At 55.0% G+C, this 226652-nt stretch carries 227 protein-coding genes (1 of these 227 running past the window's edge); 109 read left to right on the forward strand and 118 right to left on the reverse strand.

The window, feature by feature from the left end; genetic code table 11:
• From istB to BT114_RS15330, 3 genes are all read left to right on the forward strand, one after another.
• On the forward strand, positions 1-546 hold a 546-nt coding region (gene istB, locus BT114_RS03185; protein WP_072324904.1), incomplete at its 5' end, for an IS21-like element helper ATPase IstB.
• Between the two features lie 66 nt (positions 547-612).
• Positions 613-828 carry a hypothetical protein gene (locus BT114_RS14930; protein ID WP_177247037.1) on the forward strand — a complete coding sequence of 72 codons (216 nt, stop codon included), beginning with the start codon at positions 613-615 and terminating at the stop codon, positions 826-828.
• Complete coding sequence (locus tag BT114_RS15330; RefSeq protein WP_425434772.1) at positions 800-985, forward strand: helix-turn-helix domain-containing protein; 186 nt, start codon at positions 800-802, stop codon at positions 983-985. Before BT114_RS14930 ends, BT114_RS15330 begins: the two co-directional genes overlap by 29 nt.
• A gap of 31 nt (positions 986-1016) precedes the next feature.
• On the opposite strand, the gene BT114_RS03195 is transcribed toward BT114_RS15330, so the two are convergent.
• The 5 genes from BT114_RS03195 to BT114_RS03215 all read right to left on the reverse strand — a co-directional run bounded on the left by BT114_RS03195 (position 1017) and on the right by BT114_RS03215 (position 9761).
• On the reverse strand, positions 1017-2693 hold the full coding sequence (locus BT114_RS03195) for a flagellar assembly protein A (RefSeq protein ID WP_072324905.1): 1677 nt from the start codon (positions 2691-2693) through the stop codon (positions 1017-1019).
• 135 nt (positions 2694-2828) lie between these two features.
• The gene (locus BT114_RS03200; protein ID WP_072324906.1) at positions 2829-4202 is read right to left on the reverse strand and encodes an efflux transporter outer membrane subunit; all 1374 of its coding nucleotides are present in this window, start codon (positions 4200-4202) and stop codon (positions 2829-2831) included.
• Positions 4203-4204: 2 nt separating this feature from the next.
• A complete protein-coding gene (locus tag BT114_RS03205; RefSeq protein WP_072324907.1) occupies positions 4205-6139 on the reverse strand; it encodes a MacB family efflux pump subunit in 1935 nt (644 codons plus the stop codon).
• The gene (locus BT114_RS03210; protein ID WP_072324908.1) at positions 6136-7311 is read right to left on the reverse strand and encodes an efflux RND transporter periplasmic adaptor subunit; all 1176 of its coding nucleotides are present in this window, start codon (positions 7309-7311) and stop codon (positions 6136-6138) included. Before BT114_RS03210 ends, BT114_RS03205 begins: the two co-directional genes overlap by 4 nt.
• 215 nt (positions 7312-7526) lie before the next feature.
• Positions 7527-9761 (reverse strand): TonB-dependent receptor domain-containing protein, encoded by a 2235-nt coding sequence (locus BT114_RS03215; protein ID WP_218163449.1) that lies wholly within the window; start codon positions 9759-9761, stop codon positions 7527-7529.
• A 213-nt stretch (positions 9762-9974) separates the two neighbouring features.
• Between BT114_RS03215 and BT114_RS03220 the strand changes: the two genes are divergently transcribed.
• A complete protein-coding gene (locus BT114_RS03220; RefSeq protein ID WP_245770381.1) occupies positions 9975-10676 on the forward strand; it encodes a class I SAM-dependent methyltransferase in 702 nt (233 codons plus the stop codon).
• On the opposite strand, the gene BT114_RS03225 is transcribed toward BT114_RS03220, so the two are convergent.
• The 24 genes from BT114_RS03225 to BT114_RS03340 all read right to left on the reverse strand — a co-directional run bounded on the left by BT114_RS03225 (position 10648) and on the right by BT114_RS03340 (position 31604).
• Positions 10648-11442, reverse strand: a complete 795-nt coding sequence (locus BT114_RS03225; protein WP_072324909.1) for a hypothetical protein — start codon at positions 11440-11442, stop codon at positions 10648-10650. The two genes, BT114_RS03220 and BT114_RS03225, sit on opposite strands and share 29 nt — an antisense overlap.
• A complete protein-coding gene (locus tag BT114_RS03230) occupies positions 11439-12317 on the reverse strand; it encodes a metal ABC transporter permease (protein WP_072324910.1) in 879 nt (292 codons plus the stop codon). The genes BT114_RS03225 and BT114_RS03230 overlap by 4 nt, the downstream gene beginning before the upstream one ends.
• Complete coding sequence (locus BT114_RS03235) at positions 12317-12958, reverse strand: metal ABC transporter ATP-binding protein (protein ID WP_072324911.1); 642 nt, start codon at positions 12956-12958, stop codon at positions 12317-12319. The genes BT114_RS03230 and BT114_RS03235 overlap by 1 nt, the downstream gene beginning before the upstream one ends.
• A complete protein-coding gene (locus BT114_RS03240) occupies positions 12958-13845 on the reverse strand; it encodes a metal ABC transporter solute-binding protein, Zn/Mn family (protein WP_072324912.1) in 888 nt (295 codons plus the stop codon). Before BT114_RS03240 ends, BT114_RS03235 begins: the two co-directional genes overlap by 1 nt.
• A complete protein-coding gene (locus BT114_RS03245; RefSeq protein WP_072324913.1) occupies positions 13842-14357 on the reverse strand; it encodes a DUF6162 family protein in 516 nt (171 codons plus the stop codon). Before BT114_RS03245 ends, BT114_RS03240 begins: the two co-directional genes overlap by 4 nt.
• Positions 14344-14646: a hypothetical protein gene (locus tag BT114_RS03250; protein ID WP_072324914.1), complete on the reverse strand. Its 303-nt coding sequence runs from the start codon at positions 14644-14646 to the stop codon at positions 14344-14346. Before BT114_RS03250 ends, BT114_RS03245 begins: the two co-directional genes overlap by 14 nt.
• A 15-nt stretch (positions 14647-14661) precedes the next feature.
• On the reverse strand, positions 14662-15471 hold the full coding sequence (locus BT114_RS03255) for a DUF4198 domain-containing protein (RefSeq protein ID WP_072324915.1): 810 nt from the start codon (positions 15469-15471) through the stop codon (positions 14662-14664).
• Positions 15472-15491: 20 nt separating this feature from the next.
• Entirely contained in the window at positions 15492-15983 is a 492-nt protein-coding gene (locus BT114_RS03260) for a DUF2271 domain-containing protein (RefSeq protein ID WP_072324916.1), read from the reverse strand.
• A gap of 25 nt (positions 15984-16008) precedes the next feature.
• Entirely contained in the window at positions 16009-16620 is a 612-nt protein-coding gene (locus BT114_RS03265; protein ID WP_072324917.1) for a PepSY-associated TM helix domain-containing protein, read from the reverse strand.
• Positions 16621-16831: 211 nt separating this feature from the next.
• Positions 16832-18322, reverse strand: a complete 1491-nt coding sequence (gene der, locus BT114_RS03270) for a ribosome biogenesis GTPase Der (RefSeq protein WP_072324918.1) — start codon at positions 18320-18322, stop codon at positions 16832-16834.
• Positions 18323-18326: 4 nt separating this feature from the next.
• Positions 18327-19508 (reverse strand): outer membrane protein assembly factor BamB, encoded by a 1182-nt coding sequence (bamB, locus tag BT114_RS03275; protein ID WP_072324919.1) that lies wholly within the window; start codon positions 19506-19508, stop codon positions 18327-18329.
• A complete protein-coding gene (locus BT114_RS03280) occupies positions 19508-20152 on the reverse strand; it encodes a YfgM family protein (RefSeq protein ID WP_072324920.1) in 645 nt (214 codons plus the stop codon). Before BT114_RS03280 ends, bamB begins: the two co-directional genes overlap by 1 nt.
• Before the next feature lie 46 nt (positions 20153-20198).
• Complete coding sequence (gene hisS / locus BT114_RS03285) at positions 20199-21503, reverse strand: histidine--tRNA ligase (protein ID WP_072324921.1); 1305 nt, start codon at positions 21501-21503, stop codon at positions 20199-20201.
• A 46-nt stretch (positions 21504-21549) separates the two neighbouring features.
• Positions 21550-22662: a flavodoxin-dependent (E)-4-hydroxy-3-methylbut-2-enyl-diphosphate synthase gene (gene ispG, locus BT114_RS03290; RefSeq protein ID WP_072324922.1), complete on the reverse strand. Its 1113-nt coding sequence runs from the start codon at positions 22660-22662 to the stop codon at positions 21550-21552.
• A 24-nt stretch (positions 22663-22686) separates the two neighbouring features.
• The gene (locus BT114_RS03295) at positions 22687-23664 is read right to left on the reverse strand and encodes a RodZ domain-containing protein (RefSeq protein WP_072324923.1); all 978 of its coding nucleotides are present in this window, start codon (positions 23662-23664) and stop codon (positions 22687-22689) included.
• Positions 23665-23677: 13 nt separating this feature from the next.
• Positions 23678-24415: a tetratricopeptide repeat protein gene (locus BT114_RS03300; RefSeq protein ID WP_072324924.1), complete on the reverse strand. Its 738-nt coding sequence runs from the start codon at positions 24413-24415 to the stop codon at positions 23678-23680.
• 22 nt (positions 24416-24437) lie between these two features.
• Positions 24438-25592, reverse strand: a complete 1155-nt coding sequence (gene rlmN / locus BT114_RS03305) for a dual-specificity RNA methyltransferase RlmN (RefSeq protein WP_072324925.1) — start codon at positions 25590-25592, stop codon at positions 24438-24440.
• A 149-nt stretch (positions 25593-25741) separates the two neighbouring features.
• Positions 25742-26170, reverse strand: coding sequence for a nucleoside-diphosphate kinase (gene ndk, locus BT114_RS03310; RefSeq protein ID WP_072324926.1), 429 nt, complete (start codon positions 26168-26170; stop codon positions 25742-25744).
• Positions 26171-26225: 55 nt separating this feature from the next.
• Positions 26226-26549 carry a HesB/IscA family protein gene (locus tag BT114_RS03315; RefSeq protein ID WP_072324927.1) on the reverse strand — a complete coding sequence of 108 codons (324 nt, stop codon included), beginning with the start codon at positions 26547-26549 and terminating at the stop codon, positions 26226-26228.
• 5 nt (positions 26550-26554) lie between these two features.
• Positions 26555-27712 carry an aminotransferase class V-fold PLP-dependent enzyme gene (locus BT114_RS03320; protein WP_072324928.1) on the reverse strand — a complete coding sequence of 386 codons (1158 nt, stop codon included), beginning with the start codon at positions 27710-27712 and terminating at the stop codon, positions 26555-26557.
• Positions 27713-27729: 17 nt separating this feature from the next.
• Entirely contained in the window at positions 27730-28203 is a 474-nt protein-coding gene (gene iscR, locus BT114_RS03325; protein ID WP_072324929.1) for a Fe-S cluster assembly transcriptional regulator IscR, read from the reverse strand.
• Positions 28204-28295: 92 nt separating this feature from the next.
• The gene (locus tag BT114_RS03330) at positions 28296-29888 is read right to left on the reverse strand and encodes an ABC-F family ATPase (RefSeq protein WP_072324930.1); all 1593 of its coding nucleotides are present in this window, start codon (positions 29886-29888) and stop codon (positions 28296-28298) included.
• A 106-nt stretch (positions 29889-29994) separates the two neighbouring features.
• Positions 29995-30831 carry a serine O-acetyltransferase gene (cysE, locus tag BT114_RS03335; protein ID WP_072324931.1) on the reverse strand — a complete coding sequence of 279 codons (837 nt, stop codon included), beginning with the start codon at positions 30829-30831 and terminating at the stop codon, positions 29995-29997.
• Complete coding sequence (locus tag BT114_RS03340; RefSeq protein WP_072324932.1) at positions 30831-31604, reverse strand: RNA methyltransferase; 774 nt, start codon at positions 31602-31604, stop codon at positions 30831-30833. Before BT114_RS03340 ends, cysE begins: the two co-directional genes overlap by 1 nt.
• A gap of 100 nt (positions 31605-31704) precedes the next feature.
• On the opposite strand from BT114_RS03340, the gene BT114_RS03345 reads away from it, so the two are divergent.
• The 8 genes from BT114_RS03345 to BT114_RS03380 all read left to right on the forward strand — a co-directional run bounded on the left by BT114_RS03345 (position 31705) and on the right by BT114_RS03380 (position 38733).
• Positions 31705-32484: an inositol monophosphatase family protein gene (locus BT114_RS03345; RefSeq protein ID WP_072324933.1), complete on the forward strand. Its 780-nt coding sequence runs from the start codon at positions 31705-31707 to the stop codon at positions 32482-32484.
• A gap of 265 nt (positions 32485-32749) precedes the next feature.
• Positions 32750-33748 (forward strand): iron ABC transporter substrate-binding protein, encoded by a 999-nt coding sequence (locus tag BT114_RS03350; RefSeq protein ID WP_072324934.1) that lies wholly within the window; start codon positions 32750-32752, stop codon positions 33746-33748.
• 60 nt (positions 33749-33808) lie between these two features.
• Entirely contained in the window at positions 33809-34603 is a 795-nt protein-coding gene (locus BT114_RS03355) for a DUF3450 domain-containing protein (RefSeq protein ID WP_177247038.1), read from the forward strand.
• Positions 34600-35991, forward strand: a complete 1392-nt coding sequence (locus BT114_RS03360) for a MotA/TolQ/ExbB proton channel family protein (RefSeq protein WP_072324936.1) — start codon at positions 34600-34602, stop codon at positions 35989-35991. The genes BT114_RS03355 and BT114_RS03360 overlap by 4 nt, the downstream gene beginning before the upstream one ends.
• Positions 35991-36437 carry a MotA/TolQ/ExbB proton channel family protein gene (locus BT114_RS03365; RefSeq protein ID WP_072324937.1) on the forward strand — a complete coding sequence of 149 codons (447 nt, stop codon included), beginning with the start codon at positions 35991-35993 and terminating at the stop codon, positions 36435-36437. Before BT114_RS03360 ends, BT114_RS03365 begins: the two co-directional genes overlap by 1 nt.
• 18 nt (positions 36438-36455) lie before the next feature.
• Positions 36456-36860 (forward strand): ExbD/TolR family protein, encoded by a 405-nt coding sequence (locus tag BT114_RS03370; protein WP_072324938.1) that lies wholly within the window; start codon positions 36456-36458, stop codon positions 36858-36860.
• 11 nt (positions 36861-36871) lie between these two features.
• Positions 36872-37513 (forward strand): TonB family protein, encoded by a 642-nt coding sequence (locus BT114_RS03375; RefSeq protein ID WP_143142753.1) that lies wholly within the window; start codon positions 36872-36874, stop codon positions 37511-37513.
• Positions 37510-38733: a tetratricopeptide repeat protein gene (locus BT114_RS03380; RefSeq protein WP_072324940.1), complete on the forward strand. Its 1224-nt coding sequence runs from the start codon at positions 37510-37512 to the stop codon at positions 38731-38733. The genes BT114_RS03375 and BT114_RS03380 overlap by 4 nt, the downstream gene beginning before the upstream one ends.
• 158 nt (positions 38734-38891) lie before the next feature.
• Here BT114_RS03380 and BT114_RS14860 read toward each other — a convergent pair whose 3' ends face one another.
• Positions 38892-39170 carry a hypothetical protein gene (locus BT114_RS14860; RefSeq protein ID WP_143142754.1) on the reverse strand — a complete coding sequence of 93 codons (279 nt, stop codon included), beginning with the start codon at positions 39168-39170 and terminating at the stop codon, positions 38892-38894.
• Between BT114_RS14860 and BT114_RS03385 the strand changes: the two genes are divergently transcribed.
• Positions 39150-40637: a SulP family inorganic anion transporter gene (locus BT114_RS03385; RefSeq protein ID WP_072324941.1), complete on the forward strand. Its 1488-nt coding sequence runs from the start codon at positions 39150-39152 to the stop codon at positions 40635-40637. The genes BT114_RS14860 and BT114_RS03385 overlap by 21 nt on opposite strands.
• 21 nt (positions 40638-40658) lie before the next feature.
• Entirely contained in the window at positions 40659-41516 is an 858-nt protein-coding gene (locus BT114_RS03390) for a universal stress protein (RefSeq protein WP_072324942.1), read from the forward strand.
• 16 nt (positions 41517-41532) lie between these two features.
• Here BT114_RS03390 and BT114_RS03395 read toward each other — a convergent pair whose 3' ends face one another.
• The 4 genes from BT114_RS03395 to BT114_RS15300 are packed head-to-tail and all read right to left on the reverse strand — an operon-like array spanning position 41533 to position 44158.
• Positions 41533-41886 carry a P-II family nitrogen regulator gene (locus tag BT114_RS03395; RefSeq protein WP_072324943.1) on the reverse strand — a complete coding sequence of 118 codons (354 nt, stop codon included), beginning with the start codon at positions 41884-41886 and terminating at the stop codon, positions 41533-41535.
• Between the two features lie 17 nt (positions 41887-41903).
• Positions 41904-42290 (reverse strand): CBS domain-containing protein, encoded by a 387-nt coding sequence (locus BT114_RS03400; RefSeq protein ID WP_072324944.1) that lies wholly within the window; start codon positions 42288-42290, stop codon positions 41904-41906.
• Positions 42291-42305: 15 nt separating this feature from the next.
• Positions 42306-42656: a transcriptional regulator gene (locus BT114_RS03405; RefSeq protein ID WP_072324945.1), complete on the reverse strand. Its 351-nt coding sequence runs from the start codon at positions 42654-42656 to the stop codon at positions 42306-42308.
• Positions 42653-44158 (reverse strand): DUF1538 domain-containing protein, encoded by a 1506-nt coding sequence (locus BT114_RS15300; RefSeq protein ID WP_072324946.1) that lies wholly within the window; start codon positions 44156-44158, stop codon positions 42653-42655. The genes BT114_RS03405 and BT114_RS15300 overlap by 4 nt, the downstream gene beginning before the upstream one ends.
• A gap of 137 nt (positions 44159-44295) precedes the next feature.
• Here BT114_RS15300 and bamE point away from each other — a divergent pair, with 137 nt between their 5' ends.
• Together bamE and BT114_RS03420 are read left to right on the forward strand one after the other, a co-directional pair.
• Positions 44296-44640 (forward strand): outer membrane protein assembly factor BamE domain-containing protein, encoded by a 345-nt coding sequence (gene bamE, locus BT114_RS03415; RefSeq protein WP_072324947.1) that lies wholly within the window; start codon positions 44296-44298, stop codon positions 44638-44640.
• Between the two features lie 3 nt (positions 44641-44643).
• Positions 44644-44907 (forward strand): DUF1653 domain-containing protein, encoded by a 264-nt coding sequence (locus BT114_RS03420; RefSeq protein ID WP_072324948.1) that lies wholly within the window; start codon positions 44644-44646, stop codon positions 44905-44907.
• On the opposite strand, the gene BT114_RS03425 is transcribed toward BT114_RS03420, so the two are convergent.
• Genes BT114_RS03425 through BT114_RS03445 form a run of 5 tightly spaced genes read right to left on the reverse strand, consistent with a single transcriptional unit; the run spans position 44904 to position 47627 of the window.
• Positions 44904-45269: a YqcC family protein gene (locus tag BT114_RS03425; protein ID WP_084661863.1), complete on the reverse strand. Its 366-nt coding sequence runs from the start codon at positions 45267-45269 to the stop codon at positions 44904-44906. The genes BT114_RS03420 and BT114_RS03425 overlap by 4 nt on opposite strands.
• Before the next feature lie 17 nt (positions 45270-45286).
• Complete coding sequence (locus BT114_RS03430) at positions 45287-45691, reverse strand: CBS domain-containing protein (protein WP_072324949.1); 405 nt, start codon at positions 45689-45691, stop codon at positions 45287-45289.
• 12 nt (positions 45692-45703) lie between these two features.
• Positions 45704-46054: a P-II family nitrogen regulator gene (locus tag BT114_RS03435; RefSeq protein ID WP_072324950.1), complete on the reverse strand. Its 351-nt coding sequence runs from the start codon at positions 46052-46054 to the stop codon at positions 45704-45706.
• Positions 46055-46080: 26 nt separating this feature from the next.
• Positions 46081-46872 carry a DUF1538 domain-containing protein gene (locus BT114_RS03440; RefSeq protein ID WP_072324951.1) on the reverse strand — a complete coding sequence of 264 codons (792 nt, stop codon included), beginning with the start codon at positions 46870-46872 and terminating at the stop codon, positions 46081-46083.
• An 11-nt stretch (positions 46873-46883) separates the two neighbouring features.
• Entirely contained in the window at positions 46884-47627 is a 744-nt protein-coding gene (locus BT114_RS03445) for a DUF1538 domain-containing protein (RefSeq protein WP_072324952.1), read from the reverse strand.
• A gap of 222 nt (positions 47628-47849) precedes the next feature.
• Between BT114_RS03445 and flgB the strand changes: the two genes are divergently transcribed.
• The 11 genes from flgB (at position 47850) to flgL (ending at position 59110) form a co-directional block, all read left to right on the forward strand.
• A complete protein-coding gene (gene flgB, locus BT114_RS03450; protein WP_072324953.1) occupies positions 47850-48251 on the forward strand; it encodes a flagellar basal body rod protein FlgB in 402 nt (133 codons plus the stop codon).
• Positions 48252-48262: 11 nt separating this feature from the next.
• The gene (gene flgC / locus BT114_RS03455) at positions 48263-48736 is read left to right on the forward strand and encodes a flagellar basal body rod protein FlgC (RefSeq protein WP_072324954.1); all 474 of its coding nucleotides are present in this window, start codon (positions 48263-48265) and stop codon (positions 48734-48736) included.
• 72 nt (positions 48737-48808) lie between these two features.
• Positions 48809-49489, forward strand: coding sequence for a flagellar hook assembly protein FlgD (locus BT114_RS03460; RefSeq protein WP_072325283.1), 681 nt, complete (start codon positions 48809-48811; stop codon positions 49487-49489).
• Positions 49490-49514: 25 nt separating this feature from the next.
• Positions 49515-51233, forward strand: a complete 1719-nt coding sequence (locus BT114_RS03465) for a flagellar hook protein FlgE (protein ID WP_072324955.1) — start codon at positions 49515-49517, stop codon at positions 51231-51233.
• Between the two features lie 139 nt (positions 51234-51372).
• Positions 51373-52113 carry a flagellar basal body rod protein FlgF gene (locus tag BT114_RS03470; protein WP_072324956.1) on the forward strand — a complete coding sequence of 247 codons (741 nt, stop codon included), beginning with the start codon at positions 51373-51375 and terminating at the stop codon, positions 52111-52113.
• A gap of 44 nt (positions 52114-52157) precedes the next feature.
• Complete coding sequence (gene flgG, locus BT114_RS03475) at positions 52158-52946, forward strand: flagellar basal-body rod protein FlgG (protein ID WP_072324957.1); 789 nt, start codon at positions 52158-52160, stop codon at positions 52944-52946.
• Positions 52947-52976: 30 nt separating this feature from the next.
• On the forward strand, positions 52977-53660 hold the full coding sequence (gene flgH, locus BT114_RS03480) for a flagellar basal body L-ring protein FlgH (RefSeq protein ID WP_072324958.1): 684 nt from the start codon (positions 52977-52979) through the stop codon (positions 53658-53660).
• Positions 53661-53681: 21 nt separating this feature from the next.
• Positions 53682-54815: a flagellar basal body P-ring protein FlgI gene (locus BT114_RS03485; protein ID WP_245770382.1), complete on the forward strand. Its 1134-nt coding sequence runs from the start codon at positions 53682-53684 to the stop codon at positions 54813-54815.
• A gap of 15 nt (positions 54816-54830) precedes the next feature.
• Entirely contained in the window at positions 54831-55994 is a 1164-nt protein-coding gene (flgJ, locus tag BT114_RS03490) for a flagellar assembly peptidoglycan hydrolase FlgJ (protein ID WP_072324960.1), read from the forward strand.
• Positions 55995-56026: 32 nt separating this feature from the next.
• Positions 56027-58063 (forward strand): flagellar hook-associated protein FlgK, encoded by a 2037-nt coding sequence (flgK, locus tag BT114_RS03495; RefSeq protein ID WP_072324961.1) that lies wholly within the window; start codon positions 56027-56029, stop codon positions 58061-58063.
• A gap of 3 nt (positions 58064-58066) precedes the next feature.
• Positions 58067-59110: a flagellar hook-associated protein FlgL gene (gene flgL / locus BT114_RS03500; RefSeq protein WP_072324962.1), complete on the forward strand. Its 1044-nt coding sequence runs from the start codon at positions 58067-58069 to the stop codon at positions 59108-59110.
• On the opposite strand, the gene BT114_RS03505 is transcribed toward flgL, so the two are convergent.
• A complete protein-coding gene (locus BT114_RS03505) occupies positions 59111-59374 on the reverse strand; it encodes a hypothetical protein (RefSeq protein WP_084661867.1) in 264 nt (87 codons plus the stop codon).
• Positions 59375-59499: 125 nt separating this feature from the next.
• Here BT114_RS03505 and purE point away from each other — a divergent pair, with 125 nt between their 5' ends.
• From purE to BT114_RS03525, 4 genes are all read left to right on the forward strand, one after another.
• Entirely contained in the window at positions 59500-59991 is a 492-nt protein-coding gene (purE, locus tag BT114_RS03510) for a 5-(carboxyamino)imidazole ribonucleotide mutase (protein WP_072324963.1), read from the forward strand.
• A 9-nt stretch (positions 59992-60000) separates the two neighbouring features.
• A complete protein-coding gene (locus BT114_RS03515; protein WP_072324964.1) occupies positions 60001-61134 on the forward strand; it encodes a 5-(carboxyamino)imidazole ribonucleotide synthase in 1134 nt (377 codons plus the stop codon).
• A 125-nt stretch (positions 61135-61259) separates the two neighbouring features.
• Positions 61260-61733, forward strand: a complete 474-nt coding sequence (locus BT114_RS03520; protein WP_072324965.1) for a Dps family protein — start codon at positions 61260-61262, stop codon at positions 61731-61733.
• A gap of 97 nt (positions 61734-61830) precedes the next feature.
• Entirely contained in the window at positions 61831-62358 is a 528-nt protein-coding gene (locus BT114_RS03525; RefSeq protein WP_072324966.1) for a DUF501 domain-containing protein, read from the forward strand.
• A gap of 8 nt (positions 62359-62366) precedes the next feature.
• On the opposite strand, the gene BT114_RS03530 is transcribed toward BT114_RS03525, so the two are convergent.
• Positions 62367-62750 (reverse strand): hypothetical protein, encoded by a 384-nt coding sequence (locus BT114_RS03530; protein WP_072324967.1) that lies wholly within the window; start codon positions 62748-62750, stop codon positions 62367-62369.
• A gap of 192 nt (positions 62751-62942) precedes the next feature.
• On the opposite strand from BT114_RS03530, the gene BT114_RS15240 reads away from it, so the two are divergent.
• Complete coding sequence (locus tag BT114_RS15240; RefSeq protein ID WP_281249009.1) at positions 62943-63068, forward strand: hypothetical protein; 126 nt, start codon at positions 62943-62945, stop codon at positions 63066-63068.
• A 64-nt stretch (positions 63069-63132) separates the two neighbouring features.
• Here BT114_RS15240 and BT114_RS03535 read toward each other — a convergent pair whose 3' ends face one another.
• The 3 genes from BT114_RS03535 to BT114_RS03545 form a co-directional block, all read right to left on the reverse strand.
• Positions 63133-66291, reverse strand: coding sequence for an efflux RND transporter permease subunit (locus BT114_RS03535; protein ID WP_072324968.1), 3159 nt, complete (start codon positions 66289-66291; stop codon positions 63133-63135).
• Position 66292: 1 nt separating this feature from the next.
• A complete protein-coding gene (locus BT114_RS03540; protein ID WP_072324969.1) occupies positions 66293-67396 on the reverse strand; it encodes an efflux RND transporter periplasmic adaptor subunit in 1104 nt (367 codons plus the stop codon).
• A gap of 76 nt (positions 67397-67472) precedes the next feature.
• Positions 67473-68390, reverse strand: coding sequence for a LysR family transcriptional regulator (locus BT114_RS03545; RefSeq protein ID WP_072324970.1), 918 nt, complete (start codon positions 68388-68390; stop codon positions 67473-67475).
• Between the two features lie 407 nt (positions 68391-68797).
• On the opposite strand from BT114_RS03545, the gene metE reads away from it, so the two are divergent.
• The 9 genes from metE (at position 68798) to BT114_RS03590 (ending at position 78081) form a co-directional block, all read left to right on the forward strand.
• Positions 68798-71080: a 5-methyltetrahydropteroyltriglutamate--homocysteine S-methyltransferase gene (gene metE, locus BT114_RS03550; RefSeq protein WP_072324971.1), complete on the forward strand. Its 2283-nt coding sequence runs from the start codon at positions 68798-68800 to the stop codon at positions 71078-71080.
• A 245-nt stretch (positions 71081-71325) separates the two neighbouring features.
• Complete coding sequence (gene hpaH, locus BT114_RS03555; protein WP_072324972.1) at positions 71326-72129, forward strand: 2-oxo-hept-4-ene-1,7-dioate hydratase; 804 nt, start codon at positions 71326-71328, stop codon at positions 72127-72129.
• A 24-nt stretch (positions 72130-72153) separates the two neighbouring features.
• Positions 72154-72960: a 4-hydroxy-2-oxoheptanedioate aldolase gene (hpaI, locus tag BT114_RS03560; protein WP_072324973.1), complete on the forward strand. Its 807-nt coding sequence runs from the start codon at positions 72154-72156 to the stop codon at positions 72958-72960.
• Positions 72961-72988: 28 nt separating this feature from the next.
• Positions 72989-73657, forward strand: a complete 669-nt coding sequence (locus tag BT114_RS03565; protein WP_072324974.1) for a fumarylacetoacetate hydrolase family protein — start codon at positions 72989-72991, stop codon at positions 73655-73657.
• 3 nt (positions 73658-73660) lie between these two features.
• Positions 73661-74443, forward strand: coding sequence for a fumarylacetoacetate hydrolase family protein (locus BT114_RS03570; protein ID WP_072324975.1), 783 nt, complete (start codon positions 73661-73663; stop codon positions 74441-74443).
• A 22-nt stretch (positions 74444-74465) separates the two neighbouring features.
• On the forward strand, positions 74466-76001 hold the full coding sequence (gene hpaE / locus BT114_RS03575; RefSeq protein WP_072324976.1) for a 5-carboxymethyl-2-hydroxymuconate semialdehyde dehydrogenase: 1536 nt from the start codon (positions 74466-74468) through the stop codon (positions 75999-76001).
• 74 nt (positions 76002-76075) lie between these two features.
• A complete protein-coding gene (hpaA, locus tag BT114_RS03580) occupies positions 76076-76981 on the forward strand; it encodes a 4-hydroxyphenylacetate catabolism regulatory protein HpaA (protein ID WP_072324977.1) in 906 nt (301 codons plus the stop codon).
• Positions 76982-77203: 222 nt separating this feature from the next.
• Positions 77204-77647, forward strand: coding sequence for a homoprotocatechuate degradation operon regulator HpaR (hpaR, locus tag BT114_RS03585; protein ID WP_072324978.1), 444 nt, complete (start codon positions 77204-77206; stop codon positions 77645-77647).
• Positions 77644-78081 (forward strand): GlcG/HbpS family heme-binding protein, encoded by a 438-nt coding sequence (locus BT114_RS03590; protein ID WP_072324979.1) that lies wholly within the window; start codon positions 77644-77646, stop codon positions 78079-78081. The genes hpaR and BT114_RS03590 overlap by 4 nt, the downstream gene beginning before the upstream one ends.
• A 35-nt stretch (positions 78082-78116) precedes the next feature.
• On the opposite strand, the gene BT114_RS03595 is transcribed toward BT114_RS03590, so the two are convergent.
• The 9 genes from BT114_RS03595 to hpaD form a co-directional block, all read right to left on the reverse strand.
• Complete coding sequence (locus tag BT114_RS03595) at positions 78117-78605, reverse strand: universal stress protein (protein ID WP_072324980.1); 489 nt, start codon at positions 78603-78605, stop codon at positions 78117-78119.
• A gap of 45 nt (positions 78606-78650) precedes the next feature.
• The gene (locus BT114_RS03600; RefSeq protein ID WP_072324981.1) at positions 78651-79979 is read right to left on the reverse strand and encodes a TRAP transporter large permease; all 1329 of its coding nucleotides are present in this window, start codon (positions 79977-79979) and stop codon (positions 78651-78653) included.
• 22 nt (positions 79980-80001) lie between these two features.
• Complete coding sequence (locus BT114_RS03605; RefSeq protein WP_072324982.1) at positions 80002-80520, reverse strand: TRAP transporter small permease; 519 nt, start codon at positions 80518-80520, stop codon at positions 80002-80004.
• 9 nt (positions 80521-80529) lie between these two features.
• Positions 80530-81573, reverse strand: coding sequence for a TRAP transporter substrate-binding protein (locus BT114_RS03610; protein ID WP_072324983.1), 1044 nt, complete (start codon positions 81571-81573; stop codon positions 80530-80532).
• Between the two features lie 206 nt (positions 81574-81779).
• Positions 81780-82163, reverse strand: a complete 384-nt coding sequence (locus tag BT114_RS03615; protein ID WP_072324984.1) for a 5-carboxymethyl-2-hydroxymuconate Delta-isomerase — start codon at positions 82161-82163, stop codon at positions 81780-81782.
• A 148-nt stretch (positions 82164-82311) separates the two neighbouring features.
• Positions 82312-83505, reverse strand: coding sequence for a Bcr/CflA family multidrug efflux MFS transporter (locus tag BT114_RS03620; RefSeq protein ID WP_072324985.1), 1194 nt, complete (start codon positions 83503-83505; stop codon positions 82312-82314).
• A 35-nt stretch (positions 83506-83540) separates the two neighbouring features.
• The gene (locus BT114_RS03625) at positions 83541-84722 is read right to left on the reverse strand and encodes a multidrug effflux MFS transporter (protein WP_072324986.1); all 1182 of its coding nucleotides are present in this window, start codon (positions 84720-84722) and stop codon (positions 83541-83543) included.
• Positions 84723-84729: 7 nt separating this feature from the next.
• On the reverse strand, positions 84730-86160 hold the full coding sequence (locus BT114_RS03630) for an aldehyde dehydrogenase family protein (RefSeq protein ID WP_072324987.1): 1431 nt from the start codon (positions 86158-86160) through the stop codon (positions 84730-84732).
• Positions 86161-86242: 82 nt separating this feature from the next.
• On the reverse strand, positions 86243-87097 hold the full coding sequence (gene hpaD / locus BT114_RS03635) for a 3,4-dihydroxyphenylacetate 2,3-dioxygenase (protein ID WP_072324988.1): 855 nt from the start codon (positions 87095-87097) through the stop codon (positions 86243-86245).
• 358 nt (positions 87098-87455) lie between these two features.
• On the opposite strand from hpaD, the gene BT114_RS03640 reads away from it, so the two are divergent.
• Positions 87456-88625 (forward strand): p-hydroxyphenylacetate 3-hydroxylase oxygenase component, encoded by a 1170-nt coding sequence (locus BT114_RS03640; RefSeq protein ID WP_072324989.1) that lies wholly within the window; start codon positions 87456-87458, stop codon positions 88623-88625.
• An 80-nt stretch (positions 88626-88705) separates the two neighbouring features.
• Positions 88706-89644, forward strand: a complete 939-nt coding sequence (locus BT114_RS03645) for a p-hydroxyphenylacetate 3-hydroxylase reductase component (protein WP_072324990.1) — start codon at positions 88706-88708, stop codon at positions 89642-89644.
• 7 nt (positions 89645-89651) lie between these two features.
• Here BT114_RS03645 and BT114_RS03650 read toward each other — a convergent pair whose 3' ends face one another.
• Positions 89652-90869, reverse strand: a complete 1218-nt coding sequence (locus tag BT114_RS03650) for a pyridoxal phosphate-dependent aminotransferase (protein ID WP_072324991.1) — start codon at positions 90867-90869, stop codon at positions 89652-89654.
• A gap of 202 nt (positions 90870-91071) precedes the next feature.
• Between BT114_RS03650 and BT114_RS03655 the strand changes: the two genes are divergently transcribed.
• From BT114_RS03655 to BT114_RS03665, 3 genes are read left to right on the forward strand one after another with little or no spacing between them, the layout of a single operon-like run.
• On the forward strand, positions 91072-92490 hold the full coding sequence (locus BT114_RS03655; protein ID WP_072324992.1) for an amidase: 1419 nt from the start codon (positions 91072-91074) through the stop codon (positions 92488-92490).
• A gap of 9 nt (positions 92491-92499) precedes the next feature.
• A complete protein-coding gene (locus BT114_RS03660) occupies positions 92500-93264 on the forward strand; it encodes a pseudouridine synthase (RefSeq protein ID WP_072324993.1) in 765 nt (254 codons plus the stop codon).
• Positions 93261-94481: a GNAT family N-acetyltransferase gene (locus BT114_RS03665; protein WP_245770383.1), complete on the forward strand. Its 1221-nt coding sequence runs from the start codon at positions 93261-93263 to the stop codon at positions 94479-94481. Before BT114_RS03660 ends, BT114_RS03665 begins: the two co-directional genes overlap by 4 nt.
• Here the strand turns inward: BT114_RS03665 and BT114_RS03670 are convergent.
• The 3 genes from BT114_RS03670 to BT114_RS03680 form a co-directional block, all read right to left on the reverse strand.
• Entirely contained in the window at positions 94467-95807 is a 1341-nt protein-coding gene (locus BT114_RS03670) for a diguanylate cyclase (RefSeq protein ID WP_072324994.1), read from the reverse strand. The two genes, BT114_RS03665 and BT114_RS03670, sit on opposite strands and share 15 nt — an antisense overlap.
• A gap of 86 nt (positions 95808-95893) precedes the next feature.
• Positions 95894-96691 (reverse strand): amidohydrolase, encoded by a 798-nt coding sequence (locus BT114_RS03675; protein ID WP_072324995.1) that lies wholly within the window; start codon positions 96689-96691, stop codon positions 95894-95896.
• Positions 96692-96723: 32 nt separating this feature from the next.
• Positions 96724-97887 carry a pyridoxal phosphate-dependent aminotransferase gene (locus BT114_RS03680; RefSeq protein WP_072324996.1) on the reverse strand — a complete coding sequence of 388 codons (1164 nt, stop codon included), beginning with the start codon at positions 97885-97887 and terminating at the stop codon, positions 96724-96726.
• Between the two features lie 181 nt (positions 97888-98068).
• Between BT114_RS03680 and BT114_RS03685 the strand changes: the two genes are divergently transcribed.
• The 7 genes from BT114_RS03685 (at position 98069) to BT114_RS03710 (ending at position 105912) form a co-directional block, all read left to right on the forward strand.
• Entirely contained in the window at positions 98069-98644 is a 576-nt protein-coding gene (locus tag BT114_RS03685; RefSeq protein ID WP_072324997.1) for an RBBP9/YdeN family alpha/beta hydrolase, read from the forward strand.
• Positions 98645-98725: 81 nt separating this feature from the next.
• Positions 98726-100648 (forward strand): methyl-accepting chemotaxis protein, encoded by a 1923-nt coding sequence (locus BT114_RS15245; protein WP_072324998.1) that lies wholly within the window; start codon positions 98726-98728, stop codon positions 100646-100648.
• 74 nt (positions 100649-100722) lie between these two features.
• Entirely contained in the window at positions 100723-101163 is a 441-nt protein-coding gene (locus BT114_RS03695) for a hypothetical protein (protein ID WP_072324999.1), read from the forward strand.
• A 38-nt stretch (positions 101164-101201) separates the two neighbouring features.
• On the forward strand, positions 101202-102923 hold the full coding sequence (locus tag BT114_RS03700; RefSeq protein ID WP_072325000.1) for a multicopper oxidase family protein: 1722 nt from the start codon (positions 101202-101204) through the stop codon (positions 102921-102923).
• A gap of 10 nt (positions 102924-102933) precedes the next feature.
• On the forward strand, positions 102934-103065 hold the full coding sequence (locus BT114_RS15250) for a hypothetical protein (protein WP_281249013.1): 132 nt from the start codon (positions 102934-102936) through the stop codon (positions 103063-103065).
• A gap of 16 nt (positions 103066-103081) precedes the next feature.
• A complete protein-coding gene (locus BT114_RS03705; protein WP_072325001.1) occupies positions 103082-103531 on the forward strand; it encodes a DUF411 domain-containing protein in 450 nt (149 codons plus the stop codon).
• 89 nt (positions 103532-103620) lie between these two features.
• Positions 103621-105912, forward strand: coding sequence for a heavy metal translocating P-type ATPase (locus BT114_RS03710; protein WP_072325002.1), 2292 nt, complete (start codon positions 103621-103623; stop codon positions 105910-105912).
• A 188-nt stretch (positions 105913-106100) separates the two neighbouring features.
• Here the strand turns inward: BT114_RS03710 and BT114_RS03720 are convergent, their stop codons facing one another.
• Positions 106101-107501, reverse strand: coding sequence for a sensor histidine kinase (locus BT114_RS03720; RefSeq protein WP_072325004.1), 1401 nt, complete (start codon positions 107499-107501; stop codon positions 106101-106103).
• A gap of 2 nt (positions 107502-107503) precedes the next feature.
• Entirely contained in the window at positions 107504-108031 is a 528-nt protein-coding gene (locus tag BT114_RS03725) for a putative pterin-binding protein (protein ID WP_072325005.1), read from the reverse strand.
• Between the two features lie 249 nt (positions 108032-108280).
• On the opposite strand from BT114_RS03725, the gene cls reads away from it, so the two are divergent.
• Positions 108281-109732, forward strand: a complete 1452-nt coding sequence (cls, locus tag BT114_RS03730; protein WP_072325006.1) for a cardiolipin synthase — start codon at positions 108281-108283, stop codon at positions 109730-109732.
• A gap of 121 nt (positions 109733-109853) precedes the next feature.
• Here the strand turns inward: cls and BT114_RS03735 are convergent, their stop codons facing one another.
• A complete protein-coding gene (locus tag BT114_RS03735) occupies positions 109854-110177 on the reverse strand; it encodes a hypothetical protein (protein WP_072325007.1) in 324 nt (107 codons plus the stop codon).
• A gap of 139 nt (positions 110178-110316) precedes the next feature.
• The gene (locus tag BT114_RS03740; protein WP_072325008.1) at positions 110317-111246 is read right to left on the reverse strand and encodes a D-2-hydroxyacid dehydrogenase; all 930 of its coding nucleotides are present in this window, start codon (positions 111244-111246) and stop codon (positions 110317-110319) included.
• Between the two features lie 122 nt (positions 111247-111368).
• Between BT114_RS03740 and tcdA the strand changes: the two genes are divergently transcribed.
• The 6 genes from tcdA to BT114_RS03770 all read left to right on the forward strand — a co-directional run bounded on the left by tcdA (position 111369) and on the right by BT114_RS03770 (position 117240).
• Positions 111369-112154, forward strand: a complete 786-nt coding sequence (tcdA, locus tag BT114_RS03745; RefSeq protein ID WP_072325286.1) for a tRNA cyclic N6-threonylcarbamoyladenosine(37) synthase TcdA — start codon at positions 111369-111371, stop codon at positions 112152-112154.
• Between the two features lie 153 nt (positions 112155-112307).
• Positions 112308-113642 (forward strand): NAD(P)/FAD-dependent oxidoreductase, encoded by a 1335-nt coding sequence (locus tag BT114_RS03750; RefSeq protein WP_072325009.1) that lies wholly within the window; start codon positions 112308-112310, stop codon positions 113640-113642.
• Between the two features lie 12 nt (positions 113643-113654).
• Positions 113655-113990, forward strand: coding sequence for a hypothetical protein (locus tag BT114_RS03755; RefSeq protein WP_072325010.1), 336 nt, complete (start codon positions 113655-113657; stop codon positions 113988-113990).
• Positions 113991-114137: 147 nt separating this feature from the next.
• Positions 114138-115007, forward strand: a complete 870-nt coding sequence (locus BT114_RS03760) for an MBL fold metallo-hydrolase (RefSeq protein WP_072325011.1) — start codon at positions 114138-114140, stop codon at positions 115005-115007.
• A gap of 27 nt (positions 115008-115034) precedes the next feature.
• Positions 115035-115457 (forward strand): protein tyrosine phosphatase family protein, encoded by a 423-nt coding sequence (locus BT114_RS03765; RefSeq protein WP_072325012.1) that lies wholly within the window; start codon positions 115035-115037, stop codon positions 115455-115457.
• A 19-nt stretch (positions 115458-115476) separates the two neighbouring features.
• The gene (locus BT114_RS03770; protein WP_245770384.1) at positions 115477-117240 is read left to right on the forward strand and encodes a SulP family inorganic anion transporter; all 1764 of its coding nucleotides are present in this window, start codon (positions 115477-115479) and stop codon (positions 117238-117240) included.
• 23 nt (positions 117241-117263) lie between these two features.
• Here the strand turns inward: BT114_RS03770 and BT114_RS15255 are convergent, their stop codons facing one another.
• The 4 genes from BT114_RS15255 to ettA all read right to left on the reverse strand — a co-directional run bounded on the left by BT114_RS15255 (position 117264) and on the right by ettA (position 120791).
• Positions 117264-117389, reverse strand: coding sequence for a hypothetical protein (locus tag BT114_RS15255; RefSeq protein WP_281249014.1), 126 nt, complete (start codon positions 117387-117389; stop codon positions 117264-117266).
• Between the two features lie 121 nt (positions 117390-117510).
• Positions 117511-118359, reverse strand: coding sequence for a thioredoxin (trxA, locus tag BT114_RS03775; RefSeq protein WP_072325013.1), 849 nt, complete (start codon positions 118357-118359; stop codon positions 117511-117513).
• A 123-nt stretch (positions 118360-118482) separates the two neighbouring features.
• The gene (locus BT114_RS03780) at positions 118483-118992 is read right to left on the reverse strand and encodes a hypothetical protein (protein ID WP_143142755.1); all 510 of its coding nucleotides are present in this window, start codon (positions 118990-118992) and stop codon (positions 118483-118485) included.
• 137 nt (positions 118993-119129) lie between these two features.
• Positions 119130-120791, reverse strand: a complete 1662-nt coding sequence (gene ettA / locus BT114_RS03785) for an energy-dependent translational throttle protein EttA (protein ID WP_072325015.1) — start codon at positions 120789-120791, stop codon at positions 119130-119132.
• Positions 120792-121021: 230 nt separating this feature from the next.
• On the opposite strand from ettA, the gene glyA reads away from it, so the two are divergent.
• The 9 genes from glyA to BT114_RS03830 are packed head-to-tail and all read left to right on the forward strand — an operon-like array spanning position 121022 to position 128892.
• Positions 121022-122281, forward strand: coding sequence for a serine hydroxymethyltransferase (gene glyA, locus BT114_RS03790; RefSeq protein WP_072325016.1), 1260 nt, complete (start codon positions 121022-121024; stop codon positions 122279-122281).
• 24 nt (positions 122282-122305) lie between these two features.
• Positions 122306-122782, forward strand: coding sequence for a transcriptional regulator NrdR (nrdR, locus tag BT114_RS03795; protein ID WP_072325017.1), 477 nt, complete (start codon positions 122306-122308; stop codon positions 122780-122782).
• Positions 122783-122823: 41 nt separating this feature from the next.
• Positions 122824-123960 (forward strand): bifunctional diaminohydroxyphosphoribosylaminopyrimidine deaminase/5-amino-6-(5-phosphoribosylamino)uracil reductase RibD, encoded by a 1137-nt coding sequence (ribD, locus tag BT114_RS03800; RefSeq protein WP_425434766.1) that lies wholly within the window; start codon positions 122824-122826, stop codon positions 123958-123960.
• 49 nt (positions 123961-124009) lie between these two features.
• Positions 124010-125131 carry a bifunctional 3,4-dihydroxy-2-butanone-4-phosphate synthase/GTP cyclohydrolase II gene (gene ribBA / locus BT114_RS03805; RefSeq protein WP_072325018.1) on the forward strand — a complete coding sequence of 374 codons (1122 nt, stop codon included), beginning with the start codon at positions 124010-124012 and terminating at the stop codon, positions 125129-125131.
• A gap of 27 nt (positions 125132-125158) precedes the next feature.
• Entirely contained in the window at positions 125159-125635 is a 477-nt protein-coding gene (ribH, locus tag BT114_RS03810) for a 6,7-dimethyl-8-ribityllumazine synthase (protein ID WP_072325019.1), read from the forward strand.
• A gap of 1 nt (position 125636) precedes the next feature.
• Positions 125637-126146, forward strand: coding sequence for a transcription antitermination factor NusB (nusB, locus tag BT114_RS03815; RefSeq protein WP_072325020.1), 510 nt, complete (start codon positions 125637-125639; stop codon positions 126144-126146).
• 4 nt (positions 126147-126150) lie between these two features.
• Entirely contained in the window at positions 126151-127122 is a 972-nt protein-coding gene (thiL, locus tag BT114_RS03820) for a thiamine-phosphate kinase (protein ID WP_072325021.1), read from the forward strand.
• Positions 127119-127595: a phosphatidylglycerophosphatase A family protein gene (locus tag BT114_RS03825; protein WP_072325022.1), complete on the forward strand. Its 477-nt coding sequence runs from the start codon at positions 127119-127121 to the stop codon at positions 127593-127595. Before thiL ends, BT114_RS03825 begins: the two co-directional genes overlap by 4 nt.
• Before the next feature lie 55 nt (positions 127596-127650).
• Entirely contained in the window at positions 127651-128892 is a 1242-nt protein-coding gene (locus BT114_RS03830; protein ID WP_072325023.1) for a DUF945 family protein, read from the forward strand.
• Positions 128893-128951: 59 nt separating this feature from the next.
• Here BT114_RS03830 and BT114_RS03835 read toward each other — a convergent pair whose 3' ends face one another.
• The 4 genes from BT114_RS03835 to BT114_RS03850 form a co-directional block, all read right to left on the reverse strand.
• Complete coding sequence (locus tag BT114_RS03835; protein ID WP_072325024.1) at positions 128952-129161, reverse strand: PA3496 family putative envelope integrity protein; 210 nt, start codon at positions 129159-129161, stop codon at positions 128952-128954.
• Positions 129162-129234: 73 nt separating this feature from the next.
• Positions 129235-129657, reverse strand: a complete 423-nt coding sequence (locus tag BT114_RS03840; protein ID WP_072325025.1) for a PAS domain-containing protein — start codon at positions 129655-129657, stop codon at positions 129235-129237.
• A gap of 127 nt (positions 129658-129784) precedes the next feature.
• Complete coding sequence (locus BT114_RS03845) at positions 129785-130252, reverse strand: RrF2 family transcriptional regulator (RefSeq protein ID WP_072325026.1); 468 nt, start codon at positions 130250-130252, stop codon at positions 129785-129787.
• Between the two features lie 253 nt (positions 130253-130505).
• Entirely contained in the window at positions 130506-131174 is a 669-nt protein-coding gene (locus BT114_RS03850; RefSeq protein WP_084661871.1) for an arylesterase, read from the reverse strand.
• On the opposite strand from BT114_RS03850, the gene BT114_RS03855 reads away from it, so the two are divergent.
• The 4 genes from BT114_RS03855 to BT114_RS03870 all read left to right on the forward strand — a co-directional run bounded on the left by BT114_RS03855 (position 131173) and on the right by BT114_RS03870 (position 136180).
• Positions 131173-131901 (forward strand): ABC transporter ATP-binding protein, encoded by a 729-nt coding sequence (locus BT114_RS03855; RefSeq protein WP_143142756.1) that lies wholly within the window; start codon positions 131173-131175, stop codon positions 131899-131901. The genes BT114_RS03850 and BT114_RS03855 overlap by 2 nt on opposite strands.
• Entirely contained in the window at positions 131894-134401 is a 2508-nt protein-coding gene (locus tag BT114_RS03860) for an ABC transporter permease (protein ID WP_177247039.1), read from the forward strand. Before BT114_RS03855 ends, BT114_RS03860 begins: the two co-directional genes overlap by 8 nt.
• Positions 134402-134486: 85 nt before the next feature.
• Positions 134487-135848, forward strand: a complete 1362-nt coding sequence (locus BT114_RS03865) for a DUF3422 family protein (RefSeq protein WP_245770385.1) — start codon at positions 134487-134489, stop codon at positions 135846-135848.
• Between the two features lie 17 nt (positions 135849-135865).
• Positions 135866-136180, forward strand: a complete 315-nt coding sequence (locus BT114_RS03870) for a BolA family protein (RefSeq protein WP_072325292.1) — start codon at positions 135866-135868, stop codon at positions 136178-136180.
• A gap of 42 nt (positions 136181-136222) precedes the next feature.
• Here the strand turns inward: BT114_RS03870 and BT114_RS03875 are convergent, their stop codons facing one another.
• A complete protein-coding gene (locus BT114_RS03875) occupies positions 136223-136450 on the reverse strand; it encodes a SlyX family protein (RefSeq protein ID WP_072325028.1) in 228 nt (75 codons plus the stop codon).
• A 162-nt stretch (positions 136451-136612) separates the two neighbouring features.
• Between BT114_RS03875 and BT114_RS15260 the strand changes: the two genes are divergently transcribed.
• Both BT114_RS15260 and BT114_RS03885 read left to right on the forward strand, forming a co-directional pair.
• Positions 136613-137035 carry a cold-shock protein gene (locus tag BT114_RS15260; RefSeq protein WP_281249016.1) on the forward strand — a complete coding sequence of 141 codons (423 nt, stop codon included), beginning with the start codon at positions 136613-136615 and terminating at the stop codon, positions 137033-137035.
• A 37-nt stretch (positions 137036-137072) separates the two neighbouring features.
• A complete protein-coding gene (locus tag BT114_RS03885) occupies positions 137073-137834 on the forward strand; it encodes a hypothetical protein (RefSeq protein ID WP_072325030.1) in 762 nt (253 codons plus the stop codon).
• On the opposite strand, the gene dapE is transcribed toward BT114_RS03885, so the two are convergent.
• A complete protein-coding gene (gene dapE, locus BT114_RS03890) occupies positions 137812-138969 on the reverse strand; it encodes a succinyl-diaminopimelate desuccinylase (RefSeq protein ID WP_072325031.1) in 1158 nt (385 codons plus the stop codon). The two genes, BT114_RS03885 and dapE, sit on opposite strands and share 23 nt — an antisense overlap.
• A 105-nt stretch (positions 138970-139074) precedes the next feature.
• On the opposite strand from dapE, the gene BT114_RS03895 reads away from it, so the two are divergent.
• The gene (locus BT114_RS03895) at positions 139075-139695 is read left to right on the forward strand and encodes a hypothetical protein (protein ID WP_072325032.1); all 621 of its coding nucleotides are present in this window, start codon (positions 139075-139077) and stop codon (positions 139693-139695) included.
• 37 nt (positions 139696-139732) lie between these two features.
• On the opposite strand, the gene BT114_RS03900 is transcribed toward BT114_RS03895, so the two are convergent.
• The gene (locus BT114_RS03900) at positions 139733-140203 is read right to left on the reverse strand and encodes a hypothetical protein (protein ID WP_072325033.1); all 471 of its coding nucleotides are present in this window, start codon (positions 140201-140203) and stop codon (positions 139733-139735) included.
• Positions 140200-141330 (reverse strand): hypothetical protein, encoded by a 1131-nt coding sequence (locus BT114_RS03905; protein WP_072325034.1) that lies wholly within the window; start codon positions 141328-141330, stop codon positions 140200-140202. Before BT114_RS03905 ends, BT114_RS03900 begins: the two co-directional genes overlap by 4 nt.
• 219 nt (positions 141331-141549) lie before the next feature.
• Between BT114_RS03905 and prfB the strand changes: the two genes are divergently transcribed.
• Both prfB and lysS read left to right on the forward strand, forming a co-directional pair.
• Positions 141550-142648, forward strand: a protein-coding gene (prfB, locus tag BT114_RS03910) for a peptide chain release factor 2 (RefSeq protein WP_143142757.1) whose coding sequence is annotated in 2 segments (ribosomal slippage) — positions 141550-141624 and positions 141626-142648 — 1098 coding nt in all. Because the reading frame shifts where the segments join, the coding sequence is not laid out codon by codon here.
• 3 nt (positions 142649-142651) lie between these two features.
• A complete protein-coding gene (gene lysS, locus BT114_RS03915; protein WP_072325036.1) occupies positions 142652-144166 on the forward strand; it encodes a lysine--tRNA ligase in 1515 nt (504 codons plus the stop codon).
• 88 nt (positions 144167-144254) lie between these two features.
• On the opposite strand, the gene BT114_RS03920 is transcribed toward lysS, so the two are convergent.
• A complete protein-coding gene (locus BT114_RS03920; protein ID WP_072325037.1) occupies positions 144255-145766 on the reverse strand; it encodes a Ppx/GppA phosphatase family protein in 1512 nt (503 codons plus the stop codon).
• A gap of 173 nt (positions 145767-145939) precedes the next feature.
• On the opposite strand from BT114_RS03920, the gene trxA (BT114_RS03925) reads away from it, so the two are divergent.
• The 5 genes from trxA (BT114_RS03925) to folM all read left to right on the forward strand — a co-directional run bounded on the left by trxA (BT114_RS03925) (position 145940) and on the right by folM (position 151121).
• Positions 145940-146266 carry a thioredoxin TrxA gene (trxA, locus tag BT114_RS03925; protein ID WP_072325038.1) on the forward strand — a complete coding sequence of 109 codons (327 nt, stop codon included), beginning with the start codon at positions 145940-145942 and terminating at the stop codon, positions 146264-146266.
• A 316-nt stretch (positions 146267-146582) separates the two neighbouring features.
• Positions 146583-147842, forward strand: a complete 1260-nt coding sequence (rho, locus tag BT114_RS03930) for a transcription termination factor Rho (RefSeq protein ID WP_072325039.1) — start codon at positions 146583-146585, stop codon at positions 147840-147842.
• Positions 147843-148111: 269 nt separating this feature from the next.
• Positions 148112-149638 carry a 4-hydroxy-3-polyprenylbenzoate decarboxylase gene (gene ubiD / locus BT114_RS03935; protein ID WP_072325040.1) on the forward strand — a complete coding sequence of 509 codons (1527 nt, stop codon included), beginning with the start codon at positions 148112-148114 and terminating at the stop codon, positions 149636-149638.
• Positions 149635-150393 carry a ferredoxin reductase domain-containing protein gene (locus BT114_RS03940; RefSeq protein WP_084661875.1) on the forward strand — a complete coding sequence of 253 codons (759 nt, stop codon included), beginning with the start codon at positions 149635-149637 and terminating at the stop codon, positions 150391-150393. The genes ubiD and BT114_RS03940 overlap by 4 nt, the downstream gene beginning before the upstream one ends.
• Positions 150390-151121 carry a dihydromonapterin reductase gene (gene folM / locus BT114_RS03945; RefSeq protein ID WP_072325041.1) on the forward strand — a complete coding sequence of 244 codons (732 nt, stop codon included), beginning with the start codon at positions 150390-150392 and terminating at the stop codon, positions 151119-151121. The genes BT114_RS03940 and folM overlap by 4 nt, the downstream gene beginning before the upstream one ends.
• Here the strand turns inward: folM and BT114_RS03950 are convergent.
• Positions 151093-151875 (reverse strand): TraX family protein, encoded by a 783-nt coding sequence (locus BT114_RS03950; protein ID WP_177247040.1) that lies wholly within the window; start codon positions 151873-151875, stop codon positions 151093-151095. The two genes, folM and BT114_RS03950, sit on opposite strands and share 29 nt — an antisense overlap.
• 68 nt (positions 151876-151943) lie before the next feature.
• Here BT114_RS03950 and BT114_RS15265 point away from each other — a divergent pair, with 68 nt between their 5' ends.
• Positions 151944-152642, forward strand: coding sequence for a methyl-accepting chemotaxis protein (locus BT114_RS15265; protein ID WP_084661877.1), 699 nt, complete (start codon positions 151944-151946; stop codon positions 152640-152642).
• Between the two features lie 38 nt (positions 152643-152680).
• Here the strand turns inward: BT114_RS15265 and pepN are convergent, their stop codons facing one another.
• Entirely contained in the window at positions 152681-155344 is a 2664-nt protein-coding gene (pepN, locus tag BT114_RS03960; protein ID WP_072325043.1) for an aminopeptidase N, read from the reverse strand.
• 245 nt (positions 155345-155589) lie between these two features.
• Between pepN and BT114_RS03965 the strand changes: the two genes are divergently transcribed.
• Positions 155590-156519, forward strand: coding sequence for a DHH family phosphoesterase (locus tag BT114_RS03965; RefSeq protein WP_072325044.1), 930 nt, complete (start codon positions 155590-155592; stop codon positions 156517-156519).
• Between the two features lie 3 nt (positions 156520-156522).
• On the opposite strand, the gene BT114_RS03970 is transcribed toward BT114_RS03965, so the two are convergent.
• Positions 156523-156915, reverse strand: a complete 393-nt coding sequence (locus BT114_RS03970) for a hypothetical protein (protein ID WP_143142759.1) — start codon at positions 156913-156915, stop codon at positions 156523-156525.
• 205 nt (positions 156916-157120) lie between these two features.
• Here BT114_RS03970 and BT114_RS03975 point away from each other — a divergent pair, with 205 nt between their 5' ends.
• Together BT114_RS03975 and BT114_RS03980 are read left to right on the forward strand one after the other, a co-directional pair.
• Entirely contained in the window at positions 157121-157861 is a 741-nt protein-coding gene (locus BT114_RS03975; RefSeq protein ID WP_072325046.1) for a response regulator, read from the forward strand.
• The gene (locus BT114_RS03980) at positions 157858-159246 is read left to right on the forward strand and encodes an ATP-binding protein (protein WP_072325047.1); all 1389 of its coding nucleotides are present in this window, start codon (positions 157858-157860) and stop codon (positions 159244-159246) included. Before BT114_RS03975 ends, BT114_RS03980 begins: the two co-directional genes overlap by 4 nt.
• Before the next feature lie 28 nt (positions 159247-159274).
• On the opposite strand, the gene BT114_RS03985 is transcribed toward BT114_RS03980, so the two are convergent.
• Complete coding sequence (locus BT114_RS03985; protein WP_143142760.1) at positions 159275-159769, reverse strand: hypothetical protein; 495 nt, start codon at positions 159767-159769, stop codon at positions 159275-159277.
• A 259-nt stretch (positions 159770-160028) separates the two neighbouring features.
• Between BT114_RS03985 and BT114_RS03990 the strand changes: the two genes are divergently transcribed.
• Positions 160029-160598: a porin family protein gene (locus tag BT114_RS03990; RefSeq protein ID WP_072325049.1), complete on the forward strand. Its 570-nt coding sequence runs from the start codon at positions 160029-160031 to the stop codon at positions 160596-160598.
• Between the two features lie 52 nt (positions 160599-160650).
• Here BT114_RS03990 and BT114_RS03995 read toward each other — a convergent pair whose 3' ends face one another.
• The 8 genes from BT114_RS03995 to argA form a co-directional block, all read right to left on the reverse strand.
• Positions 160651-161220: an outer membrane beta-barrel protein gene (locus BT114_RS03995; RefSeq protein ID WP_072325050.1), complete on the reverse strand. Its 570-nt coding sequence runs from the start codon at positions 161218-161220 to the stop codon at positions 160651-160653.
• Between the two features lie 88 nt (positions 161221-161308).
• A complete protein-coding gene (gene rnk / locus BT114_RS04000) occupies positions 161309-161725 on the reverse strand; it encodes a nucleoside diphosphate kinase regulator (RefSeq protein WP_218163450.1) in 417 nt (138 codons plus the stop codon).
• 84 nt (positions 161726-161809) lie between these two features.
• Positions 161810-162508, reverse strand: a complete 699-nt coding sequence (locus BT114_RS04005) for an MliC family protein (RefSeq protein ID WP_072325051.1) — start codon at positions 162506-162508, stop codon at positions 161810-161812.
• Positions 162483-164318 (reverse strand): dihydroxy-acid dehydratase, encoded by a 1836-nt coding sequence (ilvD, locus tag BT114_RS04010; protein WP_072325052.1) that lies wholly within the window; start codon positions 164316-164318, stop codon positions 162483-162485. Before ilvD ends, BT114_RS04005 begins: the two co-directional genes overlap by 26 nt.
• 108 nt (positions 164319-164426) lie before the next feature.
• On the reverse strand, positions 164427-165299 hold the full coding sequence (locus tag BT114_RS04015) for a response regulator (RefSeq protein ID WP_072325053.1): 873 nt from the start codon (positions 165297-165299) through the stop codon (positions 164427-164429).
• 2 nt (positions 165300-165301) lie between these two features.
• The gene (locus BT114_RS04020) at positions 165302-165595 is read right to left on the reverse strand and encodes a DUF2076 domain-containing protein (RefSeq protein WP_072325054.1); all 294 of its coding nucleotides are present in this window, start codon (positions 165593-165595) and stop codon (positions 165302-165304) included.
• A 22-nt stretch (positions 165596-165617) separates the two neighbouring features.
• Positions 165618-167021, reverse strand: a complete 1404-nt coding sequence (locus BT114_RS04025) for a sensor histidine kinase (protein WP_072325055.1) — start codon at positions 167019-167021, stop codon at positions 165618-165620.
• Between the two features lie 12 nt (positions 167022-167033).
• On the reverse strand, positions 167034-168350 hold the full coding sequence (gene argA / locus BT114_RS04030) for an amino-acid N-acetyltransferase (RefSeq protein ID WP_072325296.1): 1317 nt from the start codon (positions 168348-168350) through the stop codon (positions 167034-167036).
• Positions 168351-168507: 157 nt separating this feature from the next.
• On the opposite strand from argA, the gene BT114_RS04035 reads away from it, so the two are divergent.
• From BT114_RS04035 to BT114_RS15145, 6 genes are all read left to right on the forward strand, one after another.
• Positions 168508-169503, forward strand: coding sequence for an Rpn family recombination-promoting nuclease/putative transposase (locus tag BT114_RS04035; RefSeq protein ID WP_072325056.1), 996 nt, complete (start codon positions 168508-168510; stop codon positions 169501-169503).
• A gap of 90 nt (positions 169504-169593) precedes the next feature.
• Positions 169594-171057: a CYTH domain-containing protein gene (locus BT114_RS04040; protein ID WP_072325057.1), complete on the forward strand. Its 1464-nt coding sequence runs from the start codon at positions 169594-169596 to the stop codon at positions 171055-171057.
• Positions 171058-171389: 332 nt separating this feature from the next.
• The gene (locus BT114_RS04045) at positions 171390-172385 is read left to right on the forward strand and encodes a hypothetical protein (RefSeq protein ID WP_072325058.1); all 996 of its coding nucleotides are present in this window, start codon (positions 171390-171392) and stop codon (positions 172383-172385) included.
• A 273-nt stretch (positions 172386-172658) separates the two neighbouring features.
• Positions 172659-172931, forward strand: a complete 273-nt coding sequence (locus BT114_RS14810) for a damage-inducible protein J (protein ID WP_084661885.1) — start codon at positions 172659-172661, stop codon at positions 172929-172931.
• Positions 172819-173115 carry a type II toxin-antitoxin system RelE/ParE family toxin gene (locus BT114_RS15270; RefSeq protein WP_281249018.1) on the forward strand — a complete coding sequence of 99 codons (297 nt, stop codon included), beginning with the start codon at positions 172819-172821 and terminating at the stop codon, positions 173113-173115. Before BT114_RS14810 ends, BT114_RS15270 begins: the two co-directional genes overlap by 113 nt.
• 91 nt (positions 173116-173206) lie before the next feature.
• Positions 173207-174100: a DUF4351 domain-containing protein gene (locus BT114_RS15145; RefSeq protein ID WP_072325060.1), complete on the forward strand. Its 894-nt coding sequence runs from the start codon at positions 173207-173209 to the stop codon at positions 174098-174100.
• Positions 174101-174158: 58 nt separating this feature from the next.
• On the opposite strand, the gene BT114_RS04060 is transcribed toward BT114_RS15145, so the two are convergent.
• On the reverse strand, positions 174159-175091 hold the full coding sequence (locus tag BT114_RS04060) for a porin (RefSeq protein WP_084661888.1): 933 nt from the start codon (positions 175089-175091) through the stop codon (positions 174159-174161).
• A 274-nt stretch (positions 175092-175365) separates the two neighbouring features.
• A complete protein-coding gene (locus BT114_RS04070) occupies positions 175366-176034 on the reverse strand; it encodes an outer membrane beta-barrel protein (protein ID WP_072325063.1) in 669 nt (222 codons plus the stop codon).
• A 349-nt stretch (positions 176035-176383) separates the two neighbouring features.
• On the opposite strand from BT114_RS04070, the gene BT114_RS04075 reads away from it, so the two are divergent.
• The gene (locus BT114_RS04075) at positions 176384-176692 is read left to right on the forward strand and encodes a Rieske (2Fe-2S) protein (RefSeq protein WP_072325064.1); all 309 of its coding nucleotides are present in this window, start codon (positions 176384-176386) and stop codon (positions 176690-176692) included.
• Positions 176693-176699: 7 nt separating this feature from the next.
• On the opposite strand, the gene BT114_RS04080 is transcribed toward BT114_RS04075, so the two are convergent.
• Both BT114_RS04080 and epmB read right to left on the reverse strand, forming a co-directional pair.
• Entirely contained in the window at positions 176700-178361 is a 1662-nt protein-coding gene (locus BT114_RS04080; protein ID WP_072325065.1) for a hypothetical protein, read from the reverse strand.
• 18 nt (positions 178362-178379) lie between these two features.
• On the reverse strand, positions 178380-179423 hold the full coding sequence (epmB, locus tag BT114_RS04085; RefSeq protein WP_072325066.1) for an EF-P beta-lysylation protein EpmB: 1044 nt from the start codon (positions 179421-179423) through the stop codon (positions 178380-178382).
• Between the two features lie 27 nt (positions 179424-179450).
• Here epmB and efp point away from each other — a divergent pair, with 27 nt between their 5' ends.
• A complete protein-coding gene (gene efp, locus BT114_RS04090; RefSeq protein ID WP_072325067.1) occupies positions 179451-180017 on the forward strand; it encodes an elongation factor P in 567 nt (188 codons plus the stop codon).
• 159 nt (positions 180018-180176) lie between these two features.
• Positions 180177-181130: an EF-P lysine aminoacylase EpmA gene (epmA, locus tag BT114_RS04095; RefSeq protein ID WP_072325068.1), complete on the forward strand. Its 954-nt coding sequence runs from the start codon at positions 180177-180179 to the stop codon at positions 181128-181130.
• Here the strand turns inward: epmA and BT114_RS04100 are convergent.
• From BT114_RS04100 to BT114_RS04125, 6 genes are all read right to left on the reverse strand, one after another.
• Positions 181111-181557 carry a helix-turn-helix domain-containing protein gene (locus BT114_RS04100; protein ID WP_072325069.1) on the reverse strand — a complete coding sequence of 149 codons (447 nt, stop codon included), beginning with the start codon at positions 181555-181557 and terminating at the stop codon, positions 181111-181113. The genes epmA and BT114_RS04100 overlap by 20 nt on opposite strands.
• Positions 181554-181868: a type II toxin-antitoxin system HigB family toxin gene (locus BT114_RS04105; protein WP_072325070.1), complete on the reverse strand. Its 315-nt coding sequence runs from the start codon at positions 181866-181868 to the stop codon at positions 181554-181556. The genes BT114_RS04100 and BT114_RS04105 overlap by 4 nt, the downstream gene beginning before the upstream one ends.
• Before the next feature lie 50 nt (positions 181869-181918).
• Entirely contained in the window at positions 181919-182308 is a 390-nt protein-coding gene (locus BT114_RS04110; protein ID WP_218163451.1) for a type II toxin-antitoxin system VapC family toxin, read from the reverse strand.
• Positions 182308-182532, reverse strand: a complete 225-nt coding sequence (locus BT114_RS04115) for a hypothetical protein (RefSeq protein WP_072325072.1) — start codon at positions 182530-182532, stop codon at positions 182308-182310. The genes BT114_RS04110 and BT114_RS04115 overlap by 1 nt, the downstream gene beginning before the upstream one ends.
• A 66-nt stretch (positions 182533-182598) precedes the next feature.
• Entirely contained in the window at positions 182599-183213 is a 615-nt protein-coding gene (locus BT114_RS04120; protein ID WP_072325073.1) for a YitT family protein, read from the reverse strand.
• 10 nt (positions 183214-183223) lie between these two features.
• On the reverse strand, positions 183224-186076 hold the full coding sequence (locus BT114_RS04125; protein WP_072325074.1) for a valine--tRNA ligase: 2853 nt from the start codon (positions 186074-186076) through the stop codon (positions 183224-183226).
• Between the two features lie 191 nt (positions 186077-186267).
• Between BT114_RS04125 and BT114_RS04130 the strand changes: the two genes are divergently transcribed.
• Positions 186268-186645, forward strand: a complete 378-nt coding sequence (locus BT114_RS04130; RefSeq protein WP_072325075.1) for a hypothetical protein — start codon at positions 186268-186270, stop codon at positions 186643-186645.
• Between the two features lie 39 nt (positions 186646-186684).
• Here BT114_RS04130 and BT114_RS04135 read toward each other — a convergent pair whose 3' ends face one another.
• Together BT114_RS04135 and BT114_RS04140 are read right to left on the reverse strand one after the other, a co-directional pair.
• Positions 186685-187113: a DNA polymerase III subunit chi gene (locus BT114_RS04135; RefSeq protein ID WP_072325076.1), complete on the reverse strand. Its 429-nt coding sequence runs from the start codon at positions 187111-187113 to the stop codon at positions 186685-186687.
• A complete protein-coding gene (locus BT114_RS04140; protein WP_072325077.1) occupies positions 187113-188630 on the reverse strand; it encodes a leucyl aminopeptidase in 1518 nt (505 codons plus the stop codon). Before BT114_RS04140 ends, BT114_RS04135 begins: the two co-directional genes overlap by 1 nt.
• Positions 188631-188752: 122 nt before the next feature.
• Here BT114_RS04140 and lptF point away from each other — a divergent pair, with 122 nt between their 5' ends.
• The 3 genes from lptF to BT114_RS04155 are packed head-to-tail and all read left to right on the forward strand — an operon-like array spanning position 188753 to position 191359.
• On the forward strand, positions 188753-189811 hold the full coding sequence (gene lptF / locus BT114_RS04145) for an LPS export ABC transporter permease LptF (RefSeq protein ID WP_072325297.1): 1059 nt from the start codon (positions 188753-188755) through the stop codon (positions 189809-189811).
• Positions 189808-190875: an LPS export ABC transporter permease LptG gene (gene lptG / locus BT114_RS04150; RefSeq protein ID WP_072325078.1), complete on the forward strand. Its 1068-nt coding sequence runs from the start codon at positions 189808-189810 to the stop codon at positions 190873-190875. The genes lptF and lptG overlap by 4 nt, the downstream gene beginning before the upstream one ends.
• Positions 190876-190915: 40 nt before the next feature.
• Complete coding sequence (locus tag BT114_RS04155; RefSeq protein WP_072325079.1) at positions 190916-191359, forward strand: RDD family protein; 444 nt, start codon at positions 190916-190918, stop codon at positions 191357-191359.
• Here BT114_RS04155 and BT114_RS04160 read toward each other — a convergent pair.
• The 5 genes from BT114_RS04160 to BT114_RS04180 are packed head-to-tail and all read right to left on the reverse strand — an operon-like array spanning position 191356 to position 198221.
• Complete coding sequence (locus BT114_RS04160; RefSeq protein WP_072325080.1) at positions 191356-193014, reverse strand: fatty acid--CoA ligase; 1659 nt, start codon at positions 193012-193014, stop codon at positions 191356-191358. The two genes, BT114_RS04155 and BT114_RS04160, sit on opposite strands and share 4 nt — an antisense overlap.
• Before the next feature lie 36 nt (positions 193015-193050).
• On the reverse strand, positions 193051-194238 hold the full coding sequence (bktB, locus tag BT114_RS04165; protein WP_072325081.1) for a beta-ketothiolase BktB: 1188 nt from the start codon (positions 194236-194238) through the stop codon (positions 193051-193053).
• 28 nt (positions 194239-194266) lie between these two features.
• Positions 194267-195409 (reverse strand): acyl-CoA dehydrogenase family protein, encoded by a 1143-nt coding sequence (locus tag BT114_RS04170; RefSeq protein WP_072325082.1) that lies wholly within the window; start codon positions 195407-195409, stop codon positions 194267-194269.
• Positions 195406-196995, reverse strand: coding sequence for a fatty acyl-CoA synthetase (locus BT114_RS04175; RefSeq protein WP_072325083.1), 1590 nt, complete (start codon positions 196993-196995; stop codon positions 195406-195408). Before BT114_RS04175 ends, BT114_RS04170 begins: the two co-directional genes overlap by 4 nt.
• An 11-nt stretch (positions 196996-197006) precedes the next feature.
• Positions 197007-198221, reverse strand: a complete 1215-nt coding sequence (locus BT114_RS04180; RefSeq protein ID WP_072325298.1) for an ABC transporter substrate-binding protein — start codon at positions 198219-198221, stop codon at positions 197007-197009.
• A gap of 196 nt (positions 198222-198417) precedes the next feature.
• On the opposite strand from BT114_RS04180, the gene BT114_RS04185 reads away from it, so the two are divergent.
• From BT114_RS04185 to BT114_RS04215, 7 genes are all read left to right on the forward strand, one after another.
• Positions 198418-199440, forward strand: coding sequence for an AraC family transcriptional regulator (locus BT114_RS04185; RefSeq protein ID WP_072325084.1), 1023 nt, complete (start codon positions 198418-198420; stop codon positions 199438-199440).
• Positions 199441-199589: 149 nt separating this feature from the next.
• Positions 199590-202175, forward strand: coding sequence for an efflux RND transporter permease subunit (locus BT114_RS04190; RefSeq protein ID WP_072325085.1), 2586 nt, complete (start codon positions 199590-199592; stop codon positions 202173-202175).
• A gap of 23 nt (positions 202176-202198) precedes the next feature.
• The gene (locus tag BT114_RS04195; RefSeq protein ID WP_072325086.1) at positions 202199-203002 is read left to right on the forward strand and encodes an outer membrane lipoprotein-sorting protein; all 804 of its coding nucleotides are present in this window, start codon (positions 202199-202201) and stop codon (positions 203000-203002) included.
• A gap of 2 nt (positions 203003-203004) precedes the next feature.
• Positions 203005-204369, forward strand: coding sequence for a hypothetical protein (locus BT114_RS04200; RefSeq protein ID WP_072325087.1), 1365 nt, complete (start codon positions 203005-203007; stop codon positions 204367-204369).
• A 186-nt stretch (positions 204370-204555) separates the two neighbouring features.
• Positions 204556-204837 (forward strand): ArsR/SmtB family transcription factor, encoded by a 282-nt coding sequence (locus BT114_RS04205; protein WP_245770387.1) that lies wholly within the window; start codon positions 204556-204558, stop codon positions 204835-204837.
• Positions 204838-204861: 24 nt separating this feature from the next.
• On the forward strand, positions 204862-205878 hold the full coding sequence (locus BT114_RS04210; RefSeq protein WP_072325089.1) for an efflux RND transporter periplasmic adaptor subunit: 1017 nt from the start codon (positions 204862-204864) through the stop codon (positions 205876-205878).
• Positions 205875-209090, forward strand: coding sequence for an efflux RND transporter permease subunit (locus BT114_RS04215; protein WP_072325090.1), 3216 nt, complete (start codon positions 205875-205877; stop codon positions 209088-209090). The genes BT114_RS04210 and BT114_RS04215 overlap by 4 nt, the downstream gene beginning before the upstream one ends.
• A gap of 63 nt (positions 209091-209153) precedes the next feature.
• On the opposite strand, the gene rpoS is transcribed toward BT114_RS04215, so the two are convergent.
• The 15 genes from rpoS to dnaE all read right to left on the reverse strand — a co-directional run bounded on the left by rpoS (position 209154) and on the right by dnaE (position 225951).
• Positions 209154-210167, reverse strand: coding sequence for an RNA polymerase sigma factor RpoS (rpoS, locus tag BT114_RS04220; protein ID WP_072325091.1), 1014 nt, complete (start codon positions 210165-210167; stop codon positions 209154-209156).
• Positions 210168-210251: 84 nt separating this feature from the next.
• The gene (locus tag BT114_RS04225; RefSeq protein ID WP_072325092.1) at positions 210252-211160 is read right to left on the reverse strand and encodes a DUF368 domain-containing protein; all 909 of its coding nucleotides are present in this window, start codon (positions 211158-211160) and stop codon (positions 210252-210254) included.
• Entirely contained in the window at positions 211157-211831 is a 675-nt protein-coding gene (locus BT114_RS04230; protein ID WP_072325093.1) for a protein-L-isoaspartate(D-aspartate) O-methyltransferase, read from the reverse strand. Before BT114_RS04230 ends, BT114_RS04225 begins: the two co-directional genes overlap by 4 nt.
• On the reverse strand, positions 211810-212565 hold the full coding sequence (surE, locus tag BT114_RS04235; protein WP_072325094.1) for a 5'/3'-nucleotidase SurE: 756 nt from the start codon (positions 212563-212565) through the stop codon (positions 211810-211812). Before surE ends, BT114_RS04230 begins: the two co-directional genes overlap by 22 nt.
• Before the next feature lie 2 nt (positions 212566-212567).
• Positions 212568-213689, reverse strand: a complete 1122-nt coding sequence (gene truD, locus BT114_RS04240; RefSeq protein WP_072325095.1) for a tRNA pseudouridine(13) synthase TruD — start codon at positions 213687-213689, stop codon at positions 212568-212570.
• Positions 213686-214159: a 2-C-methyl-D-erythritol 2,4-cyclodiphosphate synthase gene (gene ispF / locus BT114_RS04245; protein WP_072325096.1), complete on the reverse strand. Its 474-nt coding sequence runs from the start codon at positions 214157-214159 to the stop codon at positions 213686-213688. The genes truD and ispF overlap by 4 nt, the downstream gene beginning before the upstream one ends.
• A gap of 12 nt (positions 214160-214171) precedes the next feature.
• Complete coding sequence (gene ispD, locus BT114_RS04250; RefSeq protein ID WP_072325097.1) at positions 214172-214891, reverse strand: 2-C-methyl-D-erythritol 4-phosphate cytidylyltransferase; 720 nt, start codon at positions 214889-214891, stop codon at positions 214172-214174.
• Positions 214888-215226: a cell division protein FtsB gene (ftsB, locus tag BT114_RS04255; protein WP_072325098.1), complete on the reverse strand. Its 339-nt coding sequence runs from the start codon at positions 215224-215226 to the stop codon at positions 214888-214890. The genes ispD and ftsB overlap by 4 nt, the downstream gene beginning before the upstream one ends.
• Before the next feature lie 95 nt (positions 215227-215321).
• Complete coding sequence (locus tag BT114_RS04260) at positions 215322-215783, reverse strand: hypothetical protein (protein WP_072325099.1); 462 nt, start codon at positions 215781-215783, stop codon at positions 215322-215324.
• 188 nt (positions 215784-215971) lie between these two features.
• Positions 215972-217264: a phosphopyruvate hydratase gene (gene eno / locus BT114_RS04265; RefSeq protein WP_072325100.1), complete on the reverse strand. Its 1293-nt coding sequence runs from the start codon at positions 217262-217264 to the stop codon at positions 215972-215974.
• Positions 217265-217319: 55 nt separating this feature from the next.
• The gene (gene kdsA / locus BT114_RS04270) at positions 217320-218171 is read right to left on the reverse strand and encodes a 3-deoxy-8-phosphooctulonate synthase (protein ID WP_072325101.1); all 852 of its coding nucleotides are present in this window, start codon (positions 218169-218171) and stop codon (positions 217320-217322) included.
• Positions 218168-219817 (reverse strand): CTP synthase, encoded by a 1650-nt coding sequence (locus tag BT114_RS04275; protein WP_072325102.1) that lies wholly within the window; start codon positions 219815-219817, stop codon positions 218168-218170. The genes kdsA and BT114_RS04275 overlap by 4 nt, the downstream gene beginning before the upstream one ends.
• 126 nt (positions 219818-219943) lie before the next feature.
• The gene (tilS, locus tag BT114_RS04280; protein ID WP_072325103.1) at positions 219944-221242 is read right to left on the reverse strand and encodes a tRNA lysidine(34) synthetase TilS; all 1299 of its coding nucleotides are present in this window, start codon (positions 221240-221242) and stop codon (positions 219944-219946) included.
• Positions 221243-221324: 82 nt separating this feature from the next.
• On the reverse strand, positions 221325-222287 hold the full coding sequence (gene accA, locus BT114_RS04285) for an acetyl-CoA carboxylase carboxyl transferase subunit alpha (RefSeq protein ID WP_072325104.1): 963 nt from the start codon (positions 222285-222287) through the stop codon (positions 221325-221327).
• Positions 222288-222357: 70 nt separating this feature from the next.
• Positions 222358-225951, reverse strand: a complete 3594-nt coding sequence (gene dnaE, locus BT114_RS04290; protein ID WP_072325105.1) for a DNA polymerase III subunit alpha — start codon at positions 225949-225951, stop codon at positions 222358-222360.
• Between the two features lie 93 nt (positions 225952-226044).
• Between dnaE and BT114_RS04295 the strand changes: the two genes are divergently transcribed.
• A protein-coding gene (locus tag BT114_RS04295) for a sensor histidine kinase (protein WP_177247041.1) crosses the window boundary here: on the forward strand, positions 226045-226652 show its 5' portion. It continues 475 nt past the right edge of the window; only the first 608 of its 1083 coding nucleotides appear in the window; its start codon is at positions 226045-226047; its stop codon lies off the right edge, out of view.

A 226652-nucleotide genomic window follows, 5' to 3' on the forward strand; every position in this document is an offset into this window, starting at 1 on the left:
TTCCCGATGGAGAAACGTCTGGATGACTTCGACTACCGCCATCAGACCACCATCACTAAGCGCCAGATCAGCGCTCTGCTGGACTTTAACTTCATCGATCAACGTCAGAACCTGGTGTTCATCGGGCCACCGGGAGTCGGCAAAACGCATCTGGCCATCGGGCTGGGCTACAAAGCCATCGAAGCGGGTTATAAGGTGGCCTTCAGAACCGCCATGGCCCTGGTGGAAGAACTGGAGCTGGCTGAAAAGCGGGGTGAACTGAAAAAACGGATCAGCCTACTGGCCAAAAATGACCTGCTGATCATTGATGAGCTGGGCTACCTGCCCATGAGCCGCCAGTCCCGCTACAACCTCTTCCAGTTGGTGAACAGCCTGTATGAATATCGATCAATCATCTTGACCACCAACAAGGACTTTACCGACTGGGGTGAGTTCTTCCATAACGACAATGTCGCCATCCCGATCGTGGACCGGATCATCCATCACTCACACATCTTCATGCTGGGAGGAGAAAGCTATCGACTGAAAGAAAAGTTAACCAACTAACGCATCAGGTGGGTCAATTTTATTGGCCAAAGGTGGGTCAAAATAAATGGCCATTGACAGGAGGCCTTGGCATGGCCTGGTAAACACTACGACTACAACCAGATGTCGATGGTGGTGATCAACTACCTGGAACAGATCCAGCCTGGTACCCTCGAATTTGCCCTGCATTACCTGATCGCTGAAAAGCTCGGCCTCTCTGCTTTTCACCAGCCTTACAAAAATGATGCTGAAGGCCGCCCGGCTTATGACGCAAATGGAGTTTGCTTCAAAGTTCTGTATTAGTGTTGCGACCTTAAGGCACTGGGAGCGGGGTGATCGTACGCTGCATGGGGCCAGCCTTGGCTTTATTGCATGTGGTTGCAAAAGAGCCTCAGGCTGTTTTGAGGGCTTTGAGTTAACAAGGCGCAGGGTGATCCCCGAAAAGCAACCGCGCCAATAAGTGAAGTTCGCGCTTCAAACAAAGCAGTTGATTACTGGTGTATCTGTACCTTATCGTCTTGCAGGAAAAAGGTCACCTTGTCCAGTTCGCGGGTGACTTCGTAGCTTTTTCCGGCAATAGTGACCATTGTACCGGGGTAAGCACGGCGATTGACGATCACCTTGGCGGCATAAAAGCGGCGTAGTTCAGCTTCAATCAGGGTCAGCCGGGTGTTCAGTTCAAGCTGGTGTGCTTGCAGGCTTTCTTTGGCGCGAACCAGTTTGTCCTTCATTTCCAGCAGTTTTTTACGGCCCTGCTGACGGGTTTTGCGGGCCAGTTCAATCAGTTGGTATTTCTGGTTTTCCAGGTGATTCAGCTGGCTCAGCAGCAGGGTGTAGCGTTCCTGCAGCTCCTGGCACTCACCGACCACCAATTCGGTTTCGATGTAGGCAACAGCACCGCTGGTGTTGATTTCGATGTAGTCCACCGCTTCGATACGCCCACCCACCACCTGGCCCTTGCCTTCAACCTTCACAAAACCACCTGATTTGATGTTGGTGTGCATCACCTGGTTGCCGATCAACACTTCCTGACCGGCTTCAATCATGGCTTCATGCGCGAAGCGTGCCTTGACACTGCAGGTGGCCTTTAATGCAGCTTTTTCCGACAGGTACTGGGCATCCTTGTGGCCGATGGCGCCACCGATGACTTCAATGTGTCCACCGGCCTGTACATAAGCAGCATCCACACCACCGTTGATTTTCACATCACCGGTGACCACCACCTGCATGCCATCACGAACGTCACCCTTGATTTCAACACTGCCCTTGTAGCGGATGTGGCCACTTTCCACATCCACCTGATTCACCTTCAGCATCTCCTCCACCAGGGCACCCTTGTCATACAGCACCGGGATGCCGGCAGTGGCGGACAATAATAAATTCTCGTCATCCTCGGCCAGTTTCACCGAGGCATCTTTGAGTTTGAACTGGATGTCCTTGCCATCCTTGGCGCGCAGGGTTTTACCGGCCACGTTCCAGCCTGCCTTGCCCTTGGTGGGGGGGTGGCGGCGCAGCAGTGGTGTATCAGGCTCAATGTAGGGGGTTTCCCCCCGATCCAGGTAATGAATGGTGCCGTATTCATCTTCGCGGGGGCGGCGGTCAGAGGCATCCTTGACCAGCACTGCCAGCCGAGCATCTTCACCGTTTTCGTGAGGCTCACCGTAAGCCACCACCGTGCAGTAAACATTTTCAGTGTTGTGCAGCCGAGCAGCCAGCTTGGCACTGGTCAGTTTTTCCAGTGCATCATCCAGCAGGCCTTTGACAACCTTGGCTTTTTTTAATGCCTGATCCAGCACGGCACGATCCACCGGTTTGCCGCGTCCTTTGGAGCCATGCAGTACCATGCCGGCAATAAGTTTGCTGGGGCTGACAAATACATCGACCCGGGCATCTTCAGGAATGCTGATGCAGGCGTCCCGAGGCTCCTTACGACGCACGGCATCCAGCAGCACCGTCACATTGGCCGGGATCAGTGGAAAGTCATCGGGTGGATAACCGGTATGCAGGGTGACTTCGGCAAATTGCTCGCGGGTCAGTTCCCGTCCCTTTTCAACCGGAACAAAGGTAGCCCAGAGTTCATTGTTGTCCCTCAGGTCATAACTGATGCCAAGATCCACTGCCGGGGGCAGTCCTGTATCCGTTGTTTCCGGGGATGACTTGTTATTCATGGCCTTGCTTCCTGACTGCAGGTTTATGTAACCACTATAAGCCAGAAAAAAAAGAAAAGCAGCCGACCCGGAAGGGGTAGCTGCCATGAAAAAGGTTAAAAAGAGTAATCAATATGTATAGTTAACGTGATGGCGTTACTGCCACCCACCACCCAGCGCCTTGTAGAGGTCCAGTCCTGCGTTCAGACGCGCCTGGCGTAACTGCACCAGTTGTTCTTCGGCCTGTGCCAGGCTGCGCTGGCTGTCCAGCAGGTTGCTGAGGCTTTCAGTGCCGCCACGGTAGAGGCGTTCTGTCTGTGTGGCCAGCAGGCGCTGTTCATCCAGTAAGGCCAGTTGCTGCGTTTCCAGTTGCTGGGTCAGTTGCAGGCGATTGAGTGCATCTTCCACCTCAATCAGGGCGGTTAACAGGGTTTTGCGGTAACTTTCCAGCAGCTCCTGCTGGCGAGCCTGTGCCAGGGCAATCTGGCGTTTTCTGAGGCCATGGTCAAAGATGCTTTGTGTCAGGCTGGCGCTGATGCCCAGCGTTTGCACCGGATCACCGAGACTGAGGGTGTTGCTGGCCAGGGCTGCGGAGGCCGATAGTTGCATGCTGGGAAAAATGGCGGCACGGGCGGCGGCAATGTTGGCATCAGCGGCCCGCAGGCGGGCTTCGCTGCTGGCCAGATCCGGTCGACGGGTCAGGATTTCAGTGGGCATGCCCGGGTCAGGATGAGTCAGTGATAATGCCAGTAGATCACCGGCAGGAGGGGTGAAGCCCTGAGCCGGAACACCCAGCAACAGTGCCAGCGCGTTGCGGGTTTGCTGCTGCTGACTTTGCAGGCTCTGCAGGCTGCTGCGCTGGTTGATGACCTGGCTGCGCTGCCGGGCCAGATCAGCACGGGTGGCGGTTCCCTGTTGCTGACGGGCTTCGATCAGTTGCAGTTGTTGTTCTGCGGCCTGCAGGTTGCCCGCTGCAGTCTGAACCTGAGCTTCCAGACTCAGCCACTGAAACCAGCTGTTGGCCACGGCAGCGGTCAGGCTCAGGCGTGCGGCATGCCAGTCATGCACGGTGGCCGCAAGGCTGGCTTGCCCGGCAGCGCGTTCGGCTGCCACCCGGCCCCAGAGGTCAATTTCATAGCTGGTGCTGACACTGGCATTGCTGGAATCACCACGACTGCTTTGTCCTTGTGTGGTGGTTTCCCGAACACCGGCACCCACATTAGCGGATACACCCGGCAGGGAGGAGGCGCGGGTGATGCCAAGCTGTGCTTCAGCCTGTTCTATGCGGTAACCGGCCATCAACAGATCAGGGCTGGAAGCGAGTGCCTGTTCAATCAGTTGGTCAAGTGCCGGGCTGTTGAATGCCTGCCACCAGTCCGCATCAGTGAAACGGACGCCATCACTGAGTTGTGTAACGGGTTGGTCCCATTGTTCGGCCAGCTCCACATCCAGTTGTTGATACTGGATGTTGCGACTGCAGGCGCCCAGTAACAATAAGGGCAACAGCATAAAAAGCAGACGTGGTTTCATGATCACTCCGTGGACAGTGCGCGCACCGGGTCAAGATGAGCTGCCTTGCGAGCCGGTAGGTATCCAAATATCAGGCCAGTGGCAAAGGCGCAGCAAAAAGCCAGTACCACCGGGAAAACAGAGAAGTGCACGGCGGTACCCAGATAACCCACCAGCCAGGCAGTACCCAGCCCGATAGCTACTCCGATCAGTCCGCCCAGCGCAGAAATGGTCAGGGCTTCTATCAGAAACTGCTGCAGGATGTTGCGGGTTCTTGCTCCGGTGGCCAGTCGAATGCCGATTTCGCGAGTGCGCTCGGTGACGGAAACCAGCATGATGTTCATCACCCCGACACCACCGACCAGTAGGGAAATGGCCGCCACGGACCCTAACAGCAGGGTGAAGGTGTTCTGGGTTTCGGTGACATTGTCGATCAGGGATGCCATGTTGCGAATCTGAAAGTCCTCAATGCCATGGCGAGCCAGCAGCAGGCTGTGAATGGCTGCTTCGGTTTCATCCATGCGGCTGACATCATCCACGGCCACGGTGACATTGCGCAGGTGGCGTTGACCGAAAATGCGCAGGCTGCCGGTGTTGAACGGCACCAACACCACATCATCCTGATCCTGCCCCATGGGTGAGGCGCCCCGGGCGGACATCACGCCAATCACTTGCAGCAGTGTGCCGTCTGCCATTACATACTCACCCAGGGGTGAGCGGCCCGGAAACAGGTTGCGAGCCACGGTCTGACCAATCACCGCCACAGTGGCAAACTGGGTGTCATCTTCATGGCTGAAAAAGGTGCCCTGAGCCACCGGCCATTGCCGGGCGATGGGGAAATCTGCCGAAGTGGCATTGATCTCGGTGCTGGCATCCTGGTTGCCGTAGCGCAGGGTGGCGCTGCGGCTTAATTCCGGAATGGCGGCCAGCAGGTTGGGAATCTGCTGATTGATGGCGGTGACATCTTCCGGAACCAGGGTGGCAGGCCAGCGTCCACGTTGGTTGGGGCCGCCGGGGCGCACCAGCAGCAGGTTGCTGCCCATGGCACTGATGCGTTCCACCACTTCATGACGGGCACCATCCCCGATGGCCAGCATGGCAATCACCGAAGCCACACCGATCACAATGCCCAGCAGGGTCAGCAGCGTGCGAAACAGATTGCGGTGCAGGGCAGTGAAAGCGGCTTTGGTGGCTTCCCAGATATCCAGCAGTGGGCGCTCACGACTGGCACCGGGGGTATGCTGCTGACTGGTCTGAATGCTGCTGCCGGAATCATGGATGATTTCACCGTCACGGATTTCAATGATGCGGTCTGCATGGGCTGCCACTTCCGGGTCGTGGGTGATCAATAGCAGGGTATGGCCCTGATCGGACAGTTCCCTCAGCAGTTTCATCACCTCCTGACCACTGTGGCTGTCCAGTGCACCGGTGGGTTCATCGGCCAGTATCACCTGACCGCCGTTCATCAGTGCCCGGGCAATGGACACCCGTTGTTGTTGACCACCGGACAACTGACCCGGCAAGTGCCAGGCACGATCACTGAGTCCCAGTCTGGCCAGCAGCTCCAGAGCACGCTGGCGGCGCTCAGCAGGTGGTTCACCGGCATAAATGGCTGGCAACTCAACATTGTTGACGGCAGGGGTGCCGGGCAGCAGGTGGTAACTCTGAAATACAAAACCAAAGGCTTCCCGCCGCAGGCGCGCCAGTTCATCCTTGCTCAGCGTGGAAACTGGTTGGCCACGAAACAGGTATTCACCGGAGGTGGGACGGTCCAGGCAACCCAGCAGGTTCATCAGGGTGGATTTGCCGGAACCGGAACTGCCGATGATGGCAACAAACTCACCGTCATGAATGGTCAGGTCCAGCCCTTTCAGCACCTGCAGTGTCTGGTCACCATTACTGAAACTGCGGGTCAGTCCCTGCAGCTGAATTAATGGGGGAGCAACGGCATTGATCATAAACGTGGCATTCCGGTCGGACGGTTGATGTTGCCGGTATTGTTACCAGTGGCACGGTTCTGCTGCCCGCCGGTTTGCAGCACCACCACCTCACCCTCCTCAAGACCTGACAGAACCTCTGCCTGAATGCGGTTGTTGACACCGATCTGCACTTCACGCAACTGCTGACTGCCATCGGCTGCCAGCACACGGACCTGATACTGGTTGCGCTGTACACGCTGGAGTGCGGCTGTGGGTATCAGCAGGGCATTGTCAGTCTGGGCCACAACAAAAAACACCTGAGCGGTCATCTGCGGCAATAACTGACCACGACGGTTTTCCACATCAAAAGGCGCGTTGTAAAGCACCACATTGTTTTCAATCACCGGGGTGGGTTCAATGCGCAGCAGCTGGCCTTGCCAGCGCTGGTTCTGGCTGCCAAGGGTTGTGAAGTAAGCCGGCATGCCGGGGCGCAGGCGGCTGATGTCTGCTTCGGACACACGGGTTTCCACCCGCATTTGACTGAGATCAGCCACTTGCAGGATCACTGGTGCCTGCTGGTTGGCATTCAGGGTTTGCCCCTGCCGGGCACTGATTGATACCACCGTGCCGCTGATGGGAGCCAGAATACGGGCATACTCCAGATTGGCTTCATCGGCAGCCAGGGAAGACTGGTTCTGTTCTATCTGGGCTTGCAGCTGTTCAACCTGCGCCTGAGATGACAGGTAGCTGGCCTCTGCCTGCTGCAGCGCCTCTTCGGTTACCGCATCATCAGCGCGCAGGTTTTGCTGACGTTGATAATGGTGTTTGGCCAGTTGCAACTGGGCCTGGCGGTCGCGTAGCTGGGCAGCCTGAGCGCGTAACTGGGCGCGACTGGCAGCAACATTGGCTTCCAGCACACGGGCATCAATTTCTGCCAGCAGTTGTCCGGCTTCCACCTGATCACCCACTTCCACGTGCAGATGGGTCAACTGACCGGAAATCTGTGCACCAACATCCACGTAGTTGGCAGGTTTTAGTGTGCCGGTGGCGGTGACCTGATCCTGCAGGTTGCCACGCTCAACCCTGGCTGTTGGCAAATGGGTCTGTTCTTTGGGGCTTTTAAAATACTGCCAGCCAAAGTAACTCGCCAGAGTCAGTGGAATCAGAAGCAGCAGCCAGAAGCTGCGTCGGGACAGGCGTTGTGCTTGCATGGTCGATGGCGTTCCTTCAGGGATCAGGTCTCAGATTAAAGACCCATTCTGTAACAGAATTATCCCGGTGTCAGAAAGGAGTGTCGCGGAATGTCGCAAAAAAACCGCGCCGAAGCGCGGTAAAGTGGAGAAGTTCAGGCTGCAGCAGGGCTGGCAACCTGAGCTGATGCCATTAAAGCATCAGGTTGTCACAGAAGTGTGTCACCCTGGACTGATCAGAAATTGTAGGTGCCGGACAGCCAGAAGGTACGACCGGGCAACACACCACCGGCAACACTCTGGGTGCTGTGGAAATACTCGCTCGCCCAGTAGGTATCACCGTTATATTCATAGGTCTTGAAGCCAGCCATGTCCTTGTCCAGCAGGTTGGTGATGGTGGCATTCAGATTGAATTGCTGATTGACCCGGTAGGCACCACCCAGATCAAACAGCAGGTAGGATTTCAGGTCACCTACGGTATCAATCAATGCCTTGTTCTGATCGGTCAAATCTTCATAGTTGCCGGTAAAACGTTGTGACTCACTGCGGTAAGTGCCTTTTAACCACAGGCTTAACTGATCAGTGGCTGCCCAGCGCAAGGTGGCATTGGCCATGTGTTTCGGGGTATTGCCGAGCTTGCCGTTTTTCTCACCGTCTGCAATCACTTCGCTGTCGGTTCTTGTGTAGTTGGCAGCCAGGGTCCAGCTATCGGTCAGTTCAATTCTGGCAGTGATTTCCGCACCCCAGGTTTTGGCTTCATCCACATTGGTGGCATAGGTGGCAGTCGGGTTGGCTGAGCAGCTTGAAATTGGATCGGTGCTGCAGTCACCGGTGCCGCCAACGATACGATCCTCAATTCGGTTCTGGAACAGGGTGATGGAGCCGGAGAATCCCTGACGGTTGTCATACAGGGCACTGATTTCAGTGTTGGTGCTGACTTCCGGTTTCAGGTCCGGGTTGCCGATGTTAATGGTGGCGCCCTGGCCAGAGATACCATTAATGCCATCAATCAACTGATTCAGGTTAGGGGCACGGTAACCCTTGTTTACACCGCCCTTGAGCACCAATTCATCAGTGGTATTCCAGACCAGGTAAGCACGCGGGCTGAAGTGGCCACCAAAGGCATCATGCCGGTCATAACGGCCACCCAGAGTGGCCGCCAGGTCATCAGTGAAACGCCACTCATCTTCAGCAAACACGGCAACCATGGTCTGGTCGTGGGTTTCGGTCAGCAGGCCATCTTCCAGTTCCGCTTGCCAGTACTGTGCGCCCAGTGTGGTGACATGCTTGTCAATGAAAGAGGTCACGTATTTGGTATCAAGGATGGTGTTGGTGGTTTCCAGTTTGCGGTCATCACCGATGGTGAAGGTTTGACCATCCACGGTGTAGGTGTTGCCGATCACGTTGCCGGGGATGGTGCGTCCAATCGTTTCGGTGGTGGTGCGGCTGAGGCTGGAATCCACCACGCCGGTGCTCAGGCGGCTGGTGTGACCGATGGCAAGCTGGGTGCGGTTGAATTCCATGTAGTCTTTGTAACCCGGTGCAGCATTGGGGTTGATGGCTGCAGTGTTCCAGCAGTTGGCACCGCCACCGGTGCCGGTGGATTTGCCATCGATATTGCCCAGACGGCAATCCTGGTTGTTGTACCAGGTTTCAGCACGATCCACATCCAGCCACAGGTCATGCTCTTGAGAGGGAGTCCAGGTCAGACGTGCACCGATATTGGTTTGTTCACTTTCACCTGGTGCGGGGTTGCGACCGGCCCGATCTGCACCGGGTGCCAGAATCCACTCGGTGGCTTCACGGTCATAACGACTGGCGCGCACGGCCAGTCCCAGCAGATTGTTGATCAGCGGACCTGCAGCATAAATATCCACCTTGCGGGTTTTACCCCAGTCGCTGTCCTGCGGAATGCCTGCTTCCAGGCGCACAGAGCCGCCCCACTCAGGAGCCACCTTGCGGGTGATGATGTTGACTACACCACCGACAGCGTCCGAACCATAGAGTGTTGACATGGGGCCGCGAATCACTTCGATGCGTTCAATGGCGGACAGGGGTGGCATAAAGCTGGTCATGGCAGCACCAAAACCATTGGGAGTCACATCACCAGCCACATTCTGGCGGCGACCATCAATCAGGATCAGGGTGTATTCACTGGGCAGACCACGAATGCGGATGTCCAGACCACCGGTTTTACCGGTACCACTGAGCACATCCACACCCTCCACATCAGCCAGGGCTTCTGCCAGGTCACGAAACTGTTTGGTTTCCAGATCTTCACGGGTGATGACGGTGATGGAGGCCGGTGCCTCGGTCACGTTCTGCTCAAAACCAGCGGCAGTGACAACCACTGTGCCCATGTGTTGCGGGTTGTTGGCTAACAAGGGCCCCGAGCTGCCTAAACCCAACGCAAGCAGGGCATAAACAAGAGGGTGACGAGATAGGTTTGTCGGACGGTTAGTAATGTGCACGCTGAAGTCTCCAGTCAGTTGTTGGTAAGGGCTGGCTGGCTACTCCTGTTGTTTTGTGGGACCGGAGGATAATCTGGCTGGCTTGCCTTTATGCAAATGATAATGCATATCAGTAGGCTTTGTATAGGGCCAATGCTCATTGAATAAAACTTTGCAGCCTGTTGTTGCTTGTAAGCTGAGCCTGGCTTGTTATGCTTGGCTGCCGGATTCAACGTGCAGGTTTCACTCTTGTCATCCTTGTCAGTCTGTCCCTTGTGTGACTCAGCTCAAACCAGCTTATGGCACACCGAAACACGCAAACCCCTGATCGGTCGGGAATATCATCGTTGTCAGGTGTGTGATCTGGTGTTTGTTCCCCGTTGTTTTCATCTGGATGCCAGCTCCGAGCGGGCGGTGTATCAGCAGCATGAAAACAATCCGGCGGATGCCGGGTATCGTCGCTTTCTGGGGCGCATGGCTGAACCGATGCAAAACCTGCTGCAGGCCAGTGGTAAAACACCCTCCGAGCTGTCCGGACTGGATTTTGGCTGTGGTCCCGGCCCGACCCTGTCGCTGATGTTTGCCGAAGCGGGTTATGCCTGCAGCAATTACGACCTCCACTTTGCTCATCATCCCGCGCTGTTGCAGCAGCAGTATGACTTCATCACCAGCACGGAAGTGTTCGAGCATCTGGCGCAACCGGCACAGGTGCTGGATCAGCTGTTGTTGTGCCTCAAGCCGGGTGGCCTGCTGGGCAGCATGACCCAGCGGCCGCGAGATCGGGCTGCTTTTGTACAGTGGCACTACCTGATGGACCCGACCCACATCAGCTTTTTCAGTGAAACCTGCTTTGACTGGCTGGCAGAACACTGGCAGCTGCAACAGGCGTATCTGAGTGGTGATGTGATTATTCTGCAGCGACCTGCAGACTGCTGAGCAGTTGTTGCAGCCAGTCAGCCAGGCTTTCCTGCCCGGTACGCAGCAGTGGATCCACCACCCAGGTGCGTTGTCCGTCACGTTTGCCAGTCGATAGCAGCATGTCTGCCTGATCTGCCGTAACCAGTGGCACGGCCATCATCAATGCCAGTGGCACCAGGCGTTCATCATCCACTGCCAGTGATTCGATACCGGCTTCCAGTAGCAGGTCATCCAGTTGTATGGCTGTCTGCTGAATCTGCTGCACCAGTTGGCGGCGATTGTGGTCCAGGGTTGTTGCCTGCTCCGGCCAGATGCGGCTCAGGTCACGTGCTGCAATATTGACCATCAGGGTCAGGTTGTTCAGGTCCAGCCAGAAATAATCCGGAGTGAGCAGCCCCGGGCGTTGGATCACCCGTGCGCCGCCGGGTGCAATCTCCTGTGCCAGATCAATTGGCACCACCCGGATGTTCCGTTGTCGCAAGGCCGGATAAAGGTTGATGTCCTGCCATACGGACTCCAGCGTCAGCACGGCATCCAGTGCAGGCAGCTCCGATGGATTGACACGGTTGAACCAGGCCGGAATGCGATTCAGTGGCAGGCGCTCAGCGGGTAGGTAATGCAACTGAATGCCGGTGCCCTGAGTTAGGTCTCTGGCCAGCAGTTGAGTCACCGGCGCAGCGCTGCCCAGACTGGCAGCCTGCAGCGAGGTGCTGAGCAGCAGGCAGGCGAGGGCAGGAATAACAGCAGTAAAAAGATGCTTGAAGCACAAGAGTGTTTTTTTCATGCAAGGGATCTCCAGCGACGCACCAGCAACGCCAGCAGAAAACCGGCTGATGCAATCAGGACAATGGCGGCTCCGGATGGAATCGGCAGGGCACCGGCCATCGGTAACAGAATGCCAAGCAGGCAGCTGATGGTGGCAAAAACAACCGAATACCAGAAGAACTCACGACCGGTGCGGCTGATCAGGCGGGCCGCAGTGGCTGGAATCAGCAGCAGGGCACCCACCAGAATGGCACCCACAATTTTCACGGATGCCACGGTCACCAGGGCAATCAGCAGTACAAATACATAGTCATAAAGGCGCACATTGATGCCACGCACTTTTGCCAGGTCCGGTGCCAGACTGCTGATCAGGGCACGATTGCCCCCTGTCAGCATCAGCAGTACGCAGGTGGCGGCAATCACCGCCATCACCAGCAGGTCGGCATCACGCACGGTCAGTATCGATCCGAACAGCACGTTTTCCAGAATGTGAACGTTCACCTTTTTGGCAACGTACAGTAGCAGTGCGGCGCCCAGCGCAATGGCAAAAGACAGGAACACACCCACCAGGGCATCATAAGGCACCTGGGTGCGACTGCGAATCCAATGCAGCAACAGGGCAAACAGCAGACAGAAGGTGAACAGTGCCGCAAAGGGCTGGGTGGCCGGTTCACCGAGCAGGATGCCCAGTGCCACACCGGTCAGGGCACCGTGCCCCACGGCTTCCGAAAAGAATGCCAGACGTTTGACCACCACCAGTGGGCCCAGCGCACCCAGCAAGGGGCCAATGATCAGTGCGGCAACCAGTGCATTGGTGAGAAAGGCGTACTGGAACATTTCCGGCAGGTAACCCGCTTGTTGCAGGCTGAATACCAATTGACGCAGAGCTTCCATCAGGCAGACCTCCGCAGGCCATCTTCCACCTTCCAGATGCAGTCAGCATGTTGTTCGGTCCAGGCTGGATCATGCTGAATCACCAGCAGGGTAGCTCCCTGCTGACGCAGCTGTTGAATGGCTGCGGTGATGATCTCTTGTGCCTGCTGGTCCAGTCCGGTCATGGGCTCATCCAGACACCAGAACAGGGCTTGTTGCTCCAGTGCCTGAGCAAACAGCAGACGCTGGCGCTCACCACCGGACAGCTGGCCCAGCCGCAGATGCTCCTTGCCTTCCATGCCCACCTGCTGCAGCAGTTCAGCGACCCGCTGCAGGTCCTGTTTCCGTCGACGACCAAAAAAAGCCCGACGATTCAGGCTGCTTAACAGGAACTCCTGCACGGTCACCGGCAATGAAGGCTCAAAGGCAGTTTGTTGCGGTACATAGGCAACCTTGCCGGGTTTGCCTGGCCAGTGGCGACGAATGTCACCGCTGTGTGGCAACAGCCCCAGCAGGGCCTTCATCAGTGATGATTTGCCGGCCCCATTGGGACCGGTGATGACGTGCAATTGCCCGGCCTTCAGGCGCGCAGTGATCGGCGGCAGGATGGTGACACCATTCAGCTGCAGGCTGAGTTGATCCATTTCGATGTCCGGTCCCATCAACGCGGCTCCACTGCGGCAGTCAGCGCTTTCACCAGGGTTTGCAGGTTGTGTTCCATTTCACGCATCACCAGGGTGCGATCGTATTCACCGTGGGTCATGTGCGAAAAGTGGTGAATCTGGATGCCGGTGGCCTTTTCAATGACGTCCACATAACGGTTGTCCATGTCCAGCTCGGTGAACAGCACCTGGATATTGGCTTCACGGATACGGCGGATGGTGTCCTGCAGCTGACTGGCACTGGGTTCCACGCCGTGAGCCGGCTCAATGACGGTGTCAACACCGATGCCAAATTCCTGCAGCAGGTAACCATAGGCATTGTGGGTGCTGGCAATGCGGATATTGCTGAGGTCCAGTGCCAGCAACTGACTGCGGTAGCGGTTTTTCAACTGGCGTAGTTCACGTGCATAACGCAAGGCATTCTGCTGAAAGTATTCGGCATGGTCCGGGTCCAGTCTGCCGAGCTCGGCTGCAATGGTATAAACCTGGCGAATGGCTGCATCAATGGCCACAAAGCTGTGCGGGTTGTAATTGCTGTTGCCGCGACCGTAGGACAGCAACGGCACATCACGATTGGCATGAATCAGGGTCAGGTTCGGCAGCTCCAGGTTTTCCAGCGCATGCACGGCAAACTCATCATGACCGATGGCGTTCAGCACCAGCGCATCCATTTCGGTCAGGCGGCGCAGATCAGCCGGTTGCAGCTCATAGTTGTGCGGGTTGAAGCCACTTTCGATCAGTGGCAGTACCCGTGCCTTGTCACCGGCAATTTCACTGACGTAACTGTAATAGGGATGCAGGGTGATGCCGACCACCAGTGGGCGGGCCAGCAGACTGCCCGGCAGCAGCAGGATCGACAGAAGCATTAACAGGCGTGTTGTGTTCATGGCAGTTTGTTCATCGGGAACCAGTGGTCAAGTTGATCACAACTGACAGGCGTGGTGAGGTGATCAGTGAAATACAGCTGTATGGAGTCGGTCTGCAGTCGCATCAGAAAAGCCGCTGACAAGTTGGGCTGCGGCAGCAGCAGGCAGCCTGCTTCCGGTTGTTGCCAGTCCATTACCGACTGACCCGGCAGGACCGGTAGCAAACCCTCTGCAAGCAGTTGTTGGCGATCCGGCCAGTGGCCGGTTTGCTGAAACTCCGGCAAGGCCAGAAAGCGAATTTCATCAGCCGCTATGGCAAGTTCCATCAGCAGTTGCTGCTGGTGCAGTGATAACTCCGGTTGCAGATTGGCCATTGGTGCCTGTGTCTGGCGCAGTAACACCCCCAGCGCGCCCAGCAGCAGCACGGTCAGGGTCAGCAGCAATACCCAGCGGTTTTCATCACGGCCATTGTCTGGTCTGACGGTTTCAACCGTTGGAAGCGCCTGCCGTGGTGCAACGTCAGAATTCGACATGATCAAACTCGGCAGGGTCTTCATGTCCTGCATCAAACTGAATGAAAAACTCACCATCATGCCAGGGGAAGCGTGCTGTGGAGCTGTTGTCTGCCCTGACCCGATGAATGACTTCTTCACCGTAGGAATACATCACCACCTCACTGCCATGTGCCAGGGTGCCGTCACTGAAACCAATGCGACAGGCAATTTCATCACCCATGCGGCTGCAATCCATCACCGGGTAATGGGCCTGCGCTGCCAGTGGCAGCAGCAGGACGGAGGCAAGCAAAAGTTGTCTGAGTATCATGCGGCCTCCTCCGGATCAGGGCAGAACTTCGAAGCTGAGCAGGTAGTTGACCCCGGCGGCATCCGCCAGTGGGCTGTCAATGTCCATGCGCAGGTTGGCAGACAGCAGGTGTGGACCTGTCTGGGTGGGAGTGAAACGCACCACGCCATCCGCATCCGCTTCCAGATCAACCTGCATGCGGGAGTCGCGCCAGGCGGTACCCTGAGGTACCAGCTCAACCTTCATGCCTGCGGCTGGCTTGCCATCAAGGGTGAAACGAAAACGGGCTTCCTCACCCTTGATCACATCACTGGGATGGGTCAGCGCATGGAACTCAAAACCTTCACCGGTGGTTTCCAGTACTTTGGTGTTCGGGGTGCGGTGGGTGACATAAAAGGCACTGATGGTCTGCATGGCAGTGGTGCGAACGTCACGGGCGCCTTCCGGTAACTGGACTTCCAGCTTGCTGCCGAAAGCACGGCGCGGAGTGTTGCGCTCACCGATGACATAACTGGTCATGTAACGTGGTTGACCTCGCAGTTCCACTTTATAAGTACCGGAGGTTTCCAGTTGCAGGTCAAACACGCTGCGACGCTGACCCTTGTAGTAAGGCCCAATGCGACGGCGCTCACCTTCTGGCCCGTAGATGCTGACATTGTCCAGCCCGATGGGTTTGTCGAAACTGAATACACCGTGTGAGGCGGTGGCATCCACGGTGATCCAGAAGGCTTCTTCGGTGGACAGGTTGAATTCACTGGGCAGCATCCAGATCGGGTGAGCCTGGGCAGTGGGTGCCAGCAGTGCGGCGGACAGGGTGGCAGCAACCAGCCAGTTGCGTTTTTTCATCGGTCTTATCTCCAGTAGGTTCAGCGGGTGACCTTGATGGTCATGCGGCCCAGTTCCTCAGCCGCTTCGGTGGTGAAGGTCTGGTTCTTGCCCAGCTCAATCGGCTGGCGTACCAGGCTGCGACTGCCATGTTCACGAGCCGCTTCGATATTGACGGTGTAACGACCGGCAGGCACTTTCTGCCCTTGCTGATTGGTGCCATCCCAGATGACGCTGTGTGTGCCCGGACGACGTGTTGCACCGGTCACTGCATCCAGTTCACCCTGGTCATAACGTCCGGCCTTGCGCCACCAGCGACGCATGTCTTTTAGCCAGTCTGCTTCCTTGCGCCAGACAGTGACGGTTTTCACGCTGTTGTCACTGGCATCTTCAATCCATACAGCAACATAAGGGCGGTAATACATGGCACCACCGATTTCCGGCAGGTTGACCTGTATTTCCACCTGCTGGGCCATCACCATTGGACTCAGCAGCAGTCCGCAGACCAGCCCGGCCAGGTGTTTTCTTTTCATCGCCTTCACTCCTGATCAAAAGGGTTTAAAACAGCATCCAGAAATAAATGCCGACCATCAGCAGGGTTCCGAAACCGCTGAGGGCCAGGGTGCGGCTGCGCCGCTTGGGGTGAAACAGCACCAGCCAGAATCCGGTCAGGGTGAAAATCAGCATCACCACGGCGGACAGGTCAATGAACCAGCTCCATGCCACACTGCTGTAACGGCCCATGTGCAGGTCATTCAGCACCGCCATCCAGCCCAGATGCTGGTGTTCGTACCAGATGCTCTGCTCTTCCGGCAGCACTTCCACCAGGGTGTAACCACCGGGTCGCTTGATATCCAGAGATAACAATTGCTCACTGGCAGACCAGTCACTGCTGAGTTCACCATCCGGCAGGCGTTGCTGCTTTTTCAGCCATTGCCAGATGGGCTGAGCCTGTTGTTGTGGGTCCTGCTGCTGAAGCTGTGAATACAGGTGATCAGGCAGTTGCAACTCTGCTTCAAAGGGAGCAGATGGAGTGGGTAACCACTGACGGTTATTCAGTGTCAGGCCGGTGGCAGTGAAAAACAGCATGATAAAAAGCATCAGCATGGAGCTGTAAGCGTGCAGTGGGCGAACCCAGCGCTGGCTTCTGGACAGGTTGTAGCGTTTCATGAATAGCCAATTGAATACTTATCAATAACATTTGGCTGGTCATCATGCGGAAGCCCAATCACAAATGCAAGTGATTATCAGATTTAATGGCGTTTATTAAAGCGGCAAGATGTAACAGAAGTGTCTCAACGGGAAGAAAAATTGTCGCAGTGTGCTGTGCACAAAAAAGCCTGCCGGGCGGCAGGCTTCAGATATTGGTTTTTTGCTGGTTTCAGCGTTTGCGGCGGCGTTCGCGCTGGGTGCGGGCTTCTTTGGTGAGTTTCAACTGCCGCGCCTTGGCCGCTTCCCGACTGTTTTTTTCAGTGGGTGCATAGGGGTTTTCACCGCTGCGGAATTCAAAGCGCAAGGGGGTGCCGGTGACCTTCAGGATCTTGCGGAAGGTGTTCATCAGGTAGCGCTTGTAACTGCCCGGCAGGGCATCCGTCTGATTGCCGTGCACCACAATGATGGGTGGGTTCAGCCCGCCCTGGTGGGCATAACGCAGTTTGATGCGGCGACCGTTGATCATGGGTGGCTGGTGTTCACTGACCACATCCTGCAGCAGGGTGGTCAGGCGATTGGTTGACCAGTGGCTGGTGGCGGAGCGGTAGGCCTTTTCCACCGAGCGGAAGAGTTCACCCACGCCGGTGCCGTGTAATGCCGAGATGTAATGCACATCAGCGTAATCCACAAACTCCAGACGACGGTTGATGTCCTTCTTGATGTTGTCGCGGGTTTCCTGATCCAGGTGATCCCACTTGTTGACTGCCAGAACCAAGGCGCGGCCGGATTCCAGTACAAAGTTCAGCAGGTGCAGATCCTGATCCACCAGGCCGGTGCGGGCATCAATCACCATCACGGCCACGTTGCATTCCTTGATGGCCTGCAGCGTTTTGACAATCGAGAACTTCTCGGCGGTTTCGGTAACATTCTTGCGCCGTCGGATACCGGCGGTATCTACCAGAGTGTAAGGTTTGCCGTTGCGCTCAAAGGGAATGGTGATGGCGTCGCGGGTGGTGCCGGGCTGGTCATAAACGATCACCCGCTCTTCACCCAGAATGCGGTTGACCAGTGTGGACTTGCCAACATTGGGTCGACCGATGATGCCGAATTTCAACTGGCGCTCGGACTGCTCTTTTGATGCCTCAGCCATGGCTTCATCACGGGCTTCATCAGTGAGTGCAGAGACCTCACCCCATTCCGGCTCAGGTTCAGGTTCAGGCATCGGGCCCAGCAGTTCATCCAGCAGTTGTGTGATCATGCTGCTGACACCGCGGTTGTGAACCGCCGCAATCATCCAGGGGTCGGTGTTCATGCCCAGGGCATAAAATTCGGCACTGAAGCTCTGGGCATCCAGGCCGTCCGTTTTGTTGACCACCAGGTGTGCTTTTTTGTCATTAACCCGCAGGTACTGGGCAATCATTTCATCCGCAGCGGTCATGCCTGCGCGGGCATCAACAATGAACAGCACCAGATCGGCTTCATCAATCGCGCGCAGCGACTGGCGCGCCATTTCGGCATCAATGCCCTCTTCATCACCACTGATACCGCCTGTGTCGATGACAATGTAAGGGCGACCACCCACCTTGCCTTCACCATACTGGCGATCGCGGGTCAGGCCGGGAAAGTCGGCAACCAGCGCATCACGGCTGCGGGTCAGGCGGTTGAATAGGGTGGATTTGCCGACGTTGGGGCGACCAACCAGCGCAATAACAGGGATCATGGTGTCAGTTCTTCAGAGTAAACAGCCCGAGACGGCCGCGAATAGAGTGGACCAGCAGGCGGTTATCATCAATCACCGGTGTGGCACGGATGCCATCCAGATCAAAACTACGACGACCGGTCAGTTTGCCGCTATCTGGATCCAGCAGGTGCAGGTAGCCCTGGTAGTCAGCAACCACCAGGCGACCGGACAGGATTACCGGCTCGGTCAGCGAGCGACCATAAAGTTTGTCTTGTTGCCACAGGCTGCTGCCGCTGAGCAGATCCAGGGCATGAATGCGGCTGGCCTCATCCACTACAAATACCTTGCCATCATGAATGGCCGCTGCGTGGTAGCTGGACAGGTCACGGCTCCAGCGGGCACGGCCGCTGAAAGGGTCCAGAGCCTGGGTTTGCCCCTGGAAGGAGTTCACAATCAACATGCCTTGCGCCAGACGTGCCTGGCCGTTGATATCCACCAGACGTTCAATGTCGGTGCGTCCGCGTGGTTGAGCCACACGAGCTTCCCAGCGGGCCTGACCGGTGCGGTTATCTACTGCGACCAGTTTGCCGTTGGCAAAACCGGCAAAGGTTTGCAGGCTGGTGACCGTAGGCGCTGCAGTGCCACGCAGGGTCAGCAGTGGAATCAGGCTGTCGTGCAACCACAACTGGCGGCCATTGCTGCGATCAAAACCGGCTAACTTGCCATCTGCAGTATGCACCACCAGCAGATTGCCATCCGCCTGGGGTGGGCTGAGTGCTTCACTGGACAGGCGGACACGCCAGAGTTCATTGCCATTGCTGATATCCAGCGACAGCAATTCACCGTTTTGGGTAGCAACATAAAGGTGGTTGTCATGCAGGGCTAAACCAGCACTGACACCGACTTCCAGATCTTTCATCCACAGCAGGTCTGACTGCAGAAAACCCGTTCGTGACAGGTCAAAAGCCTGCAGTAGACCCTGAGCATCAGCGGTGACCAGCAGGTTGCCACGTAAAGCAGGTAATAACTGATAACCACGCCAGCGTTCACCGTAACCTGAGTGGTCGCGCCACACTGATGTCAGGCGGTCCTCACCTGAGTGGGCGGGCAGTGGTGCTGGAGGGTATTGCGGTTCAGGCAGGCTGCTGCAGGCTGCCAGCAGGGCCAGCAGACAGGCAGCAACAGGGTATTTCAGGTAACGCAGGCCAGACAGGGTGTTGCGCATCAGGCATCCCCGTGGATGGCCAGACTGTCCAGCTTCATTTCAACCAAAGGAGCAGACTCACCGGCAGCACGACTGGCTTCCAGTGCTTTTTGATAGGCTTCGCGAGCTTGCAGGGCATCCCCCTTGCTCATCAGCAGATCACCACGCAGGGCTTCAAACTCAGCAGTGAAACCGCCGGCATTTGGCACACTCAGCAGGCTGAGGGCTTCATCAACGCGCTCCTGAGAGTTCAGAATGCGTGCCAGACGCAGGCGAGCAACCAGTTCAATGGCTTCTACACGAGTAGAGTCCAGTGCTGCGCGCAGGTGGCTCTGTGCCTGATCCAGCTCGTCACGTTCCACCGCAAGGCGGGCTGCAAACAGGCGGGCATAATCCGCGTAAACACTTTTGCTGAAGTCACCAGTCAGACGTGCAATCAGTGCATCGGCCTGTTGGTCACGGCTTTCACCGGTGCCATTCATGACAATCTGGCTCAGCTCGGAATACAGCTGGGAAGCTGACTCGGCCTTGCTGATCTGATGGCTCTCCCAGGCTTTCCAGCCACCAACACCCGCCACAGCAACCACAACACCGGCGATCAGTGACTTGCCATTCTTGCTCCACCATTCCTTCAAGGACTCAAGTTGTTCTTCATCGCTGCGCATAACGTATCTATCCTGACGTGTAAAATATGCAAAAAATGGGACTATCTTAACTGAGCTCGGCTGGTTTGCAAATGCGTAAGTGCTGAGCCAGGAAACCAGCCAGGTCGCTGATGGCCACTTCACTTTGCTGATGCGCTTCCCGCAGGTATTTAACGGAAGCCACACCACGCGAGATTTCATCTTCACCCAGCAGCACGGCAAGGCTGGCGCCGGACTTGTCGGCACGTTTGATTTGCTGCTTGAAAGCACCACCGCCACAGTGGGTCAGGATGCGTAAACCGGGCTGCTCACTGCGAAGGCGCTCAGCCAATAACAGGGCATAAGCATCTGCACCCTCACCGGAAGCCGCCAGATAGACATCCAGTTGTTGCGCCAGTTCCGCTGGAAAGGCGTTCAAGGTTTCCAGCAGCAGTATCAGGCGCTCCACGCCCATGGCAAAACCAACGGCCGGTGTCGCCTTGCCGCCCAACTGCTCAACCAGGCCATCATAACGTCCACCTGCACAAACTGTGCCTTGTGAGCCCAGTGCGGTGGTGGTCCACTCAAATACGGTCTTGCCGTAGTAGTCCAGGCCGCGTACCAGTCGTGGGTTCAGGGTGTAGGCTACACCGGCGGCATCGAGATACTGGCAAAGACCGGCAAAATGTTGCCGACTTTCGTCATCCAGATAGCTGTCAAAGCTGGGGGCCAGCTGCAGGATTTCCCGGGTGCGCGGATCCTTGGAATCCAGAATACGCAGCGGGTTGGTGCTCAGGCGGCGCTGGCTGTCTTCATCCAGTTCAGCTTTAAAACCTTCCAGATAACTGGTCAGTGCCTGACGGTATTCAGCACGCGCGGCAGCACTGCCAAGGGTGTTCAGTTCCAGCGTCAGATGATCCAGAATGCCCAGTTCACGCCACAAACGGGCAGACAGCAGAATCAGTTCAGCATCAATGTCCGGGCCGTTCAGGCCGAAGGTTTCCACGCCGATCTGGTGAAACTGGCGATAGCGGCCCTTTTGCGGGCGTTCATGGCGGAACATCGGACCCTGGTACCAGAGGCGTTGCTGTTGGTTAAACAGCAGGCCATGTTCTTCCGCGGCGCGTACACAACCGGCTGTGCCTTCCGGACGCAGGGTCAGGCTGTCACCATTGCGATCTTCAAAGGTGTACATTTCCTTTTCAACGATGTCTGTAACTTCGCCGATGGAGCGTTTGAACAGCGCGGTCTGTTCAACAATGGGCATACGGATTTCGCTGTAGCCGTAACGGGCCAGCAGGTTGCGAACTCGGCCTTCGAGGTATTGCCAGCGCGGGCTGGCATCGGGCAACAGGTCGTTCATGCCGCGAATGGCCTGGATCTTTTTGGACACGCTTGTCTTTCCTGTCTTGAACTAAATAGGGACCAGTTTTTATGGATCAGTTTTTATGGATCAGTTGATCCAGTTTGGCCTGCTTCTCGGCGGCCTTGCTGCGAATCAGTGCTTCCAGCTCATCAACCAGATTGTCGCTGGTCAGCTTATTGGCTGGTTTGCCATCCACATACACCAGGTGCTGGGGGCTGCCGCCGGTCAAACCCAGATCTGCTTCGCGTGCTTCACCAGGGCCGTTGACCACACAGCCAATCACCGCCACATCCAGTGGGGTCAGCAGATCTTCAACCCGGCTTTCCAGGGCGTTCATGGTGGCCACGACGTCAAAATTCTGGCGGGAGCAACTGGGGCAGGCAATGAAGTTGATACCCTTGTTGCGCAGGCGCAGGCTTTTTAACAGATCAAAGCCGACCTTGACCTCTTCCACCGGGTCTGCGGCTAACGAGATGCGCAGTGTATCACCGATGCCTTCCATCAGCAGAATGCCAAGGCCTACGGCTGATTTAACAGTGCCGGAGCGCAGTCCGCCGGCTTCAGTGATGCCCAGGTGCAGGGGCTGCTCAATTTCTCTGGCCAGTTGGCGGTAAGCAGCCACGGCCATGAATACATCCGAGGCTTTAACGCTGACTTTGAAATCCTGAAAGTCCAGTCGATCCAGGTGCTCAACATGGCGCAAGGCAGACTCCACCAGGGCTTCAGGAGTGGGTTCGCCGTATTTTTTCTGCAGGTCTTTTTCCAGTGACCCGGCATTGACACCGATGCGGATCGGAATGGCGCGGTCACGTGCAGCACTGACCACTTCGCGGATACGGCTTTCATTGCCGATGTTGCCGGGGTTGATGCGTAAACAGTCCACGCCCAGTTCTGCCACCCGCAGGGCAATTTTGTAATCAAAGTGAATGTCGGCAATCAGAGGTGTTTCCACCTGCTGACGGATTTTGCCAAAAGCTTCAGCCGCCTCCATGCTGGGTACAGAAACACGTACCAGGTCAACACCGGCCTGTTCCATGCGACGGATCTGAGCCACGGTGGCATCCACGTCACAGGTTTCGGTGTTGGTCATACTCTGAACGCTGATGGGGGCATCACCACCAACTGGAACTTTGCCAACATGGATCTGGCGGGATTTGCGACGCTGAATGGGGGAGGTGTGTTGCATGATCCAGGGTTTAACCGTCAGGTTTTATTCAACGCGGATGGCCGCATAACCATTGCTGCGGATGCGGGATGAAAAGTCATATTGGGTGCCACGGTAAAACACTTCTGCCACATGGCCGTAACCAAACACCATGCGGAAGGGGGGCTCCCCTTCCAGTAAAATGGCATCACCAGCGCGCATCAGATTGGCGTGCAGAATGCGATCGGTGTTGTCACGTACTTCCAGCCAGCAGTCACCGGTGAAGGTGAGTGCTACCAGGCGGCCATTGCCCAGGGTTGCAAGCGCTGGATCACCAGTGATGGTGCGTACCGGAGCCACTTCAGGCTGGGTTGGTCCAGTGCTGGTTTCGCCCGTGCCGATGGTGGTGCGGGGGGCTGTGGTCACTGAAGGTGCAGGAGGTGCAACGGTTGGTTGGCTCACTGAAAGTTCGGGGCTGCCGGTGGCTGCCGCTTCAGGAGTAGGTGGTTCAGGCTCCGGTTCTGCAAGTGTGATCGGGGCCAGTATGGTTTGTCCATCCAGGGTTTCAACCTGCACTTCCTGGCTGGTGACTTCCGGAAGGGTTTCAGTGCTGCGGCTTTGCCACCAGAGGATGATGATGGTGATCAGGGCTGCAATCACAACCAGTGTAAAAAGCTTGAAAATCAGATGACTGCTTTTTTCTGGTTTGAGGGTTTCCACCGGTTGAATTTTTTCTTCCTTGTGCATTTCCGGGTAGTGGGCAGCAAAACAGTTCAGCACTTCTTCCGGGTTTATGCCTACAAAGCGGGCATAAGCACGAATGTAGCCCTTGATGAAGGTGGTGCTGTGCAACTGGCTGAAGTCTTCGTTTTCCAGGGCGGGAACATAGGTCGGCATGAAGTTGAGCTTGCGCGCCACTTCAGCCTGGGAGAGTCCGCGGGCTTCTCGCGCCTTTTTCAGCAGCTCGCCGGGGCGGCTGCAGTTGACCTGATGGCCTGTCTGCCCTTCGTCATGCAGCTGATCATTCTGATGCGCTTCTGTCATGTCTCTGGAGTCCTCAGTTGGCAGGGTCCGGATTATTGGATGCCGTACTCAGCAATTCTTTAATGTATTGCTGCTCACGCTGGTTTCCAGTGCGCTCGGCCAGCAACAGTGCCTGCTGCAGGGTTGGTTCGTCACGAACGCCCAGATTGCGCAGGATTTGCCATTGTTGCTCGGCTTCCCGCAGTCGCCCCTGTTGAAAGTGGATGCTCAGCAGTTCGCGGTGTGCGCTGGGGCTGGAGCGACCTTCATTGCGTGCCAGGATCACTGCACGGTTGAAGGCATCAGTGGCTGCCGTGGTGTTGTCCAGTCGCAGCATCACGTACCCAAGATTTACAAACAGCTGTGAGCGATTCAGGTAGTTGACATCCTGAACAGCCCGTTCCAGCTCGCGGCGGGCTTCATCATAACGGCTTTGTTCGAATAAAAAAGCTGCATAATTGTTTCTGGCTACGGTTTTTGTGGGATCCGCACGTAAAGCTCTTTTAAAGTAGTCTTCAGCAAGTTGATGTTCTTCCTGCTGCTGCAGTGCCAATGCCATGCCGTGTAGTGCCCGTGGGTGGCGAGGTCTGACCTCCAGGGCGCGGCGGAACTCGCGTAATGCCCGCTGGGGTTGTCCTTCATCCAGATAACCCATGCCCAGGTTGGCGTAAGCGGTGGCCTGCTGCTCGGGGTCGGTTTGCTCCCAAGGTGGTTTGGTTGCACAGCCACTGAGCAACAACAGCGAAATGAGTAGCAAGGCAATGCGGGTCATCCTTTGTCACCTTATATTCTTGTTAAACGGCTGGAGGCAATTGGGTTACGGGAATCTTCTGTTGCTCTGCATAACGGGCACTGCGCCGGGTTTTGTCCTGTACCCGACCCACCAGTTGGCCGCAGGCGGCATCAATGTCATCGCCCCGGGTGGTACGAATGGGTGCCGAGTAACCCAGTTCATGCAGCCAACCCTGAAAACGCATCACCTGATTGCGGGATGGGCGTTGATAGCCGGATCCCGGAAAGGGGTTAAAGGGAATCAGGTTGATCTTGCAGGGCAGCTGCTTGAGCAGTGCAGCCAACTGCTGGGCATGCTGCTGCTGATCATTGATACCGGCAATCAGGGTGTATTCAATGGTCACTTCCCGTGAGTCACCACACTTTTTCAGATAACGCTGGCAGGCGGCCAGCAGTTCACTGATCGGGTATTTGCGGTTAACCGGTACTAACTCGTTGCGCAATTCATCGGTGGGCGCATGCAGGGAAATCGCCAGTGATACATCAATTTCATCACCCAGCTGATCCAACTGTGGCACTAACCCGGAAGTGGACAGGGTGACGCGGCGCTTGGACAGGCCATAACCATTGTCGTCCAGCATGATCTGCATGGCATCCACGGCAGCACGGTAGTTCATCAGTGGTTCGCCCATGCCCATCATCACCACGTTGGTGACGGGGCGGTTGCCGGTGTCCTTGCGGGGGCCGAAGGAGTGTTGCGCCACCCACACCTGACCAATGATTTCAGCGACGGTCAGGTTGCGTTGAAAACCCTGTTTGCCGGTTGAACAAAAAGAGCAGTCCAGCGAGCAGCCAACCTGCGAGGAGACACAAAGGGTGCGGCGGTTTTCGCCGGCAGGAATCAGTACGGTTTCGATATGGCTGCCATTACCCACTTCCAATACCCATTTGCGGGTGCCGTCACTGGAGAAGTCTTCCAGCACCACTCTGGGTGGGCGGATTTCAGCACAGGCTTCAAGTTTTTCACGCAAAGCCTTGCTGAGATCGGTCATCTGTTCAAAAGAGCTGGCGCAACGGTGGTGCATCCACTTCATGACCTGGGCGGCGCGGAATTTTTTTTCGCCCAGCTGCTCCACAAAAAACGCTTCCAGCTGCGGCAGGGTCATGCCCAGCAGATTGGTTTTTTCGGTATTGGCGGTTTGGGTGCTGCAAGTCATGGTGTTGGCCCGTGATTCCGGATGAAACAGATGCCGGATGAAACAGAAACAGAGTTTGGCGAAAAAAACCTGTGGTTACAAGCGCCAGAAGGGCAGACACAGGTCTACCCTTCCGGTGAGGCTTCTTTGCAGTCGTTCAGGACGAAGGATCAGCCGCGTGGGCAGATTTCGTTGTCGCTGAAGAAGTAAGCTACTTCGCGAGCTGCAGAGGTGGTGGAGTCAGAGCCGTGTACCGCGTTGGCATCAATGGAGTTGGCAAAGTCAGCACGAATGGTGCCGGCAGCTGCTTCTTTCGGGTTGGTGGCACCCATCAGTTCGCGGTTTTTCAGAACGGCATTTTCGCCTTCCAGAACCTGCACCACTACTGGACCAGAGGTCATGAAGTCAACCAGGTCTTTAAAGAAGGGGCGCTCCTTGTGCTCGGCATAAAAGCCTTCGGCCTGTTCGCGGCTGAGGTGTTGCATCTTGGCGGCAACAATCTGCAGGCCGGCTTTTTCAAAGCGGGACAGGATTTCGCCAATAACATTCTTGGCAACGGCATCGGGCTTGATGATGGACAGGGTGCGCTCAACAGCCATGAAAATCTCCAGTGTGAGGTTGTGAATAGGGTTCAGGTTAAACTTTCGGCGCAGATTATACGCTGAAGCTTTCTCCACAACCACACTCGTCTTTGACCTTTGGATTATTGAAGCGGAAATAGCGGTTCAGGCCTTCGGTGACATAATCCACCTCGGTGCCATCCATCATTGGCAGGCTGTCGCGATCAACAATGATTTTAACGCCATGCGCTTCAAACACGGCATCATTGGCTTCAACCCGGTCGGCGAAGTCCAGCACATAAGAAAAACCCGAACAACCGCTGGGTTTGATTTTGACACGTAAACCTTCACCCTGACCGCGTTCTTGCAGGCAGCGGGTGATGTGTTCGGCAGCAGCTGAAGAAATGGAAATGGACATGGTGTTCACCCCTGTGTGGTTGCGTGCAGGCGCTCAAGGGCCTGATTCAGTCGCTGACCTGCTTGTGTCGCTTGTTCACAGGTCAGGTAGCGCCCGAAGCTGAAGCGGATGGAACTGAGTGCCAGTTCACGCTGCAGCCCCAGCGCTGTTAATACATAAGACGGATCCAGGCTGGCAGAGTTGCATGCCGAGCCGGTGGAAACGGCCAGTTCGGGCAGAGCCATGATCAGAGTTTCAGCCTCTATCCCCGGGAATGCCAGGTTGATGATGCCGGGCCAGTTATCGTCATTATCGGCATGCTGGTGATAAAAGGCAGGGTTCAGGCCTTTCAGAAAGGCATCACGGCACAGGGTGATGTGATCCCGGTCGGCCTGCAGCTGGCTGACTGCCAGCTCGGCTGCCAACCCCATGCCCACCAGTTGATGAGTAGGTAGGGTGCCGGAGCGCATGCCGCGTTCATGACCACCGCCATGGATCAGCGCCTCAATATGCACTGCCGGTTCGCGGCGGACATAAAGTGCGCCCACGCCCTTGGGACCGTAAAACTTGTGTGCGCTCAATGACAGCAGGTCGACCTGCATGCGTTTAACATCGATGGGCAACTTGCCGGCTGCCTGAGCCGCATCAACATGAAACAGGGTATTGCGGTCACGCAGCAGTTCACCGACTTCCATCACTGGATTAACACTGCCCAGTTCATTGTTCACCAGCATCAGTGAAACCATCAGGGTGTCATCGCTCAGTGCTTCGGTGACCTGGCTGAGTTGAATGCGGCCTTGATGATCGGGTTGCAGGCGGGTGATTCGATAACCCTGTTGTTCCAGCCAGCTGCAGGTATCCAGCACGGCCTTGTGCTCAATGGCCGAGGTGATGATGTGGCGACCCTTGTCCGGATTGGCGCGTGCAGCACCAATCAAAGCCAGATTGTTGGCTTCGGTGGCACCGGAGGTCCAGACGATTTCCCGCAGGTCGGCACCGATCAGTGCGGCCACCTGGCGGCGGGCTTTTTCAACCGCCTGTTCTGCTTGCCAGCCGAGCAGGTGTGAACGTGAAGCTGGGTTGGCAAAACAGCCATCCAGTGTCAGGTGTGCAGCCATCAGTGCGGCCACTTCCGGTGCTGCAGGAGTGGTGGCGGCGTAATCCAGGTAAATGGGGTTGTTCATGGGTGTGCAGCTGAGCCTCAAACCACGGAGACCTGAATTTTATCACGCTTTGCAACCGGGTTACCTGCCTCCAGCGGGGCTTTCAGGCCTTCTTCCCTGGCCACCAGTTCGGCCAGACTGATGTTGCTGAGAAACTGGTGAATCTGATCGGATAACTGGCACCAGAGGTGATGAGTCAGGCAGGTGTGACCCTGGCGACAGTCACCCTTGCCGCGACAGCGGGTGGCATCCACGGACTCATTGACAGCATCAATCACCTGGGCGACAAAAATGTCTGCACTGTCACGGGCCAGTTGGTAGCCGCCACCGGGGCCGCGCACACTGGTGACCAGGTCATTGCGGCGCAGGCGGGCAAACAGCTGCTCCAGATAAGACAGGGAAATTTCCTGGCGTGTGGAAATGTCGGCCAGTGAAACCGGGCCTTGACGGGCATTCAGGGCCAGATCCAGCATGGCTGTGACCGCATAACGGCCTTTGGTGGTCAGTCGCATCACAAATTCCCCTGATAAGGTATGTGCAGGGATTATGCAAAGACCTTGTATTTTAGTCAAGTAATCCCTGTATTGATCTGCGACTGGCTATTTCAGTCTGATATTTCCTGGCTGCGCAGGTAATCCTCATAACTGCCGTGGAAGTCGACGATGCCGGTGGGTGTCAGTTCCAGAATGCGGGTGGCCAGAGAGGAAACAAATTCCCGGTCGTGACTGACAAAAATCAGGGTGCCGGGATAGTTTTCCAGTGCCAGGTTCAGTGACTCGATGGACTCCATATCCAGGTGGTTGGTGGGTTCATCCATCACCAGGATGTTGGGGCGTTGCAGCATCAGTTTACCGAACAGCATGCGGCCCTGTTCGCCACCGGAGATCACCTTGACGGACTTGTCGATGTCCTTCTGGGAGAACAGCAGGCGACCCAGGGTGCCGCGAATCACCTGCTCGTCATCTTTTTCCTGGCCCCATTGGGCCATCCAGTCATACAGGCTGAGTGGTTCTTCAAATTCGTGAGCGTGGTCCTGGGCGTAATAACCGATGTTGGCATTTTCCGACCATTTCACCTTGCCACTGGTGGCTTGCAGATCACCCACCAGGCATTTCAGCAGGGTGGATTTACCAATACCGTTGGGGCCGATGATGGCAATGCGTTCACCCACTGCCACCTGCAGGTTGAAGTCGCGGAAGAGTTCGGTGTCAAAACGATGCCCCAGCTTTTCAATTTCCAGCGCGGTGCGGTGGAGTTTCTTTTCCTGCTCAAAGCGGATGAAGGGGTTCTGACGGCTGGAAGGTTTGATTTCTTCCAGTTGGATCTTGTCGATCTGCCGGGCACGGGAGGTGGCCTGTTTTGATTTGGAGGCGTTGGCAGAAAAGCGGCTGACAAAGGCCTTCAGGTCAGCAATCTGGGCTTTCTTCTTGGCATTGTCGGCCTGCATGCGCTCACGGGCCTGAGTGGAGGCCAGCATGTACTCATCATAGTTGCCGGGGTAGATGCGGATTTCACCATAGTCCACGTCGGCCATGTGGGTGCAGACACTGTTCAGGAAGTGGCGGTCGTGAGAAATGATCACCATGGTGCAGTCACGCTGGTTGAGTACACCTTCCAGCCAGCGGATGGTGTTGATGTCCAGGTTGTTGGTGGGTTCATCCAGCAGCAGGATGTCCGGTTCGGCAAACAGCGCCTGGGCCAGCAGCACACGCAGTTTCCAGCCGGGTGCCACTTCGCTCATCGGGCCATCATGCTGTTCCAGTGGAATGCCGACACCCAGCAGCAGTTCACCGGCACGGGATTCGGCGGTGTAACCATCCATTTCGGCAAACTCGCCTTCCAGTTCACCGGCACGGATGCCGTCGGCTTCGGTCATTTCTGCCTTGGCATAAATGGCATCACGCTCTGCTTTGACGGTCCAGAGTTCTTCGTGACCCATGATCACTGTGTCGATCACCGAGTACTGCTCATAAGCAAACTGATCCTGGCGCAGTTTACCCAGTCGCTCGTTGGGGTCTTTGGATACGTTGCCGGCAGTCGGCTCCAGGTCGCCACCGAGGATTTTCATGAAGGTGGATTTGCCGCAGCCGTTGGCACCAATCAGGCCATAACGGTTGCCGTTGCCGAATTTGACAGAGACGTTTTCAAACAGTGGCTTGGCGCCAAACTGCATGGTGATGTTTGCAGTGGTCAGCAAGGGAATTTACTCAGTTGTGATGGATGAAGCAGGAGTCGGGCAGAAAAATGGCGCGCATTATGTCATAACGGCGCCGTTTCTGCTGCTGATCAGGATGCTGAAGGGGTTATTTTTTGCCCGGTTTGCGGCGACGGCCGATTTCTTCCAGTCCACACAGGGCACAGACATCACCGTCATCCGGGAAGTCGTCACCTTCAATGTCCGGCAGCTTTTCTTCGCGGAAGTTGCTGTCCAGACGATGCAGGGCGTGGCAGATCTGGCCCATGCGTTCATCCACGGCATGCATGTGATCGAGCAGACCACGAATGGATTTGGCCACCGGATCGGGCATTTCTTCGCTGATGCCATAGGCATCAAAACCAAAGCGCCGATGTGCAGCGGCCCGTTTTTCCGGGTCCACCTGCAGGTCATCTTCCGGTTCATCCGGTTGCTGGCGCAGCACGATACGACCGGGAATGCCGACCACTGTTGCTCCGGCAGGTACTTCCTTGGTGACCACTGCGTTGGAACCGATCTTGGCACCCTTGCCAACCGTGAAGGGGCCAAGGATTTTGGCACCGGCCCCCACTATCACCCCGTCTTCCAGGGTCGGGTGGCGCTTGCCCTTGTTCCAGCTGGTGCCGCCCAGGGTGACACCGTGGTAGAGGGTGACGTCATCACCGATTTCAGCGGTTTCACCGATCACCACACCCATGCCGTGATCGATGAAAAAACGCTGGCCGATGCGGGCGCCGGGATGGATTTCGATACCGGTCAGCCAACGTGCCCAGGTGGACATCCAGCGAGCCAGCCATTTTAAACCGCGTTGCCATAACCAGTGGTTGCAGCGATGAAACAACAGGGCGTGCAGGCCGGGGTAGGTGGTCAGCACTTCAAACCAATTGCGTGCGGCGGGGTCGCGCTCGAACACGCTGTTGATGTCATCACGTATCTGTCTGAACATCAGTTGTTCCCGTGTGGGGTGCGGGCAGCCTTCTGGGTCTGGGTCAGGATGCCGCGCAGCATGTTGATTTCCATGGCATCGGGCCGGGCGCGCAGGTACAGGCGGCGCAGGCGGCTCATCAGCTGTCTCGGGTTATCGGGGTTGTGAAAGTCAATTTCAATCAGGGTCTGCTCTAAATGTTCAAAAAACAGTTCCAGCGCCTTGCCATCTGCAAAGGGAACATCCCATTCAGTACCAAAGGGTTGTTCCGGGTCTGTCGTTTGTCCGACACAGGCCATGCGTAATTCGTAGCTGAGCACCTGTACTGCAGCAGCCAGATTCAATGAACTGAAGTCAGGATTACAGGGAATGTGCACGTGCAGGTGGCAGAGGTGCAGCTCTTCATTGCTCAGCCCGCGATCTTCACGTCCGAACACCAGTGCCACTCGATGTTGCTGATGGCGCAGTTCTTCATGCAAGCGCCCTGCCAACTGATTCGGGTTGATCAACGGCCAGGGCAGATTGCGTGAACGGGCGCTGGTGCCGGCGACCAGGGTGCAGTCACTGATGGCGTCTTCCAGGCGTTCAAAAATCTGGGCTTGCTCCAGCAGGTCGGTGGCTCCGGAGCTGCGCAGGTCTGCTTCCGGGTGTGGAAACTGAGCACGAGGGGCCACCAGGCATAGCTGTGACAGGCCCATGTTTTTCATGGCGCGGGCGACTCCCCCGATGTTGCCGGGGTGAGAGGTGCCGACCAGTACAATCTTGACGGCGTTCAGTAAAGCGGGGCTGGTCATCAGGTTTCTCGGAAAAGGCTGGTTCTGCGGCTTGTTATTGCGCGAAAACTCATTATCATACTCTTCCCTTTCGTTCCTTAACAATGATGGCCGGTGAAGTATGCACCCGACAATTCAATTGGCATTGCGTGCTGTACGCAGTGTCGGTGAGCACTATGAGTATGTTTCCGAGCGTCTGGATCTGGCGCGTGTTGACAATGCACTGACGGAATTGCTGGAAAACTGTGGTCGCCGTGTTGAGCAGGCGCTGGAGCGTCAGCTGGTGCGCGCCCATCCTGATGCCTCTTTTCAGGGACGCAGTGTACAACTGAAAGGCAGTGGTGACATGAGTTGGGTGGTTAATCCTCTGCTGGGTTATGAGAACCTGGAACGAGGTTACCCCGCATTTGCCCTGTCACTGGCCATTTTCCTGCGTGGCAAGCTGGAACACGTCATCATTTTTAATCCTGCCACCGGTCAGGAATATCTGGCCAGTCGTGGTCGTGGTGCCACACTGAACGGTCGTCGCATTCGTGTTTTATCTGGCTGGAAGGCTGAAAAAGCCGCTGTGGCTTTCCCGCTACCTGCTGCTGAACTGCGCCAACAACTTTTCCCGGTTTATCTGAATCTGTTGCCTCAGGTGGGCATGCAGGCATTACACGCCAGCGGTTGTGTGGCGCTGGATATCTGTGCGGTGGCGGCGGGTCAGCTGGAAGCCGGTATTTTCCTGGGCGCTGATGAAAGCGAGCTGGCACCGGCCCTGCTGGTCCTGAAAGAGGCCGGTGGCTTGTACGGTGATTTGAGTGGTGCTCCGGCACTGACTGCAGAGGGGCGTCTGCTGGTCACCAACCCCAAGGCATTTCGTCAACTGGTCAGCCAGTTAAAACCTCATCTGGTGTAATGCACTGGTTTTAAAAGATTTTAATGCTGATCAAAAAACCCGATGATCTCAAGATCATCGGGTTTTTTGTTTCTGGTTGGTGGCCTGGGGTAAAGGTGACGTATGGAAAACGGGATGACAGGTATCGACTGATGCAGATCAATAAACAATGTTCTATTTGATTGTTATTATCATTTACATCTGGGTGACCATCTGATAATGTCTCTCAATACCTGAAGGTGTGACCTTCGCAGATCACGTCCAATCCAGCAAAAAGGAAAAACTCATGCGCAACAAGTTTTTTGCCCCACTTGCCCTGGTCGGTGCCTTGCTGGCCGCTCCAGTGGTTTCTGCAGCAACCCTGACCCTTTACTCTGGTCGTGGTGAATCGTTGGTACAACCCTTGGTGAGTCAGTTTGAGCAGCAGACTGGCATCAAGGTGAATGTGCGGTATGGCGATACAGCGCAGCTGGCAGTATTGCTGCAGGAAGAAGGGCGTCGCAGTCCTGCTGATGTTTACTGGGGTCAGGATGCTGGTGCCATGGGTGCGGTGAGCCAGGCCGGACTGCTGGCCAGCCTGCCTGCAGATGTTTATGAAAACCTGCCGGGTATTTACAAGAGTGTGACCGGTAATTGGGTGGCCACCAGTGGTCGTGCGCGCCTGCTGGTGCATTCACTGGAGCGTGCGCCGGTAGCAGAACATCCCAGGAGTGTTTTTGATCTGACTGATGCACAGTATCGTGGTCGGGTTGGCTGGGCGCCCACCAATGGCTCTTTCCAGTCTTTTGTGACTGGTATGCGAGTGACCTATGGTGATGAAAAAACCCTGGAGTGGCTGAATGCCATGAAGGCCAATGGTGTGAAGGCTTTCCGTAATAATGGCACCATTATTCAGGGGGTTGCGGATGGTGAAATTGATTATGGCCTGACCAATAACTACTACCTGCCGCGCCAGACCCGCATGAATCCCAATTATCCGGTAGGCCAGGTCTTTTTTGCTGATGGTGATATTGGTAACCTGATGAATGTGGCAGGTGCTGCGGTCGTCAAAACCAGCAGAAAGCAGAAGGAAGCGGCGCAGCTGGTGCGTTTCCTGATTTCTGCGCCGGCGCAGGAGTACTTCTCCATGGATGTGAATGAATACCCGGTGATTCCCGGTGTCACTCACAATCCCCATGGTGCAACCTACGACCAGGCCATCAAGGCGAGTCCCTCCATTGACCTGGACAAACTGAGTGATCTGGAAGGCACTTTAAACCTGTTGCGTCGTGCTGGCTTGATCTGATCTGCATTTTCACCCGGACCTGGTGCTTAACACCGGTCCGGGTTACTGATGGATAAAGTGATGAACCCGAAATCCCTGACCGGCGCAGGATCCGTGGCAACAGCCCTGATTCTGGCCGGTTTTCTTCATGCGGCAGAGGACGCTGGCTCGCGCCAGTTGGAGCAAGCCACCCAACAGCAGGCGGTGACCATTCAGCGCCAGGTGGAACAATTGGATGCCCGTCGCCAGGCCGACTTTCAGCAGTGGCGTCAGGTGCGTCGTGAAACCCTGCTGCTGGATGCTCACAATGAACGTCAGCAGGCCTGGAATCAGCGTCTGAGAGAGCAGATAGAGAGCCTGGAGCAACAACTGGACAGTCTGGATACTACTCGTGAAGCCCTGGAGCCTTTGTTGCAGGACATGGCGCAGCGACTGGAAGATTTCATTCGACATGATTTGCCATTCCGGCAGGATCAGCGCCTGCATCGGGTACGAGAGCTGAAAAGTCTGCTGGGGCGGGTGGATGTCAGTCATGCGGAAAAACTCCGCCATCTGTTGAATGCCTATCGTAGTGAAGTGGAACAGGGGCGGATGTTGGCTTCCAGCCGTGAATTCATTCGCCTGAGCCCGGAAGCAGAAACTGAACGCTTGATTCTGCTGCGGGTGGGCCGGATTGGTCTGTATTACTTGTCTGAAGATGAACGTCGGGCGGGCTACTGGTCTGCTGAAGCCGGGCGCTGGCAAAACCTCGGTAGCCGTGAGCGTCAGGAAGTACTGCGCGGACTGGCACTGGCCGAAGAGCGGGGTTTACCAGAGTTTTTGAATCTGCCCTTGTCAGTGCCGGTGCGTGATGCAGTTGATGGAGGTGCAGAATGAAGGCGCTGCGTTGGCTGCTGGCCGTCTGTTTGCCACTGCTACTGATGGCCTCCTTGCAGGCTGAAACCGCTCTGCCGGAAGACTACTGGCAGCAATTATTGCAACAAACCCGTGACGCCAGTGTTGAGCGTCGACTGCAAGAAGAAGCCCGTCTGCAATTGTCACGCACGGAGGCTGATGTGCAGGCAAAAGCTCTGGCGGAAGCACGTGAAGCGTTGCGTCAGGCACAGCGACTGCGTCAGCAACTGGAAACTGAACAGGAAACTCTGGAAACCAGCCTGCAGGATGTGCAAGAACGACTGCAGCGACGTTCTGCCGCCCTGGGTGAAGTTTTTGCGGTCTATCGGGATGAAAAATCAACCCTTTATGGTCTGCTGTCCGATGCGCGTTATACCCACCAATATCCGGAATTGCTGGCATTTCTGAGGCCCGACCAACAGGTTGCACGCCTGCCAGAAATTGCCGATTTTTACCAGCTGTGGGAAAGCCTGCAGCAGTCCTGGTTGGCAACGGCTCAGGTCAGTCGTTATCAGGGGCACTGGGTGGATGGTGCCGGACAGGTGCGTAAGGAAGCCATTTTGCGACTGGGTGATCTGCAGTTGCAGGTGAAAGAAGGTGTGCTGCGTTTGCCGGAAGGTGCCCTGCCGTCACTCTGGCCACGTCAGCCGAGTGGTCTGGTGCGACAGAACGCTGCTTTTCTGGCATCAGGCCAGGGTTCAGTGGTGCTGGATCCTGCACGCGGCTTGACCCTGGAGCTGCACAGCCGCCAGCCGACGCTGGTGGAAAGGGTTCGGCAGGGGGGCGCCGTTGGTTATCTGATCCTGGCGTTGGGTCTGGCTGGTCTGCTGGTGGCGGCAGTGCAATCGGTGCGGCTGCTGCTGGAGCAGAAACGGGTTAGAAAACAACTGGGTGATACCAAAGATTTGCAGCCGGATAATGCTCTGGGGCGGGTATTGTCCGGCATGCAGCCAGCCCCGGTCAGTGATCTGCCGCCAGAAGCCTTGGAAGCGCGGCTGGATGAGCTGCTGGTGCGTGAATCAGCAGCACTGGAGCGCGGGCTGTCACTGGTCAAACTCCTGGCTGCCATGGCACCGCTGCTGGGGCTGTTGGGTACCGTGACCGGCATGATTGCCACTTTTCAGGCGATTACCCTGTTTGGCACCGGTGATCCTTCGCTGATGGCCGCCGGTATTTCCCAGGCTCTGGTCACCACCGTACTGGGGTTGATCACTGCGGTGCCCTTGCTGTTGGCACACCTGTTATTACAGGGTCGTTCACGCCAGCTGGCGCGTATACTGGAAGCCGAAAGTTCTGCCTGGCTGGCTGAGTTGCTGGGTCAGTCAAAAACGGCAGCAGGTGCATCAGGCTCAGCGGGTGGATCCAGGTGATGAGCGGTTTTCTGGCACTGATGCAGCAGGGCGGCCTGATCATGTGGCTGATTTTTCTGGTGGCCGTGCTGCAGGTGTATCTTTTCCTGCAGCGCTGGTTCAGTTGGCCGGCATTCGAGTGGCGATCGGCATCAGAAACCACTCGTCCTGCGCTGGTGCGCCGTGCCGAGCAGTTGCAGGCCAGCAATCAGCTGGAGCAGGGTTTATCACTACTCAAAGCCCTGGTAGTGATTACACCGCTATTGGGTTTGCTGGGTACGGTTACTGGCATGATGCTGGTGTTTGACGGGTTGAGTCTGGGCACCGCTGCTGATCCCCGGCGCTTGTCTTCCGGTATTGCCCGAGCCATTTTGCCGACCTTTGCCAGCATGGCAGTGTTGCTGCTGGGTATGTTTTTTCTCAGTTTCTGGCAGCGCCGGGCACGCAAGAGCCTGCAGGGCCATTAATAAAATTGGAGCAGTCTAGTGCGTAGAAGCAGTTTGCTCAGTCAGCAGCAAGACGATACTGAGGTGAATCTGACGCCCATGCTGGATGTGGTATTTATCCTGCTGATCTTTTTTATTGTCACCACCAGCTTTGTGCGTGAAAGCGGTATCGAAGTGGACGCACCCCAGGCATCCACAGCTGAGGTGCAGGCGCAGGCCAGCATTCTGATCGCCATCACGCCGGATGGTGATATCTGGGTGGATCGACAGCCAGTGTCTCTGGCAGCTCTCGGTCCGGCGGTGGCACGTCTGCAGGCAGCACAACCCCAGTCGGGTGTGGTGATTCAGGCCGACAAGGCATCACGCTCCGGTCGACTGGTTGAAGTCATGGACCGATTGCGCCAGGCCGGTGTGGATCGTATTGCCCTGGCGGCACAACCTTGAGTGAGGCATTCATGATGCTGGAACGTGCCAGAAATCTGATGCTGATGCCTCTGGCTGCTGGACTATCGATTAGCCTGTTTGCTGGGCTGGGCTGGATTATCCAGTCACCTGTGGGTGGCTCTGCGGAGGCGCCGCAGCGTTTTGCCATGAACTGGGTACAACTAACGCCCGAACCGGATCTGGAGGTCCTGCGACCACCACCGCCCCCGCCGCCACCGGAAGCACCGAGTGTGATGCCTGAGATGGCGTCTACATCATCTGCGGCTGCCACCAGCGCAGCCATTCCTTCACGACTGGACATGAACCTGCCCGCTCTGGACATGGGCATGGCCGATCCGGGCTTGCCCAGTCTGCAAGGGTTGGGTGGCATGGGGCAATCTGAAATGCCGGTGTATCGTGAAAACCCCCAATACCCACGCCAGGCACTGGTGCACCGTCTGGAGGGCTGGGTGGAGCTGTCATTTGAAGTGGATGCACGAGGTCAGGTGATTCCCGACAGCATTGAGGTGATTGCTGCTGAACCTGAGCAGGTGTTTGATCGTGCGGCACGCCGTGCTCTGGCCCGCTGGCGTTTTGCTGCCCATGAAATGAATGCTGGCGGCAGTCGCAGACTGCAGCAGCGACTGGAGTTTCGTCTGGAAGGTGAAGGATGAAGGTGATAGCTGGGCTGATTTCTGGGCTGGTATTACTGCTGGTGGTTGGAAAGATTCAGGCTGATGCCGTACCGCTGACGCCACGTCAATATGAACAGTTGAATCAGTTGGGTGAGTTACTGGTGACTGATCAGCAGGCTGCCTTGCAAAAGGGTGATGAACTGTTTCGTCAGCCAGGTGGAACGGCTGAGCAGCGTGCCTTTGTGCGTGCCTTTGCTGCCCGGGTGCTGGCGCAGATTCATCAGCAGCAAGAGCAGCTGGATCGGGCTGTCGATGTGATTGAACTGGCCCTGCAGGACCAGCAACAACTGGACCAACAGAGTGTTCAGTCCCTGCGCTGGCAGTTGATGCAACTGCGGGTGGCGCAGGGTGATTACGCTGCAGCATTACAAGTGCTGGAAAGCTGGTGGCAGGATGAAGCGACACCCGAGGCTGAAGCCCATTACCTGCGTGCGGCACTACTGGCACAACTGGAGCGCTGGAAACAGGCTGAACCCTGGGTGATGCAGGCATTACAGCAGCGCAAGGAACTGTCTCAGCAACAACCGGATGCCTGGCTGGCGCTGGCAGTGGTGATTCATCAACAGCTGCAACAATGGCCTGAAGCGGCAGCACTACAGCATCAGCGGGTATTGCAAACTCCGGAGCGCAGCCCTTTATGGGGACAATTGGCGCAGCTGCAGCAACTGGCCCGGCAAGAGCAGCAGGCGTTGGTGACGCTGGAGCTGGCGCAACGGGGGGGTCACCTGAATGACAGGGAACAGTTTGAGCTGGGGCGGAGCCTCTTGTTGGCTCAACAACCGCTGCGGGCAGCAAGGGTCTTTGAGCAGTTGCTTGAAACAGACAAGGAGCCTTCCGAGCGCCTGCTGCAGATGACCGCTCAGGCCTGGCTGCAAACCACACAACAGCAGGAAACTGCTCAGGCGCTACAGCGACTGGCCCATGCAACCGGCAAGGTGGGAGACTGGCGTCGCCTGGGAGATTGGCATTTCAGCCAGGGCAACTGGCAAGCGGCCATTGATGCCTGGCAGCTGGTAACGCAGGAGGAGCGGTTGGAGGCTCGTGACAAGGCACGCCTGGAGTTATTGATGGCCAATGCCTGGATTGAACTGCAAGAGTACGCTCAGGCGCGCAAGCTGCTGGAAAATCTGCTGGCCAGTTCGGAAGCCGCAGCAGCAAGGCAGTGGCTAAACTACCTGAATGCCTTGCCAGCTGACTGATCCCAGGTTCAACATCCATAACCCTCTTGCTGTTTTGCCTGTCCCAGTGCGGCGAGCGCCAGCAGGACTGGTTCCACGGCTTTGTCGGGTCTGGAGCGAGCGCCCATTTTACCCCATAAAGTGGCTGGCGGCTTTCTGTACCCTCAGGGGGCTTTCTGTTAGCATGCACCGCTTTCATTGGCCCATTGTTTCAGATCCGGGAAGATCCTCCAGTGTAAGTCCTGCCTTTTTTGAAGTTCGGCAACCTTGCCGATTTCCAGTTCAGACTGGCCGATGTCAGTCGGTGTGATTTTTGCTGCAGCCCTTGAAGAAGGTGCTGCCGTTCTTCGAGCCTGCTGTAAAACAATAAAAATGACCGTTTGCTTTCGTGCGGCGGGCAGGATGTGTTTTATACCTGACAAAGTGAAACGAGAAACATGATCCAGTCGATCAAGCAAAACTGGTTTGCCAATGTGCGCGGTGACCTGCTCGCCGGTATTGTGGTGGCGCTGGCGTTGGTGCCGGAAGCCATTGCCTTTTCCATCATTGCCGGTGTTGATCCCAAAGTCGGTTTGTATGCTTCCTTCTGTATTGCCGTGGTGATTGCCTTCACTGGTGGTCGCCCCGGCATGATTTCCGCCGCCACCGGTGCCATGGCACTGCTGATGGTGACGCTGGTACGGGAGCATGGTCTGGAATACCTGCTGGCGGCCACGGTATTGACCGGCGTATTACAGATCATTGCCGGTTACCTGAAACTGGGTGATCTGATGCGCTTTGTGTCCCGTTCGGTGGTGACGGGCTTTGTGAACGCGCTGGCGATCCTGATTTTCATGGCGCAATTACCGGAGCTGACCAACGTGACCTGGCATGTGTATGCCATGACCCTGGCAGGCCTGGGCATCATTTACCTCTTCCCCTATGTGCCGGTGATCGGCAGGCTGCTGCCTTCGCCGCTGGTGTGCATTGTGGCGCTGACTGCTGTTGCGCTGATCTGGGGTATTGATATCCGCACGGTAGGGGATATGGGGGAGTTACCAGATACCCTGCCGGTCTTTTTATGGCCGGATGTGCCGCTGAATCTGGAAACCCTGCTGATCATCCTGCCCTATTCCATCATGCTGATGGTGGTGGGTCTGCTGGAATCCATGATGACGGCCACCATTGTGGATGATCTGACCGACACCAAAAGCGATAAGAATCGCGAGTGCAAGGGTCAGGGTATTGCCAACATGGTGTCTGGTGTTTTTGGTGGCATGGCCGGTTGCGCCATGATTGGTCAGTCGATCATCAACGTGAAATCCGGCGGTCGCACGCGCCTTTCCACCCTGACTGCCGGGGTGTTTCTGCTGATTCTGGTGGTATTCCTCAGTGACTGGTTAACGGTGATTCCCATGGCTGCACTGGTGGCGGTGATGATCATGGTGTCGATTGGTACCTTCAGTTGGGATTCAGTGGTGAACCTGAAAAAACACCCGCTTTCCACCAATATCGTGATGGTCGTCACGGTGGCAGTGGTGGTTGCCACGCACAATCTGGCCATCGGTGTGTTTGTCGGTGTGTTGCTGGCTTCACTGTTTTTTGCCAACAAGGTGGGCCATTACATGACGGTGAAAAAGAGTCAGCGTGATGATGGCACCCGTGTTTACACCGTCACCGGGCAGGTGTTTTTCACTTCATCGACCAAGTTCATGGCTTCCTTTGACTTCAAGGAAGTGGTCGACAAGGTGGTGATTGATCTAACGGCAGCTCACTTCTGGGACATTACAGCAGTGGAGTCGCTGGATCGTGTAGTGATCAAGTTGCGCCGCGAAGGGGCGGAAGTGGAGCTGCTAGGCTTGAATGAAGCCAGTGCCACCCTTGTTGATCGTTTTGGGGTGCATGATGATCCAAAGGGTGTGGAAAAGCTGATGGGCGGCCATTGATAACAAGAAGGAAAGCAAAACATGAAAAACATTGTTGCATGTATTGATAATTCCCATGTGGCTGCTGCGGTTTGTGATGCCAGTGCCTGGATCAGCAAGCAAGTGGAACGGCCGCTGCTGTTGCTGCACGTGCTGGATAAAAGTGTTTACCCCGCCAAAACGGACCTGAGCGGTAATCTGGGTCTGGGGGCGCGGACGCACCTGCTGGAAGAGCTGGCCGATCTGGATGCCCAGCGCAGCAAGCTGGCGCTGGAACAGGGGCGTCTGCAGCTGGAAGAAGCCCGTAAGCGTGTTGAACAGCAAGGTGTTCGCGAAGTGGAAACCCTGCAGCGTCATGGACATTTTGTGGAAACCCTGGCGGATTTGCAGCAGGACACCCGGATTCTGGTGATGGGTCGTCAGGGTGAAGATCATCAGGCCGGTGTGCGGGAAATAGGCAGCAATCTGGAAACAGTGATTCGTACACTGGGCTGCCGCATTCTGGTGACACCGCCAGATTTCAAAACCCCATCAAAAGTGCTGCTGGCCTATGATGCCAGCCCTACGGCCAAGAAGGTGTTACAGGTGATTGCCAGCAGCCCTTTGTGCAAGGGTCTGCCCTTTCACCTGCTGATGGTGGGAGAAAGAAGTGACAAGAACCTGTTGTTGTTGGAAGAGGCGCGTGAAGAACTGGAGGCCAGGGGGCATTCCGGGGTCACAACGGCGTTGAAAAGTGGTGAGGTGGAGCAAACCCTGCTGAACCATGTGGCCGAACATCAACTGGATCTGATCGTGATGGGTGCTTATGGCCACTCCCGCATCCGCCAGTTCCTGGTGGGGAGCACCACCACCAACCTGCTGCGCAGAAGTGAAGTACCGATCCTGCTGATGCGGCAGTGAGGCAGGTGTTTTCTTCTCAGGATTGCTGTGGAGGAATCTGCTTTTCCAGAGCTTTAATGTGCTCAGTCAGTCCCAGCGCCTTGTCCACATCAATCTGGATGGCGATGCCGGTGCCGAGGCTTTCATCCAGTTGTCCGGCTGCCAGTACTGCTTCCATGACTTCATCGGCACGCCGCTTTTCGGTGAGAATCAGCAGTACATCCCGAGGGTTGAGGATTTCAAGCCCGAAAATGCCCAGGGTTTTCTGCAGACCCTGGCCTCTGGCATTGGTGATGATGGTGGCGCCCGTTGCGCCCGCCTTGCGTGAAGCATCCAGAACCTTGTCGGTTTTGTCTTCGTCCACAAACACCATGATCAGCTTGAAATCCATGACCCTCTCCTTTTTGGTTATTCAACTTTAGCCAGCAGGGCTTCCATGATGTCATCCATGGCCACAAAACCCAGCAGCTCATTGTCTTGCAGTACCAGCAGACGTTTGATGCGGTTCTGAGCCATCAGGCTGGCTACGTGTTTAACTGCCAGGCTTTCACCCACTGACATTGCTGGCTTGATGCAGACGTCGTAGACGTTCAGAAGGTCGATGTCGCCTTCTTCTGCAATGACTGTTTTCAGGATGTTGGTGTAGGTGATTAATCCCCAGGCATCACTGTCACTCTGTTTTTCCACTACCAGGGATTTCAGCTTGTGGCGTTTCATCAGGCTGAGGGCTTCACGCAGCTTGGCAAAAGGAGAGATGGTGACCACATCCCGGACCATTACATCTTTGACTTGCATAAGGGCACCTTTAAGTCAGAGTTTTTCTTTCAGATGTTGTTCAAACTTCTGGAACTGGCTGATATCAATGCCGCCAAGATGCTCCAGTGGCACGGTGAACACCAGCCCCTGGGAATCCTTGCCATCCGGCATCACCAGGTGCTGGATGGCTTTGAGGACCTGTAACGACAGGCTTTTTTCCAGCACCATCAGCAGCAGGCTCTGGCTGCCATCATAACTCAAGCCAAAAAAGGATTTCTTGACGGAGTTGCTGATGCCTCGGCCAGGCAATACGGTGATGCCACCAGCCCCAAGGTCTCGAGCGGCGTCAATGGAGGGCTGTTCCAGCTCTTCCGGTACGATGGCAACAAGTGCAGAGAACTTCATGGGTTCACCTTCCGGTTTGCAGTCGATTGTCTCAGTAGTGTTGTGTAGTGCATGAAGATGGCGTAAAGCATAACAGTGACGATCGGAAAGATGGAGGCAAAGGCAATCAGCCCAAAACCGTCAATCAGTATATTACGCCCTTCAATGTGGGTGGCCAGGCCAATGCCCAGTGCGGTGACCAGCGGCACGGTCACTTCTGAAGTGGTCACACCACCCAGATCATAAGCCAGTGCAATGATGTAGCGGGGAGCCAGGAAGGTCAGCAGGATCACCAGCAGATAGCCACCCATGATGTAGTAGTGCATGGAGCCACCGACAATGATGCGATGCACGCCAATGGTGATGCCGGCTGCAACACCTATGGCCACCAGAATGCGAATGACATTACCGTTCAGTTTGCCGGATGCTGCTTCCTCGGCTTGTTTGCCAACCGCAATCAACGCGGGTTCCGCCATGGTGGTGGCAAAACCGATCATGAAGGCAAACAGGTAAATGAAGCCGTACTGGTTCAGACCAATCAGCTGTTCAGCCATGCTGCTGCCAATCGGGAACAGCCCCATTTTCAAGCCAACCACAAAGGCATAAAGGCCAAAAATCACCAGGGCAAAGCCGAACAGGATCTTGGGTGGGTTGCTGAGCGGGCGGCGCATGATGATGTACTGGAAAAACAGAATGGTCAGGATGATGGGTAATACATCCCGGATCATGGTGGCCAGTTCCAGCAGCATTTTTAATGCGCCGGTGGGCCCGGTTGCCATCGCCGCGGCATCCAGCAGCTGTTCCGGAGCCGGTGACTCGCTGGAATAAACCAAAATGCCGTACAGCTGTACACTGATCATCGGCACCATGACCGCCAGAGCCACCAGGCCAAAACCGTCGGTCAGTGGGTTGCGGCCACGAATGGAGGCAGCCAGGCCGATACCCAGGGCTGCAATCAAAGGCACCGTAACGATGTTGGTGGTGACACCACCGGAGTCATAAGCCAGGCCAACAATTTCTTCTGGCGCAAACCAGGTAACAATGACTACCAGGATGTAACCACAGATCATGAACCAGTGCAGCGGCCAACCCAGAATGGTACGGAATACGCCCAGAGCAATCACCAGGCCAACAGAAAAGGCCACCAGCAGGCGCAGGGTGAGAGCATCAATGCGTCCCTCACTGATGTCCTGGGCCTGCTGGGCAACAGCAATGAGTGCCGGTTCAGCCACCACGGCTGAAAAGCCAATGGCAAAACCAAATGAAAGCAGAATGGGAATGGAGCCACGCCTGGCAAACTGGTTGGACAGGCTTTTGCCAACCGGAAAAATACTCAGTTCCAGACCTTGCAGAAACAGCGCAACACCCAAGGCAACAATCAATAAGCCAATGGCCATGCTGAGGGTGTCGTCAGGAATCTGGCGCAGGATCAGCAGTTGAAAAAACACCACAACCACCACGATGGGTAGCAGGTTCTTCAGCGCGTGAAGAAAGGCATGGTAAAAGTCTTTGAGGTAGTGCACCGCGTCCTGTATCCCTGAAAGTCCTGTCTTTGGTCGGGGATTCTACCGACTGCGGATGACAGCGACAAGAAACACTTGCAGCCTGACGGTGAGGGTTTAAGCTGATAGGGTTTTCCGTAAAAATCAGAGAGGTGCTTATGAAAAGGACACTATACCTGCTGACTGCCGGTTTGTTGCTTTCATTGCTGACGGCTTGTGCCACAGTGGGTCAGCCTTATGCTGAACACAAGGTCAGTGATATTAAGGTGGGTGTGACCACCAAGGCCGAGATTCAGCGGATGTTTGGTAATCCCTGGCGGACCGGGTCGGAAAGTGGTCAGGAAACCTGGACCTACGGTCACTACCGCTACAGCCTGTTCGCTGATGCCCAGACCAGTGATTTAGTGGTGCGTTATGATGAGCGTGGGCGGGTTGCCTCTTATACCTTTAATCGTACTGTCGCTGATCCGGATCGGAGTAAACGTGGCACTTCAGGACCCTGATCAATGATTGCTGATCTGAAACTCACCCCGCCGGTTGATTTGCCTCTGGGGGTTTATCGCCATTACAAAGGGGCTGAGTATGAAGTGCTGCGCCTGGCCCGGCATAGTGAAACCGAAGAATGGCTGGTGGTTTATCGCCAGTGTTACGGGGATGGTAGTTGGTGGGTGCGCCCCTTGCTGATGTTCACCGAGCAGGTGCTGGTGGAGGGTGAGCCAGTGGCGCGTTTTGAATATATGGGTGCCAAGCCCGAGCGGGGCGTGGATTAAGCCTGTTTCAGTAGTTTTGCAGGTGGCATGCGATTTTCTGTCAGCAGCAGGTCAATGGCCAGGGTCACTTCGGTGATCCTGGCTTTTTTATTGTTGTGTAACACCATTTCCACCTGGGGAGTGATGGCGCAGCTGCCAGGTAGAGGCGCGTTGGCGTCCAGCATGGCCCGCAAACGGGGAATAAACAGATAACGCAGCCACTGCTGTAGGCTCATGCGATCCACACAAAAGGGCTCGATGCTTTCAAAGGCGGTGGCCTCGGGTAGAGGCACCTGCCATTCGTCAACCTGCTGCAGGCGCATTTCCAGCAGTGCTAAAAGACGTTGCAGGATGCGAGCCTGCGCTTGGGGTGCTGCTGTCACACTCACTCCGGGGGTGTTTATTCGAGGGCCAGCCCTCTTAATACCAGGTCATCATAATTGACCAGCCCAAGGATTTCACCCGCAGAATCAATCACCGGGGCCAGCGTCAGGCCAAACTGGTTGAACATGCGTGCGCAGTAACGCACCTGCATATCCGGGCGCACACTCAGTACCGGTTTGGACATGATTTCATAAACATTCACGCGCTCGGGAGCCTTGTTAACCGCCAGTACCTTCTTGGCAATATCAGAAACCAGCACCAGGCCATATTCATCATTGTCATCACGTTTTTTGATGATCAGTGCATGGGCACTCTCCTGGCGCATCAGCTTTAATGCATCCGCAACGGTGGTCAAACCATCCACTTCCAGGTGAGCACTGTGCATGACATCCCGTACACGGATCATTTTTTTATCACTCATCGTTTTGCTCCTTTAGAGTTCATCCTGCAAGTGGTCGCTCAGGGTCTTGATCTGGTGTTTAACGCCCAGGGCATCTTCCACATCCAGTTGAAAGGCAATACCGGTGCCGGGTGAATCATCAAATTCACCAATTTCTGCAATGGTTTCGAGAATGTGACGGCTGCGATGCTCTTCCACCAAGAACAGCAGCACGTCCCGTTGTGAGGTGATCTCCAGGCCGAAGATACCACGGGTTTTTTTTAGTCCTTCACCACGCGCATTGTTGATGATGGTGGCGCCCGTGGCTCCAGCTGAACGGGCTGCATCCAGCAGGGCGTCGGTTTTGTCGTCATCCACAAAAGCCAGGATCAGTTTGAATCGCATGAGTGGTTCCCTCTTTAAAACCAGGTTCAGCCGTTATGTTGGTGTTCTACGGAGGTTGTTGATGGCTGTTTGCGTTTTTCCAGCCATTCAGCTATCTGGGCGTAACCCATGACCGTGATGATCGGGAACAGGCAGGCCAGCGCAATCATGCCAAAGCCGTCCATGATCGGGCTGCGCCCAGGGATGGAGCTGGCCAATCCTAATCCCAGTGCAGCAATAATGGGTACGGTAATGGTTGAGGTGGTGACACCGCCAGAGTCAAAAGCCAGCGGGATGATGCTCTTGGGTGAGCGTAGGGTCTGAATGATCACCAGAATATAGGCGCCCAGTACAAACCATTGCAACGGATAACCCATCACAATGCGCCACGTGCCCAGAGTGATGCCAAAAGCCATGCCCAGTGCCACGGCAATGCGTAACATCATCGGGTTGATGGTGCCGCCGGAAATTTCACCGGCCTTGATGGATACAGCAATCAGGGAGGGCTCAGCAATGGTGGTACTGGCGCCAATGGTGAAGGCAAAAATGTAGACCCAGTAGTAGTCTGTCCAATGGCGCTGGATGCCATCTGCGAGGGCGGGCAAAAAGTCATGGGAAGACAGCTGTTCGGCCATCAGGGTGCCCATCGGGAACAGGGCTTTTTCCAAGCCCAGCAGAAAAAAAGCCAGGCCAAACAGCACCATCACAAAACCAGCCAGTACGGCAGGTAGGTTTTTTACCTTACGACGGATGACCAGGTACTGGAAGCCAAAAATGATGGCGGCAATGGGCAGAATGTCCAGCAGGGTGTCAAACAGGATCTGAATGAAATCGTTCATGAGTGCTCCTTTCAGACGCCCAGCAGGCCAAAGATGAGTACAAAAATAATGGGCATCACCGAGGCAAAGGCAATCAGTCCAAAACCATCCAGCATCGGGTTACGGCCTTTGATGGCGGTGGCCAGACCAACGCCCAGCGCCGTGACCAGTGGCACGGTGATGGTGGAGGTGGTGACCCCGCCGGAGTCGTAGGCAATACCGATCATGGCATCGGGTGCAACCAGTGTCAGCAGCAGCACCAGTACATAACCACCAATGATCATCAGGTGCAGTGGCCAGCCTTTGAGAATGCGCAATACACCCACAACAACGGCAGTGCCGACCGATGCGGCCACCACCATGCGCAGATTAAAAGCAAAGGCTGATTGGGCTTCAGGTGTGTTGAGGATCAGGCCACCTTCGGCGACCACTTCGGCGGCCTTGGCGGCCACAGCAATCAGTGCCGGTTCGGCTACGGTTGAACCAAAACCCAGTGCAAAAGAGAAGAGTAGCAACCAGAAAACAGAGCCCTTGCGGGCAAAGGCCTGAGCGAGGCTTTCACCAATCGGGAACAGGCCCAGTTGCAGGCCTTTAATGAATAGAGTCAGGCCGATAACCACAAATATCAGGCCGCTGACCAGATCAAAAAGCTGCACGCTATCTGGCAGTGGCTGGCGAATCACCACCAATTGGAAAAAGCCAATCACCAGCACAACCGGGGCCAGATCCCTGAGGCTGTCACGCGCTTGTCGCAGCAGTGTCAGTGCAAATTCCATTAACCCTGATTTCCTTGTTGATTTCTTATTGGGTATGAATGATGCAACAAAACATGAGTCATTGCCAGAATTGAGCGGCAGAGTCTTGCCGCCCGGGTTTGAATGCAGGCTTTATGTTGCTGGCTGGCGAGCGAGGATTGATTGTAGTCAATTGAATTAAATCGTTATTTTTATTGTGGCATCAATCTTGTATGCATATTGGCAAAACGTCTGGAGGTCGCTATGTCCATCAACTTCAAGAATGCTCTGGGAATCCATCCTGATGCGCTGAATGTGCGCAGCAAGCGCTCCGAGATTCTGGCCAATAACCTGGCCAACAGTGACACGCCCGGCTTCAAGGCGCGTGATCTGGATTTTAAGGGCATCCTGCAGGGTGAGTATGAAAATCGCCAGCGCATGGAGTTGAGCCGGACCAGTCAGCGGCATATTCCTGCCGAAGGTGTGGTGATGGATTCTTCACTGAAGTTTCGTATTCCGCACCAGCCGGCCATTGATGGCAACACTGTTGAAACCAATATCGAGCAGGCTGAGTTTGCCAAAAACGCCATGGATTTCCAGAGCAGTTTTACCTTTTTGAACAGTCGCTTCACCGGTCTGGTCAAGGCCATGAAAGAGCAAGGTTAAGGAGCTGAAGCATGTCACTCAACAAGATTTTTGACATCGCCGGAACCGGCATGAATGCCCAGAGTGTACGCCTGAATACCACGGCGTCCAACCTGGCCAACGCCCAGAGTGTCAGCTCCTCTATCGAGGAAACCTACCGCGCTCGCAAGCCGGTGTTTGCACCGATGCTGGAGCGTTACAAGCAGGGCATCACTGATTCGCATGGTTTCCAGAATCCGGTAACCAGCTTTAATCCGCGCGACGTGGCCGGTGAGGGTGTGCAGGTGCTGGGTATTGTGGAAAGCAATCAGGAGCTGCAGATGCGTTATGAACCGAACCACCCGATGGCCAATGAAGAAGGTTATGTGTTCTACCCCAACGTGAATGTGGTGGAAGAAATGACCGATATGCTGGCGGCTTCACGTTCCTTCCAGACCAATGTGGAAGTGATGAATACCACTAAACAGATGATGCAGCGGGTGCTGACCCTGGGTCAGGGTGCCTGAGGAATTGATTGAGGGCGGCAAGGTTTTGCCGCTCTGATGCCGCAAGCGGCAATGCAGATGCGAGAGCAAGCGATGAGTATCGAAAAAACCGATTTTTACCAGAGCCTTCAGATTCAGCAGCGCAACGCTGATCAGGCCAAGAAAAGCAATGAAATGGGCAAGCAGGAGTTCATGCGCCTGCTGGTGACTCAGCTGGAGAATCAGGATCCACTGAACCCGCAGGACAACACAGAGTTTATTGCCCAGTTGGCGCAGTTCTCCTCGCTGGAGGGGATTACCAACCTGAATACCACGGTGGGTCAGTTTGCCACCAGTCTGCAATCCACCCAGGCATTGCAGGCTTCTACGCTGGTGGGGCGTCAGGTGCAGGTGCTGACCAACTGGAGCGAGCTGGAGCCTGGCAAATCCATCAAGGGAACCATTGATCTGCCCAAGTCGGCCGGTGACGTGTTTGTTGCTGTGTATGCACCCAATGGTGAGTATCTGGGTGATATCAGTCTGGGATCACGTGGTGCCGGTGAAATCAGCTTTGAGTGGGATGGTCTGGATACCGACGGTGAGTCTTTCCCGGCAGGTGCTTATCAGTTCAGGGCTTATGCAACGCATAACGGTGAGCATGAGGCTGTGGACATGTACTTGTCTCGCAATGTGACCAGTGTGGCGCTGAATGCTGGTGCGCGCGGTGAAATCATGCTTAACCTCAGTGGCTCGGATACACCGGTGCCGCTGCGTGAAGTCAAGGTCATCAACTAATTCTGTGGCAGGGGAGTGCTAGAACATGAGCTTTAATATTGGTCTTTCCGGTCTGCGTGCAGCGCAGATGGATCTGAGTGTCACCGGTAACAACATTGCCAACGCCAGTACTGTGGGTTTTAAACAGTCGCGTGCTGAATTTGGTGATGTGTATAACGCCTCCATGCTGGGTACCGGTCGTAACTCCATCGGTTCCGGTGTACTGGTTGAGCGGATCTCCCAGCAGCATACCCAGGGTAACGTGAACTACACTGACCGCGCGCTGGACCTGGCCATCAACGGCAATGGTTATTTTATCCTGTCCAACAATGGCCAGATTGAATATACCCGTGCCGGTTATTTTGACCTGGATAAAGACGGTTATATCGTCAACAACACCGGCAAGCGTCTACAGGGTTATCAGGCCAGTCTGCTGGGTGACATCCAGTCCGGTGCGTTGGGTGACATCCAGTTAAGTCAGACCAACATCCAGCCGCGAGCCACCAGTCTGATCCAGATGGAGTTGAATCTTGATGCAAGGGCGCAGACAGCAGGTGGTGCTTCCCCCGCCACTGCAGCAACCATTACCTTTACTGCAGCTAACGATACTGCGGCTAACGCGGTGACCGTTGACGGTGTGCCGATCAATGCTGACTTTGATGCCGGTGGTGCCTATGTGGGTGATGCCACGGTCACCATTGGAGGGCAGTTATACAACATCACCGGCAATGCTGGTGTGATCACCTTGACGGCGGATACCACGGGCTTTGTAGCTGGTTTTAACGCGGCTTATCCAATTGCCGGTGATGTGGTCGGTGCCAACGCTTCCGGTGTGCAGGGTTCGGATGAGGTCACTGGTAACTGGAGTGTGGCTGATTTTGATCCGCGTGATCGTTCCACCTATACCAGTGCCAACTCCACCAGCATTTATGACAGTCTGGGTAACGAGCACATTCTGCGGCAGTATTACATCAAGGTGGATCGTGATGATGCTTCTGGCCAGCAGGGTAATGCCTGGGCCATCATCACCTCACTGAACGGTGTGTTCTTTGACAGTGACGGCAACAGCCTGAATCTGACTGAAGCCAACTGGGCTTCTGCGACTCCAGCCCAGAAAGAATCCATGGTGCAGGCCACCAAGTTCTTTAATGTGCAGGGTGATCTGCAAGGTATTCAGTCGCATGGTGCTGCCCAGCCTTATGGTTCACCAGCTGATCTGGCAACCTATCCCACCAGTGATGCGGCCTTTACATTGCGCATGGCTAACCTGGTGCCAGGTGCCGGCTTTGGTTCCAACATTGCTGGTGAGCCACCGGTATTTAATGGTGACGTCAATTTCCGTTTCCGTGGTACGACTCAGTACGGTTCACGTTTTGCCGTGCAGTCGCAGTCACAGGATGGCTATACCACCGGCCGCCTGGCAGGCCTGGAAGTGGGTCCTGATGGTACCATCTTTGGTCGCTACACCAACGGTCAGAATCGTGCGGTAGGTCAGGTACCGCTGGCTACCTTCACCAATCCTGACGGTTTGCGTCCGAATGGTTCAACCGGCTGGCTGGAAACCACTGAGTCGGGTATTCCGGCGATCAATGAAGCGGGTGCCGGTATCACAGGTTCGATTGCCGGTGGTGCTCTGGAAGAGTCCAACGTGGATCTGGCGGAGGAGTTGGTGAAAATGATCATTGGTCAGCGTAACTATCAGGCCAATGCCAAGACCATCCAGACTCAGGACACCATTACCCAGACGATTATCAATCTGCGTTAATTCTGGTTTGCTTGCCTGTCAAGGGGCGCACTGAGGTGCGCCCTTTTTTTATAAGTGCTTTGGTTGGCACAGGCTTTGCAAAAGAAAGGTAAAGCAAGGGTCGGTAACCCATCGGCATGACAGAGTTTCGGAGACACCCATGGATAAAGCGCTTTTCATAGCAATGACTGGAGCCAAGCACAATATGCTGGCTCAGACAGCGCGTTCCAATAACCTGGCCAACGTTAACACCACCGGCTTTCGGGCCGATTTTGAGCAGGCTCGTGCCATGCCGGTGTTTGGCCAGCATCACCCCAGTCGCGTTTATGCGCTGACCGAGCGTCCCGCCACGGATATCCAGAACGGCAGTTATGACTATACCGGCAACCCGCTGGATATCGCTGTTCAGGGAGAGGGCTGGATTGCTGTGCAGGCACCCAATGGCGAGGAAGCCTATACCCGTCGTGGTGATCTGAATATTGACCCTAATGGTGTGTTGCGCACCGGCAATGGTTTGCCGGTGATCGGCAATGGTGGTCCGATTGTATTGCCGCCGGGTGTGCACTTTCACATCAATGGAGATGGCGGTATCTCGGTTGCCAATCAGGGTGCCGATGCTGCTGTGGTGGATCAGATCAAACTGGTCAGCCCTCAGGCCATGGGCTTGACCATGGAGAAGGGGCTGGATGGTTTGATGCGTCCACGCAACTTCGATGAGCCGCTGCCTTTTGACGAGTTTGTGCGCGTTGAGTCAGGTGCGCTGGAAACCAGTAACGTGAATGCGGTCAATGAACTGACCAGCATACTGGCCTTGTCGCGCCAGTATGAAATGAACGTCAAGATGATGAAGTCCGTGGATGAAAACAGCTCGCGGGTAAATACCCTGCTGCGCATGAGCTGATAACACGGGCACTGGACACAGAATTCAAGAAGAGGTGATTTGTTATGCATCCGGCACTCTGGACAGGTAAAACCGGCCTGAACGCCATGGACGTGAAAATGTCCACCATTGCCAACAACCTGGCAAACGTTAATACCGTAGGTTTCAAGCGCAATCGAGCCATCTTTGAGGACCTGCTGTACCAGGCACAAAAACTGCCGGGTGCCCAGAATGGTGGCGATACCCAACTGCCAACCGGTCTGCAGCTGGGTACTGGTGTGCGTGTGACAGCAACCCAGCGTCAGTTTACCGAAGGCAGTCTGGAGGTGACCAATCAGCCGCTGGATATGGCCATCAATGGTCGTGGTTTCTTTCGTATCCAGATGCCGGACGGTGAGCTGGCTTATACCCGTAATGGCCAGTTTCACCTGGATGCTGATGGTCGCATTGTGAATACCAATGGTTTCCCGGTTGAGCCTGAAATTGTGGTTCCGGAAAACACCAACTCCATCAGTATTGGTCGTGATGGTACGGTAACTGTGACCCAGGCAGGCCAGAATAATCAGCCGCAGCAAATTGGTCAGATTGAAGTGGTTGACTTTGTTAACCCGGCTGGCCTGCTTTCCATTGGACATAACCTGTTTGTTGAGACAGCCGGTTCTGGTGCGCCGCTGGATGGTGTAGGCGGTGAAAATGGTTTTGGTGCTGTTGAACAGAGCATGCTGGAGCTGTCCAACGTCAGTGCGGTGGAAGAGCTGGTTGATATGATCACCACCCAGCGGGCGTATGAGATGAACACCAAGGTGGTGTCTTCTGCAGATGATATGTTGCGCAACCTGACGCAGACTCTCTAAAGACTGACCGGGTTGACGGGAGATAAGTTGATGAACTTTTCAAGATTCCAGGCTTTGTTGTTGGTGCTTTTAGCTGCTGCAGTTTTAAGCGGTTGTGCCTCCAATGAAATTCAGGCTGAACCGGATGATCCACATTTTGCGCCGGTGCAGCCCAGTCGCATGGAACCACCACCGCCAACCCGGGGTTCACTTTATCAGGCCAGCTACAGCCAGGCGCTGTTTGGTGATCGTAAAGCCTATCGAATTGGTGACGTGATTACGGTTAATCTGGAAGAGCAGACGCGCTCCAGCAAGTCGGCTTCTACGGATATGAGTCGTAATACCAACATTAACGTGGCTAATCCAAATATTGGTGGTCGTGACTCGCCGGTTGATCTGAGCGTGAATATGAATTCCGCGCGCGGTTTTTCTGGTGATGCCAGCGCAGATCAAAGCAATAGCCTGCTCGGCAGCATCACCGTGACCGTACATGATGTTTACCCCAACGGTAATCTGCTGGTACGTGGTGAAAAATGGCTGACCCTGAATCAGGGTTCTGAATATGTGCGTGTTTCAGGTATTGTGCGCCCGGAAGACATACGCCCGGACAACAGCGTCAGTTCTACCCTGTTGGCTGATGCTCGTCTGACCTACAGCGGTACTGGTGATCTGGCCAATGCCAATCGTCAGGGCTGGTTGGCTCGTTTCTTTAACAGTGGTTGGTGGCCGCTTTAATCAGTGGCCGAGGGTGTAATGATGAAAGCTGTTTCCCTGATGCCTGGCGTAGCCCTGATACGTAGTGTAGCTCTGCTGCTGGTGTTGAGCCTTGCTGCAACACCCTTGTTGGCGCAGACCACGAGCCGCTTGAAAGATATCACGACGGTGGAAGGGGTGCGTAGTAACCATCTGATCGGTTACGGCTTGGTGGTGGGCTTGGATGGCACGGGTGATAACGCACCCTTTACCAACCAGACCTTCGCCAACATGATGAACCAGTTTGGCATCACCTTGCCGCCCGGAGTGAACCCTCGTTCGCAGAACGTGGCTGCGGTTACGGTCAATGCCGAGCTGCCACCCTTTGCCAAACCCGGTCAGAGTATCGATATCACGGTTTCATCCATCGGTAATGCCAGCAGTTTGCGTGGCGGTACCTTGTTGATGACACCACTGCGGGGGGCGGATGGCAATGTTTATGCCGTCGCTCAGGGTAGTCTGGTGGTGGGTGGTTTTGGTGCTGGGGGAGCAGATGGCTCCCGTGTAACCGTGAATGTGCCCAGTGTCGGCCGCATTCCCAACGGTGCCATGGTCGAGCGTGAAGTCGCCAATTTCTTTGGTGATGGTGACACCCTGACCTTCAACTTGCATCACCCGGATTTCACGACTGCGCAGCGCATTGAAGAGGTCATCAACAATCTGATGGGACCGGGTGTGGCTCATGCCATGGACCCCATTTCTGTCCGTGTGCGGGCACCGCGTGATACCAGTCAGCGGGTTGCATTTTTGTCCGTGCTGGAGAATCTGCAGGTGGCCACTGCCGAAGCAGCAGCACGGGTGATCATCAACTCGCGTACCGGCACCATTGTGATTGGTCAGAACGTGCGTGTGGCCCCGGCTGCTGTAACCCATGGCAGCCTGACGGTCACGATTGCTGAAGCCCCTCAGGTGATTCAACCCGGCCCCTTTGCTGATGGTGAAGCTCAGGTGCAGCAGGATACTGAAATTGATATCACCCAGGAAAACAACCCGATGTTCAAGTTTGATGCCGGGGTCACACTGGATGAAATTGTACGCGCCGTGAATCAGGTGGGTGCAGCGCCGGGTGATCTGATGGCCATTCTTGAGGCCTTGAAACAAGCGGGCGCGTTGAATGCCCAACTGATAGTGATCTGATGTGAGTATGGCCAGATGATCGGTGATAAAGGCGGCAACTACGCAAGAGCACAGAATGCTTACCATGACTTTCAGGGTCTGCGTGAGCTGAAGCAGGGTGCCATTCAGGATGATCCTGAAGCACTCAAGGAAGTTGCTCGTCAGTTTGAAGCCTTGTTCATCCAGATGATCATGAAAAGTGCTCGTGAGGCTGATGAGCTGATTGCCGGTGAAGATTCACTGCTGAACTCCAAAGAGTTGTCGTTTTTTCAAGGCATGCTGGATGAGCAGTTTTCCATTGCCATGACCCAGGCCAATGGTGGCAAGGGCATGGGTCTGGCGGATGTGCTGGTCAGCCAGCTGTCTCGTGCACGCCCGGAAGCGCAGCCGGAAGTGCCGGATGAAGTGCGTCGCGGTGCGCAGTTGTTGACTGAAGATGTGATGCGTCAACTGAACGAGCGGCGTCTGCGTTTTTCCCGTGCCCCGCTGGCTGATGCTGCCAATGCGGTGCCTGTGGCCGCAGATGCTCAGCAGCAACAGGATCGTCGTGCAGCAGCCGAAGCGGTGCAGGCGGCACGTCGTCCACCGATGGCAGCAGCAGCTGAGCTGGCTGGCCGCAAGCCTCTGGAAATTCAGGGTTTGCCGGTGCGTGAAGACAAGCGTGCCTATTTTGAATCACCGGAAGATTTTGTGCGCCACCTCTATCCACTGGCACAGCAGGCGGCAGCTCGGCTGGGTGTTGATCCTCGATTGATGTTGGCCCAGTCTGCACTTGAGACAGGCTGGGGTCGTTTCATGATCCCGCGTGAGGATGGCACCAACAGTTTTAACCTGTTTGGTATCAAGGCGGATCGCCGCTGGGATGGTGATTCGGCGGAAGTTCAGACGCTGGAGTATCGCAATGGACAACCCCGGCAGGAACGCTGGCCCTTTCGTGCTTATGAGTCGTTTGAGCAGGCCATGCATGACTACGTGGACTTTTTGACGGCCAACCCCCGTTACCGCCAGGCGTTGGATAAGGTCGATAATCCCCAGGCTTTTGCTCGTGGTCTGCAACAGGCGGGTTATGCCACCGACCCACGTTACGCCAACAAGATCATTAACATCATGGATGGCTCAACACTGAACCAGGCCATTGAAAACCTGCAGCAAGAACAGCTGCAGGCTGAAACAAACGGCAAGGCTGCCGATAAAGAATAAGTGGCGACTGAACCCATCAGAAGGATTGCAAGATGTCAGATTTAATGAATATCGGCTTGACAGGACTGCGCACCAGTCGCAACAACCTGACCGTTACCGGCCACAACATCAGCAATATTGATACTCCCGGGTATTCACGTCAGCGTGCGGTACAAATCACCAATCCGCCTTTTGGTACCGGTGCGGGTTATCTGGGTACTGGTGCGCGCACCCAGACCATTCAGCGAATTGTTGACCAGTTCACCATTAATCAGGTGCGGGTTGATACCAGTCGCATGAAGGATAATGAAGCTTATCTGCGTAATGCCAGTGAGCTGGACAACCTGCTGGCTAACGAAAACTCGGCATTGGGTACGGCACTGAACCGGTTTTTTGAAGGGGTGCAGTCAGCTGCCAATGACCCCTTGTCACGGCCTGCCCGCGAACTGGTGTTCAGTCAGGCGGATAGTGTCAGTCAGCGTTTTAAGTCTGCGCAAGCACGTTTGTCCGATCAAAATAACAATATCAATACCCAGTTACGTACCTACTCATCCCGTGTTAATGAGCTGGCTGTGGGCATTGGTGAGATCAACCGCGAAATCAAGATCTATCAGGGCACCCAGAATCAGCCGCCGAATGATCTGTTTGATCGTCGTGATGAGCTCTTGCGTCAGCTCAGTGAAATTGTGGAAGTGGATGTATTTGAGCAGGATGCATTGGATATTAACGTGTTCATCGGCAGTGGCATTCCGCTGATTGTCGGTGAAAACGTCAACAAGCTGGAAGCCGTGCCCGGGGAGTTTGACAAGAGCCGTTATGACGTGAATCTGGTGGATGCACGAGGTAACCGCGTTAATATCAACTCCAGTATCACTGGTGGCTCGATGGGTGGTGTGATGCGTTATCGCACTGACACCCTGGACCCTGCTCTGAATGAAATGGGGCGTATTGCGCTGGTGTTTGCCGGAGAATTCAACAATCAGCACCGTGGTGGTATTGACCTGAATGGTGATCAGGGCGGTGATTTCTTCAGGGATATCAATACACCGGAATTCATGCTGGATCGCATTCCAGGCCTGCAACGCCACGCACCAGCGGGCGTGTGGCTAAACCCCGATGCTTTGAACCGCTTGCCAGCCGGTGAGTTCATGATCCGTGAAACGGTTAATGGACTGGTGCTTTCCGAAGCACCTGAGGGTCGCCGTCTGGGCACCTTCACTGATATGGCCCAGATGAACACTTTCCTGGAACAGAATTATGGTTTCCGGGTGACTGACGGTCAGGCAGGCAATCCACCGGCTGATATGAACCCAGCCGTATTTGCACAGCAGCTGGAACGCGGTTTACTGATTTCTCCGGTCAGGATTGGTGCCTCACAGCTGGAGCGCTCGCCGGAGTTGAGTAACACCAACAAGATTGCACTGAGTGGCATTGCCTGGGATGAAAATAATGCCGGTACAGCTCGCCTGCGGTTTGATGGCCTCTACAGTGATGCCGGTGCTGCCGGTATTCAGCAGCCACTGAACCTGGATGTGCTGGGCCTGACCGGTGCAGAGATCAGTGTTGATCCTGCTGCCGGCAATCCACCGGTTGCCGGAGACTTCATTCTGACCGGTTTCCCGGCAGGCTCCACGGTCACTGGATATGACAATGACGGGCAGCTCATCATTCAACTGGGCGCTGGTCCTCAAGAACTGCGCATGGATGTGAGTGGTGGTGCTCGTGCTGGAGACTCCTGGGTGCTGGAAGGTCGGGCAGGCGGCAAAAATGCCACTGCTTTAGGCCTGTTGCAGCAAGCCAAGCTGATTGAACGTCAAGCGGATGGACGCGGTGGTGCTTCGCTGGGTGAAACCTACTCGATGCTGGTTGAAAAGGTGGGTATTCGTACTTCTGAGTCGCGCACTGCAACCGAAGTCAGCCAGGCAGTGCTTAATCAGAGCATCGCCATGAGGGAATCAACATCAGGCGTTAACATGGATGAAGAAGCAGCAAACCTGATCCGTTTTCAGCAGGCCTATCAAGCCTCCACTCAGGTGATTGCAGCTGCGCAGCGCATGTTTGATACACTTTTATCCGCAGTCGGGAGATAAGCCATGATTCGTATGTCCACCAGTCAGATGTTCAATCTGGGCATTAACAGCACGCTGCAAAGTCACGCCCGTCTGAGCCAGGTGAATAACCAGATGGCAACGGGTAAGAAGGTGCTGACCCCAGCGGATGATCCCGTTGCAGCGGCGCAGACATTGAATACTAAAACACGGATGTCTGTGGTTCAGCAGTACAACCGCAACATTGATTTTGCCGATAAGAACTTGAGTCTTACCGAGTCCGTGCTGAATCAGACCGAGTCATCACTGATTCGCTTGAAAGAGCAGGCCATCCAACTGGGTAGTGATCAGTGGAGTGATGACCAGGTGCGTGCTTCGGGCATTGAAGTACGCGAGATCCTTAGTCACTTGCAGGGTTTGGTCAATACCCGTAATGAAAGCAATGAGTATATTTTTGCCGGCAGTCAGGCTGATCAGAAGGCTTATGATGGAAATCGTTTTATCGGTGACCGTATTGAGCGAGAAGCACAGGTCGCTGATGATACCTTTATCAAGATGCTGACTTCTGGCGCCAGAGCGTTTGAAAACCTGGAAGGGCTGCGCTCCAATCGCGGTGAGCCGGGTGCTGTACCTACTGACCCACCTCTGGAACTCTATGGCTTTCGTTCCGAAGCCCAGCAGGCGCTGGATGATGGCCTGATCACCGGACCGCTTGAGGCCGGTGTGCATTATGAGTATGAAGACAATATGCTGGGTGCGATCCAGTATTTTGTGGATGCAACAGGCAACGGTACTCCACCGGGCGATGTGGACAAGGAGGCCATTCGTCATGCCATCAGCAACATTGATATTGCTTTCGAAAAAGTGGCCCAGACCCGTGCCCAGATTGGTGCCAGGCAGAACACGCTAGAGGCTGTGAAAGACAGCAACCAGGAGTTTGAGCTGTTTGCCCAGAAGACCATTTCTGATCTGGAAGACCTCGATTACGCAGAAGCCTTTGTACGCCTGGAAACCTCGATGATGTCTTATCAGGCCGGTATGCAGGTCATGGGTCGGGTATCCGGCCTGAGTCTGTTCAACTACATCTGATCAGGCGCGGCTTTGGTAGAGGCCAACCACACAAAGTACCAGTCCTGCGCAGGATGCCCAGAGGCTGGTACTGGTCAACAGTGGATAACGCTCGGCAAAGGGTACAAAAATACCGCGCTGGTCCATCAGGCACTCACCTAGCAGATAATCATAACTGCCACCCTGATGGATGCAGCTGCTGACAGCAGCATATTCCACGCCCCAGGTCCCCATCAGGATCAGCAAAGGGGCCACCAGTAATACCAATCCCAGCTTCAACAACATCTCTGCTCCTCATGTTCAGTCAAGGAGCGTAAGATTAGCACTTTTCCCCCGTGGCGTTTAAGGGTATCCTCTGCCGCTTTCATTTTTCCGTCTGCTGAAGCAAACCAAGATCGGGAGCAAACCGGATGCAGCCAAAAGTTGGTGTCATCATGGGGTCCAAGTCTGACTGGCCCACCATGGAACATGCTGTGGCCATGCTGGATAAGCTGGGCGTCAGTCATGAAGTTCGGGTGGTGTCTGCACATCGCACCCCGGATCTGCTGTTTGATTATGCTAAAACGGCTGAATCCCGTGGCCTGCAGGTCATCATTGCCGGTGCCGGTGGAGCAGCTCACCTGCCGGGTATGGCCGCTTCACAAACCTGTCTGCCGGTACTGGGCGTGCCGGTGGAGTCCCATGCCCTGAAAGGCATGGATTCCCTGCTGTCCATTGTGCAGATGCCCGGTGGTGTACCGGTCGCCACACTGGCGATCGGCAAGGCGGGTGCCACCAATGCCGGTATTCTGGCTGCCCAGATTGTAGCCCTGCAGGACCCGGCTGTTGCCACTGCGTTAAAGGCGTTCCGTACTCAGCAGACTCAGACAGTGCTGGACAATCCTGATCCGCGGGCGGAGTGAGATGTTGCCATGATGACACGAATCGGTGTTCTGGGTGCAGGACAGCTTGGACAGATGCTGGCGCTGGCTGGTTATCCGCTGGGGCAGCGGTTTGTTTTTCTGGATACCTCCGGCAGCCCCAGTGCTGATATCGGAACAACCCTGGTGGATGTTCAGGGTGAACAGCTGGATGCCTTTCTGGCTCAGGTGGACAGTGTCACTTACGAGTTTGAACACCTGCCGGTTGAGCTGGTGAAAAAAATCGAACAACACAAACCGGTGTTTCCTTCCAGCCGGGCACTGGCAGTGTGTCAGAACCGTGGACTGGAAAAGGCGCTGTTCTCGCAGCTGAACATTCCCACGCCGGAATATCGTCTGGTCAATACCCTGGCAGACCTGCAGCAGGCTGTTGCGGAACTGGGTCAGCAGGGTCAGCGGGCCGTGGTGGCCAAAACTGTCACTGAAGGTTATGACGGCAAAGGTCAGGCCGTTTTGCGCTCGGTGGAAGAGGCCGAAGCAGCCTGGCAGCGGATCGGCAACCGCGAACTGATCGTTGAAGCCTTTGTTGATTTTGTACGTGAAGTATCGATTATTGCTGTGCGAGGTCAGGATGGTCGGGCGGTGTTTTACCCGATGGCCGAAAACCACCATGTGGATGGCATCCTGCGTTATTCCCTGGCTCCCCTGCCTGATCTGTCCGAAGCGGTGCAACAGCAGGCTGAACAGTACATCCAGGCATTGCTGAACGAGCTGGAGTATGTGGGTGTGCTGACGCTTGAGCTGTTCCAGCAGGCGGATGGCCGTTTACTGGCCAACGAAATGGCACCCCGTGTACACAACTCCGGTCACTGGACTCAGAATGGTGCCGTCACCAGTCAGTTTGAAAATCATCTGCGTGCCGTTGCTGGCTTGCCTTTAGGTGCAACCACCGCGCTGGCGCATACCTGCATGGTGAACATCATCGGAAAGCAGGGTGATGCTGCGCAGTTGTTGCAGTTGGAAGGTACCCATCTGCATCTTTATGGCAAGCAGGAGCGGGAAGGGCGCAAGCTGGGACATTTAAACCTGGTGGCCGCAGATTTGCCCGGTTTGTTGCAGCAGGTGACTGCTGCCAGCCAGTGTTTGCCAGGAGCCCCTGCGCCGGTATTCAGTTTTGTGAAGTAAGTGTTTTAATAGCAACAACCTATTAATTGTATGAACAAAATAGGCTGGTGTGCCTTGTGCGACTGCGTTAGGATAAAACCAGTTGAAACATCCGGTTTATTCTAGCAGTGCAAGGAGGTAACACCATGAGCACCAACCGTATTGGTCTGGATACAGCCAAGTCGCAGAAGCTGGCAGAAAAGCTGAATAACCTGCTGGCCAACTACCAGATTTTTTACATGAATGTGCGCGGTTATCACTGGAATATCCAGGGACCGTCCTTCTTTGAACTCCACGTCAAGTTCGAGGAGCAGTACAACGACCTGCTGTTGAAGGTTGATGAGCTGGCTGAGCGCATTCTGACCCTGGGTCATCGTCCACTGCATGCTTTCAGTGACTACATCGCCCAGAGCGCTATCAAAGAACACAAACAGGCCAGTGATGGTAAAACCTGCGTGGAAGGTCTGCTGACAGGTTACAAGCAGCTGATCGAGATGCAGCGTGAACTGCTGGAACTGGCCGGTGATGCCGGTGATGAAGGTACTGCTTCGCTGATGAGTGACTACATCGGTCAGCAGGAAAAAACGATCTGGATGCTGAGTGCCTATCTGGCATCCTGATAAGCTGAGTTAGAAAGGGAAAACAGCGGGCCAGGCTCGCTGTTTTCTTTTTTGGCAGGTGTGTTGTGCACCTGATGTGATTGAGGGAAATTCCGACATGTTTCACCGTGTCAGCCTGCTTCCAACTACTGAACAACGCGCTGCCATTGCTACCGAGCTGGGCAAGGAACCCAAGGGAATGCAGCAGATCACTGCTGTGGATGGGCAAGGCCATCCGCTGGCGGTGCAGGTGGCGGCGCTGGTGGATGACAAACCCTTCCCGACCTTTTACTGGTTGACCAGTCGTTTTTTAGTGAAGGAGTTATCTCACCTGGAAGCGGCTGGTCTGATCAAGCAACTGGAAGATCGCTTGCAGGAAGATCCGCAATTGATGGCTGCTTATCAACGCAGTCATGAGGATTATGTTGCCCGGCGCTGGGCCGCCATGAGTGATGCCATGCGCCAGCGAATTCGAGAGCTGGGTTATGAGTCAGTGTTCAGTCAACGGGGTGTTGGTGGTATTGAAAACTGGCAGCAGGTGCGTTGCTTGCACACCCAATATGCCCACCACCTCAGCAGTGGGCAGGGTAATGCCATTGGCCAGTTACTGGATGATGAGTACGGGATAGCCGGGCTGCTACCCTGAGGCAGGGCTCAGAAACTGGTGTAGGTCAGTTTCATTGATTTGCGGTCTTCCATGTATTGATTGATGAATTGCCGATCCGCTTTGCTGACACTGACGATCTGCAGATCAATGCCGTACAGGGTGCCACAGGATAACAGGATGCAGCTCAGCACCTTGCCCTGGACTCGCAAGGGATGTTTTTGTCCTTTGTGGATGGCTTGAATATCCAGAATGACAGGGCTGCCAGGGCGCAACAGTTTTTCACAGTGAAAACGCACCTCGGTATCGCTGATGGACTGGGTGTAAGCCCAGTAACCAGCGGTGCTGGTGGTTTTTCCACCAGTGGCAGTTAACAGCCTGGCTTTCCAATAACTGGGTGTGCCGTGAGATGGAGGCGTTGGCTGCTTTTTCATGGTGTTTTCACTCCTTGATACTGGCTGGCAAGAATACCAAATTGGATGGCTGGACAGTATTTTTGGTTGCTTGCAACAGGTGAAAAATTGTAATTCATGATCTGGGTTAAGGTTCTGGCGCTTTGCCCGGATAAAATATCAGCCAGGGATGATAAAACCGATTTATAATCTGCTTCACCACGGAGAAAGCTTATGTACCTTGATCAATATGTTGTTGCGAGTCTGGTGCTGGTTGCCGTCATGATTGTGGCCAGCGTATGGGCAGTTGGAAAAGTTAAAAAAGTCATCAATGAAGATGCAGCCAAGGCGGGTAAATAAGCCCTGACGATTGCAGAATCAATGGATTCGATGGCCCGGCAGCCGTAAGGCTGGCCGGGTTTTTTTATACGCTGGATTGCTGTTGTTCACGACTCAGACGCCGATAAGTCAGCGACAGGCGATCCCCCAATACCAGCATGCAGGGTGTCAGGATCAGCGTCAGCAGGGTAGCAAAAGCCAGGCCACCGGCAATGGCGCTGGAAAGCTGTCGCCACCACTGGGTGGAAGGTGCACCCCAACCCAGGCTGGGTTCCATCAGATTAACGTTCACACCCACCACCATTGGCATCAAACCCAGAATAGTAGTCACTGCCGTGAGCAACACCGGGCGCAGACGTAAGCAGCCGGTTTCCAGTGCTGCCTCACGCGCTTTTAATCCCTGTTGACGGATGCGGTTGTAAGTGTCAATCAACACGATGTTGTTGTTCACCACTATGCCTGCCAGGGCAATGATGCCCATACCCACCATGACAATGCCAAAGGGTTGCCCGGCCAGCATCAGGCCCAGCAGCACCCCGGCAGTGGAAAACAGAATGGCAGACATCACCAGCAGTGTCTGATACAGGCTGTTGAATTGCAGCACCAGAATCAGCAGCATCAGGAAAATCGCCACAAAAAATGCAGCCACCAGGAATTGAGCGGCTTCCTGCATGTCGGCATCCTCACCGCCAACACGCACCGTCACACCCTCTGGCAGGTCGGCAAAATAAGGGCGCAGCACGGACAGGCGCTCATCCAGTTGATAACCTGCTTCCAGATCAGCCTGCAGGGTCAGGGTGCGCTGGCCATTCAGGCGGCGTAACGTTCCCGTTTTGGGTGCCGGTTCAAGGCGAACAAAATTGCTTAAAGGGATCAGTCCAACACTGGTCTGCAGGGTCATGCGTTCAAGCTGGTCAAGGGTTCTGGCCTGCATCGGCAATCTAACCCGAATATCCACCTCGTCCGTGGCATCTTCCGGGCGATAACTGGCCAGCATCAACCCGGTGGTAACCAGTTGCACGGCATTGCCCACGGCTGAAACGTCCGCACCGTAACGAGCTGCGGCTTCTCGATCAACCAGAAAACGCCATTCAATGCCCGGCAGGTTGCGATCATCCTGAAAGTCTGTGAATCCTCCCAGTTGTTGCATTTGTTCGAGCAGCTGTTCCAATGCTTGTTCTGCCATCAGGGTACTGGAGGAGCTGATTTCCAGCACCACCGGCTTGCCACCACCGGGGCCTTGCTCCTGTTGGCGGAACTCCAGGTACACACCAGCCAGATCTGCAGTGCGTTCGCGCATGTCCTGCATGATCTGTCTGGCCGGACGGCGTTGATGCCAATCAATGAACTGGAACTGCACCACACCAATGGTGTCTTCCGGCATGCTGCCCCATAAGCCACCACCCGCTTGTCCGGCAAAGGATCGGGCATAAAGTGCCTTGATTTCAGGCATGCCCAGCAGACGCTGTTCAACCCGGCGTACCAAAGCATCACGCTCATGAACAGATAAATCACCACGGGCGCGGATTTGTACCTGAGCGGACTCGGGTTCAACATCCGGGAAAAAGTCGACGCCGTGATTAAAACGGCCATAAGCCAGATAAATCAGCAGGATCAGTGCCAGCATACCTGCCAGTGTCCAGCCCGGTCGCTGCAACAGGTTATTTAACAGCTGACGATAGGCCTGACCGAAACGGCTGGAGTTGTTCTGTCCGGCATGAAAATCGATGTTTTCCCCCTGGGGTTGGGCGGCAGTGACGTCCGGGGTGGATTGTTTGCCGCCACCGGCGACACTGCCCAGGGATGGCAGAAAGATCAGAGCCATGGCCAGTGAAGCCAGCAGGCAGAGAATCACCGTGATCGGCAGGAACTTCATGAACTCCCCGACCATGCCCGGCCAGAACAGTAGTGGCGCAAACACTGACAGGGTGGTGGCTGTGGATGCGGTGATCGGCCAGGCCATGCGGCTGGCGGCTTGACGCCAGGCTTCTGATGGTTGCAGTCCTTCTTCCAGGTAACGATCCGCCAGCTCGGTGACCACCAGGGCACCGTCCACCAGCATGCCGGCCACCAGAATCAGTGAAAACAGCACCATCATGTTGAGGGTGTAACCCAGCGACCAGATCAGCAGAATACCGACCAGGAAGGCACCGGGGATGGTGATGCCCACCAGCAACGCTGAACGCAGTCCCATGGCGGCAATCACCACCAGCATCACCAGTGCCACGGCGGTGGCAACGTTGTTCAGCAGGTCTTTAAGGGTGTCCTCCACCTCAATCGACTGGTCCATGATGTAATCAATTTCCAACCCTTCCGGCAGCAGGGGCAGGGCAGCATCCAGCAGAGCCTTGATGTGGGTGACCGTTTCGATGATGTTGGCACCGGTGCGTTTGGTGATTTCCAATACCAGTGCCGGTTGACCGTTGATACGGGCAAAACCGGCTGGATCCTTGAAGGTGCGGTGAATGCTGGCCAGATCTCCAAAGGTGACCACTTGGCTGCCTTCCACCTTGATCGGCATGTGGATCAAGTCATCCAGCGTTTCGATCACACCGGGCACCTTCATGGCCATGCGTCCGGCACCGGTATCCAGGCTTCCGGCAGCGACCAGCCGGTTGTTGCGGGATACCAGACTGAACAACTGGCCGTAATCCAGTCCGTAACTCTCCATCGCCTGAGGATCAACCAGGATTTCCAGCAGATCTTCACGATCACCACCGATATCCACTTCCAGCACTGCCGGAATGGCTTCCAGTTCCTCTTTCAGGCGCCGACCGATGCCTACCAGCGTGGCTTCATCCAGCGGACCGGACAGACCGATGGAGAGAATGGGAAACAGTGCCGTGTTGATTTCATGCACTCTGGGTTCGTCTGCTTCCGAAGGCAGTTTGCTGCGGGCAGTATCAACCTTCTCACGCACGTTCTGCAGGGCCCGATCAGGATTAAAGCCGGCATCAAACTCCAGTAGCACTGAGGCATGGCCTTCAGATGCCATGCCGGTCATTTTCTTGATGCCTTCCAGTGAGCGCAGTTCCTGCTCCATCGGTCGCACCAGCAGGCGCTCGGCATCTTCAGGACTGATGCCCTCCAGGCCCATGGAGATGTACACAAAAGGAATGGTGATGTCCGGGAAGGCTTCCTTGGGAATGGTCAGGTAAGCACCCCAGCCGCCCAGCACCAGAAACACCAGTGCCAGCAGTGTTGCACGGCTGCGCTGGATGGCAGCACGAATCAGTGCGTGCATGTCAGTGTTGCTCCCTTGTGGTCTGGAGCACGGGGGTTACTGTTTCGCCGGCTGCAACAAAACCACCTCCCAGAGTGATCAGCTGTACACGAGGTGGCAGTCCAGCCACCCAGGCCCCCTGCGTATTGCTGCTTAGCAGCTGCACCGGACTGAAAACCACCCGGTGGTGTTCATCCACATGCTTGATGCCTGGCTGACCTCGTTCATCCAGGCTCAGCAGTGCCAGCGAAATGAAGTGAGCAGTGGTGGCTGCCTGGCGAATGTGCAGGCTGGCACTGGCACCGGCCAGGCGTTGTTGTTCGGGATTGTCAAAGGTGGCCTCCAGCCGGAAGGTACGGGTCGCAGGATCGGCCAGGCTACCCAGATGGCTGACGCGCCCCTGAAACTGGCGACCATCCAGTAATTCCAGAGTAACCTGCTGTCCAGGAACCACACCTTTGACACGCTGCTGGGGAACGTGTGCCACGGCCTTGAGCGGGTTGATCTGAATCAGTGTGAAAAGAGGCTGGCCAGGCTGTATAAACTCCCCCAGTTCAACATGGCGTTGCTCCAGCAAACCATCAAAAGGTGCAATCGGGCGGGTGTGAGCCAGGTCCAGCTCGGTTACTGCAATATCTGTTTCAATCTGCTTCAAGCTGCTGATCAGGCGCATGCGGTCGGTTTCCGACAGCAGGTTGGCATCTCGCAGGCGTTCCGCAGCGCGCAGTTCTGCAGCACGGGTATCCCGCTCAGCCTGTAATTGTTGCAGGCGTACCGGGCGGGTGTCCTCGGCCAGCTGTAGCAGGGTAGTGCCTTGCTGGATCTGCTGGCCTTCCCGGGTTAACAGTGATTGCACCCGGCCACCGGTTTCCGCACGCACTTCGACTTGCTGAGAGGGTTGCAACTGACCTTGCAGGGTCAGTACTGGCTGAAAAGGTTCGGCTTCCAGCCAGCGTGTTTCCACTCGAAAGGGGGTGCTGGTATCCGGGCTGGCTGAAGGGGCGGGTGCCTGCACCTGGCTGGAGCGGGATTCACCACTCCATAACCAGAGGATCAACAGCAGTAACAGTACCGCAGCCAGGATGGCAGACAGGGTTTTTCGGGACAGGGTGGTTGACTTGAGCATAAGAGCAGGTCCGATCAATTAGACTGGAACGTCTGTTTGCGCTCAGTTTGCAGCAAGATGATGCGGTGCGGCAAGTTTAATCGACAGGACGAATACCACTCAAAACCTGTGCTGAAATCTGTCGGGCAGTATCAATAAAGTCACTGATAAAGGCCAACCCCTGCTGTTGCTCACGGTGCGCAGCATAAAGTGTACCCCAGGTGCCTTCCTGCCCCATGCGCCGGGCAATCACATACTGGCGTTCCAGATACTCGGTCAGTGCCCAGTTGGGCAGCGCACAGACCCCTCGATGACTGGCCACCAGCTGCATCATCAGTATGGTCAGCTCGGCCGTGCGGATGGCCGCCGGTTCCACCCCGGCCGGGTCCAGAAAATGACCGAACACATCCAGCAGATTGCGTTCCACCGGATAGGTGATCAGTGTTTCCCCGGCCAGATCGGCAGGCTCAATCCAGTCCTTTGCGGCAAAGGCATGGTCTTTCGGGATCGCCAGCAGGCTTTCATAACGGAACAACGGGGTGTAACAGATGCCTTCAATCGGACGGGGATCAGCGGTGATCACCAGATCCAGCTCCTGACGCTTTAATGCGCCCAGCGGGGCAAAATGATGGCCACCGGGTACATCCACCTCCACCTCCGGCCATTTCTGCCGAAAGGCATCCAGCGTCGGCATCAGCCACTGATAACAACTGTGGCACTCAATCGCCAGATGCAGCCGACCGGCCTGACCACTGCTCAGGCGCTGCAGATCCCGTTGTGCTGCTTCAACTCTGGGCAACAGATCATCCGCCAGCTTCAGCAGCCGCTGTCCGGCGGGGGTGAACTGCAGGGGTTTGCTCTTGCGGATGAACAACTCTGCATCCAGCAGATGCTCCAGCGCCTTCAACTGATGCGACAGCGCAGACTGAGTCAGATGCAGGCGGTCGGCAGCATCCACCAGACTGCCGGTACTGCGCAGCGCCACTAGGGTTTTCAGATGCCTTAATTCGATCATGTTTGCTTCCAGTTGAATTTCATTCAGCTTTAATGGGAAAAACTTGAGTTTGATTCAATTATCCCCTTCCTGAAGAATACTGCAAGTTGGAAAACACAGCTTGTCACTGACTGGTGGAGCGTGAGCTATCCATTGCTTACGGCCATCAACAAGACTCAACGACATGAGGTGTAAGGCTGAAAGCCTGAACCAGTGATGCCTTACTTCTCCACTATATCTAGCTCGCGGCAAGGTTTGCCTGCATAAAGCGGAGGCAGCTATTGCTTCCTGCTATCGCTGCATTGGCACATCCATGTGCGGCACAAGACAGCGAAGCGCACTGGTTGAGACCGGGAAGGTCGAGCCCAGTGATACGCAGGCTACCTTGCAGAAGCGAGCGTTGGCACTATCTTCAGGAAATGAGAAACATGAAACTGACCACCCATACCCTTGGCTACCCCCGCATTGGTGCCCAGCGTGAATTGAAAAAAGCCCTTGAAGCCTACTGGGCCGGTGAACTGACCCGTGAGGCACTGGAGCAGGCCGGCAAGGAACTGCGCGCCCGCCACTGGCAGGAACAAAAGGATGCCGGACTGGATTTTGTCACCGTTGGTGATTTTGCCTTTTATGACCAGATCCTGAATCTCAGCCTGGCGTTTGGTGTGATTCCACCACGTTTTCAGACTGCACCGGAGCAAGCCGATCTGGATACTTATTTCTGCATGGCACGTGGTCGAGCACCCACCGGTACACCGGCAGCAGCCTGCGAAATGACCAAGTGGTTTGATACCAACTACCACTACCTGGTCCCTGAATTTCAATCGCAACAGACCTTCTCCCTGCAACCTCAGCGGCTGTTGTCGGAAGTTCAGGAAGCCCTGGCACTGGGGCATCAGGTCAAGGTGGTATTAACCGGCCCCCTGACCTTTTTATGGCAAGGCAAGGCGCAGGGTGATTTTGATCGTCTGGCGTTGTTGCCGGAGCTGCTGCCAGTGTATGCCCAACTGCTGCAAAAACTGGCGAATCAGGGTGTCAGTTGGGTGCAACTGGATGAACCGATTCTGGCGCTGGATCTGCCACAGAGCTGGAAACAGGCTTTTGAAACGGCCTACAACCAGCTGCAGTCTGCACCGGTGAAAAAGCTGCTGGCAGTGTATTTTGGTGGTCTGGAGGACAACCTGGGGCTGGCGGTGCAACTGCCGGTGGATGGTCTGCACCTGGATCTGGTGCGGGCACCGCAGGAACTGCAACAAGTGCTGGACCGTCTGCCTGCCTACAAAATCCTGTCTGCCGGAGTGATTGATGGTCGCAACATCTGGCGTTCGGATCTGGAATCCCTGAATCAGCAACTCAGTGAAGCGCTGGAACGTCTGGGTGAGCGCCTGTGGCTGGCGCCTTCCTGTTCCCTGTTGCATGTGCCCCACGATCTGGTGCAGGAAGATCAGTTGGATAACGAGCTGAAATCCTGGATGGCTTTTGCCCGCCAGAAACTGGATGAAGTGACTCTGCTGGTGGCCAGCCTCAGTGGCGGTGTTACTGCCGAGCAACGTCAGGCGCTGGAAGCCAACCGTCAGGCACGCATCAGCCGCAATGGCTCACATCGCATTCATCAGCCGACCGTGCAGCAGCGCCTGGCGGCTGTGGATCCGGCCATGCTGGAGCGGGATGCACCCTATGCCGAGCGCATCAAGGCGCAGCAGGACTGGTTGAAGCTGCCGCTGTTCCCGACCACCAGCATCGGTTCTTTTCCGCAGACACCGGAAATTCGCAAGGCGCGGCGGGATTACAAGGCCGGAACGCTGGATGAAGCCGCTTATCGTGCAGCCATGCAGCAGGAGATTGCCTACTGCATTCGCCAGCAGGAGCAACTGGGCATTGATGTGCTGGTGCATGGTGAAGCCGAGCGTAACGACATGGTGGAATATTTCGGTGAACAGCTGCAGGGTTACGCCTTCACCCGCTTTGGCTGGGTGCAGAGTTATGGTTCTCGTTGTGTGAAACCACCGGTGATCTACGGTGATGTCTCCCGTCCCCAGGCCATGACGGTGGAATGGAGCGTCTTTGCCCAGTCCCTCACGGATCGCCCGATGAAAGGCATGCTGACCGGGCCGCTGACCTGCCTGCAGTGGGCTTTTGTGCGGGATGATCAGCCGCGTGAAACCACCTGCAAACAGATTGCACTGGCGCTGCGCGACGAAGTGCGGGATCTGGAAGCCGCTGGCATCCGGGTGATCCAGATTGATGAGCCAGCGTTCCGTGAAGGACTGCCACTACGCAAGGCTGACTGGGCGGCCTACCTGCGCTGGGCAGTGGACAGCTTCCGGTTGACCGCTGCGGTGGCGGCAGACTCCACACAGATTCACACCCACATGTGTTATTCAGAGTTCAACGACATCATCCAGGCCATTGCTGATCTGGATGCCGATGTCATCACCATCGAAACCTCACGCTCCAATATGGAGCTGCTGGATGCTTTCGAAGACTTTGACTACCCCAACGAAATCGGGCCGGGTGTTTATGATATCCACAGCCCCAACATCCCCGAAGTGGACTGGATGGTAGCGCTGATGAAAAAGGCCGCGGAAAAAATCCCGCCACAGCGGCTGTGGGTCAACCCTGACTGCGGTTTAAAAACCCGCCGCTGGGAAGAAGTCACCCCGGCACTGGCTGCCATGGTGGAAGCAACCCGGCAGTTGCGGCAATTGAACTGACCACAAGTAATAAAAAAACGGCTAGCCGGGTAACCTGCTAGCCGTTTTTTTAGATGTACCGGCTCAAGCTCCTGATTGAATAGGTGTGTTGACTTAGTTAATATATTAACTAAAATACCAGCTTCAGACAGACTAAAAACAGTTTCTTTTTTGTAGTCAGGCATTGGGTGGACAGGTGCTCTGCTGCAAGTGAGTTGAGAAACAAATTAGAAATGGCGTCCAACGTCCGTATAGGTGATTCCAGCATGTTAACGCAAGAGCAGATCCAGCAGGCGGCAGACCGTCTGTATCAGGCTGAAGTCAGCCGCCAGCAGATTTCCGCCCTGACCCTCGACTACCCCACCATGGATATGGGTGATGCCTATGCCGTACAGAAGGCATGGGTTGATCGCAAGATCAATGACGGTCGCAAGGTGATCGGTTACAAGATTGGCTTGACCTCTCGTGCCATGCAAATGTCATCCAATATTGATGAGCCGGATTATGGCGTTTTGCTGGATGACATGTTGTTTGAAGATGGTGCCACCATTCCTGCTTCTGATTTTCTTGATCCACGTATCGAAGTGGAGCTGGCTTTTATCCTTAAAAAGCCGCTGTTTGGTGAGAGCGTCACCATTTTTGATGTGATTGATGCCACCGATTATGTGATTCCTTCGTTGGAGCTGATTGCTGCACGTTGTCTGCGGACCGACCCCGTCACTGGTTATACCCGTAAGGTATTTGACACCATTGCTGACAATGCAGCCAATGCAGGCATTGTACTGGGTGGCCGCCCCATCCGTCCGATGGATATTGATCTGCGCTGGGCTGGCTGCATGTTGTACCTGAACGGCCAGATTGAAGAAACCGGTCTGGCGGGGGGGGTATTGGGTAACCCACTGAAGGGTATTTCCTGGGTGTGCAAGCGTTTTGCTCCCCATGGCATTGGTCTTGAACCTGGCCAGATCATTCTTTCCGGTTCTTTCACCCGCCCGGTACCGGTCAAGGCTGGTGATACCGTGCATGCCGACTTCGGTACGCTGGGTGGTGTAACCCTGCATTTTTCCTGAGCCAACGGATCACGGAGTCCCATCATGGAACTGCCAAAAAACCGTTTTAAACAAAAGCTGGCCAGTGGTCATCCTCAGTACGGCCTGTGGCTTGGCCTGCCAGACAACACGGCTGCTGAAATTGCTGCCGGAGCCGGTTTTGACTGGTTGTTGATTGACGGTGAACACGCCCCGTTTGATCTGCGCAGCATCATGGCTCATCTGCAAGCCATGGCACCCTATGATGTGGCACCGATTGTGCGCTGTGTGGAGGGTAATACCGCTCTGATCAAGCAGCTGCTGGATATTGGTGTACAAACCCTGCTGGTGCCGATGGTGGAAAGCGCTGAGCAGGCGGAGCAGCTGGTTCGCGCCGTGCGTTACCCACCTGCGGGTATTCGTGGGCTGGGTACTTCACTGGCGCGTGCCGCACGCTGGAACCAGATCCCCGGTTACCTGCACAAGGCCAATGATGAAATCTGCCTGATCGTTCAGGTGGAAACCGCCAGTGCCATGAACAATCTGGATGCCATCCTTGCCGTCGAAGGTGTGGATGGGGTCTTTATCGGCCCCTCGGATCTGTCGGCATCCATGGGTTATATCGGTGATGCCGGTCATCCAGTGGTGGTGGAAACCATCAATAACGGCCTCAACCGTATCCGTGCCGCCGGTAAGTATGCCGGTCTGCTGTGTCTGGACCCATCACTGGCGAACACCTACATCAATGAAGGTGCCAATTTTGTTGGTGTTGGGGTGGATACCCTGATTCTGGCACAGGAAACCCGCAAATTGGCGCAGCGCTTCAAACAAGGTGCGCCGGTTGAAGAAGTGAAACCTCAGGCAGGCTACTGAACCTGTTAAAAACAAGAGAAGGTTAACCATGACTGCAAACTCACTGGTTCACAGCAAGCTGGTTTGTGTGGCGCTGAATGACAAGGCGCAGCTGGCTGCACTGGATGCAACCTTTCATCAAGACCCTTACAAAAAACCGCCGACCCAGCCGGTACTTTATTACAAACCCCGCAACACCTGGAGTCAGGAGGGTGCTGAGGTTGAATGGGCCAGGGATTTTGACGGCAACCCCGTCGCTGCAATGGTGGTGGGTGCCAGTCTGGGGGTGGTGATTGGCAAAACCACCTGCCGCGTCAGTCCACAAGAGGCCCTGAGCCATGTCGGCGGTTACACAGTGGTTGCTGACTACTCACTGCCTGAACAGAACTACTACCGCCCGGATATCAAAGGCAAGTGCCTGGATACCTCCGCACCCGTCGGTCCAAAAATCATACCAGCGGCAGAAATTGCCAACCCAGATGCCCTGAGTATCAGCATCACTGTGAATGGCAGTGTTAAGAGTGTTTTTAAGCTGAGCCAGATGCAGCGCAGTGTTGCTGAACTGATCAGTATCATTTCTTCCATCATGACCTTGCAGCCTGGTGAAGTGATTGCTGTGGGTTTTGCCGGTAATCGTGTACCTGTTGCCAAGGGCGATAAGGTTGCCGCCAGCATTGAGGGTATCGGCACCCTGACCAACACCCTGGGAGGAGCTTGATCCATGAGACACGCACGCATCATTTTTGAAGGTCGTGAACTGGATGTTGATATTGATGCCCAGGATCGGATCACCACCCAAAACGGCGAACAGCTGGATGTTGCGCTGGATTCAGATCTGATCACCTGGCTGCCACCGGTTAAAGAGCCGGGTACTATTTTTGCGCTGGGCATCAACTATGCCGACCATGCCACCGAACTGGCCTTTGAACCACCCAAAGAACCACTGGTGTTCATCAAACACGCCAACACACTGACCGGCCACAAACAGGTGAGTTACCGCCCTGACGGTATCGAGTACCAGCACTATGAGTGTGAGCTGGTAGCAGTGATTGGTAAAACTGGCAAGAACATCAAGCGTGAGAATGCCCTGGATTATGTGGCCGGTTACACCGTGTGCAATGACTTTGCCATCCGTGATTATCTGGAAAACTACTACCGCCCCAATCTGCGCGTCAAAAGCCGCGACTCCCTGCTGCCCATGGGGCCCTGGATCGTAGATACCGCCGACATCCCTGATGCCAACGCACTGAAATTGACCACCACCGTCAACGGCAAGCTGACACAGGACGGCAACACCAAAGACATGATCTTTGACGTGCCCTACGTGATCGAATACCTGAGCAAGATCATGACCCTGAACCCCGGTGACATGATCTGTACCGGCACGCCGCACGGCATTGTTGACTGCCAGCCGGGCGACACCATTGTTTGCAGTATCGAAAATGTCTGTTCACTGGAGACCCGTATGGTCAGTGAGCAGGAATACTACGGCGACAAATACTAATAAGAAGGTCAGGAGATAAAAGATGAGTGATACCTACGCCAGTAATCTTGAACGCGCCAACCAATACCTGGAGCGCTTTAAAAACACCACCACTGGCCACTACATCAACGGTGCTTTCACCCTGGGCAGTGGTGGGCGTGAATACGAAAATCTGACTCCTACCAACAACACCAGCCTTGGCAAGGTAATGGCTGGTTCGGTAGCAGACATGGATGCTGCCTGCGAGGCTGCTGAAGCGGCTTTTGAAAGCTGGGCCAACACCCCGGGTGCTGAGCGCAAAAAGCTGCTGCACAAGTTTGCAGATCGTCTGGTTGAGCGTGCCGATGAAATTGCGCTGGTTGAGTCCATGGACTGTGGTCAACCGATCCGTTTCATGAAGCAGGCTGCGGTGCGTGGCGCTGCCAACTTCCGTTTTTTTGCCGACAAGGCACCGGAAGCACAAAATGGTTTGGCACTGCATCAGGATGAACACGTTAACTACACCCTTCGCAAAGCGATTGGTCCGGTGGGTATCATCACCCCGTGGAACACACCCTTCATGTTGTCCACCTGGAAAATTGCTCCGGCGCTGGCGGCAGGTTGCACCGTGGTTCACAAACCGGCCGAACTGACGCCGCTCAGTGCCTACATCCTTGCAGAAATTGCTGATGAAGTGCTGCCCAAGGGTGTGTGGAACATGGTGAATGGTTTTGGTGAAGATGTCGGCAAACGCCTGACTGAACACCCTGCCATCAAGGCAGTGGCACTGGTTGGTGAATCGGCGACAGGTTCGCACATCATGCGTCAGGGCGCTGCAACCCTGAAACGCATGCACTTTGAACTGGGTGGCAAAAACCCGGTGATTGTGTTTGATGATGCTGACTTTGAACGCGCACTGGATGCGGTGGTGTTCATGATTTACAGCTTGAACGGCCAGCGTTGCACCTCTTCCAGTCGTCTGCTGATTCAGAGCGGCATTCGTGACCGTTTTATCACTGCGCTGGAGCAGCGGGTACGCAACCTGCGGGTGGGCCATTCGCTGGACCCGGATACCGAAGTGGGGCCGCTGGTGCACACCGAGCACTACAACAAGGTACTGGGCTACTTTGACATTGCTCGCCAGGATGGTGCCACCATCGCTGTGGGTGGTCAGCGCATCACCACCGCGAACAGTACGCTGGATCCAGCTGGTAATTACCTGGAACCGACCCTGTTTACCCATGCCAGCAACAGCATGCGCATTGCCCAGGAAGAAATCTTCGGCCCGGTGTTGACGGCCATCAGCTTTGACACTGAAGAAGAAGCCGTTCGCCTGGCCAACGATACCGAGTATGGCTTGTCCGGTTATATCTGGACTGAAAATACCGGTCGCGCCTTGCGCATGGCCAAGCAGGTGGAAGCAGGCATGTTGTGGGTGAACTCAGAAAACAACCGCAACCTGCCATCCCCCTTTGGTGGCATCAAGATGTCAGGCATTGGTCGTGACGGCGGTGACTGGAGTTTTGATTTCTACATGGAAACCAAAAACGTCTGTATTGCCCAGGGCACCCACCGCGTACCAACACTCGGCAAGCGTTGATCTGATGAAAAACCTGCTGTTGCTGCCTGGTTGCTGGCAGCAGCAGGCCATCCATTTTCTGCTATAGTCTTGGCATGAGTGACGCGAGCCACAGTGAATGGATACCCAATATTATCCTGGGACAGGATTATGATCGGCGCTATCTGGATGCACCGATCCATTATGATGTGCTGGAAAACCTGGCGGTGTTTTTCGGGAGAGACATGCCGGTTCATCGCCATGCCCAGTACCTGCAGATTCACTACATTGATCGTGGTGAACTGCGCTTTCACATCGATGACAAGATCTATCAGGCGCAAGGTCCTGCCCTGGTGCTGACACCCCCTTCCGTTCCCCACTCCTTCCTGACTTGTGTTGATGCCTGTGGTCATGTATTGACCCTGCACCAGTCACTGATCTGGCAATTGCTTAAAGAAGGTTTGAAACAGGAGCTGGAACAGCAACTGAATCGGGCTTTGTGTATCACCGCTGATGGTCTGGGTGAAAAAGAAAGCGTGTATTGGAAAACAGTGGTACAAACACTGGAGGCCATACGAAATGAATGGAGTCATGTTTATCCAGCCAAGGATCTGGCATTACAGACGTTGGTGCGTCTGCTGCTGATTCAGATCAGTCGTCTTTCTGCTCGTGAAGCGGTGAGTACTTCCGTTAACAATGATGATCTGAGAGCCTTTCGCCAATTCAGCAGCCTGATCCAGGAGCATTATCGCGATCATTGGCAGTTGCGGGATTACACCAGTAGCCTGGGGTTGTCAGAAAGCCGCTTGCATCAGATATGTCAGCGCATTGCCAACCGTTCACCGAAAAAAATCATTCATGACCATCTGGTGCAGGAAGCCAAGCGCTTGCTGACTTTCAGTAATCTGGCAAGCAGTGATATTTGTTACCAGCTGGGGTTCAGTGACCCGGCCTATTTTTCACGTTTTTTCAAGCGTCACACCGGCTTGACGGCTCAGCAGTTTCGTCAGCAACAACATTAATTCGAGGTCGGTATTTCTTCTCGCCAGCCTCATTGAAAACCTTTATCAATTCCTGCTTAATCGTTAAAATTAACATCTGAAGTTTAATTCGAGAAGCCGCTGACTAACCATGCTGGTGCCGGTCTGTTTGAATGCAGCATCACCCCGCGTAATGGTTAATCAGCGCTTTTCTGGTCAGTATCAACCGGCAATGCACTCCGCCATAACCTTTATGTGGACCCCATGCGTAAATACGAGGAATCCCTGCCGCTTAAGTTGCTGAAAGCTCGCGAAGCGACAATGAGTTTCTTCCGTCCAGTACTGCAGGACATCGCTCTGACGGAACAGCAATGGCGCATCATTCGTGCACTGGCTCAGCATCAGGAGCTGGAATCCAAACAGCTTGCTGATCTCTGCTGCATTCTTAGCCCCAGCCTGACGGGTATCATTAACCGGTTGGAGCAGCAGGGTTATATCCAGCGCCGACGTTCACCGGAAGATCAGCGCCGCGTATTGATTACCCTGACTGAAAAAGCCAGTGACATGTTTGAGCGGGTGACCCCTTTGCTGGAAGACCGTTATCGGGAAATCACCGAGCAGTTTTCACAGGAAAGTCTGGATCAGTTAAGTCAGTTGCTGAACAAACTATCCCAGATCAAACCCGGCAAGTCCGAGTGTCAGTCATGACGGTGCTTTTGCAGCAGTGGTCCAGTCTAAGTCTGTCTGCTGCCCGGCAACTGGCTGACCATCTGTTGTTGCAGGCTGAACAGCAGGGTGTGCAGGTGGCATTGGCCGTGGTAGATCGTGCTGGCGTGCCATTAGTGCGTATAAAAATGGATCTGGCACCGGCGCCCAGCCAGGATATTGCGCTACGCAAAGCCACTACAGCCCTGGCTTTTGGTATGGCCACTGATGGTTGGGATGCCCGCCTGCAACAGGCATCTCAAGGTGTGCGTCAGGGCCTGCCGTTGCAAGATGGCCTGGCCCTGTTTGGGGGTGGTGTACCGCTGGTGGTGGATCAGCAACCTGTCGGTGCAGTGGGTGTTTCCGGTGCCAGTGAAGTACAGGACACTGCCCTGGCCCGGCAAGCAGCCACTTTTCTGAAGCAGTTGCTGGGCTGATTGACTGGCAGGGTGTCAGCGTGTCCGGTGCAGTGTCAGTCGGCCAGAGGCACCACCAGCACTGGGCGCTTGGAGTGACTGAGTGTCTTGGCCGCAGTAGAGCCTAGCAGTATCTGTCCCAGGGTTGAGTGTTTGCGGGTACCCATAACAATCACATCCGCATCCATCTGATCGGCAACCTTCAGGATCACCTTCCAGGGAGTGCCCTCTTCCACTCTTACTTCAACCTGATCCGGGTTCATTTTTTCGTGCTCGCTCAACTCCTGTTCACAGAAGCGCTCCAGTCGCCCCTTGACCTTGGCTCGCAGCTTATCCACTCCCTCTTGCAGAAAACCTTCAATATCCTGTTTTTCCATCATGTTGCTGAGCACACTGCGAGCAGTAGCCGACACTGACTCAATCACATGCAGGTAGGTGATGCGTGAGTCATAGTGATTGCACAGGCTCACTGCTGCACGAAATGCAGGACGGGCGCCCTGCTCCAGATCGGACACATAAAGTATTTTGCGAAAATCGGACAGCATCGAAACCTCCTGGCTCCTGGCCTGAATGGTGCAACAACAAGGTGCTTAACGGTACAGCAGCTCCGGCAGGAACAGTGCCAGCACGGGTACAAAAATGATCAGCAACAGGCGCAGGATGTCAGCCACCCAGAAGGGGCCTACCCCTTTAAAAATGGTGCTGGTTTTTACATCACGCAAAACCGCACTGAGCACAAACACGTTCATGCCAACCGGTGGGGTAATCAGACTGATTTCAATGGCAATCACCACCACGATGCCAAACCAGACCAGATCAAAGCCCAGCGCAGCCACCAGCGGGTAAAAAATCGGAATGGTCAGCAGCATCATCGACAGGCTTTCAAACACCATGCCCAGCAGCAGGTAAATGCCCACTATTGCCAGAATCACCACGATGGGGGCCACATCCAGCCCGTTGACAAATGCCAGCAGGATTTCCGGAAGGCCGGCACGGTTGACGAAGTCACTGAAAATCAGCGCGCCGATCACCACGGCCAGCAACATGACAGAAGTGCGGGCGGTATCGGTCAGGGTGTCAAACAGGTTGCTCCAGGTCAGTGAGCGGCGCATCAGCGCAATCAAAAAGGCACCACCAGCCCCGACGCCGGCTGCTTCGGTGGGCGTAAAAACACCCAGGTAAATGCCGCCCATCACCAGAACAAACAGTCCCAGTACACCCAATACACCGCGCAGGGCAATAAAGCGCTCCTTCCAGGGAACGGGTTCTGCTGCCGGGCCTGCGGCTGGATTGCGCCAGACGACATAACGCACAGCACCCAGATAAAAAAGCACCGCAATCATGCCGGGGATAAAACCGGCAGCAAAGAGTTCTCGAATACTGGTTTCAGTCAGCAGACCAAAAATCACCAGAATCACACTGGGTGGAATCAGAATGCCCAGAGAACCACCGGCAGCGATGGTGGCGGTGGCTAAAGAATCACTGTAGCCATATTTGCGCATGGAAGGCATAGCCACTTTGGACATGGTGGCAGAGGTGGCCAGGCTGGAACCGCTGATTGCAGAGAAGCCACCACAGGCCACAACGGTCGCCATGGCCAGGCCACCTTTGCGATGCCCAAGAAAAGCGTGGGAGGCATGATAGAGCTCTTGTGATAAACCTGAGCGCATCACAAAGTTGCCCATCAGTATAAATAGAGGGATCACCGACAGGCTGTAATTCTGCACCGTATCCACCACACGATTGGCAGCCATGGACAAGGGGGCCGTCCAGCGGAATGTATCCCAGTTGTCCCAGGAAAGCCCCAGCATGGCTGCGAAACCAAAAAAGCCCACCAATCCCATGGCGAAAGCGATCGGCATTCGCACCACGATGATCAGGAAAAGAAGTACAGCAAAGCCGATCAGCAACACGGTCATAAAAAGCTACCTGTGAAAACAACTAGTTGGATTTATCCTGAAAGAAAATGCGATAAACACCGTAGGTGATCATGCCAAAGGCGGTAAACCAGCTCATGATGGCAATGTATTGCACGAAATAACCGATGGAGATGCCGAGGAACTCCGTTACTTCACCGCGACGGATGGAGCGTTCACCCAACTGGTAAATCCGGTTCCCGAGGTAATAGAAGGAAGCAGTAATCACCAGTGCAGAGAGTAATGCCAGCCCTTTAACAACGTAGTGATGCAGGTAACGATCCAGCAAATCCACCACGATGTGGCCGCCGCGCCAGGTCACAACGGGCATGGCTGCAAAAACCATCAGTGCCATACCGATTTGCGTCAGCTCAACAGACCCCGGTAGCGGATTATTAAAGACATAACGTCCAACAACATCGATGCAGGTAATCAGCATCAGAGCCATCAGGACTACGGCAGCAATCAATTCAAGAAGAAAGGCCAGCCAACGGACTGGCCCCTTCTCGTCATAATGCGCCTTTAACCAGGACACAAATGACATGTTTGGCTCCTAGTTCTTCGCTGCATACTCGCGAGCGATACGACGCAGGTCAGCCAGAGCTGCTGCGGCATCAACACCGGTACGTCTGACACTGTCAATCCAGGCCTGATCCATTCCTTTGCTCAGCTCACGGAATTCACGCACGATGCGATGATCATCGCTCAGCTCCATGACATTAACCCCTTGGGAGCGGGCAAAAGCGATGCCTTCAACGTCATCTTGATCCCAGGCTTTACCGGCCATCACAGAGAACTTGTAGCCAGAAACACGGCGAATGGCTTCAGCATCACGTGGATCAAGTCCCTTCATGAACTCTGGATCAATAAAGAAAGCAAAGCTGCCCAGGTACATGCCACCGGGTAACAGTGTCAGGTTGGGTGCCACTTCAGCCAGACGGGCTGAGCGCTGCTCGCCAGCGGGCATAAAGACGCCGTCAGCGACGCCCTGCTGCAGCATTTCATAGACCTGTGGGCCGGGAGCAGAAACGGCGGATACACCCATGCGTTGACCCAGCGCAGCCTGCACACCACCACCAATACGAATACGCTTATTACGCAAATCAGCCAGGCTGTTGATGGGTTCGCGGGTGTGTATCTGACCGGGGCCATGAGTAAACAGGCCCAGCAGTTCTAAGCCCTCATACTGGTCGGCTTTGGCGAAGTGTTTTTCATGTACCTGCCACAAGGCGGCTGAAGCTGCTTCGGCGGTAACACCCAGACCGGGCTGTTCAACGGCCATAGGCAAGCTGAAACGGCCGGGCAGGTAGCCATGGAAGCTCCAACCTGCATTCATTACGCCGTCTTCAACCATTTGGTAGAAGGAAGCTGGGTTGCCCAGACCTTGTTCAATGCGTACGCGTACACGGCCTTCAGTGGCCTCTTCGACCCACTGGGCCCAGGTAGGCAGAGCAGTTGCGTTCATCGGGTTGCTGGGTGGCATCCAGGTGCCTACGACCAGGGTAGTGGATGCAGCAACCAGGCTGGATCCGGCCATACCCAGAGTGAGCAGGGAGGCGGTAGCCAGGGTTTTGAAGTTTTTGCCTAAGAGTTTCATGGCGTGTCTCCGGTAGTATTTTTATTGTGTTGCATGTGGTCCCCTTGTTTTTTTGAGTGGGTGACCAACATGACTGTTCTGGAAACGGATGGCAGTTGCACTGCACTTCGTCAGATTGTTGCGGTGTGCCTCGGATGATGGGCAAACCTTGTTATTGTTGAAGTTGCGGCATCCTCCTCTGGTTTGTTTTCTGCCGGTGGCATGGGTTATTGGGTAAACAATGGATGAATGTTGTTTTTGTTGAATTTAAGAACCGGGTCCAGCTCGGTCATTTCAAATGAAATCTGGCAGTAGCTGTGGTCAGTGATGGGTTTCATCCAGTTGCAGAGAATCTCAAACACCCGTTCTGCCACCTGTTGTTTGAGTGCCATGTCCCGACCGTGGCCGATTTTCAGATTCAGATTGATGAAGGCGAAGTCAGCCCGTCCATCTGCAACCCGGAAATCATCACAACGGATGGCGCGGCTACGCACACCACCGATTGGAAAGGCGCCGGTAGAAACCACGTATTCATGCAGCTCCTGAAACAGCGGCTGAAACTCCAGTCGGTGGTGCAGGTTGCCTGAGTATTCCACGATGAAATGCGGCATAAGGCTTCTTACTCCTGGTGATGGTCCGAGCAATGGTGCGATGGGTTATTTGGCTGCAGCAAAAGTACCTGCGCCACCCTTGTGTCAAATCTAATTAACATATTAAGTTTTGTCAACGCTACCAAAAGCCGGTCGTGACTGACCGGTTTTAGTGGCCAAGACGTGCTGATTGTCGAGTCAGTGTCAGTGCAACCAGAGATCCCAGGCCGGTTGCACCAATAACCAGGGCCATGGCCAGGGGGCTGCCATCATGCAGCCAGCTCACCAGGCCACTGGCCACGGCTCCCAAGCCAAACTGGCAAGCCACGGCGATGCCTGCAGCGGCTCCGGCGCGTTCGGGAAAGTGTGACAGCAGGCTGGCCATGCAGTTGGCACCCAGTACCCCGGTAACACTCACAAAGCCCAGCAGTGCCACCACAATCAGTGGCAGGCCACCCCAGCCAGTGATTCCGGCAGTGAGCATCAATAGCCCTGATGAGGCTGCCAGGGCGGCAGCCAGCCACAGTAGCCGCTGGGTACCCAAACGGCCGACATAACGAGCATTCAGGCTCACCAGCAGGATGATGCCGCCGATGTTCAGACTGAATAACCAGGCGTAGGTTTGTGGTGAAATGCCAAAATAATCGATGTACACAAAGGGTGAGGCAGTGATGTAGGCAAACATGCCGGCAAAGGTCAGCGACATGCACAGGATGTAACCCAGTGCCACGGGGTGCAGCAGGATGAGTCCATAGGCTTTGAATACCGCAGCAAGGCTGCTGCCTCTTGAGCTGCCGTGGTGGGTTTCCGGTATTTTCCAGATGCAAGCCAGCAAAACCAGCGCAGCAAATACAAACAGCACCACAAACAGCGAACGCCAGCCAGTCAGCAGTATCAGGTAACCACCAATCAAGGGGGCCATCAGGGTGGCAATCATGGTGACCAGATGCATCAGCGATAACACGCGTGCCGCTTCATTGAGCGGAAAGAGGTCTCGCACGATGGCGCGTGCCAGTACCGATGCGGCAGCAGCCCCCAGTGCCTGTAAAAAGCGTGCAGCAATCAACCACTCTGCCGAGCTGGCCAGCAGGCAGCCAATGCTGGCCAATAAATAGAGGCAGATGCCACCCAGTAACAGTGGGCGACGGCCCACCTTGTCGGATAGCGGGCCGTAAAACAGCATGCCAATAAACAAACCAACCAGAAAGCTGCTGATGGTCAGTTGGATATCCGCTTGGCTGGCGCTCAGTTCTTCTGCGATCAGCGGCAAGCTGGGCAGGTACATGTCGATGGACAAGGGGCCAAAAGCAACCAGTGCTGCCAGCAGTACAATCAGGCGATGGGGTTGAGTGATGGTCACCATCTGGGGGTTTGCTCCTCAGGTCCTGCAGGGTTGAGTCAAATGGCCGGACGGGGTTGTTTCCAGCCGTAATAATGGGTGGCAATGGCCAGCAGGGTCGCCAACAGGATGCCGACAAAAATCCAGCCGACGTCCATGGCCATAAACCAGGGCACGGACTGAGCCAATAAGGAGCCAGTCAGTAGCTGGATAAACCCCATCATGCCGGATGCTGTGCCGGCGGCCCCCTGGGTACTGCTGATGGCTGCTGTCTGGGCATTGGGTTGGCTCAGTCCGCGCCCCAGCACCAGCAGCGCCATGGGAAGAAACAGGCTGGCAAAGGTGAGTCCGCTGACCAGATAAAACCCCAGCAGCAGCCCAGCACCGGTGAGTGCCAGCAGATTGCCGCTCAGCAAGACCTGATCCATGGAAAAATGGTTGGCCAGGCGTGTGGCAAGAAAACTGCCCAATAAAAAGGAAAAGGAAATGGTCAGGAACCAGAAACCGAACTGGGCCGAGTTGCCTTCCAGTGGGCCAACCACCAGATAAGGTGCACTGCCAACAAACAGATAAAAGGCACAGGCCAGGGCCGTGGTGGAAAATACATAACCACGATAGCGTGCTGTGCCCAGTACCAGCAGGTAACTGCGCAGTACCGCCACGGGGCGGATGCTGCTGCTGCGCTGATGACAGGTTTCTGGCAGGAACTTCAGGGCCACCAGCCACACCAGGCTGCCCATTACCACCGACAAGTAAAAAATGGAGTACCAGCCGGTCCACAGGTTCAGCAGACCACCCACCGCTGGTGCGATTGCCTGAGCCAGGGCAATGGCCATGACCAGATAACCCATGCGCCCGGCAGCGCCTTCACGCCCATGAACATCCAGCAGGATGGTGCGTGCCAGCGCCATCGCGGTACTGCCACCCAGTGCCTGCAGGATGCGGCCAACAATCAGCACTTCCACGGTTCCGGCCAGAGCCGCTACCAGACTGCCCAGCACATGCAGGCCAAAACCGCACAAGAGCACTGGGCGTCGGCCAAAATAATCACCCAACTGACCACTGATCAGTTGACCCAGTGCCAGGGTCAGCAGGTAGAGGGTGAACGTCAGCTGGATGGTGGCGTTATCGGTTCCCAGCGCTTGCGCTGCATCCGGCATGGCCGGAACAAAAGCATTCAAGGCCAGCGGGCTGGCCATGGCGATGAAAATCAGCAGTGCAAGCGGTGGGTGGGTTTTCATTGTGTCATTAATGGGGGTTGCGAATGACGAGTAAACGCAGTTCCGTCATGTCTTCGATGGCATAACGCACACCTTCACGTCCCAGGCCGCTATCTTTTACACCGCCGTAGGGCATGTGATCCACACGCCAGGAAGGTACGTCACCAATCACTACTCCACCGACTTCCAGTTCGTCCCAGGCTTTCTGGATCTTGTAGATGTCGCGGGTAAAAATACCAGCCTGCAGGCCAAAAGCTGAGTCGTTGACTGTTTTCAGTGCTTCATCAAAATCACTGAAACTGGACAGGATTGCAACCGGACCGAAGGCTTCTTGGGTGCAGACATCCAGCGCAGGATCAACATTCTCCAGCAGGGTTGCCTGCAGCATGGCACCCTCGCGAGCACCACCGGCCAGCAGTTTTGCGCCCTTGGCAATGGCATCCAGCACCCAGTTGTGCAAGCGTGTGGCTTCTTTCTCGGAAATCATGGGACCAATAAAGGTCTGTTCATCTTTCGGGTCACCAGAGCGCAGCGCCTGAACCGCTGCAGTCAGCTTGTTGCGCACTTCATCGTAATGGCTTTCGTGCACCAGAATACGCTGCACACTGATACAGCTCTGGCCAGACTGGTAATAGGCGCCAAATACAATACGGGCTACGGCATCATCCAGATCGGTGCCTTCATCAACAACACAGGCAGCGTTGCCGCCCAGCTCCAGTACCACCGGCTTTTTACCCGCTTTGGCTTTTAATTGCCAGCCTACTTCAGGTGAACCGGTGAAGCTGAGCAGTTTCAGGCGATCATCGGTGGTGAACAGATCAGCACCATCCCGATGGCAGGGTAAAACCGAAAAAGCTCCTTTAGGCAGGTCGGTTTCAGCCAGTACTTCACCAATGATAATGGCGCCGATGGGTGTCAGGCTGGCTGGCTTCAGTACAAACGGGCAGCCAGCAGCTATGGCTGGTGCCACCTTGTGGGCTGCCAGATTCAATGGGAAGTTGAATGGTGAAATAAATGAGCAGGGGCCAATCGGTACACGCTTCCACATGCCGGTGTAACCCTTGGCGCGTGGGCTGATATCCATCGGAACAACTTCTCCTCCGATTCGAACCGCTTCTTCAGCGGCAATGCGGAAGGTATCGATCAGGCGAGTGACTTCACCACGGGCATCTTTGATGGGCTTGCCCGCTTCAATACACAATGCCTGGGCCAGCTCTTCGGCGCGCTCTTCAAAACGCTTCACGCAGTGATTCAAAACGGCTTGGCGCTGGTAGGCCGGCATTTTGCGCATGGGCTCAGCGGCTGCTTCGGCTGCGGCAATGGCTGCATCAATGGCAGTGGCATCCGCCATTGCAACGCGTGTGGCTACTTCACCGGTGTATTTATCATATACCGCCAGATCCTGATTGGGTGCACAGGCTTCGTTGGCCAGGTAATAGGGGTAGGATGCTTGCAACATGGGAAAAGATCTCCGGCACTGGGCCATCAAGGCCAAAAAATAAGGCAGCCGCCCGAAGCCGGCTGCCAGCAACACCAATCAATTACAGGACGGGGAATACAACGTTGGCCTGGCCGGTGCCGGAGCTGGGGAAGTATTCGCCGATCAGTTCACCCTTGCCGGTGTATTGATCCCAGCCCAGCGCACCAAACAGCATGGCGGTATCGTGCATACCACCTTCGCCGGAGCAGTATTGGGCATACTCGGGCAGCATTTTCAGGAAGGTGGCAATGTCACCTTGCTGCCACAACTCCAGTACCCGCAGATCCACCTGACGGTTGAACTCACGCGAGATAGTGAAGGTGCCGTTGTTGGCAGCATAAAGTTCGTTTTCCCAGATCTTGTGAGACAGGGAGCCGGATGCCAGCAGCATCACCTTGCTGTCGCTGGCTTCAATTGCTTCGCGGATGGCTTCACCCAGTTTGCGGGAGTCCTGCAGGTTGTGCACTGTGCACCAGGCGGCCACTGAGACCACTTTCAGATCGGCTTCCGGATTCATGAAATACATTGGAACCAGGGTGCCGTATTCCAGATCCAGGGTTGGTACCTGATGAGACAGGGTGTGTACACCCTTTTCAGTCGCCTTGGCAGCAATGGCGTCACCCAGTGCTGGATTGCCACGGTAATCATAAGCCAGGTTCTGGATGAAATGGGGGAACTCGTGGCTGGTGTATACGCCTTTAAATTCAGCGTTGCTGTTGACATGGAAACCGGCATTCACCAACCAGTGGGTATCCAGCACCACCACAGTATCAGCACCCAGTGCGCGCGCACGGCGTGCAATTTCCTTGTGACCGTCAATGGCTTGCTGTCGGCAGCCGTGAAGTTTGCCTGGCTGTTCAGACATTAACATGGTGGGTACGTGAGTGATTTTTGCTGCGAGTACGATTTCGCCCATGGTAAGCACCTTCTTCTTTGTTGTGGTTGGTGGTCGCATTATTTAACATGTTAAGTATTAAGCAATGCTAGTCCAAAGCTTCTGCAGCTGTCAATCCGTCCCTTTCTGCTTTGGTGAAGTCATTTCATGGCCGTTTCAAGCCGGGGTTGGTGAGGTTCTAGCCCAGTGATGGCGGACTTTCCAGCGGGCTAGAAGGTGTTTATGGATCAGGCTAAAACAGGAAAGTGCAATAAATAAAGTATTTTTTACCTTTCTGCTCGCGAATTTGTCTGACCATAATTTAAACAAGTTGCATCCGCTGCCCGCCTCATGGCTCTCAAAACACAACAACAGCTCAAAACGAGAGGACACCGCTTCCATGAAACAAGTTAACCCGATGCTCAACAAGCTTCAGGAAATCCTGCCTGCCATTCGTGCCAATGCGCCGAAAGCGATCGAACTGCGCCGGGTTCCGGATGAAAACATTCAGATGCTGCATGGCATCGGTCTGAATCGTGCTTTCCTGCCAAAGGCCTACGGTGGCCTGGAGATTTCCCTGCCAGAATTTACTGACTGTATTGCTGCGCTGGCCGGTGCCTGCTGTTCCACTGCCTGGGCTTACAGCCTGTTGTGTACCCATAACCACCAGATGGCCATGTTCAACAAGCAGGCTCAGGATGAGTTCTGGGGTGAAAACCCTGATGCAGTGGCTTCCAGCAGTATTGCCCCCTTTGGTAAATACGAGGAAGCAGAAGGCGGCATCATTTTTACCGGTGATATGAAGTGGAGCTCCGGTGTGGATCATGCTGACTGGATCATTGTTGGTTTTGTGCGCTCCAGAACACCGGAAGAAAAAGCCTACAGCTTTGCAGTGATTCCACGCAGCCAGTTCACCATCATTGATGACTGGTATTCTGTGGGCATGCAGGGCAGTGGTACCAAAACAGCCCGCATTGAAAAGGTGTTTGTGCCTGAACATCGCATCCAGGCCGCGGCAGACATGATGGAAGGTCGTCATGCCGGTCGTCCGCTTTATCCAGACAGCAAGATTTTCCATACCCCTTACCGCCCCTACTTTGCCAGTGGTTTTGCTTCCATGAGTCTGGGTGTGGCGGAGCGCATGATCGAGGTTTACAAGGACCTGACCAAAAACCGCGTGCGGGCCTACACCGGTGCCGCTGTGCGTGAGTCGATTCCACCGCTCTTGCGCATTGCCGAGTCTTACCAGCAGGTGGCAGCAGCACGTGCCTATCTGGAAAAAACCTGGAATGAACACAAGGAGTATGGTGAACGTCATCAGTATCCAGATCGTTATACGCTGGCTCATTGGCGTACCAATCAGGCTTATGCCGTCAAGATGTGTGTGGAGGCGGTCAACCGTCTGTGGGCCGTCATGGGTGCATCCTGCTGGTATGAAGACCGTGAAGCCCAGCGCTTGTGGCATGAGTCCAACATGACTGCCGCCCATGCTTATACGGATTATGATGTCTGTGCCCAGATTCTGGGTCGTGAGCTGCTGGGCATGGAGCCCGATCCCGCACTGCTTTAATCCCGCAATTCACCCGGTGCAATCTAAAGGTTGCGCCGGGTCCGCACTTTCTTTTTTTGAACCCGTTATCAGGTGCCGCCATGAGCCACACTGTCACTGAATTCGACTCCAGAGCTTTCCGTCGTGCGCTGGGCAACTTTGCCACCGGCGTTACGGTTGTGACTGCCGCTACACCCGATGGACAGAAAACCGGTGTAACCGCCAATAGTTTTAACTCTGTATCGCTGGAACCACCGTTGATTTTATGGAGTATCGATAAACGCTCTGGCAGCTGTGCTGTTTTTGAGCAGGCCAGCCATTTTGCTGTAAACATCCTGGCTGCAGATCAGATGGATACCTCTAACCACTTTGCTCGCCCTGGTGAAGACAAGTTTGCAGGTGTTCATGCCACAACCGGATTGGGTGGTGCGCCGTTACTGCCGGATACAGCGGCTTGTTTCCAGTGTGAAAGTTACCAGACTGTTGACGGTGGAGATCACTGGATTCTGATCGGTAAAGTGGTGGCGTTTGAAGACAGTGGTCGTGCGCCCCTGGTTTATCATCAGGGCAGTTATGCGGTAGTGATGCCTCACTCACGTTTTCCTGCTCGCAAGGACAACGAACCGGCTGCCATTGAACGTTTAAAATCCCGCTTTAAAGACAATCTTTATTACCTGATGACTCAGGCAGTGCGGGCTTACCAGGCTGATTATGCACCCCTGCAGCTCTCCACCGGCTTGCGCACCAGTGAAGCACGCATGCTGATGGTGCTGCAGGAAACACCTAAACTCTGTCGTGCTGAATTACTGCGTGAAGTGAACATGCCAGAGGTCGAAGTTGACAATGCGGCAGCCATCCTTCAGCGCAAGGGCCTGGTGCAGTTTGGTGACGACTGTTACAGCATTACCGCAGCTGGTGAAGCCCAGGCTGAAACCCTGTGGGCCTTGTCCCGGCAGGAGCAAGAGAAGATGTTTGGTGATTTCAGCCAGCAGGAGCTGGACACCTTCCGTAAAGTGCTGACTCAGCTGGCTGCTCGTTAAGGTCGCTTCATTTGTAATCCTTGCCGAGCTTCTGTTTTTTCAGCCAGGGGATCATGCGTTCGAAGGCTTCTTCGATCTGATCCATGGAGTTGGAATAACTGATGCGGATGTAGTTGGAGCATTCCTCACCAAAGGCGTCACCGGGGATCACACAGACCCCGGTTTCGTCGAGCAGCTGCAAGGCCAGTTTGCTGCCGTCGGTGCCTCTGGGCAGGGACGGGAAGATGTAAAACGCGCCCTGGGGTACATAACCCTGCAGCCAGGGTGCGTCATTAACCAGCTCCACTACTCTGTCTCGCCGTCGGCGGTATTCACTCACCATGGTGTCGACACAGGAACGATCCCCGCGCAAGGCTGCCACTCCCGCCCATTGTGCCGGGGTGTTGGCCACCGTGGTGGTGAACATGTGGTAACGCCTCAGTTTGCGGATGGCTCCCTGGCTGGAAATGATCCAGCCGATACGCAACCCCGCCATGCTGAAGGTCTTGGAAAAGCTGGAGATCGACATCACGTGATCCAGATCCGAGGTGCAGCTGATCACGCTGGGAAACTCCATGTGATCCAGAATCAGGTGGTCATACACTTCATCGGCAAACACATAAATGCCTCGATAGGCAGCTTCCTGCACGATGGCTTCCACGGTTTCCCGTGGATAAACGGTGCCGGTGGGGTTGCTGGGTGAGTTGAGCACGATGGCAAAGGTGCGCATGCCCATGGCATCAATCACTTCCTGCGGATCGATCTGATGACCGTGTTCGGCACGGGTGGGGATGAGTTTCACCTCACCACCGTTCATGCGAATCAAGGGTGCATAGAGCAGAAAGGTCGGATCGGTGCAGATGAACTGACGCCCAGGTGCCGCAGTGGCCGACAGGGCCAGATACATGGCTTCGGTGGCACCGGTGGTGATCAGGAAGTTCTCTTCGGTCAGGCGATCCACCTTGTAACGCTCAGCATAATAATCGCGCAGTGCAGTCAGCAGTTCCGGCAGACCGGCATCCATGGTGTAACCCGTCTGACCGGCACGCAGGGCATCAATGTGTGCTTCGATGATGTGTTCAGGAGTGGGAAAATCCGGCTGGCCGATGGACAGGTGAATCACATCCTCCTTGCCTGCAGCCATGTTGATCATGCGCCGGATGCCCGGCATGGGTATCGCGTGCATGGAAGGCCCGAACATGGAAACTTCGGAACGGTCGTACATGTCTGTGTCCGTCACACTCATTGGCAACTCCAGGTGGTCAGGTGCTTCCTCCAGATGATCCCCGCAGGGGCATGCGTTCAGGCTAGAAGTCATCCGGCAGAGGGTCAAGCCGAATGGGTTTATCAGGTGCTTTGCTGGCGCGGTGGATTTGACCCTCTGGCTTTCTGGGTCTAGGGTCAAGGTTGTGATCAACAATATACCACCCGTGCCAAGGAGCTTGCTGATGACCGGAAGCACCCGGATTGAAGGGCTGACCGCTCTGGAACTGATTGATCTTTATGCTGCCGGTGAGCTGTCTCCGGTGGAATCCACCGAGGCGTTTTTAAGGCAGATCCATCGTCTGGATGAACAGGTGAATGCCTGGTGTTTTCTGGATGAAGAGACCACCCTGCAACAGGCGCGCGCCAGTGAAGAGCGTTGGATGCGTGGTCTGGAAATCGGGCCGCTGGATGGTGTGCCGGTGGCTATCAAGGATGTGTTTGTGACGGCTGGCTGGCCGAATCTAAAAGGCTCAAAAACCAGCGATGGCAAACCTTATATCGAAGATTCACCGGTGGTGGCCAGTCTGCGGCGTGCCGGTTTTGTGGCACTGGGGCGCACCACCACACCGGAGCTGGGCTGGAAGGGGGTCACCGACAGCCCTTTGTGTGGTGCCACCAATAATCCCTGGGATGTCAGCAAAACCGCCGGTGGTTCCAGTGGCGGTTCAGGTGCCGCGGTGCCGCTGGGTATGGCACCGCTGGCACTGGGCACGGATGCCGGAGGTTCCATTCGCATTCCCGCCGGTTTTTGTGGGTTGGTCGGGCACAAACCCACCCATGGACTGATTCCGATGTGGCCTGCTTCTCCTTTTGCACCTCTGGCTCATCCGGGGCCAATGACCTGGACGGTGGCCGATACAGCCTTGATGATGGATGTGATGGGGTTGCCGGACGCGCGGGACACCACCCTGCCACCACGACAGTCTGAAGCGACCTCTTACCTGAATGCACTGGATGGAGGCATCAAGGGGTTGCGGATAGCCTTCAGTCCGAGGCTGGGGCGGGTGCAGGTGGATCCGGAGGTGGCAGCACTGGTGAAACAGGCCGCTGAGTTGTTGCAATTGCTGGGTGCGCAGGTGGATGAAGTGGATCCGGGATTCGCCGATCCGCGAGACAGTTTTAATGCCCTGTTTTATGGTGGTGCCGCCAATGCCGTGCGCAGCCTGGATGCGGGCCAGCGCGAGCTGATGGATCCCGGTCTGATCGAAGTGGTCAACTGGGCCGAAGGTTTGTCGATGCTGGATTATCTGGCCGCCATGAATGAGCGGGCAGCCCTGACCGAGCAGATGGGGCGTTTTCATGCCCGTTATGACCTGCTGCTGACTCCCAGTCTGCCGATCCCGGCCTTCACTACTGGGCAGGAAGTACCCGATGGTTGGGCTGATTCGCGCTGGCCCAGTTGGACACCCTTCACCTACCCCTTCAACCTGACCGGTCAACCGGCCTGCTCGGTGCCCTGTGGTTTCACTGCTGCCGGACTACCGGTGGGCATTCAACTGGTGGGTGGTCGGCATCAGGATGCACTGGTGTTGCGGGGGGCACACAGCTACCAGCGGGCGGCACCACTGACACATATCCGCCCGGAGTTGTTTGGCCTATAATCCACGGTCATGCGCCTTGACCGCTTTTTAAGCAATCGCCCACACCTCAGCCGTAAAACCGCCCGTCAGTTATTACAGGACGGGCGGGTACGGCTGGATGGCCGGTTGACCTGCGATCCTCATGCTGCCGTGGATGCATTTTCCAGCATTGAAATTCAGCAGCCGGATGGTGACTGGCAATGCCTGCAGCAGGGTGTCCCGCGCTGTTACCTGATGCTGAACAAACCGGCCGGTTGTGTCAGTGCCACCCGTGATCCTCAACACCCTACCGTGCTGGACTGGATTGATGCCCCCTGGAAAGACCAACTGCACCTGCCGGGGCGACTGGATTTCAATACCACCGGTCTGTTGCTGCTGACCAATGATGGCCACTGGTCACGGCATTTGTCCTTGCCGGATTCTGAACTGCCCAAAACCTATCGGGTGACTACACGTGATCCGATCAGCCCTGAAACCGCAGCGGTGTTTCAGCAGGGTGTTTATTTTGCGTATGAAAACCTGACCACCCGACCGGCTGAGCTGCAACTGCTGGCCAGTCATCAGGCACTGCTGACCATTCATGAAGGGCGTTACCACCAGGTGAAGCGGATGTTTGCTGCGGTTGGCAACAAGGTGGTGAGTTTGCACCGGCAATCCATCGGTGCGGTGACGCTGGATGCCAGCCTGCAACCCGGACAGTGGCGCATGCTGACTGCGGCAGAAATCACCCTGCTGGATTGCCGCCCGGCGCGTCATGTTGCTGATGTTCCCGTTGAAATGCAGGTTTCAGTATGAATCCACTCAAACCAGAAACCTTGCAGGGGCGCTGGCTGGATGGCATGCAGGCCGTACCGGCAGCAGACTGGAATGCACTCTTGCCTGATTCGGCTTATCCCTTCCTGCGTCATGAGCTGTTGCTGGCGCTGGAGCAGAGTGGCAGTGTCAGTGCCGCCACCGGCTGGCAACCACAACACTGGACGGCCTGGCAGGAGGGGCGGCTGGTGGCAGCCTTACCCCTCTACCGCAAGTTTCATTCCCGGGGGGAGTACGTTTTTGATTTTCAATGGGCCGAGGCCTACCGTCATTTTGCTGATTCTATTGCTGATGATCCCCTGAGTGGGCCAGCAGGGCAGGATTATTATCCCAAACTGCTCAGTGCGGTGCCTTTCACGCCGGCTCAGGGGCCGCGTTTGCTGCTTGCGGATGGCATCTCAACTGAAGCGGTGCTGAAGGTATTGCAGGAGGCCTTGCAGCAGGAGTTTGATGCCGGTCTGTCTGGCTGGCATCTGTTGTTTGCCGAAGTCTCTCAGGTTAAACCGCTCCGTCAGCACTGGCCGCAACTGCTGGAGCGCCACGCCTGCCAGTTTCACTGGTTCAACCGGGGTTATGCCGATTTTGATGACTTTTTAGCGGGTATGACCAGCAAGCGCCGCAAGGAAATTCGCCGGGAAAGGCGCAAGGTGGCTGAACAGGGACTGGTATTGAAGCGGGTTGTGGGGGCTGCAATCACCGCCGCGCAGTTGCAGGTGTTTTATCACTGTTACCAGATGACCTATGCCTTGAGAGGGCAGCGGGGTTACCTGACCCTGGCCTTTTTTGAACAGCTGTTGATGACCCTGCCGGAGCAGTTGATGCTGGTGCTGGCCGAGCATCAGGGGCGAACGGTTGCAGCGGCCTTGTTCTTTCAGGATGCCACCACACTTTACGGGCGTTACTGGGGCGCACTGGTGGAGGCAGACTGCCTGCATTTTGAAGCCTGTTATTACCAGGGCATCGAATATGCCATAGCGCAGGGATTGCAGCGTTTTGATCCGGGCACTCAGGGTGAACACAAGATTGCACGGGGGTTTGAACCGGTGATCACTCACTCATTGCACTGGTTGCCCAAGGCTTCTTTTGCTGCCGCAGTGGCCGACTTTCTGGAGCGGGAGCGCCCGATGGTGGCGGCTTATCGTGAAGATGCAACCGGCTTGCTGCCCTTTCGCAGCTCGCCGGATTCAATCACTGGCTGATGCTTGCCAGATCACACAACAATTACGTCCTTCACGTTTGGCCTGGTAGAGTGCTGTGTCGGCACGATTGATCAGCTCGTCCTGACTGATATTGTCCTGAACTGCATAAAGCGCAATGCCCAGACTGGTGGTGATTTTGAGTTCCAGCTCATCATGCTGGTAACTGGCTGCCTCCACCGCCAGGCGCAGGCGCTCGGCTACCTGCCAGGCCTGATTCATTTGTGTATCGGGCAGCAGGATCAAAAATTCTTCGCCACCATAACGCCCCAGCAGATCATCCCGGCGCAGTTCATGTTGCAGGGTTTTCACAAAGCCTTTCAGCACTGTGTCGCCCACATCATGACCATGGGTGTCATTCACTCGTTTGAAATGATCAATATCCAGCATCAACAGTGCCAGATGGCGTTCCGGTTGCAGCTCCTGTTGTAGCATCAGGCGTTGCAGTTCCTGCAGGATGCGCCGCCGGTTGGCCACTCCGGTCAACTCATCATGATGGGCCAGAAACCTCAGGCGTTCCTGGGACTCACGGTGGCGGTTGATTTCCTGGTGCAGACTGGCAGTGCGCTGTTCAATGATGCTTTCACGCTGGCTGCGCTCCAGTTGCAGGTATTTCAGCAGCCGTTGCAGACCATAAATGGCCAGCGAGCCGGTGATGCAGAGCAAAAGGAAGGCCAGCAAGTGAGTCTGGCGGCTTTCACGATGCAGGTCGTTGGTCAGGCGTTTTACATAACTGACCGGAAAACTGACACTTAAACCACCACGAAAATCACCCAGTTGATATCCCATGTGGGCATGGCAGGCCATACAGCCTTGTTCCATATAAAGCGGTGCCATGTAACGAAAGCGGTCACCCACTACCTCCACATACTCTGAGAGGGCCTGATTTTTCAGTCGATTTAAGGCCTGACTTTCCCACGCATCCGGCTGGTTGTTCGGGTTCATCAGTTGGTCGCTGGTCAGATTGATTTCCAGACTGCTGCCCCGCATCAGCTCCGCCACCTGGCGAGTCATGTAAGCAGGATTGAGTTTGGTCAGCGCCATGCCAGAAGGGGAAACAATGGTTTTTTCCGGTATATCCAGATAGGGGTTTTCCGGAGTGGTTTCGGTCAGGGGGGCGTATACACCGCCGTGCTGGGCATTCCAGTAGCGCAGGGTTTGCACCAGGTGAAAGGCGACTTCACCACGCTGGCGCGCCATTTCATAACCGGCATCCTGCAGAGTGCTGCTGTTTTGCAGGTATAAAAAACCAACCACCAGCGCCCAGAAAGGCAGCGGTAGCAGCAGACACCAGGGTGAATGAATGACTTTCAGCAACCGCTCGCGCAATGCAGGACTCCGGATTTGATGGATCAACAGCGCAACTTTAGCGTGATTTTTATGCACTGTCAGTCAGGAATAGGTCGCATTCTGTATCAGGAGAGGAGGCTGAAATCATCCGCATCCTGCCAGGCCGGAAAGCTGTTGCGAAAGCCATTCAGCTGTTCGGCGCTGAGGGTGCGGGTTTCCACAAAACGACCACCGGCCTGGTGATCAAGCAGCAGTTGTCCGGCAAAGTCTGCCAGCAGGCTGTCACCGGAATAACTCAACCCCTTGCCATCGGTGCCAACACGGTTCACGCCGGCCACATAACTCAGGTTTTCAATGGCGCGTGCCTGCAGTAGTATGCGCCAGGCATGTCGGCGGCTTTCCGGCCAGTTGGCAACATAAATGGCCAGGTCATAATCACCACGATTACGACTGAATACCGGGAAACGCAGGTCATAACACACCTGTGGCAGTATCCGCCAACCCCGGTAGTTCACCACCAGCCGCTGCTGACCCGCCACATAATGCTCCTGCTCACTGGCCATGCGAAACAGGTGGCGCTTGTCGTAGTGCTGCACCTGGCCATCCGGGGTAACCCAGTAAAGTCGGTTTCGAAAACCCTGGTCATCCTGCACCATCACGCTGCCGGTGATGGCCGCACCGGTTTGTTGTGCCTGTTGTTGCATCCACCGTAGGGTTTCACCCGGTTCCGGTTCGGCCAACTGTTCCGGTGCCATGCTGAAACCGGTACTGAACATCTCCGGCAGGATGATCAGATCGGTGTTGCCCGCCAGGGGTGCCAGCTTGTCGGTCAGCATGCGCCGATTAGTTTCCGGCTGCTGCCAGTGGAGTTCGGTCTGGATCAGGGTGATGCGCAGGTCCTGTGAGGGTGATGAGCGATGCATGGCGGTTTTCCTGAAGCGGGTGGAACGAACAATCACAGTGCTCGCAGGCGTTCAGCTGCCTGTTGCAGGGTGTTGGCACCCTTGGCAAAACAGAAGCGAACCCAGCGCAGGTGTTCCGGTGGCTGCTGGTAAAACACCGACAGTGGAATGGCCGCTACACCGGCTTCCCGGATCAGCCATTGCACAAATTCAGTGTCCGGCAGGTCACTGATGGCAGCATAGTCCATCAATTGAAAATAGGTGCCTGCACTGGGTGAGAAAATAAAACTGCTGTGTTGCAACAGGCCGTTGAACAGATCACGTTTTTCAGCATAAAAATCCGGTAACTGCTGGTCATGTTCGGGGTTTGCCAGCAGGAAGTCACCCAGTGCCAGTTGCATCGGTGTGCTGGTGCTGAAGGTCAGGTACTGGTGCACTTTACGGAATTCTGCCGTGAGGCTGGCAGGTGCCACACAATAACCAACCTTCCAGCCGGTGACGTGATAGGTCTTGCCAAAAGAGGAGACAATGAAACTGCGAGCTGCCAGATCCGGAAAACGGTTCAGGCTGAGGTGCTGCTGTTGATCAAAAACGATGTGTTCATACACCTCGTCAGCCAGAATCAATAACTCAGTGCCTTCAACCAGGGCTTGCAACGCCGTGATGTCATCAGCATGCAGCACTTGGCCGGTGGGGTTGTGGGGTGAGTTCAGGATGATCATCCGGGTACGCGGGGTGATGGCAGCGGCAACCGCCTCCCAATTGATGCGAAACTCCGGTGGCAAGAGGGGCAGGTGGATGGCTCGTCCGCCATTGAGCTCAATGGCGGGCTCGTAGGAATCATAAGCCGGATCAAACACGATCACTTCATCACCGGGGCTGACCACTGCAGCAATGGCCGCAAACAGGGCTTCAGTGGCACCGGACGTGACGGTGATTTCCCGCTCCAGGTCGGCTTCACGCCCGTAACAACGCCTCAGCTTGTCAGCAATGGCACGGCGCAACAGCGGCACCCCACTCATCGGGGCATACTGGTTGGCTCCTTCATGGATGTAAAACCCTACCCGATCCAGCAACTCCTGCGGGCCATCAAAATCCGGAAAACCCTGTGACAGGTTAATGGCCTGATGCTCCAGTGCCAGTTGTGACATGGTGGTGAAAATAGTGGTGCCAACCCTGGGCAACCTGGAAACCAGAGCCGGTGTTGCAAAAGACATGAAAAAGCCCGCCGCATTGAAGTGAACGCTCAGTCTAATGGATTTGAGGGTCTGGGATGAAGCGCTCAGATGGGTGCTTTATATTTATATTTGGAATAAAAATAGAATTTAATATTCCTTTTTGTTGTTTTTAGGGTGCCTTATAGTCTGCCTCATTCGCAGCAAGTGCAGGATTCCGATCATGGCGGCAGACAGGCAGTTTCTGATTCTTCCCGGCTGGCAGGGTTCAGGGCCGGATCACTGGCAAAGCCACTGGCAGGCCTGCTTGCCGGGTGCCGAGCGACTGCAGGTGGCCGACTGGCATCAACCCGATCCGACCGACTGGTTGCAGGCATTGGATCAGCAGGTCAGCCAGGCGGAAAAACCACTGGTATTGATTGCCCACAGTCTGGGTTGCATCAACCTGGTGCGCTGGGCTGCACAGGCCAGTCCGGCACAATTACAAAAGCTGGAAGCAGCCTTGCTGGTGGCTCCGGCAGATGTGGAGCGCACCGGCTGCCCATCGGCCCTGTTGCCTTTTGCACCGATTCCACAAACACCGCTGGCATTTCCGGCACTGGTGCTGGGTTCACTGAATGACCCGGCAGCCAGCGCCGAGCGAGTGGCTGAACTGGCGGGTTACTGGCAGGTTGAGCATCAGATTCTCGGTGCAGTGGGGCATATCAATGTGGCATCTGGGCATCATCGCTGGGAAGAAGGGTTTTACTGGTTATACCGCCTGTTGAAAGAGGCAGATACTTCCGTTCGGGCAGCCTGAGACTTTCTTTTGCACCAGAAAATAATACGCCTATACTCTCAGGGGAAATAGGCACCATTCTGGTGCAAATAAGGGGGTGTCATGCAGACCCGTAGCCTGGGAATAAAAACAAAGCTCATCCTGATGGTCGGCATTCCGGCTTTTTTCCTGCTGATGTTTGCTGGCCAGGGGGTGATGCAGCGCGTCACTCTGGCTGACACCATGCAGCAGTTGGAACAGGGTGTGGAGCTGTCGGTACTGATGGGTTCATTGGCTCATGAGCTGCAGATCGAGCGAGGCATGAGCGCTGGCTTTCTGGGTAGTGGAGGGGTGAATTTTGCAGCAGAGTTACCCCGTCAGCGCCAGGCCGCAGATCAGGCACGTGCAGCATTACAGCAGCGCCTGGAAACGCTGGACATCACGCGTTTCGGTTCTGCCCAGGCTCAGTTGATTCGCACTGCTCGTAGTGGTCTGGATGGTCTGGAAGCCACCCGCACACGAATTACCCGCCAGGATATTGCCGGTCCACAAGCCATCAGTTATTACACCCAAACCATTGCCCAACTTTTAGCTGTGCCAGCCAGCCTGGTCACGTTGAGTGATGATCGTCAGATTTCCCGTCAGGCCCTGGCTTACAGCAACCTGTTGTATGGCAAGGAGCATGCGGGCATTGAGCGGGCGCTGCTGACCAATACCTTTAGCCTGGGGCGTTTTACACCCGAGCTGCAGGTGCGTTATCTGTCTAATGCCGCTGAGCAGCAGAGTTTTCTGCGACAGTTTGCTTTTTATGCCAGTGCGGGTCAGCAGGCATTTTTTGATACCAGTTTGCAGGGGCGTGAAGTGGATGAGGTGGCACGCATCAAGCAGTATGCGGTGGAACACTTGCAGACTGCTCGTTTAACCGTTGAAGCACCTTACTGGTTTGCCCAGTCCACAGCACGTATCAATCAATTGTTCCGGGTGGAGGAACGGTTGGCGACCGACCTGCTGACCTCTGCTCAGGCCTTGATGGTGGGTGCACGCCAGGGCATGTTACTGTTTGGGGGTGTCGCTTTGCTGGTGGTGGTGCTGACGTTGCTGTTGGCGACTCGGTTGATTCATCAGTTGCTGAAACAGTTGGGCGGTGAGCCGGTGCTGGCCATGGCCATTGCTCACAGCATTGCTGAAGACAGGTTGGATCACCCCATTCCCTTGCGTGATGGGGATAACTCCAGCCTGATGGCTGCCATGCATCGTATGCAACAGCAACTATCACAACGGGTTGCGGCCATTCGTGAAGCTGCAGCTGCCATTCATGTGGCGGCCAGGGAAATTTCTGCTGGTAACGCGGATTTGTCACAGCGCACCGAGGAACAGGCTTCCAGTCTGGAAGAAACGGCTTCCAGCATGGAGGAGTTGACCAGCACCGTAAAGCTCAATGCTGAACATGCCGCAGCAGCCAACCAGCTGGCGCTGGATGCCAGTAAAAAGGCGGATGAAGGTGGGCAGAAGGTGGCGCGTGCTGTTGCCACCATTCAGGAGCTGACCCAGAGTACCGACAAGATCACCAGCATCATCAGTGTGATTGATGGTATTGCCTTCCAGACCAATATTCTGGCTTTAAATGCTGCAGTGGAAGCAGCTCGGGCCGGTGAACACGGTCGTGGTTTTGCGGTGGTGGCCAGTGAAGTTCGCACCCTGGCGCAGCGTTCTGCTGCATCAGCCAAGGAAATTCAGCAATTGATCAGTGGTGAAGCTGCTGTAGTACAGCATACCAGTGAGCTGGTTAATGAGGCCGGAGTGGTCATGAAGGATGTGGTGGCGGCCATTCGCAATGTAACAGCCATCATGGTGGAAATTTCTTCCGCCTCAGATGAACAAAGCCAGGGCATAGAACAGGTCAGTCTGGCTGTGAATCAAATGGATGAGGTGACACAGCAAAATGCAGCGCTGGTGGAGGAGTCTGCTGCGGCTGCAGAGTCGTTGGAAGAACTGGCGGGGCAGTTGGAGGAGTCGGTGCGTAGCTTCCAGTTAAGAAAGGTCTAATAAATAGATGGATAAGGTTTGCAACTTGTTGCTTAACTGTTAGTCTTAAAAACACACTTACTGGGAAAGCCCGCATGTCTTTAAACCTGACACGGCTTCATGCACACCGCAGAATCACCGGCAGCTTGCTGCTGCTGGTGTTTGTGTTGGGTTTGTTGCTGCCCGTGTCAGCTCTTGCAGTACCACTGCATGCTTCAGCTGCATCACAACAGATGCAGGTCGTTCCCTGTAATGAAAAGGTGATGGATTCATCGGTCGAATCCAGTGCTGCCTCCTTACCGGGCATGAGTCACTCATCCCATCATGGTCTGCATGCTGCATCTGTAACGGGTGATGCAGCAGAGGACAACTGCCATGAGATGCGTTGCACCCAGTGCAGTTATTGCTCCCTGTTGATCAGTCGTAATACCAGTGATTTGCAACTGCTGGTTGAAACCCCCGTGCTGGCTGCAACTGGCCTGGCCTTCACACTCACCTCCCGCCTGGATCGTCCGCCCAAAAACCCATTGATCTGAATGCTGTTGTTTTTTCAGTCATCAATGAGGTTTTTATCATGCAACGTCGTGAATTTCTGCGCCTGGCGGCGCTGGGTTTTATGGTTACTCCTTTGGCTGCCTGTATGCCGGGTGGTCATGATCATGGCAATGGTTCTGCTGCCGGCCATCAACATGGTGTGAGTGGTACCGCTGCCAATACACCGGACTGGGCTGCAGCACTGCCCCAGCATCAACCCCTGCAAGCCTTGCCGCGCATTGCCAATCAGGCCAGTGCGCCACAGTTTCGTGCCACTTTGAACATGCAGCCCACCCGGGTGCCGCTGACCGCAGATGTGAGTACCGAGCTGTGGCTATACAACGGCAAGGTGGCACCCCTGATTGAAATCACCGAAGGGGATCAGGTGGAAGTGGTTGCCAACAACCATCTGGCGCAACCCACCACCATTCACTGGCACGGCGTCAAAGTGCCTGTCAGTGAAGACGGTGGTCCCCATGACCTGATTCCATCCCACGGCAGTCGCACCTATCGGTTCACCGTCCCGGAGGGCAATTCAGGCCTGCACTGGTTTCATCCACACCCCCACAATTACCTGGCTGAACAGATTGCACACAGTCTGGCCGGTGCCCTGTTGGTGCGTCCGAAGCAGGATCCCATGCCAGCAGCCATTCCTTCTTACCTGTTGATGGTCACTGACCTGCGATTGGATGCCGACGCACGGGTTGCTCCCCATACCGGAGTGGACTGGATGAATGGCCGTGAAGGTGACATCCTGTTGGTGAATGGTCAGCGTAATCCACGTCTGGATGTGGTACCCGGCAGCACCTTCCGTTTGCGGATGGTGAATGCCTGCGCCGGTCGTTATCTGCGCCTGCAGTTGGAAGATCATGGGCTGCAACTGATCGGTACGGATGGTGGTTATCTGGAGCAGCCAGTGGCACTGAACGAGCTATTGCTGGTGCCTGGTCAGCGTTGTGATTTGCTGGTACGTGCCAGTGAGCGCAAGGGGCAGACCTTTGCCCTGCAGAAACTGCCTTATGACCGCGACTGGATGGGACCCGTACCCGCCCACTATACCCGAACCGAAACCCTGCTGACCCTGCATACCTCCAATGCCGATGTGCAGTCGGTCATCCCTTTGCCTGCCCGGTTGACGTCCATTCCTTCATTGGGTGAGCCAGCGGTGCAGCGCAAAGTGGTATTGAGTGAAGAAATGCCCGGTCATGCCATGGGTGGTGCAACGGATGATCATGTTGCCCATGGTGGCCAGACGCAGCAGCCTGGCCATGATGCCCACGCTGATCATGGCAGCCAAGGGGGGCATGGCATGATGGCAGGTGGTCACGGCATGATGAGTGGTGGACATGGTGGTCACGGGATGATGGCTGGTGGTCATGGCGATCACGGCATGATGGGAGGCGGCATGCTGGCTGAGCGTCCGCCTATTCGTTTCATGATCAACGGTGAAACTTTCAAGCCAGGACGCATCCTGTTTGAGGGGCGTGTCGGGCAGGTGGAAGAGTGGGAAGTCTTTAATGAGTCTCACATGGACCACCCCTTCCATGTTCATGGCACCCAGTTTCAGGTGGTGGCAGTACAGGATGCCGGGGGTAACTGGCAGCCACCGGCATGGCGCAGCTGGCAAGACACCATCAACCTGAAACCGAACCAGCGCCAGAAAATTCGTCTGGTATTTGAGCAGCCGGGGGAGTGGATGTTCCACTGCCACATCATTGAACATGAAGAGCTGGGCATGATGGCCAGCATCCTGGTGAAGTGAGGGTACCAATATGATGATGCATTCAATGCAGGAAGGCGGAGCCATGATGGGCTGGATGATGCCCTTGGTCGGATTTGGTCTGTTGTTGCTGGTGGTGTTGAGTATTGCCGCACTGATCAAATACCTGTTTGGAAAAAAATGAAACAAGGGGGTGCTGCATGTCGATCAGTCAATACTGGTGTCGGGTAGGCCTCTCTGCAGTGCTGCTGGGATTTTCCAGCAGCCTGCTGGCGCAGGCCATGACCGTTTACAAATCGGAAAGCTGTGGTTGCTGCAATGACTGGATCGATCACGTTCGTGAGGCAGGCATTGAAGTGGAAGCAGTGGATCTGATTCATCTCAATCGCAAGAAGCAGGAACTGGGAATGCCGCCACAATTGGCTTCCTGCCATACCGCAGTGATCGAAGGTTATCTGATCGAGGGACATGTGCCGGTCAGTGACATCCAGCGCTTGCTGCAGGAGCGACCTGCCATCACCGGGCTGGCTGTGCCTGGCATGCCGCATGGCTCACCGGGTATGGAAACCGGACGATTGGATTCCTATGACGTGATAGGTTTTGATCTGAAAACAGAGCGGCTGGAAGTCTGGTCAAGCTACAACCAATAAGAGCAAACATAACCGGGTCGAGTGAAGCCTGGTGCTTTGATTGCCAGGAGGGTCACCCTGTTTGCTCGGCCTGGTTGGAGGCAAGACCTATGAAAAAACAACACCAGTCACCCGTAACTGAACCGGTGATTGAGCTGATCGTTCCGGGCATGGGCTCGGATCATTGTGCCGGTATTGTCAGAAAAACCTTGCAGCGTTTGGATGGTGTTGAGGTTCTGGATACAAATATTGCCCGTCACCTGGTCAGGGTTGTGGTGAAGTCCGGCGATATTGATCAAGCACTGCTGCGCACAGCAGTTGAGGGTGCCGGTTATGACGTTGCCAGCGTCAGGGCCGAAGATGGCGAGGCTGAGCAGTCAGATGAAGAAATAGAAGCCGACTATTTGCTTCAGGCACGCAGACGACTCTGGATTGCAGGCATACCTGCTTCTTTGATCATGCTGCTGATGTTGCCACACATGTTCTGGCAACCGCTGCCCGGATACTTGCTGATTGTTGCTTTGTTAGCCTTCCCAGTGGTTTTTCTGGGTGGAGGTGCAGCAACACACCGGGCTTCCTGGCGTTCATTGAAGAACGGCACGTTTAATATGGATGTGCTGATTTCTCTGGGTAGTTTGCCTCCCTATTTATTGGGGTTATTAGGTTTTTTCTTCCCGATGACTTCTTTTGTTGAGATGGCTGCCACCATCATGACCTTCCATTTGCTTGGGCGTTATCTGGAGGCTCTGGCGAAAGGGCGAGCTTCTCAGGCGATCAAAAAGTTGCTTCATTTGGGGGCCAAAACAGCCTGGGTTGAGCGTAATGGCAAAGAAGTTGAAGTGGCTGTCAAAGAGCTGCAGCCAGGTGACATTATGGTGGTGCGTCCTGGTGACAAGGTGCCTACCGATGGTGAGGTGATAGAAGGGGAAAGTCATCTTGATGAGTCATTGGCGACAGGCGAGTCCTTGCCGGTTTATAAAGCGCTGGGCGACTCCGTTCTGGGGGCAACACTTAACAAGGAAGGGCGCCTGAGAGTCAGGGCGACCCGTGTTGGTAAGGATACTTTTTTATCTCAGGTCGTGAAGTTGATTGATCAGGCGCAAGGGACACGAGTGCCGATTCAGGAGTTTGCGGACCGCATGACCGGGCGTTTTGTACCCCTGGTGATTCTGGTTGCACTGCTCAGTATGTTCGGTTGGTGGTTGTTTGCTGACCTGATGCGACCGGTACTCTACTGGGGGGAAGGCTTTTTACCCTGGGTAAATGCAGAAGCCTCATCACCGGTGCTGGGATTACTGGCTGCCATTGCTGTATTGGTGATTGCTTGTCCCTGTGCGTTGGGACTGGCAACACCAACAGCCCTGATGGTGGGTTCAGGTATAGGGGCTGAAAGGGGTATTTTGATTCGATCCGGTGAAGCAATTCAGACCTTCAAGGATATTCAGGTGATGGTGTTGGATAAGACCGGCACCATCACCCGGGGGGAGCCTCGATTGACCGAACTGAAAGCTGCTGAAGGAGTGGATGAGAATCAGCTCCTGCATTTGGCGGCGAGCGTGGAAAAAGCCTCAGAACACCCGATTGCACGAGCAATTGTTAATGCTGCTGAAGAAAAAGAGATGTCCATGACCAGCGTCCAATCCTTTCAATCCACGGGTGCCAGAGGTGTTTCCGGTGAGGTTGAAGGACGCAAGATTCTGATCGGCAATTATCGTTTGCTGGAAGAATCTGATGTTCAGGGATTAGCTGCAATGCAAGAGGCCATGCTGCAATTGGAGTCACGTGGCCGAACTGTGATTCTATTGGCCGCCGATGGTCAGTTGCTGGGCTTGTTGGCAGTTGCTGACACCCTGAAGGAAGAGTCCTTTGCTGCTATTGAAGGCATGCACCAGATGGGCCTCAGAGTGGTGATGCTTACGGGTGACAACCAGCGAGCAGCGCAGGCTGTAGCTGATGAGGTTGGCATTGATGAGGTTTATGCCGAGGTGCTGCCGGAAGACAAAGTCAGGATAGTGCGTGAACTGCAGGAAAAGTACGGACAGGTCGTGGCAATGGTGGGTGATGGCATCAACGATGCTGCAGCCCTGTCTCAGGCCAATGTTGGAATTGCCATAGGTGCTGGTGCTGATGTAGCGATAGAGGCGGCTGATGTCACCCTGGTTAAAGGTGAGTTGACTGGAGTGGTTGAGGCCATGAGGTTGTCTAAAGCGACCTTCAGAAAAATTGTCCAGAATCTGGTTTGGGCCAGTATTTACAATCTGGCAGCAGTGCCCATTGCTGCTTTGGCGCTTTTGCATCCGATGATAGGTGTTATCGCCATGACGGCCAGCTCTCTTTCTGTTATTGGCAATTCCATGTTGTTGAAACGCAACTTCAAGCCTGTTGCTGGAGGCGGCCTGTGATGAAACATCAGTCCACGGGAATGCTGTTCATTTGTCTGCTGATGCTGGGTGCAGGTTTATTCTGGGTGAGTCTGGATGACAGGAGTGGTTTATGGCTGTTGTTACTGATGCCCGCTTGTATGGTTGTTCATTTGCTGTTGCACCGGAAGGGGCGACCGGAGCATAAAAAACCGCCAGAGTAGGCTTGCTCAGGGTTGGGTTAAGGCGTTGGGCTGCAGGGGCAGGCTGAAGGAGAAACAGCTGCCTGCCCCCGGCTGGCTTTTAACCTGAATGCTGCCGCCCATTCGTTCAACGATCTGTTTGCTGATGGCCAGCCCCAGCCCGGTACCGCCGTAGCGTCTGGAGATGCTGGAGTCTGCCTGGGTGAACACTTCAAATAGCTGCTCCTGCACCTTCAAAGGAATGCCGGGACCGGTGTCCTGAACACTGAAATGCAGGCCATCCTTGTTCTGGGTGACTTCAAGTTGAACCTGCCCCTGTTCGGTGAACTTCAATGCATTGCCGATCAGGTTCAGCAACACCTGTCTCAGGCGCACCGGATCAGTGTGGTAGCAGGCATCTGCTTCGGGTGCCAGTGACCAGCTGAGGTGAACCGGCTTTTGATTGAGTCCGGCGGCAAAAAAATCCATCACTTCCTGCAAAAAGGGACTGAGGTGAACGTCCTGATCATCCAGCAGGAGTTTTCCAGCCTCCAGTCGTGAGATATCCAGCAAGTCATTGAGCAGCAGCATCAAAGAGCGGGCACTGTTAAAAATGGCATCGGTGAAGCGGCGCTGTTCTGTGGTTTGTGGGGTTTCCCGCAGCAAGTCAGCCAGCCCCATCACGCCGTTCATCGGGGTGCGGATTTCATGACTGAGGGTGGCCAGAAAGTCAGATTTGGCACGGCTGGCAGCCTCTGCCTGACGGGCGGTTTGTTCCAGTTCGGCGGCCATTTGCTGGGCTTGTTGTTGTGCGGTGCGTGCTTCCTGCATCTTGCGGATCAGCAGGCCAATGATCAGGCTCATGGTCAGGGTCAGCAGGATCACCAGCAGAATCAGGTAACGATAAAGCTGGCGCAACTGCTCGCGACTTTCGGTATTAAGCTGAGCACTGATGCCTTTCATGTGTGCGATCAAGGGTTCGGTGGTCTGTTGCAGTTGCAGCGACAAGGCTAATAACTGCTCCATGCCTTCCGGTTGTGTGGCCTGGTCGGACTCAAACAGCTGGTCCATGGCTTTTATCAGCTGGATGGCCCAGAAGCTGCGCTCTGCCGTTAAATTGGCAGCACCAAACACCCGTGCAAACTGTCCCTGTTGCAACAGGGTGATGCGGCTGTAAAGGATTTCAAAACGCAGCTCAACGTCATGCCAGTCATGCCCTTGTGGGTTGAGTTGGTATTGACTGAGCTGGGCAGCAAACTTGAGGTTTTCCCGATCCAGTTGATAAGCCGCCCAGAGCGCATCGTCCCGTTCTGCAGCCTGAATCTGTTGTTCACGCCCCTGCAGCACAAACAGCAGGGTCAGTGCCGCCAGCAGGAACAGCACGGCAATACCCGGCAGCAACCAGAAGCCAGCCTTGCGGTGCAGTGCCGAGAATTCCTGTGTTGGCATGCTCAGCGCACCAACTCGATGGAGCGTACCTGCCAGACGGAACGGTTGTAATGCATTTCAGTGTTCAGCTGCGGGTATTCATCAAAGGGATAGATCACAAACAGCGGGCCACGGTCACGGACACGCAATACGCGATCATTTTTGTGGGTGGCCAGAATCACTTCATAGTCCAGAAAGTCACTGACCGGCATTTCTGCAACAAAATCATTCAGTGCAGTGATACGCATCAGGCGAGCATCTTCGCCTCCCACTGCCTCTAATAGTGCACGACCCAGTGGGCCGGAATAGGCATGGCTGCCTTCCGCCCAGGGGGTGTGGGTCTGTGTGGTGCGCTGTTCGAGGCTTTCCAGCATCCCCCGGTCAAACACAGCCTGATCCGGGCGGTTGGTGTGACGTATCTCACCAGTGATGGTCAGGAGAATCGGGCCTTTAGGGCTGGGCAGCTCGCTGGCCTGAATCAGACCGGCAGTCAGCAACAGGATCAGTTGGAGGGCAAAAAGACGACTGGTGAACCGGACAGGAAAACGCATGCAGGGCCTCGTGCATTTTATTCAAATGCCAATTATGCGTTTTTTCTGGGTGAGCGTCCTGTAACTAACTGTAAGGCACTTCAGCTTGTTGAGTGCCTGTGAGTCTAAGCTGTCAGTCCAGATTTGACTAGCCGCACTGACTTTGCAAGAGTCTTCTTAGATGATGTGGGAAATCAGGTTTATGCTGTAGCAGTAGTGGAAGCGGCAGGTTTTTCTAGTCGTTTTATCATTGTGGAACAAGGATCTTGAATGGCAGCTCGACTTGGTCTTTTGGCAAAATGGCGTCCGCGCTGGTGGGTTTTTGTGTTATTTGCGCATTTGCTGGGGTTGCTGTCTTCTTTTGATGCCATGATGTCAACCCGAACTGCGCCTGGCGCAGTTGCCTGGATTGTTTCTCTAAATACGGTGCCTTATGTCGCTGTGCCATCTTATTGGGTATTTGGCCGCAGTCGTTTCCAGGGTTATGTGTCATCTCGGCGTGATGAAGATTCACTTTTGTCAGAGAAGTTAACCAGTAAGCTGGCTGAGCTTCAGTCACAGCGTTATTCCGGCTCCAGTATTGATCGGCATATCGCTGGTATTGAACGTTTGGCTAAATTGCCGGTACTGGCAGGCAATCATGTGTCTTTGCTGGTGGATGGTGAAGAGGCTTACGGAAGTATTTTTGCTGGTATTGCAGCGGCGCAGCGTTATGTTTTGGTGCAAAGCTACATCATTCAGTCAGATGCGATAGGTCTTAAGTTGCAGGACGCCTTGATAACCAAGGCGCGTGAGGGTGTTTCTGTATACCTGCTGTACGATGAGATCGGTAGTTACGCGCTGAGCTTCAGTTACTTGAATGAGTTAAGAAAAGCAGGTGTTCAGGTACATCACTTTCACTCTTATCGGGGGGTGGGAAATCGTTTCCAGCTAAATTTCCGTAACCACCGAAAAATTGTAGTGGTAGATGGTCAGACAGGCTGGCTGGGCGGATTTAATATGGGCGAGGAGTATCTTTATGGGCATCCACGTTTAGGCCGCTGGCGTGATACCCATATGGTTGTTGAGGGGCCGGCAGCTTTGGCTTTGCAGTTAGTGTTTACAGAGGATTGGCATTGGGCAACTGAGGAAATACTGGATTTACCCTGGACTCCCAGTATTCATACCAGCCATGCTGCACCGGTATTGATACTGCCCTCGGGGCCAGCCGATCGTTTCGAAACTGCAAGCCTGATGGTTCAGCAAGCCATTCATTCTGCCCATCATCGCATTTGGATATCCAGCCCCTACTTTGTACCAGATGAAGGGGTGCAGACCATGCTAAAACTGGCTGCGCTGAATGGTGTTGATGTCCGAATAGTGATTCCTGAGCGAACAGATAACACGCTGACATATTGGGCTGCTTATGCTTTTTTGCAGCCGATGCTGGAGGCAGGTGTAAAAATTTATCGTTATCAGGGAGGCTTTTTGCATGGTAAGGCATTTTTGATTGATGACAGCATGGCAGCGGTAGGTACAGTGAACCTTGATAACCGCTCTTTTCGTTTGAATTTTGAAGTGACCGCCCTGGTATTGGACCGTCCATTCGCTGCTGACGTACAGGTCATGTTTGAAGAGGATTTTGCTCGTTCCAGAAAAATGCAGCTGGATGATGTCAGTCAGCTCTCTGTCTGGCACAAGGCTAGATCAAGAGCAGCCTACCTGTTTGCTCCTGTGTTGTAATCAGACCTATTAGGGCAACAAGGATTAACTGAGCATTGGAGACTGTCAGGCCCAGTTTATACCGGGCCTAACCTGGTCAGGTTTTATCACTGAATTAGAAATCAGGATTCAGGGTAAAAAATCAAAGGTAGTGGGAAGCGTCAGCTTCCAGCAGACCGAGATTGGCCATCCGAATGCGCAGGGAGGTCAGATCCGAGTTGAGTTTGAGGTTGTCGAAGGTTTCTTCCAGCAGTGGCTCAAGCTTTGCGTTCAGCAGTTGGGTGCGGGCGCTGGCATAGTCACCCAGTTGCAGGGCCTGGATCAGGCCGTCCATCACGGTAATGTCTTTCTGATGGCCACCACAGGCTTCCAGGCCTTTTTTGATATCAGAAAAAAGTTCGATGAACTTGTCGTTAAAGGTATAGAAATTGTCTTCAATGTGCTGGTTGCGTGAAGGATCATTCATGGTATTCACCTCTGCTTTTGTTTTTGTAATGAATTCTGATGGTAGCAGCCAGGCAAAACTTAACAACCTGAAAATTTAAGACTTTGGTCTTTGTCACCCGCCAGGATGCAGGAATCGCATGGCAGGTGTAAAAACGGCATCAGTGTTTCAGTGCAGCAATATTCTGTGCGGTCAGATCCAGAATCTTCTGTCGGGCCTCCGGTGCCAGCCAGGCGCTGTGAGGGGTTATGATCAGGTTGAGCGGCTCATTCAGCGCGTCCAGTAGCGGATTGCCCCGTACTGGTGGTTCTTCACTCAATACGTCCACGGCCAGTCCACCGATACGGCCTTCGCGCAGGGCATTCAGAGCATCGGTTTCGTTCACGATGCCGCCGCGCGCTGCATTAACAACCAGAAGATCACTTTTTACCCGTTGCAGGCGCTCGGCATTCAGCAGATTGTGAGTGTCAGTATTCAGCGGGCAGTGGAAGCTGATGACATCAGCCAGAGGCAGCAGGCTGTCCAGTGCCGGGCGGTGATCTTGTGTGTTGCCCGGGCGGGCAGCAATCTGAACCTGCATGCCAAAAGCCTGTGCCAGGCGTTCCACTTCACGGCCCAGTTCACCATGACCCACCAGCAGCAGCGTTTTACCTGCCAGTTGGGTCACTGGATGCTGCATCAAACAGAAGGCAGGTGATTGCTGCCATTCGCCTGCAGCCACCGAGCGCTGGTAAAGCGGCAGGCGTGTGGCAAGGGCCAGCATCAGCATCAGGGTGTGCTGGGCAACACTGGCGGTGCCATAAGCCTGCACATTGCGAACCGGTATGCCCAGCTCAGCTGCAGCGTTCAGGTCGATGTTGTTCATGCCGGTGGCCAGCACACAAATCAGCTGAAGTTTTTGTGCTGCCAGCAGTTCATTACGCCCCAGGTATACCTTGTTGACCAGCAGCACTTCGGCATCAGTGATGCGTTCAGCAACCGCTTCGGGTTGCGTGGCTGGCCAGATCACCAGTTCACTCAGCTGTGCGCGGATGGAAGAAAAATCCATGCCTGGGCCGAGGCTGTTACCGTCCAGCAGTACACCTTTCATGTTGAGCTCCCCGTTTTCATGTTCGGTTATCCGTTATGAGACTTGGAAAGGAGGCATTATACTTTGCCGCCAATGACCACTTCACCTTATCCGTCTTGCCAGGATGTATTGTTTTGAATGCCATGACCTTGTCTGATGATTATCTGTTCCGTTTTGGTGGCATCGCTCGTCTTTATGGTCGTGCCGGGCTGGAGCGTCTGGCAGCAGCGCATGTTGCCGTGGTGGGTATCGGCGGGGTGGGTAGCTGGACAGCAGAAGCCCTGGCGCGTACAGGTGTGGGTCATATCACCCTGTTTGATCTGGATGATGTCTGCACCAGCAATATCAATCGCCAGTTGCATGCACTGGATGGCACGGTGGGGCGTTCCAAGGTTGAGGTGATGGCTGAGCGCCTGCTGCAGATCAATCCGGAGTTGCGGGTGGATGCCCAGAGCTGTTTTATCACACCGGGCAATCTTGCTGAAAAGCTGGGGCAGGGTTTTGATGCTGTGGTGGATGCAACGGATACCGTGCCTGTGAAGGCGGCAATGATTGCCTGGTGCCGTCGCAACAAGCTTAAGTTGGTGGTGGTGGGTGGTGCTGGTGGGCAGGTGGACCCGCGATTGGTGACCACTGCCGATCTGGCGCGAACCACACAGGACCCCCTGCTGGCCAAGGTGCGCAATCTGTTGCGGCGGGATTATGGTTTCAGTCGCAATCCTAAGCGACGTTTTGAAGTGGAGTGTGTTTATTCCACCGAACAACTGGTTTATCCACAACCGGATGGCAGTGTGGCTTGCCAGAAACCTGAGCCGGGTGAGGCTTTAAAACTTGATTGTGCCAGTGGTTTTGGTTCGGCAAGTTTTGTGACGGGAACCTTTGGTTTTGTTGCAGCACAGCGACTGATTGAGCGCTTGATAAAAAGGTGAGTGGTCAACAAAAACTGATCGTTTTTTTGATCGGCATCATTTTTATAAGCAAAGAACATATTCATATACACTAAAGTAGCAGCGACCGGTGGTCGCATAAACGCTAAATTAACCTGCGCTCATAAAAAATACATCTCAGCAGGAGCCAGGTTCATGTCGAAGAAAACCCTTCCCTTTGAAAGCGTCAGCCGACGCGATCTTTTAAAACTCGGTGTTGGTGCTGGTGTGGTTGGCCCTCTGGCCCTGACTGCCGGTGCTGCCAAAGCGGTAAATACCAATGCCCACATTGTTATTGTCGGTGCTGGTGCCGGTGGTACAGCGATGGCCAACCGCTTGTCTCGTAGCCTGAATGGTGCCCGTATCACGGTGATTGATGCCCGTGAAAAGCATCACTACCAGCCTGGCTGGACGCTGGTTGCTTCCGGAGCCTGGGACAAGAGCAAGGCCATCAGTGATACTGCTGACTGGATGCCGCGCAGTGTGAACTGGGTCAAGGGAATGGTTGCCGAGTTTGATCCCGACAACAATCGGGTCGTGTTGAATAATGGTCAGGCAGTTGATTATGACTACCTGATTGTCGCCAGCGGCCTGCAGCTGCGTTATGAGCGCATTGAAGGCATGGACACCCGTCTGATTGGTCAGGGCAAGGGTATTGGCAGTGTTTATGCCAGCATTGATGCCGCTGCTGCCACCAATGACGAAATCAATCGCTGGGTGGCCAGTGGTCGCGGTACCGGCCTGTTCACACTGGCGCCTACCGCCATCAAATGTGCCGGTGCTCCGCTGAAAATGACCTTCACTACGCTTTCCAAGCTGGAAGCAACTGGCCGTCGCGACCAGTTTAATGTTGAGTTCATGACACCATCCGGTGGTCTGTTCAGTCAGCCGCAGGTGCATGCCTTTGTGCGTCAGCGCTTTACTGACCAGGGTGTGAAGCGTAATGACTTTTACACGCTGAAGGCCATTGATGCTGATGCCAAAAAGGCCACTTTTGCTGTGCGTGACTCGGAAGATGTCACCCGTGATTACGACTTTATTCATGTGGTGCCACCGATGACTGCTCCACAGGCGCTGCTGGACAGCCCGTTGCGTTTCCAGGAAGGCCCCTTTGTGGACTGGATGGAAGTGAATCGCGAAACCCTGCAAAACGAGCGTTATCCCAATGTCTGGGGTATCGGTGATGTGATGGGTATGGCACTGAACAAAACTGCGGCCAGCGTGAAAATGCAGGCGGGTGTGCTTGAGCAGAATATTCTGGCCCACTTGCAAGGCCGTCCGCTGCCTGCCAAACATAACGGTTACACCTCTTGCCCGCTGATCACGGGTATTGGTAAAGCCATGCTGGTTGAGTTTGGCTGGGCCGATAACATGGCCATGATTCCATCCTTCTCCTTCATTGATCCGATGGCTGAGTCCTGGACGGTGTGGGTGATGAAAGATCGCATGCTGCGTCCTGCTTATTACGCCATGCTTGAAGGCAAGATCTAAGGAGACAATGAGATGACTTTATCCGGTGTTCTGACCGTTGTATGGTATTCCGTAGTGCCGTGGCTGTGGCTGTTGGCATTAATGACCATCATTTTCCTGGTGCCTCAGGTGATTGCACGCATGAAGGGTTACCGCTTCACCAGTACCGGTGGGCTGGGTTCCAAGGTGCTGCCGCCAGTGGTGGCTGTACTGGCACTGTTTCTGGTGCCCATGCATACCACTTCATCCATCAGTTATGTCAATACCTGGGTGGACTGGATGAACCTGATCGGTGCATCAGTAGGTCTGGGTATTTATGCCTGGCTGGTATTCCACCCGGTGTGCTACCTGCGCAACAAAAAAGCCTGAGTGCTTTGAGCTGACTGAACGACCCTGCCTTTTTGGCAGGGTTTTTTTTCTTTGATGCAGGCAATAGAATAATCTTATTCCTTTAGGTTATTTAATTGGCTGGGTGGACCGATTACACTGGTCCTGAAAATCAAGCAGGAGGTGAACATGCTTAAACCCCTGGTAGAAGCTTTTTTTGATGAAGATACCTTTACTTACACCTATCTGGTGCGAGATCCGTTAAGTCCTGCCTGCGCCATTATTGATTCAGTGCTGGACTTTGATCCGGCATCCGGCAGTACCTCAACGGCCAGTGCAGATCGCCTGATTGAGCGAATTCAAGCGCAGCAGTTAAAGGTTGAGTGGATTCTGGAAACCCATGTGCATGCCGATCACCTGTCGGCTGCACCCTACCTGAAGCTGAAGCTGGGTGGCCAGCTCGGTATTGGTGAAGAAATTCGCACCGTGCAGCAGGTATTTGGCAAGGTGTTTAATGCAGGCTCCGACTTTGCGCGGGACGGCAGCCAGTTTGATCGCCTGTTTACTGATGGTGATACCTTTCGCATTGGGCAACTGGAAGGGCTGGTGTTGCACACACCAGGTCATACACCAGCTTGCCTGACTTATCTGATTGGTGATGCCGGGTTTGTGGGTGACACCCTGTTCATGCCGGATTACGGCACTGCACGTTGTGACTTTCCCGGTGGTGATGCGCGTACGCTCTATCGTTCAATCCAGAAGATTTTTGCCCTGCCAGACCAGACCCGCCTGTTTATGTGTCATGACTATAAAGCTCCAGGCCGGGATGAATATTGTTATGAAACCTCTGTGGCTGCAGAAAAAGCTGACAATATCCATGTGGGCAGTGGCAAGACGGAAGACGCTTTTGTACAGATGCGGACTGCACGAGATGCCACCCTGGACATGCCACGGCTGATTCTGCCATCCGTGCAGGTGAATATGCGGGCAGGTCAATTCCCGCCACCGGAAGCCAATGGTGTAAGCTACTTGAAGTTGCCACTGAACCAATTCAAATAACCCATTAAAAGACATCAGGAGTTGAACATGGCTTTGCCTCCAATGCGAAAACTGGAAGAGAACCTGAGAACCTGCGGGCAATTGCTGCCCGATCAGATCCGTGAACTGGCTGCTGAGGGTGTTAAAACCCTGATTTTTAACCGCCCCGATCAGGAAGAAGCCGATCAGCCGGATACTGCTGAGCTGCAGGCTCTGGCGGAACAGTTGGGTATGCAGTGGGTGCATCAACCGGTGATTTCCGGTCAGGTAACGGATGAGCAGGGTGTTGAATTTGGACGTCTTTATGCGGCAGCCCCCAAGCCGGTAGTGGCTTTCTGCCGTACCGGTGCGCGTTGTGGTTGCCTGTGGGCGCTGAGTCAGAAGGATCAGCGGCCGGGTGCAGAGCTGGTTGCCGCCTTGAAGGCCGCCGGGTTTGACATGCCGGACTTCTTCAAGCGTCTGGCAGGTTAAAGCGGAGTCTGAGGTTATTGTGAAACACCAGCAATCCCCGCAACTGGCTGTATTGCAAGGGCGTGCCATGCAGCAGGGGCTGTGGGGGCTGCTGCGTCATCGTATTTACAATCTGCAGTTGTTACGCATGGATGCCACTGCTGCCCTGATTGTCTCCCTGTTGCTGATTCCCCAGAGCCTGGCTTACGCACTGTTGGCAGGCTTGCCGCTGCAAGCCGGTCTGTATGCCAGCATCCTGCCTGCCATCGCTTATGCCTTTTTTGGCACCAGTGGTGTGCTGGCAGTCGGGCCAGTGGCGATCACCTCGTTATTGACCTTCAGTGCACTGAGTCCACTGGCAACACCCGGCTCGGATGAATATGTGCTGTTGGCCATACTGCTAGCACTCATGTCGGGTTTGTGCCTGTTGTTGATGGGTGTGTTGCGCATGGGTTTTCTGACCAATTTTCTCAGTCACCCGGTGATGTCGGCGTTTGTCAGTGCCTCAGCAGTGATTATTCTGCTGAGTCAGTTAAAGGGTGTGACCGGTATTCCGGTGCAAAGTGGCACCTTGCCGGAGATGTTATACAGCCTTTATTCGGGTTGGCAGCAACTGCATCTGGAAACGCTGTTGCTGGGTTTGGCTTGTATCCTGTTTCTTTATTGGGCCAGGCATTACCTGGCCGGGCTGTTGCAGCGTTTTGGCATGAAACCGGATTTGGCCACCTTGATGGGGCGTATGGCACCCTTGCTGCTGCTGGTGCTGACTACACTGCTGGTGGTGATGACCCGGCTGGATCAGCAGGGAATCAAGATTGTGGGAGCCTTGTCGCTGGGTTTGCCAACCTTGCAATGGCAGATGATTACTCCGGGTGTGTTGTTGAGCCTGGTGCCGATGGCTGTAATGATCAGCCTGATCGGTTTTGCCGAGTCGGTCGCAATCGCGCGTACCTTTGCAGCACGCCGCCGCCAGCAGGTGAACTCCAATCGTGAACTGCTGGGGTTGGGTATTGCCAATCTGGCAGCAGGTGCCAGCGGCAGTTTTCCGGTAACCGGTGGGCTGTCGCGTACGGTGGTCAATCATGATGCCGGTTCGGTGACGCCGATGGCGAGTCTCCTGACCGGCATGGGTATGGCGCTGGTGTTGCTGTTTTTCACTGGCTGGTTGTATTACTTGCCACAAGCCATGCTGGCCTCGGTGATTCTGGTCGCCGTATTGTCGCTGGTGGACTGGAAGCAACCCCTGCACCTCTGGCGTTACAGTCGTGGGGATGCCTGGGCCTGGCTGGCGACAGCCAGTGGTGTGTTGCTGCTGGGCATTGAAATAGGTCTGCTGCTGGGTGTACTGGTTTCACTGGGTAGCTGGCTGGCCAAAAACAGCAAACCGCATGTGGCCATTGTTGGGCGGGTACCGGGCACGGAACACTACCGTAATGTGCAGCGCTACCAGGTGGAGTTGCATCCTTCCATTCTTTCACTGCGCATTGATGAAAGCCTGATGTTTGCCAATGCCCAGGAAGTGGAAGAGCGGGTGTTGCAGGAAGTCAGCCAGCATCCGGAAGTACGCCATGTGATCCTGATGGGATCTGGCATTAATCACATCGATGCCAGTGGTGTAGAGGTGCTGGAACAGTTGAATCAGCTATTGAAAGAGCAGGGTATCGGCCTGCATTTGTCAGAAATCAAAGGACCGGTGCTGGATCGATTGAAGTTGATCAACTTGCCGGAGCATTTGAATGGTCAAATATTCCTGACCCAGCATCAGGCGATGCAGGCGTTGACAAGAGTTGATGAAAAAGCCTGACTGGCAGGCTTTTTCATGGGTGATCAGAGCAGGATTTTACTCAGGCCAATCACCATCGGCAGGGCCGGCATTGCCAGCAGTACCACCAGACCAGCAGGAATCCACAGGGGGCTGCAGGTTTCTTTGAACTCACCTTCGTGATGCGCCATGTTTGCCTCTTCAGAAATGTACAAAAATTGACTTAAATCAAGATTGCGCATTCTAAAGGCAGATCATGGGCCTGTCATCCCTGACAGGTTACGACCTTGGTCTTTTGGGCTTTTTGTCGCATCAATACATCAGGGTGTATAACTTGCGCCGGCTCTGAATCACCAGTGGGTTGCCTTCTCCCAGCAGGGCAAAAACCTCCAGTAGGGTTTTATGGGCAATACCGTCCTGATAACTCCGTTCGTCACGCAACAGGTTCAGTAGTAGCGTCAAAGCCTGTTCGTAGTCTGCCTGCACCAGTGCGGCCATGGCTTTTAAATAACGGGCTTCACTGTCATCCCGATCAGCCAGTGCGGCCAGCTGTTCCGGGGAGGGTGCTTTTTCGGTGAACTGCAATCCGGCAATCAGGCCTTTCACTTCCGGTCTGGCTTTATCCGATTCCGGCAGGTTGTCCAGCACGGCACGGGCATCTGTGGCCTGATTCTTTTGCAGCAGGATGCGCGCCAGTTCAATCTGTAGCTCAATATCATCGGGCAGTTGACTGATCGCTTGTTGCAAAAGGGCCTGAGCCTGATCCAGCTGACCTTCACCAATCAGTTGCTTGATTTGTTCCTTGAACGCTTCCACCGGATTGGTCAGGTGTTGTTTGAGGAACGCACGGATTTCACTTTCCGGTTTGGCACCACTGAATTGATCAACGAGTTGCCCCTGACTGACCAGCATCACGGTGGGTACGCTGCGCACCTGAAACTGGGCGGCCAGTTCGCGCTGTTCATCAATATTCACCTTGGCCAGAATGAACTGTCCCTGAAACTCTCCGGCCAGCTTGGTCAGAATGGGCATCAGCGCCTTGCAGGGTGCGCACCATTCCGCCCAGAAATCGATCAGGATGGGCTGCTGCATGGAGCCTTCCAGAATGATCTGCTGGAAGTTGTCGAGGGTAATATCAATGATATAGGGCGATTGGCTCATGGATGATCCTGTTGGGGTGGCTGATGGCTGGTCGATATGGGTGGTGACTATCCACAGATATGGGGAGTAGCGCCCGGAAAATCAAGCGGTGCTGATGTTGAAAAGGTGATGCTGGAAAAGTGCTCAGCGGCCCTTTTTCCAGGGGCGGGCATTAAAGTCCTGGGGTGGTGGCTGATTGGAATTGGGAGAGGCATTATCACGAATATCGCGAAAATCCCGACCAAAGGTGGCTGCAGGTTTGTTTTGCGGGGTTGCTTTGTTGTTGCTGACCGTTTCCTGCTGTTTTTCACTGCGCTTGGCAGCGTTAATGGCATTGCTGGCCGATTCCGCATTGATGCGCTTGACCAGGCGGTAGCCCTGGCTTTCGAGTTTGTCACAGATCCATTGTTGACCTTGAGCGCCTGCCCAGAGTGGCAAGAGCACGATACCGGCAAGGGCACAGAGTGCCAGTAGTGGGAAGTCGAGCAGTGCACCGGCTGCTGCTGCTGCAAGCATCATCATGAAACCGACAAACAGCAGGAATGCCTTGCCCCACAGGCTATTGGCCGCCGCCCAGATAAAACTGGTGACAAAAGCAGCTATACTGAAGCCTACCGGTACAGCCTGGTAGCCTTTGCTTTTATGGTGGTACACCCGGTAAACCTGCATCCTATGCCTTCAAGTCTGTCAGTTTGTCACTTAATGATTATCCATAATTACCAGTCGTTGACGCTACTACTTGAGGGTAACAACTTGTTGTTGTCTGCACCTCCTTGTGCAGATGGTTTCTATCAGGCGTCAATGCGCTTGTATTTCATGCGCTTGGGTGTATCACTGCCGACCCGTTTTTTGTGATCTTCTTCGTATTCCTGATAGTTGCCTTCAAAGAACACCACTTTGGAGTCCCCTTCATAAGCCAGGATGTGGGTGGCAATCCGGTCCAGGAACCAGCGATCATGTGAAATCACCAGTGCACAGCCGGGGAAGGCCAGCAGGGCTTCTTCCAGTGCACGCAGGGTTTCCACGTCCAGATCGTTGGAAGGTTCGTCCAGCAGCAATACGTTGGCACCCTGTTTCAGGGTCAGCGCCAGATGCAGGCGGCCACGCTCACCACCGGAGAGGTCGCCGACACGTTTTTGCTGGTCATTGCCCTTGAAGTTGAAGCGACCCACATAAGCGCGGGATGGCATTTCAACGTTGCCGACACGCAGGATGTCTGCACCACCGGAAACGGCTTCCCAGACAGTCTTGTTGTCCTGCAGGCCTTCACGGGACTGATCCACGGTGGCCAGTTGCACGGTGTCACCCAGTACCACCTCACCGGTATCCGGCTGTTCCTTGCCGGTGATCAGTTTGAACAGGGTGGATTTACCGGCGCCGTTGCCACCGACAATACCCACAATGGCCCCCTTGGGAATACTGAAGTCCAGGTTTTCAAACAGCAGCTTGTCACCGAAGCGCTTGCTGACATTGTGAAACTCAATGACCTTGTCACCCAGGCGTGGTCCCGGCGGGATGTAAATTTCATTGGTTTCATTGCGCTTCTGGAATTCCTGGCTGGACAGTTCTTCGAACTGTTTCAGACGCGCCTTGGATTTGGACTGACGGCCCTTGGCGCCCTGGCGTACCCATTCCAGCTCGTGCTGGACGGCCTTGCGGTGGGCGGTTTCCTGTTTGGCTTCCTGCTCCAGGCGTTTTTCCTTGGCTTCCAGCCAGTTGGAGTAGTTGCCTTCAAAAGGAATGCCCATGCCGCGGTCCAGCTCCAGAATCCAGCCGGCCACATTGTCGAGGAAATAACGGTCGTGGGTGATGGCCACCACGGTGCCAGGATAGTCATGCAGGAAGCGCTCCAGCCAGGCGACCGATTCGGCATCCAGGTGGTTGGTGGGTTCGTCCAGCAGCAGCATGTCAGGGCCAGACAGCAGCAGGCGGCAAAGCGCTACGCGGCGTTTTTCACCACCTGATAGATTGGCAACCCTGGCATCCCATTCGGGTAAACGCAGTGCGTCTGCAGCGACTTCCAGTTTGCGCTCCAGGTTGTGGGCATCAGCCGCCTGGATGATGTTTTCCAGGCGGGCTTGTTCAGCCGCCAGGGCATCAAAGTCAGCTTCCGGGTCAGCATAGGCAGCGTACACCTCTTCCAGCTTGGCCTGGGCATCCTTAACCACGGAAAGGGATTCTTCAATCACTTCACGCACGGTTTTACCGGGGTCCAGCTCGGGTTCCTGTGGCAGGTAGCCAACCTGAATACCGGGCATGGGGCGGGCTTCACCGTTAATTTCGGTGTCAATGCCGGCCATGATCCGCAGCAGGGTGGATTTACCGGAACCGTTCAGACCCAGCACACCAATTTTGGCGCCTGGAAAGAACGACAGGGAAATATCCTTGAGGATTTCACGTTTGGGCGGTACGGTTTTACCGACCCGATGCATGCTGTAGACGTATTGAGCCATGGCGGAAAAACAACTCCTGATTGACCTGACTGTATGGGATAGCGGGCATGATAGAAGCAGGCAGACAGGAAAGCCAGTCTCGTAACAGCTTGTGAGAGACTGAAAACTGGCTGAATGAAGTGATTTCCTGATGGAAATTGAATTTTTTCATGTGAACGCCAGCGCAGACTGGGGTAAAATGCCTGCCTTGAATTTTTGCTCTTTCACTTTCCCATCACACCGGGGTCGCCATGTTCAGTCGTAAATCCAGTCTTGCCGAATTTGATGCTGATCTGTGGTCCGCCATGCAGGCGGAAGTACAGCGTCAGGAAGATCACATTGAGTTGATCGCTTCCGAAAACTACACCAGTCCGGTGGTGATGGAAGCCCAGGGCAGCCAACTGACCAACAAATACGCAGAAGGTTATCCCGGCAAGCGTTATTACGGTGGTTGTGAACATGTTGATGTGGTCGAGCAACTGGCCATTGACCGTGCTTGCCAGTTGTTTGGTGCCACCTATGCCAACGTACAACCCCATTCCGGTTCTCAGGCCAACTCAGCCGTGTTCCTGGCGCTGGTTAAAGCCGGTGATACCGTGCTGGGCATGAGCCTGGCTGAGGGTGGCCACCTGACTCATGGTGCCAAGCCAAATTTCTCCGGCAAACTCTACAATGCTGTGCAGTATGGTCTGAATCCGGAAACCGGCGAAATTGATTACGCTGAGGTCGAGCGTCTGGCGGTTGAACACCAGCCCAAAATGATCATTGCCGGTTTTTCTGCCTACTCCAAAATCATTGACTGGGCAAAATTCCGTGAAATCGCTGACAAGGTTGGCGCTTACCTGTTTGTGGATATGGCCCACGTGGCTGGCCTGGTTGCTGCGGGTGTTTACCCCAACCCGCTGCCTCATGCCCATGTGGTGACCACCACTACCCACAAGACGCTGCGCGGCCCTCGCGGTGGTTTGATCCTGTCTGCCTGTGGTGATGAAGACATCTACAAGAAACTGAACTCGGCTGTGTTCCCCGGTGGTCAGGGTGGCCCGTTGATGCACGTGATTGCCGCCAAGGCAGTGTGTTTCAAGGAAGCCATGAGCCCTGAGTTCAAGGCTTACCAGCAGCAGGTGGTGAACAACGCCCGTGCCATGGCTGGTGTGATGATCGAGCGGGGTTATGACGTGGTGTCCAACGGTACAGACGACCACCTGTTCCTGCTGAGCCTGATCAGCAAGGGGCTGACCGGTAAGGATGCTGATGCTGCGCTGGGTGCTGCCCACATCACTGTGAACAAGAATGCGGTACCTAAAGATCCGCAGAGTCCATTTGTAACGTCTGGTCTGCGCATTGGCACACCGGCTGTGACCACTCGTGGTTTTAAAGAAGCCGAATGTACCGAGCTGGCTGGCTGGATCTGCGATATTCTGGATGACATCAGCAACACGGCCACCATTGAAGCGGTGAAACAGAAGGTTGCAGCCCTCTGTGCCCGTTTCCCGGTGTACCAGGGCTGATCCTGACCCAAGCGGAGCACAGCAATGCACTGCCCTTTTTGTAGTGCGCAGGATACCAAGGTGAATGATTCGCGCCTGGTTGCCAATGGTGACCAGGTGCGTCGTCGTCGTGAGTGCCTGTCTTGTGGTGAAAGGTTTACTACCTACGAAACTGCAGAGCTGGTGATGCCGCGAGTGGTCAAGCGTGACGGCACCCGTGAAGCCTTTGAAGAGGCCAAGCTGCGTGCTGGTCTGCAACGTGCACTGGAAAAGCGCCCGGTGGATACCGAGGCACTGGAGTCCGCATTGGAGCGCATTCGTCAGCAGTTGCGGGCCAGTGGTGAGCGTGAGGTGCCTTCGATGCTGATTGGTGAGCTGGTGATGCAACAGCTCAAACAACTGGATCAGGTTGCTTATATCCGTTTTGCTTCAGTGTATCGGCAATTCAAGGATCTGGACGAGTTTCGTGCAGAGATCGATCAATTGGCTGCCGACCCTTCTTCCTCACGTACCGGTCATTAAACGGATGGCAGGTGTGTCCTGCCTGTTGAACGGGGCTTCTCTTGAACAGCGGATCTGCACAGCAATTTCAGCCGGAGTTCATGGCGCTGGCCATACGTCTGGCGCGTCAGGGCTGGTATACCACCCGTCCCAACCCACGGGTTGGCTGTGTGCTGGTGAGAGATGGCCAACTGGTGGGCCAGGGTGCCCATCTGAAGGCGGGTGAAGCCCATGCCGAAGTTCATGCCCTGCGCCAGGCCGGTGCGTTGGCGCAGGGGGCCGATGCTTATGTCACGCTGGAACCCTGCAGCCATCATGGCCGAACCCCCCCTTGTGCTGATGCGCTGATTGCTGCCGGGGTGAGGCGTGTGTGCATTGCCCAGTTGGACAGCAATCCATTGGTGGCTGGCCGTGGTGTGCAAAAGTTAAGGGATGCTGGTATTGAAGTGGCACATGGTCTGCTGGAAGCGGATGCAAGGGCGCTGAATCCGGGATTCTTCCGACGCATGGAAACGGGTTTGCCGCGTGTGACCCTGAAGCTGGCGATGAGTCTGGATGGTCGTACTGCCATGGCTTCGGGTGAGTCCCAGTGGATCACCGGCGCGGAAGCTCGGCAGGACGTACAGCGTTTGCGGGCTGCCAGTTGCGCCATCATCACCGGTGCAGATTCGGTGTTGGTGGATGATTCACGGCTGACGGTGCGGGATAAGCAGTTAACCGGTTTGTATGGTTTCAGTCAGCCGTTGCGAGTGATCACTGACTCCAGGCTGAGAGTGCCGGCCGCAGCGGCCATCTTCCGCCAGCCCGGCACCACCCTGCTGGCAACACGCGAGGCCAGTGTGGGTGCCCGGCCACAGCAGGCTGAGCAACTGCGCCAGGCGGGAGCAGAGCTACTGGTGCAGCCAGGCGCGGCATCACCGTTGAATTTGCAGCGACTGCTGAGTGACCTGGCTGAACGCGGTTGCAATGAGGTGCTGGTGGAGGCGGGAGCCAGCCTGGCTGGTGCTTTCCTGCAGGCTGGACTGGTGCAGGAGTTACGTATTTACATGGCGCCGATGCTGCTGGGCGATACCGCGCGAGGGTTGTTGCAATTGCCGGGGCTGGAGCGACTGGCTGATGCCATCCATCTGAAGGTGCTGGATATTCGCGCGCTGGGACAAGACTGGCGCTTTATTCTTGAGCCGCAGGGGCTATCCTGATAGCTGTACCGCAAAGTGTTAAGATAGCGGTTGCTGAACCGAGGACATCATGGCTTTAAACACGATTGAAGAAATTATTGAAGACATCCGCCAGGGCAAGATGGTTATCCTGATGGATGATGAAGATCGCGAAAATGAAGGTGATCTGATCATTGCTGCCGAAAAGGTCACTGCTGCCGATATCAACTTCATGGCCCGGCATGCCTGCGGTCTGATTTGTCTGACGCTGACGTCACAGCGTTGTGAGCAACTGGACCTGCCGTTGATGGTGGATCGCAATGGCGCCCAGTTTTCCACCAATTTCACCCTGTCGATTGAAGCCGCTGAAGGGGTGACCACCGGTATTTCTGCAGCCGATCGCGCCCATACCGTGCAGGTGGCCGTAGCACGTAATGCCAAGGCCGCTGATATTGTGCAGCCGGGCCACATTTTCCCGTTGCGCGCGCAACCGGGTGGGGTGTTGCAGCGTGCCGGTCATACCGAAGCTGGTTGTGATCTTGCCTGGCTGGCGGGTTTTGAATCGGCATCGGTGATTGTTGAGATCATGAATGATGATGGCACCATGGCGCGTCGTCCGGATCTGGAAAAGTTTGCTGAAAAACACAATCTGAAGATTGGCACCATTGCCGACCTGATTCATTACCGAGTGGTGAATGAGGCAACCGTGCGTCGTGGTGAATCCTACGACCTGCAGACGGAGCAGGGCTGTTTCCGAGTCACCTCCTTCCATGATGATGTGCAGGGTGGCACCCATCTGGCGCTGGTGATGGGTAGTCCCAAACCTGAACAGCCGACTCTGGTGCGTGTGCACCAGGCCGATACTTTCCGTGATTTGCTGGATGCCCGCTTGCAGGATAAAAACAGCTGGAGCCTGCGCAAGTCGCTGGCACGTATTGCGGAAGCCGGTGAAGGCGTAGTGGTGTTGCTGGACAACACCAGCGCCAAGCCCAGCCTGGAAGTGCAGTTGCGGCATTTCCTCGGCCTGGAGCGTGAAATCCGCACCAGTGCCAAGGATGGCGCAGGCACCTACCTGACCATCGGTACTGGCGCACAGATCCTGCGTGATGTTGGTGTTGGCAAGATGCGCCTGCTGTCTTCACCGCTGAAATTTGGTGCCCTGTCCGGATTTGATCTGGAAATAGTGGAAACCCTGAGCGTAGACGATTACTGAACACGACTGACAGAAGAGATAACCAAGATGCAAGAGATCAAACAGACCGAAGGTCAGCTGCAGGGTATCAGGGGCCAGTTTGTACTGGTGGTGGGTCGCTTTAACAGTTTTGTGGTGGAAAGCCTGGTCAGCGGTGCAGTGGATACCCTGCGCCGCCATGGTGTGGCTGCTGAGCAGATTGAAATTGTGCGTGCTCCCGGAGCCTGGGAATTGCCACTGGCAGTGAAAAAGGTATTGCAGACGCGTCAACCTGCAGCCGTGATTGTGCTGGGTGCAGTGATCCGTGGGGGTACACCGCATTTTGAATATGTGGCCGGTGAGTGTAACTCTGCACTGGGTCGTTTGATGATGGAATTTGAAACGCCGATTGCCAATGGTGTTTTGACCGTTAACTCGATTGAGCAGGCGATTGAGCGCTCCGGAACCAAAATGGGTAACAAGGGTGTGGAAGCGGCAGATGCGGCGCTGGAAATGGTCAATCTGCTGAATACCCTGGGGAACTGACATGGCTTCAGGCAAGAATGGTAAACCTTCTCGCAGTCAGGCTCGCAGCGCTGCCCGACAGCTGACCTTGCAGGCATTATATCAGTGGCAGGTCAGTGGTAATGCCATGCACCAGGTGGAGGCTTACATCCGTGCAGCCCTGCCAGACGATGGCCTGGAACCTCATGAAGACATCGCTGCAGTATTAAAAACCGCTGATCTGGCCTATTTCCATGAAATGGCCCAGGCGGTTGCTCGTCAGCAGACAGAGCTGGATGAGAGTTTTGCCCCTTTTCTGGATCGCCGGGTTAATGAGCTGGACCCGATCGAGCTGGCCATTCTGCGTCTGGGCAGTTATGAGCTGACTCAGCGGCTGGATGTCCCCTACCGTGTGGTGATCAACGAAGCAGTGGAACTGGCCAAACGCTTTGGTGGCACCGACAGTCACAAGTACGTCAACGGCATTCTCGACAAGCTGGCGCAGCGTGCCCGTGCTGCCGAAATTCAGGCACGACGTAGTTCACAAGGCTAAGTGAATGGATGAATTTGCCCTGATCAACCGCTGGTTCACCGGTATTGGCCCAAAACTGCCTGAAGTGGTGGCTGGAGTGGGTGATGACTGTGCCCTGCTGCAGTTGCAGCCAGGTGAACAGTTGGCCATCTCGGTGGATACCTCAGTGGTTGATCGGCACTTTCCTGCCCAGGCTGATCCTTGGGCGATTGGTTGGCGTGCACTGGCAGTCGCCCTCTCGGACCTGGCTGCAATGGCCGCACGGCCGCTGGGTTTTACCCTTGCCGTGACCTTGCCGCAGGTGGATGAAACCTGGCTGGATGCCTTCAGTCAGGGGCTCAGAGCCCTGGCCGATCAGACCCGTTGTCCGTTGATTGGGGGTGATACCACCCGTGGTCCCCTGAGTTTTTCCGTACAGGTGCATGGCGCTGTGGATGCTCAGCATGTCTGGCGACGCTCCGGTGCCCGGGCCGGTGACGTGATTGCCTTGCTGGGTCCGGTCGGATTGGCCAATGCCGGTCTGAGAAGCCTGCTGGAACAGCCGGAGCGTGGCAGCAGTCGCCAGCAATGGAGCCTTGCTGAACAGGCTTACATGTTGCCTCGGCCACTCATCCGGGAAGCCCTGCGATTGATGCAGGGATGCCGCATTCATGCTGCGATAGATGTCTCGGATGGCTTGCTGGCTGATCTGCAACACCTGTTAGCCGCTTCGGCGCTGGCTGCGGAACTGGATACTGAATCCCTGGTGCTGGCACCGGAGCTGATTGCTCAGTTGGGTGAAGTGGAAGCCCTTGAGGCAGCGCTGCAGGGTGGTGACGACTATGCACTGATATTGGCACTGGACGAGCAGGACTTTGATCTGGCACGTAACCTTTGCCCCGGCTTGCAGCAAATAGGGCGCTGTGTACCTGGTGCCGGTATTCGCACGCCACAGGGGCGGGTGCTGGAGCCGCGCGGTTACAATCATTTTGCCATGACCAGTGCGGGGTATTCATGAACAAGGCCCCGGCCAGTGTATGGCGTAACCCAGTGCATTTTCTGGCCTTTGGTCTGGGCAGCGGGGCTTCACCCTGGGCACCGGGCACCATGGGCACTGTGGCAGCGGTCCCACTTTATTTTCTGCTGGTGCAGTTGCCGTTGAGTCTTTACCTGTTGGTGTTGTTGATCACCTTTGTGGTTGGTTGCTGGTTATGTGAAAAAACCTCGGCTGATCTGGGTGTACATGATCACAGCGGTATTGTCTGGGATGAGTTTGTGGGTTACTGGCTGACCATGTTGGCCTTGCCTGTGAGTCTGGGTTGGGCGCTGGCTGGTTTTGTACTGTTCCGTTTTTTTGACATCATCAAACCCTGGCCAATCCGTTGGGTTGATCAACGGGTGGGTGGTGGTTTTGGCATTATGCTGGATGACGTGCTGGCGGCGGTTTATGCCGGAGCAATCTTACATCTGGTATGGTATTTCTGGGGTTGAGCCTTTCCGTTCTGAATAGTCATCAACCCAGGGTTTTATCCAAAGGAGTGCAGGAATGAAGAAGATTGGACTGATTGGCGCTCTGCTGTTGGTACTGTTGATTGGTGCCAGCATCATGACAGGACGCCTTTTTGATCAGCAGTTACACCAGATGACCGAAGAGTTGCTGCTTGACCCAAGGGTTGAGCTGCTGGGCATGCAAACTGAAAAAGGACTTTTTTCATCATCCGGTAGCCAGCAACTGGCCATGGATCTGGATGGCATGGCACAACTGGTGATTGAAACCCGTTGGCAAACCCGCCATTTCCCCGGCTGGCTGACTTACCAGGGTGATGTTCAGCTGTTGATGGAGGGTGCTGGTGAAACCTTTAATGTATTTGAAGAGTTAGGCATTCAGCCGCCAGTTTATCAAGGGCGGGCAGACTGGCGTAAAGCCACCTGGCAGATGAGCCTGGCGCCTTTTGAGTTTCAGGATGGCAGTCTGGTGTTCCAGACTACTGAACTGCAGATGCAGGGGGTTTATTACTATTCCGGGCAGCAGCAGGCCAGCTTTTCAGTGGCGCATATGACGCTGGAAGACAAGGGTTATCAAGCGACACGCCTGGATTTGCATAACCTCGCGCTGAAAATGGACCAGTCAGGTTCTTACCCATGGGTTTCCGGTGATTTGTTGATGTCACTGGAGCGGGCGGAGTTTGCAGGCCCGCAGGGTCAATTGTTGATCAATAATCCTTCGTGGAGCCAGCAGTTGCATTTTGATGCCCGTGCATTTGATCTGGCGCTGCAACTGGATCTGGGTGAGATTTCTGCGCTGGGGCAGCCGCTGGCCAGTGGCAAGCTGGCGCTGAAAACGCGTGATGTAAACGGTCAGGCCATGGCGGATTTGTTGGAGCTGATGGGACGCAACCCTGATCTGGCACAAGCCAGTGAGGCGGATCTGGAACAGGCGATGAATGCCCTCGACCGTTTGCTGGCAGGCTCTCCGGCCTTGCTGCTGGAAAGATTGGATTTCAGCATCAAGGCGCCTTTTGTGGTTGACCAGAAGGCAGTGGGTGAGCTGGCTTTTGATGGTCGTAATCTGCCAGTCAGCTATCTGCAGCAGATGGGTGAAGGTCAGCTGGATCCTGAGGACTTGTTTAACCGCATCCGTCTGGAGCTGACTTTTGATCAGATTCATCCGGGCTTGTTGATGATGGTGGGTATTCCACCCTTTATGGTGGACCCTACTCAACCGGAGCAGAAATTGGTGATGGAAAATGGTGAAGTCCGCTTGAATGGCCAACTGCTGCCTTTCTGAGTGGTCATCCATGAAAAACAAAAAGCCGCCCATCAGGCGGCTTTTTGTTTCAGAAGAACTCAGAGTTCTTCATCATCAAAGTCAAAATCATCTTCGAGCTGTCGGCGCAGCCTGCGCTCTTCCAGCATGGCCTCGATCATACGGCGTTTGGCAATTGGCGAACCATCTCGGTTGGTATCCTTGCCGCCCAGATCAATTTCATACTCGTCATCATTGACAGCTGCATCAAAGACATCTTCATCGACATAAGAGGCGTCTTCACGACCCATGGCTCAGGCTACTCCAGCAGTTGTTGACCACAGCTGCTATATAGGACTTTTTAACTCGGATGACAAGCAAAATTTATCTGGAGGGCGAAGTTTCGCTGGCCTGGCGCAGTTGCATCAGTTCGGTGACATCCTTTTGAACGCCGATAAAATAGGTCAGTTGATCTTCATCGTTAAACACTGGTGTGATGGAAAGCTCATTCCAGAACAGGCTGCCATCCTTGCGATAGTTGCGCAGTATCTCCCGGCAAGGGCGATTTTCACGAATGGCGGCACGAATCCGTTCCAGTGCAGGCTGGTCACGGTCATCACCTTGCAGAAAACGGCAATCTTGATAGAGGATTTCGTCTGCTGAGTAGCCGGTCAGTTGCTCAAAGCCCTTATTCACATAGATAAGGATGTTTTCATCGCCTTCCTGCTCGGCAATCACGATGCCATCCTGCGACTCGTTAACAATGCGTTCGAGCAGGTCTGGGCTGATCATGGGCTTGGCTTTCATAGTGTTCTTCTTTTTTGGCAAGAGGTTACAGCATCACTATGCAGGCAGTTGCCGCAAATTTCAATGCGCAAAAAAACAGGGCAGTGGCTGCAATGCAGTCTACTGCCCGGTCTGATGGATCAGTGGATCAGGATACAGCCATGACTCGCAAGGGAAGTGCGTCATCATCCTGAATGCCCAGCAGTGAGCGCATGTCAGCAGGATTACTGAGCAGGTTCTGCAGGGTGTATTGATCCAGTACAGCCAAAAAGGCTTCCTGAGCTTTCTGCATCATGGGCTTGAGTTCGCAGGCACCAGTGATCGGGCAGGTCAGTTTTTTGCAATCCACCACTTCCAGAGTGGTTTCAAAGTCACGCACCAGGTGGCCAAGGTTAACGCTGGCGGGGTCACGCTCCAGACGCAAGCCGCCGTATTTGCCCCGCACGGTCTGGATGTAGTCCATCTGTCCCAGCTTGTGGACAATTTTCATCAGGTGGTTGCGTGAAATATCGAAGTGGTAGGCAATGTCGCTGATGGTGACCAGACGGTCATCCTGCTGGATTCCCAGAAACATCATCACCCGGATGGCATAATCAGTTTGACGGGTAAGCTGCATGGTTTTTCCTCCGTGGATTACAGACCCAGAACCCTCTTATCCTTAAGGATTTCAGATCACAAAATTTGGTAAATCCATCATATAACAGGCAGCTGCTCCAGCGTTGTGAGTAATTACAGGGAAAAGGTTCCTGCTTTTAACATCATGTAAAGCTGAAGCCGGGGCGTATTTCTAAAGTTTACCCCTATTTGCCTTTTTGTTCACCAATATTAACAGCGCAGCAGTTTGCCTCCAGTGTCGTGTGCAACCGACATCAGCGCAGCAAGGGGTATAACTTTGGCCAGACGTTATCCAGAATGATCGCCTGGGCCTCGGCGGTGGGGTGGAGTCCATCCTGTTGCATCAGACCTGGTTGGTCTGCAACACCTGCCAGCAGGAAGGGCACCAGTGGCAGTCGGTTTGCAGCTGCCAGCTCTGGATAAAGTGCTGCAAACTGATCGGTGTAACGTGGGCCGTAGTTGGGTGGCAGCAGGATACCAAGCAGCAGCACTTCAGCCCCCTGATCCCGGCTCATACGGATCATCTGGTTTAGATTGTTGTGGATGCGTGGAATTGGCTGGCCACGCAACCCATCATTGGCGCCCAGCTCCAGTAGAACAATCTGCGGTTGGTGTTGTCTCAGCAGGGCCGGTAGACGGGTGAGTCCACCACTGGTGGTTTCACCGCTGACAGACGCATTAACCACCCGCCAGGGCTGGCCTTGATGGTTTAATCCCTGTTGTTGCAGGCGCTGCTCCAGCAGGCTGACCCAGCCGCTATCGGCTGGAATATTGTAAGCTGCACTCAGGCTATCACCCATTACCAGCAGTACTGGACTGCGCTCAGCCAGTGCGGGAGCAGTAAAAAACAGCAGCAGGACCACTGGCCACCAGCGGATTTTTTTCAGACTGGATTCTTTTATACCCGAGCATGGAAAACACATGACAACAAACTCCTTGAACAGAACATCCGACCTGAGTGAGACGGTGATACAGGCAAAAGGTTTAGGTTACCAGGTACAGCAACAAGACAAACCGCTGACCATTCTGCGCAATCTGGATCTGAACATCCAGCATGGAGAGCGGGTTGCCATTCTTGGCCCTTCCGGTGCCGGAAAGTCAACGTTGCTGGCATTGCTGGCAGGCCTGGACACACCTACCGAAGGCGAGCTGCTGTGGAAAGGCGCACCTTTCAGCCGACTGGATGAAGATGCCCGTGCGGATGTCAGGGCCAGGGAAGTTGGTTTCATTTTTCAGTCTTTTCAATTGTTACCGGAGCTGACGGCACTGGAAAATGTCATGCTGCCGCTGGAGTTGCGCAATGAGCGGGATGCGCGCCAGCAAGCCCTGCAGTGGCTTGAACGTGTTGGTTTGTCACAACGCGCGGGCCATCGCCCGACCCAGTTGTCCGGTGGTGAACAGCAGCGAGTGGCCATTGCCCGCGCTTTTGCCTGTCGACCGCAGGTGCTGTTTGCAGATGAGCCAACCGGCAACCTGGATGAAGCCAATGGCCGCAAGGTGGCCGATCTGCTGTTTGATCTGAATGACAGTGCCGGGCAGGCCATGACACTGATTCTGGTCACCCATGATCGCCAACTGGCAGCACGCTGTCAGCGTATTCTGCAGCTGGAGGCCGGGCAACTGGTGGATGAGGTTGCTGCGGATGAATGATCTATTGTTGTCATTCCGATTGGCATGGCGCGGTGTTCGGGCGGGTGAGTACCGCGTATTGCTGGCGGCACTGATGCTGGCAGTGGCCTGTGCCACCCTGTTGGGTGTGGTGGGTGAGCGCATGCAGGGGGCACTGGATCATGAGGCGGCCAGAATTTCCGGTGGTGACCTGGTGATTTCAGGCCGACAACCCGCTGATCCCGCACTTGGTCAATGGTTAACCCAGGAGCAACTGCGTTGGTCGCAGCGAGTGGAGCTGACCAGTATGGCCGGGCTGGATGATACTTTTTTATTGATCAGCTTGAGTGCGGTGGATGATACCTACCCTTTGATAGGTCAGCTGCGAATTGCTTTTCCAGATGGTCAGGAACATCGGGTGCGTCGTCAGCCTCCTGTTGGTGAAGTGTGGCTGGAGCCGGGCTTGGCACTGCGACTGGATGCCAAGCCCGGCGACTGGATTGAAATCGGTGATCGTGAACTGCTGTTTTCCGCGTTATTACTGGAAACGCCGGATCAGAGTGGTGGTTTTGCCAGCTTTTCTCCCCGTGCTCTGGTGCACCTGGATAGTCTGGAAGGCAGTGCACTGTTGGGACCCTTGAGCCGTGCACGCTGGCGCCTGGGTATGACGGGTGATGCTGCTGCGTTGGCGCGAGTCAGGGCAGAGTTGCCAGCGCGACTGGAAAATCACCAGCGCCTGCGGGATATGGAGGAAAGTCAGCCCGGAATTGCTCGTGCCATGAATGAAGGGCGACGTTATCTGGGTATGGCAGGATTGATTGCAGTGTTGCTGGCAGCCCTGGCTGTAGCCTTGGCTTCTCAGCGTCAGGCCCGACGCCAGGCGCGAGAAGTGGCGCTGTTACGTTGTCTGGGGCAGTCACGCGCCAGGGTGCAGCGCCTGTTCTTGCTGCAGCTGTTGTGGCTGGGTGTGGCCGGTGGTCTTGTGGGTGGTGCTGCCGGTTATCTGGCGCATTTGGGACTGGTACAGCTGCTGGCACCCCTGTTGCCACTGACATTGCCGCCTCCCACCTTCTGGCCAATGCTGGCAGCCTTGCTGCTGGCCATCTGGCTGCTGCTGGGTTTTTCATTGGCACCCCTGCTGAGTCTGGCGCGGGTCAGTCCATTGGCGGTATTGCAGTCCAGGCCCTGGCAATTGAGTTCATCAGCCTGGTTGACCTATGGGCTGGCGGCCTTGTCCACGCTGGGGCTGGGCATCTGGTTGTCGCGGGATCTGCTGTTGACCTTGTGGACGTTGCTGGGGCTGCTGCTGGCCGGGGTGCTGGTGGCCTTGCTGGGCTGGATGCTGCTGCGCCTGTTAATGCGGCGTATTGAGCTGTTCCCCTGGCGCTGGCGGCAGGGATTGCGACGGTTGGGTCGTAACTCCGGGGAAACCCTGTTGCAATTAAGCACCTTCACGCTGGCTTTTGCAGCTGTACTACTGGTGGCGCGTGGTGGTGATCAGCTGGTGGGTGATTGGCAGCAACAGTTGCCGGAACAGCGTCCCAATCAGTTTGCGGTGGATATTCAGCCGCATGAGCGTCAGGATTTTGAGCAGTTTCTGGATCAGGCTGGATTACAACACAGTCGTCTTTACCCCATTCTGCGCGGCCGATTGCTGTTGATTAATGGTGAGGAAGCAGAAACTCAGGTGCCGGAAGCTGCCCGTAATGACAACACCCTGCGGCGTGAACTGAATCTGACCTGGAGCAGCGAGTTGCCTGAAGGCAACCGGGTGATGGCGGGTCGCTGGTGGCAGGATGGTGACAGTGATGTCGATTCAGTGGATGCCGTGATGCCGGTTTCTGTAGAGTCAGGCATGGCGCGTCGCCTGGGGCTGGAGCTGGGTGACCGGATGACGTTCAATCTGGCCGGATCAGCGATTGAAACCCGCATCATCAGTTTGCGCGAAGTGCGCTGGGAAAGTTTCAATCCCAACTTTTATGTGATTTTCCCGCCGCAGTTGCTGGAAAATCAGCCGCATACCTTTCTGGCCAGTTTTACTCTGCCGGAAGACGAGGGAACATTTATCCGCTCATTAACCCGTCAGTTCCCCGGTGTGGCTTTTCTGGATGTGCGTGCAATTCTGGCTCAGGCGGAAGGCATCCTGCGTCAGTTGAGTCTGGGCATTCAGTACCTGCTGGGTTTTGTGTTGCTGGCCGGACTGCTGGTGACCTGGGCATTGATGATGGCCAGCCTGGATGCGCGTCAGCGTGAACAGGCACTGTTAAAAGTGCTGGGTGCCAGACGAGGCCTGCTGGCTGGTCGCCAACTGGCAGAGTTTCTGTTGCTGGGTGGGTTGTCAGGACTCTTGGCAGCAGTTCTAGGTGAAGGTTTGTATGCACTGATGGCTGGTCAGTTATTCAACCTGCCCTGGTCTGCGGCCCCCTTGTTCTGGGTGTTGCCACCCCTGGCGGGTGCCTTGTTGTTAGCGGCTTTTGCTCATCTGGCATTACGCCCCTCATTACAGGCAGCGCCGCACCAGTTACTGAAGCGACTGGGCTGACTGCGACGCTTGGGCACACCGGCTTGCGGTTCACCTTCGGCCATTGCATGATGTTCTGAAAAATCAATTGCCTGAAGGTGAATCCGTGACTGACTCAGCCGTGCCAACCGGCCTAGCAGCTGCCTTGCGTCCATCCTTGCCCCGTAACCTGCATCCAGCACGGGAAAGCCTTTATCACGAGCTGCATGCCCGCCCTTTCCCGGTGATTGGCAGTCCAGTACGAATTTCACATCTGGCCTTGCTGCTGGATGAGTCCGAGCGCAGCGCGGATTTTGAGCATCTTGGTGCTCTGTGCAGCCGTTATGGCGTGAATCCGCCAGCCGCTGGCGACAATAGTTTTTATCAGCGACTGGGTGATCTGGAGGTGCGTTGGGAAAGGCACCTGGAGTTTGTCACCTACACCTTTGTGCGCCCTGGTTGTAACCAACAGCCTTTCACCCAGCAGGCCTTGTCATTATTGCCGCAGGACTGGCTGGAGGCTATTCCCGGACAGCTGGTGGCGGCCTTGCATCTGGAGGTGCGTTCACCAGAAGATGCAATGCTGGATCGGGAGCAACTGGCTTCCTGCTTTGAAGGTCAGCGACTGGTCAGTGGTCGCCTGATGGAGGGCGCTGCCACCCTGTGGAGTGCTTTTCGCCTGCACGGTGATGGTTGTGGCCGGGTGCTGCTGCACAATCATGGTTTGAATGACAACCAGACTGGTCGTTTGATTCTGCGGGTGCTGGAACTGGAAACCTATCGTCTGATGGCCTTGCTGGGCGCGCGCCCGGCACGGGAATTGGCGCCGGTACTGCGGCAGCTGGATCAGCAGCTGGCAGGAATCATCACTGTCCTGTCTGATACAGAAGGTCTGGAAGAAGAGCGTGAATTACTCAAGCAGCTGACTGCCATGGCAGCCCAGATAGAACGGCACCGGGCCGATACCATTTCACGCTTTTCTGCGACCCAGGCTTATTACCGACTGGTCATGAAGCGACTGGAAGAACTCAAAGAGCGGGAAAGTGGTCCAAACTTCACGCTGGCGGCCTTTTTCAGTCGACGCCTGACACCAGCGGCCAATACCTGTGATTCGGTCAGTCAACGCCTGGAAGACCTTGCGCGGCGTATTGAGCGGGCCGGGGATCTGATCCGCACCCGAGTGGATCTGAAACTGGAGGAGCAGAATCGTCGCCTGCTGGCTTCGATGAATCGCCGTTCACGTCTGCAATTGCGCATGCAGGAAACGGTGGAAGGCCTGTCGATTGCCGCCATCAGTTATTATGGCATCAGCCTGTTGCGTTACCTGTTCGGTGCGCTGGAGCCTTTGGGTGTGCCGCTGAACAAGGATATTGCCACTGCCGTTGCTGTCCCTTTGGTCATTGGCGGTGTCTGGTGGGTGACACACAGGATCAAGCGCTTTATTGTGGAAGCCAGTGACCCGGAACGGGAAAATCAGCGCCCATTGTGATTGAACAGGTAAACAAGATGGCTCAGACAGAAACAGGCATCAGGAAAAAGCTGAATGCAGCGCTACAGCCTGAGTGGCTGCAGATCGAGAATGAAAGTGATCGGCACAGTGGTCCACCGGGGCGTGAGAGCCACTTTAAAATCACCTTGGTGTCCGAAGGTTTTGCCGGTCTGCTGCCGGTGAAACGCCACCAGAAGATTTATGCACTGCTGGCGGATGAGCTGGCAGGTCCTGTGCACGCCCTGGCACTGCACCTGTACACACCTCAAGAATGGCTGGCGCGGGGTGAACAGCGCCCCGACTCACCGAACTGCAAGGGCGGTGGCAAGTGAGCACAGGCCAGGCAAGCGCAATAAATAGCTAATCAGAGGTTTTCAGTAGTGAGGTGGGCGCTCATCGGTCAGGCTGGGCTGAGCTTCACCGGCATCATTGCTGCGTTGTAATTCACGAAAGCGTTGTGACAACAGGTGCAGCTGGTCTTGTAACAGCCGAATGTCTTCTGCTTGCAAGACCAGTTGTCGATTCAACTGCTCCAGCAGATCGTCCTGAAAGGCCAACTGGGTCTCCAGTCGTATCAGGCGTTGTTCATTTTCTTGTGTCATATCAATTCAAACCGGTTACTTGCGGGTTTCCATCCAAGCATTTCCATGCGGAGGTGGTTATAATGGCTGCGGCCCATCCATTTGGCCATTTTCCTTTTGTTCACAGATACCTGGATTCAGAGAAACTTTATGCTCAATAATACACTGATAAGAAATATTCTGGTGAGTCTTGCTGTTGCACTGCTGGCGCCCTTGATTTTGCCCTTGCTGGCGATGAGTGCGGAATTTGAATTTACAACACTTGTCTTGGTTAAGTTGTACCTGCTGACCTTTGTGCTGCTGATGCTGGCCGCCACCCTGAATGAGATGCTGCGTCTGCGTGCAGTGAATGCTTCAGATGATGCGACCTATGAAGAAGACCTTGGTGGTGATGACGGTCGTGAAGAAGGTGTGGTGAAGTGGTTTAATGTGAACAAGGGTTTTGGTTTTATCATTCGTGATGCCGGTGGTGAGGTGTTTGTACATTTTCGCTCCATTCGCGGTACTGGCCATCGCACGCTGCGTGAAGGCCAGCGGGTGAAGTTTGCTGCTGTGGATGGTGATAAAGGTCTGCAAGCTGAAGACGTATCCATTCTGAGCCGCTGACACCGAGCCAAACAGCACTGAAAACAGGGAGCCCCCGATGCTGAAACACACATTGACACTGGCAACGATGTTATTAACCGCCATGCCGCTGTTGGCGCAGGGGGAACCAGAGGTACCGGCCAGGGAAGATCGAGTGCCGGACTCAGTGCTGTTCCTGACACCATCCATCAGCTATGCCCAGCTGAATCACCAGGCAAAAAGCCATGATTACCGGCTGGATGGCCATCTGTTTAATCTTGGCATTGATATCGAGATCATCGGTGATCTTTTTGCTTATCACCGGCTCAGTATGGGGCATAGCCTGGTCGATAATACGGAGCAGGTGCGTGCTGTTGATATGGATGCAGAGGCAACCCATGCCTGGTTTGGTTATCGGGTGGGTGGTGTGAATGTGTCCTCTTTTCCCGGTGATCTGGCTATCTGGACCGGTTTGGGCTGGCAGGGCACTCAAATTACCGGGGAGAATGATGATCGCAGTCGTTTTCACTATACCTACCTGCCGGTTGGCGCTGAGTTAGGGCTGCCACTTGATGGCCCCTTGTACCTGGTGGTGGGTGGCGAATACCGCTTGTTGATTCAGGGGCGCGAGCGCTATCAGGGTGCTGAAGGCGGCAAGCCGACCCAGTCGGATGATCGGGGTTATGCGCTGTGGGCTGGTTTTGATTACCTGACCAGCAATCGGCGGGTACTGATGACCCGCCTGAGTTATGATCGCTGGGATGTGAGTGCGGCACCGGATGATGATATTTCCGGTAGCCGTCAGTATGTGCTGGCACTTAATCTGGGCGTGCGTTTCTGAACAGCTGCTGCAGCAGAACCTGATAAATCTGCTGCAGCTGGTTCAGGTCTTCAGCCCGCACTCTTTCATTAATCTGGTGGATGGTTGCATTCACCGGTCCCAGTTCCACGACCTGTGCACCGGTTGGTGCAATAAAGCGTCCATCTGAAGTGCCACCGGAAGTGGACAGTTCCGTATCGTGTCCCGTCACCTGGCGTATTGCCGTTACCGCCGCCTCCACCAGTGATCCGGCCGCCGTCAGAAATGGCTGGCCGCTGAGTGTCCATTCAAGGTCGTAAATCAGCCCGTGTTGTTGCAGGATGTTTTCGGTGCGCTGTTGCAATTGCTCCGCAGTCACCTCGGTGGAAAAACGGAAGTTGAATAACACTTCAAGTTCACCGGGCACTACATTGGTGGCGCCGGTACCAGCATGGATGTTGGAGATCTGAAAACTGGTGGCCGGGAAAAAGTCATTCCCCTGATCCCAGATTTCTGCACTCAGGGCGGCCAGTGCAGGTGCCGCTCGATGTATGGGGTTATCAGCCAGATGCGGGTAAGCCACGTGTCCCTGCTTGCCCTTCACCACCAGGCGCGCACCCAGTGAGCCACGTCGACCATTTTTGATCACATCACCCACCTGGGTCGTGCTGGAGGGTTCGCCCACCAGGCACCAGTCAATTTTTTCCTGTCGTGCTTGCAGGTGTTCAACCACCTTTACGGTGCCGTTGATGGCAGGGCCTTCCTCGTCGCTGGTCAGCAGGAAGGCCAGACTGCCGGGGTGGTCGGGATGTTCTGCCACAAAGGCTTCAATGGCTGTGATCATGGCCGCAATACTGCCTTTCATGTCGGCAGCGCCACGAGCACGCAGATAACCTTCTGCATCAATCACCGGTTCAAAAGGAGGGGTTTGCCAGCGCTCCAGTGGTCCGGTTGGAACCACATCGGTATGTCCGGCAAAACAGAAGAGTGGGCCGGAATTGCCACGGCGAGCCCAGAGGTTGTCCACCTCACCAAAACGCAATCGCTCCAGCCGGAAACCTATGGCTTCCAGACGTTTGCCAATCAGCTCAAGGCAGCCGGCATCCTCTGGTGTGACGGAGGGGCGCTGCAGCAGTTGAAAGGCCAGTTCAAGCGTTGGGGAGAGGGGAGCATTCATGGTGTTTATCACAGGATCAGAGAAGGTGTATTAAAAATGGCTTAGCGTTGCGCTTGCAAGCGTGTAAGCTTACCTGATTTTGTTTAGCCTGTATGGATTTCTGCCTTGAAAAGTCTGATGTTTCGCAGCCTGATGCTGCTGGTTTGTGTCCAGGTGTTTGTGTCTTTGCCAGTATTGGCGGCAACCGATACCCGGTCAGTGGAAAGTCGCTTTGGGGTGGTGCTGCACCTGCCGACTGACTGGCGTCAACTGACAGCTGAAGAGCTGGCCGCAGTGGATGATGCCGATGCGGGGGAGCAACTGGAGCTCCCTCCTCAGGTGCGTGAGCGTTTGTCGCGTCAGGTGCGCGGTGGTGGCCTGGAGCTGATCTTTAATGCCGGTGAGAGCAAAAATGGCTTTTACGACAACATCACCCTGTTTGAAACCCGTGATCAGGTCCCGGAAGCAGCCAGCCAGATCAAATCCACCTGCAGTGCCTTGCCGGGACTGCTGAGCCGCACTCTGGGCCGCAGCGTGCAACTGGAAGAGTGTCGTGGTCTGGAGTTGGGTGGTTACCCGGCTTTTGTGCTGGCTTACCCTGGTCATCCGGCGGATACACGCATTGTGCAGTACATGCTGCAGCTGGAGCAGAACCGTAGCCTGGTGCTGACCTTGACTTACAGTCGTGAAAACCCCCAGTCCCTGCAGGATTTTGAGCAGTCGCTCAAGAGCATCCAGATCAACTAAGCAGTCTTCGAGGCCGCTTCAGAAGGGCCTGTGAGGTTCAGTAATAACAGCCTTGCGGGTCCTGCAGTTCAATGCGCCCGGTCAGCACCTGTTCTTCCACCTTGCGGTAAAAGGGGGCCAGTACTTGGGCCAGTTCATCCGCTGGTGGCAGGGTGCGGGCCAGGTACAAAGGCTCTTCTTCAATCTGGCTCAGGCGTCGCTGTGACAGATTGCTGCGCAGTTGTTCTTCGGTCGGCTGACCGCGGAAGATGCGCAATAAACAGGCAGTGGCTTCAAGACTGGCTTCTTGCAGGAGCGTTTGCCGCTCTCTGGGTGATAACAGCATCAGGCTGTCCAGCAGGTTGCGGTAAAAACCTTCGATCAGTGTCTCTGAAAGTGATTCTTTCAGTTGCAACTGGCGATCCAGTTCCACTGCCAGTTGCAGTCCGTCATGCAGGCCCAGCTTCAGCGTCAGTGTCTGATCTTCCAGGTGCAGTTGACCATTGCGTACATAAGGCTCAAGGCTCATGGCTGTGTCATCCTTCCTTGTGTTTCCCCTTCCTGCTGCAAGGATTTCAGGCGCTTCAGCTCCTGACTCATTTGTGTCATCAGGGATCGTAATTCAGCTGGCTGCAGGGCTGCCGGATGCTGCTTTTGCATCTGGTGAAAAAAACGCTCGGGCAGGATTTTTTCAAGCCGCTGGTACAGGCGCAGTGCTTTTAATTGCTGGCAGGCAGTGATCAGTTGTGCCAGGTTGTCGCGAGCCAGGCGTTTCAGCACCAGTTGCAGTAAGGGTGCAGGTAACTCACTGAAACTCTGCAGGAAATTGCGGGCTTTTTCATCCAGTGCCGGGCTGGCGGCGGGTTCTGTCGGGGGTTGGGGCTGGCGCAGGTCAGTCAGGGTTTTAATGCGTTGAGCAAGCGCCAGCAGCACCCAGGCGGGCTGGGGTGGCAGGTTTTGCATTTGGGTGGTGAGCTGTTCTGCTTCCCCGGGTAAACGCGCCAGTAACCAGTGTTCCAGTGGTTGCCAGCCTTGATGATTTGCCAGCCATAACAGAATGAGCTGTTCATGGCTCTGAAGTTGCTGCAGGGTACGCTGGCTATTGGCTTCAGGTAACGATGGCAGTGCTTGCAGCAATTCGTGATGCTGCAGGAGCGCTTGCCGGGTTTGTTCCGGGTCAAGGTTGGCATCGGGCAGTGCTGCCAGCTTTGTACCCAGTTGTGCGGCAAGCAGGGGGTGTAATGCTTCCAGTGCGAGTGCGACCTGCTGCACTGGAATGGCACCACTCATGGCCAGCTCGTCTTCCAGTTGTTCGGCAGTGCGCCTGGGCAGCAGTTGCATCAGGCGGGCAGCCAGTTTGGGGTGTTGTTTGCGTGCATATTTAAACAACGCCACCCGGTGCGCCGGATCATAATCAACCAGTAAATCAGCCAGGATATCCTTGTTCAGCCACTCAAGCACTTCAGCCAGCCAATCCAGATTGCGGACCCGGTTCTGGCGGATTTCCCAGTGACTGCGCGGTAGTTGCATGGAGTGCAACAGGATTTCTGCCAGACGGGCGCGTAATAAGCCGGCCTGCTCTTGTGTCAGATTGGCCTGACAGGGGCCAAGCTGCAGCAGTAGTTGATCGCCGGTTGGTGTGATCTGGATCTGCATGAGTATTCAGAAACCCCTGTTTTTACATGATGCCTGGCGTCATTGTCAGGCCCTAGTGTAGCTGCTGGGCAGGGTGGTTGCAGCCTGAATTGGCAAAACCCCCGATGTTTTTTGTGCGACAGCGAACGGAGTGTGGAGTTGCATCGCCACCTTGGGTAAAATGCCCGGTTTATTCCGAACATCATTCACATCCTGGTAACGCTGGAGAAGGCCTTCCCCATGCTGGAAATCAACCCGCTGGTCAACCTGATCAAGAACCTGCAAGAGCGCACCGACGTTCTTAGGGGGTATCTTTGACTACGCTGAAAAGAAAGACCGTCTTGAAGAAGTAAACCGTGAACTGGAGCAGCCGGACGTGTGGAACGAGCCGGAGCGGGCGCAGGCACTCGGCAAAGAGCGCGCTCAACTGGACACCATTGTCACCACGCTGGATAACCTGAATCAGGGGTTGGGTGATGCAGCGGATCTGCTGGAGCTGGCTGCGGCAGAAAACGACGAAGACACCTTTAATGCGGTCAGTGCCGATCTGGATGAGCTGCAAAAGCAGTTGGAAGGTCTGGAGTTTCGCCGGATGTTTGCCGGTGAAATGGATGAAAACCACGCGTTCCTGGATATTCAGGCCGGTTCCGGCGGCACTGAGGCGCAGGACTGGGCCAACATGCTGCTGCGCATGTACCTGCGCTGGGCCGATGCTCATGGCTTCAAAACCGAGATCGTGGAGCTTTCCGATGGCGAGGTGGCGGGCATCAAATCAGCCACCATTCGTGTGGAAGGTGATTATGCCTATGGTTGGTTGAGAACCGAAACCGGTGTGCATCGTCTGGTTCGCAAAAGCCCGTTTGATTCCGGTGGTCGCCGCCATACCTCATTCAGTTCGGTGTTTGTATCCCCGGAAGTGGACGACAGCTTTGAAATCGACATCAATCCAGCGGACCTGCGCACCGATGTGTATCGTGCCTCCGGTGCCGGTGGTCAGCACGTTAACCGGACCGAATCCGCAGTGCGGATCACCCACCTTCCGACCAATACCGTGGTGGCCTGTCAGACCCAGCGCTCTCAGCATGCCAACCGTGACTTTGCCATGAAGCAGTTGAAGGCCAAGTTGTGGGAGCTGGAAATGCAGAAACGTAATGCTGAAAAGCAGAAGTTGGAAGACTCCAAGGCCGATATCGGTTGGGGCAGCCAGATCCGCTCTTATGTACTGGATGATGCCCGCATCAAGGATCTGCGCACCGGTGTGGAAACCCGTAATACCCAGGCTGTGCTGGATGGCGACCTGGACAAATTCATCGAAGCCAGCTTGAAGCAGGGTTTATAAATCATGACAGAAGCAACCTCTCAGGGTGAAGTGACCAGCCGCCTGCTGGAAGAAGACAACAAGCTGATGGCCGAGCGCCGCGCCAAGCTGGCCGCCCGTCGTGAAAAGGGCAATGCTTTCCCCAACACCTTCCGTCGTGATGCTTATGCCGGTGACCTGCAGCGGGAACTGGCTGACAAGAGCAAGGAAGAGTTGGAAGTACTGGGGCGTCGAGCCAAGGTGGCCGGTCGCATCCTGCGTATGCGCGGTCCATTCATTGTCATTCAGGACGTCAGCGGCCAGATTCAGCTGTATGTCGACAAAAAGGGACTGAGTACCGAGCTGGCTGATGACATCAAAACCTGGGATCTGGGCGACCTGGTGGCAGCCGAAGGTGTGGTGCACCTGTCCGGCAAGGGTGACCTGTATGTTTACATCGAACAGTGCCAGTTGCTGACCAAGAGCCTGCGCCCGCTGCCGGATAAATTCCATGGTCTGGCTGACCAAGAAATGCGTTACCGCCAGCGTTATGTTGACCTGATTGTGAACCCGGAATCCCGCAGTCGCTTTGAAGTGCGCTCACGCATCATCAGCGGCATTCGCCGCTTCATGGAGCAGCAGAACTTCATGGAAGTGGAAACGCCGATGCTGCAGACCATTCCCGGTGGTGCCACGGCCCGACCTTTCATTACTCATCACAACGCGCTGGATCAGGACATGTACCTGCGCATTGCGCCGGAGCTGTTCCTCAAGCGTCTGGTGGTTGGTGGGTTTGAGAAGGTTTATGAAATCAACCGTAATTTCCGCAATGAAGGTCTGTCCACCCGCCATAACCCCGAATTCACCATGATCGAATTCTACTGGGCTTATGCGGACTACAATGACCTGATGGACTTCACCGAAGCCTTGCTGAAAACCCTGGCAGAAGACGTGCTGGGTCAGACCCAGGTGCCTTATCAGGGTGAAGTTTATGAGTTTGGTCAGCCCTTCCAGCGCCTGACCATGAAAGAAGCGGTGCTGAAATACGGTGAAGGCATTCAGGTCAGTGATCTGGAGACCCGTGAAGCGGCAGCTGCCGTGGCACAACGTCTGAAGATTGAAGTGAAACCCATCTGGGGTCTGGGGCGCATCATCACCGAGATTTTTGAAGCGGTGGCCGAACACCAGTTGCGTCAGCCGACCTTCATCACCGAATACCCGGCGGAAGTGTCACCGCTGGCAAGACGCAACGACAGCAACCCGGACGTGACCGATCGCTTCGAGTTTTTCATTGGTGGTCGTGAAATTGCCAACGGCTTCTCCGAGCTGAATGACCCGGAAGATCAGCGTGATCGTTTTCTGGAGCAGGTGGCCGAGAAGGAAGCCGGTGATGACGAAGCCATGTTCTTTGATGCCGACTACATACGTGCACTGGAATACGGCCTGCCACCCACCGCTGGTGAAGGCATCGGTATCGACCGGCTGGTGATGCTGTTCACCGACAGCCCATCCATCCGTGATGTACTGCTGTTCCCGGCCATGCGCCCGGAAGCTGAGTGATACCAGCGACGAACCACTGCTGATTGGGTGCAATTAAAAAAACCTGCTGATTCAGATCGGCAGGTTTTTTTCTTTCTGCTGGCGTCTGTCAGACGAAAATCAGCTCAAACCCCGCTGCCGCCTGCCAGGCCGCCTCCTGCTCCAGATCCGCACGCAGCAGCGGTTGATCCTGCAGCCAGCCTTCCGGGAAGGTGACCTGCATGCTCTCGCGGGTGGTGCTGTTGTTGATGCTGATGCGAAAATCCAGCAAGGGTGTTTCCGGGCGGCTGTGGTGTAGTACCACGGCCAGACGCAGCAGGCGCGCCAGGCGTTGCAGCTTTAACTGATCCTCAGGGGTGAAAACCTTGAACTCAGTGACCGGGAACTTACGTCGATGGGCACGAATCAGCACTGCCAGCATTTGTTGTTGCAGGCGGGTGAAACCAGCCAGATCGGCATAACGCATCAAATAGGCGCCGTGTTTGTGATACTGGGTATGCGCCACACTCAAACCAATTTCATGCAGGCGGGCGGCCCACTCCAGCTTGTGTTGCCATTTGGGTGCCATCAAACCCCAGGGCGAGGCTGTTTGTTCCAGTGCCTGTAATGCGGCTGTAGTGACAAAGTGACTCTGGTTCAGATCAACTTGAAAGCGCTCCTGCAACGCTCGCACGGTTCTTTCACGAATGTCTTCGTCGGTACCACTGCCCAGCAACTCATACAGCACCCCTTCACGCAGGGCACCATCGGAGTAATGCATTTCGGTGATGCCGAGTGACTCAAAAAAGGCTGAGGTAATGGCCAGGCCGGCAGGAATCACGTTGACCCGATCCGCACGCATGCCGTAAGCCGTCCAGTGATGTGCCGAACCGGCTTTCAGCAGATCCTTCTCCAGTTCCTGAATGCCTTCCGGTGTCAGGGGAGCAAATTCACCCTTGCCAAGAATCTGGGATAGGGCTTTCAGGGTGCCAGAGCTGCCCTGAGCCAGTTGCCAGCCCATCTTCCGAAAGGGTTGCTGGATGTGCAGCAGTTCCCCCAGCGCAGCAGTGCGCGCTCGCTGATAACCGCGTTCGGTAACCTCGCCCCCGGGAAAATAACGTCCACCGTAACTGACACAGCCCATGTGCAGGCTTTCCAGTAATCGGGGTTCGGCACCTTCACCGATGATGAATTCGGTACTGCCACCGCCGATGTCCACCACCAGTCGGTGGCCTTCCACGCGGGGTGTGGTGTGTACTGCACCGGCAAAAATCAGCCGGGCTTCTTCGCGGCCAGCGATGATTTCGATTGGAAAACCGAGAATGGCTTCGGCACGCGTAATAAATTCTTCGGCGTTATGAGCCGCACGCAAGGCGTTGGTGCCAACAATGCGAACCTGGTTTTCCGATAACCCCTGTAGAAAGGGAGCCATCATTTTCAGGCAGTCCAGGCCACGCTGCTGAGCTTCCTCGCTGAGCCAGTTGTTTTCATCAAGTCCGGCAGCCAGCTGCACTTTTTCACCCATGCGCCGCAGCAGGCTCAGTTCACCTTTAAGCCTGCGAGCCAGAATCAGGTGGAAGCTGTTGGAGCCCAGGTCTACGGCTGCCAGCATGGCGCCATCAGGAGGAAGTTCGTCGGCCATAAATTATCCGGAAAATTGTAGGAGTTGGCTGGAAAGCGAAAAGATAGCACCAAAAGCATTAAGTTTATATTTTTGCAGGCTTCAGGTGAGCAGAAGAGGGTGCTATGATAGTTTGCAATCAATTGATGAACGCGCATGCCTTAAGTTGTGCAAGTGCCCATGGAGAGCAGAAAATGAGTTCCAACATCCTCAATACCACCGACGCCACCTTCGAGGACGATGTTCTCAAGTCTGAAATACCGGTACTGGTGGATTACTGGGCAGAGTGGTGTGGCCCCTGCAAAATGATTGCTCCGGTGCTGGAAGAAGTGGCCAGCGAATACGAAGGGCGGTTGCGGGTGTGCAAGCTGAATATTGATGAAAACACCGATACACCGGCCAAGTTTGGTATTCGTGGTATTCCGACCCTGATGATTTTTAAAGGCGGAAATACCGAGGCCACTAAAGTTGGTGCGCTGTCAAAATCTCAGTTGACTGCCTTTGTTGACGCCAATCTGTAATCTTTCTTGTCATTCCGAACCCATGTGCAAAACAGGGATTAAAGTCTTGCACGTGGGTTCAGTATCAGGCAAGATAGCTTTGCCTTGTGCAGTGTTGACACGATCAACACGGTTTTTCTCGGTACAATCACCGCATCAGTCTGCATGAAGCAGATGTTACGGATACCGGCCTGCCCCGAATGCTTCAACAGCAATCAACTTGAATGAACAGACAGCAAAACGCTCAGTCTACATTTCCCGTGTGCAAGCCCGGTAAAAGCATCCACGCTCCGCCTCAACGGACATTACCTCTGGCAAGATCACCAAAACTACACACATGAATCTGACCGAACTCAAGCAGAAATCCGTTTCCGAACTCATGGCCATCGCTGACGAGATGGGCATTGAAAACGTCGCCCGCTCCCGCAAACAAGACATCATCTTTGGCATTCTCAAACGCCACGCCAAAAGCGGTGAAGACATCTACGGTGATGGTGTTCTGGAAATCCTGCAGGATGGCTTTGGCTTTCTGCGCTCCGCCGACTCCTCTTATCTGGCCGGTCCTGATGACATTTATGTATCTCCAAGCCAGATTCGCCGTTTTAACCTGCGCAAGGGTGACACCATTTCCGGCAAGATCCGCCCACCCAAAGAAGGTGAGCGTTATTTTGCCCTGCTGAAAGTTGATTCCATCAACTTTGATCGTCCTGACAACGCCAAACACAAGATCCTGTTTGAAAACCTGACGCCGCTGTTCCCCAATCAGCGTCTGGTTATGGAAGTCGGTAACGGCTCCAGCGAAGATCTCACCGCCCGCGTGATTGATCTGGTTTCACCGATCGGTAAAGGTCAGCGTGGTTTGATCGTGTCGCCGCCAAAAGCGGGTAAGACACTGATGCTGCAGAATGTTGCCAACTCCATCAAACGCAATAACCCTGAATGCCACCTGATCGTACTGTTGATTGATGAGCGCCCGGAAGAAGTGACCGAGATGCAGCGCACAGTCCGTGGTGAAGTGGTGGCTTCCACCTTTGATGAACCACCGGCACGCCATGTTCAGGTTGCTGAAATGGTTATCGAAAAAGCCAAACGCCTGGTTGAGCACAAGCTGGATGTCATCATCCTGCTGGACTCCATCACCCGTCTGGCGCGCGCTTACAACACGGTGATTCCCAGCTCCGGCAAGGTACTGACCGGTGGTGTGGATGCCAACGCACTGGAAAAACCCAAGCGGTTTTTTGGTGCTGCCCGTAACATCGAAGAAGGGGGCAGCCTGACCATTGTTGCTACCGCACTGGTGGATACCGGCTCCAAGATGGACGAAGTCATCTTTGAAGAATTCAAGGGCACCGGCAACATGGAAGTGCACCTGGATCGTAAAGTGGCTGAAAAACGCATTTACCCGGCCATCAACATCCGTCGCTCCGGTACTCGCCGTGAAGACCTGCTGGCCACCGAGGAAGAACTGCAGCGCATGTGGATTCTGCGCAAGCTGCTCAACCCGATGGAAGATGTGGCAGCCACTGAATTCCTGGTCGACCGTCTGAAAGACACCAAGACCAATATGGAATTCTTCGAGGCGATGAAACGCAAATAAAGGCGGTGTTGTAATACGGGTCTGCTACGGCGGTGCCCGCAGACGAGGACGGCGGCTTGGCACTGACAGGCTGTCTGCAACAAGGATGTTGCAGCAGAGCTTACAGGGATGTATTCACGCGTCCTGTTCAGTGACAAGCCGCTGCCCAGCAGCCAGGGAATACTTTACGAGCGGCCTCTTGCCCGTATCCAGCACCTATCTTCAGAATCAGTACCATCAGGCAAGCCCGAAAGGCTTGCCTTTTGCACACCAAGAGGTCTGAAATCCCGATGATTTACAAGGATTTGCGTGACTTTATTGATCAGCTCGAACAGCGAGGCCTGCTCAAGCGGGTGACGCAGGAAGTTGATCCCTATCTGGAAATGACTGAAATTGCCGACCGTACCCTGCGTGCCGGTGGTCCGGCGATTCTGTTTGAAAACCCCAGAGGCCATAAGATGCCGGTACTGGCCAACCTGTTTGGCACACCGGAACGGGTTGCTCTGGGGATGGGAGCTGAATCCACTGCTGCCTTGCGTGAAATCGGCAAGCTGTTGGCCTTTCTGAAAGAGCCTGATCCACCCAAGGGCATGCGTGATGCCTGGGAAAAACTGCCCATCTTCAAAAAAGTCCTGACCATGAATCCCAGGGTGCTGAGCAAGGCACCCTGTCAGGAGGTGGTGCTGGAAGGGGATGATGTTGATCTGTACCAATTGCCGATCATGCACTGCTGGCCGGGCGATGCGGCACCGCTGGTGACCTGGCCACTGGTGATCACCCAGAACCAGAAAAAAGGGCGTGAGAACCTCGGCATTTATCGCCAGCAACTGATCGGTAAGAACAAACTCATCATGCGTTGGCTGGCCCATCGTGGTGGTGCGCTGGATTATCAGAAATTCTGTCGTGAAAATCCCGGTCAGCGTTTCCCGGTGTGTGTAGCGCTGGGTGCTGACCCTGCAACCATTCTCGGCGCGGTTACGCCGGTGCCGGACACCCTGTCTGAATATGCTTTTGCCGGTTTGTTACGTGGCAGCAAAACCGAGTTGGTCAAATCCATCGGTTATGAGCTGCGGGTTCCTGCTTCGGCTGAAATTGTGCTGGAAGGTTACATCGAGCCGGGTGAAACCGCGCCGGAAGGCCCGTTTGGAGACCACACGGGTTATTACAACGAAGTGGACCACTTCCCGGTGTTCACCGTGGAGCGCATCACCCGTCGCAAGGATGCCCTGTATCACTCCACCTATACCGGGCGTCCACCGGATGAACCGGCCATTCTGGGTGTGGCATTAAACGAAGTGTTTGTCCCGATCCTGCAAAAGCAGTTTCCGGAAATCACAGATTTTTATCTGCCGCCGGAAGGCTGTTCCTATCGTATGGCTGTCGTGACCATCAAAAAGCAGTACCCCGGCCATGCCAAGCGTGTGATGCTGGGCGTGTGGAGCTTCCTGCGCCAGTTCATGTACACCAAGTTTGTGATCGTCACCGATGATGATATCAATGCCCGAGACTGGAAGGATGTGATCTGGGCCATCACCACCCGCATGGACCCGGCACGGGATACGGTATTGATTGAAAACACTCCCATTGATTACCTGGACTTTGCTTCACCGGTTTCCGGTCTGGGCTCCAAAATGGGAATGGATGCCACCAACAAGTGGCCGGGTGAAACCACCCGTGAATGGGGTACTGCCATCACCATGAGTGATGAAGTGAAGCAGCGCGTTGACAGCATCTGGGATCAACTGGGTCTGGATCAAGCAAGCCCGGATCAAGCAGGCCTGCAACAGCAAGGATCAGGGAGTAGTAACAAGTCATGACACTGTCAACAACAGTGATGGGCAGTAACAAGGCACCGATCATCTGCACTGCACAGATCACCGACGTACAGCGCCTGGGGCTGGATGTGGATCGGGTGTTACTGAAACCGGATCAACCGCTGGATTGGCAAGCCGGACAGTATCTGGAAATTGCTGTGGGTGAATCCGTCTGGGCACCTTTTTCGATTGCCTGTGCGCCAGGTGCAGAGCAGCTGGAGCTGCATATCCAGTACCTGCCAGGCCGTGAAACCTCAGAAGCCATTGCGGCACTGTTACAGCCAGGCCAGACCCTGCGTCTGCGTGTGGCTTCCGGTGACTGTTTTCTGGCGGGCACTGATCGCCCATTGTTGCTGGTGGCTGCGGGCACCGGTTTTGCACAGATGAAAGCCATTGTTGAAGCGGCCTGGCAGCAAGGTTGGCGCTCACCGATTACCCTCTACTGGGCTGCGCGTAATGCTGCGGGTTTGTATGCCTTGTCCCAGGCGCAGGCCTGGCAACAGGAGCACCCGGGCTTTACCCTGATCCCGATGGTGGAGCTGGCCGATGCCAGGTGGCAGGGCCGTGTTGGCCGCATTACCGAAGTGCTGGCGGCTGATTTTATCGGCAGTGATGTTGCTGCCCGGCTGGAAGGCTTTATCAGTGGCTCACCGGCCATGGTGTATGCGGTGGAGGATCTGCTGATGAGTCGTGGCATGGCCCCCAAAGCCCTGCACAGTGATGTGCATGCTTATGCACCACGGGACTATTTATCGTGACAGTGCCAGGCCCGGTATTGATCACTGGTGCTGCCCAGCGTAGCGGTCTGCACCTGGCCAAGGTGCTGTTGGCACAAGGCCAGCCGGTGATTTTCAGTTATCGCACTCACAAACCGGGTGTGGATGAATTGCTGGCGCTGGGGGCGGTGGGCATCCAGGCGGACTTTGCCTCGGATGCCGGTATTCTGGCACTGGCCACTGCAGTGAAACAGCAGGCTTCCGGCTTGCGAGCCGTCATTCACAACGCATCAGACTGGGCGTTGGATGGAGAGGATGCCCAGGCAGCAGCAGCGGTGTTCCGGCAGATGTTTCAGGTGCACCAGCAGGCGCCGTTTCTTCTGAACCTTGAATTGCAACCCTTGCTGCTGGCTGAAGTTGAACGCAGTGGCCAGATGACGGACATCCTTCACATCACTGATGATGTGGTGCGCCGAGGTTCTGACCAGCATGCCGCTTATGTGGCCAGTAAGGCTGCCCTGCAAAACCTGACATTGTCTTTTGCCAGCCGTTTTGCCCCTCACATCAAGGTGAATGCCATTGCACCGGCTTTGCTGGCTTTTAATGCCGGTGATGATGCCGCTTACCGTGCCAGAACCCTGGCCAAATCCCCGCTGGGCATCGAACCGGGTTTTGCCGTATTAAGCCAGACGGTGTTGTTTCTGCTGCAACAGCCTTACATGACAGGTGCCATTCTGCCGCTTAATGGCGGACGGCATGTGAAAGCATGACCACCAACAACAGATGGCCGGGATAAAAACTCAGCCATAACCAGCGGGGCAGGGGTGGCATATAGCCCTTCATTCTCTGCAGTCGACCACTATTTTTTACGCCCAGCAGGATGAAAGCCAAAGCCAGCAGGCTACTGAAGGTCGGTAATCCAAAACTGTTCAGCCCCAATCCCACAAATCCGGTCAATACCACACTGCCAATCAGGCTCTGCGAGCTGCTTGCCGGTTGCTGCATTAGCCAGAACACCAGCACCAGACAGGGTACCAGAAGGATACCTGGCAGGCCGTAATCCAGCCAGGGAGCAACCAGCCAGGCCAGCAGCAATGCCAGCGCCATTCCCAGCCAGTGCAACAGGTCCGGCCGCCAGCCGGGTTGTTGTGCAAGAGCCAGCAGGTGTTTCAGACCACTGCCCAGCAACAGGCCAGCGGCCAGGGTGAAACACACGTTCAGCCAGGGGTAACTCAGCGGAATGCCAATCATCAGGGCATAAACCGGTTGTGCCACCAGCCCGATCAGCAGGATGCGTCCGGCGTACAGCAGAGGACTGCGGGTATGAAACAGCAGGTGCCAGGCCAGCATGGCCGCAAAGAGTGGGAAGGCCAGGCGACCAAAGGTGGCGGCCAGCCAGTAATGATCAAGATTGCCTGGATGCAGGTAACGGGCCAGGTGGTCAGCCAGCATGCTACTGATGGCCAGCCAGCGAGCGGGATGAATCCAGTGGCTTTCAGGTGGTTTCGGGATTGCTGTCAGCATGGGATGAGTGTACATTCAGACGCTTGTCGTTCCCTACCTTTATATTCTACCCGGATAGGTTTTTTACCATGAGTTCAGAAGAATATCTGCAGGACACGGATCAGCTTGCCTCTGATGACACTGCCCGTATCTATGAAAGTATTGCCAATCGGATGAACGGCTTTCTCTATCGTTGCCGCAGTGACAAGAGTTACACCATGGTAAATATTGCCGGTGCTGTGAAAAAGGTAACCGGCTACTCTGAAAAGGATCTGCTGGGCAACCAGCGTTTGTCCTATATGTCTTTGATCCATCAGGATGATACTGCTGCCGTGGATGCTGCCGTGGAGCAGGCCATCAAGAGCAAGGGCAACTGGAATGTTGACTACCGCATCAAGCGGGCTGATGGCAGCATCCAGTGGGTCAACGAGCATGGTGGTCCGGTATATGAAGCATCCGGCGAGCTGGCCTATCTGGAAGGCATCATTGCTGATATCGGTGATCGCAAGGCTCAGGAAAGCATTCGCCGCCAGAAGATGGAAAGTGTGGGTGGCACCAGTAACCAGATCATCAGTCAGACCCAGAAAATCCTGCAGGTTCTGAAAACCCTGAAAATGCTCAGCCTGAATGCCAGCATCGAAGCGGCGCGTGCCGGTGAAGCCGGACGTGGTTTTGCAGTGGTGGCGGATCAGGTCAAGGAACTGGCTGATGAAACCGGCAAATCAGCCCAGTCCATCACCCAACTGATGGGTGAACTGGAAGCCAAGCTGTCAGAAGCCAGCGAATAACCGACAAGGTTATCCACTGGCTCATTACCCGTAGGTTGTTACTGGGCCAGTGACTTTTCAATCACTTCAAACAGGTCCGGGCTGAGTTTCTCTGCCCGGATACGCTCCAGCTCATTCTTCATCAAACCCTTGCGGTAATCATCCATGCGCCGGAAACGGGTCAGTGGAATCACCAGACGTGCAGCAATCTGTGGGTTGATGCGGTTGAGTTCAATCACTGTATCGGCCAGCAGGGCATAACCGCTGCCATCACGACGATGGAAGTTGTGGCGGTTCTGGTTCACAAAAGCACCAATCAAGGCGCGTACCTTGTTGGGGTTTTTCAGTGAAAAGGCCGGGTGAGCCATCAGTAGTTTCACCCGTTCCAGTGCATCCGGATGAGGGCGCGTGACCTGAGCACTGAACCAGCTGTCCATCACCAGTGGATCATGAGCCCATTGCAGGGCAAAGGCTTTGAGTGCCGGATCGCCACTGGTGGTATCTTCCGCGTGAGCCAGGCAAATCAGGGCGGCCAGCTGGTCGGTCATGTTGTCGGCCTGCTCAAACTGTCGCTGAGCCAGTTGCAGCGCTTCTTCTGATTCAGTGGCCACCAACCAGCCCAGACAGGTGTTTTTCAGTCGGCGTCCAGCCACTGCCGCAGCTTCTGCGGACCAGGCCTGGTTTTTGGCAAACTGCTGATAAAGTTTCAGAAAGGCTGGATAAAGTGCCGTGGCCAGGGTTTTGCGGGCATAGTCCCTGGCCAGATGGATGGCATCCACATCCACCTGATCATACTGTTCTGCAATGTAGGCTTCAGAAGGCAGTTGCAGCATCTCGGCCAGAATGGCCGGATCAGTCACCTGAGCATCCAGTAATTGGCGGTAAGCCTGAATCAGTGCTGGGTTCAGCATCATGGCTGCACCGCACTGTTGCTGGTTGATCAGCTCACGAATGGCCAGCAGGGCCAGTTGTTGTCCGGCATCCCAGCGATTAAAACCATCAGAGTCAGCGGTCATCAGGAAAGCCAGTTGCTCCGGACTACGATCCAGCAGCAGTCGCACCGGTGCCGAGAAACCACGCAGCAGCGAAGGGACCGGTTCTGCATCCAGATTGTGGAAGGTCCAGGTTTGTTCCTGCTCTTTCAGGTGAACCACCCGTTCCTGCCCCCACAGCTCACCATTCACTTCCATCGGCAGGTCTTGCCCGGAAGGCCCCACCAGCCCCAACTTGACTGGAATCAGCAGCGGTTCCTTGAGATCCTGGCCTGGTGTAGCCGGTGTGTGTTGGCGCAGGGTCAGGGTGAAGGTGCGGGCCGTGGGGTTGTAATGGCTTTCAGCAGTCAATTGCGGGGTGCCCGCCTGGCTGTACCAACGCATGAACTGGCTCAGGTCCAGCCCGGACACTTCAGCCATGCAGGCCACAAAGTCTTCCACCGTCACGGCCTGGCCATCAAAACGCTCAAAATACAGGTCGCTGCCTTTGCGGAAGGTGTCGCGCCCGACCAGCTCACTGAGCATACGAACCACCTCAGCACCCTTTTCATAAACCGTCAGGGTGTAGAAGTTATTGATTTCAATGTAACTCTCGGGGCGTACCGGGTGAGCTGTGGGGCCTGCATCCTCGGCAAACTGGGCGGTGCGCAGCATCGCCACCTGCTGGATGCGCTCCACTGCCGGGGAATGTTGATCAGCACTGAACTGCTGATCACGAAACACGGTGAAACCTTCTTTCAGGGATAACTGGAACCAGTCGCGGCAGGTGACCCGATTGCCCGACCAGTTATGAAAATACTCATGGGCGACCACACTTTCTACCCGGTGAAAAGCCATGTCGGTTTCACTGCGGTGATCGGCCAGTACACAGGAGGAGTTGAAGATGTTCAGTCCCTTGTTTTCCATTGCGCCCATGTTGAAGTCATTGACCGCGACAATCATGTAGATGTCCAGGTCATATTCACGTCCATAGGTCTGCTCATCCCACTGCATGGCAGCTTTTAATGAGCGCAGGGCATGGTCACACTTGTGCAGATTTTCCTTTTCCACCCAGACTTCCAGCGCCACCTGGCGGCCACTGAGGGTGGTGTAGGTGTCTTTCACCGGGTGCAACTGACCAGCCACCAGTGCAAACAGATAGGCGGGTTTGGGGAAGGGGTCCTCCCAGGTCACAAAATGATGCCCATCGGGCAGTTCGCCGCGCTCAATCGGGTTGCCGTTGGACAGCAGCACAGGGAAGCGTGACTGATCAGCTTCAATGCGGGTGGTGAAACGGGCCAGTACATCCGGGCGATCGGGATAAAAGGTGATGCGCCGAAACCCTTCCGCTTCACACTGGGTGCAGAAGTTGCCGCTGGACTGGTAGAGGCCTTCCAGTGCGGTATTGCTCAGTGGATCAATTTCAACCTCGGATTCCAGCACCAGGGAATCCGGTACACCGGTCAGGGTGAGTTGTTCATCGGTCAGTTCATAATCACTGCTGCTCAGGGTGCGACCATCCAGCTTCAGCTCAATCAGTTGCAGTTGCTGGCCTTGCAGCACCAGCGGCAGATCATGTTCCTTGCGCGCCGGGTTACGTTGCAATTGCAGGCGGCTGATCACGCGGGTGTGATGATCATCCAGACGAAAACACAGATCCACCTGCTGCACCAGAAAAGCCGGTGGTAAGTAGTCTTTCAGGTGAATGGCTTTGGGTGCCTGAAGGGAAGGTGAGCTGATGGCCTGATTCATGGTGTAAAAACCCCTGATCTTAACTTTTGAATTGGCAACAAGAGTGGTATGTTTACTCAGTGTAACTTAAGAAACCTCTGGTTAACTATTCCGCTTGACCATGTGGCGTTGAAATCGACCTCAAAATGCTCATTTACTTTATGTAAACTCCGCTTTTTCAGTCAATTTCGCCTGACCTGGTCTGCGCTCATCACGTTAATCAGAGTCTTCTAGACCGATTCAGGATTATTACCGGGAGTGAATTTATGTCGGAAAAATATCGTCTGGTGACGCGCAGTGACTTCGACGGTCTGGTGTGTGCCGCTCTGTTGAAACACCTGGATCTGATTGATGACATCCAGTTTGTGCACCCCAAGGATATGCAGGATGGCAAGATCGAGATCGGGCCACGCGATATCACCACCAACCTGCCTTATGTTCCCGGTTGTTATCTGGCTTTTGACCACCACCTGAGTGAAACCCTGCGCAATGAAAATCGCGCCGACAATCACATCATTGACCCGGAAGCTCCTTCTGCTGCACGCGTGGTCTGGCAGCATTATGGTGGTTATGATGCCTTTCCGCAGCGCTGGGATGACATGATGGAAGCGGTGGACAAGGGTGACTCGGCTCAGTTCAATGAAGACGAAGTGCTGAATCCGGAAGGCTGGGTGTTGTTGAACTTCATCATGGATGCCCGTACCGGTCTGGGTCGTTTCCGCGATTTCCGTATTTCCAACTACCAGTTGATGATGCAGTTGATTGATTACTGTCGCAATCACTCCATTGATGACATTCTGAAACTGCCGGATGTAAAAGAACGCACCGATCTTTATTTTGAGCATGACAGCAAGGCGCGTCAGCAGATTCAGAAGTGTGCAAAAGTTCATGGTAATCTGGTGGTGCTGGATCTTCGTAACGAAGAAACCATTTACGCCACCAACCGCTTTACCTTGTATGCACTCTATCCCAACACCAATATTTCAATCCATGTGATGTGGGGCCTGAAGCAGCAGAACACCGTGTTTGCCATCGGCAAATCCATCCTCAATCGCAGCTCCAACACCAATGTTGGTGAACTCTGCCTGCAGTACGGCGGCGGTGGCCACCTGAATGCGGGCACCTGCCAGGTGGACAACGACCAGGCAGAAGCCGCATTGCAGGCGATTGTTCAGAAGATCAACGCTGACGGCTGATCCTCATGAAGCCGGTGTGGACCCTGCCGGACGTTGACGGCGGGGTTCCGGGCGTCCGGACTCACTGATCTGGTGGGTCCGCACCGTTTCACCGGCAGCATTTTTCATCTCCACCTGATAGCCCCCTTCATTCAGGGGCGTTACGGTTGCAGTGGCACCGCTGCCCAGCATCATCAGGGCACGAGCCTGTGCCATTACTTCGATTTCCTGCAAGTTCAGGGGTGACTGTTCTTGTTGGCGGGCAGCACGGCGTTCCTGCCAACCCTGTCTTTTTTCGCCCCGTTCACAGGTTTTTCCGGCAGCTTCAGCCCGGGTCTCAGCCAAAGCTGTCAGTGGCAAAGCAGTTAAAGGCAGAGCCAGGGCCAGAGCAAGTGCACTCAGTGTCATTCGGTTCATGGTGTATCTCCCCTTAAGGTATTCTGGAAAAGCTACTTTCGCTTATCGAAAGCATGGGCCCATTACACCCGCCGGATGTCTCACAAGTGTGCTGGCAAGCGAAAAAATTGTCACAAAGTGTCCCATTCATGGGGTTTGATACACTTTGCGACGCCTGTTCTGGTTGTGGCTCGTATAATGGTGTCATTGCATCAAGGAGCAAGTTATGGAATCCAGTCCGCATCTGCTGGTGGTGGATGACCACCGCGACATTCGTGAGCTGTTGGCTCGTTATCTGCGTGAGCAGGGCATGCGTGTGACCCTGGCGGCTTCCGGTGAAGAGCTGCGCCGCCTGATGAAAACCACCAGCCCGGACCTGGTGGTGCTGGATATCATGATGCCCGGTGAAGATGGCTTGTCCCTGTGTCGTTTTCTGCGGGAACACCATGCCTCACTGCCAGTGATACTGCTGACTGCCCTCGGTGAAGATACCGACCGGATTGTTGGCCTGGAGATGGGTGCTGATGATTACCTTACCAAACCCTTTAACCCGCGTGAATTGCTGGCGCGTGTGAAGGCGGTGCTGCGACGGACCCGTCAGCTGCCGGGTGAAAGTGAGCAGCGTGAAGGGTTGAAATACCACTTTGCAGACTGGGTGCTGGATACTGATCGTCGTTCACTTTTTACTTCAGATGGTGTGGAGGTGGCCTTGTCCACTGCCGAGTTTCGCCTGTTACTGGTATTCCTCCGGCATCCGCGCCGGGTATTAAGCCGTGATCAGTTGCTGGATCTGACCGCCGGCCGTGAAGCTCAGCCTTTTGACCGTGCCATCGACAATCAGGTCAGTCGCCTGCGGCGCAAGATTGAGGCTGATACCCGCAACCCGGCGTTGATCAAGACCGTCTGGGGTGGTGGTTACCAGCTTAATGCTGATGTCAGCCAGACGGGTGTGGTGAGTCAGTCATGAGGCTGCTGCTGCCAAAAGGCCTGGCCGGTCAATTGATCCTGGCGGTGTTGCTGGCGCTATTGGCAGGACAGCTGATCAGTTTCTGGATTCTGGCGGATGAACGCCGTGAACGGTTGGATGAGGCTAATCTGCGATTAGTCACCCATCGCCTGGTTACCACCTGGGAGCTGGTTAACGAATTACCGGAATCCAATCGCCAGCAACTGTTACGGGCCATGTCCTCACCGGGTCAGCATTATCGCCTGAGTGCTCAACCGTTGCTGCAGCCAGGCAGTGAGGGGCAACTCACTGGACGTTTCCAACGGCGCTTGCTGGATGCCTTTCCAGACCCTGCCCCCCCTGCTGTTTTCAGGTTGCTGCCCTCCAGTCGCCCGGAATGCAAGGAACTGGAGCAAACCCGCCCTGATCGTGAAGATCGTCGGCGCTTATGGCAGCAGTGCCAGCCGCGACTGGAAGCCAGTTTGCAGCTGCGGGATGGTCAATGGTTGAACCTGCAAGTGGTGACACCGGACGCCAACCCGCCCTGGGCTGGTCGCATCTGGCTAAGTCTGCTGGTCACCGGTTTGCTGGTGGCGCTGGCGGTGACCTTGTTGGTACGTCAGCTGGTGCGACCTTTAAGGGCATTAACCGCAGCTGCTGTCAGTTTTGGTGAGGGAAGACCGAGCCCCTTGCAACCCAGTGGCCCGGATGATCTGCAGCAGGTGATTCATGCCTTCAACCGCATGCAGCAGCAGGTTGGTAAACAACTGGAAGAGCGGGCCAGAGTGCTGGCGGCCTTGTCACATGACCTGCGCACTCCACTGACCCACATGCGCCTGCGGGTTGAGTTACTGCCAGACAGTGAAGATCGTCAGCGGTTGCTCGACAGCCTGCAGGAAATGCAGTCACTGGCAGAAACCACTTTGGATTTTGTGCGGGGTAGCAAGGGCGAGGTCGCCCGTGATTTTGATCTGGCCGCACTGGTGCAGAGCCTGTGTGATGACTATGAAGATCAGGGTCAGCCAGTGCATTACAGCGGTTTGTCGCGCTGTGTGTTTCACGGGCGCAGCCAGGCTTTACGTCGTGCCCTTCAGAACCTGATCGATAATGCCCTGAAGTATGGTAATAAAGCGGAAGTCAGCCTGCAGCTTGATCAGGGCGTTCCCTGTATCTGCATTGAGGATGAAGGGCCGGGTATCCCTGAAGCTGAGCGGGAAAAGGTTTTTGAGCCTTTTTATCGTATGGAAGAATCCCGCTCACGCCATACTGGCGGCACTGGTTTGGGATTAGCCATTGCCAGAGATTTGCTGCTGCAGGAGGGTGGGTGTTTACTGCTGGAGTCACGCACCACAGCTCAGCCGGGGTTGCGGGTGAAGGTTTTGTTGCCCGCCAGTGGCAGGGTCTGAAATCCGGGTCTGAAATCCGGGTCTGAAATCAGAGACTGGCACTTAACCCCAGCAGCACACCCGCTTGCCCGGCAAAATAGTCCACCTCCAGTAACAGCGCCAAACGATGGCTCTCACCGGAAAGCCGAGTGCCAAGGGAGTAACCTTTAATGGCCTCATCCGTATGCATGTAGCGAAAGGTTGCATAAAACTCGGCCTGGGGTGTGTACTGATCACGGATGCCAACCCGAAAAGTTGGCAGGCTGCGCTCATCAATCCAGCTTGTCAGCTCTGAATCATAACGGTCATAACCGACACCAATCCAGACCTCGGTCATCATATCGACTGGAGCATGGTATCCCAGTCCCAGATACTGCCATTTTACCCGTTGATCATCTTCCAGCTGTTGGTGACCACCGTAGAGAAACAGGCTGGGATCCAGCATGTCGAGTTGCAATGAACCGCGCACCAGGTACCCGGTTAAATCCAGTTGATCTACATCCGGGTAATACACCAGCGCTGTTTCAACCTGGGTGTAACTCACAATCTGAGCGGATAGGTTTTGAGGTATGAGGTGGCTGAATATCAGCAGTGCAAAAAATAGCCCAGGGCTGATGTTTAAGCATCTTTTGTTGCTGTGATCGTTGGTTCGCGTATTGGTCATCTGAATGGGCAGCCAGCTGGAAAACTTGATTCCGATCAAGTGTTTCAGTAAATTTACATTTGTAAAAAATTAAATAACAGAAAGCAGGAGTGATATCAAGCATCATTTGATTCCCTCCGAAAGTTAAAAGGACTTGAGAATGAAAAAAGCAGTTATGGTTGTGGGTCTTTCCTTGGTGCCAATGATGGCTGCAGCAGAGAGTCGGACCGCTATTGAGGTATTGGCAGGCAGTGCAACGCATCAAATAAGTTATGCCAGCTTCTCTCATAAGTTAGGTAGTGATACATCCATGGGGTTGAGACTCGCCTTTCATGCCAACGATCGTTTTGCAGTTGAACTGGGTTATACCGATTACGGTAAGGTTACAGATACCTATTATGATGCGGGTGATCGTATTGATGAAAGCGCTGAAGCTACTTCAATCAACCTGGGTGTGAAAGGGGTTTACCCCATGAGCGAGCAGTTTGGTCTGGTAGGCCGAATTGGCTTTGCAATGTGGGATTTTAAATACTTAGAAGAAGATGAGTATTTTGGCAACTCCTCCTTCAGTAAATCCGGCACAGATCTTTATCTGGGGTTTGGTTTTGAGTATCGCGTGACGCGTGACTTCCATCTTGGTCTTGATTATAACTATGTATCTATGGATCTTGGTAGTTCGGTTTCTTATGATGTTGGAAGCTTTGCACTTTATGCCGGTATGAGCTTTTAATCATTATAGATAAAAAAGGCCGGAAATTCCGGCCTTTTTTATTGGTTTCAGATCAGAAACCGTAATGCACACCGGCAATAAAGCCGATATCACCGTCAAACGAGTCGATTTCACCCAGCAAGGACAGCTGCTCATTCAGGCGCTGACGCACAGTAAAGGCAAAACCTGTGTAATCATAATCGCCGGTGACAATGCGCATGGTTGCTGCCAGTTCGGTGTCTTCAGTCAGTTGATGACGCACACCACCGCGCAGTGCCAGGGCAGTATCACTGTCACTGAAAGTACCGAGGCCGGAAATTTTCACTTTGACTTTGGTGGAATCAAAGCCAGCACCAGCCCAGGCTTCGGTCTGGTTGTTGATCTCAAAGCGATAACCGGCTCCGAAGTGTAACTGGGTGACGTCTATATTATCTGACATCAGAGTGTAACCACCATAAACAAAGGCTTTGGGGTCCACCTGCTCCAATTCATAAGAAGCACGAACACCAAAACCTGTTAGATCCTCACCATCAATGTCGGAGTACATCACCAGACCACCTTCTACATAGTTGTAGTTCAGGGCCTGGGCGGTTGTAGCAAAGGGAAGGGCGGCAAAAGCCAGTGCGATAGCATATTTCTTCATGAAAAAAATCTCCTTGTGTTTTGGATTTTGTATTTTAGGTGAGCAATGGTTGATGAAACAATCAGCTTTATGTTGGTTTCTTGTTGTATCAGCGGAATAGCTCACCAGCTGCTTCCGGTTGGTGCAGGATTTCTTCAACCACCAGCGCTGCATCCTTGCCATTGGGCAGTTGCCAGTGAACTTCCTGGCCCACACGGGCACCCAACAGCGCTGCGCCCAGCGGGGCCAGTACGGATAACTGGTCAGTGGCTTTCGGGTCAAGGTTGTGGGGATAAACCAGCTCCTTTTCCAGTTGCAGGTCAGCCTTCAGGTCGCGAAAACGCACCCGACTGTGCATGCTGACCAGGTCTGCCGGAATGGCTTCAGGCTCCACCACATCAGCATTTTCCAGGCGTTCAATCAGAGCTTCTGCCACGGGCATGCGGGCGTATTCAGGCTTTTCCAGCAGGCGCTCCAGGCGTGCATGGTCCAGTTCGTTCATCAGCAGGTGTAATTTGGCAATCATGGTTTGAACCTCTTAAAAACACACACCCCCGCAACCAGGGTTGCGGGGGTGTTGGGAATATCTCATTTCGGGTTAGATTAGCCTTTAAAAACTCTGACCGCAACCCCGGTATTGATGCCCCTGATATTCAAGGGTGACTCGATGCGGAAAGGGTTCACCGGTTCCGACCTCCACACAGAGGATGTTTTCCACAGTGTATTCAGCGGTCTGGCCCTGTTCATCCTGGATCCTGTACTGGCGACGGATCAGATCCTGATGCACTTGTTCGGCTTTTTTCAGGCTGGTGCGTCGAGTGCCGAAGTTGTGCAGCAGCTCACCAGTGCCATTCTGGCGGATGATCAGCGTCCAGCCGGGGTTGTGGCCACTGGCGCGTAGTGTGACAGCTTCCGGAGAGGTGTTGCTGCCGGGAATAAAGGGCAATTCAAGGCTGCCAACTTCCCCCGTGGCCTGCAACTGGCAGTTCAGCCACTCCCTTTCCGGGGTGGTGACACGGGCACGCTCGTCCCGATTCCAGAAGCTGCTGCCCTGGCCATTGCTGTACAGGGCGCCAGAGGCCGCACGTGCCTGGGGCAGTTCCAGCCAGTCTTCACTGCCCGGCAGTTGCAGCCAAAGCTTGTTTACGGCACTGCGAGTCTGCATCACATCCATGCCATCACACAGCCACAAGCTGGCTTGTTGCACCGCTTCAGGTTGTTGCGCCTGCGGGTTGCTGCTGCAGGCGGCAAGGCCCAGCAGCAACACGGCAGCAGCCAGGCCTTTAACCTTCCAGCTTGCTGAGATCACGCACGGCACCCTTGTCTGCTGAGGTGGCCAGCAGTGCATAGGCTTTCAGTGCTGCAGACACCTTGCGAGGACGGGGTTTGGCTGGCTTCCAGCCTTTTTTGTCCTGCTCGGCACGGCGTGCGGCCAACACTTCATCACTGATGTCCACCTTGATGGTGCGGTTGGGGATATCAATCAGGATGGAGTCGCCATCCTGCACCAGACCAATGGCACCACCGGCAGCTGCTTCCGGTGAAGCATGACCGATGGACAGGCCGGATGTACCACCGGAAAAGCGCCCGTCCGTCAGCAGGGCGCAGACCTTGCCCAGCCCCTTGGATTTGATGTAACTGGTTGGGTAAAGCATTTCCTGCATGCCGGGGCCACCTTTCGGGCCTTCATAACGCACAATCACCACATCACCGGCCTTGACCTTGCCTTCCAATACATTGGCTACAGCTTCATCCTGTGATTCAGTGACGTGAGCTGTGCCACGGAATACCAGCAGCTCATCATCAACCCCGGCGGTTTTCACCACACAACCATCTTCGGCGAGGTTGCCATAAAGCACTGCCAGACCGCCTTCTTTGGAGAAAGCGTGTTCCAGATTGCGGATGCAACCATTTTCGCGATCACCATCCAGGGTGTTCCAGCGGGTGGACTGGCTGAAGGCATGCTGAGTGGGGATACCTGCTGGCCCGGCGCGATAGAACTCCAGCACTTCCGGCGTGGGTTTACGCAGGATGTCCCAGGTTTCCAGTGCTTCAGCCAGGGTGTTGCTGTGCACGGTCGGCAGGCTGGTATCCAGCAGACCGGCACGATCCAGTTCACCCAGCAGGCCAAAGATGCCACCGGCACGGTGTACGTCTTCAATGTGGTATTTCTGGGTGTTGGGTGCCACCTTGCACAGCTGGGGTACTTTTTTCGACAGCAGGTCGATGTCCGCCAGGGTGAAGTCGACTTCGGCTTCCTGAGCCAGTGCCAGCAGGTGCAGAATGGTATTGGTGGAGCCGCCCATGGCAATGTCCAGTGCCATGGCGTTGTAGAAGGCACCTTTATTGGCAATGGAGCGGGGCAATACCGAGGCGTCATCCTGCTCGTAATAACGGCGGGCCAGCCCGACGATGCGCTGACCGGCTTCTTCAAACAGGCGGCGGCGATCCGAGTGGGTGGCCAGGGTGGTGCCGTTGCCCGGCAGGGACAGGCCCAGGGCTTCGGTCAGACAGTTCATGGAGTTGGCGGTGAACATGCCGGAGCAGGAACCGCAGGTCGGGCAGGCGGAGCGTTCGTATTCGGCCACGGTTTCGTCATCCGCATCCGAAGCGGCAATCACCATGGCATCCACCAGGTCCAGGCCGTGTTCACTGAGTTTGGTTTTACCGGCCTCCATCGGGCCACCGGAAACAAAAATCACCGGAATGTTCAGGCGCATGGCGGCCATCAGCATGCCGGGGGTGATCTTGTCACAGTTGGAAATGCACACCAGCGCATCGGCGCAGTGGGCATTCACCATGTATTCCACCGAGTCGGCAATCAGGTCACGGCTGGGCAGGGAATAGAGCATGCCGTCGTGGCCCATGGCAATGCCGTCATCCACTGCAATGGTGTTGAATTCCTTGGCCACACCACCGGCTTTTTCAATTTCACGCGCCACCAGTTGCCCCATGTCCTTCAGGTGCACATGCCCCGGTACAAACTGGGTGAAGGAGTTGGCCACGGCAATGATCGGCTTCTGAAAGTCTTCATCCTTCATGCCGGTGGCACGCCACAAGGCGCGGGCACCGGCCATGTTACGACCGGCAGTGGTGGTGCGGGAACGGTAGGTGGGCATGGCTGACCTCATCATTATTCTTGCGGGAATCTTGAATGAGGCATTCTACAGTGGATGCCAGCCAACTGCCTACCTGCAGTTGGTTGCTTTAAGGTTGTGCTGTCAGGATCAGGCTGTTTTTTCTTTACGGGCCTGTTCCTTGAAGCGGGCAGGTTCCAGCGCGTGTTTGTTGAGCAGTTTGTAAAAGTCGGTGCGGTTGCGTCCGGCCAGTTTGGCTGCTTCAGTCACCTTGCCTTCAGCCAGTCGCAGCACTTTAATGAGATAAGCCTTTTCAAATTCTGCACGGGCTTCGTTCAGCGGTGGCAGGCCCTGTTCACCATTTTGCAGGATGCTTTGCACCAGTTCAGCGGAGATCAGTGGTTGATCACTCATTTCTGCACACTGTTCAATAACCCCCTGCAACTGACGCACACTGCCCGGCCAGGGGGTGGCGGCCAGCACTTCCAGCGCTTCCGGTGCAAATCCGGTGACCTTGCTATCCAGCTTTTCACTGGCCTGGGTCAGTAACTGGCGTGCCATCAGCTGTACCAGCAGGGGACTGCGCTCCAGCAGATCAGCATTGCTGCCTTCGTCAGTTTTTTCACTGCGGCTGACTTTCAGTTCTTCTATCAAGGCAAACAGCTGCTGTTTGTCGACCGGTTTGGTGAGAAAGCCGGAAACCCCCTGACGGGTGGCTTCCACTGCATCGGGAATGGTGCCGTGAGCGGTCAGAATGATCACCGGCAAGCCGGGGTGCAGTTGCTGTATTTCGTCAAACAGGGTCAGGCCATCCATGCCATCCATGCGCAGGTCAGACAACACCAGGTCGGGCAGATAGTGTTTCAGGTGCTCCAGTGCCTCAGCACCACTTTCGGCGGTGACCACCTCATGACCGGCGGTTTCCAGTCGCAGGGACAACAGCTTCAACAGGCTCAGGTCATCATCCACCAGCAGGATGCGGGCGGGATGTTCGCTGGGTCGGATTTCCGGTATCAGTTTCATTTTCAGTCACTCTGACGTTGCATGCGTTCGTGCAGGCTGCGTTCAATGGCAGTCAGGGCTTCCAGCTTGGCTTCAAGATCCGCTTTTTCCGTTTCCAGTTGGCGAATGCGTTGTTCAGCCTGGCTCAGTTCCGCTTCCAGTGTTTCCATGCCCTGCTCCAGATGCAGGATGCGCTCAGCCGTTTGAGGCTGGTTACTGGTTGCTTCACCCTGAGGATCTTCCGGTTGCAGCACTGCACAGCCTGCCAGCAGTGTAGTCAGGATCAGCGGGATAAAAAAATGTTGGTATCTGGACACAGTCAATTCCTGGTGGTGTCGATCAGCGACTTGCCAGTGGCCATTCTAGCCGAAAGATGATGCGGTTGTTTTCGCTGCTGATGAGTTTTAATGTGCCGTTTTGTGCTTTCATGCAATCGGCTGCAATGGAAAGCCCCAGACCAGACCCCTTGACCGGACCGCTGCGGCGACTGCTGCCCTGAAAAAAGGGTTCAAACAGGCGCTGCTGCTCATCCTTCGGGATAGGCCCGCCGGCATTCTCCACTTCCACCCACTGTTGTTGATGGTCCTGGCCGGCGCGGATGAGCAGTGGTTGGTCAGGCGCACCATAATGCAGTGCATTGGACAGCAGATTATCCAGGCAGGTGCGTAACAGCGATGAATCACCCTGCAAGATCAGCCCTGCATCCGGCAGTTGCACGGACTGCTGGCGCTGAGCCAGTAGCGGCTGCCAGGGGGCCAGCAGTTTGTTCAGCAGCGGCCGCAGGGGAACTTCGGTATAGGTGGCCTGTTTTTTTCCCTGCAGCAGGTTGTAATCCAGCAGTTGTTCGATGAGTTGTTGCAGGCGCTCACTATTTTGTTGCAACAGGCCGGTCACTTCTTTCTGAGCGGGTGTCAACTGGCCCAGCAGCTCTTCATGCAGCAGATCACCCGCCTCGCGAATACTGGCCAGGGGGGTTTTTAATTCATGCGAGATATGGCGCAGGAATTGTTGTTTTTGCTGTTCGATGTCATTCAGCTGCTGCTCCAGCCAGTTCAGTTGCCGGTTCAGCATCACCAGCTCTGCAGGGCCGCTGGTGATCTGGCGTTGTCGGCGTGTTTTGCCTGGTGTGGCCAGTGAGCGGATGCGTTGTTGTAGCTCACCGATCGGACGCAGCAGACGCCAGGTGAAAAACAGTACCAGCAGCAGTGACAAGCCTGCCAGTAATAAAAACTGCCAGGCCAGTTTTTTCTGCAAGCGGTGCATTTCCTGCTGCAGGGCATTCAGGCGCTGATCCACGATGCGCTGGGTCTGGCCGGTCATGTCCATGGTCAGGCGGGTCAGTTGTTCCAGGCGTTCGGGGCTGAGCAGGGTTTGCCCGGCATCCGTCAGCAGCAATTCTTCGAGGCTGTGCTGGGCTGCCGGTGGTGGAAACAGCACAAAAGGTTGCTCCAGCAGCTGTTGGAAGCGCTGCTGTTGACTGTTGAGCAGTTCCAGCAGATCAGGGTTTTCCACCACCTGAAACTGGCGACTGGTGCGCTCCATGTCCAGTGCCAGGGTTGCCAGTGACTGGGAGCGACGGGTGAAGGATACAGCCTCGCGAGCCGTCAGACTGGCCTGGGTGGACAGTTCGCGGTAGGTGCTGGAGGTTTCAAACACCAGCACACCCAGCGGCAGGATCACCAGCACAAAACCCAGCAGCACCAACTGCATCAGGGTCAGGTTGGCTGTTCGTAACAGAGCCATGAACTGGGAACCTCAGATGTTTTTACAGAAAACCCGCGAGTTACGCTGCCAGTTGTAGAGTGCCTGACGGGCTGCGGGTAAGTGTTCCACCCTGGCCGGCACAAACCCCCGCTCCAGAAACCAGTGGGCGGTGTGGGTGGTCAGTACAAATAACTGATGAATGCCTGCCGCCTGCGCCTGCTTCTGGATGCTGTCCAGCAATTGGTCGCCGCGCTGACCGTGGCGATAATCAGGGTCCACCACCACACAGGCCAGTTCTGCCTGACGCTGATCCGGGTAGGGATAAAGGGCAGCACAACCAATGATGGCACCGTCCAGATCAATCACCGTGAAGCGTTCGATTTCAGCTTCCAGCAGTTCACGGGAGCGGCGTACCAGCACCCCGGTTTCTTCCAGCGGGCGTAATAAAGCCAGCAGCCCTGCAACATCCTCAATGCGTGCCTGCCGCAGGGTTTCATAACGCTGCTGGGTGATCATGGTGCCATCACCCTCGCGGGTGAACAGGTCCTGCAGCAGTGCACCATTGCGCCGATAGCTGAGCAGGTGGGCGCGCGCCACACCGCGACGGCAGGCCTGGCAGGCGGCTTGCAGATGACGTTGCAGGGTGGGTTGCTGCTGCAGTTGTGGCAGCAGCAGCTCGGCATCCCTGGGTGTCAGATCACGAATCAGGCGGCCACTTTCATCCTTCAGGCCCTCTTCATCACCCAGCAACAGCAGTTTTTCCGCACCCAGATGAATGGCAGCGGCGGTAGCCACTTCTTCAGCATCCAGATCAAAGGCTTCTCCGGTGGCGGAGTAACCCAGCGGGGGCAAGAGTACCATGCTGCCCTGGTCCAGCAGTGCCTGAATGCTTTTCACCTGAATGCGGCGCACCTCACCGGAAAAGTGCATGTCCACGCCGTCGCGGATACCCAGCGGGCGGGCAGTGATCAGATTGCCACTCATCACGCGCAGCCCGGCACCATGCATCGGTGAATTGGCCAGCCCCATTGAAAGCCGGGCTTCCAGCTCAATGCGCAAGGTGCCAATGCAGGCGGTCAGTGCCTCCAGGCGCTCTGCATCCACCAGTAAGCGGCCCTGGTGTTCATGCCAGTCCAGCCCGCGACGCTGCAACTCCTGCTGCATCTGCGGGCGGGCACCAAAGGTGATCACCAGTCGCACACCCAGCGAGTTCAGCAATGCCAGATCGGCAATCAACTCATGCAGACCATCACAGCGTAACGCTTCGCCATCCAGATGAATGACAAAGGTGCGGCCGCGATGGGCATTAATGTAGGGCGAGGTGTGGCGAAACCAGTTTACAAAAGGCTCCGCATTGGAATCCTGCAAGATATCGCTCACTTTTACCGGTGGTTGATACCAGTGAGTTTAACCAAAGCAAGCGCATCAAAAAAGGACTATTAACAGGCAGACACTTGCGTTCAGTCATGGCAAGGCAGTGATGGCTTGTTAGGCTTTTCAGGGTGATCAATGCAAGGAGGCAGGTATGTCGCGTTACCATGATAAGGCTTACAAAGAACTGTTCAGCTACCCTGAGTTTGTACAGCAGTTGATGGAAGGGTTTGCGCCGCCGGAAATCAGTTGCAGGCTGGATTTTTCGACACTGGAAAATCTGCCGGGAAACTACATCACACCCCTGATGGATGAAAGATTCGAAGACGTGGTCTGGTCTGTGCAATTCAAGCCGGAAGTGGGAGAGCAAACACCTGCTACGCTGTACCTGTGCATCCTGCTGGAGTTTCAATCCAGCATTGACCGCACCATGCCCTTGCGGATGCTGCACTATGTTGCAGCCTTTTATCATCAGCTGTTAAAACATAAAAGGGCCAGCTTGAAGGAAGGCTTGCCACTGGTTTTTCCTGTCGTGCTTTACAATGGCAGCAGACCATGGAATGCAGCAGAGGAAATGCAAACACTACTGCAGCCGGTGCCTGCTTATCTGAAATCCTATCAGCCGCAGTTGCGTTATTACCTTGTGGATGAGAGTCGTTATACCACGGAAGAGCTGGAGCAGCGCAATACGCCTTTGAGCAGTCTGTTCACCATTGAAAACTCCCACAGCCCGGAAGCTTTGCAACAATCAGTGCAGCGACTGGTCTCAGTATTGCAACAACACCCCGACAAACAGCGACTGGACAAGCTCTTGTTGCGCTGGTTCAAGCAGCATTTGCACAACCGCAAAGTCAGGGTTAACCTTGAACCATTAACCAGCCTGATGGAGGCACCGGATATGCTGGCAGAAAATCTGGAAAGAATGGTCAAAGAGTGGAAACAGAAAGGTTATGAGCAAGGCATGGCAGAAGGCATTGCTGAAGGCGTCGAAAAGGGCATCGAGCAGGGCATCGAAAAAGGCATCGCAACAGCCCGCACCCAGATGGCTTCAAGACTGCTGCAGCGTGGCCTGAGTGATGCTGAAGTGGCGGAACTGCTGGAGCTGGACTTGCAGCAGGTCCAGACCATCAAGGCACAGCAGCTTCACTGACCTTATCTCATGATTCACTCAAACCCCGCCTGTTGGTTTCAGGTGGGGTTTTTCTTTGGTGCAGCAGTATTTCTGAGCAGGAGACAAGACGTGGCCAGTGAAACGGAACTTAAACTGCTGATACAAGAGGCCGACCAGCAGCGGCTGGAGCAGCTGATGAATCGTCTGTCAGCAACATTTGAAGGCAGCAAGCGGCTGGAGAATACCTATTTTGACACCCCGGATTTGCAGCTGAATCAGGCGCGTATTGCTTTGCGACTGCGTTTTACCGGGCAAGGCTGGTTGCAGACTTTAAAAACCTCTGGCCAGAAGCTGGGCGCTTTAAGTCAGCGAGGTGAATGGGAAATGCCGGTGGCTGATGCACAGCTGCAACCGGAGCTATTGCCGCAGGGGGTTCTGAAACCTGAATGGATAGATCAACTGCAACCCCTGTTCACCACCCATTTCACCCGCCGTACCTGGCTATTGAAGGGGAAGGATGAACCAGCTGATGGTGGGTCATCCCAGCCCTGGGCAATTGAGGTAGCGGCAGACCTCGGTGAAGTGGCGCTGCCGCAGCGTCATGCAAAAGAGGCAGCCAAAGACTCCATCAGCGAGTTGGAGCTGGAGTTAAAGGCGGGTGATCCACAACACCTGTTTGATCTGGCGCATCAGTTGGCAAACGAACTGGTGCTGCATCCCGGCCTGGCCAGCAAGGCGGCGCGGGGTTTACGATTACTGAGCAGCCAGCCGACCAACCGGAAACCGTCACGAAAATACCCCATGCCACAGCTGGTACAGGCTGGGGTGGCCGTTACCTTTGCCGAGCTGAATCAACTGGCACAACATCAGTTGAATGCCTGGATTGAATGCCATGAAAGCTGGGCCTTTAATGCCGATGAAGCCGAGCTGCAGGAGGCCCAGCGTTGTCTGTTGCGCCTGCATGCCCTGTTGGTGATGCAGCAGCGGCTTTGTCCTGCTGCAAAACTCACGCCTTTGCGCAGGGGTGTGAAACGCCTGTTGCAAGCCTTTCAGCCGCTGGTGGAAGGCTGTTGGCAAGACCGGGCCTTGCAGCAGTTACCCCTGGATCATTTGCCGGACAGAACGGCAGCAGACTGGCGTTATCAGCAACTGGCTTATGCTGCACGCCGTCAGCAATACCGCCACTGCTGGCATCAACCCTGGGTCGGTCAGGTGGCCCTGCAACTGGTGGAAAGCCTGTGGCAAAACCACCACTTGCAAGCCTGTGCCGCAGCAGATGCACCGGAAAAACTCTTGCAGGCAGCCTGTGAGCACCTGCGATTTCCGCGTCAGCCGATGGATGCCGGGGTCTGGTTGCAGCGTTACCCGGCACTGATTCGGTTGCAGCTGCTTCTGCAGCAGGTTCAGCCCGATAACCAGACGGATGCAGCAAGGGCAGAAACCCTGCGGGAAGGCATTGAGACCCTCAATGGTTACTGCCATTTGTTGCAGCGCAAGGATTTACCACAAGGCTTGCAGCAACAGTTGAAGCGGCAGCAGCAAGACCTGCTGTTGCAACTGGGCAGAACGGCCCAGGCCTTGTGGACGCAATGAAATTGACTGAGTTATCCATGGGGTTTATGTGCGGCGCAGCAGAAGAATGTGCTGTTTAACTTGTGTTCACAGTTATATTTCCGGAATGCGGCTGTTGGTTCCATGAATTATCCCAAAAACAACAGAAAAAAATATGGGAAGTGACTCAAATCAAGGTTTCATGCAGGTTACAGTGGTGTAATACTTTGGTCGCACGCAGCTATTTCAGGTCATTGACAAGGCATGAAAAAGCATGCGAGTCTGCGTCACAGCGGTGAAGGAAAGCCGGAGCCGCAAACCTGAACCTGAACGAAATGATTTCGATCGATAATTAAAAGAAGGTACCTATCGCTATGAAACTGCGTACAAAAATCGCTGGCACCGTTGCCCTGCCGCTCGCCCTTGCAATCGCTTCTGCTTCCCAAGCTGCCACCATCGTTGACAACGAACAGCACCGTCTGAACATTGGCGGTTTCGTAGCTGCCAGTGCCAACTGGACCATCTATGACGATGCTGGTGCTGACCATGATAGCGACGTTGATTACGGCATGAGCCTGGGTACTTCTCGTCTGAACGTAACCCACACTGCCAAGACTGATGCTGGCAATGTCACCATCATGTACGAAAATGACTGGGCTGGTGCTGCTACCACTGCAAGCGGCTACCGTCTGCGTCACGCTGCCATCATGTGGGATGGCTGGGTTGCAGGTTTCACCTGGAACGGTTTTGCCAACCTGACTGGTCTGGCTGAGACCATTGATGCTGCTGGTACTGCAGGTGCAAGTGGTTCCGCACCCGCTGGCCGTAACGCAGTGCTGGGCCGCAATATCGCTGTTGGTGATGGTATGAGTGTTGGTGTATTCATCGAAGATCGTGGTGAGACAACTTACCGTGCAGTTCCAGACCTGACTGCCAACTTCAAGGGTGCATTTGGTGATACCTCTGTCTTTGTAGGTGCCCAGATGTTGCAAGTTGAAGATGAAGATGATACCACCAAAACAGAGGCTCAGTTGGACCTGACCTTTGGTCTGAATCAGAAGATTTCTGATGAGCTGTCTCTGAAAGCGGCCCTGACCAACTACAACGGTGATAACACTGCGGTATCTGTTGCTGCCCAGTTCAAAGTTTCTGACCAGCTGCGCACCAACCTGGTTGTTCAGCAGCAAATCATGGATGCTGATGACAGCGATGCCACCGCTGTGTGGGTTAACGCCTTCCTGAAAACAGCCTCTGGCTGGGAATGGGGTGGTGAAGTTCGCATGGTCAGTGCAGACGACTTGGCTGTTGCTGTCAACGGTCTGGGCGACAGCGACATGCGTGTCAGCCTGCAGGCCAAATACGCTTTCTAAGTTCCTGGTTTAATCCAGCCGAACACTTTCGCAAAGCGTAAAGGCAGTAAAAACAAAACCCCGGTCAGGAATGGCCGGGGTTTTTTGTCTTATGGAAGCATCAGGCAGTGACTATCGCTAAAGCCGTTCAGGGTTTCTGTAAGTCTGTCCAGGCTTGAAGCCTGGTACGGAAGTGCTGTTGGCTCAAAATTCAAACGCTGGTGTGCGTTTGTAAAAGTAAGGGTTTTATCCTGGTCTCTGTGATGACACTTGTTAGCATAGGCGGAGGTATTTGTGGAGGCACGTATTCAGTTTCGTGTGGATGAGGAAACAAAGCATCTGGCGCAGATGATGGCAGCAAGCGAGGGGCGTACGCTGAGTGATGCCTGCCGAGAGCTGACTGAGCAGTTGGCTGAGGAGCAAAAAAAGAAAATGTTGCACGATGCATGGCTCAGTGAGCAGGTTGCTGCCGCTTTTTCAAAACTTGAATCCAACCAGGCAAGCTTTATTTCACATCAAGCAGCTAATCAGCGGATGGCTGAGCATAAGGCCCGAATCTACCGCTAATCACATCATTCAATCCCGGGTCGAAAATCTGCAGGATCACCCTTTAATGGGTGTTGAGCGTCCGGGTATTCCGGGTCGGTTGCTGATTATCCCGGATGTGTCAATGCTGGTTTCTTACTGGGTGGATGAATTGGATATACGGGTCATGCGTGTTTTACACCAGAAGCAGCAGTTTCCCGCTTAAAAAACTGTAATTAAATACAGTTCTACTTCTGGTCTTGTGTTAGGCTTTCAGTGTCGCTTCCATTCAGTAATCACCCACAGGACGGGATGCCATGACACAGACCGCCAGCCATGACCAGAACTTCAAAAACCTGATTCTTGATTACCCCCGCCAGGCACTTGAATTATTTGCTGCTCAAGAAGCCCAGGATATTCTGTCCGATGTGCGTATCACCCCTGTCCGGCAGGAACAACTCAAGGAACGCCTCGGTGATCGCTTTTTTGAGCTGGATATTCCGCTGCTGGTGGAATGGCCGGATCAGCGTCGAGAAGCTCTGCTGTTTGTGATTGAACAAGAAACAGATCCACGGCGTTATTCCCTGCACCGCATGGCGCATTATGTTTTGCACCTGAGCGAGTTATGCAACACCGAGCGTGTGGTGCCGGTGGTGATCATCCTTCACGGCCAGCAGTCCCTGGCTGACCAACTGCAACTCGGTAGTGAGCGCCATATCTACCTGCAATTTAACATCCTCAAAACCCAGTTGGCCGGGTTGCCTGCAAGTGATTATCTGGACAGCAGCAACCTGGTGGCGCGGCTCAACCTGCCGAACATGAATCACCGAAACACTGACAAGGTTGAAACTTACGCCAAAGCCATGGAAGGGTTGGTCACTCTGGAACCCGACATGGAAAAACAACTCAAATACATTGACTTTGTCGACATATACAGCAATCTTACCCCACAAGAACGACTGGACTACCAGCGCCGCTACCCACAGGAGGAACGCGCCATGGCCGGACTCTCAGAAAGACTTCGCAGTGAAGGAATGCAGCAAGGAATGCAGCAAGGAGAAATCCGCATCCTGAAAAAACAGATTCAGCTGAAATTCGGCACGCTGCCTGATTGGGCTGAGGACATCATCAGCACTGCCAGCACCGAACAACTGGAACACTGGGCAGAGGGTATTCTTACTGCTGCCAGTATTGAAGCCTTGTTGAAATAAAAAAGGCAGCCTTGCGGCTGCCTGGGTCTGGGCGTCCTTGCTCAGTCTGTTGGTGCGATTACCAGCTGTAACGAGCGCCAACGGTGAAGGTGCTGTCTTCGTACTTGTCACCGGCAGCAACTTCAGCATAAGCAAACATGGGTTTGCTGAACTTGTAGGTGGCACCCACAAGAATGGCGCTTTCCAGGTCTGTGTACTTGCCTTCTGCTTCAAAGTCTTCAGAAGTTACACTGAAAGCAGCGTAAACATCGGATACACCCAGGTTGTACTTGGCACCCAGTGCAAAGCGGGTTTCACCATCTTCCATTTCAGCCAGGGCGTGAGCGGTCAGGGCATCCAGTTTGTAGGTAGCGCCTACACCGATACGTGCATTGCCAGTGCCACCTACAGCGTCTTCATCGCTGTTCTGGTCAAAAGCCACAGCCAGGTTCAGATCACCCAGATTAAAAGAAACAGCGGCCTGCAGGTTAAATGCTTCTTCTTCTGCTGCCACATCGACATAGTGCTTGGCCATCACGGCAAATTTCAGATCACCGGCCTTGTATTCATAAGCCAGGCTGTCAGCACGGCCATTCTTGCTACCACTGGTGTAGTCTACGCCATCACGCTGTTGTAATTCGATGCGACCGGAAACATAGTCAAAGTAGATGGAGTCGAAGTTACCGACCCAGAATTTACCCCAGTCACCCTGAGCGCCAAAAAAGGAGTTGCGTGGAGTGATATTCTGGCCGGAAGCTTCGTCAGGCTTGAAGCGGAATTCCAGATTGGCAAAAACGGTCAGGTTTTCAGTTTCTTTATGGCTGGCGCGGAAGCCGATACGTGAGCCATTGTCCTGGATCTGGTTGACGGTGCCATTGTTGTAAAGCTCCATCTGCAGGCGACCATAAACGTCAACCTTGGTGCCATCCTGATCAATAATGTTGGCGGCTTGTGCACCAGTGGTGGCCAGGGTGGCAGCTACGGCAGAAGCTAACAGCGTCTTTTTCATCATGATTTACCTTTTGCTTTCTTCAGGTTCCGTTACAAACGGGTGAAAAGGTCGGGTGGGTTGCACGTTTTTTTATCTTGCAGTGCAGCACCAGCCTCAACTCCCGGCCGATATTGGCAGCAGAAAATGACAGAAAAAGGTCAGTCTGATGAATCGGGGATGAAAACAGGTTTTTTTCGGTATGACTAAGCTGATGAAAAGCCATAAAAAAACCGGCCTGCAAGAGGCCGGTTTTTGAGTCAGCGCGAAAGAAGTTTTCGCAGCTTACACCCTCAACTTAGAAGTTGTAGGTGTAGGTGAACTTCAGGTAGCTGAAGTCAGACTCTTCCAGATCAGCTACAAAAGAAGCGGTAGCAACTTGCTGGGGCAGGAACTCTTTGCCAACACCGATTTCCAGAGATTTGTTCTCGGCATCTTCCAGGCCCAGGGCCAGTTCAGCAAAGATGTCAACCACTTCTACGCCGGTGTAGTCAGCACGCAGTTCCAGCTGGCTGTCTTTAGCGTCAGAGTCCAGGTTCTTTTCAAAGTAAGCACCTAGAGTCAGGTCGGCGTCAACAGTAAAATCAACGCCCACAAACAGCCACTGGCTGTCAAAATCCATACCAACATTGTCACGGTAGGAGATACCAGCATAGTAGCCCAGCTGTTCGTTAACAGCACCGGCATAACCCAGGTTCAGTTCAATGGCGCTGTTATCAGAGAAATCAGCGTCGGAGTCCAGCAGATCCATGGTGGTCAGGATGAACTCACCGTAAACACCGGTTTCGTGCTGGTAGGAAGCACCAGCTTCGAGAACCATTGCGGTGTCCAGGTCGGAATCAGTCGGCTGGTACAGTTCAGCAGCAACGTAGGCTTCAACGCCTTCCGGCAGTTGGGCAAAAGCAGGAGCAGCTACAAAGCCAGCAGTCAGGGCGGCTACAGAGGCAGCGATCAGTGTTTTTTTCATCGATTTACTTCCTATTTCGTGGATTAATCCAGTTGGAACATCCGTCCGTTTGCAGTCATTGCACACGGTCCAGAACTCTTTCGCAGTGCAACCTTAATAATTCTTCCATCAAATTGCAATGCTTTGGTGGTTGATACCGCCGCAAATCCTGTTTCATTCAGTAAAATCATCGACCTGTATCAGGATTTGCGACCCCTGTCCTCTGGTGCAATGCAGCGTTCGTGCCAGTTTTACACAGTGTTTTGCAAACCAGTGACAGGCTGTTGAATGTTGTGTGAAGTATACTGCGCGGCAGAATTTCATCCTGTTGTAGTCAGCAGGCGACATTAATCATTGGGGGTTATAAAAAATGCTGTGGATTCAGGTGTGTAAGGATGATGAGTTGGTGGATGGCCAGTTTCGTATTGTTGAAAACGAAGACGGTGATGAGGTGTTGGTGGCTCGTGCCGAGGGTGAGTTGTTGGCTGTGCTGAATGAATGCTCCCATGACCGCAGGGGTTTTGATGGGGGTTGTATTGAGGCAGGGCTGCTGGTTTGTCCCCGTCATGGTGCACGTTTTTGTCTGCGCACCGGAAAGGCGCTGACACCTCCGGCTTATACAGACATTGCCACTTTTCCGGTGAAGGTGGAGAAAGGCATCATCTATGTGCAGGCCTGAGGCTGGTTCATGATATTAAGCCGAAACTTCTTAAGTCGTCATGGCCAATGTTTTCCAGGCTGAATTGCTGAAATTCACCGGGGCTGCTGAGCAGTTCGGCCAGACGTGCGCGTTGTACGCCCTGGGGTTTGCTGCTGACTTCGACTTTTTGCCCTTCTTTAAAGGGTAGCAAAGGTGTGATAACGCTGGCGGGGACACCGAGCACCTTGAGTTCAGGCAATAAAAAGCCGGGCAGGTAGTCTGCAGGAGGGCCAATTTTGATGACCGGTTTGATGGCACAAGGTTGCAGGCGGCCGCCGAGCCGTTCTATGCCCAGTTGCTGGCCTTCTTTGACATCCCTGATCCAGCGAATCATGCCCGGTTGCCAGGGGGTGCCTGTGCGCTCCTGCAGGGCAATCAGTTCGCCGGTGCGTAGTTGGGGTGGTGCCTGACCCGGCCAGAGCAGGCAATAGCCAGTGGCGCTGGTATTAACCAGCTGCAGTTGGTGGATGGGGTAGCGGCGATCCAGAGCGTTTTCAACGCTGGTGCTGACTTCGGTGTCCAGTTCTATGATGGCAAGTGTGCCAATACTCTTGTTCTCTACTGCATCAGGTGCAGAGGCCCAGGGGTCGGGCTGATCTTCCTTGATGAAGGGGTTGTTCTGAGTGTTGACTTTGAAGTTTTGTCCAGCGATCAGGGTTTCAAAGGGTTGGCGATTGTTCAGGTGGTAGTGCACGCTGCGTAAACCCAGTGCCAGCTGGATGTCGCCGCTGGATGCCACTCTTGGGCTGCTGCGCTCCTGGGGTTCACCCAGACAGGCCAGCAGGTGCTGAATCAGACGATTGCCCAGTGGATCATTACCCTGTTGCAGGTGTTCGCTGAGTTGGCTGGTTAGTGCGAGCGTATTCAGGCCCAGGTCCCGCTCGGTGGGTTGTTGCTCCAGTGGCTGGCTGCGCTGGGGTTGCCATCCATTATTGGTGACCACTTGAAACAAGCGCTCAGGTGCATCAGCAGGCAATATTTGCACCAATGCAGCCCAACTGGCGAGTAATGGCCAGAGTTGCTGCAGTTCATCCGGTCGTAGGGTTTCAGCCTGAATCAGCCCAAGTAACACCACTTGCAGGTAGGCTGCCTCACAGGTATTCGGTTGTTGTTGCTGGATTTTTTTATGCTGCAGGCGGCTTTGGCTGGCAATGTGATACAGCAGGTTGAGCTCTGGCCAGCTGTACTCCGGGGCTGCAACACTCAGCTTGCAGGCGCGCAGGATCAACGCACCACCATGCAAGAGTGCTGCATGCAGGGATGCAAGCAGGCTGCGAGCCAGGATGGGGGTAGGGAGTTGATCGCGCAGGGCCAGCAGGTCGTTGATGCAGCGTTTGTAGCTTTGGGCCAGCTGTTCCTGTAGCTGCTGGCTGAGCTCACCTTCCTGGTGCAGGTGTGGTCCCTGATCCAGTTCTCCCAGAGTATGAACAGCAACCGGGGCAATTTTATCCAGCCATTCCAGTCGGCGCGGTGGCAATAACCTGAGTTGATTAAACTCTTGCAGCAGGGTGTTGAGCTTTTCAGCGCTGGCAGGTGGATGGGCCAGGGGGAGGTGTTGTAGCCACTGTTCTACTGCTTCCAGTCGGGTTTCACAGCAGTTCAGCTGATCCCGGGTGAGTTCTGGAAAATGCAGTGGCAAGGGGTTCATATTTTATCCTTGTAATGGTTACCATCCCAGCGGTGTTTTGGATGGCTGATCCGGTTGTTCCCGAACCAGCCGAGGTACCAGATAGCCGGGTAATCTGGCCAACAGCTGTTGGTAGATTCTTTTTGCTTGCTGATCATCTATTGCAAAGTGGGCGGCACCTGCTACGGGATCAAAAGCATGAAGATAATACGGCATAACTTTCTGTTCAAATAATCTTTCAGAAAGATTGCCAAGAGTTACAGGATTGTCGTTGACGCCGCGCAATAAAACACTTTGGTTCAGAAGAATTACACCCCTTTGATGCAGGCGTGCCAGGGCTTTTTCGAGTTCCGGGCTGATTTCCTGTGGGTGGTTGATATGCAGTACCATCAGGGTTTGCAGGCGGGTGGCACTTAACCAGGTTAACAGCTCGTCATTGATGCGTGATGGGATCACCACCGGCAGGCGGGTGTGAATGCGCAGGCGCTTGAGTTGAGGCAGTTGTTCCAGTTGCCGGATGCGTTTTGCCAGCCGGGCATCCGGGGTAGCCAGTGGATCACCGCCGGACAGGATGATTTCATTCACCTGTGGGTGTTGCTGCAGGTAATGGATGATCTGTTCGGTGGCAGCCTCACTGAGGCTGTTGTCGGCATAGGGAAAATGCCGCCGGAAACAATAGCGGCAGTTGACGGCACAGGCACCGCTGGTGGTGAGCAGTACCCGTGAGGTGTATTTGTGGATCAGGCCCGGCAGTGGGTTGGCCTGTTGTTCTTGCAGCGGGTCGGTGACAAAGCCCGGCTGTGGCTGGTTTTCACTGCCCAGTGGCAGTACCTGCAACAACAAGGGGTCTTGCGGGTTACCCGGTTCCATCAGTTGTAAAAAAGGCTCTGGCACCAGAGTACGAAATAACCCATGGCCCTGCTGCAAACCTTGCCGCCCACCGGGCAGTTGATCTGGATCCAGTCCCAGTCGATCACAGAGTTGCAGTGGATCACGAATGGCGTGTCGGAGTGTTTCGCTCCAGTGGTCGCCTGCCGTGCTTTTCGGTATGATTGGCGACCAGCTTTTTAATGTCTGTTCCATGGTTTTAATTATTCAGAGATCCGAGTTATGGCGAATTTCGCAACCAATGAGTTCAAAGGCGGCCTCAAGTTCATGCTGGAGGGTGATCCCTGCTCCATGATGGACATCGAGCACATCAAACCCGGTAAAGGCCAGGCCTTCACTCGTGTGAAGTACCGCAACCTGATGACCGGCCGTGTCGGTGAAAAAACCTTCAAGTCCGGTGACTCGGTGGAAGGTGCTGATGTGATGGACATCGACATGGAATACCTCTACACCGACGGCGAATTCTGGCATTTTATGAAAACCGACGGTTCGTTTGAGCAGGTGGGTGCTGATGCCCGTGCGCTGGGTGAAACCAGCAAGTGGCTGAAAGAGCAGGAAGTGTACATGGTTACCCTGTACAACGGTGCGCCGATCAGCGTGACTCCGCCGAATTTTATCGTACTGCCAGTGACTGAGACAGACCCGGGCGTGAAAGGTGATACGGCTCAGGGTGGTTCCAAGCCGGCAACCCTGCCGACCGGTGCAGTGGTGCGGGTGCCTTTGTTTGTGAATGAAGGCGACCTCCTGAAAATCGATACGCGTACAGGTGAATACGTCAGCCGCGCCTGATCTGGAAAAATCAGCTGTGCGTCGGATCTGCTTTGTTAGAAACAGGCTCAGAATGCTCATTTACCACTTGTAAACTCCGCTTCTTCGCCTGTTTCTGCCTCGCATATCACTAGCTCGCAAGATTTTTTGCAGTCAGTCAGATGCTACTTGAGTAAACAGATGACCGATAAAGTGAATAGTCTATTGCTCAAGCGTGCCGGGTTGTTGAATGTAACCCGGCTTTTTTTCGCCCGGCGTGGGGTGTTGGAGGTGAATACACCCGTGCTGGGACCCGGTGGATCAACCGATCCGTTGCTGGATTCTTTTGTGACTCAGTTGGAAGGTGGCTCGGCGCAGTCGCAGACGCTGTACCTGCAGACCTCTCCCGAGTTTTACATGAAACGGTTGCTGGCGGCAGGCAGTGGACCGATTTATCAGCTGGGGCCGTGTTTCCGTAATGGTGAGGTGAGCCGCAGGCATAACCCTGAGTTTCTGATGCTGGAGTGGTATCGCCCCGGTTGGTCACTGGTTGAACTGGAGCATGAATGCTGTGCGCTGGTGGATGAGCTACTGGGTGCTGCGAGTTATACGCGCCTGACCTATCGGGAAGCCTTTTTGCAGCAGGTCGGGCTGGACCCTTTTGCTGCCAGTCTGGATGCCTTGCGTGCCGCCTGTGTGGCTTGTTCCGGCATAAATGCCGAGCAGTTGGACCGGGATGCCTGTCTGGATCTTTTGATCAGTCATCAGGTGGAGCCGGGGTTCAAAAAACTGGGTCGGGTGGTGTTGTATGAGTTCCCGGCCAGTCAGGCAGCGCTGGCGCAGGTGCATCAGGATGCTTATGGTCATGCCGTGGCCAGTCGTTTTGAGCTGTATGTGGATGGGCTGGAGCTGGCCAATGCCTATCAGGAGCTGACGGCAGCGGATGAGCAGGCAGCACGTTTTCAGGCGGATAATGCCCAGCGCCGGGCACTGGGCAAAGAGCAAATCTCTCCCGATACCAAGCTGATTGAAGCCTTGCAACAGGGCTTACCAGAATGCAGTGGTATTGCGCTGGGATTTGATCGGCTGGTGATGCTGGCCCTGCAGGCCGAGTCACTGGATGAGGTGCTGACCTTCAGTGCGCTGCGTTGGTGACGGGCTTGCTGGAAGCAAAAAATAATGCCGGGCTGATCTGAAAACGCTGGCTGAGTTGTTCGATGTGTTTACGGGTCAGGCTGCGCTCTCCCTTCAGGATGCGAGATACCAGTGACTTGCTGCCAATTTCGGGTAGCTGGCTCATATCCAGTTGATGCTGCTCCATCAGGGTTTTCAGCAGGTCGATGGCTGGGTCGGCTTGAGTGCAGGCCTGATTAAAAGCAGTAAACTCGCTTGCGGTGTTTTCCCATTGCTCAATGCGAGTGGACAGGAGTTCTATCAGGGGGCGTTGATTTTCATAATCGACCATCAATTCATCCAGCAAGGCGAGCGCTTCCAGATAGTCGGACTCGGTCTGGATTTCATAAAAAAAGGGTGCACTCTGGAACAGGTCGCGAGCCTTGCTTCTGATCAGATCAAAATTCATGTTTCAGGCTCCTGTGCGTAGTGTTTGCAGAGTTTGTCGTATTCGGCATGATTGCCCAAGTGTTTGACATACATGCGGTTGTCCCGAAACTCAATGAATGCAATCAACCGCAGACTATTGCCATGAATATCGATAACCCACCATTTATCCCTGTACCTGAAATTATCCAGTGAAGGAAAAACCCTTCGCATTTCATCGGGTGAGCTGAAATCACTGTTTCGCAGAACCCGGTAAGTACGCTCTATGGCAGTGGACGCGCCAGGGTAGCGTTTGCAGGCATCGTTAAAAGGCTTTCTGGAAATGATGTGCATGGCAGTTTCCCTTCTGCTTGTCGTGATTCTCGCTGTGAGTTGACAAAATGTCAACCGACCAAGTGCTCAGCCAGTTCCTGATACTGTTTAAAAGCCTGGTCAAGGCTGATTAAGGGCAGGTTATGGATCAAGCTGGTGGCGATGATAAATCGGTCGGCGGGGTCGCGATGGTGTTCCGGCAGGTGGGCGGCCAGTTCAGCGATGCCACGGTCAACTGGAATCACCTGGATACCTTCGCAAGCCAGATTCAGCCATTGCTCCATCGGCATTTGCAATCTTAAACGGTTACGTTTGACCAGTTGACCCAGCTCCCAGCAGGAAATGGCACTGATGGCCAGCGTTGGCGACAGCTCAATCTTTTCAACTAAATGCCCAGGTAAGGCTTGTTCCCCGTTTGAGGCAGTCAGCCAGCGAATCCAGATATGGGTATCCAGCAGCATCAGTGCGCATCCCAGTCGCTTTCCGGTACGGCCGGTGCAATCAGATCGTCTGACAGTTCCAGGCTATCCATTAATAACGGGTTGGGTTTGCGCCGCTCATGCACTTTTGTCTCGTTGGCGGGTAAAACGATGACTTCAAGCTGTTCGATATTGGCCAGTGCCGCTGGCAGACGAACGATCACTTGTCCATCTACGGGCTGGGTATAAAAACGCACGGCTTCCATCAGAATCCCCTCAATAGCTACTGTCTGTTGTCAGCATAGTGCCTGGGTAAGTATGAAGGCAAGGCTTCAACTCACGCCCTGGTAACGTCCCGGTTTGTGATTGAGGGTGAGGATCAGGTTGAGGATGGCGGCACCGGCGATGGAGAGCAGTACTTTGTCGACCGGTAGAACCAGCAGGGCGGCCAGTACAATCACCAGATCAACACTCATCTGGAATTTGCCGGCGCTGATGTTGAAGCGATCTTGCAGGTAGAGTGCCAGGATGTTGACGCCGCCTAAGCTGGCGCGGTGGCGGAACAGCATCAGCATGCCCAGCCCCATGCACATGCCACCCAGCAGGGCGGCATACACCGGGCTGAGTTGGTGAAAGCTCACCCATTGCGGGGTGAGTTCCGCAAACAGCGAGACCAGTCCTACCGCACAGAAGGTGCGCAGGGTGAATTTCCAGCCCATGCGCAGAAACGCCAGCAGGTAAAACGGCAGGTTGAGTACAAAAAACACCGGGCCGAAGCCCCATTCCGTCAGGTACTTGATCAGAAAGGCCAGCCCTGCGGTACTGCCGGTCAGCAGTTCGGCATGGCTGTAGAAGGTGACCCCGAGTGCCACCAGGGGCGTGGCAGTGATCAGGGCCAGCGCATCTTCAATCAGGCTGTGCTGGCGGTGTTTGTTGTCTTCAATCACGGCTGTGTGCTCACAGGGCTTTCAGCTGTTCCTGTTGTTCCTGCAGTTTGTTGCAGGCCAGACGGTTTTCTTCGATTTTGGCTTTTTCCTTTTCCACCACGGCAGCCGGTGCCTTGCTGACAAAGGCTTCGTTGCCCAGCTTGGCTTCGGTGCGCTGAATATCCTGCTGCAGGCGGTCGATTTCCTTCTGCAGGCGGGCAATTTCAGCATCCTTGTCGATGAAACCGGCCAGCGGCAGGTGCACTTCCATCTGCCCCACCAGCTGCATGGCGCTCATTGGCAGGGTGTCGGCCAGTTCAATACTTTCCAGTTTGGCCAGTTTCTGCAGGAACAGGCGGTTGGCTTCCAGGCGTTGCTGATCTTCGGTGCTGGCGTTGTGGATCAGAATCGGCAGGGGTTTGCCCGGTGCCAGATTGTTGGCGGCACGCAGTTCGCGCACGGCAAGAATCACACCCTTCACCCATTCGATGTCGCTGACTGCTGCAGCATCCATGCGTGACTCATTCGGCACCGGCCACTGGGCCTGCATCAGGGTATCCCCTTCCACACCGGCCAGCCCTTTCACACGCTGCCAGATTTCTTCAGTGATGAACGGCATCATCGGATGGCCGAGGCGCAGGATGACTTCCAGCACTCGCACCAGTGTACGGCGAGTGCCGCGCAGGGCTTCAGGACTGGATTCTTCGTTCCACAGTACCGGTTTGGACAGTTCCAGATACCAGTCGCAGTAGTCGTTCCAGACAAACTCGTAATAGGTGTTGGCAGCCAGGTCAAAGCGGTAGCTTTCCAGATGCCGGGTGATGGCTGCTTCGGTTTCCTGCAGACGGGAGATGATCCAGCGGTCGGCCAGGGTCAGTTCCACTGCTTCGTTCTGGGTGCCGCAGTCTTCACCTTCGGTGTTGCTGAGCACATAGCGGGCGGCGTTCCAGATTTTGTTACAGAAATTCCGGTAACCTTCCAGGCGTTTCATATCCCAGTTGATGTCACGGCCGGTGGTGGCCATCGCCAGCAGGGTGAAACGCAGGGCATCCGTGCCGTGGGCACCGATGCCTTCCGGGAAGGCTTTGCGGGTTTGTCTGGCAATTTTTTCTGCCAACTGGGGCTGCATCATGCCGCTGGTGCGTTTTTCCAGCAGGCTGTCCAGATCAATGCCGTCAATCATGTCCAGCGGGTCGAGTACGTTACCCTTGGATTTGGACATCTTCTGGCCGTTGTCATCACGGATCAGGCCGGTGACATACACGGTCTTGAAGGGCACCTGATCGGTGAATTTCAGGGTCAGCATGATCATGCGTGCCACCCAGAAAAAGATGATGTCAAAACCGGTCACCAGCACACTGGTGGGGTGGAAGGTTTTGAGTTCGTCAGTCTGTTCCGGCCAGCCCAGGGTGCCAAAAGTCCACAGACCGGAGCTGAACCAGGTGTCCAGTACATCGCTGTCCTGCTCCAGGCTGACGTCCTGTCCCAGATTGTATTTGCGGCGGGCGGCTTCTTCACTTTGTGCCACATAGATGTTGCCGCTTTCGTCATACCAGGCCGGTACCCGGTGACCCCACCAGAGCTGGCGTGAAATGCACCAGTCCTGAATGTCACGCATCCAGGCAAAGTACATGTTTTCATACTGTTTCGGCACAAACTGGATGTCACCGTTTTCCACCGCCTTGATGGCCGGTTCGGCCAGTGGCGCAATTTTCACGAACCATTGATCGGTCAGCAGTGGCTCAATCACCACACCGGAGCGGTCGCCGTAGGGCAGGGTGTTGTTGATGGCTTCCACCTTCTCCAGTAGCCCGAGGGTGTCCATTTCGGCCACCAGCAGCTTGCGTGCTTCGTAACGATCCAGACCCCGGAACAACTCAGGCAGGGTGGGGTCCACGGCTTCATTGATGGTGCCGTCCAGATTAAAGACTTCAGCCTGATCGCGGATGGCGGCATCCAGTGTCATCACGTTGATCAAGGGCATGTGATGGCGTTTGCCGACCTGATAGTCATTAAAGTCGTGGGCTGGGGTGATTTTGACGCAGCCGGAGCCTTTTTCCATGTCGGCATGGTCATCGGCTACCACTGGAATGCGGCGACCGACCAACGGCAGGATCACGTCCTTGCCGATGATGGAGGCATAACGCTCGTCTTTGGGATTGACCGCCACACAGGTATCACCCAGCAGGGTTTCCGGGCGGGTGGTGGCAACCACCAGATAATTCTTGCCGTCAGCTGTTGTGACGCCATCCGCCAGCGGGTAACGGAAGTGCCAGAAGTTGCCCTGCTGGTCCTTGTTTTCGACTTCCAGATCGGAAATGGCGGTATGGAGTTTCGGGTCCCAGTTGACCAGGCGTTTGCCGCGATAAATCAGGCCTTCGTCATACAGGCGAATAAACACTTCCTGCACGGCTTTGTAAAAACCTTCATCCATGGTGAAGCGCTCACGATCCCAGTCCACCGAGGCACCGAGGCGACGCAGCTGGCGGGTGATGGTGCCGCCGGATTCTTCTTTCCATTCCCAGACTTTTTCCAGAAACTTGTCACGCCCCAGGTCGTGGCGGGTTTTGCCTTCTTCAGCGGCCAGTTTGCGCTCCACCACCATCTGGGTAGCGATACCGGCGTGATCCGTGCCCACTTGCCACAGGGTATTTTTCTGCTGCATGCGCTGCCAGCGGGTGAGGGTATCCATGATGGAATCCTGGAAGGCGTGGCCCATGTGCAGACTGCCGGTGACATTCGGCGGTGGAATCATGATGCTGTAGGCTTCACCCTGACCGGATGGACGAAAGTACCCTTTGTTTTCCCATTCCGTGGCCCAGCGCTGTTCAATATCGGCAGGCTGATAAGTCTTGTCGAGGGAGGCTTCTGGCTTGCTGGTCATGGATTTTCCGTTGCGTTTTCGGTTGTTCTGGACAAAAGTATGAGTTGCGCGGGATTATAGCTTTTTGCTTGTGCGGCTGCATCGTCAAAAACCCCAATGCTGTTGGCTGCAAAACAGGGCCATTCAGGTTATGCTTACCAGATGTTGCCTTTTTTACCATTTGAAACAATCTTCTGGGTGAAGACTCAACCATGCATGAAGCCAGTGTAGTGCTCACCATTCATCCGCCTGCTCTCACCCGGGGCGCGGTGCGTGTGGAAATCAGCCAGCTGACAGCGGTGATCCTGCAGCGTTTACTCAAGGAAGATCCGATGGTGGCTTTACCGAATGAGCAACTGAAACTTTATCTGAATGGTGTTGGAATGGATTTTCCAGATCCGCTGCAGCTTCGTGCGTTGATCAAGCAATTGCGTGAAGACATGCGCCTGGTGGGTGTGGATAATCCAGTGTTGCAGGTAGGTGGCGGCTTGATGTTAAACCGCCATGTGAAAGTGATCTGTGATGAGGAGGATGGTCCGGATCTGCTGGATGTGATTTATACGGGATTGATGCCTCCGCAGCGCCACTAGAAAGACCCTGCTGATAGCATTAAATCAGGGGCTTTCGGCTTATTTCTGGCGCATGTCGTTGGTGCGAACCGGATAACCCCTTTCCTTGTAAAACTTCCAGTCGGCCCGCTTGGGCTCTCGCACTGCTTCGCTGTCATCAATGATTTCTGCCACTCGCTGAAAGCGTGAAAAATGCATGGGCACTTTCAGGTCCAGGTTCAGCAATACATCATGGTGATCACCGGGATCTTCCTGCCAGCCGATTTCGACCGGTGATGGCGGTTGATTGCCAATTAACCCGTGAGGAATAAAAGCATCGGGTTTAAAGCTCCAGAGCTTTTCATCCAACGCACGGGCCTGCTGTTCATCACCGGTGTGGATGTACAGTCGGTGGCCCTTGCGCCAGATGGTCTCAGCCAGGCGGCAGGCAAAATCAATGCGGTTACTCTCGTTGCCTTCCGGGAGCAGGTAGAAGTCCACCTGGGTCATCAGACAGCCGTTTCTCTGACTTCTGCACTGGCTTCCTGCATCAGCAGGTATTGCACCAGCAGACCAACCGGACGACCGGTGGCACCTTTCTGTTTACCGGAATGCCAGGCCGTACCGGCGATATCCAGGTGTGCCCAGCGGAAGTTTTCGGCAAAACGTGACAGGAAACAGGCTGCTGTGATGGTGCCTGCCGGACGGCCACCGATGTTTTGCAGGTCGGCGAAGTTGGAGTCCAGTTGTTCCTGATATTCTTCCCACAGTGGCAGTTGCCAGGCACGATCTTCAGCGTCCAGACCGGCTTTCAGCAGTTCTGCGGCCAGGTCTTCATCGTTGCTCAGCAGCCCGGTGGCCTGGTGGCCCAGTGCAATGATGCAGGCACCCGTGAGGGTGGCAATGTCCACCACGGTTTCCGGGTTGAAGCGTTCGGCGTAGGTCAGGGCATCACAGAGCACCAGACGGCCTTCTGCATCAGTGTTGAGCACTTCCACGGTTTTACCCGACAGGGTGGTGTAGATGTCACCGGGTTTGCTGGCGCGTCCGGAGGGCATGTTCTCGGCAGCGGCAATCATGAACACCAGGTTCAGTTTTGGCTTGAGCTGGCGCACGGCTTCCAGGGCACCCAGAACACTGGCAGCACCACACATGTCGAATTTCATTTCGTCCATGCCTTCACCCGGCTTCAGGCTGATGCCGCCGGTATCAAAGGTGATGCCCTTGCCAAGCAGTACATGGGGGCGGGCTTCAGGGTCCTTGGAGCCCTTGTATTCAACCACAATCAGTCGTGGTGGCTGGTCACTGCCCTTGCCAACGGATAACAGACTGTTCATGCCCAGCTCTGCCATCTGCTGTTCATCCAGAATGGTGGCAGTGAACGCCGGGTCTTTTGTTATCAGTTCCAGTGCAGTGTCTGCCAGGTGAATCGGAGTGCAGACATTGCCGGGGCGATTGCCGAGGGTGCGTGCCAGGTTTTTACCCTGGCCAATGGCTTGCCCGATGGCCAGTGCTTTTTCCCCATCCTTGCCTTCGTGATTGTCTGGCCACCAGAAGTTGATTTCGGTGGGTAAATCTTCGTTGGCAGCAACTGACTTGAATTCAGTGAAACGATAAAAACTGGTTTCGGCCATTTCTGCCAGCAGCCGCAGTTTCCAGGCGGAGTCCCGCTGCTTCAGGGGTGTGTCAGCCAGTGTGATCAGGCAGTCATGCAGGCTGAGCTGGGCCAGGTGGTCATAAGCAGCCTGACAAGCTTTGCGGAATTTGCTGTCGGTGAGCTTGTTTTCTTCCCCCATGCCAACCAGCAGGATGCGCTGTGCTTCAGCACCGGGTGCAAAAGGCATCAGAAAGGTCTTGCCGAGTCTGGCCTTGAAATCACCGCGTTCAATCAGCTGGCGCACCAGGGATTCGGTGGCCTTGTCGAGGGCTTCACCGGCAGGGGTCAGGCTACCATCCTGCAGCACCGGAAGCACCACGCAGGCGGTTTCCGTCAGGGCGGGAGATTGGGTAACCAGTTTGAAGTTCATGTCAGCTCCGTCAGATTCAGTCAGAAAAAGGGCAATTTGTCCTGTGCGGCAAGACAACCCTGATGCGCTGTAGGATAATGGCTTTGATTAAGAAATGCATCGTCTGTCTGTGGGAGTTTTGCTTGATTCTCTACCGCTACATCGCACGGGAAGTATTGATCACAACACTGGCTGTGAGCAGTGTGCTGCTGCTGGTGATTGTTGGCAGCCGCTTTGCACGTCTGCTGGGGCGAGTTGCCTCGGGCCGTGTTTCCCTGGATGTACTGGGGCAACTGACCTTTCTTTATCTCCCTTATGCGGCCCAGTTGATTCTGCCGATCAGTTTTGTGCTGGCGCTGATGCTGACTTTTGGTCGCTTGTACATGGAAAGTGAGATGTCGGTGATTCAGTCCAGTGGTGTCGGGCAGCGCCAGTTATTAAAGATGGTGCTGGTTCTGGCCTTGCTGGTGGCGAGCATCACAGGACTGGCCAGTCTTTATGTCACACCGCTGGCGCAGCAGGCCAGTACACTGGTGATGCAGGAGCAGCGGGATCGCACCGGTTTTGAATCCATCACCCCGGGGCAGTTTGTACAACTGAATCGCCAGACGGTTTATGTGGATCGAATCAGTGAAGACAAGGCTGAGTTGCAGGGGGTGTTCATTGCTCAGACCGGGCGAGGTGAAAACAATCTGGCTCTGGCGCAAACCGGCCAGCAGCAGTTGGATGAATTGACCCGCAGTCGTTTTTTGCTGCTGGAACAAGGGCATCGTTATGAGTTGCCAGGTGAAACCCTGTCCATGACAGACCTGTCATTTGAGCGTTATGCCATCCGGCTGGGTGTTTATCTGCCACCCTCGGTGCGAGAACAGGTCTCCAATATGTCGGTGGCTGAATTGCTGGTGTATTCCAGTCGACCGGCATTGGTAGAGCTGCAGTGGCGTCTTGGTTTGCCATTGATGCTGGTGGTTATGGTGTTCATTGCCTTGCCCCTGACGCGCGTGAATCCACGGCAGGGGCGCTTCATGACCATTCTGCCGGTGCTGCTGTTGCAACTGCTGTTTCTGGGCGGATTGATGTCACTCCAGGATCTGGTTAATCAGGGTAAGCTGCCGCTGTGGCCGGGGCTCTGGTCAATGCACCTGCTGTTTTTGTTGCTGGGCCTGCTGATCTGCTGGCGCAAGGGAGTGTTTATCCGATGAGGTTGTTGGGACGCTACATTGCTTCTTCGGTGCTTTGGGCCACTATCAGTGTACTGCTGGTGATTGTGGCGCTGGATCTGGTGTTTTCCTTTCTGGATGAGCTGACATCACTGACGGGTGATTATGGCGCACTGGATGCCTTGATCTACATGTTACTGCGCCTGCCTGAACGTTTTTACATGTTTCTGCCGATTGCGATTCTGGTTGGTGTGTTGATTGGATTGGGCAGCCTGGCTTCAACCAGTGAGCTGACCGTGATGCGTGCTGCGGGTGTGTCCATTCCCCGACTGATACTGCAGGCATCACGCCCGGTGGCCGTGCTGCTGGTGCTGGCAATGCTGGTGAGTGAATTTTTCATGCAGGGCTGGGCGCAGACCGCTGAAACCTGGCGCTGGGAAAAACGTTCCGGCCAGCAGCAATCCGGTGTGAATACTGCGCGAGATCTCTGGTTGAAAGAGGGGCAGTGGTTTTATCGCATCAATCTGGCTCGTGATGACGGGCAATTGCGTGGCCTGACGCTGTTTGAGTTGAGTGATGACTGGTCTCTGAAACAACTGGTGACTGCTACCCGTGCCGATTATCAGGATGACCAGTGGCTGCTGCAGGAAGTGCGCAGCATTCACCTGGAGTCTGAACGATTGTTGCAGGCACAGGAAACTGAAGTGTTGCGTCATCTGCCGGTTTCACCGGAGTTTGTGGCGCTGCAGGTTTTGTCCCCTTCGGACATACCGCCCAGTCGTTTGTGGCGTTATGCGCGCTATCTGGAGCAGATAGGCCAGCCCGCCGGGTTTTACTGGCTGGCTTTCTGGCAGAAGGTGCTGTTGCCGATCACGGTGTTTGCGGTGGTGTTGCTGGGTGCTTCTTTCACTTTTGGCCCGCTGCGTTCAGTGCCTGCAGGTACACGGGTGTTTCACGGTATAATCATTGGTCTTTCAGTGAAGTTTGCTCAGGATTTACTGGGCCCCAGTGCGCTGTTGTGGGGGTTCACTCCGGCACTGGCGGTGCTTTTGCCTGCTGCTTTCTGTACGGTCTGGGGTTTGTGGCAGATACGTCGCACTGGCTGATTCATCCATCTTTATCATCTTTGTGGTTTAACGAGGAAACATGACTCGCGCTTTTTCACATCTTAACGATATCTATGTGGCTGGATTATTCCGGCGTCTGGCAGCCATGGTGTACGACCTGTTCTTGCTGGCGGCATTGTTTATTCTGGCTGGCTTTATCGGTGTGGCACTGACCGGTGGCGAAGCCAACGAACATCCGCTGTTCCAGTTGCTGGTGTGGACCGTCCCTTTCCTGTTTTATGGTTTTTTCTGGCGTCGCAGTGGTCAGACACTGGGTATGCTGGCCTGGCGTATTCGCGTGCAGACATTGCAGGGTGGCCCGATCAGCACCACGCAGACCTTTCTGCGCCTGATTGGTGGGCTATTGTCCTGGAGTTGCCTGGGGCTGGGTTATCTGTGGCTGAAATTTGACCGTGAGCAGCGCACCTGGCCGGACCTCCTGTCCGGAACCCAGGTGGTGGTGGTACCCAGAAAAGGTGATTAAGCCAGTTCCTGGCGGATCACTTTTTTATTGAGTTTGCCGACGCTGGTTTTTGGAATCTCATCAACCAGCAGAATCTTCTCCGGTATGGCCCATTTGTTGATCTTGCCCTGATCCACAAACTGCTGCAAATGCTGTTGTATGGCAGGAGCTTCTGGTGGTCTTGATGGGTCAGCAGCCACGATGAGTGCAGCTGGACGTTCTCCCCATTGGGTGTCGGCAATACCCACCACTGCGACTTCACTGATGCCGGGATACTGGCTGATCAGGTTTTCCAGTTCCAGAGAGGAAATCCACTCGCCGCCTGTTTTGATCACATCCTTGATGCGGTCACGGATCTGTAAAAAGCCGCGTTCATCGAGGGTGGCAACATCACCGGTATGCAACCAGCCATCACGCCAGAGTTCTTCGCTGCGAGTTTCTTCCTTGTAGTAAGCCTGGGTCAGCCAAGGGGCACGTACTCGAACTTCGCCAACACTTTCCCCGTCCTGTGGCAGTGGCTGGCCGGATTCGTCCACCACCTGAAGATCCACAAAAGGTACGGCGACACCAGCCTTGCAGCGCCAGGGCAACTGGGTGGCAAAGTCGGCTTCATTGATGTCCCTGGGCAGGATGTCAGCGGTCAGCAGTGGGCAGGTTTCGGACATGCCGTAGGCGCTACGGGTATCGATACCAAGTTCCCAGGCTTTGCTGGCCAGTCCTTGAGGTAGTGCACTACCACCAACCAGCACTTTCCATCCATGTAATTTCACCTTGCCGGACAGGATGGCTTCAGCAGAAACGACCATGTTCAAGAGGGTTGGAACGCAGTGCGAGAAATCCACCTTCTCAGTGACCAGTAATTTGACCAGCATTTCCGGTTCATAACGCCCCGGATACACCTGAGTGGCCCCCATCAGGGTGGCTGTGTAGGGCACACCCCAGGCATGAACATGGAACATCGGGGTGATGGGCATGTACACCTTGTCCCGGTTCAGCAGGTCAAAGCCGGGGGTCTGGAATACATTGGCCTCACTGAGGGTGTGCAGCACCAGTTGCCGATGCGTGAAAAAAACGCCTTTGGGGTTGCCTGTGGTTCCGGTGGTGTAAAACAAGGTGGCAACAGCATTTTCATCAAAGGTGGGAAAGTCGTAATGTGTGGGTTGTTGTGCTAACAGGGCTTCATATTCACCCGCCAGTGCCAGCGGGGTGTTGACTGGCTCTGGGGTGTCCTGGCACAGGAGATAACCTTTGATTCGAGGTAATCTGGATGCCAGTGGTTCGAGCAAGGGTAAAAAATCCTGATGGCTCAGCACAAAAACATCTTCAGCGTGATCCATGGTGTAGAGAATCTGGTCAGGTGCCAGGCGTACGTTAACCGTATGCAGTACGGCACCAATCATCGGGATGGCAAAAAAACATTCCAGATAACGATGGCTATCCCAGTCCAGCACTGCCACCACGTCGCCAGCCTGAACGCCCTGGCTGGTAAGCAGATGTGCCAGTTGGTGTACACGCTTCTGGAATTCCTTGTAACTGTGGCGACTGAGGTCCCGGTAAACAATGGGATTATCACCTGCCATCCGCACACCGGATTTCAGGATATCGCCAATCAGTAAAGGAGGATTAACGGCGGAAGGTGTTGCGGGCAATACCTTCGGGTGAGTCAGTGCTGTCATGGTTCAACTCCTTGATATTATTGTTGGAAAACAGCTTCAGTTGCAGCGCTCAATGATCAGTGCAATGCCCTGGCCACCACCGATGCAGAGGGTGATCAGGCCGTAACGGCCGTTGATCCGCTCCAGTTCATACAGGGTTTTCACTGTCAGGATGGCACCTGTGGCTCCCACAGGATGCCCCATGCCTACGGCACCGCCGTTGGGATTGAGTTTGTCTGTCGGGAAGTCCAACTCCTGTGCCACGGCCATGGCCTGGGCGGCAAAGGCTTCATTGGATTCAATCACATCCAGATCACTGACTTTCAAGCCAGCCTGCTCCAGGCAGCAACGCACAGCCGGTACGGGCCCCATGCCCATCAGTTGTGGATCTACACCGGCAAAGGCACAGGCCAGAATGCGGGCGCGGGGTTTCAGACCCAGTTTGCGGGCTTCTTCGGCATGAGCCAGCAGCAGGGTGGCAGCACCATCATTGATGCCGGAAGCATTACCGGCGGTCACCAGGCCGTCTTGTTTGAAGGCGGGTTTTAAACGGGCAAAGTCTTCGGCGCTGGCATTCTGGCGGACATGTTCATCCTCGCTGAACTCCACCTGTTCACGGCCTTTTTTCACTGAGACAGGTACAATCTGGTCAGTAAACCGACCTTCTGCAATGGCCGCCGCCGCCTTCTGGTGGCTTTGCAGGGCAAAGGCATCCACCTGCTCACGAGTGTAGCCATATTTCGCGGCGATGTTTTCTGCGGTGATGCCCATGTGACCGCTGCCGAAGGGATCGCTGAGTACACCCAGTGTCAGATCCACCACTGAACCATCACCCATACGCAGTCCATTACGGGCTTTGGGCAGCAGGTAAGCGCCCTGGCTCATGGATTCAGCGCCACCGGCCAGTGCCAGGCTGGAGTCTCCTCCCTCAATCAGCTGAGCAGCAGAAATGATGGCCTGCAAGCCGGAACCACACAGGCGGTTGACGTTGAGCGCTGCGGAGCTTTGCGGCAAACCGCTGTTGAGGGCAATGTGACGGGATAAATAGGCATCCTGCGGGGCCGTGGTGATGATGTGGCCATACACGGCATGATCAATGTCGGATGCCTGCACGCCGCTGCGTTGAATCACTTCTTTTGCTGTTGCAGTACCCAGCTCAGCTGGGTTGAGTGCTGACAGGCTGCCACCAAAACCACCGATGGCAGTGCGTACACCTTCAATAATGACCACTGAATTGAATTTCATCTGTTGATCCTGTTGTGGATGAACCGGGTTATTTGCCCAGCAGGGAACGGGCGATCACTTCTTTCATGATTTCGGAGGTGCCGGCATAGATGGTCTGAATGCGGGCATCCACATAAAAACGTGAAATCGGGTATTCCAGGGTGTAACCATAACCACCGAATAATTGCAGGCATTCATCAATGGTTTTGCACTGCATTTCACTCAGTTGCAGTTTCAGGATGGCGGCATCGGTCGGAGTCATCTGCCCCTGACGGTATTTGCTGACACAGCGGTCAAAATAGGCGCGGGCCATATCGATCTGGGCGCGAACTTCGGCCAGCTTGAAGCGGGTGTTCTGGAAATCGGCAATGCGCTGACCAAAGGCTTTGCGCTCTTTGACGTAATCCAGTGTGAGTGCCAAAGCACCTTCCATCGCACCCAGTGCCTGGGAGCCAACCCCCAGGCGCTCACGGGGAAGTTCCTGCATCAGGTAGCCAAACCCCGAGCCTTCCTGACCCAGCAGGGCATCGTCCGGCAGGATCATGGCATCAAAAAACAGTTCGGCAGTATCGCTGGCGTGCTGGCCGATTTTGTTGATGGCCTTGCCGCGGGAAAAACCGGGCAGGTGGGTATCCACCAGAAACAGCGAAACGCCTTTGGCACCGGCAGACGGATCGGTTTTGGCACAGACAATCACCAGGTCGGCCATCATGCCGTTGGTGATGAAGATTTTGGAGCCATCCAGCTGCCAGCCGCCTTCAACCTTCTGGGCACGGGTTTTCATGGCGGCCAGATCACTGCCGGCACCGGGTTCGGTCATGGCAATGGCACCCATGACCTCTCCGGTAGCCATGCGTGGCAGCCACTGGTGTTTCTGAGCTTCTGTTGCCAGATGCTCCAGGTAGGGAATCACAATGTTGGAGTGAATGTTGTAGCCACTGGCCAGGCCGCCAAAACCGCGACGGGAAATCTCTTCAATCACCAGCTGGGTGATACCAAAATCAGCGCCTGTGCCGCCGTAGTCTTCGGACAGATCAATGGCCAGCATGCCGGCTTCACCCAGCTTCAGCCAGAAATCACGGGGTACCTGGTGTGCTGCTTCCCAGTTGTCATAATGTGGATCAGCCTCCTGTTCCAGAAAGCGGCAGATCATGTCATGAAAAAGCTGGGTGTTTTCGTCTGTTGCGGTCATTCCTGTGTTTCCTTAGAGAGTTCCTCGGATGTTTCTTCAGAGAGTTCTTTGCGCAGATTGCGTTTAAGAATTTTTCCTGCGGTGCTTTTAGGAAGCGTGGTACTGAAAAGAATTTTTTTCGGCAGCTTAAAAGGTGCCAGATGCTGACGAGCATGTTGAATCAACGCCTGTTCGGTTGTTTCCGAACCTTCCTTTAAAACAACCACTGCAGTGATGGCTTCAATCCACTTGTCATCAGGTAAACCTATGACGGCTACTTCTGAGACGGCCGGGTGGGTGAACAAGGCTTCTTCAACTTCCCTGCTGGCTACAACGACGCCACCAGTGTTAATGACGTCTTTGATGCGATCAACGATGTAGAGATAACCTGCTTCATCCATGTAACCCACATCACCGGAATGGAACCAGCCACCCTGAAAGGCTTCTGCTGTCATCTCTGGTTTGTCCCAGTAACCGGTGAGTAACTGCGGGGAACGATGAACAATTTCTCCTTGTTGCCCCGGCGGTAAATCGTTCATCTCCAGATCCACAATGCGGGTTTCCACGGTGAGGATCGGGCGTCCTGCCGAAGCCGGGCGTTCGGCATGTTCCTCCGGCCGTAATACCGTTGCCAACGGGGCTATTTCACTTTGACCATAACAGTTGTAGAGCCCGACACCGGGCAGTCTTTGCTGGAGTTCCTGCAACACTGGCACCGGCATGATGGAAGCACCGTAATAGGCTTTTTTCAGGCTTTGCAGATCGCGTTGGTCAAAATCCGGATGGCGCAGCAGGGCAATCCAGAAGGTGGGCGGGGCAAAAAAGGAAGCAATGTTTTCCTGTTCGATCCAGTGCAGGCACAGATCAGGCAGAGGGCTTTCCATCAGGCGTATTGTTGCGCCACGTAAAAGCACAGGCATCAGAAATACGTGCATCTGAGCCGAATGGTAAAGGGGCAGGGCCGCCAGCACCGGCTCGCCGGGTTCGATATCCAGCTCCACCATGCAGGCAAAATATTCTGCCATCAACGCCTTGTGCGTCATCATCGCGGCCTTGGGCGCTGCTGTGGTACCCGAGGTATACAAAAGCTGAGCCAGGTCATCGTCCTTGATGCTGACCGGTGGAGCGCTGGCCGGTGTTTCGGCCAGTGCCAGCTGCAGCAGGCTGCTTTGCTGTGAATCCGTATGAAAATAAGTGCTGACGGCCAGTGAAAGGCCTTCGCAGGCCTGTTGAACTGCTGCCGAAAGGCTGATGTCGCTGACCAGTGCCCTGGCGCCGGACTGTCGCAGCACATAACGCAACTCTTCCGCGCTCAGGGCAAAATTGGTGGGCACATGCACCAACCCTGCACGCAGGCAGGCCAGCCAGGTGATGACATAGGCATCAGAGTTTTTGCCATAGGCCACCAGTCGGTCACCCTGCTGTAGCCCTTGCTGCAACAGGTGGTTGGCAACCCGGTCGGCTGCGGTGATCAGTTGTTGATAAGTCCAGGTACGGTCAAGAAATCTTATTGCCGTGCGTTGTGCATTCTTGCGCAGGCTGCGATTCAGGGCACTGCTGATGGTATGGGCTTGAGGCTGAAGATCAAGAGAAGCAATGGATGTCATGGCCTGGCTCCTCAGTTGTTAACCATTTTGCAGACACTTTCTGACAGGGGACGGAAAGCCTCTTCTGCTGGAATGGTGCGGACAATTTCAAACAGGTCATCAGCGTTTCTGGACTCAGCCGGAGATTTCACACGCACCAGGTACATGTCATGAACCATGCGGCCATCCTCACGAATGTAGGCATTCTGAGCAAAGATGTCGTTCACAGGGGTTTTCATCATCTGTTGACGAACGGCCTGGGTGTCATCCGTGCCAGCGGCTTTGACCGCTTGCAGGTAGTGCAAGGTGCTTGAATAAAGGCCGGCATGCACCATGGTCGGCATCTGGCCGGTTCGTTCCTTGAAGCGTTCGGCCCAGGCACGAGCTTCCGGATTGATGTCGTAGTACCAGGCTTTGGTGAACTGCAAGCCCTGAGCAGTTTCCAGTCCCAGGCTGCGGATATCGCTGCTGAACAGCACCATGCCTGCCAGGATCTGGCCGGATTGAGTGATACCGAACTCACTGGCGGTCTGGATGGCATTGATGGTGTCATGACCTGCATTGTTGAGGCTGATGACCTTGGCACCTGATGCCTGAGCCTGCAGCATGAAAGATGCAAAATCAGTGGTTGGGAAGGGATGGCGTACCTTGCCAAGCACTCGCCCGCCACTTTCCTTGACGACTCGTTCAACATCAGCTTCGAGTGCATGACCGAAAGAATAGTCAGCACTTAGCAAAAACCAGTCTTTGTTACCTTCCTGGGTAATGGCGCGGGCTGTACCGTTGGACATCGCCCAGGTGTCGTAAACCCAGTGGAAGTGATTAGGTCCGCAATGCTGATTGGTGATGGCAGAAGACACGGCTCCGTTGACCAGTCCCAGTTTGTCGTTTTCTTCCAGTAAGCGAATGGCAGCGAGGGTTACTGATGAAGCGACCAGTCCTGTAACCATGTCGACATTGCGCTCATCAATCCAGCTCCGAACCACGCTGGAACCCACATCCGGGCTGTTACGATCATCAGCACTGAAGGTGACAATTCTTGCGCCATTGATTTCACCGCCCATGTCATCAATGGCCATCTGGATGGCGTCCATCCCCCTTGGACCGATAGGATCACGATAAGCACCTGTCATGTCAGCCAGATAACCGATGCGGATTTCATTATTGCTGTAGTTGGCTGATGCAGGTGCACTGGCTACGAAAATACTTGCCAATGCTGCCAATACGATGTTTTTCTTGAGGTTCATTGCAAACTCCATTTTCTGCTGTTGTTTTTGTTTTTCCGGTAGGAATTCCGGTTTTTTCGGGGTTATACCGCCGATAGTTGTTTTTATCTTGTATGGCCTGGTCCATACTAGGTGGAAATCAAAGTCAGTGTTTGGCGTTTTGAGACATAAAATTTGCATTTCATGCCAATCTGTTCTGCTTTTCTGGAAGTGATCAATGGAGCGTTACTCAGCCACTGTCCCCATCCACTTTGTCCACAACCTGTTGCAGGGGGTGGTGTTAAGCGATGCCCGGCGCAGACGTTTGCTGTTGCAGGCAGGCATTCCCTTTTTTCTGCTGGATGCGCCGGGTGGCCGGGTGACGGTGGAGCAGTTTGCGCGACTTTATCGACTGCTGGTGAATGATTGTGATGATGAAACCCCCGGTTTTTTTTCGCGCCCCTTGCGAGGTGGAACGCTGAAGTTTCTTTGTCTGGGTTTGCTGGATGCACCCAATCTACAGGTGGCGTTGCACCGTTATTGCCAGTTTTTCCGGGTGTTGCTGGATGATCTGGCTTATCGGCTGGTGGTGGAGGAAAAGCATGCAACCCTGCAGTTGATCGAACATCGGAAGCCTTGTGGTCATCGTGTACTGGTGCACGAGCTGATGTTGAAGCTGGTGCATGGCATTGCCTCCTGGTTGATTGCTGAAAAGATTCCGCCGCAAGGGATCAGTTGCGCCTATGAACAGCCGGGGCACAGTTCTGAGTACCTTTATTTTTATCCGGGCCAGGTTCAGTTTGATCAGCCTTTCACTGCACTGAGCTTTGATCGCGCCTTGTTGCGCAAACCCATCCGTCAGACCCGCAGGGAGCTGGGGTCTTTTTTACAGCGCGCACCGGCGGATTGGATTTATGTCTCTTTTGGTGATCGCCTGGTGGCACACCGGGTACGCGACTATCTGAGTGATGCTGAGCAGGTGGGTGCCAGTGTTGCTCAGGTGGCTGAAGCCTTGCACATGTCGGTGCGAACCCTGTCGCGCCGTCTGGCAGCAGAAGGCACCCGCTTCCAGTCGGTCAAGGATGAAGTTCGCCGTGATCTGGCGGTGCAACAGTTGACCTGCAGTGATTTGCCGCTGACACGTTTGGCGGAACAACTGGGTTTTGAAGACCTGCCCTCTTTCAGTCGAGCCTTTCGCCAGTGGACCGGCAGTACGCCGGGCAGCTACCGGCGTGGATTGTTGTACGGAAGGCTTGACTGATCCATTCATCCCTCGCTGTGCTTCTGTTTGCTGGAAAGACTTGAGCTATTGTATTAGTATATTATAAATTAGATTGTTTTCATTTAATGGTGGTCAGTCTGCATGGTCTGCAGCACACCGTTCTGTATTGAGCTGAGAAGGGGTTACAAATGGGCAAGACGCTGGCCTTCTGGTGCATGGATCGATCTCGAGCCGTTTTTACGGCCGTGATACTTATGGTTCTGGCGCTGGGGATGATGATTCCGAAAATCATGATCGATACTGATCCGGAGAACATGCTTTCTGCCGAGCAGCCGGATCGCGTCAAGCATAATGAAATCAGGGACCGTTTTGGCCTGCATGACATGATTGTGGTGGGTCAGGTCAACACTCAGCACGCGCAGGGCGTTTTTAATCCGGAGTCTCTGGCGGCTCATTACGCCTTGACCCGCGCCATCGAACAGATGGATGGGGTGATTGCCCGTGATCTGATGTCCATGGCGGCTGTGGACAATGTTGAGCAGGCCGGTGTTGGCACCATCGCTTATGACTGGCTGATTCCATCACCCCCCGAGACACAGGAAGAGGCAGATCGCATCCGTGCGGCTGTTGAGCGTCTGCCCATGTATCAGGGTACGCTGGTGTCCGAGGATGGCCAGGCTGCTGCCTTGTTTGTTCCGCTTGAAAGCAAGGACATCAGTCACCGCATTGCCATGGAAATCCGGTCCGTGGTTGAAGGCCTGGGTGTGGCTGACGAGTTTCACATTACCGGCCAGCCGGTGGCTCAGGATACCTTTGGTGTGGAAATGTTCCAGCAGATGGCCATTTCCGCACCGCTGGCAGGTCTCGTGATCTTCCTGGCGATGCTGTATTTCTTCCGCAGCCTGCCACTGGTGATTGCACCGATGCTGCTGGCGATGGCTACGGTGATTTCCACCATGGGCCTGTTGATTGGCATGGGTTACACCGTGCACATCATGAGTTCGATGATTCCCATCTTTCTGATGCCGATTGCCGTGGTTGCCTCGGTGCATGTGCTGTCGAACTTTGCGGACCGTTATCGTCCCGGTGATGACCCCAGAGAGGTGATGGGTGATGTCATGGACAAGCTGTTCAAGCCGGTGTTGTTCACTGCGTTGACTACAGCCGTGGGTTTCCTTTCGCTATTGACCACGCCCATTCCTCCTGTGCAGGTGTTCGGTGGTTTCATTTCCTTTGGTGTGGTGGTGGCGCTGTTGCTGACTCTGGGTTTTATTCCCGCCTATACCGTGTCCTTGAAGCGTGAAACCCTGGACCGGATGGCTGAGAAGTTCCGCCGGAAAGAACTGGCTGATCAGCAGGCCAATAAGGACGGTGGTTTACTGGGTCGTATGGGGCGTTTCCCTGCACGCAAGCCCGGTATGGTGATTGGTCTGGTGGTGGCCGTACTGGTGGTGTCGGTGTATGGCATTCAACAGATCCAGATCAACGACAATCCAACGCTCTGGTTCAAGGAAGATCATCGCATTCGGATTGCCGACAAGGTTCTGAATGAGCGCTTTGCCGGTACCTATGAGGCTTACATCAATTTGCGCCAGACGGGCATTGAGCAACAGGTTGATGAGCTGCGCCGCTCCATTCAGCTGACGCTGGATGAGGCAGCTCGAGAAGGATTGGATCTGCGTTCAGCCTGGTCAGGCATGTGGGAGGATTCAGCGGGTGCAGCTTCTCCCGGTGATCGTCTGGAAACGCTGGCAATGCTGATTGATGACCATCTGTTTGATGCTGAGCCGGAAGCACAGGATTACTGGATGGAGATTCTGGATCAGGTTGAAGCAGGTCGCACGGCAACGCGTGCCTTTCAGAATCCCGGTCATCTGGCCTGGATGGATGAGTTGAAAAACCACCTGGAAAAAACCGGTGTAATCGGCAAGGCCAATTCGTTGGCTGACCTGGTGAAGACCATTAATCGTGAACTGGTGAGTGGTGACATGCAGGACTATGTGTTACCGGATCGTGCCAATGGTGTGGCACAAACGATTCTCAGCTTCCAGTCTTCGCAGCGTCCGGATGATCTGTGGAACTTTGTGACCCGTGATTTCACTCAGGCCAGCATCTGGTTGCAACTGCCCAGTGGTGACAACCAGGTGATGAGCCGGGTGGTTGATGCGGTTGATCGTTTTGTTGCCGACAACCCGCCGCCGGCAGGTGTTGAACTGGAATGGGGAGGTGGAACTTACATCAACCTGGTCTGGCAGGGTGAAATGGTGGAAGGCATGCTCTGGGCGCTGGGTTCAGCATTCATTGTGGTGCTGATCATGATGATTGCGCTGTTCCGCAGCCTGCTGCTGGGTGTGCTGGCGATGCTGCCGCTGACCATCACCATTGCAGCCATTTACGGGGTGATGGGTCTGATTGGCAAGGATTACGACATGCCGGTCGCTGTGCTTTCGTCTCTGTCTCTGGGACTGTCGGTCGATTTTGCGATTCACTTTATTCAGCGTTTGCGTATGGCGCTTGATGATGTCGGAGGTGACTGGAAGGCTGCCATGGATCAGGTTTTTGATGAGCCTGCCCGCGCCATTGTGCGTAATGCGGTGGTCATTGCCATAGGTTTCCTGCCCTTGCTGGCAGCGCCTCTGGTGCCCTACATCACGGTTGGTGTGTTCCTGGCCAGCATCATGGCAACTTCTGCGCTGGTCAGTCTGTTTGTGTTGCCTGCTTTCATTGCCCTGGCGCCGCGTGCAGTACTGGGTAAAGCAGTCAAAAGCGTCTGATAACCCCGTAAGGAGGAGAAACCATGAATTTGTTAAAAATCACCAGTGGTCTGGTCGGAGGCTTTGCCCTGCTGATGAGTGGCAGCCTGGTATTGGCTGCACCACCGGTCAGTGAAATCATCGAACGTGCCAATCAGGCTTCTTACTACGCTGGCAGGGATGGTCGTTCCGAGGCGCGGATGCGGATTGAAGATAACCGTGGTCGTACGCAGACTCGCCAGTTCAGTGTATTGCGTAAGAATGTTGAAGGCAGTGATGAACAGAAGTATCTGGTGGTGTTCAGTCGTCCATCAGAGTTTCGTGGCACCGTATTCCTGGTTCATAAAAACCCTGCCGCAGACGATGATCGCTGGTTATATCTGCCTGATCTGGATCTGGTTCGTCGTATTGCACCCGGTGACAAGCGTACCAGTTTTGTTGGCGCACATATCTTCTACGAGGATATATCCGGCCGGAATCTGAACGAAGATCGCCATGAGTTGCTGGAGGAAACCGATCAGCATTATGTGCTGAAATCCACTCCAAAGGCACCGGGGTCGGTGGAGTTTGCCAGCTTCCAGACCTGGATTGACAAGGAAACCTTCCTGCCGGTTCGCATCGAATACACCAATGCTGTCGGCGAGGTTTACCGCATCATGGAAAACGCCAATATCGAGGTGGTTGATGGTTATCCAACACCGATGATGATGCGAGTTCAGGATCTGCAATCCGGTGGCAATACGGTTGTTCAGTTCCGAGGTGTCAGTTATGACCTGGGTATTCCTGATGCGGTGTTCACCGAGCGCAGTTTGCGTAATCCCCCCGCCGAGTGGCTGGATCGGAGGTAAGCATGGGTGCTGAACAACTCAAGGGGTTGCTGGGTGCGGCTGTGATGGCTCTTGGCCTGGCCGCTTCTCCCTTGTCGGCAGATGACTGGGCTGGTTCCGGAGATGACTGGGGGGGTGACTGGGAGGATGAGTCTGAGTCTCGCTTTCCATTCCGGGTCGGTGGTTTCATTGAGGCCGCCGGTGGCATGCACCTGTATGACAACAAGGCGGTTGATGATCGTATCGGCAAAAACTACAACCTGGGTGAAACCCGTTTGCGTCTGGATATTGACGGAGACTGGCAGGCACTGGGTTACAGCCTCAAGGTTGATGGTGTTGCTGATGGTGTTGATGAAGAACTGCGTGCAGAGCTGCGCGAAGCGCTGGTCAGTTTTGAACTGGGTGACCGCACGGATGTGCGTGCCGGTCGCCAGGTGCTGACCTGGGGAACCGGTGACCTGTTATTCATCAACGATCTCTTCCCCAAGGACTGGCAGTCCTTTCTGATCGGTCGGGATGAAGACTATCTGAAGGGCCCATCGGATGCATTGCGCATCACTCGTTATGGTGATGAGGTCACCCTGGATCTGGTCTGGACACCGGTTTTCAATCGAGACAACTACCCGGACGGGGATCGTTTGTCTTATTGGGGGCAGACAGGAGGCAATGAGTTCGGCTTAACAGCCGAACCCATTTCGGATAATGCCCGGGAACCCGGCAGCTTCCCCGGTGATGGTGAGGTGGCTTTACGTCTGGCCACACGCCAGTCCGGTGTTGAGTATGCCTTGTATGGTTACCGGGGCTTCTGGCCTCAACCCAATGATGCACGCAAGACCCTTGCAGGTGGCAAGCTGGAGCACCCGGTATTGCATGTGTATGGTGCCAGCCTGAGGCGAGGTATGGGGCCGGGGCTGTTCAATGCCGAAGTGGGTTATTACGACTCACGGGACTACGACAACGCTGGCTTCAACGCGGCGCTGACACCCAACTCAGAAGTGCGCATTCTGATGGGATATGACTGGGAACTGGTCACCAACCTGAATGTGGGTGTTCAGTACTATCTGGAATGGACGCTGGATCATGATGAGCTGGAAAAAGCCTTTCAGGATATGGGTATGAAAGAAATGGCCGGTGAAGAATACCGCCAGCTGCTGACCACGCGTCTGACCTACACCCAGATGCGCGGTGATCTGATGTGGTCGCTGTTTGCTTTTGTATCGCCCAGTGATGATGACTTTTACCTGCGTCCGAGTGTGCGTTACCGGGTTTCCGATGAATTGACGGTCAGTGCCGGAGGCAACCTTTTTGGTGGCAAGGAGGACTACAGTTTCTTTGGGCAGTTTGAAAAGGATTCAAATGTTTACCTGAGGGCCAGGTATCGTTTCTGATCTCCTGGTTGGATGTTGCATTGAGACCGATTGAGCAAGGGTCAGCCTGAGTCAGGTTGGCCCTTGTGCGTTGTGGGGTGGCGGTTATCAGCAATGTTGAAAAAAGACTTGCACTTACTATATTAGTATAATATAAATTAGATTATTGTCTATTTTCTGAGTTTGTGACTGATGGATATTGAAACCATGCAATGTCAGGCCCGGGCAGCAACCGAGTTGCTGCAGGCTTGTGCCCATCCTGCTCGTCTGGTGCTACTCTGCCAGTTGAGCCAGGAGGAACTGAATGTGGGTGAGCTGGAGCAGCGACTGGGTATTCACCAGCCGAGCTTGTCCCAGCAGTTGGGCGTATTGCGCCGTCAGGGGTTGATTGAGGGGCGGCGTGAAGGGCAGTTGATCTTTTATCGGCTGGCCAATGAAGAGGCTCGTGAGTTGATTCAAAGCCTGTACCGCATCTATTGCAACAAGTGACGTCTGACACCGGAGAAATTAAAGATGAAAAGATCCTGGTTGGGTCTGGCAGTGGTGATGCTGTCAGGCTTTTCATTACAGGCTCAGGCACTGGAAAGCCAGCCGGTGCAGCGTGCACCTCTGACTGAAAGCATTCAGCTGGATGGTGTGATTGAGGCTGTGCGTCAGGCGACGGTATCGGCCCAGACCAGTGGTCAGGTGCGTCGCATTCACTTTGATGTGGATGATGCGGTGGCACCGGGTCAGGTGATTGTGGAGCTGAATGATACCGAGCAGCGTGCCCGCCTGAATCAGGCTGAAGCCGGTTTGCGTGAGGCAGAAGCCGGGCTGAATGATGCCCGCCAGAATTTCAGTCGTGTGGAAGGACTGGTGCAGCGTGAGCTGGCGCCGCGAGCCCAGCTGGATCAGGCCCGTAACCAGTTGAATGCGGCGGAAGCGCGCCTGAGTCGTGCTCAGGCAGCGGTGGCCGAAGCGCGTCAGCAACTGGCTTATACCCGGGTGATTGCACCCTATGGTGGCATCGTGACAGCTCGCCATGTGGAGGAAGGCGCTTCAGTGAACCCCGGCCAGCCGTTGATCAGTGGCTTGTCGCTGGAGGAGCTGCGTGTGGTGGTGGCCCTGCCGCAGCGTTATGCGGCTTCAGCCCGGCAGCAGCGTGAGGCTCAGGTGATGTTGATGGATGGTCGTGTGCTGGAAACGGACGGCATGACTTTTTATCCCTATGCTGATCCGGCCACTCATACCTTTCGGGTGCGCATGAACCTTAAAAATCCTGAAGGGGATCTGTTCCCCGGCATGCTGGTGAAAGTCAGCCTGCCGGTGGCTGAGCGCTCTGCCTTGTGGATTCCGTCTGCAGCACTGGTGCAGCGCGGTGAACTGCGTGCCGTTTATGTGCTGAATGCTGAAGGCCAGCCACGCCTGCGTCAGGTGCGTGTTGGCAGTCGTGCCAATGGGCAGATTGAGGTGTTGTCCGGTCTGGGAGAGGGCGAGCTGTTGGTGTTGAACCCAGCGGCCGCTTTGGCACGTCTGGAGGCTGAATGATGAGCGAATCACCGCGTCTGGGTCTGTCCGGCCGTATTGCTGCGGCCTTTCAGACCTCCCGTCTGACCCCGTTGCTGGCACTGGCCGGTCTGCTGATGGGGCTGTTTGCCGTGACGGTGACGCCCAAGGAAGAGGAACCCCAGATTGATGTCACTATGGCCGATGTGTTCATCGGTTTTCCCGGTGCCAGCCCCGTGGAAGTTGAACAGCTGGTGGTGATTCCTGCCCAGCAGGTGCTGAGTGAAATGGCCGGTGTGGAGCACGTCTACTCTGTGTCCCGGCATGGCATGGGCATGGTGACGGTGCAGTTTGCCGTGGGTGTACCGCGTCAGGAGGCCCTGGTCACCCTTTATAACCAGATTTACTCCAACCAGGACTGGCTGCCGCAAAATCTGGGCACCCTGCCACCCTTGATCAAGGCCAAGGGCATTGATGATGTGCCAATCATGGCGCTGACCCTGTTCAGTGATGATCCGTTGGTGACTGCTGAAGACCTGACCCGTGTGGCACATACACTGGAAACAGAGCTTAAGCGCATTCCCGGAACCCGTGACATCTATACCCTCGGGGGTGTTCGTGATGAACTGCAGGTGATCTTGGACCCTGCGCGTCTGCGGGGTTATGGCCTGGAATTGAATGACCTTCAGATGGCATTGCAGGCCGCCAATGCCACCTCTCAACAAGCCTGGGTGGTACAGGATGGTGTGGCGATTCCGGTGCAGGCCGGCACCCTGTTGACTCAGGTTGAAGAAGTGCAGCGCCTGGTGGTTGGCATGCATGACGGTGCGCCGGTATTTCTGGAAGATGTGGCAGAAGTGGTACGTGGCGGCAAGGTGCCATCGGCGGGTGTGATGACTGGTTTTGGTCCTGCCGGTGAGCGCTCGGCGGGTCATCTTGCACAGGCTGTGACGCTGGCGATTGCCAAACAGCCCGGCCAGAATGCCATCGACATCACCCGTGCCATCGGTGACCGTCTGGAATTACTGCAGGATCGGGTGATTCCTGAAGGTGTTGAAGTGCTGGTGACGCGTGATTACGGTTACACCGCAGCCGACAAGTCCAATACCCTGATCACCAAACTGCTGTTTGCCACCGGATCGGTGGTGATTCTGGTGCTGGCTGCACTGGGCTGGCGCCAGGCATTGATTGTGGGCATTGCGGTGATCATCACCCTGGCCATGACCTTGTTTTTCTCCTGGGCCTGGGGTTTCACCCTGAACCGGGTATCCCTGTTTGCATTGATTTTTTCCATCGGCATTCTGGTCGATGATGCCATCGTGGTGGTGGAGAATATCCACCGGCACCTGCAGCTGGGTGCCAAATCCCTGGTGGAAGCCATTCCAAAAGCAGTGGATGAGGTGGGTGGCCCAACCATTCTGGCAACCTTCACGGTGATTGCAGCCCTGCTGCCCATGGCTTTTGTATCCGGCCTGATGGGCCCTTACATGAGTCCGATCCCGATCAATGCCTCCGCCGGTATGCTGATTTCGCTGATCATTGCTTTTGTGGTGACCCCCTGGTTGGCCGTTAAGCTGATGAAGCATGAACACCACGACAGCCATGGTGCCGGTGAAGCGCAGGGTGAGCAGGCCTCAGGCAAGATGCTGCGCCTGTTTGAAAAACTGATGCGTCCTTTCCTGGGTGACAACCGCAAGCGGCGCTGGATGCTGGGTGGCTCGGTGGTGGGTCTGACCCTGGCCGCAGCGCTATTGCCCGTAACTCTGGCGGTGGTGATGAAAATGCTGCCGTTTGATAACAAGTCTGAGTTTCAGGTGATTGTTGACATGCCGGAAGGTACACCGGTGGAGCAGACCCAGCGGGTGCTGCTGGCACTGGGTGAATACCTGGAAACAGTGCCGGAAGTGATGCACTGGCAGTCTTATGCCGGTACTGCTGCACCGATCAACTTCAATGGTCTGGTGCGTCAGTATTACCTGCGTGCCGAGCCCCACATGGGTGACTTGCAGGTGAACCTGGTGGATCGTCGTGATCGCAAGCGGGAGTCACACCCGATTGCCTTGTCGGTGCGTGAACCACTGCAGCGTATTGGTGCGGAATTTGGTGCCAATGTCAAAATTGTGGAAGTGCCACCGGGCCCGCCGGTACTGGCTCCCATTGTTGCTGAAATTTACGGACCGGATGCTGAGGTGCGTGCTGCGGTGGCGCGTCAGGTTGAGGCTTTGCTGCAGGGAACTGAGGGTATTGTTGATGTGGACACCACCCTGGAAGCACCGGCCAGCCGCTGGCTGATCGAAGTGGATCGTGACCGGGCGGCACGTCTGGGTGTGGCGCAGGCTCAGGTGGTGCAGGCACTCTCGATGGCGTTGGGCCAGGTGGAAGTGAGCTTCCTGCATGATGAAGGCATGAAGTATCCGGTACCGATTCGTCTGCAACTGGCCGAAGGCGACAAGGCTCAGGCATCCCGCTTGCTGTCCCTTGCGGTGCGCAGCCGCAGCGGGCAACTGGTCAGTCTGTCTGAGTTTGCCAGGGTCACACCCACCGATTGGCAGGGTGCCATTTATCACAAGGATCTGTTGCCGGTGACCTATGTCACTGCTGACATGGCCGGTCGTCTGGATTCGCCGCTGTATGGCATGTTTGATGCGGTGTTTACGCTGGCAGGCCAGCCGAATGCACCTCAGCAGTATTTCATCAGTCAGCCGGACTGGCCTGCCACAGCCGCCATCAAATGGGATGGTGAATGGCAGATCACCTATGAAACCTTCCGTGACATGGGCATTGCTTATGCCGTGGGTATGATCCTGATTTACATGCTGGTGGTGGCACAGTTCAAGTCTTATCTGGTGCCGCTGGTGATCATGGCCCCGATTCCGCTGACGCTGATTGGCATCATGCCGGGGCATGCCTTGCTGGGTGCACAGTTCACCGCCACCAGCATGATCGGCATGATTGCACTGGCTGGCATTATCGTGCGCAACTCCATTCTGCTGGTGGATTTCATCAACCAGCAGCTGGCGGAAGGCAGCAACTGGGAGGATGCAGTGATTCAGGCCAGTGCCGTGCGTGCCCAACCGATCATCCTGACGGCTTTGGCAGCCATGGTCGGTGGTTTCTTCATCATTGATGATCCGATCTTCAACGGTCTGGCCATTGCATTGATCTTCGGTCTGCTGGTTTCCACCCTGCTGACGCTGGTGGTGATTCCGCTGTTGTATTATGCGTTGTATCGTCACCGGGGTGTGCCGGGTTAACACAAGATGAAAAAATGGCCGGGTGATCCCGGCCATTTTTATGAGGGGTTAAAGGTCTGAGAATTATTCGCTGATCACCGCTTCCAGGTCGATGCCTTCACGGTCGAGCATTTTTCTCAGGCGTTTCAGGGCTTCCATCTGGATCTGGCGCACCCGCTCGCGAGTCAGGCCGATTTCCTGCCCGACTTCTTCCAGGGTGGTGGCTTCGTGGCCCCGTAGACCAAAACGACGCACCACCACTTCGCGTTGTTTTTCACTCAGCTCATCCAGCCACAGCTCCACACTGGTGCAGATGTCTTCATCCTGCACCTGATGGATGGGATCACTGGCTTCTTCACTGGCCAAGGTTTCCAGCAGGGGTTTGTCGGCATTCTGGCTGGCCGGGTAATCAAAGGAGGTGTTGCGTTCATTCAGTCCCAGCAATTTTTTGACACTTTCCACCGGCTTGTCGAGGTGCACGGCAATTTCTTCCGGGGTGGCTTCGTGGTCCAGTTGTTGAGACAGTTCACGCCCTGCGCGCAGGCAGGTATTCAGTTCTTTAACCACGTGAATGGGCAGGCGAACAGTGCGCGTCTGGTTCATTAATGCCCGTTCAATGGTCTGGCGAATCCACCAGGTGGCATAGGTTGAAAAGCGGAAACCCCGTTCGGGATCAAATTTTTCCACTGCGCGTATCAGTCCCAGGTTGCCTTCTTCAATCAGATCCAGCAGGGACAAACCACGGTTGTTGTAACGCCGGGCAATTTTCACCACCAGTCGCAGGTTGCTTTCGATCATGCGCTTGCGACCGGCAGCATCCCCCTTGCGTGCCAGACGACCGAAGTGGACTTCTTCTTCCGGTGTCAGCAGGGGTGAAATGCCAATTTCATTCAGGTACAGCTGGGTAGCGTCCAGCGAGGTGTTGGGGGTCAGGGATTCATTTTCCAGTGCCAGCTCAAAGGCCTCATCTTCATTAAGGTCTTCTGCTGCTTCCATCAGCTCAGGATTGTCCTCGTCGTCAAAGGCACTGACTTCCAGTTCTGCCAGGTCTTCATCTGGCAGTGGGTGGTGTTTTTGTTGTTGTTCATTTCTGGCCATAACCCGACTCCTTGTGACGGTGGAGGGTGCAACATGAACATCATGAAACAAGCAATTTATATGCCGTAAAAGGTTGAAAAAAAATTAATGATTTCTTGGTGCCAGCAGCAGTACCAGTATCCAGCCGATTAGTGCCAGTAATGTGACAGAAATAAAAAAAGAGGGTTCCCCGGTAATCTGGGTAAAGTGCCAGGGAAGTAACATTTGTGTGTCCAAAGGAAGCACTTTGCCATCTTCACTGATGCGGTAACGTGTCAGCAGTTGCCAGGGCCAGATGTGGGGTAGTGAGCTGATCACAAATCCGAACAGGGTGGCAAAGGTGGCGCTGCGATAATGATCAAACAGCCAGCCCAGCAGGTGAGAAAAGGCCAGCAGACCAACCCCGGCCCCCATGGCAAAAGCCAGCAGCAGCGTGGACTGCAGGGTTTTGACGGCTTCCACCAGCGGAGCATAAAGCCCCATCACCAGCAACAGAAAACTGCCGGAAATACCGGGCAGGATCATGGCGCAGATGGCAATCATACCTGCCAGGAAAAAGGTGGTGGTGCTGATGGTGCCGATGGCAGGCAGAAGCAGGGTTAACAGGCTGGAAACCAGTGCGCCTAGGCCAATGAACAGGATGCGACTGAAAGACCAGTGAGGCACCTGACGCGAAATGATGATGGCAGAACCGGCCACCAATCCAAAAAAGAATCCGTTCAGGTGGTGCGGCCAGGTGACCAGCAACCAGCTGATCAGGTGAGCCAGCAGCAGGATGCTGCTGAGGATGCCACTCAGCAGGGTCAGCAGGAACAGGCCATCCACGGCTTGCCAGATGCCTCGCAGTCCCTGCTGTTTCCAGACGCCCCATAGGCGTTGATCAAAACTGCGCAGGCTGTTGATCAGTCGCTCATAAATGCCGGTGATGAAGGCAACGGTTCCACCGGAAACACCCGGTACCACGTCTGCGGCCCCCATAAACAGGCCACGCAGATAAATCTGCCACAGCTTCATTTTTCTGCTCCGGGCAGCAGGGGCACAAAACGCACCGGTTCAATATCCTGTCGCAGGATGCGTCCCTCTTTTTTATCAAACAGGCTTAACATCTGCTCTCGATCACCCACCGGCAGTATCAGCCGTCCACCCTCAGCCAGTTGTTCCAGCAAGCCTTCCGGCAGTTCACGGGGAGCAGCAGTGACCAGGATGGCGTCAAAGGGTGCCAGATCCGGCAGTCCAAAGTTGCCATCGGCATGTTTGATCCGCGCATTGTGCAGTTGCAGGTTTCTCAGACGTTGGCGTGCTTTCTGCAACAGTGGGTCAAGACGTTCCACACTCCAGACTTCCGGTACCAGGCAGGCCAGCAGGGCACACTGAAAACCTGAGCCGGTACCAATTTCCAGTACCTTCCGGGGTTGTACTTCCAGCAGCAATTCGGTCATGCGTGCAACGATATAAGGCTGGCTGAGGGTTTGCCCCAGACCAATCGGCAAGGCTGTGTCCTCATAGGCGCGGTGAGCCAGTGCTTCATCCAGGAACAGATGGCGGGGCAGGTGGCGCAGCGCTTCCAGAACCCGGCCATCCGTGATGCCTTGCTGTATCAGTCGCTCCACCATGCGATTACGGGTGCGCTGGGAGGTGAAACCGATACCCTTCAGTTGCGGGTTTAATTGCAGGAATTCAGCCATCGGCTCACCTGATCAAGGCTTTCGTGACGGGTCATGTCAAACTGCAGCGGCGTGATGGAGACATAGCCTTCACTGATGGCATGAAAGTCCGTGCCGGGACTGGATTCGGCAGCGTCTCCGGCGGCGGCAATCCAGTAACGGCTTTTGCCGCGTGGATCAGTGATCTGCAAAGGGGCCGGTCCCCTGTGGCGATGCCCCAGGCGAGTGACCTGATAACCCTTGAGGGCAAACAGGGGCACATCCGGTACATTCACGTTCAGCAGGCTGCGTGGTGGCAGTTGCAGGCCTGATGCCTGTTCGGTGAAGCTGCGTACCAGTTTGCGCACCACTTCAGCGGCAGTGGCAAAATGGGTTTCACCGGTCAGGGAAACGGCAATGGCTGGAAGGCCCAGAAAACGTCCTTCGGTGGCTGCTGCCACGGTGCCGGAATAAAGCACATCATCCCCGAGGTTGGCACCGTGATTGATGCCGGAAATCACCAGATCAGGAAGACTGCCAAAGACACCACCGACGGCCAGATGCACGCAGTCTGTGGGTGTGCCATCCACAGACCAGAAGCCATTGTTTAACTGTTGTGGGTAAAGCGGGCGATCCAGTGACAGGGAATTGCTGGCACCACTGCGATTGCGATCCGGTGCCACCACCAGCAGTTCACCCAGGTCTTCCAGGGCTGCAGCCAGGGTGGCAAGGCCTGCGGCATGAACGCCATCATCGTTGGATAGAAGCAGTTTCATGGTCATGATTCCGGGGCTGAAATGCCGGACACTTTAGCATAATCCACCTGCATGGCATCACGGGCTTCCAGCAATTCCCTTAACAGACTGGTGGCAAAACAGCCACTTGGCAGGGTGAAGTCCAGTGTTAACCAAGGCGCTTGCCACTGCAATTGTGTTTCAGTGGGCAGCATGCGCAGTGGTCGGTATTCCAGTTGCAGGCCCTGAGCTTCCAGTGCCTGCCAGAGCGGCTTCCAGTTTTCTTGAAAAGCGGCTTCAGCCAGTGCTGCCTCACCACAGCTTTGCAGCTTGCCACGACCAGCCAAGGGGCCAGCCGGATGCAGGTCACCCTGCTGCAGGCGCTGTTGCAGGGTTTGTTGCTGGGCTTGTTGCTGGCTTTCAGACTCACCAGCAAAGTAGCTGCGTGTGCCCTGCAGGTTAAAACAACTGCCAGGCAGTGGATTGAGCCATTGCCCCTGTTCAATGCACTGGCTCAGCCAGCGGTTGAACAAGGCGCTGCGCACAGCAGATAACCACAGGCTTTTATCCTGACGTCTGGGTGGTTTCTGAGGAGGATCGGCCAGCAGCCACTCCAGTCCACGCTGCAGATTATTGCCCTGCAGACCAAAGCGCTGCGGGCCAAAATAGTTGGGCACACCCTGAGTGCAGATGCTTTGCCAGCGTTCTTGCAGCCAGTCTGCGGTACTGGTGTTGTATGCATCCAGTTCAAGCCGCAGTGTGAAGTGATTGCTGCGGTGCGTGCCACGTTTGAGTTTGCGTGGATGACGAGCACTGCGCAGTACCTGCCAGCCATCGCCTTGCAGTTGCTCAGAACCGGGATCGGCCTTGCCGGGTAAATGCAGGCAAAACCACTGACGGGTCACCGCATGGCGATCCTTGAGGCCGGAATAACTGACTGCTGCCGGGTGTAAACCAGCCTTGCGGGCCAGCTCCTGAGCAACAAAAACCGTGTTGGTACCGGTTTTTTCAATCCACAGGTAAAGGTGTTCACCCTGACCTTCTGGCTCAAATCCCAGGGTTTCCTCCACCACAAAGTCCCTGGCAGCCAGCCGGTAACTGCCCTGCAGGGATGAAACAGGCAGTGCCTTGGCAAGGGGTTGTTGCAGTTGCTCCAGCAGGGTCATGTGCGCTCCAGCAGTACCACTGCCTGGGCGGCAATGCCTTCACCACGACCGGTGAAACCGAGCTTTTCAGTGGTAGTGGCCTTGATATTGATGCGATCCAGGGTGGTATTGAGGTCTGCTGCCAGTTTGTTGCGCATGGCAGGCAGGTGGGGTGCCATTTTCGGAGCCTGAGCAATCAGGGTCAGGTCGGCATTCACCAGTTGATAACCTTGTTCCTGCACCGAGGCCATCACCCGGCGCAGCAGGATGCGGCTGTCCACGCCGGCAAAGGCGGGGTCGGTGTCCGGGAAATGATGGCCGATATCACCCAGGCAGCAAGCGCCCAGCAGCGCGTCACAGAGTGCATGGATCAGTACATCCCCATCCGAGTGAGCGACCAGCCCCTGGCTAAAGGGAATTTGTACGCCGCCCAGGGTGATGAAGTCACCGGGACCGAATTTGTGTACATCAAAGCCTTGTCCAATACGCATGAGGTGCTCCGTTTAACCCTGCTGCTGGCTTTGCAACAACAGTTCAGCCAGGGGCAGGTCTTCGGGGTGGGTGATTTTTATATTGTCGCGCCGACCTGTCACCAGTAATGGCTGGTAGCCGGCAGCTTCAAGGGCAGAGGCTTCATCAGTGATGGTCAGCCCCTGTTGTAATGCCTGCTGCAGGGCAGCCTTCAGCAGGCCATAACGAAATATCTGAGGGGTCAGGGCATGCCAGAGCTGCTGGCGATCCACAGTGCCTAACACCTGGTTTTGTGCATCACTGCGTTTCATGGTGTCTGCCACCGGTGCTGCCAGCAGGCCACCAACCGGATGGTGATGCAATTGTGACCAGAGGTTGTGTAAATCTGTCGGTGTAACACATGGTCGAGCCACATCATGCACCAGTACCCAGTCATCGGCAGCAGCCAGACCTTCCAGAGCCTGTAGGGCACTGAGCACTGAATCAGCCCTTTCCTGCCCACCGGGTACGGGCACCAGTTGCAGGTTCGGGCAATGTTGTTGCAGGCGTTCTGCAGCAGCAGGCCACCAGTGATCCTGTGGGTGCAGGGGAATATATAAAGGGCTGGCCGGAAAGGCTTGATGCAGGCGCTGCAAGGTGACTTCCAGTAGGGTGCGGCCTTGTAGTGGTAGGTATTGTTTGGGACGGTCAGCAGCCATGCGTTGGCCGATGCCTGCCGCAGGCAGCACACACCAGAGGGCAGCAGTAGTCATGGTTTGCCTGTTTCCTCGAGGCTTTTTTCCTGATCTGCAAACAAACGAAACTCGGCAGGTGGTTGGCCAATTAACCAGAAAAAGGTTTCCTGTTTACCAATCATGCCCAGATCAAAGCGTGCACGCTCCTCAACCGCGTCCAGACCACTTTTCAGATCCTGTACCTCAGCATTCAGCCTTTCATTGCGTTTGCGCAGTTGCTGGTTTTCCTGCTCCTGATGCGCTACCAGGCGGCCAATCTCGCGGTATTCCAGCAGGCCGTTCTCACCCCACCAGAGGCGATACTGGGTGATCAGCAGCAATAACAACAGTGTATAAGTCAGTAGTCGGAACATGCATAAACCGGTTGGCAGCAAAAGCAGTGATTATAAAGAAAAACCACCCCGAAGGGTGGCTTGATGCTGTGATGGTTGATGGGGCTGCGGAGGGATCAAAAAGCAAAGGCAAAGTAGAGTGAAGGCAAAAAGAAAGGCGACTCACCCATGCCAATGGCATCATCAATACCGGCCACCATTTGTACGGAGCCACCTGCCACCACGTGTTTTGCCAGACTGCGCTCATAGCCGATGGCAGCCATCAGGCCCAGATCATCATCATTGCGTCCATCCCACCAGGCACCACCTACTTCATAAAACACACCTTGATGGTAGCGATCGATATAACCCTTGTAAGTCACTTCCAGAATGTTGAGATTGTCACCGGAAGAATAGGAGGCGCGCACGGCTGAGCTGCGGCTCAGTGAGCCTTGCCAGAAGAGGTTGAACATGCCGTCATCCATGTTGTTGTCGATCAGACGTACAACATCCGTGCCGATGGTGTGTGTCATCGCTGAAGCATGAAAAGGCAGCAGGACAGCCACAGCGAAGCACAAAGCGCTCAGGAGTTTTTTCATGGTAGTTCCTTTTAATGATTAAAAAACCGGGTTGGTCCTGATGCAGGCAGTTGAAAATCCCACAAGTAATACAGCGATTTTACTTTAGTCGTAGTGGCTGGGTAAATGTCTTGAGATGTGAACAGGCGTGAACTGGCGCACAAAAAAGCCACCGCGAGGGTGGCTTTTGAGTTTGATGGCAACGGCTTTTACTGGCCCTTGATGGCTTTACGGCCCGGGTAGGGTGCCTTGCTGCCAAGGATTTCTTCAATCACCAGCAGGCGGTTGTACTTGGAAACGCGATCCGAGCGGCACAGGGAGCCTGTCTTGATCTGGCCGGCGGCAGTGCCCACTGCCAGGTCGGCAATGGTGGCATCTTCGGTTTCGCCGGAGCGGTGAGAGATGACTGCTGTGTAACCGGCATCTTTAGCCATTTTGATGGCTTCCAGGGTTTCGGTCAGTGAGCCGATCTGGTTGAACTTGATCAGGATGGAGTTGGCAATGCCTTTGTCGATGCCTTCTTTCAGGATTCTGGTGTTGGTGACAAACAGGTCGTCACCCACCAGCTGCACCTTGTTGCCCAGTTTTTCAGTCTGGGTTTTCCAGCCCGCCCAGTCAGACTCATCCTGACCGTCTTCGATGGACACAATCGGGTAGTCGGCACAGAGTTTCGCCAGGTAGTCACTGAAGCCTTCGGAAGTGAACACCTGACCTTCACCAGCCAGATCATACTGACCGTTTTTGTAGAATTCGGAAGAGGCGCAGTCCAGTGCCAGGGTGATGTCTTTACCCAGCTCGTATCCCGCATCAGCCACCGCCTGTTTGATGACGGCCAGGGCATCGGCATTGGAAGCCAGGTTGGGAGCAAAACCACCTTCATCGCCCACAGAGGTGCTCAGGCCTTTGTTCTGCAGCACTTTTTTCAGGGCATGGAAAATCTCGGCACCGGCCCGCAGGGCTTCAGCAAAGGTGGGCGCGGAAACCGGCTGTACCATGAATTCCTGAATGTCGACGTTGTTGTCGGCATGTTCACCACCATTGATGATGTTCATCATCGGTACGGGCATGGAGTAAACACCGGGGGTGCCGTTGATGTCGGCAATGTGTTCAAACAGCTCAACACCCTTGGCGGCAGCAGCTGCTTTGGCGGCAGCCAGCGAAACAGCCAGAATGGCATTGGCACCCAGTTTGGCCTTGTTGTCGGTGCCATCCAGTTTCAGCATGATGCCGTCGATGGCAGCCTGGTTGGTGGCATCCTGACCCAGCAGGGCTTCACGAATCGGTCCATTAACGTTGGCAACGGCTTTCAGGACACCTTTACCCAGGTAGCGAGCCTTGTCACCGTCACGCAGTTCCAGCGCTTCACGGGAACCGGTAGAGGCACCGGAAGGTGCGCAGGCGCAGCCCTTGAAGCCGCCTTCCAGCAGCACATCTGCCATCACGGTGGGGTTGCCGCGTGAATCCAGTACTTCACGCCCTTTGATGTCGATGATTTTAGCCATGAATGGAAGTCTCCAGTTTTTGTCTGTCTGTCAGGTTAACGTTATGAATCGAAAGTCAGTCAATGATCAGTGGTGGCAGGGATTTGATCAGATCATCCACTGCTTTCATCTGTTGTAAAAAGGGTTCCAGTTTATCCAGCGGCAGGGCGGAGGGACCATCGCAACGCGCCTGATCGGGATTGGGATGGGCTTCCAGAAACAGCCCGGCAATGCCCTGACTGAGCCCGGCGCGACCCAGTTCGGCCACCTGTTGGCGGCGGCCGCCACTGGCTGTACCGGTGGGATCACGCATCTGCAGGGCGTGGGTGACATCAAAAATGATCGGAGCATTGCCGCTGACCTTTTTCATCACGCCGAATCCCAGCATGTCGACCACCAGGTTGTCATAACCAAAACAACTGCCACGCTCACAGAGCATCACCTGATCATTGCCGCACTCAACAAACTTTTCGACCAGGTTGCCAACCTGAGCCGGTGACATGAACTGAGGCTTTTTGACATTGATGGGTTTGTTGGTGACGGCCATGGCGCGTACCAGGTCGGTCTGGCGCGCCAGAAAAGCCGGTAGCTGCAGGATGTCCAGCACCTCGGCTGCAGCAGCAGCCTGATCGATTTCATGGATGTCACTGATGACAGGAACATCAAAGGTGTTTTTGATGTCCTGCAGGATTTTTAAACCTTCTTCCAGACCCGGGCCACGAAAGGAGTGGATTGAGGAGCGGTTGGCCTTGTCAAAGCTGGCCTTGAACACATAAGGAATGCCCAGTTTTTGAGTGACCGTGACATAGTGCTCGGCAATGGCCAGCGCCAGATCTCTGGATTCCAGTACATTCATGCCGCCCAGCAGTACAAAGGGGCGATCATTGGCCAGGGTCAGGTTGGCAACCTGAATCTGCTGCTGGCTCATGAGGCACTGCCGGTCTGTTTGCGCTCAGCCTTGTGTGCCAGTGCCGCATTCACAAAGCCGGTGAACAGTGGGTGACCGTCGCGAGGTGTGGAGGTGAATTCCGGGTGGAACTGGCAGGCCACATACCAGGGATGATCCGGCAGCTCGATCATTTCCACCAGTGCCTTGTCGGCGCTGCGACCGGAGATGATCAGGCCGGTTTTTTCCAGCTCACCGATGAACTGGTTGTTCACTTCATAACGGTGACGATGACGCTCCACAATGTTTTCTGCCGCGTAGGTTTCACGCGCTTTGGTACCCGGCTCCAGATGGCAGACCTGAGCACCCAGGCGCATGGTGCCACCCAGGTCGGAGTTGGTGTCACGGGTTTCAATCTTGCCTTCCGGCGTCAGCCATTCAGTGATCAGACCAACCACCGGGTGCTGGGTGTCCAGTGTGAATTCGGTGGAGTTGGCATCGGTCCAACCCGCTACATTGCGGGCAAATTCAATCACCGCCACCTGCATGCCCAGGCAGATGCCCAGGTAAGGAATCTTGTTTTCACGGGCAAATTTTGCCGTGAGAATCTTGCCTTCCACACCGCGCTCACCAAAACCACCGGGAATCAGGATGGCGTCTTTATCGGCCAGACGATCAGTGCCTTTGCGCTCGATTTCTTCCGAGTCGATGTAATCAATTTCAACCTTGGTGCGGGTTTTGATACCGGCGTGCTGGATGGCTTCAATCAGCGATTTGTAAGCGTCCAGCAGCTCCATGTACTTGCCGACCATGGCAATTTTCACGGTTTTCTGTGGATTGAGCTTGGCATCCACCACCTGCACCCATTCTGTCAGGTCTGCGGGTGGGCATTGCAGGCCAAACTTGCTCACCACGATGTCGTCCAGCCCCTGTTCGTGCAACATGCCGGGAATGCGATAGATGGTATCGGCATCAGGCAGGGAGATCACCGCGTTTTCATCCACATTGGTGAACAGCGCAATTTTACGGCGCTCGTTGCTTTCGATTTCAACATCGGAACGGCAGATCAGGATATCGGGCTGGATACCAATCGAGCGCAGCTCCTTGACCGAGTGCTGGGTCGGTTTGGTTTTGGTTTCACCGGCAGTCTTGATGTAGGGCACCAGGGTCAGGTGCATGAACAGGGCGTGTTGAGAGCCCACTTTGACGCGCAACTGGCGAATGGCTTCCAGGAAAGGCAGTGACTCGATGTCACCCACAGTGCCACCCACTTCCACCAGTGCCACGTCATACCCTTCTGCACCTTCCACTACGCGACGCTGGATTTCATCAGTGATGTGCGGCACTACTTGTACAGTACCACCCAGGTAGTCACCGCGGCGCTCTTTGCGCAGCACATGCTCATACACCCGGCCGGTGGTGAAGTTGTTCTTCTGAGTCATGCGCGAGCGAATGAAGCGCTCGTAGTGCCCCAGATCCAGGTCGGTTTCTGCGCCATCTTCAGTGACAAACACTTCACCATGCTGGAAAGGGCTCATGGTGCCGGGATCCACGTTGATGTAGGGGTCCAGCTTCATGATCGTGACCTTCAGGCCACGCGCTTCCAGAATGGCCGCAAGGGAGGCGGAGGCGATGCCTTTTCCAAGGGAAGAAACCACACCACCAGTCACGAAAATGTAACGCGTCATGAAAACCGTCCGAAAAATAGATCAGGTTCCGCCCCTTCAGGGCCGGAACAGAAAACAGGGAGGAAAAGCTTTTAGATGGGAGCGCAGTTTAACAGAACGACTTGAAAATCCAAAGCAGGAAAGTGCTCACAACTGCCGTTGCCAACCCGTCGCTACCAGCAGGTCACTCACGGCCACCAATTGATCCTGATGCCAGATGAAAGGCAGTTGTTGGCGCTGCCAGGGTGGCAGGTTCAGTTCCTGCAGCAGGCGTTTGACATCCCGCTGGCCACGTTGAGCCAGCTTAATGGATTCACCGCCCTGGCGTGACCGCACAGTCAGTTTGATCGGGTGGCTGGTATCCGGCAGCAGACTTGAAGTTTCTGGCCTCAGTTGCAGCGACAGGCATCTGCCATCAGGCAGCCATAAGGGTGTCTGACCATCCCAGTCGACCTGCCAGTCGGTTGGCAGTGGCTGAAAATGGCTGGCCAGCGCAATGAACAATCTCTGCCGGAAGCGACGGGCTTCGGTACGGCAATCACCTTCACCCCAGCCCAGTAACGGGCTGGCGTCGTTCCGTGCACAGCAAAGGCGTTCGAGTTCGTCCCAGTATTGATGACCGGGCAGGGGCAGACTGTGTTGCTGCAGCCAATGGCGCAGCAGGTTGATGCGCCGGTGTCTGGAAAAGGACATCAGTCCGGTCAGATCCAGGCTGTGTGCATCAGCCTTACAGGTTTGCAGATCCAGCTCAGCCAGTTCCTGTTGCAGTTGTTCACTCTGTTGTGCCAGTTGGGTCACGCGCAGCAGATTGTTTGAGGTAGCAGGGAAGCGAGCCTGAAGCTGTGGCAGGATTTGCAGGCGCAGAAAGTTACGGTCAAAGTGAGTCTGCTGGTTGCTTTCATCTTCAATCCACTGCAACTGAAGGCTCAGGGCAAAGGCTTGCAATTCTCTACGCGGAATGTCCAGCAAGGGACGTAACAGACGACCTGCTCCCAGTGCTCGCTGTTGTGGCATGCCACTTAATCCCTGGGTACCGGCACCACGCAACAGGCGTAACAGCAGTGTTTCCACCTGATCATTCTGATGGTGGGCTTGCAACAGGATTTCTCCGGGTAACAAGACTTGTTCAAAAAAACGGTAACGGGCCTTGCGTGCGCGGTTTTCCAGACTGGCGCCGGACTCATCCCTGATCTGAAGTCGGCTGAGTGTCAGTGGCAGATTCAGTGATTGGCAGACATCAGTGCAGAAACTGGCCCAGTGATCAGCCTGAGGTGAAAGGTTGTGATGGGCGTGCAGGGCTCTGATCTGCAGTTCAGGGCGTATCTGACCCAGTTGATGTGTGAGTTCCAGCAGGACACGTGAGTCCATGCCACCACTGAAGGCTACACCAAGGTGTTTGGCATTGGGTGGCAGGCATTGCTGCAGGTGTTTCAGGAGTGCATGCATGGCTGCAGGGACAGGTCAGAACAAATGTCAGAGCCAATGAAAGAGGCGGCACTGGCCGCCTCGGGTGTTGCTGTCAGCTGTTTCAGCCCAGCTCCTGCAATGAGGAGTAGCTCATCAGGCGCTGGTAACGCCGTTCCAGCAGGGCATCAGTGTCTTTCTTGTCAAGCTTGTTCAGTGCTTGCAGCAGGGCAGTGCGCAGGCTGGCCACCATCTGCTCAGGGTTGCGGTGAGCACCACCCAGGGGTTCGGGGACCAGCGTATCAACCAGTCCGAGCTCTTTCAGGCGACCGGCAGTCAGGCCCATGGCTTCTGCCGCTTCGGGAGCCTTGGTGGCACTCTTCCACAGGATGGAAGCACAGCCTTCCGGTGAAATCACCGAATAGGTGGAGTATTGCAGCATCATCAGTTCATCACAGACACCAATGGCCAGAGCGCCACCGGAACCACCTTCACCAATCACTGTGGCAATGATCGGGGTTTTCAGGCGGGACATCACCGCCAGGTTAAAGGCAATGGCTTCGGACTGGCCGCGTTCTTCGGCATCAATGCCGGGGTAAGCGCCGGGGGTGTCGATAAAAGTCAGGATCGGCATCTTGAAGCGTTCAGCCATTTCCATCAGGCGCAGGGCCTTGCGGTAACCTTCTGGACGCGGCATACCAAAGTTACGACGCACCTTTTCTTTTACGTCACGGCCTTTCTGGTGGCCAATCACCATCACCGGGCGACCTTCCAGGCGAGCCATGCCACCAACAATGGCGGCATCGTCAGCAAAATGACGATCACCGTGCAACTCATCAAAATCATCAAACATCAGATTGATGTAGTCCAAGGTGTAAGGACGCATCGGATGACGGGATAACTGGGAAACCTGCCAGGAGCTGAGGTTGGAAAAAATCTGTTCAGTCAGCTTGTAGCTTTTTTCCTGCAGACGGCTGATTTCATCGCTGAGATTGACGTCTGAGTCGTTACCTACCAGACGCAGTTCTTCAATCTTGGCTTCCAGGTCGGCAATGGGCTGTTCAAAATCGAGAAAATTCAGGTTCATGGTGTTTTAAACGGAATCAGGAAGGAAAATTTGCCGCAACTATAGTCGAAAGCGGCCCCGGACTCAAAAATTATGCGGTAATTTTTTGCTGATGGTTGGTGTTTTCACCTTCATTCAAGTAAACCAGGTGTACGGCATCCCGCCCCAGCTGCTGCATCAGCTCTTCCAGCAACTGCTCGCTGGGTACCACACGCCAGTGGTCTGCTGGGCGTAACCAGGCCTGGCCATCACTGCAGGTGTAGTGAATCTGCACTGGCAGTCCTTCACCTTGCAGGTGGTATTTTTGTAAGCTCTGGGCCAGCAGTTCGGCCTGTTGCGGTTGAAAGCTGGCTTCGTGGAAGCGGATTTCCAGTGCCTTGGCAAACTTGCTGCGCGCTTCGGCAATCGGGGTGATGTCCTTGCAGCGCATGGCCAGGCCACCGGTGAAACTGTCTTCCCGGACTTCGCCTTCAATGATCAGCAGGGCATCTTTCTGCAATTGTTGCCGGTAACGTTCATAGTCTTCACCGAATACGGAAATCTCGATGCGCCCGGAGCGGTCATCCAGGGTCAGGAAGGCCAGGGTTTCTCCCCGCTTGTTTTTCATGGTGCGAAACGCCACCACCAGCCCGGCAATGCGCTGGGGTTCGCGGGATGCTTGCAGGCTGGCGATCTTGCGGCTGACAAAGCGCTTCAGTTCCTGCTCGTATTCATCAATGGGATGACCGGTCAGGTACAGGCCGAGAGTATCCTTTTCTCCAGCCAGGCGTTGTTTTTCAGTCCATTCGGGTAAATGACGGTAAGCGGCATAAGGGTCAGTGGTGCCAGTCTTGTCATCTGCCTCAGCGGTTAATTCACCAAACAGATCCATCATGCCCAGGCTGGCGTTGCGATTGGCCTGGTCAGCAGCCTTGACGGCATCTTCCAGTGCCGCCATCAGCAGGTGGCGACCCTTGGCCAGTTGATCCAGTGCGCCGCTGCGGATCAGTGCTTCAATGCTGCGCTTGTTCAGGCGTTTCATGTCGACCCGCTGACAGAAGTCAAACAGGTCAATGAACGGACCGCCGGTATCCCGGGCTTCCACGATGGCTTCCACCGGGCCTTCCCCAACCCCCTTGATGGCACCCAGACCGTAGATGATTTCCTGTTCCGAGCTGACGGCAAAACGCCAGCTGCCCTGGTTGACGTCCGGCGGGGTGATGTTGAGCCCCATGGCGCGACACTCCTCCACCAGCATCACCACCTTGTCGGTGTTGTTCATTTCGGTGGACAGTACTGCTGCCATGAAGGCTGCCGGGTAGTGGGTTTTTAACCAGGCCGTCTGGTAGGAAACCAGACCATAAGCAGCCGAGTGGGATTTGTTGAAGCCGTAACCGGCGAATTTTTCCACCAGATCAAAAATTTGCCCGGCCAGTTCACGATTGACGCCATTTTTTTCCGAACCATCAAGAAAGATGCCACGCATCTTTTCCATTTCTTCCGGTTTCTTTTTACCCATGGCACGACGCAGCATGTCGGCGCCGCCCAGAGTGAAACCGGCCAGTACCTGGGCAATCTGCATGACCTGTTCCTGGTAAAGGATGATGCCATAGGTGGGCTCCAGTACCGGCTGCAGGGATTCGTGCTGGTAATCGGGATGGGGGTAGGCAATCCTGGCCTGACCATGTTTACGCTGGATGAAGTCGTCCACCATGCCGGACTGCAAGGGGCCGGGGCGGAACAGGGCCACCAGAGCGATCATGTCTTCCAGGCAGTCGGGTTTGAGCTTTTTGATCAGCTCTTTCATGCCGCGGGATTCCAGCTGGAACACTGCGGTGGTTTCGGCCTTCTGCAGCAGCGTGTAGGTGGGCTTGTCATCCAGCGGAATAGTGGTGATGTCCAGTGGCGGCTCACCCTTGCGGGCACGCAACCGGTCAACGTCGCGGATCGCCCAGTCAATGATGGTCAGGGTGCGCAGGCCCAGGAAGTCGAACTTGACCAGTCCGGCTTCTTCCACATCATTTTTGTCAAACTGCACTACCAGTCCCTTGCCTTCTTCGTCGGCCAGCAGCGGTGAAAAATCAGTCAGTTTGGTGGGGGCAATCACCACCCCGCCGGCATGTTTACCGGTACCGCGGGTGATGCCTTCCAGCTCGCGAGCCATGGCCCAGACTTCGTAACCCTCCTGATCCAGGGCTTCCAGTTCCTGTTCGGTCAAATCACGTTCGCGGGTGGTCTGGTAGGCCTGCTCCAGCGCCTTGAGTTCCTCGACTTCGGTAGCAGCTTTTTCGAGTGTCATGCCGACTTCAAAAGGAATCAGCTTGGACAGGCGATCACCAACCGCGTAGGGCTTGCCCTGGGCACGAGCCACATCCCGCACCACCGCTTTGGCGGCCATGGTGCCGAAGGTGACGATCTGGGAAACAGCGTTGCGACCATAGGTTTCTGCAACATAGTCGATGACTCGATCACGGCCATCCATGCAGAAGTCGATGTCAAAGTCCGGCATGGAAACTCGTTCCGGGTTCAGGAAGCGCTCAAACAGCAGGCTGTATTCCAGCGGGTCCAGATCGGTGATATCCAGTGCATAGGCCACCAGTGAGCCAGCACCGGAGCCACGGCCCGGTCCGACGGGCACGCCGTTGTTTTTGGCCCAGCGAATAAAGTCCATCACGATCAGGAAGTAGCCGGGAAACCCCATCTGCAGGATGGTGTCCAGCTCAAAATCCAGTCGATCACGATACTCTTTTTCGATTTCGGTGAAGTTTTCCGGCCTGGGGTTGTAAAGTTTGTCCAGTCGGCGGGTCAGGCCTTCGTGGGACAGTTGCCGGAAATATTCATCCTGGGTCATGCCTTCGGGGATGGGGTATTCCGGCAGGAAGTATTTACCCAGTTGCACATCCACGTTGCAGCGTCGGGCAATTTCCACGCTGTTGGCCAGGGCTTCCGGCAGGTCGCTGAACAGATCGGCCATTTCTTCCGGGCTTTTCAGGTATTGTTCTTCGGTGTAGCGTTTTTCCCGGCGCGGATCATCCAGAATACGGCCTTCGCCGATGCAGACCCGGGTTTCGTGCGCCCAGTAGTCCTTGCGATCCATGAAGCGCACGTCATTGGTGGCGACCAGTGGGCAGTTGTATTGCTGGGCCAGAGCGAGGCTGGCATGCAGGCATTCTTCATCACCGGCACGGGCGGTGCGCTGCACCTCCAGGTAAAAGGCATCAGGAAACACCTGCATCCAGTAACGTAACCACTCTTCAGCCTGGCCGGTGTGGCCGGCTAGTAGTAACTGACCGATCTGTCCTTCTCTGGCCCCTGATAAGGCTAACAGTCCTTGCGGCTGAGCGGCGATCCATTCGGCTTTCAGGCGGGGCTGCCCCAGGTGCTGGCCCTCCAGCCAGGCACGTGACAGGAGTTCAGTGAGGTTACGGTAGCCGGTGTTGTCCATGGCCAGCAGGGTCATGCGCGCCGGGGGTGCATTTTCTTCCAGTGGCTCCAGCCAGATGTCACTGCCGATGATGGGCTTGATACCGGCACCCTGGGCGGTCTTGTAAAACTTGACCAGTGCAAAGAGGTTGCTGTCATCAGTGACGGCCAGGGCTGGATAGCCCAGCTTTTCAGTCTGTTTGATCAGCGGTTTCAGTCGCACCAGTCCATCGTGCAGGGAGAACTCGGTGTGCAGGCGCAGGTGGACAAAGGTGGTCGGCATGGGATTCCGGCAGCGGGTTGATCAAAAGACCTATTCTAACCAAAAGGGAACAGGCTGTGCGAAAATGGCTGATCGTTGATGGGGAGTTTTGTCATGACAATGATTTCCGATGCAGCTGAAACCCTGTCCGGGAAGGTTGCGGAGCTGGCCTTGCATGATGTGCTGGCTGCCATTCCTGCCGGTCTGGTGATGCTCGATACCCGTGGGCGAGTCAATCAGGCCAATCCTGCTGCACTGGCGCTGCTGGGTGAGCCCCTGTTGCAGGAAAGCTGGCTAAACGTGGTGCAGCGGGTGTTTGCGCCGCGCAGTGATGATGGTCACGAAGTATCCTTGAAGGATGGGCGGCGGGTGAGTTTGTCGATCAACTCCCTATCAGCCAGTGGTGGCCAGTTGATTCTGTTGCAGGACCTGACTGAAACCAGGCGTTTGCAAGAACAGCTGGCGCGCCATGAACGGCTGTCATCGATGGGGCATATGGTGGCATCCCTGGCACATCAATTGCGAACACCCTTGTCAACGGCCTTGCTGTATGCCGGGCACCTGCAGAAGGAAGGGCTGGAGGCAGAGCAGCAGAAAAAGTTCGCGACAAAACTCAAGGGACGATTGCAACACATGGATCAGCAGATTCGTGACATGCTGATTTTTGCCAAGGGTGAAACCCGCATGGCACGACGTATTTCCCTGACGGAGTTGGTGAATGC

This window comes from Marinospirillum alkaliphilum DSM 21637 (assembly GCF_900119735.1).
Classification (GTDB): domain Bacteria; phylum Pseudomonadota; class Gammaproteobacteria; order Pseudomonadales; family Halomonadaceae; genus Marinospirillum; species Marinospirillum alkaliphilum.

Coding starts and splice junctions, on each gene's coding strand:
- bamE (WP_072324947.1), top strand. CDS start 44,296: ATGAAAAGGACACTATACCTGCTGACTGCCGGTTTGTTGCTTTCATTG.
- BT114_RS04275 (WP_072325102.1), bottom strand. CDS start 219,817: ATGACGCGTTACATTTTCGTGACTGGTGGTGTGGTTTCTTCCCTTGGA.
- BT114_RS03725 (WP_072325005.1), bottom strand. CDS start 108,031: ATGCGTTTTCCTGTCCGGTTCACCAGTCGTCTTTTTGCCCTCCAACTG.
- BT114_RS03595 (WP_072324980.1), bottom strand. CDS start 78,605: ATGCTGTCCGATTTTCGCAAAATACTTTATGTGTCCGATCTGGAGCAG.
- BT114_RS03390 (WP_072324942.1), top strand. CDS start 40,659: ATGAAAAACATTGTTGCATGTATTGATAATTCCCATGTGGCTGCTGCG.
- BT114_RS03355 (WP_177247038.1), top strand. CDS start 33,809: ATGAACCCGAAATCCCTGACCGGCGCAGGATCCGTGGCAACAGCCCTG.
- BT114_RS04160 (WP_072325080.1), bottom strand. CDS start 193,014: ATGACAGCACTGACTCACCCGAAGGTATTGCCCGCAACACCTTCCGCC.
- ftsB (WP_072325098.1), bottom strand. CDS start 215,226: ATGTTCCGACTACTGACTTATACACTGTTGTTATTGCTGCTGATCACC.
- BT114_RS03470 (WP_072324956.1), top strand. CDS start 51,373: ATGGATAAAGCGCTTTTCATAGCAATGACTGGAGCCAAGCACAATATG.
- BT114_RS03435 (WP_072324950.1), bottom strand. CDS start 46,054: ATGCGATTCAAACTGATCCTGGCTTTTGTGGATGACGACAAAACCGAC.
- rpoS (WP_072325091.1), bottom strand. CDS start 210,167: ATGGCCAGAAATGAACAACAACAAAAACACCACCCACTGCCAGATGAA.
- iscR (WP_072324929.1), bottom strand. CDS start 28,203: ATGCGACTGACCACCAAAGGCCGTTATGCGGTCACAGCCATGCTGGAT.
- BT114_RS03990 (WP_072325049.1), top strand. CDS start 160,029: ATGAAAAAAGCAGTTATGGTTGTGGGTCTTTCCTTGGTGCCAATGATG.
- rnk (WP_218163450.1), bottom strand. CDS start 161,725: ATGATTGCCAAATTACACCTGCTGATGAACGAACTGGACCATGCACGC.
- BT114_RS04110 (WP_218163451.1), bottom strand. CDS start 182,308: ATGCTGCTGGATACCCATATCTGGATTCGCTGGCTGACTGCCTCAAAC.
- BT114_RS04170 (WP_072325082.1), bottom strand. CDS start 195,409: ATGACCGCAACAGACGAAAACACCCAGCTTTTTCATGACATGATCTGC.
- flgB (WP_072324953.1), top strand. CDS start 47,850: ATGTCCATCAACTTCAAGAATGCTCTGGGAATCCATCCTGATGCGCTG.
- BT114_RS03645 (WP_072324990.1), top strand. CDS start 88,706: ATGAGCCACACTGTCACTGAATTCGACTCCAGAGCTTTCCGTCGTGCG.
- hpaH (WP_072324972.1), top strand. CDS start 71,326: ATGTTAACGCAAGAGCAGATCCAGCAGGCGGCAGACCGTCTGTATCAG.
- ispF (WP_072325096.1), bottom strand. CDS start 214,159: ATGCGTATTGGACAAGGCTTTGATGTACACAAATTCGGTCCCGGTGAC.
- BT114_RS03295 (WP_072324923.1), bottom strand. CDS start 23,664: ATGACAGAAGCGCATCAGAATGATCAGCTGCATGACGAAGGGCAGACA.
- BT114_RS03360 (WP_072324936.1), top strand. CDS start 34,600: ATGAAGGCGCTGCGTTGGCTGCTGGCCGTCTGTTTGCCACTGCTACTG.
- BT114_RS04045 (WP_072325058.1), top strand. CDS start 171,390: ATGAAACTGCGTACAAAAATCGCTGGCACCGTTGCCCTGCCGCTCGCC.
- BT114_RS03430 (WP_072324949.1), bottom strand. CDS start 45,691: ATGAGTGATAAAAAAATGATCCGTGTACGGGATGTCATGCACAGTGCT.
- BT114_RS04205 (WP_245770387.1), top strand. CDS start 204,556: ATGCAATGTCAGGCCCGGGCAGCAACCGAGTTGCTGCAGGCTTGTGCC.
- BT114_RS03320 (WP_072324928.1), bottom strand. CDS start 27,712: ATGAACAACCCCATTTACCTGGATTACGCCGCCACCACTCCTGCAGCA.
- BT114_RS03520 (WP_072324965.1), top strand. CDS start 61,260: ATGAGCACCAACCGTATTGGTCTGGATACAGCCAAGTCGCAGAAGCTG.
- BT114_RS03405 (WP_072324945.1), bottom strand. CDS start 42,656: ATGAAGTTCTCTGCACTTGTTGCCATCGTACCGGAAGAGCTGGAACAG.
- BT114_RS03740 (WP_072325008.1), bottom strand. CDS start 111,246: ATGAAAGGTGTACTGCTGGACGGTAACAGCCTCGGCCCAGGCATGGAT.
- BT114_RS03345 (WP_072324933.1), top strand. CDS start 31,705: ATGCACCCGACAATTCAATTGGCATTGCGTGCTGTACGCAGTGTCGGT.
- BT114_RS03540 (WP_072324969.1), bottom strand. CDS start 67,396: ATGCTCAAGTCAACCACCCTGTCCCGAAAAACCCTGTCTGCCATCCTG.
- BT114_RS04115 (WP_072325072.1), bottom strand. CDS start 182,532: ATGGAAGCCGTGCGTTTTTATACCCAGCCCGTAGATGGACAAGTGATC.
- BT114_RS03920 (WP_072325037.1), bottom strand. CDS start 145,766: ATGGCCGACGAACTTCCTCCTGATGGCGCCATGCTGGCAGCCGTAGAC.
- BT114_RS03995 (WP_072325050.1), bottom strand. CDS start 161,220: ATGAAGAAATATGCTATCGCACTGGCTTTTGCCGCCCTTCCCTTTGCT.
- hpaD (WP_072324988.1), bottom strand. CDS start 87,097: ATGGGCGAAATCGTACTCGCAGCAAAAATCACTCACGTACCCACCATG.
- BT114_RS03845 (WP_072325026.1), bottom strand. CDS start 130,252: ATGCAGCTTACCCGTCAAACTGATTATGCCATCCGGGTGATGATGTTT.
- BT114_RS03765 (WP_072325012.1), top strand. CDS start 115,035: ATGGCTTTGCCTCCAATGCGAAAACTGGAAGAGAACCTGAGAACCTGC.
- BT114_RS03385 (WP_072324941.1), top strand. CDS start 39,150: ATGATCCAGTCGATCAAGCAAAACTGGTTTGCCAATGTGCGCGGTGAC.
- BT114_RS04180 (WP_072325298.1), bottom strand. CDS start 198,221: ATGAACCTCAAGAAAAACATCGTATTGGCAGCATTGGCAAGTATTTTC.
- thiL (WP_072325021.1), top strand. CDS start 126,151: ATGGATGAATTTGCCCTGATCAACCGCTGGTTCACCGGTATTGGCCCA.
- BT114_RS03460 (WP_072325283.1), top strand. CDS start 48,809: ATGAGTATCGAAAAAACCGATTTTTACCAGAGCCTTCAGATTCAGCAG.
- BT114_RS03665 (WP_245770383.1), top strand. CDS start 93,261: ATGAATCCACTCAAACCAGAAACCTTGCAGGGGCGCTGGCTGGATGGC.
- BT114_RS04080 (WP_072325065.1), bottom strand. CDS start 178,361: ATGAACCCCTTGCCACTGCATTTTCCAGAACTCACCCGGGATCAGCTG.
- ribH (WP_072325019.1), top strand. CDS start 125,159: ATGCAAGAGATCAAACAGACCGAAGGTCAGCTGCAGGGTATCAGGGGC.
- BT114_RS15330 (WP_425434772.1), top strand. CDS start 800: ATGGAGTTTGCTTCAAAGTTCTGTATTAGTGTTGCGACCTTAAGGCAC.
- BT114_RS15245 (WP_072324998.1), top strand. CDS start 98,726: ATGCAGACCCGTAGCCTGGGAATAAAAACAAAGCTCATCCTGATGGTC.
- BT114_RS03375 (WP_143142753.1), top strand. CDS start 36,872: ATGATGCTGGAACGTGCCAGAAATCTGATGCTGATGCCTCTGGCTGCT.
- BT114_RS04130 (WP_072325075.1), top strand. CDS start 186,268: ATGCATGAAGCCAGTGTAGTGCTCACCATTCATCCGCCTGCTCTCACC.
- BT114_RS03830 (WP_072325023.1), top strand. CDS start 127,651: ATGAAGAAGATTGGACTGATTGGCGCTCTGCTGTTGGTACTGTTGATT.
- BT114_RS04175 (WP_072325083.1), bottom strand. CDS start 196,995: ATGACATCCATTGCTTCTCTTGATCTTCAGCCTCAAGCCCATACCATC.
- ndk (WP_072324926.1), bottom strand. CDS start 26,170: ATGGCTGTTGAGCGCACCCTGTCCATCATCAAGCCCGATGCCGTTGCC.
- purE (WP_072324963.1), top strand. CDS start 59,500: ATGCAGCCAAAAGTTGGTGTCATCATGGGGTCCAAGTCTGACTGGCCC.
- BT114_RS04155 (WP_072325079.1), top strand. CDS start 190,916: ATGACTCGCGCTTTTTCACATCTTAACGATATCTATGTGGCTGGATTA.
- BT114_RS15240 (WP_281249009.1), top strand. CDS start 62,943: ATGTACCTTGATCAATATGTTGTTGCGAGTCTGGTGCTGGTTGCCGTC.
- BT114_RS03680 (WP_072324996.1), bottom strand. CDS start 97,887: ATGTCTTTTGCAACACCGGCTCTGGTTTCCAGGTTGCCCAGGGTTGGC.
- trxA (WP_072325013.1), bottom strand. CDS start 118,359: ATGAGCCAATCGCCCTATATCATTGATATTACCCTCGACAACTTCCAG.
- BT114_RS03530 (WP_072324967.1), bottom strand. CDS start 62,750: ATGAAAAAGCAGCCAACGCCTCCATCTCACGGCACACCCAGTTATTGG.
- BT114_RS03340 (WP_072324932.1), bottom strand. CDS start 31,604: ATGACCAGCCCCGCTTTACTGAACGCCGTCAAGATTGTACTGGTCGGC.
- BT114_RS04195 (WP_072325086.1), top strand. CDS start 202,199: ATGAATTTGTTAAAAATCACCAGTGGTCTGGTCGGAGGCTTTGCCCTG.
- truD (WP_072325095.1), bottom strand. CDS start 213,689: ATGACCCTGCTGGAGCAACTGCAACAACCCCTTGCCAAGGCACTGCCT.
- nrdR (WP_072325017.1), top strand. CDS start 122,306: ATGCACTGCCCTTTTTGTAGTGCGCAGGATACCAAGGTGAATGATTCG.
- BT114_RS03900 (WP_072325033.1), bottom strand. CDS start 140,203: ATGAGCCTTGAGCCTTATGTACGCAATGGTCAACTGCACCTGGAAGAT.
- BT114_RS03695 (WP_072324999.1), top strand. CDS start 100,723: ATGTCTTTAAACCTGACACGGCTTCATGCACACCGCAGAATCACCGGC.
- BT114_RS03610 (WP_072324983.1), bottom strand. CDS start 81,573: ATGAAACTCTTAGGCAAAAACTTCAAAACCCTGGCTACCGCCTCCCTG.
- ispD (WP_072325097.1), bottom strand. CDS start 214,891: ATGACTACTGCTGCCCTCTGGTGTGTGCTGCCTGCGGCAGGCATCGGC.
- BT114_RS04135 (WP_072325076.1), bottom strand. CDS start 187,113: ATGACCCAGGTGGACTTCTACCTGCTCCCGGAAGGCAACGAGAGTAAC.
- BT114_RS03875 (WP_072325028.1), bottom strand. CDS start 136,450: ATGACACAAGAAAATGAACAACGCCTGATACGACTGGAGACCCAGTTG.
- BT114_RS03195 (WP_072324905.1), bottom strand. CDS start 2,693: ATGAATAACAAGTCATCCCCGGAAACAACGGATACAGGACTGCCCCCG.
- BT114_RS04185 (WP_072325084.1), top strand. CDS start 198,418: ATGGAGCGTTACTCAGCCACTGTCCCCATCCACTTTGTCCACAACCTG.
- epmB (WP_072325066.1), bottom strand. CDS start 179,423: ATGGAACAGACATTAAAAAGCTGGTCGCCAATCATACCGAAAAGCACG.
- hpaE (WP_072324976.1), top strand. CDS start 74,466: ATGAGTGATACCTACGCCAGTAATCTTGAACGCGCCAACCAATACCTG.
- BT114_RS03235 (WP_072324911.1), bottom strand. CDS start 12,958: ATGGGACCGGACATCGAAATGGATCAACTCAGCCTGCAGCTGAATGGT.
- ettA (WP_072325015.1), bottom strand. CDS start 120,791: ATGGCTCAATACGTCTACAGCATGCATCGGGTCGGTAAAACCGTACCG.
- BT114_RS03710 (WP_072325002.1), top strand. CDS start 103,621: ATGAAAAAACAACACCAGTCACCCGTAACTGAACCGGTGATTGAGCTG.
- flgJ (WP_072324960.1), top strand. CDS start 54,831: ATGATCGGTGATAAAGGCGGCAACTACGCAAGAGCACAGAATGCTTAC.
- BT114_RS03210 (WP_072324908.1), bottom strand. CDS start 7,311: ATGCAAGCACAACGCCTGTCCCGACGCAGCTTCTGGCTGCTGCTTCTG.
- accA (WP_072325104.1), bottom strand. CDS start 222,287: ATGAACCTGAATTTTCTCGATTTTGAACAGCCCATTGCCGACCTGGAA.
- BT114_RS03975 (WP_072325046.1), top strand. CDS start 157,121: ATGGAATCCAGTCCGCATCTGCTGGTGGTGGATGACCACCGCGACATT.
- BT114_RS03640 (WP_072324989.1), top strand. CDS start 87,456: ATGAAACAAGTTAACCCGATGCTCAACAAGCTTCAGGAAATCCTGCCT.
- BT114_RS03240 (WP_072324912.1), bottom strand. CDS start 13,845: ATGAACACAACACGCCTGTTAATGCTTCTGTCGATCCTGCTGCTGCCG.
- BT114_RS04100 (WP_072325069.1), bottom strand. CDS start 181,557: ATGAATTTTGATCTGATCAGAAGCAAGGCTCGCGACCTGTTCCAGAGT.
- surE (WP_072325094.1), bottom strand. CDS start 212,565: ATGAAACTGCTTCTATCCAACGATGATGGCGTTCATGCCGCAGGCCTT.
- BT114_RS03700 (WP_072325000.1), top strand. CDS start 101,202: ATGCAACGTCGTGAATTTCTGCGCCTGGCGGCGCTGGGTTTTATGGTT.
- ubiD (WP_072325040.1), top strand. CDS start 148,112: ATGATTTACAAGGATTTGCGTGACTTTATTGATCAGCTCGAACAGCGA.
- tcdA (WP_072325286.1), top strand. CDS start 111,369: ATGACCTTGTCTGATGATTATCTGTTCCGTTTTGGTGGCATCGCTCGT.
- dnaE (WP_072325105.1), bottom strand. CDS start 225,951: ATGCCGACCACCTTTGTCCACCTGCGCCTGCACACCGAGTTCTCCCTG.
- BT114_RS03855 (WP_143142756.1), top strand. CDS start 131,173: ATGACAACAAACTCCTTGAACAGAACATCCGACCTGAGTGAGACGGTG.
- eno (WP_072325100.1), bottom strand. CDS start 217,264: ATGGCTAAAATCATCGACATCAAAGGGCGTGAAGTACTGGATTCACGC.
- BT114_RS04075 (WP_072325064.1), top strand. CDS start 176,384: ATGCTGTGGATTCAGGTGTGTAAGGATGATGAGTTGGTGGATGGCCAG.
- BT114_RS03840 (WP_072325025.1), bottom strand. CDS start 129,657: ATGAAAGCCAAGCCCATGATCAGCCCAGACCTGCTCGAACGCATTGTT.
- BT114_RS03570 (WP_072324975.1), top strand. CDS start 73,661: ATGAGACACGCACGCATCATTTTTGAAGGTCGTGAACTGGATGTTGAT.
- BT114_RS03885 (WP_072325030.1), top strand. CDS start 137,073: ATGCTGAAACACACATTGACACTGGCAACGATGTTATTAACCGCCATG.
- BT114_RS03590 (WP_072324979.1), top strand. CDS start 77,644: ATGACGGTGCTTTTGCAGCAGTGGTCCAGTCTAAGTCTGTCTGCTGCC.
- rho (WP_072325039.1), top strand. CDS start 146,583: ATGAATCTGACCGAACTCAAGCAGAAATCCGTTTCCGAACTCATGGCC.
- ilvD (WP_072325052.1), bottom strand. CDS start 164,318: ATGCCCACCTACCGTTCCCGCACCACCACTGCCGGTCGTAACATGGCC.
- lptG (WP_072325078.1), top strand. CDS start 189,808: ATGAGGTTGTTGGGACGCTACATTGCTTCTTCGGTGCTTTGGGCCACT.
- ribBA (WP_072325018.1), top strand. CDS start 124,010: ATGGCTTTAAACACGATTGAAGAAATTATTGAAGACATCCGCCAGGGC.
- BT114_RS03905 (WP_072325034.1), bottom strand. CDS start 141,330: ATGCAGATCCAGATCACACCAACCGGCGATCAACTACTGCTGCAGCTT.
- BT114_RS03535 (WP_072324968.1), bottom strand. CDS start 66,291: ATGCACGCACTGATTCGTGCTGCCATCCAGCGCAGCCGTGCAACACTG.
- BT114_RS03250 (WP_072324914.1), bottom strand. CDS start 14,646: ATGATACTCAGACAACTTTTGCTTGCCTCCGTCCTGCTGCTGCCACTG.
- BT114_RS04190 (WP_072325085.1), top strand. CDS start 199,590: ATGGGCAAGACGCTGGCCTTCTGGTGCATGGATCGATCTCGAGCCGTT.
- BT114_RS03965 (WP_072325044.1), top strand. CDS start 155,590: ATGTCGGAAAAATATCGTCTGGTGACGCGCAGTGACTTCGACGGTCTG.
- trxA (WP_072325038.1), top strand. CDS start 145,940: ATGAGTTCCAACATCCTCAATACCACCGACGCCACCTTCGAGGACGAT.
- BT114_RS04140 (WP_072325077.1), bottom strand. CDS start 188,630: ATGAACTTCAAACTGGTTACCCAATCTCCCGCCCTGACGGAAACCGCC.
- BT114_RS03400 (WP_072324944.1), bottom strand. CDS start 42,290: ATGCAAGTCAAAGATGTAATGGTCCGGGATGTGGTCACCATCTCTCCT.
- BT114_RS03860 (WP_177247039.1), top strand. CDS start 131,894: ATGAATGATCTATTGTTGTCATTCCGATTGGCATGGCGCGGTGTTCGG.
- BT114_RS03395 (WP_072324943.1), bottom strand. CDS start 41,886: ATGGATTTCAAGCTGATCATGGTGTTTGTGGACGAAGACAAAACCGAC.
- BT114_RS03630 (WP_072324987.1), bottom strand. CDS start 86,160: ATGTTGCAAGCATCCTACCCCTATTACCTGGCCAACGAAGCCTGTGCA.
- flgH (WP_072324958.1), top strand. CDS start 52,977: ATGAACTTTTCAAGATTCCAGGCTTTGTTGTTGGTGCTTTTAGCTGCT.
- BT114_RS03315 (WP_072324927.1), bottom strand. CDS start 26,549: ATGTCCATTTCCATTTCTTCAGCTGCTGCCGAACACATCACCCGCTGC.
- BT114_RS03440 (WP_072324951.1), bottom strand. CDS start 46,872: ATGAACGATTTCATTCAGATCCTGTTTGACACCCTGCTGGACATTCTG.
- BT114_RS03350 (WP_072324934.1), top strand. CDS start 32,750: ATGCGCAACAAGTTTTTTGCCCCACTTGCCCTGGTCGGTGCCTTGCTG.
- BT114_RS03755 (WP_072325010.1), top strand. CDS start 113,655: ATGACTTTATCCGGTGTTCTGACCGTTGTATGGTATTCCGTAGTGCCG.
- BT114_RS04125 (WP_072325074.1), bottom strand. CDS start 186,076: ATGACCAGCAAGCCAGAAGCCTCCCTCGACAAGACTTATCAGCCTGCC.
- BT114_RS03205 (WP_072324907.1), bottom strand. CDS start 6,139: ATGATCAATGCCGTTGCTCCCCCATTAATTCAGCTGCAGGGACTGACC.
- BT114_RS03565 (WP_072324974.1), top strand. CDS start 72,989: ATGACTGCAAACTCACTGGTTCACAGCAAGCTGGTTTGTGTGGCGCTG.
- BT114_RS03850 (WP_084661871.1), bottom strand. CDS start 131,174: ATGTGTTTTCCATGCTCGGGTATAAAAGAATCCAGTCTGAAAAAAATC.
- BT114_RS03380 (WP_072324940.1), top strand. CDS start 37,510: ATGAAGGTGATAGCTGGGCTGATTTCTGGGCTGGTATTACTGCTGGTG.
- BT114_RS04260 (WP_072325099.1), bottom strand. CDS start 215,783: ATGAAAAAACTCCTGAGCGCTTTGTGCTTCGCTGTGGCTGTCCTGCTG.
- BT114_RS04035 (WP_072325056.1), top strand. CDS start 168,508: ATGTCGCGTTACCATGATAAGGCTTACAAAGAACTGTTCAGCTACCCT.
- BT114_RS04215 (WP_072325090.1), top strand. CDS start 205,875: ATGATGAGCGAATCACCGCGTCTGGGTCTGTCCGGCCGTATTGCTGCG.
- BT114_RS03650 (WP_072324991.1), bottom strand. CDS start 90,869: ATGAGTGTGACGGACACAGACATGTACGACCGTTCCGAAGTTTCCATG.
- BT114_RS03940 (WP_084661875.1), top strand. CDS start 149,635: ATGACACTGTCAACAACAGTGATGGGCAGTAACAAGGCACCGATCATC.
- BT114_RS03980 (WP_072325047.1), top strand. CDS start 157,858: ATGAGGCTGCTGCTGCCAAAAGGCCTGGCCGGTCAATTGATCCTGGCG.
- BT114_RS03525 (WP_072324966.1), top strand. CDS start 61,831: ATGTTTCACCGTGTCAGCCTGCTTCCAACTACTGAACAACGCGCTGCC.
- BT114_RS03245 (WP_072324913.1), bottom strand. CDS start 14,357: ATGTCGAATTCTGACGTTGCACCACGGCAGGCGCTTCCAACGGTTGAA.
- hpaA (WP_072324977.1), top strand. CDS start 76,076: ATGAGTGACGCGAGCCACAGTGAATGGATACCCAATATTATCCTGGGA.
- BT114_RS03660 (WP_072324993.1), top strand. CDS start 92,500: ATGCGCCTTGACCGCTTTTTAAGCAATCGCCCACACCTCAGCCGTAAA.
- pepN (WP_072325043.1), bottom strand. CDS start 155,344: ATGAATCAGGCCATCAGCTCACCTTCCCTTCAGGCACCCAAAGCCATT.
- BT114_RS03265 (WP_072324917.1), bottom strand. CDS start 16,620: ATGAAACGCTACAACCTGTCCAGAAGCCAGCGCTGGGTTCGCCCACTG.
- BT114_RS03200 (WP_072324906.1), bottom strand. CDS start 4,202: ATGAAACCACGTCTGCTTTTTATGCTGTTGCCCTTATTGTTACTGGGC.
- BT114_RS03600 (WP_072324981.1), bottom strand. CDS start 79,979: ATGACCGTGTTGCTGATCGGCTTTGCTGTACTTCTTTTCCTGATCATC.
- BT114_RS03625 (WP_072324986.1), bottom strand. CDS start 84,722: ATGAAAACCCACCCACCGCTTGCACTGCTGATTTTCATCGCCATGGCC.
- BT114_RS04060 (WP_084661888.1), bottom strand. CDS start 175,091: ATGATGAAAAAGACGCTGTTAGCTTCTGCCGTAGCTGCCACCCTGGCC.
- BT114_RS04015 (WP_072325053.1), bottom strand. CDS start 165,299: ATGAAACTGATACCGGAAATCCGACCCAGCGAACATCCCGCCCGCATC.
- cysE (WP_072324931.1), bottom strand. CDS start 30,831: ATGTTCAGACAGATACGTGATGACATCAACAGCGTGTTCGAGCGCGAC.
- bktB (WP_072325081.1), bottom strand. CDS start 194,238: ATGAAATTCAATTCAGTGGTCATTATTGAAGGTGTACGCACTGCCATC.
- BT114_RS03760 (WP_072325011.1), top strand. CDS start 114,138: ATGCTTAAACCCCTGGTAGAAGCTTTTTTTGATGAAGATACCTTTACT.
- cls (WP_072325006.1), top strand. CDS start 108,281: ATGGCAGCTCGACTTGGTCTTTTGGCAAAATGGCGTCCGCGCTGGTGG.
- BT114_RS04070 (WP_072325063.1), bottom strand. CDS start 176,034: ATGAAAAAAACACTGATCGCTGCCTCTGTAGCCGCCCTGACTGCTGGC.
- lysS (WP_072325036.1), top strand. CDS start 142,652: ATGACAGAAGCAACCTCTCAGGGTGAAGTGACCAGCCGCCTGCTGGAA.
- BT114_RS15255 (WP_281249014.1), bottom strand. CDS start 117,389: ATGGCGCATCACGAAGGTGAGTTCAAAGAAACCTGCAGCCCCCTGTGG.
- BT114_RS03655 (WP_072324992.1), top strand. CDS start 91,072: ATGACCGGAAGCACCCGGATTGAAGGGCTGACCGCTCTGGAACTGATT.
- flgK (WP_072324961.1), top strand. CDS start 56,027: ATGTCAGATTTAATGAATATCGGCTTGACAGGACTGCGCACCAGTCGC.
- BT114_RS03705 (WP_072325001.1), top strand. CDS start 103,082: ATGTCGATCAGTCAATACTGGTGTCGGGTAGGCCTCTCTGCAGTGCTG.
- bamB (WP_072324919.1), bottom strand. CDS start 19,508: ATGCGCAACACCCTGTCTGGCCTGCGTTACCTGAAATACCCTGTTGCT.
- BT114_RS03515 (WP_072324964.1), top strand. CDS start 60,001: ATGATGACACGAATCGGTGTTCTGGGTGCAGGACAGCTTGGACAGATG.
- BT114_RS03485 (WP_245770382.1), top strand. CDS start 53,682: ATGAAAGCTGTTTCCCTGATGCCTGGCGTAGCCCTGATACGTAGTGTA.
- BT114_RS03720 (WP_072325004.1), bottom strand. CDS start 107,501: ATGCCAACACAGGAATTCTCGGCACTGCACCGCAAGGCTGGCTTCTGG.
- BT114_RS03465 (WP_072324955.1), top strand. CDS start 49,515: ATGAGCTTTAATATTGGTCTTTCCGGTCTGCGTGCAGCGCAGATGGAT.
- BT114_RS03620 (WP_072324985.1), bottom strand. CDS start 83,505: ATGGTGACCATCACTCAACCCCATCGCCTGATTGTACTGCTGGCAGCA.
- BT114_RS04210 (WP_072325089.1), top strand. CDS start 204,862: ATGAAAAGATCCTGGTTGGGTCTGGCAGTGGTGATGCTGTCAGGCTTT.
- BT114_RS04025 (WP_072325055.1), bottom strand. CDS start 167,021: ATGGCTCTGTTACGAACAGCCAACCTGACCCTGATGCAGTTGGTGCTG.
- flgG (WP_072324957.1), top strand. CDS start 52,158: ATGCATCCGGCACTCTGGACAGGTAAAACCGGCCTGAACGCCATGGAC.
- hpaR (WP_072324978.1), top strand. CDS start 77,204: ATGCGTAAATACGAGGAATCCCTGCCGCTTAAGTTGCTGAAAGCTCGC.
- BT114_RS04200 (WP_072325087.1), top strand. CDS start 203,005: ATGGGTGCTGAACAACTCAAGGGGTTGCTGGGTGCGGCTGTGATGGCT.
- BT114_RS03280 (WP_072324920.1), bottom strand. CDS start 20,152: ATGCGCAGCGATGAAGAACAACTTGAGTCCTTGAAGGAATGGTGGAGC.
- BT114_RS03505 (WP_084661867.1), bottom strand. CDS start 59,374: ATGTTGTTGAAGCTGGGATTGGTATTACTGGTGGCCCCTTTGCTGATC.
- hpaI (WP_072324973.1), top strand. CDS start 72,154: ATGGAACTGCCAAAAAACCGTTTTAAACAAAAGCTGGCCAGTGGTCAT.
- efp (WP_072325067.1), top strand. CDS start 179,451: ATGGCGAATTTCGCAACCAATGAGTTCAAAGGCGGCCTCAAGTTCATG.
- BT114_RS03825 (WP_072325022.1), top strand. CDS start 127,119: ATGAACAAGGCCCCGGCCAGTGTATGGCGTAACCCAGTGCATTTTCTG.
- BT114_RS03970 (WP_143142759.1), bottom strand. CDS start 156,915: ATGAACCGAATGACACTGAGTGCACTTGCTCTGGCCCTGGCTCTGCCT.
- BT114_RS03870 (WP_072325292.1), top strand. CDS start 135,866: ATGGCTCAGACAGAAACAGGCATCAGGAAAAAGCTGAATGCAGCGCTA.
- BT114_RS04230 (WP_072325093.1), bottom strand. CDS start 211,831: ATGGCTGAATTCCTGCAATTAAACCCGCAACTGAAGGGTATCGGTTTC.
- BT114_RS03735 (WP_072325007.1), bottom strand. CDS start 110,177: ATGAATGATCCTTCACGCAACCAGCACATTGAAGACAATTTCTATACC.
- BT114_RS03675 (WP_072324995.1), bottom strand. CDS start 96,691: ATGCATCGCTCATCACCCTCACAGGACCTGCGCATCACCCTGATCCAG.
- BT114_RS03420 (WP_072324948.1), top strand. CDS start 44,644: ATGATTGCTGATCTGAAACTCACCCCGCCGGTTGATTTGCCTCTGGGG.
- BT114_RS15145 (WP_072325060.1), top strand. CDS start 173,207: ATGACACAGACCGCCAGCCATGACCAGAACTTCAAAAACCTGATTCTT.
- BT114_RS15250 (WP_281249013.1), top strand. CDS start 102,934: ATGATGATGCATTCAATGCAGGAAGGCGGAGCCATGATGGGCTGGATG.
- BT114_RS03605 (WP_072324982.1), bottom strand. CDS start 80,520: ATGTCATTTGTGTCCTGGTTAAAGGCGCATTATGACGAGAAGGGGCCA.
- dapE (WP_072325031.1), bottom strand. CDS start 138,969: ATGAATGCTCCCCTCTCCCCAACGCTTGAACTGGCCTTTCAACTGCTG.
- BT114_RS03545 (WP_072324970.1), bottom strand. CDS start 68,390: ATGATCGAATTAAGGCATCTGAAAACCCTAGTGGCGCTGCGCAGTACC.
- BT114_RS03445 (WP_072324952.1), bottom strand. CDS start 47,627: ATGGAATTTGCACTGACACTGCTGCGACAAGCGCGTGACAGCCTCAGG.
- rlmN (WP_072324925.1), bottom strand. CDS start 25,592: ATGACTTGCAGCACCCAAACCGCCAATACCGAAAAAACCAATCTGCTG.
- kdsA (WP_072325101.1), bottom strand. CDS start 218,171: ATGAGCCAGCAGCAGATTCAGGTTGCCAACCTGACCCTGGCCAATGAT.
- BT114_RS15265 (WP_084661877.1), top strand. CDS start 151,944: ATGAGTTCAGAAGAATATCTGCAGGACACGGATCAGCTTGCCTCTGAT.
- BT114_RS04225 (WP_072325092.1), bottom strand. CDS start 211,160: ATGAAGCTGTGGCAGATTTATCTGCGTGGCCTGTTTATGGGGGCCGCA.
- BT114_RS03950 (WP_177247040.1), bottom strand. CDS start 151,875: ATGCTGACAGCAATCCCGAAACCACCTGAAAGCCACTGGATTCATCCC.
- ispG (WP_072324922.1), bottom strand. CDS start 22,662: ATGCAACACACCTCCCCCATTCAGCGTCGCAAATCCCGCCAGATCCAT.
- epmA (WP_072325068.1), top strand. CDS start 180,177: ATGACCGATAAAGTGAATAGTCTATTGCTCAAGCGTGCCGGGTTGTTG.
- BT114_RS03835 (WP_072325024.1), bottom strand. CDS start 129,161: ATGGGTCGTGAAGACGCCTCTTATGTCGATGAAGATGTCTTTGATGCA.
- nusB (WP_072325020.1), top strand. CDS start 125,637: ATGGCTTCAGGCAAGAATGGTAAACCTTCTCGCAGTCAGGCTCGCAGC.
- der (WP_072324918.1), bottom strand. CDS start 18,322: ATGATCCCTGTTATTGCGCTGGTTGGTCGCCCCAACGTCGGCAAATCC.
- BT114_RS03685 (WP_072324997.1), top strand. CDS start 98,069: ATGGCGGCAGACAGGCAGTTTCTGATTCTTCCCGGCTGGCAGGGTTCA.
- flgC (WP_072324954.1), top strand. CDS start 48,263: ATGTCACTCAACAAGATTTTTGACATCGCCGGAACCGGCATGAATGCC.
- BT114_RS04105 (WP_072325070.1), bottom strand. CDS start 181,868: ATGCACATCATTTCCAGAAAGCCTTTTAACGATGCCTGCAAACGCTAC.
- glyA (WP_072325016.1), top strand. CDS start 121,022: ATGTTCAGTCGTAAATCCAGTCTTGCCGAATTTGATGCTGATCTGTGG.
- BT114_RS03255 (WP_072324915.1), bottom strand. CDS start 15,471: ATGAAAAAACGCAACTGGCTGGTTGCTGCCACCCTGTCCGCCGCACTG.
- BT114_RS03300 (WP_072324924.1), bottom strand. CDS start 24,415: ATGACCCGCATTGCCTTGCTACTCATTTCGCTGTTGTTGCTCAGTGGC.
- BT114_RS03225 (WP_072324909.1), bottom strand. CDS start 11,442: ATGAAAAAAACACTCTTGTGCTTCAAGCATCTTTTTACTGCTGTTATT.
- BT114_RS03615 (WP_072324984.1), bottom strand. CDS start 82,163: ATGCCGCATTTCATCGTGGAATACTCAGGCAACCTGCACCACCGACTG.
- flgL (WP_072324962.1), top strand. CDS start 58,067: ATGATTCGTATGTCCACCAGTCAGATGTTCAATCTGGGCATTAACAGC.
- BT114_RS03750 (WP_072325009.1), top strand. CDS start 112,308: ATGTCGAAGAAAACCCTTCCCTTTGAAAGCGTCAGCCGACGCGATCTT.
- BT114_RS03365 (WP_072324937.1), top strand. CDS start 35,991: ATGAGCGGTTTTCTGGCACTGATGCAGCAGGGCGGCCTGATCATGTGG.
- BT114_RS03260 (WP_072324916.1), bottom strand. CDS start 15,983: ATGAAAAGAAAACACCTGGCCGGGCTGGTCTGCGGACTGCTGCTGAGT.
- BT114_RS03230 (WP_072324910.1), bottom strand. CDS start 12,317: ATGGAAGCTCTGCGTCAATTGGTATTCAGCCTGCAACAAGCGGGTTAC.
- metE (WP_072324971.1), top strand. CDS start 68,798: ATGAAACTGACCACCCATACCCTTGGCTACCCCCGCATTGGTGCCCAG.
- tilS (WP_072325103.1), bottom strand. CDS start 221,242: ATGCATGCACTCCTGAAACACCTGCAGCAATGCCTGCCACCCAATGCC.